Annotated in this window: 213 protein-coding genes and 2 pseudogenes (2 of these 215 running past the window's edge); 118 read left to right on the top strand and 97 right to left on the bottom strand. The window is 71.9% G+C overall.

Annotated elements, in window-relative coordinates; translation table 11 throughout:
* Together Nocox_RS10530 and Nocox_RS10525 are read left to right on the top strand one after the other, a co-directional pair.
* Positions 1 to 103, top strand: partial view of an IclR family transcriptional regulator gene (locus Nocox_RS10530; RefSeq protein WP_020541788.1) — the final stretch only. 641 nt of this gene lie to the left of the window's left edge; only the last 103 of its 744 coding nucleotides appear in the window; the start codon falls outside the window, past its left edge; its stop codon occupies positions 101 to 103.
* Positions 104 to 122: 19 nt separating this feature from the next.
* Positions 123 to 335 (top strand): DUF2277 domain-containing protein, encoded by a 213-nt coding sequence (locus tag Nocox_RS10525; protein ID WP_020541787.1) that lies wholly within the window; start codon positions 123 to 125, stop codon positions 333 to 335.
* Between the two features lie 10 nt (positions 336 to 345).
* Here Nocox_RS10525 and Nocox_RS10520 read toward each other — a convergent pair whose 3' ends face one another.
* Together Nocox_RS10520 and Nocox_RS10515 are read right to left on the bottom strand one after the other, a co-directional pair.
* Entirely contained in the window at positions 346 to 594 is a 249-nt protein-coding gene (locus Nocox_RS10520; RefSeq protein ID WP_020541786.1) for a DUF6289 family protein, read from the bottom strand.
* A 66-nt stretch (positions 595 to 660) separates the two neighbouring features.
* Positions 661 to 1,080, bottom strand: coding sequence for a hypothetical protein (locus Nocox_RS10515; RefSeq protein WP_020541785.1), 420 nt, complete (start codon positions 1,078 to 1,080; stop codon positions 661 to 663).
* 92 nt (positions 1,081 to 1,172) lie between these two features.
* Between Nocox_RS10515 and Nocox_RS10510 the strand changes: the two genes are divergently transcribed.
* Genes Nocox_RS10510 through Nocox_RS10500 form a run of 3 tightly spaced genes read left to right on the top strand, consistent with a single transcriptional unit; the run spans position 1,173 to position 3,492 of the window.
* Positions 1,173 to 1,850 (top strand): response regulator transcription factor, encoded by a 678-nt coding sequence (locus Nocox_RS10510; protein WP_020541784.1) that lies wholly within the window; start codon positions 1,173 to 1,175, stop codon positions 1,848 to 1,850.
* Positions 1,847 to 3,085, top strand: coding sequence for a sensor histidine kinase (locus tag Nocox_RS10505; protein WP_020541783.1), 1,239 nt, complete (start codon positions 1,847 to 1,849; stop codon positions 3,083 to 3,085). The genes Nocox_RS10510 and Nocox_RS10505 overlap by 4 nt, the downstream gene beginning before the upstream one ends.
* Before the next feature lie 35 nt (positions 3,086 to 3,120).
* Positions 3,121 to 3,492, top strand: coding sequence for a PepSY domain-containing protein (locus Nocox_RS10500; RefSeq protein WP_020541782.1), 372 nt, complete (start codon positions 3,121 to 3,123; stop codon positions 3,490 to 3,492).
* A gap of 84 nt (positions 3,493 to 3,576) precedes the next feature.
* Here the strand turns inward: Nocox_RS10500 and Nocox_RS10495 are convergent, their stop codons facing one another.
* A complete protein-coding gene (locus Nocox_RS10495) occupies positions 3,577 to 4,023 on the bottom strand; it encodes a hypothetical protein (protein ID WP_157382890.1) in 447 nt (148 codons plus the stop codon).
* A gap of 406 nt (positions 4,024 to 4,429) precedes the next feature.
* On the opposite strand from Nocox_RS10495, the gene Nocox_RS10490 reads away from it, so the two are divergent.
* The 3 genes from Nocox_RS10490 (at position 4,430) to Nocox_RS10480 (ending at position 6,583) form a co-directional block, all read left to right on the top strand.
* Positions 4,430 to 5,017 (top strand): flagellar basal body-associated FliL family protein, encoded by a 588-nt coding sequence (locus Nocox_RS10490; RefSeq protein ID WP_157382889.1) that lies wholly within the window; start codon positions 4,430 to 4,432, stop codon positions 5,015 to 5,017.
* A 105-nt stretch (positions 5,018 to 5,122) separates the two neighbouring features.
* Positions 5,123 to 5,869 carry an isocitrate lyase/PEP mutase family protein gene (locus Nocox_RS10485; protein ID WP_020541780.1) on the top strand — a complete coding sequence of 249 codons (747 nt, stop codon included), beginning with the start codon at positions 5,123 to 5,125 and terminating at the stop codon, positions 5,867 to 5,869.
* A 51-nt stretch (positions 5,870 to 5,920) separates the two neighbouring features.
* Positions 5,921 to 6,583, top strand: a complete 663-nt coding sequence (locus Nocox_RS10480; RefSeq protein WP_026214045.1) for a class III extradiol ring-cleavage dioxygenase family protein — start codon at positions 5,921 to 5,923, stop codon at positions 6,581 to 6,583.
* On the opposite strand, the gene Nocox_RS10475 is transcribed toward Nocox_RS10480, so the two are convergent.
* On the bottom strand, positions 6,559 to 7,473 hold the full coding sequence (locus Nocox_RS10475) for a ribonuclease Z (RefSeq protein ID WP_026214044.1): 915 nt from the start codon (positions 7,471 to 7,473) through the stop codon (positions 6,559 to 6,561). The genes Nocox_RS10480 and Nocox_RS10475 overlap by 25 nt on opposite strands.
* A gap of 1 nt (position 7,474) precedes the next feature.
* On the opposite strand from Nocox_RS10475, the gene Nocox_RS10470 reads away from it, so the two are divergent.
* Genes Nocox_RS10470 through Nocox_RS10445 form a run of 6 tightly spaced genes read left to right on the top strand, consistent with a single transcriptional unit; the run spans position 7,475 to position 13,682 of the window.
* Positions 7,475 to 8,017 (top strand): methylated-DNA--[protein]-cysteine S-methyltransferase, encoded by a 543-nt coding sequence (locus Nocox_RS10470; RefSeq protein ID WP_020541777.1) that lies wholly within the window; start codon positions 7,475 to 7,477, stop codon positions 8,015 to 8,017.
* 40 nt (positions 8,018 to 8,057) lie between these two features.
* Positions 8,058 to 8,963: a tRNA (adenosine(37)-N6)-dimethylallyltransferase MiaA gene (miaA, locus tag Nocox_RS10465; RefSeq protein ID WP_020541776.1), complete on the top strand. Its 906-nt coding sequence runs from the start codon at positions 8,058 to 8,060 to the stop codon at positions 8,961 to 8,963.
* A 9-nt stretch (positions 8,964 to 8,972) separates the two neighbouring features.
* Entirely contained in the window at positions 8,973 to 9,785 is an 813-nt protein-coding gene (gene dapF, locus Nocox_RS10460) for a diaminopimelate epimerase (protein WP_020541775.1), read from the top strand.
* A 49-nt stretch (positions 9,786 to 9,834) separates the two neighbouring features.
* Entirely contained in the window at positions 9,835 to 10,590 is a 756-nt protein-coding gene (locus tag Nocox_RS10455) for an SCO6745 family protein (protein ID WP_033408403.1), read from the top strand.
* Positions 10,591 to 10,609: 19 nt separating this feature from the next.
* On the top strand, positions 10,610 to 12,886 hold the full coding sequence (locus Nocox_RS10450) for an ATP-binding protein (RefSeq protein WP_033408429.1): 2,277 nt from the start codon (positions 10,610 to 10,612) through the stop codon (positions 12,884 to 12,886).
* Between the two features lie 37 nt (positions 12,887 to 12,923).
* Positions 12,924 to 13,682, top strand: coding sequence for an SDR family NAD(P)-dependent oxidoreductase (locus Nocox_RS10445; RefSeq protein WP_020541772.1), 759 nt, complete (start codon positions 12,924 to 12,926; stop codon positions 13,680 to 13,682).
* 14 nt (positions 13,683 to 13,696) lie between these two features.
* Here Nocox_RS10445 and Nocox_RS10440 read toward each other — a convergent pair whose 3' ends face one another.
* On the bottom strand, positions 13,697 to 14,686 hold the full coding sequence (locus Nocox_RS10440) for a helix-turn-helix transcriptional regulator (protein ID WP_020541771.1): 990 nt from the start codon (positions 14,684 to 14,686) through the stop codon (positions 13,697 to 13,699).
* Positions 14,687 to 14,845: 159 nt separating this feature from the next.
* Here Nocox_RS10440 and Nocox_RS10435 point away from each other — a divergent pair, with 159 nt between their 5' ends.
* The 5 genes from Nocox_RS10435 to Nocox_RS10415 are packed head-to-tail and all read left to right on the top strand — an operon-like array spanning position 14,846 to position 22,513.
* Complete coding sequence (locus tag Nocox_RS10435; RefSeq protein ID WP_026214041.1) at positions 14,846 to 17,242, top strand: GcvT family protein; 2,397 nt, start codon at positions 14,846 to 14,848, stop codon at positions 17,240 to 17,242.
* Positions 17,239 to 18,453 carry a sarcosine oxidase subunit beta family protein gene (locus Nocox_RS10430; RefSeq protein ID WP_020541769.1) on the top strand — a complete coding sequence of 405 codons (1,215 nt, stop codon included), beginning with the start codon at positions 17,239 to 17,241 and terminating at the stop codon, positions 18,451 to 18,453. The genes Nocox_RS10435 and Nocox_RS10430 overlap by 4 nt, the downstream gene beginning before the upstream one ends.
* Positions 18,453 to 18,686, top strand: a complete 234-nt coding sequence (locus Nocox_RS10425) for a sarcosine oxidase subunit delta (RefSeq protein ID WP_020541768.1) — start codon at positions 18,453 to 18,455, stop codon at positions 18,684 to 18,686. Before Nocox_RS10430 ends, Nocox_RS10425 begins: the two co-directional genes overlap by 1 nt.
* Positions 18,683 to 21,799, top strand: coding sequence for a 2Fe-2S iron-sulfur cluster-binding protein (locus tag Nocox_RS10420; RefSeq protein WP_020541767.1), 3,117 nt, complete (start codon positions 18,683 to 18,685; stop codon positions 21,797 to 21,799). Before Nocox_RS10425 ends, Nocox_RS10420 begins: the two co-directional genes overlap by 4 nt.
* Before the next feature lie 33 nt (positions 21,800 to 21,832).
* Complete coding sequence (locus tag Nocox_RS10415; RefSeq protein WP_026214040.1) at positions 21,833 to 22,513, top strand: HNH endonuclease family protein; 681 nt, start codon at positions 21,833 to 21,835, stop codon at positions 22,511 to 22,513.
* A 7-nt stretch (positions 22,514 to 22,520) separates the two neighbouring features.
* On the opposite strand, the gene miaB is transcribed toward Nocox_RS10415, so the two are convergent.
* Positions 22,521 to 24,017: a tRNA (N6-isopentenyl adenosine(37)-C2)-methylthiotransferase MiaB gene (miaB, locus tag Nocox_RS10410; protein WP_020541765.1), complete on the bottom strand. Its 1,497-nt coding sequence runs from the start codon at positions 24,015 to 24,017 to the stop codon at positions 22,521 to 22,523.
* Positions 24,018 to 24,154: 137 nt separating this feature from the next.
* Between miaB and Nocox_RS10405 the strand changes: the two genes are divergently transcribed.
* From Nocox_RS10405 to Nocox_RS42920, 6 genes are all read left to right on the top strand, one after another.
* Positions 24,155 to 24,910 carry an amino acid ABC transporter ATP-binding protein gene (locus Nocox_RS10405; protein ID WP_051112487.1) on the top strand — a complete coding sequence of 252 codons (756 nt, stop codon included), beginning with the start codon at positions 24,155 to 24,157 and terminating at the stop codon, positions 24,908 to 24,910.
* Positions 24,911 to 24,927: 17 nt separating this feature from the next.
* Positions 24,928 to 25,782 (top strand): glutamate ABC transporter substrate-binding protein, encoded by an 855-nt coding sequence (locus tag Nocox_RS10400; RefSeq protein WP_020541763.1) that lies wholly within the window; start codon positions 24,928 to 24,930, stop codon positions 25,780 to 25,782.
* A gap of 77 nt (positions 25,783 to 25,859) precedes the next feature.
* The gene (locus Nocox_RS10395; RefSeq protein WP_020541762.1) at positions 25,860 to 26,549 is read left to right on the top strand and encodes an amino acid ABC transporter permease; all 690 of its coding nucleotides are present in this window, start codon (positions 25,860 to 25,862) and stop codon (positions 26,547 to 26,549) included.
* Entirely contained in the window at positions 26,546 to 27,427 is an 882-nt protein-coding gene (locus Nocox_RS10390) for an amino acid ABC transporter permease (protein ID WP_020541761.1), read from the top strand. Before Nocox_RS10395 ends, Nocox_RS10390 begins: the two co-directional genes overlap by 4 nt.
* A 150-nt stretch (positions 27,428 to 27,577) precedes the next feature.
* Positions 27,578 to 28,405: a transporter substrate-binding domain-containing protein gene (locus Nocox_RS10385; RefSeq protein ID WP_033408402.1), complete on the top strand. Its 828-nt coding sequence runs from the start codon at positions 27,578 to 27,580 to the stop codon at positions 28,403 to 28,405.
* Between the two features lie 153 nt (positions 28,406 to 28,558).
* Positions 28,559 to 30,484 carry a S9 family peptidase gene (locus tag Nocox_RS42920; RefSeq protein WP_246649764.1) on the top strand — a complete coding sequence of 642 codons (1,926 nt, stop codon included), beginning with the start codon at positions 28,559 to 28,561 and terminating at the stop codon, positions 30,482 to 30,484.
* A gap of 37 nt (positions 30,485 to 30,521) precedes the next feature.
* On the opposite strand, the gene rny is transcribed toward Nocox_RS42920, so the two are convergent.
* The 5 genes from rny to recA all read right to left on the bottom strand — a co-directional run bounded on the left by rny (position 30,522) and on the right by recA (position 38,423).
* Positions 30,522 to 32,141 (bottom strand): ribonuclease Y, encoded by a 1,620-nt coding sequence (rny, locus tag Nocox_RS10375; RefSeq protein WP_020541758.1) that lies wholly within the window; start codon positions 32,139 to 32,141, stop codon positions 30,522 to 30,524.
* A gap of 515 nt (positions 32,142 to 32,656) precedes the next feature.
* Positions 32,657 to 33,877 (bottom strand): RNA-guided endonuclease InsQ/TnpB family protein, encoded by a 1,221-nt coding sequence (locus tag Nocox_RS10370; RefSeq protein WP_020541757.1) that lies wholly within the window; start codon positions 33,875 to 33,877, stop codon positions 32,657 to 32,659.
* Complete coding sequence (locus Nocox_RS10365; RefSeq protein WP_020541756.1) at positions 33,874 to 34,443, bottom strand: IS607 family transposase; 570 nt, start codon at positions 34,441 to 34,443, stop codon at positions 33,874 to 33,876. Before Nocox_RS10365 ends, Nocox_RS10370 begins: the two co-directional genes overlap by 4 nt.
* A gap of 241 nt (positions 34,444 to 34,684) precedes the next feature.
* On the bottom strand, positions 34,685 to 35,536 hold the full coding sequence (gene recX, locus Nocox_RS10360; protein ID WP_282707148.1) for a recombination regulator RecX: 852 nt from the start codon (positions 35,534 to 35,536) through the stop codon (positions 34,685 to 34,687).
* Between the two features lie 1,795 nt (positions 35,537 to 37,331).
* On the bottom strand, positions 37,332 to 38,423 hold the full coding sequence (recA, locus tag Nocox_RS10355) for a recombinase RecA (protein ID WP_020541754.1): 1,092 nt from the start codon (positions 38,421 to 38,423) through the stop codon (positions 37,332 to 37,334).
* Between the two features lie 258 nt (positions 38,424 to 38,681).
* On the opposite strand from recA, the gene Nocox_RS10350 reads away from it, so the two are divergent.
* The gene (locus Nocox_RS10350; RefSeq protein WP_169577007.1) at positions 38,682 to 38,981 is read left to right on the top strand and encodes a hypothetical protein; all 300 of its coding nucleotides are present in this window, start codon (positions 38,682 to 38,684) and stop codon (positions 38,979 to 38,981) included.
* 3 nt (positions 38,982 to 38,984) lie between these two features.
* Here the strand turns inward: Nocox_RS10350 and Nocox_RS10345 are convergent, their stop codons facing one another.
* A complete protein-coding gene (locus Nocox_RS10345) occupies positions 38,985 to 39,179 on the bottom strand; it encodes a DUF3046 domain-containing protein (protein WP_026214037.1) in 195 nt (64 codons plus the stop codon).
* Positions 39,180 to 39,223: 44 nt separating this feature from the next.
* On the opposite strand from Nocox_RS10345, the gene Nocox_RS10340 reads away from it, so the two are divergent.
* Positions 39,224 to 39,418, top strand: coding sequence for a hypothetical protein (locus Nocox_RS10340; protein WP_157382888.1), 195 nt, complete (start codon positions 39,224 to 39,226; stop codon positions 39,416 to 39,418).
* A gap of 107 nt (positions 39,419 to 39,525) precedes the next feature.
* On the opposite strand, the gene Nocox_RS10335 is transcribed toward Nocox_RS10340, so the two are convergent.
* Positions 39,526 to 40,014 (bottom strand): VOC family protein, encoded by a 489-nt coding sequence (locus Nocox_RS10335; RefSeq protein ID WP_020541750.1) that lies wholly within the window; start codon positions 40,012 to 40,014, stop codon positions 39,526 to 39,528.
* A gap of 116 nt (positions 40,015 to 40,130) precedes the next feature.
* Between Nocox_RS10335 and Nocox_RS10330 the strand changes: the two genes are divergently transcribed.
* Positions 40,131 to 44,816: an ATP-dependent helicase gene (locus tag Nocox_RS10330; RefSeq protein ID WP_020541749.1), complete on the top strand. Its 4,686-nt coding sequence runs from the start codon at positions 40,131 to 40,133 to the stop codon at positions 44,814 to 44,816.
* Positions 44,817 to 45,235: 419 nt separating this feature from the next.
* Positions 45,236 to 47,035: a gamma-glutamyltransferase family protein gene (locus Nocox_RS10325; RefSeq protein WP_211212563.1), complete on the top strand. Its 1,800-nt coding sequence runs from the start codon at positions 45,236 to 45,238 to the stop codon at positions 47,033 to 47,035.
* A gap of 204 nt (positions 47,036 to 47,239) precedes the next feature.
* Here the strand turns inward: Nocox_RS10325 and Nocox_RS10320 are convergent, their stop codons facing one another.
* The 3 genes from Nocox_RS10320 to Nocox_RS10310 all read right to left on the bottom strand — a co-directional run bounded on the left by Nocox_RS10320 (position 47,240) and on the right by Nocox_RS10310 (position 50,246).
* Positions 47,240 to 48,325: a carboxylate-amine ligase gene (locus Nocox_RS10320; protein ID WP_020541746.1), complete on the bottom strand. Its 1,086-nt coding sequence runs from the start codon at positions 48,323 to 48,325 to the stop codon at positions 47,240 to 47,242.
* An 85-nt stretch (positions 48,326 to 48,410) separates the two neighbouring features.
* Positions 48,411 to 49,085, bottom strand: coding sequence for a M15 family metallopeptidase (locus tag Nocox_RS10315; RefSeq protein WP_219495595.1), 675 nt, complete (start codon positions 49,083 to 49,085; stop codon positions 48,411 to 48,413).
* A 12-nt stretch (positions 49,086 to 49,097) separates the two neighbouring features.
* Complete coding sequence (locus Nocox_RS10310) at positions 49,098 to 50,246, bottom strand: ROK family transcriptional regulator (RefSeq protein ID WP_026214035.1); 1,149 nt, start codon at positions 50,244 to 50,246, stop codon at positions 49,098 to 49,100.
* Between the two features lie 137 nt (positions 50,247 to 50,383).
* Between Nocox_RS10310 and Nocox_RS10305 the strand changes: the two genes are divergently transcribed.
* The 4 genes from Nocox_RS10305 to Nocox_RS10290 all read left to right on the top strand — a co-directional run bounded on the left by Nocox_RS10305 (position 50,384) and on the right by Nocox_RS10290 (position 55,077).
* Positions 50,384 to 51,700, top strand: a complete 1,317-nt coding sequence (locus Nocox_RS10305; RefSeq protein ID WP_020541742.1) for an extracellular solute-binding protein — start codon at positions 50,384 to 50,386, stop codon at positions 51,698 to 51,700.
* Positions 51,697 to 52,716 (top strand): carbohydrate ABC transporter permease, encoded by a 1,020-nt coding sequence (locus Nocox_RS10300; protein WP_020541741.1) that lies wholly within the window; start codon positions 51,697 to 51,699, stop codon positions 52,714 to 52,716. The genes Nocox_RS10305 and Nocox_RS10300 overlap by 4 nt, the downstream gene beginning before the upstream one ends.
* Complete coding sequence (locus Nocox_RS10295) at positions 52,713 to 53,564, top strand: carbohydrate ABC transporter permease (protein ID WP_020541740.1); 852 nt, start codon at positions 52,713 to 52,715, stop codon at positions 53,562 to 53,564. The genes Nocox_RS10300 and Nocox_RS10295 overlap by 4 nt, the downstream gene beginning before the upstream one ends.
* 70 nt (positions 53,565 to 53,634) lie before the next feature.
* Positions 53,635 to 55,077 (top strand): glycoside hydrolase family 3 protein, encoded by a 1,443-nt coding sequence (locus Nocox_RS10290; RefSeq protein ID WP_020541739.1) that lies wholly within the window; start codon positions 53,635 to 53,637, stop codon positions 55,075 to 55,077.
* A 7-nt stretch (positions 55,078 to 55,084) separates the two neighbouring features.
* Here the strand turns inward: Nocox_RS10290 and Nocox_RS10285 are convergent, their stop codons facing one another.
* Positions 55,085 to 56,266 carry an ROK family transcriptional regulator gene (locus Nocox_RS10285; protein ID WP_026214034.1) on the bottom strand — a complete coding sequence of 394 codons (1,182 nt, stop codon included), beginning with the start codon at positions 56,264 to 56,266 and terminating at the stop codon, positions 55,085 to 55,087.
* A 216-nt stretch (positions 56,267 to 56,482) separates the two neighbouring features.
* On the opposite strand from Nocox_RS10285, the gene Nocox_RS10280 reads away from it, so the two are divergent.
* Together Nocox_RS10280 and Nocox_RS10275 are read left to right on the top strand one after the other, a co-directional pair.
* Positions 56,483 to 56,932, top strand: coding sequence for an RrF2 family transcriptional regulator (locus Nocox_RS10280; protein ID WP_020541737.1), 450 nt, complete (start codon positions 56,483 to 56,485; stop codon positions 56,930 to 56,932).
* 132 nt (positions 56,933 to 57,064) lie between these two features.
* Positions 57,065 to 57,844, top strand: coding sequence for a DNA-formamidopyrimidine glycosylase family protein (locus tag Nocox_RS10275; protein WP_020541736.1), 780 nt, complete (start codon positions 57,065 to 57,067; stop codon positions 57,842 to 57,844).
* On the opposite strand, the gene Nocox_RS10270 is transcribed toward Nocox_RS10275, so the two are convergent.
* The 9 genes from Nocox_RS10270 to Nocox_RS10230 all read right to left on the bottom strand — a co-directional run bounded on the left by Nocox_RS10270 (position 57,841) and on the right by Nocox_RS10230 (position 67,280).
* Positions 57,841 to 58,197: a helix-turn-helix domain-containing protein gene (locus Nocox_RS10270; protein ID WP_026214033.1), complete on the bottom strand. Its 357-nt coding sequence runs from the start codon at positions 58,195 to 58,197 to the stop codon at positions 57,841 to 57,843. The two genes, Nocox_RS10275 and Nocox_RS10270, sit on opposite strands and share 4 nt — an antisense overlap.
* 283 nt (positions 58,198 to 58,480) lie before the next feature.
* Complete coding sequence (locus Nocox_RS10265; protein WP_033408422.1) at positions 58,481 to 58,969, bottom strand: CinA family protein; 489 nt, start codon at positions 58,967 to 58,969, stop codon at positions 58,481 to 58,483.
* Positions 58,970 to 58,974: 5 nt separating this feature from the next.
* Positions 58,975 to 59,547, bottom strand: a complete 573-nt coding sequence (gene pgsA, locus Nocox_RS10260) for a CDP-diacylglycerol--glycerol-3-phosphate 3-phosphatidyltransferase (RefSeq protein ID WP_020541733.1) — start codon at positions 59,545 to 59,547, stop codon at positions 58,975 to 58,977.
* Positions 59,544 to 60,953, bottom strand: a complete 1,410-nt coding sequence (gene rimO / locus Nocox_RS10255; protein WP_026214031.1) for a 30S ribosomal protein S12 methylthiotransferase RimO — start codon at positions 60,951 to 60,953, stop codon at positions 59,544 to 59,546. The genes pgsA and rimO overlap by 4 nt, the downstream gene beginning before the upstream one ends.
* A gap of 60 nt (positions 60,954 to 61,013) precedes the next feature.
* A complete protein-coding gene (locus Nocox_RS10250) occupies positions 61,014 to 61,829 on the bottom strand; it encodes a helix-turn-helix domain-containing protein (RefSeq protein ID WP_157382887.1) in 816 nt (271 codons plus the stop codon).
* Positions 61,830 to 61,889: 60 nt separating this feature from the next.
* A complete protein-coding gene (locus Nocox_RS10245) occupies positions 61,890 to 64,418 on the bottom strand; it encodes a DNA translocase FtsK (protein ID WP_026214030.1) in 2,529 nt (842 codons plus the stop codon).
* A gap of 72 nt (positions 64,419 to 64,490) precedes the next feature.
* The gene (locus Nocox_RS10240) at positions 64,491 to 65,432 is read right to left on the bottom strand and encodes an aldose epimerase family protein (protein WP_020541728.1); all 942 of its coding nucleotides are present in this window, start codon (positions 65,430 to 65,432) and stop codon (positions 64,491 to 64,493) included.
* The gene (locus Nocox_RS10235) at positions 65,429 to 66,391 is read right to left on the bottom strand and encodes a LacI family DNA-binding transcriptional regulator (protein WP_020541727.1); all 963 of its coding nucleotides are present in this window, start codon (positions 66,389 to 66,391) and stop codon (positions 65,429 to 65,431) included. The genes Nocox_RS10240 and Nocox_RS10235 overlap by 4 nt, the downstream gene beginning before the upstream one ends.
* A 94-nt stretch (positions 66,392 to 66,485) precedes the next feature.
* Positions 66,486 to 67,280 (bottom strand): NAD-dependent epimerase/dehydratase family protein, encoded by a 795-nt coding sequence (locus tag Nocox_RS10230; RefSeq protein WP_026214029.1) that lies wholly within the window; start codon positions 67,278 to 67,280, stop codon positions 66,486 to 66,488.
* Between the two features lie 135 nt (positions 67,281 to 67,415).
* Between Nocox_RS10230 and Nocox_RS10225 the strand changes: the two genes are divergently transcribed.
* From Nocox_RS10225 to Nocox_RS10205, 5 genes are all read left to right on the top strand, one after another.
* Positions 67,416 to 68,726 carry a sugar ABC transporter substrate-binding protein gene (locus Nocox_RS10225; protein ID WP_020541725.1) on the top strand — a complete coding sequence of 437 codons (1,311 nt, stop codon included), beginning with the start codon at positions 67,416 to 67,418 and terminating at the stop codon, positions 68,724 to 68,726.
* Positions 68,723 to 69,652 carry a carbohydrate ABC transporter permease gene (locus tag Nocox_RS10220; protein WP_020541724.1) on the top strand — a complete coding sequence of 310 codons (930 nt, stop codon included), beginning with the start codon at positions 68,723 to 68,725 and terminating at the stop codon, positions 69,650 to 69,652. Before Nocox_RS10225 ends, Nocox_RS10220 begins: the two co-directional genes overlap by 4 nt.
* Entirely contained in the window at positions 69,649 to 70,509 is an 861-nt protein-coding gene (locus Nocox_RS10215) for a carbohydrate ABC transporter permease (protein ID WP_020541723.1), read from the top strand. The genes Nocox_RS10220 and Nocox_RS10215 overlap by 4 nt, the downstream gene beginning before the upstream one ends.
* A gap of 68 nt (positions 70,510 to 70,577) precedes the next feature.
* Entirely contained in the window at positions 70,578 to 71,339 is a 762-nt protein-coding gene (locus Nocox_RS10210) for an IclR family transcriptional regulator (RefSeq protein ID WP_020541722.1), read from the top strand.
* 13 nt (positions 71,340 to 71,352) lie between these two features.
* Positions 71,353 to 72,258 carry a 5-dehydro-4-deoxyglucarate dehydratase gene (locus tag Nocox_RS10205; protein ID WP_020541721.1) on the top strand — a complete coding sequence of 302 codons (906 nt, stop codon included), beginning with the start codon at positions 71,353 to 71,355 and terminating at the stop codon, positions 72,256 to 72,258.
* A 51-nt stretch (positions 72,259 to 72,309) separates the two neighbouring features.
* Here Nocox_RS10205 and Nocox_RS10200 read toward each other — a convergent pair whose 3' ends face one another.
* Entirely contained in the window at positions 72,310 to 73,785 is a 1,476-nt protein-coding gene (locus Nocox_RS10200) for an aldehyde dehydrogenase (NADP(+)) (RefSeq protein WP_020541720.1), read from the bottom strand.
* A gap of 105 nt (positions 73,786 to 73,890) precedes the next feature.
* Between Nocox_RS10200 and Nocox_RS10195 the strand changes: the two genes are divergently transcribed.
* A complete protein-coding gene (locus tag Nocox_RS10195) occupies positions 73,891 to 75,147 on the top strand; it encodes a glucarate dehydratase family protein (RefSeq protein WP_020541719.1) in 1,257 nt (418 codons plus the stop codon).
* A 293-nt stretch (positions 75,148 to 75,440) separates the two neighbouring features.
* Positions 75,441 to 76,568 (top strand): hypothetical protein, encoded by a 1,128-nt coding sequence (locus tag Nocox_RS10190; RefSeq protein ID WP_020541718.1) that lies wholly within the window; start codon positions 75,441 to 75,443, stop codon positions 76,566 to 76,568.
* A gap of 547 nt (positions 76,569 to 77,115) precedes the next feature.
* Here Nocox_RS10190 and Nocox_RS10185 read toward each other — a convergent pair.
* A complete protein-coding gene (locus Nocox_RS10185) occupies positions 77,116 to 77,583 on the bottom strand; it encodes a TspO/MBR family protein (protein WP_026214028.1) in 468 nt (155 codons plus the stop codon).
* A gap of 93 nt (positions 77,584 to 77,676) precedes the next feature.
* Complete coding sequence (locus Nocox_RS10180) at positions 77,677 to 77,997, bottom strand: hypothetical protein (protein ID WP_246649763.1); 321 nt, start codon at positions 77,995 to 77,997, stop codon at positions 77,677 to 77,679.
* A 75-nt stretch (positions 77,998 to 78,072) separates the two neighbouring features.
* Here Nocox_RS10180 and Nocox_RS10175 point away from each other — a divergent pair, with 75 nt between their 5' ends.
* On the top strand, positions 78,073 to 79,299 hold the full coding sequence (locus Nocox_RS10175) for an IS630 family transposase (protein WP_219495557.1): 1,227 nt from the start codon (positions 78,073 to 78,075) through the stop codon (positions 79,297 to 79,299).
* Between the two features lie 707 nt (positions 79,300 to 80,006).
* Positions 80,007 to 80,321: a hypothetical protein gene (locus Nocox_RS10170; RefSeq protein ID WP_020545729.1), complete on the top strand. Its 315-nt coding sequence runs from the start codon at positions 80,007 to 80,009 to the stop codon at positions 80,319 to 80,321.
* Between the two features lie 332 nt (positions 80,322 to 80,653).
* Here the strand turns inward: Nocox_RS10170 and Nocox_RS10165 are convergent, their stop codons facing one another.
* The 3 genes from Nocox_RS10165 to Nocox_RS10155 all read right to left on the bottom strand — a co-directional run bounded on the left by Nocox_RS10165 (position 80,654) and on the right by Nocox_RS10155 (position 83,319).
* Positions 80,654 to 80,800, bottom strand: coding sequence for a hypothetical protein (locus tag Nocox_RS10165; protein WP_157383316.1), 147 nt, complete (start codon positions 80,798 to 80,800; stop codon positions 80,654 to 80,656).
* Positions 80,801 to 80,959: 159 nt separating this feature from the next.
* Positions 80,960 to 81,601 carry a response regulator gene (locus Nocox_RS10160; RefSeq protein WP_020545730.1) on the bottom strand — a complete coding sequence of 214 codons (642 nt, stop codon included), beginning with the start codon at positions 81,599 to 81,601 and terminating at the stop codon, positions 80,960 to 80,962.
* Entirely contained in the window at positions 81,598 to 83,319 is a 1,722-nt protein-coding gene (locus Nocox_RS10155; RefSeq protein ID WP_020545731.1) for a sensor histidine kinase, read from the bottom strand. Before Nocox_RS10155 ends, Nocox_RS10160 begins: the two co-directional genes overlap by 4 nt.
* 113 nt (positions 83,320 to 83,432) lie before the next feature.
* On the opposite strand from Nocox_RS10155, the pseudogene Nocox_RS10150 reads away from it, so the two are divergent.
* Positions 83,433 to 84,074: pseudogene (locus Nocox_RS10150) on the top strand (ABC transporter ATP-binding protein); the annotation flags it as partial.
* A gap of 537 nt (positions 84,075 to 84,611) precedes the next feature.
* Positions 84,612 to 85,388, top strand: coding sequence for an ABC transporter permease (locus Nocox_RS10145; RefSeq protein WP_020545733.1), 777 nt, complete (start codon positions 84,612 to 84,614; stop codon positions 85,386 to 85,388).
* Positions 85,389 to 86,075: 687 nt separating this feature from the next.
* Here the strand turns inward: Nocox_RS10145 and Nocox_RS10140 are convergent.
* Positions 86,076 to 87,761 carry a ribonuclease J gene (locus Nocox_RS10140; protein WP_020545734.1) on the bottom strand — a complete coding sequence of 562 codons (1,686 nt, stop codon included), beginning with the start codon at positions 87,759 to 87,761 and terminating at the stop codon, positions 86,076 to 86,078.
* A 57-nt stretch (positions 87,762 to 87,818) separates the two neighbouring features.
* Positions 87,819 to 88,736, bottom strand: a complete 918-nt coding sequence (dapA, locus tag Nocox_RS10135) for a 4-hydroxy-tetrahydrodipicolinate synthase (RefSeq protein WP_084685825.1) — start codon at positions 88,734 to 88,736, stop codon at positions 87,819 to 87,821.
* A 1,075-nt stretch (positions 88,737 to 89,811) separates the two neighbouring features.
* Here dapA and Nocox_RS10130 point away from each other — a divergent pair.
* The 3 genes and pseudogenes from Nocox_RS10130 (at position 89,812) to radC (ending at position 92,896) form a co-directional block, all read left to right on the top strand.
* Positions 89,812 to 90,600: a GntR family transcriptional regulator gene (locus tag Nocox_RS10130; protein WP_246649762.1), complete on the top strand. Its 789-nt coding sequence runs from the start codon at positions 89,812 to 89,814 to the stop codon at positions 90,598 to 90,600.
* Between the two features lie 367 nt (positions 90,601 to 90,967).
* Positions 90,968 to 91,747: pseudogene (locus Nocox_RS10125) on the top strand (transposase family protein); the annotation flags it as partial.
* Between the two features lie 492 nt (positions 91,748 to 92,239).
* On the top strand, positions 92,240 to 92,896 hold the full coding sequence (gene radC, locus Nocox_RS10120) for a RadC family protein (RefSeq protein ID WP_020545738.1): 657 nt from the start codon (positions 92,240 to 92,242) through the stop codon (positions 92,894 to 92,896).
* A 1,070-nt stretch (positions 92,897 to 93,966) separates the two neighbouring features.
* Here radC and Nocox_RS10115 read toward each other — a convergent pair.
* Positions 93,967 to 94,269, bottom strand: a complete 303-nt coding sequence (locus Nocox_RS10115; protein ID WP_020545739.1) for a hypothetical protein — start codon at positions 94,267 to 94,269, stop codon at positions 93,967 to 93,969.
* Positions 94,270 to 94,379: 110 nt separating this feature from the next.
* Here Nocox_RS10115 and Nocox_RS10110 point away from each other — a divergent pair, with 110 nt between their 5' ends.
* Both Nocox_RS10110 and Nocox_RS10105 read left to right on the top strand, forming a co-directional pair.
* Entirely contained in the window at positions 94,380 to 94,856 is a 477-nt protein-coding gene (locus tag Nocox_RS10110) for a GntR family transcriptional regulator (RefSeq protein ID WP_033410503.1), read from the top strand.
* A 41-nt stretch (positions 94,857 to 94,897) separates the two neighbouring features.
* Positions 94,898 to 95,377, top strand: coding sequence for a GntR family transcriptional regulator (locus Nocox_RS10105; RefSeq protein ID WP_033410505.1), 480 nt, complete (start codon positions 94,898 to 94,900; stop codon positions 95,375 to 95,377).
* A 46-nt stretch (positions 95,378 to 95,423) separates the two neighbouring features.
* On the opposite strand, the gene Nocox_RS10100 is transcribed toward Nocox_RS10105, so the two are convergent.
* On the bottom strand, positions 95,424 to 96,620 hold the full coding sequence (locus Nocox_RS10100) for an RNA-guided endonuclease InsQ/TnpB family protein (RefSeq protein WP_026214876.1): 1,197 nt from the start codon (positions 96,618 to 96,620) through the stop codon (positions 95,424 to 95,426).
* A 24-nt stretch (positions 96,621 to 96,644) separates the two neighbouring features.
* Between Nocox_RS10100 and Nocox_RS10095 the strand changes: the two genes are divergently transcribed.
* Positions 96,645 to 96,827: a type II toxin-antitoxin system Phd/YefM family antitoxin gene (locus tag Nocox_RS10095; protein WP_157383317.1), complete on the top strand. Its 183-nt coding sequence runs from the start codon at positions 96,645 to 96,647 to the stop codon at positions 96,825 to 96,827.
* A gap of 553 nt (positions 96,828 to 97,380) precedes the next feature.
* Here Nocox_RS10095 and Nocox_RS10090 read toward each other — a convergent pair.
* The 3 genes from Nocox_RS10090 to Nocox_RS42915 are packed head-to-tail and all read right to left on the bottom strand — an operon-like array spanning position 97,381 to position 99,714.
* Positions 97,381 to 97,782, bottom strand: a complete 402-nt coding sequence (locus Nocox_RS10090; RefSeq protein ID WP_020545743.1) for an ASCH domain-containing protein — start codon at positions 97,780 to 97,782, stop codon at positions 97,381 to 97,383.
* A gap of 27 nt (positions 97,783 to 97,809) precedes the next feature.
* Positions 97,810 to 98,832, bottom strand: coding sequence for a hypothetical protein (locus Nocox_RS10085; RefSeq protein WP_020545744.1), 1,023 nt, complete (start codon positions 98,830 to 98,832; stop codon positions 97,810 to 97,812).
* 48 nt (positions 98,833 to 98,880) lie between these two features.
* A complete protein-coding gene (locus Nocox_RS42915; protein ID WP_020545745.1) occupies positions 98,881 to 99,714 on the bottom strand; it encodes a DMT family transporter in 834 nt (277 codons plus the stop codon).
* Positions 99,715 to 100,177: 463 nt separating this feature from the next.
* On the opposite strand from Nocox_RS42915, the gene Nocox_RS10075 reads away from it, so the two are divergent.
* The 8 genes from Nocox_RS10075 (at position 100,178) to Nocox_RS10040 (ending at position 108,335) form a co-directional block, all read left to right on the top strand.
* Positions 100,178 to 101,596 (top strand): aminotransferase-like domain-containing protein, encoded by a 1,419-nt coding sequence (locus Nocox_RS10075; protein WP_026214877.1) that lies wholly within the window; start codon positions 100,178 to 100,180, stop codon positions 101,594 to 101,596.
* Positions 101,597 to 101,784: 188 nt separating this feature from the next.
* Positions 101,785 to 102,300: a CGNR zinc finger domain-containing protein gene (locus Nocox_RS10070; RefSeq protein WP_020545747.1), complete on the top strand. Its 516-nt coding sequence runs from the start codon at positions 101,785 to 101,787 to the stop codon at positions 102,298 to 102,300.
* A 44-nt stretch (positions 102,301 to 102,344) separates the two neighbouring features.
* The gene (locus Nocox_RS10065; protein WP_026214878.1) at positions 102,345 to 102,953 is read left to right on the top strand and encodes a GNAT family N-acetyltransferase; all 609 of its coding nucleotides are present in this window, start codon (positions 102,345 to 102,347) and stop codon (positions 102,951 to 102,953) included.
* Between the two features lie 21 nt (positions 102,954 to 102,974).
* Positions 102,975 to 103,850: a 1,4-dihydroxy-2-naphthoate polyprenyltransferase gene (locus Nocox_RS10060; protein WP_020545749.1), complete on the top strand. Its 876-nt coding sequence runs from the start codon at positions 102,975 to 102,977 to the stop codon at positions 103,848 to 103,850.
* A gap of 23 nt (positions 103,851 to 103,873) precedes the next feature.
* Complete coding sequence (locus tag Nocox_RS10055) at positions 103,874 to 104,884, top strand: adenosine deaminase (protein WP_020545750.1); 1,011 nt, start codon at positions 103,874 to 103,876, stop codon at positions 104,882 to 104,884.
* 98 nt (positions 104,885 to 104,982) lie between these two features.
* Complete coding sequence (locus Nocox_RS10050) at positions 104,983 to 105,675, top strand: GAF and ANTAR domain-containing protein (protein ID WP_020545751.1); 693 nt, start codon at positions 104,983 to 104,985, stop codon at positions 105,673 to 105,675.
* 156 nt (positions 105,676 to 105,831) lie between these two features.
* Positions 105,832 to 107,064 (top strand): FxsB family cyclophane-forming radical SAM/SPASM peptide maturase, encoded by a 1,233-nt coding sequence (locus Nocox_RS10045; protein WP_157383318.1) that lies wholly within the window; start codon positions 105,832 to 105,834, stop codon positions 107,062 to 107,064.
* Positions 107,061 to 108,335 carry an aKG-HExxH-type peptide beta-hydroxylase gene (locus tag Nocox_RS10040; RefSeq protein WP_020545753.1) on the top strand — a complete coding sequence of 425 codons (1,275 nt, stop codon included), beginning with the start codon at positions 107,061 to 107,063 and terminating at the stop codon, positions 108,333 to 108,335. The genes Nocox_RS10045 and Nocox_RS10040 overlap by 4 nt, the downstream gene beginning before the upstream one ends.
* A gap of 6 nt (positions 108,336 to 108,341) precedes the next feature.
* On the opposite strand, the gene fxsT is transcribed toward Nocox_RS10040, so the two are convergent.
* Positions 108,342 to 110,855, bottom strand: a complete 2,514-nt coding sequence (gene fxsT, locus Nocox_RS10035; protein WP_169577072.1) for an FxSxx-COOH system tetratricopeptide repeat protein — start codon at positions 110,853 to 110,855, stop codon at positions 108,342 to 108,344.
* 161 nt (positions 110,856 to 111,016) lie between these two features.
* Between fxsT and fxsA the strand changes: the two genes are divergently transcribed.
* On the top strand, positions 111,017 to 111,202 hold the full coding sequence (gene fxsA / locus Nocox_RS10030; RefSeq protein ID WP_020545755.1) for an FxSxx-COOH cyclophane-containing RiPP peptide: 186 nt from the start codon (positions 111,017 to 111,019) through the stop codon (positions 111,200 to 111,202).
* A gap of 13 nt (positions 111,203 to 111,215) precedes the next feature.
* Here the strand turns inward: fxsA and Nocox_RS10025 are convergent, their stop codons facing one another.
* Positions 111,216 to 112,439 (bottom strand): MFS transporter, encoded by a 1,224-nt coding sequence (locus Nocox_RS10025; protein ID WP_020545756.1) that lies wholly within the window; start codon positions 112,437 to 112,439, stop codon positions 111,216 to 111,218.
* 449 nt (positions 112,440 to 112,888) lie between these two features.
* On the opposite strand from Nocox_RS10025, the gene Nocox_RS10020 reads away from it, so the two are divergent.
* On the top strand, positions 112,889 to 113,626 hold the full coding sequence (locus Nocox_RS10020; RefSeq protein ID WP_020545757.1) for an AAC(3) family N-acetyltransferase: 738 nt from the start codon (positions 112,889 to 112,891) through the stop codon (positions 113,624 to 113,626).
* 8 nt (positions 113,627 to 113,634) lie between these two features.
* Here Nocox_RS10020 and Nocox_RS10015 read toward each other — a convergent pair whose 3' ends face one another.
* The 6 genes from Nocox_RS10015 to Nocox_RS09990 all read right to left on the bottom strand — a co-directional run bounded on the left by Nocox_RS10015 (position 113,635) and on the right by Nocox_RS09990 (position 120,393).
* Entirely contained in the window at positions 113,635 to 114,117 is a 483-nt protein-coding gene (locus tag Nocox_RS10015; RefSeq protein WP_020545758.1) for a GNAT family N-acetyltransferase, read from the bottom strand.
* 147 nt (positions 114,118 to 114,264) lie between these two features.
* Positions 114,265 to 115,002: a 4-hydroxy-tetrahydrodipicolinate reductase gene (dapB, locus tag Nocox_RS10010; protein ID WP_026214881.1), complete on the bottom strand. Its 738-nt coding sequence runs from the start codon at positions 115,000 to 115,002 to the stop codon at positions 114,265 to 114,267.
* A gap of 66 nt (positions 115,003 to 115,068) precedes the next feature.
* The gene (locus Nocox_RS10005; protein ID WP_020545760.1) at positions 115,069 to 116,379 is read right to left on the bottom strand and encodes a M16 family metallopeptidase; all 1,311 of its coding nucleotides are present in this window, start codon (positions 116,377 to 116,379) and stop codon (positions 115,069 to 115,071) included.
* Positions 116,376 to 118,721, bottom strand: coding sequence for a polyribonucleotide nucleotidyltransferase (locus tag Nocox_RS10000; protein WP_020545761.1), 2,346 nt, complete (start codon positions 118,719 to 118,721; stop codon positions 116,376 to 116,378). Before Nocox_RS10000 ends, Nocox_RS10005 begins: the two co-directional genes overlap by 4 nt.
* Positions 118,722 to 119,016: 295 nt before the next feature.
* A complete protein-coding gene (rpsO, locus tag Nocox_RS09995; RefSeq protein WP_020545762.1) occupies positions 119,017 to 119,286 on the bottom strand; it encodes a 30S ribosomal protein S15 in 270 nt (89 codons plus the stop codon).
* 180 nt (positions 119,287 to 119,466) lie between these two features.
* Entirely contained in the window at positions 119,467 to 120,393 is a 927-nt protein-coding gene (locus tag Nocox_RS09990; RefSeq protein WP_020545763.1) for a bifunctional riboflavin kinase/FAD synthetase, read from the bottom strand.
* An 81-nt stretch (positions 120,394 to 120,474) separates the two neighbouring features.
* Here Nocox_RS09990 and Nocox_RS09985 point away from each other — a divergent pair, with 81 nt between their 5' ends.
* On the top strand, positions 120,475 to 121,509 hold the full coding sequence (locus tag Nocox_RS09985) for a TRM11 family SAM-dependent methyltransferase (protein WP_020545764.1): 1,035 nt from the start codon (positions 120,475 to 120,477) through the stop codon (positions 121,507 to 121,509).
* On the opposite strand, the gene truB is transcribed toward Nocox_RS09985, so the two are convergent.
* The 8 genes from truB to rimP all read right to left on the bottom strand — a co-directional run bounded on the left by truB (position 121,506) and on the right by rimP (position 129,372).
* The gene (gene truB, locus Nocox_RS09980; RefSeq protein WP_020545765.1) at positions 121,506 to 122,375 is read right to left on the bottom strand and encodes a tRNA pseudouridine(55) synthase TruB; all 870 of its coding nucleotides are present in this window, start codon (positions 122,373 to 122,375) and stop codon (positions 121,506 to 121,508) included. The two genes, Nocox_RS09985 and truB, sit on opposite strands and share 4 nt — an antisense overlap.
* Entirely contained in the window at positions 122,376 to 123,407 is a 1,032-nt protein-coding gene (locus Nocox_RS09975; protein ID WP_020545766.1) for a DHH family phosphoesterase, read from the bottom strand.
* Positions 123,404 to 123,883, bottom strand: a complete 480-nt coding sequence (rbfA, locus tag Nocox_RS09970; protein WP_020545767.1) for a 30S ribosome-binding factor RbfA — start codon at positions 123,881 to 123,883, stop codon at positions 123,404 to 123,406. The genes Nocox_RS09975 and rbfA overlap by 4 nt, the downstream gene beginning before the upstream one ends.
* Positions 123,884 to 123,922: 39 nt before the next feature.
* Positions 123,923 to 124,219: a DUF503 domain-containing protein gene (locus tag Nocox_RS09965; protein WP_026214882.1), complete on the bottom strand. Its 297-nt coding sequence runs from the start codon at positions 124,217 to 124,219 to the stop codon at positions 123,923 to 123,925.
* Between the two features lie 120 nt (positions 124,220 to 124,339).
* A complete protein-coding gene (gene infB / locus Nocox_RS09960; protein ID WP_033410494.1) occupies positions 124,340 to 127,465 on the bottom strand; it encodes a translation initiation factor IF-2 in 3,126 nt (1,041 codons plus the stop codon).
* A 112-nt stretch (positions 127,466 to 127,577) separates the two neighbouring features.
* Entirely contained in the window at positions 127,578 to 127,886 is a 309-nt protein-coding gene (locus Nocox_RS09955; protein ID WP_084685829.1) for a YlxR family protein, read from the bottom strand.
* A complete protein-coding gene (nusA, locus tag Nocox_RS09950; RefSeq protein WP_020545770.1) occupies positions 127,870 to 128,874 on the bottom strand; it encodes a transcription termination factor NusA in 1,005 nt (334 codons plus the stop codon). The genes Nocox_RS09955 and nusA overlap by 17 nt, the downstream gene beginning before the upstream one ends.
* Positions 128,875 to 128,886: 12 nt before the next feature.
* The gene (gene rimP / locus Nocox_RS09945; protein WP_020545771.1) at positions 128,887 to 129,372 is read right to left on the bottom strand and encodes a ribosome maturation factor RimP; all 486 of its coding nucleotides are present in this window, start codon (positions 129,370 to 129,372) and stop codon (positions 128,887 to 128,889) included.
* Between the two features lie 221 nt (positions 129,373 to 129,593).
* Between rimP and Nocox_RS42910 the strand changes: the two genes are divergently transcribed.
* Entirely contained in the window at positions 129,594 to 130,583 is a 990-nt protein-coding gene (locus tag Nocox_RS42910) for a ferritin-like domain-containing protein (RefSeq protein ID WP_020545772.1), read from the top strand.
* A 40-nt stretch (positions 130,584 to 130,623) separates the two neighbouring features.
* Here the strand turns inward: Nocox_RS42910 and Nocox_RS09935 are convergent, their stop codons facing one another.
* Together Nocox_RS09935 and Nocox_RS09930 are read right to left on the bottom strand one after the other, a co-directional pair.
* On the bottom strand, positions 130,624 to 132,369 hold the full coding sequence (locus tag Nocox_RS09935) for a proline--tRNA ligase (protein ID WP_085996055.1): 1,746 nt from the start codon (positions 132,367 to 132,369) through the stop codon (positions 130,624 to 130,626).
* Between the two features lie 87 nt (positions 132,370 to 132,456).
* Complete coding sequence (locus tag Nocox_RS09930; RefSeq protein WP_020545774.1) at positions 132,457 to 133,128, bottom strand: hypothetical protein; 672 nt, start codon at positions 133,126 to 133,128, stop codon at positions 132,457 to 132,459.
* A 134-nt stretch (positions 133,129 to 133,262) separates the two neighbouring features.
* Between Nocox_RS09930 and Nocox_RS09925 the strand changes: the two genes are divergently transcribed.
* On the top strand, positions 133,263 to 134,204 hold the full coding sequence (locus Nocox_RS09925) for an acyl-CoA dehydrogenase family protein (RefSeq protein WP_020545775.1): 942 nt from the start codon (positions 133,263 to 133,265) through the stop codon (positions 134,202 to 134,204).
* Between the two features lie 14 nt (positions 134,205 to 134,218).
* Here Nocox_RS09925 and Nocox_RS09920 read toward each other — a convergent pair whose 3' ends face one another.
* Positions 134,219 to 134,704 carry a hypothetical protein gene (locus tag Nocox_RS09920; protein ID WP_020545776.1) on the bottom strand — a complete coding sequence of 162 codons (486 nt, stop codon included), beginning with the start codon at positions 134,702 to 134,704 and terminating at the stop codon, positions 134,219 to 134,221.
* A 94-nt stretch (positions 134,705 to 134,798) separates the two neighbouring features.
* Between Nocox_RS09920 and Nocox_RS09915 the strand changes: the two genes are divergently transcribed.
* The 3 genes from Nocox_RS09915 (at position 134,799) to Nocox_RS09905 (ending at position 138,501) form a co-directional block, all read left to right on the top strand.
* Complete coding sequence (locus Nocox_RS09915) at positions 134,799 to 135,866, top strand: LLM class flavin-dependent oxidoreductase (protein ID WP_020545777.1); 1,068 nt, start codon at positions 134,799 to 134,801, stop codon at positions 135,864 to 135,866.
* Complete coding sequence (locus Nocox_RS09910; RefSeq protein WP_020545778.1) at positions 135,866 to 136,924, top strand: hypothetical protein; 1,059 nt, start codon at positions 135,866 to 135,868, stop codon at positions 136,922 to 136,924. The genes Nocox_RS09915 and Nocox_RS09910 overlap by 1 nt, the downstream gene beginning before the upstream one ends.
* Before the next feature lie 74 nt (positions 136,925 to 136,998).
* Positions 136,999 to 138,501: an AMP-binding protein gene (locus tag Nocox_RS09905; protein WP_020545779.1), complete on the top strand. Its 1,503-nt coding sequence runs from the start codon at positions 136,999 to 137,001 to the stop codon at positions 138,499 to 138,501.
* A 94-nt stretch (positions 138,502 to 138,595) separates the two neighbouring features.
* Here the strand turns inward: Nocox_RS09905 and Nocox_RS09900 are convergent, their stop codons facing one another.
* Entirely contained in the window at positions 138,596 to 140,023 is a 1,428-nt protein-coding gene (locus tag Nocox_RS09900; protein WP_219495594.1) for a transposase, read from the bottom strand.
* A gap of 296 nt (positions 140,024 to 140,319) precedes the next feature.
* On the opposite strand from Nocox_RS09900, the gene Nocox_RS09895 reads away from it, so the two are divergent.
* From Nocox_RS09895 to Nocox_RS09885, 3 genes are all read left to right on the top strand, one after another.
* Positions 140,320 to 141,516 carry an RNA-guided endonuclease InsQ/TnpB family protein gene (locus tag Nocox_RS09895; RefSeq protein WP_157383159.1) on the top strand — a complete coding sequence of 399 codons (1,197 nt, stop codon included), beginning with the start codon at positions 140,320 to 140,322 and terminating at the stop codon, positions 141,514 to 141,516.
* Between the two features lie 197 nt (positions 141,517 to 141,713).
* On the top strand, positions 141,714 to 143,018 hold the full coding sequence (locus tag Nocox_RS09890) for an FAD-dependent oxidoreductase (RefSeq protein WP_033409624.1): 1,305 nt from the start codon (positions 141,714 to 141,716) through the stop codon (positions 143,016 to 143,018).
* Positions 143,002 to 144,168, top strand: coding sequence for a DUF6986 family protein (locus Nocox_RS09885; protein WP_020544360.1), 1,167 nt, complete (start codon positions 143,002 to 143,004; stop codon positions 144,166 to 144,168). The genes Nocox_RS09890 and Nocox_RS09885 overlap by 17 nt, the downstream gene beginning before the upstream one ends.
* 202 nt (positions 144,169 to 144,370) lie before the next feature.
* On the opposite strand, the gene Nocox_RS09880 is transcribed toward Nocox_RS09885, so the two are convergent.
* The 5 genes from Nocox_RS09880 to Nocox_RS09860 all read right to left on the bottom strand — a co-directional run bounded on the left by Nocox_RS09880 (position 144,371) and on the right by Nocox_RS09860 (position 149,146).
* Entirely contained in the window at positions 144,371 to 145,051 is a 681-nt protein-coding gene (locus tag Nocox_RS09880) for a copper homeostasis protein CutC (RefSeq protein ID WP_020544359.1), read from the bottom strand.
* Between the two features lie 114 nt (positions 145,052 to 145,165).
* Entirely contained in the window at positions 145,166 to 145,771 is a 606-nt protein-coding gene (locus Nocox_RS09875) for a GNAT family N-acetyltransferase (protein WP_020544358.1), read from the bottom strand.
* A 209-nt stretch (positions 145,772 to 145,980) separates the two neighbouring features.
* Complete coding sequence (locus Nocox_RS09870; RefSeq protein ID WP_246649846.1) at positions 145,981 to 146,703, bottom strand: GntR family transcriptional regulator; 723 nt, start codon at positions 146,701 to 146,703, stop codon at positions 145,981 to 145,983.
* Between the two features lie 884 nt (positions 146,704 to 147,587).
* Positions 147,588 to 147,983, bottom strand: a complete 396-nt coding sequence (locus Nocox_RS09865; RefSeq protein WP_020544356.1) for a Zn-ribbon domain-containing OB-fold protein — start codon at positions 147,981 to 147,983, stop codon at positions 147,588 to 147,590.
* Positions 147,983 to 149,146, bottom strand: coding sequence for a thiolase C-terminal domain-containing protein (locus Nocox_RS09860; RefSeq protein ID WP_020544355.1), 1,164 nt, complete (start codon positions 149,144 to 149,146; stop codon positions 147,983 to 147,985). The genes Nocox_RS09865 and Nocox_RS09860 overlap by 1 nt, the downstream gene beginning before the upstream one ends.
* Positions 149,147 to 149,389: 243 nt before the next feature.
* Here Nocox_RS09860 and Nocox_RS09855 point away from each other — a divergent pair, with 243 nt between their 5' ends.
* Genes Nocox_RS09855 through Nocox_RS09835 form a run of 5 tightly spaced genes read left to right on the top strand, consistent with a single transcriptional unit; the run spans position 149,390 to position 153,978 of the window.
* The gene (locus Nocox_RS09855; RefSeq protein ID WP_020544354.1) at positions 149,390 to 149,902 is read left to right on the top strand and encodes a flavin reductase family protein; all 513 of its coding nucleotides are present in this window, start codon (positions 149,390 to 149,392) and stop codon (positions 149,900 to 149,902) included.
* Positions 149,899 to 151,047: an acyl-CoA dehydrogenase family protein gene (locus Nocox_RS09850; protein WP_020544353.1), complete on the top strand. Its 1,149-nt coding sequence runs from the start codon at positions 149,899 to 149,901 to the stop codon at positions 151,045 to 151,047. Before Nocox_RS09855 ends, Nocox_RS09850 begins: the two co-directional genes overlap by 4 nt.
* A 27-nt stretch (positions 151,048 to 151,074) precedes the next feature.
* The gene (locus Nocox_RS09845) at positions 151,075 to 151,848 is read left to right on the top strand and encodes an SDR family oxidoreductase (RefSeq protein ID WP_020544352.1); all 774 of its coding nucleotides are present in this window, start codon (positions 151,075 to 151,077) and stop codon (positions 151,846 to 151,848) included.
* A 44-nt stretch (positions 151,849 to 151,892) separates the two neighbouring features.
* Entirely contained in the window at positions 151,893 to 153,200 is a 1,308-nt protein-coding gene (locus Nocox_RS09840; protein WP_020544351.1) for a DUF2252 domain-containing protein, read from the top strand.
* Between the two features lie 31 nt (positions 153,201 to 153,231).
* Positions 153,232 to 153,978, top strand: coding sequence for an SDR family oxidoreductase (locus Nocox_RS09835; protein WP_026214570.1), 747 nt, complete (start codon positions 153,232 to 153,234; stop codon positions 153,976 to 153,978).
* On the opposite strand, the gene Nocox_RS09830 is transcribed toward Nocox_RS09835, so the two are convergent.
* From Nocox_RS09830 to Nocox_RS09820, 3 genes are all read right to left on the bottom strand, one after another.
* The gene (locus Nocox_RS09830) at positions 153,979 to 154,779 is read right to left on the bottom strand and encodes an ATP-grasp domain-containing protein (protein WP_020544349.1); all 801 of its coding nucleotides are present in this window, start codon (positions 154,777 to 154,779) and stop codon (positions 153,979 to 153,981) included.
* 70 nt (positions 154,780 to 154,849) lie between these two features.
* Positions 154,850 to 155,110, bottom strand: a complete 261-nt coding sequence (locus Nocox_RS09825) for a hypothetical protein (protein WP_020544348.1) — start codon at positions 155,108 to 155,110, stop codon at positions 154,850 to 154,852.
* Positions 155,111 to 155,131: 21 nt separating this feature from the next.
* Positions 155,132 to 155,443 carry a hypothetical protein gene (locus Nocox_RS09820; RefSeq protein WP_157383158.1) on the bottom strand — a complete coding sequence of 104 codons (312 nt, stop codon included), beginning with the start codon at positions 155,441 to 155,443 and terminating at the stop codon, positions 155,132 to 155,134.
* A gap of 150 nt (positions 155,444 to 155,593) precedes the next feature.
* Here Nocox_RS09820 and Nocox_RS09815 point away from each other — a divergent pair, with 150 nt between their 5' ends.
* Positions 155,594 to 156,325: an NIPSNAP family protein gene (locus Nocox_RS09815; RefSeq protein ID WP_020544346.1), complete on the top strand. Its 732-nt coding sequence runs from the start codon at positions 155,594 to 155,596 to the stop codon at positions 156,323 to 156,325.
* 87 nt (positions 156,326 to 156,412) lie between these two features.
* Here Nocox_RS09815 and Nocox_RS09810 read toward each other — a convergent pair whose 3' ends face one another.
* Both Nocox_RS09810 and Nocox_RS09805 read right to left on the bottom strand, forming a co-directional pair.
* The gene (locus tag Nocox_RS09810; RefSeq protein ID WP_020544345.1) at positions 156,413 to 157,156 is read right to left on the bottom strand and encodes a class I SAM-dependent methyltransferase; all 744 of its coding nucleotides are present in this window, start codon (positions 157,154 to 157,156) and stop codon (positions 156,413 to 156,415) included.
* Positions 157,157 to 157,175: 19 nt separating this feature from the next.
* The gene (locus Nocox_RS09805; RefSeq protein WP_020544344.1) at positions 157,176 to 157,898 is read right to left on the bottom strand and encodes an SDR family oxidoreductase; all 723 of its coding nucleotides are present in this window, start codon (positions 157,896 to 157,898) and stop codon (positions 157,176 to 157,178) included.
* A 54-nt stretch (positions 157,899 to 157,952) separates the two neighbouring features.
* On the opposite strand from Nocox_RS09805, the gene Nocox_RS09800 reads away from it, so the two are divergent.
* The 4 genes from Nocox_RS09800 to Nocox_RS09785 are packed head-to-tail and all read left to right on the top strand — an operon-like array spanning position 157,953 to position 161,209.
* A complete protein-coding gene (locus Nocox_RS09800) occupies positions 157,953 to 158,681 on the top strand; it encodes an enoyl-CoA hydratase family protein (RefSeq protein ID WP_020544343.1) in 729 nt (242 codons plus the stop codon).
* A gap of 5 nt (positions 158,682 to 158,686) precedes the next feature.
* A complete protein-coding gene (locus tag Nocox_RS09795) occupies positions 158,687 to 159,478 on the top strand; it encodes a CoA transferase subunit A (protein WP_020544342.1) in 792 nt (263 codons plus the stop codon).
* Positions 159,462 to 160,184 carry a CoA-transferase subunit beta gene (locus Nocox_RS09790; RefSeq protein ID WP_020544341.1) on the top strand — a complete coding sequence of 241 codons (723 nt, stop codon included), beginning with the start codon at positions 159,462 to 159,464 and terminating at the stop codon, positions 160,182 to 160,184. Before Nocox_RS09795 ends, Nocox_RS09790 begins: the two co-directional genes overlap by 17 nt.
* The gene (locus Nocox_RS09785; RefSeq protein ID WP_020544340.1) at positions 160,181 to 161,209 is read left to right on the top strand and encodes an NAD(P)H-dependent flavin oxidoreductase; all 1,029 of its coding nucleotides are present in this window, start codon (positions 160,181 to 160,183) and stop codon (positions 161,207 to 161,209) included. Before Nocox_RS09790 ends, Nocox_RS09785 begins: the two co-directional genes overlap by 4 nt.
* Here Nocox_RS09785 and Nocox_RS09780 read toward each other — a convergent pair.
* Positions 161,163 to 161,867, bottom strand: a complete 705-nt coding sequence (locus Nocox_RS09780; protein WP_020544339.1) for a DNA alkylation repair protein — start codon at positions 161,865 to 161,867, stop codon at positions 161,163 to 161,165. The two genes, Nocox_RS09785 and Nocox_RS09780, sit on opposite strands and share 47 nt — an antisense overlap.
* Positions 161,864 to 162,532 (bottom strand): TetR/AcrR family transcriptional regulator, encoded by a 669-nt coding sequence (locus Nocox_RS09775; RefSeq protein WP_020544338.1) that lies wholly within the window; start codon positions 162,530 to 162,532, stop codon positions 161,864 to 161,866. Before Nocox_RS09775 ends, Nocox_RS09780 begins: the two co-directional genes overlap by 4 nt.
* 97 nt (positions 162,533 to 162,629) lie before the next feature.
* Here Nocox_RS09775 and Nocox_RS09770 point away from each other — a divergent pair, with 97 nt between their 5' ends.
* Genes Nocox_RS09770 through Nocox_RS09760 form a run of 3 tightly spaced genes read left to right on the top strand, consistent with a single transcriptional unit; the run spans position 162,630 to position 166,069 of the window.
* Entirely contained in the window at positions 162,630 to 163,805 is a 1,176-nt protein-coding gene (locus tag Nocox_RS09770; RefSeq protein WP_020544337.1) for an acetyl-CoA C-acetyltransferase, read from the top strand.
* A gap of 26 nt (positions 163,806 to 163,831) precedes the next feature.
* Positions 163,832 to 165,394: a glycoside hydrolase family 3 N-terminal domain-containing protein gene (locus tag Nocox_RS09765; RefSeq protein WP_020544336.1), complete on the top strand. Its 1,563-nt coding sequence runs from the start codon at positions 163,832 to 163,834 to the stop codon at positions 165,392 to 165,394.
* Between the two features lie 3 nt (positions 165,395 to 165,397).
* Positions 165,398 to 166,069: a pentapeptide repeat-containing protein gene (locus tag Nocox_RS09760; protein WP_020544335.1), complete on the top strand. Its 672-nt coding sequence runs from the start codon at positions 165,398 to 165,400 to the stop codon at positions 166,067 to 166,069.
* A 6-nt stretch (positions 166,070 to 166,075) separates the two neighbouring features.
* Here Nocox_RS09760 and Nocox_RS09755 read toward each other — a convergent pair whose 3' ends face one another.
* On the bottom strand, positions 166,076 to 166,936 hold the full coding sequence (locus tag Nocox_RS09755; protein WP_084685732.1) for a LysR family transcriptional regulator: 861 nt from the start codon (positions 166,934 to 166,936) through the stop codon (positions 166,076 to 166,078).
* An 89-nt stretch (positions 166,937 to 167,025) separates the two neighbouring features.
* Here Nocox_RS09755 and metE point away from each other — a divergent pair, with 89 nt between their 5' ends.
* Positions 167,026 to 169,197, top strand: a complete 2,172-nt coding sequence (gene metE / locus Nocox_RS09750; RefSeq protein ID WP_020544333.1) for a 5-methyltetrahydropteroyltriglutamate--homocysteine S-methyltransferase — start codon at positions 167,026 to 167,028, stop codon at positions 169,195 to 169,197.
* Between the two features lie 59 nt (positions 169,198 to 169,256).
* On the opposite strand, the gene Nocox_RS09745 is transcribed toward metE, so the two are convergent.
* Genes Nocox_RS09745 through Nocox_RS09725 form a run of 5 tightly spaced genes read right to left on the bottom strand, consistent with a single transcriptional unit; the run spans position 169,257 to position 174,141 of the window.
* On the bottom strand, positions 169,257 to 170,177 hold the full coding sequence (locus Nocox_RS09745) for a carbohydrate ABC transporter permease (RefSeq protein WP_051112610.1): 921 nt from the start codon (positions 170,175 to 170,177) through the stop codon (positions 169,257 to 169,259).
* Between the two features lie 2 nt (positions 170,178 to 170,179).
* Positions 170,180 to 171,091 (bottom strand): carbohydrate ABC transporter permease, encoded by a 912-nt coding sequence (locus tag Nocox_RS09740; RefSeq protein ID WP_020544331.1) that lies wholly within the window; start codon positions 171,089 to 171,091, stop codon positions 170,180 to 170,182.
* A complete protein-coding gene (ngcE, locus tag Nocox_RS09735; RefSeq protein WP_020544330.1) occupies positions 171,091 to 172,500 on the bottom strand; it encodes an N-acetylglucosamine/diacetylchitobiose ABC transporter substrate-binding protein in 1,410 nt (469 codons plus the stop codon). Before ngcE ends, Nocox_RS09740 begins: the two co-directional genes overlap by 1 nt.
* Positions 172,501 to 172,536: 36 nt before the next feature.
* A complete protein-coding gene (locus tag Nocox_RS09730) occupies positions 172,537 to 173,271 on the bottom strand; it encodes a sugar isomerase domain-containing protein (RefSeq protein ID WP_020544329.1) in 735 nt (244 codons plus the stop codon).
* The gene (locus Nocox_RS09725) at positions 173,272 to 174,141 is read right to left on the bottom strand and encodes a MurR/RpiR family transcriptional regulator (protein ID WP_246649759.1); all 870 of its coding nucleotides are present in this window, start codon (positions 174,139 to 174,141) and stop codon (positions 173,272 to 173,274) included.
* A 79-nt stretch (positions 174,142 to 174,220) separates the two neighbouring features.
* On the opposite strand from Nocox_RS09725, the gene Nocox_RS09720 reads away from it, so the two are divergent.
* Positions 174,221 to 175,204 carry an N-acetylglucosamine kinase gene (locus Nocox_RS09720; protein WP_157383157.1) on the top strand — a complete coding sequence of 328 codons (984 nt, stop codon included), beginning with the start codon at positions 174,221 to 174,223 and terminating at the stop codon, positions 175,202 to 175,204.
* 30 nt (positions 175,205 to 175,234) lie between these two features.
* On the opposite strand, the gene Nocox_RS09715 is transcribed toward Nocox_RS09720, so the two are convergent.
* Positions 175,235 to 176,314: a thiolase C-terminal domain-containing protein gene (locus Nocox_RS09715; RefSeq protein WP_020544326.1), complete on the bottom strand. Its 1,080-nt coding sequence runs from the start codon at positions 176,312 to 176,314 to the stop codon at positions 175,235 to 175,237.
* Positions 176,315 to 176,570: 256 nt separating this feature from the next.
* Here Nocox_RS09715 and Nocox_RS09710 point away from each other — a divergent pair, with 256 nt between their 5' ends.
* Entirely contained in the window at positions 176,571 to 177,419 is an 849-nt protein-coding gene (locus Nocox_RS09710) for a LysR family transcriptional regulator (RefSeq protein WP_020544325.1), read from the top strand.
* Between the two features lie 15 nt (positions 177,420 to 177,434).
* Complete coding sequence (locus tag Nocox_RS09705; protein WP_020544324.1) at positions 177,435 to 178,052, top strand: MerR family transcriptional regulator; 618 nt, start codon at positions 177,435 to 177,437, stop codon at positions 178,050 to 178,052.
* Positions 178,053 to 178,056: 4 nt separating this feature from the next.
* Here the strand turns inward: Nocox_RS09705 and Nocox_RS09700 are convergent, their stop codons facing one another.
* Positions 178,057 to 178,944, bottom strand: a complete 888-nt coding sequence (locus Nocox_RS09700) for a hypothetical protein (protein WP_020544323.1) — start codon at positions 178,942 to 178,944, stop codon at positions 178,057 to 178,059.
* Between the two features lie 79 nt (positions 178,945 to 179,023).
* On the opposite strand from Nocox_RS09700, the gene Nocox_RS09695 reads away from it, so the two are divergent.
* Positions 179,024 to 179,443, top strand: a complete 420-nt coding sequence (locus Nocox_RS09695) for a TIGR03668 family PPOX class F420-dependent oxidoreductase (protein ID WP_020544322.1) — start codon at positions 179,024 to 179,026, stop codon at positions 179,441 to 179,443.
* Here Nocox_RS09695 and Nocox_RS09690 read toward each other — a convergent pair.
* The gene (locus Nocox_RS09690; RefSeq protein ID WP_063711644.1) at positions 179,427 to 180,101 is read right to left on the bottom strand and encodes a ThuA domain-containing protein; all 675 of its coding nucleotides are present in this window, start codon (positions 180,099 to 180,101) and stop codon (positions 179,427 to 179,429) included. The two genes, Nocox_RS09695 and Nocox_RS09690, sit on opposite strands and share 17 nt — an antisense overlap.
* 100 nt (positions 180,102 to 180,201) lie before the next feature.
* Here Nocox_RS09690 and Nocox_RS09685 point away from each other — a divergent pair, with 100 nt between their 5' ends.
* From Nocox_RS09685 to Nocox_RS09675, 3 genes are read left to right on the top strand one after another with little or no spacing between them, the layout of a single operon-like run.
* Positions 180,202 to 181,071 carry an NAD-dependent epimerase/dehydratase family protein gene (locus Nocox_RS09685; RefSeq protein WP_020544320.1) on the top strand — a complete coding sequence of 290 codons (870 nt, stop codon included), beginning with the start codon at positions 180,202 to 180,204 and terminating at the stop codon, positions 181,069 to 181,071.
* On the top strand, positions 181,071 to 181,964 hold the full coding sequence (locus tag Nocox_RS09680) for an RNA polymerase sigma-70 factor (protein ID WP_157383162.1): 894 nt from the start codon (positions 181,071 to 181,073) through the stop codon (positions 181,962 to 181,964). Before Nocox_RS09685 ends, Nocox_RS09680 begins: the two co-directional genes overlap by 1 nt.
* Before the next feature lie 8 nt (positions 181,965 to 181,972).
* A complete protein-coding gene (locus Nocox_RS09675; RefSeq protein ID WP_020544318.1) occupies positions 181,973 to 182,734 on the top strand; it encodes an SDR family NAD(P)-dependent oxidoreductase in 762 nt (253 codons plus the stop codon).
* Here the strand turns inward: Nocox_RS09675 and Nocox_RS09670 are convergent.
* Positions 182,724 to 183,296, bottom strand: a complete 573-nt coding sequence (locus Nocox_RS09670) for a TetR/AcrR family transcriptional regulator (RefSeq protein WP_020544317.1) — start codon at positions 183,294 to 183,296, stop codon at positions 182,724 to 182,726. The two genes, Nocox_RS09675 and Nocox_RS09670, sit on opposite strands and share 11 nt — an antisense overlap.
* A 108-nt stretch (positions 183,297 to 183,404) precedes the next feature.
* Between Nocox_RS09670 and Nocox_RS09665 the strand changes: the two genes are divergently transcribed.
* The 3 genes from Nocox_RS09665 to Nocox_RS09655 all read left to right on the top strand — a co-directional run bounded on the left by Nocox_RS09665 (position 183,405) and on the right by Nocox_RS09655 (position 187,165).
* A complete protein-coding gene (locus Nocox_RS09665; RefSeq protein WP_020544316.1) occupies positions 183,405 to 185,054 on the top strand; it encodes an NAD(P)/FAD-dependent oxidoreductase in 1,650 nt (549 codons plus the stop codon).
* Complete coding sequence (locus tag Nocox_RS09660) at positions 185,051 to 186,490, top strand: ATP-binding protein (protein ID WP_020544315.1); 1,440 nt, start codon at positions 185,051 to 185,053, stop codon at positions 186,488 to 186,490. Before Nocox_RS09665 ends, Nocox_RS09660 begins: the two co-directional genes overlap by 4 nt.
* Before the next feature lie 75 nt (positions 186,491 to 186,565).
* The gene (locus tag Nocox_RS09655) at positions 186,566 to 187,165 is read left to right on the top strand and encodes a dihydrofolate reductase family protein (protein ID WP_020544314.1); all 600 of its coding nucleotides are present in this window, start codon (positions 186,566 to 186,568) and stop codon (positions 187,163 to 187,165) included.
* On the opposite strand, the gene Nocox_RS09650 is transcribed toward Nocox_RS09655, so the two are convergent.
* On the bottom strand, positions 187,150 to 187,437 hold the full coding sequence (locus tag Nocox_RS09650) for a hypothetical protein (RefSeq protein WP_020544313.1): 288 nt from the start codon (positions 187,435 to 187,437) through the stop codon (positions 187,150 to 187,152). The two genes, Nocox_RS09655 and Nocox_RS09650, sit on opposite strands and share 16 nt — an antisense overlap.
* 80 nt (positions 187,438 to 187,517) lie before the next feature.
* A complete protein-coding gene (locus Nocox_RS09645) occupies positions 187,518 to 188,309 on the bottom strand; it encodes a class I SAM-dependent methyltransferase (protein ID WP_033409619.1) in 792 nt (263 codons plus the stop codon).
* A 174-nt stretch (positions 188,310 to 188,483) separates the two neighbouring features.
* Between Nocox_RS09645 and Nocox_RS09640 the strand changes: the two genes are divergently transcribed.
* On the top strand, positions 188,484 to 189,029 hold the full coding sequence (locus Nocox_RS09640) for a hypothetical protein (protein ID WP_157383156.1): 546 nt from the start codon (positions 188,484 to 188,486) through the stop codon (positions 189,027 to 189,029).
* Between the two features lie 127 nt (positions 189,030 to 189,156).
* Here Nocox_RS09640 and Nocox_RS09635 read toward each other — a convergent pair whose 3' ends face one another.
* The gene (locus tag Nocox_RS09635; RefSeq protein WP_051112609.1) at positions 189,157 to 189,528 is read right to left on the bottom strand and encodes a hypothetical protein; all 372 of its coding nucleotides are present in this window, start codon (positions 189,526 to 189,528) and stop codon (positions 189,157 to 189,159) included.
* Positions 189,529 to 189,967: 439 nt separating this feature from the next.
* On the opposite strand from Nocox_RS09635, the gene Nocox_RS09630 reads away from it, so the two are divergent.
* From Nocox_RS09630 to Nocox_RS09610, 5 genes are all read left to right on the top strand, one after another.
* Complete coding sequence (locus Nocox_RS09630) at positions 189,968 to 190,330, top strand: hypothetical protein (RefSeq protein WP_157383155.1); 363 nt, start codon at positions 189,968 to 189,970, stop codon at positions 190,328 to 190,330.
* A gap of 30 nt (positions 190,331 to 190,360) precedes the next feature.
* Positions 190,361 to 190,756 carry a helix-turn-helix domain-containing protein gene (locus Nocox_RS09625; RefSeq protein WP_063711645.1) on the top strand — a complete coding sequence of 132 codons (396 nt, stop codon included), beginning with the start codon at positions 190,361 to 190,363 and terminating at the stop codon, positions 190,754 to 190,756.
* Positions 190,756 to 191,199 carry a DUF6941 family protein gene (locus tag Nocox_RS09620; protein ID WP_157383154.1) on the top strand — a complete coding sequence of 148 codons (444 nt, stop codon included), beginning with the start codon at positions 190,756 to 190,758 and terminating at the stop codon, positions 191,197 to 191,199. Before Nocox_RS09625 ends, Nocox_RS09620 begins: the two co-directional genes overlap by 1 nt.
* 379 nt (positions 191,200 to 191,578) lie before the next feature.
* Positions 191,579 to 192,634, top strand: a complete 1,056-nt coding sequence (locus Nocox_RS09615) for an LLM class flavin-dependent oxidoreductase (protein ID WP_020544306.1) — start codon at positions 191,579 to 191,581, stop codon at positions 192,632 to 192,634.
* 21 nt (positions 192,635 to 192,655) lie between these two features.
* On the top strand, positions 192,656 to 194,152 hold the full coding sequence (locus tag Nocox_RS09610) for an AMP-binding protein (RefSeq protein WP_020544305.1): 1,497 nt from the start codon (positions 192,656 to 192,658) through the stop codon (positions 194,150 to 194,152).
* On the opposite strand, the gene Nocox_RS09605 is transcribed toward Nocox_RS09610, so the two are convergent.
* Positions 194,128 to 194,739 carry a TetR/AcrR family transcriptional regulator gene (locus Nocox_RS09605; RefSeq protein WP_020544304.1) on the bottom strand — a complete coding sequence of 204 codons (612 nt, stop codon included), beginning with the start codon at positions 194,737 to 194,739 and terminating at the stop codon, positions 194,128 to 194,130. The genes Nocox_RS09610 and Nocox_RS09605 overlap by 25 nt on opposite strands.
* 99 nt (positions 194,740 to 194,838) lie before the next feature.
* On the opposite strand from Nocox_RS09605, the gene Nocox_RS09600 reads away from it, so the two are divergent.
* From Nocox_RS09600 to Nocox_RS09590, 3 genes are all read left to right on the top strand, one after another.
* Positions 194,839 to 195,987, top strand: coding sequence for a cytochrome P450 (locus Nocox_RS09600; RefSeq protein WP_020544303.1), 1,149 nt, complete (start codon positions 194,839 to 194,841; stop codon positions 195,985 to 195,987).
* A gap of 114 nt (positions 195,988 to 196,101) precedes the next feature.
* On the top strand, positions 196,102 to 196,473 hold the full coding sequence (locus Nocox_RS09595; protein WP_020544302.1) for a type II toxin-antitoxin system RelE/ParE family toxin: 372 nt from the start codon (positions 196,102 to 196,104) through the stop codon (positions 196,471 to 196,473).
* Entirely contained in the window at positions 196,470 to 196,826 is a 357-nt protein-coding gene (locus Nocox_RS09590; RefSeq protein WP_246649757.1) for a helix-turn-helix domain-containing protein, read from the top strand. The genes Nocox_RS09595 and Nocox_RS09590 overlap by 4 nt, the downstream gene beginning before the upstream one ends.
* Before the next feature lie 103 nt (positions 196,827 to 196,929).
* Here the strand turns inward: Nocox_RS09590 and Nocox_RS09585 are convergent, their stop codons facing one another.
* Entirely contained in the window at positions 196,930 to 197,838 is a 909-nt protein-coding gene (locus Nocox_RS09585; protein WP_020544300.1) for a cyclase family protein, read from the bottom strand.
* Between the two features lie 28 nt (positions 197,839 to 197,866).
* On the opposite strand from Nocox_RS09585, the gene Nocox_RS09580 reads away from it, so the two are divergent.
* Positions 197,867 to 199,087, top strand: coding sequence for a serine hydrolase domain-containing protein (locus tag Nocox_RS09580; protein ID WP_020544299.1), 1,221 nt, complete (start codon positions 197,867 to 197,869; stop codon positions 199,085 to 199,087).
* A 5-nt stretch (positions 199,088 to 199,092) separates the two neighbouring features.
* On the opposite strand, the gene Nocox_RS09575 is transcribed toward Nocox_RS09580, so the two are convergent.
* Positions 199,093 to 199,875: an SDR family NAD(P)-dependent oxidoreductase gene (locus tag Nocox_RS09575; protein WP_020544298.1), complete on the bottom strand. Its 783-nt coding sequence runs from the start codon at positions 199,873 to 199,875 to the stop codon at positions 199,093 to 199,095.
* Between the two features lie 5 nt (positions 199,876 to 199,880).
* Positions 199,881 to 200,462, bottom strand: coding sequence for a cysteine hydrolase family protein (locus tag Nocox_RS09570; RefSeq protein ID WP_246649756.1), 582 nt, complete (start codon positions 200,460 to 200,462; stop codon positions 199,881 to 199,883).
* A gap of 177 nt (positions 200,463 to 200,639) precedes the next feature.
* On the opposite strand from Nocox_RS09570, the gene Nocox_RS43660 reads away from it, so the two are divergent.
* The 7 genes from Nocox_RS43660 (at position 200,640) to Nocox_RS09535 (ending at position 209,829) form a co-directional block, all read left to right on the top strand.
* The gene (locus tag Nocox_RS43660; RefSeq protein ID WP_219495593.1) at positions 200,640 to 202,472 is read left to right on the top strand and encodes a protein kinase domain-containing protein; all 1,833 of its coding nucleotides are present in this window, start codon (positions 200,640 to 200,642) and stop codon (positions 202,470 to 202,472) included.
* 49 nt (positions 202,473 to 202,521) lie between these two features.
* Positions 202,522 to 202,920, top strand: coding sequence for a Zn-ribbon domain-containing OB-fold protein (locus tag Nocox_RS09560; protein WP_020544295.1), 399 nt, complete (start codon positions 202,522 to 202,524; stop codon positions 202,918 to 202,920).
* Positions 202,917 to 203,240 (top strand): VOC family protein, encoded by a 324-nt coding sequence (locus tag Nocox_RS09555; RefSeq protein WP_343224372.1) that lies wholly within the window; start codon positions 202,917 to 202,919, stop codon positions 203,238 to 203,240. The genes Nocox_RS09560 and Nocox_RS09555 overlap by 4 nt, the downstream gene beginning before the upstream one ends.
* 25 nt (positions 203,241 to 203,265) lie before the next feature.
* Complete coding sequence (locus Nocox_RS09550; RefSeq protein WP_020544293.1) at positions 203,266 to 204,786, top strand: class I adenylate-forming enzyme family protein; 1,521 nt, start codon at positions 203,266 to 203,268, stop codon at positions 204,784 to 204,786.
* The gene (locus Nocox_RS09545; RefSeq protein WP_020544292.1) at positions 204,783 to 206,846 is read left to right on the top strand and encodes an acetate--CoA ligase family protein; all 2,064 of its coding nucleotides are present in this window, start codon (positions 204,783 to 204,785) and stop codon (positions 206,844 to 206,846) included. Before Nocox_RS09550 ends, Nocox_RS09545 begins: the two co-directional genes overlap by 4 nt.
* Positions 206,833 to 207,582, top strand: a complete 750-nt coding sequence (locus Nocox_RS09540; protein ID WP_020544291.1) for a glucose 1-dehydrogenase — start codon at positions 206,833 to 206,835, stop codon at positions 207,580 to 207,582. The genes Nocox_RS09545 and Nocox_RS09540 overlap by 14 nt, the downstream gene beginning before the upstream one ends.
* Positions 207,583 to 207,849: 267 nt before the next feature.
* Entirely contained in the window at positions 207,850 to 209,829 is a 1,980-nt protein-coding gene (locus Nocox_RS09535) for a CHAP domain-containing protein (RefSeq protein ID WP_020544290.1), read from the top strand.
* 9 nt (positions 209,830 to 209,838) lie between these two features.
* Here the strand turns inward: Nocox_RS09535 and Nocox_RS09530 are convergent, their stop codons facing one another.
* The 6 genes from Nocox_RS09530 to Nocox_RS09505 are packed head-to-tail and all read right to left on the bottom strand — an operon-like array spanning position 209,839 to position 214,829.
* Complete coding sequence (locus tag Nocox_RS09530) at positions 209,839 to 210,279, bottom strand: acyl-CoA thioesterase (protein ID WP_020544289.1); 441 nt, start codon at positions 210,277 to 210,279, stop codon at positions 209,839 to 209,841.
* A gap of 2 nt (positions 210,280 to 210,281) precedes the next feature.
* Positions 210,282 to 210,914 (bottom strand): TetR/AcrR family transcriptional regulator, encoded by a 633-nt coding sequence (locus Nocox_RS09525; RefSeq protein WP_026214563.1) that lies wholly within the window; start codon positions 210,912 to 210,914, stop codon positions 210,282 to 210,284.
* A gap of 14 nt (positions 210,915 to 210,928) precedes the next feature.
* Positions 210,929 to 211,765, bottom strand: coding sequence for a TIGR03619 family F420-dependent LLM class oxidoreductase (locus tag Nocox_RS09520; protein WP_033409636.1), 837 nt, complete (start codon positions 211,763 to 211,765; stop codon positions 210,929 to 210,931).
* Positions 211,762 to 212,712 carry an acyl-CoA dehydrogenase family protein gene (locus Nocox_RS09515; protein ID WP_020544286.1) on the bottom strand — a complete coding sequence of 317 codons (951 nt, stop codon included), beginning with the start codon at positions 212,710 to 212,712 and terminating at the stop codon, positions 211,762 to 211,764. Before Nocox_RS09515 ends, Nocox_RS09520 begins: the two co-directional genes overlap by 4 nt.
* On the bottom strand, positions 212,709 to 213,818 hold the full coding sequence (locus Nocox_RS09510; protein ID WP_020544285.1) for an acyl-CoA dehydrogenase family protein: 1,110 nt from the start codon (positions 213,816 to 213,818) through the stop codon (positions 212,709 to 212,711). Before Nocox_RS09510 ends, Nocox_RS09515 begins: the two co-directional genes overlap by 4 nt.
* Before the next feature lie 45 nt (positions 213,819 to 213,863).
* Positions 213,864 to 214,829, bottom strand: coding sequence for an alpha/beta hydrolase (locus Nocox_RS09505; protein WP_020544284.1), 966 nt, complete (start codon positions 214,827 to 214,829; stop codon positions 213,864 to 213,866).
* A gap of 68 nt (positions 214,830 to 214,897) precedes the next feature.
* Between Nocox_RS09505 and Nocox_RS09500 the strand changes: the two genes are divergently transcribed.
* From Nocox_RS09500 to Nocox_RS09480, 5 genes are all read left to right on the top strand, one after another.
* Complete coding sequence (locus Nocox_RS09500) at positions 214,898 to 215,641, top strand: dienelactone hydrolase family protein (RefSeq protein ID WP_020544283.1); 744 nt, start codon at positions 214,898 to 214,900, stop codon at positions 215,639 to 215,641.
* An 80-nt stretch (positions 215,642 to 215,721) separates the two neighbouring features.
* Positions 215,722 to 216,810 carry an alcohol dehydrogenase catalytic domain-containing protein gene (locus Nocox_RS09495; protein WP_020544282.1) on the top strand — a complete coding sequence of 363 codons (1,089 nt, stop codon included), beginning with the start codon at positions 215,722 to 215,724 and terminating at the stop codon, positions 216,808 to 216,810.
* Between the two features lie 39 nt (positions 216,811 to 216,849).
* On the top strand, positions 216,850 to 217,344 hold the full coding sequence (locus Nocox_RS09490) for a cupin domain-containing protein (protein WP_020544281.1): 495 nt from the start codon (positions 216,850 to 216,852) through the stop codon (positions 217,342 to 217,344).
* Positions 217,344 to 217,976 carry an ArsR/SmtB family transcription factor gene (locus Nocox_RS09485; protein ID WP_020544280.1) on the top strand — a complete coding sequence of 211 codons (633 nt, stop codon included), beginning with the start codon at positions 217,344 to 217,346 and terminating at the stop codon, positions 217,974 to 217,976. Before Nocox_RS09490 ends, Nocox_RS09485 begins: the two co-directional genes overlap by 1 nt.
* A 45-nt stretch (positions 217,977 to 218,021) precedes the next feature.
* A complete protein-coding gene (locus tag Nocox_RS09480; protein WP_020544279.1) occupies positions 218,022 to 218,330 on the top strand; it encodes a hypothetical protein in 309 nt (102 codons plus the stop codon).
* Positions 218,331 to 218,344: 14 nt separating this feature from the next.
* On the opposite strand, the gene Nocox_RS09475 is transcribed toward Nocox_RS09480, so the two are convergent.
* A complete protein-coding gene (locus Nocox_RS09475; RefSeq protein WP_020544278.1) occupies positions 218,345 to 220,576 on the bottom strand; it encodes an MMPL family transporter in 2,232 nt (743 codons plus the stop codon).
* Between the two features lie 101 nt (positions 220,577 to 220,677).
* Between Nocox_RS09475 and Nocox_RS09470 the strand changes: the two genes are divergently transcribed.
* Entirely contained in the window at positions 220,678 to 221,208 is a 531-nt protein-coding gene (locus tag Nocox_RS09470; RefSeq protein ID WP_020544277.1) for a TetR/AcrR family transcriptional regulator, read from the top strand.
* A 14-nt stretch (positions 221,209 to 221,222) separates the two neighbouring features.
* Here the strand turns inward: Nocox_RS09470 and Nocox_RS09465 are convergent, their stop codons facing one another.
* Both Nocox_RS09465 and Nocox_RS09460 read right to left on the bottom strand, forming a co-directional pair.
* Positions 221,223 to 223,208 carry a protein kinase domain-containing protein gene (locus tag Nocox_RS09465; RefSeq protein ID WP_020544276.1) on the bottom strand — a complete coding sequence of 662 codons (1,986 nt, stop codon included), beginning with the start codon at positions 223,206 to 223,208 and terminating at the stop codon, positions 221,223 to 221,225.
* A gap of 107 nt (positions 223,209 to 223,315) precedes the next feature.
* On the bottom strand, positions 223,316 to 224,522 hold the 3' portion of the coding sequence (locus Nocox_RS09460) for a serine/threonine-protein kinase (RefSeq protein ID WP_084685727.1). It continues 161 nt past the right edge of the window; the window shows 1,207 of its 1,368 coding nt (coding positions 162-1,368); its start codon lies off the right edge, out of view — the gene reads right to left on this strand; the stop codon is at positions 223,316 to 223,318.

Here is a 224,522-nt window from a genome sequence, read left to right as displayed (position 1 = left end):
CGGGCCGTCGTACCGGCTGACGCCCGAGCGGCTGCCCGAGGTGGGCGAGCTGCTGGCCCGGGGCGCCAGGGAGATCAGCGAGCGCATCGGCCATTACGGCTGAGGAGCATTACGGTGGACGTATGTGCAGGAGCATCAAGACCCTCCGCCCTCCTTTCGTCGAGAGCGTCAGCGAGGACGACGTGCGCGCCGCCGCGCTGCAGTACGTCAGGAAGATCTCCGGATTCCGCGCGCCGGCCGCGCACAACGCCGAGGCGTTCGACCGCGCGGTCGAGGCCGTGACCAGGGCGTCCGAGGAGCTGCTCGGCGCGCTCCAGGTGCGCGGGAGCCGCTGAGGCGCGCGCCTCAGCAGGGCGTCTCCACGAAGACCGGATAGCCGCGGGTGCCCCACATCGAGCGGTTGCCGGCACAGTCCTCGTAGAGCTGCCCGACGACGGTCGTGTACGTGCCGTCGGAGTAGAACGTCGTCACGCAGTAGTGATCGATCTGACAGGCGCGGGCCTGGGCCGGAGCCGCCGAGACGGCGGTGACGGCGGTGACGGCGATCGTGGCGAGCAGCGGGGCGCACAGGGTGGCGAGGACGCGGCGGATCATCGGCGGTCCCTTCCGTCGTTGAGGGGGTTGCTCCGATGGTCGCTCCGCGGCGGCCGGTTGGAAAGGTCAGCCGTGGATCTGCACCGGCCGGCCCGCCGCGCAGCCGATCTTCAGCTCGATCTCCTCGCCCTCGCGCGGCTCGAACTCGACCTTCGCCTCGGCCGCCGGGCCCGGCTCGACGCCGTCGACCGAGTAGTCCTGGGCCGGGCTCCACGAGCGCAGCGTCACCAGATCGCCGTCGCAGGAGGCGATGACCGTGCCGCCCGCGCTGCGGATGAGCCTGCCCTGCTGGGTCCGCTCGGGCGCGGCCGGCGGCGTGGCGGCGGCGCGCAGGGTGGCGGTGGCCAGCGCGGCGCTCACGTCCTCCTCGGACAGCACGTGCCCCGAGGCGCCGGTGACCCCGGTGCCGACCAGCCCGAGCACGGCCAGGGAGGTCCCGGTCGCGACGACGGCGGTGGCGGCCCAGGCCAGCAGATATCTCTTCATCCCCGCCAGCTTCCCCCAAGTCGGGCTAAGACCAGGTTAAGGGGAGGCTAAGGAGTCCCAAGACAGCGTCAGCGAGCGGCTACGTTCAAGCTATGGCCGACATTCTGCTCATCGAGGACGACGTGGCGATCCGCACGGCGCTCAGCCGGGGCCTGCGGGAGCTGGGGCACGCGGTGTCCTCCTCGCCGACCGCCCTCGACGGGCTCAAGCTGGCCGTGCAGGACCGGCCCGACCTCATCGTGCTCGACCTGGGGCTGCCCGACCTGGACGGGGTGGAGCTGCTGCGGATGCTCCGGGCGGTCAGCCGGGTGCCGGTCATCGTGGCCACCGCGCGCGACGGGGACGCCGAGATGGTGCCCGTGCTGGACGCGGGGGCCGACGACTACGTGGTCAAGCCGTACAGCGCGGCGCAGCTCGACGCCCGGGTGCGGGCGGTGCTGCGGCGGGCGGGAGGGTCGGCGCCCGAGCCGCTGGCGGTGGGGGCCCTCCGGGTGGATCCGCGGGCGCGTACCGCGACGCTCGACGGCGCCCGGCTCGACCTGACGCCGCGCGAGTTCGACGTGCTGCACTACCTGGCGGCGCGGCCCGGCGAGGTGGTGACCAAGCGTGAACTGCTGACCGAGGTGTGGCAGCTCCCGTACGGAGGGGCCGACAAGACCGTGGACGTGCATCTGTCCTGGCTGCGCAGGAAGCTCGGCGAGACCGCGGCCGAGCCCCGCTACCTGCACACCGTGCGCGGGGTCGGCGTCAAACTGGTCGAGCCGGCATGAGGCGCTGGCTCGCGCTGCTGGTGGCGGCCACCACCTCGCTGGTGCTGATCGCGCTGCTGGTGCCGATGGCGGTGCTCATCAGGAGCGTGGCCGAGAACGGCGCCATGGACCGGGCGCTCACGGCGGCCGGGTCCGTGGCCGTCGCCGTCGGCACGCCCGACCTGCCGCTCGCGGTGGAGCAGGTGGCGCGCCCGGTGACGGTGTTCCTGCCGGACGGCGCGACCCTCGGCGCGCGGGCGGAGCGCTCGGCCGCCGTGCGGCTCGCCGCCACCGGGCGCAGCGTGACCGCCGAGACCGACGACGGCAGGGAGGTGCTGGTCTCCGCCCAGTCCCCCGAGGGCACGGCGGTGATCCGGGTGCCCGTGACGGACGCCGAGCTCATGCGGGGCGTACGCGAGGCGTGGGCGGCGCTGCTGGCGCTGGGGCTGGGGCTGGTGGTGCTCGGGATCGTCCTGGCCGACCGGCTCGCGCAGGCCGTGACGCGGCCGGTGGACGGCCTCGCCCGCGTCTCGCACCGGCTGGCCGGCGGCGACCTCACCGCTCGGGCCGAGCCCGGCGGGCCGCCCGAGGTCCGCTCGGTGGCGCTGGCGCTCAACCACCTGGCGGGACGGATCGACGAGCTGCTGGTCGCCGAGCGGGAGTCGGTCGCGGACCTGTCGCACCGGCTGCGTACGCCGCTCACCGGCCTGCGGCTGGACGTCGAGTCGCTGCGTGACCCCGAGGAGGCGGCGCGGCTGCAGGCCCGGGTGGACGCCCTGGAGCGGGCGGTGAGCGCGCTCATCACCGAGGCGCGCAACCGTACGGCCGACCGGGAGTCGTGCGAGGCGGGCGCGGTGGTGCGCGAACGGGTGCGGTTCTGGTCGGTGCTGGCCGAGGACCAGGGACGGGAGGTCGAGGTGACGCTGCCCGACGGGCCGCTCGACGTCGCCGTACGCGCCCAGGAACTGGCGGCGTGCGTGGACGCGCTGCTGGGCAACGTCTTCGCGCACACGCCCGAGGGCGTCGCTCTGTCGGTGCGGCTGGACAGGGACCCGGGCGGCGCGCTGCTGACCGTCGAGGACGCGGGGCCGGGGTTCGATCCGGCGCTGCTGGAACGCGGCATCAGCGGCGGCGGCTCGACCGGGCTGGGGCTGGACATCGTCCGGCGTACGGCCGAGTCGTCCGGCGGCCGGCTGGCCGTCTCCTCGTCCTCCGGGGGCGGGGCGCGTGTTGAGGTGGTTTTAGGAGCCGCTTAGCGCGCGGTTATCGGCGTCCGCGATGTCCTTGGGTCATGCGAAACACGAAGAAGTTCATCGTCATCGGTGCCGGGGTCGTCACGCTGCTGGCGGGTGGCGGAGCCGCCGCCTACGCCGCGGCCGCCGCGCCCACCTCCCCCGCCGCGCCCACCGCCCCCAAGATCACCGCGGAGCGCGCCATCGAGCTGGCGCACCAGCAGGTCCAGGGCGCCTGGGTGAGCGAGGTCGACCACGACGACTCGGGCGAGTGGGAGGTCGAGCTCGTCAAGGACGCCCAGGTGTACGAGGTCACCGTGGACGCCGCGAGCGGCAAGGTGACCGCGCACGGCGCCAAGCAGGCCGACAAGGACGACGACGCCAACGACGACGCCAACGACGACAAGGGCGGCGACCGCGACGACGACTGAGCCGCCGGCTGAGATCCCCTGTGGGAACGTCCCGCCCACCGCCCCCGCTCATGGGGGCGGCGGGCGGACCCGTGTCCGGAGGGGTCAGCGGCTGAGGCGGTTCAGGAAGGCGTAGCAGGGGTCGCGCCGGAAGTCGTGGAAGGTCGCGCAGGGGTCCACCGGGCTCCTGGGCTGCGCGGGGCGGGGCCGCGGCGGCTCCTCGCGCGGGGCCTCAGGAGGAGCCTGCGGGGTGGGAGAGCCCATGCGCCGGGGACCCGGCGGCGGGACGGCGGGCTCCCGGCCGCCGGGCTTTCCCGGCGGCCGGGCAGGCGCGGCGCGACGCGACCGTGGCTCGGCCGGCGCGCGGGGCTCGGTGAGCGGCCTGGGCTCGGTGAGCGGGCGCGCGGAAGGAACGGGCAGCGCTCCCGGGGAAGGCAGCGCGTCCGGGAGGGGCCGGATCTCCGGGACGGGCCAGGCGTCCGAGTCGGGCCGGGCGGGGTCCGGTAAGGGCAGGGCGTCCGGCGGCGCTCCCGGCGAGGGCACGGCACGCACCCAGGGAGCAGGAACCGGCGTCCTTGTCGGATTTTGGAGCGTTCCATCCCCTTCGAGGGGAGATGCGATCAATGTCATACGAGTGACATCAGGAGTGCCGGCCGATGAACCCGATCTTGTGAAAATCGGCGTTTCCGCCGGCTTTTCCGGCGCGCTTTGTGAGGCCGGACCAGGCGTGCCGCTGAATGCCAGGAATATGCCGGCAACCGCGGTGGCGAGGACGCCGGCCGCTCCGGCGGCCGACCTGAGACGACCCCTGCTACCAGCAGAAATGGATCTAAGGGGGGACAAGTCGTGATTCCTTTGTGATTGTTGTGCGAGCATTCCACCGATGCGGCTAGTGTGGTCCATCACCCGCGGAAGCCGGCGAGCTTTCCCCGATACGACCGCGAGGAGCTGCACCCTCATGCAAGATCCGACCTCACCGGATCGCCACGAGATCCTGTCAGGGCCGGGCGACCCACGCCCGGCGGAGCACCATCACGGCGGCCGCGCCGCCGCTCCCCCGAACAAGTCCAGGAGGACCGCCGCCATCGTGGCCGGAGTGCTCGTCGCGCTGATCGCGGCGGGCGGCGCCGGCTACGTGCTGGCCTCCGGCGACTCCACCCCCGCCACCCAGCAGGAGGCCGGGCGGCCCGGCCCGTCGCAGGGCCCCACTGGCGACGAGAGCACCGGGGACGACCTCCAGGACGACCTCCAGGACGACGCCGCCGACGACGCCACGATGGGCGACGCCCGTACCGACGCCCCCGACGACGGCCTGCCCGACGACGGGAGCATGGGCGACGCCGCCACCGACCCCGGCCGCGCGGCGGACCGGCCCTCCACGAACACGGGCCGCGACTCCTCAAGCGGCGCCGGCACGAAGCAGACCGGCGACGGCAAGAAGCCCACCACCTCGCCCACCAAGGCCCCGGAGCCCCCGGCGGCCGACAACCCGGCGGACGGACCCGCCGGCCTGGTCTCCGGCCAGTGCGCCACCAGCGGCTGCTGATCCGCCTCCGCTGACGCCGTGAGGCGGCGCGGGCCGAAGTGGTCCGGAGGTTATGGCCATCATTGGACCTTCGGGACAGGCCACCTCGCGCCTAGGGTCAGGGACATGACGACGATTGACGACGCCGGCGTCCTCCGCGGGCTGCACGTGCCCGGAACGCCCGTGATCCTGCCCAACGCATGGGACGCCGCCTCCGCGCGCGCCGTCCAGGAGGCCGGCTTCCCCGCCGTGGCGACCGGCAGCGCCGCCGTCGCGCGGGTCCTCGGCCATGAAGACGGCGAGCGCGCCCCGGTGGACGAGATGATCGCCGCCGTGGCCCGCATCGCGCGCGCCGTGGACGTGCCGGTCACCGCCGACGTGGAACGCGGCTACGGGCTCAAGCCCGCCGAGCTGGCCGAACGCCTCCTGGCGGCCGGCGCGTCCGGCTGCAACCTGGAGGACAGCGACCCGCGCACCGGCGAGCTGATCGATCCGGGCGAGCAGGCGGAGTTCCTGGCCGAGGTGCGCGCGGCGGCCGGGCCGGCACTGGTGATCAACGCCCGCGTGGACACCTACCTGCGGGGCTCGACCTCGCGGGAGGAGGCGCTCGCGCGGGCGGAACGCTATCTGGAGGCGGGGGCCGACTGCGTCTACCCCATCGTGCTCGCCGACGAGGACGAGATCCGCGCCCTGGTCGGCGCGCTCGCCGGCCGGCCGGTGAACGTGCTGTTCCGGCCGGGGGCGCCGGCACTCGGGCGGCTGGCCGAGCTCGGCGTGGCGCGCGTCAGCTTCGGGGCCGGCCTGCACCGGCTCGCCCACGCCCACACCGTGGCGCTGCTGGCCAAGGTCAAGGCGGGCGACAGCCCCTTCTGACCGGCCGGGCCGTGGGCGGGGCGCGGTGACGGGCCGCGTACGCTTGCGCTCGTGCTCGCCGCCGCTGCCGTCTGCCCGCAAACCCCGCTGATCGTGACCCGGATGCCCGGGCTCCGCGCCGTGTGCGACGCCGCCGTCGAAGGCGTGCTCGCCGCCCGCCCCGACGTGCTGGTCGTGGTGGGCGGGGCCACGGCAACCGAGGCGTACGCGGGCGGCGCGGCGGGCAGCCTGCGCCCCTGGGGCCTCGACGCGGGAGCGGGCACGGGTGAGCCCGTCCTGCCGCTGTCGCTGACCGTGGGCCGCTGCCTCCTGGACGGGCTCCCCGGCGGGCGCGTGCCCGACGCCTGTCAGGCCGTGGCCTTCGACGCCGCGCCCGCCGAGTGCCGGGCCCTCGGCGAGAAGCTGGCCGCGCGCGGCGAACGGGTGGGGCTGCTGGTGCTCGCCGACGGCTCGGCCTGCCTGACCCCGAAGGCCCCCGGCAAGTACGACGAGGCCGCCGGCCCGTTCGACGACCGGGTGGCGGAGGCGCTCGGCGCCGCCGACCCGGCCGTGCTCGACGCCCTCGACCCCGCGGAGGCCGACCGGCTGTGGGCCACCGGCCGCGCCGCCCTCCAGGTGCTCGCCGGGGCCGCCGGCGGCGCCGCGCTCCGCGGCCGGCTGCTGGCGCGGACGGCCCCCTACGGCGTCGGCTACTTCACTGCACTGTGGGACTGACGCCTCGGCACCGGCACCGTCATCAGGTCGCGGGCCAGCACGACCTCCCCGTCGTAGCTGCGCCGCACCTCGGCCACGAACGCGGGCTCGTCGGTGAAGCCGTACCGCTCGGAGAAGTGCGTGAGCACCAGCCTCCGCGCCCCCGCGTCCGCCGCGACGACGCCCGCCTCGTACGCCGTCAGGTGCCCGTACTCCTTGGCGAGCGCGCTCTCCCCCGACAGGAACGTGGACTCGATGACCAGCAGGTCGGCCCCGTGGGCCAGCTCGAAGACGGTGTCGCAGAGCCGCGTGTCCATGACGAAGGCGACCGCCTGTCCCGGGCGGGGCTCGCTGCACTCCTCCAGCGTGACGCCGCGTACGGACCCCTTGCGCTGCAGCTCGCCGACCTCGGGCCCGCGGATGCCGTGGGCGGCGAGCCTGGCGGGCAGCATGCGGCGGCCGGGCGGCTCCTGGACGCGGTACCCGTACGACTCGACAGGGTGGGACAGGCGGCGCGCGGTCAGCGGCCCGATCGCGGCGAGCGGCCCGGAGACGGGATGCTCGGAGATCACGTCGGTGTCGGCGAACACGGAGGCGTGCCGCAGCCGCCGCCAGTACGCCGCCCCGGAGGCGGGGAACACCGCGCGCACCGGATGGCGTACCCGGTCGCGGGCGATGCGCTGGACGATGCCGGGGACGCCCAGGCAGTGGTCGCCGTGGAAGTGCGTGACGCAGAGCCAGTGCACGTCGTTCGCGCGCGCTCCCGCGTGCACCATCTGCCGCTGCGTGCCCTCGCCGGGGTCGAAGAGGAAACCCTGGCCGTCCCAGCGCAGGAGGTAGCCGTTGTGGTTACGGTGTCGGGTGGGCACCGCGCTGGAGGTGCCGAGCACCACGAGCTCACGAGAGGACACGATGACCATCCCTGAGACGGGCCCGGCGGGCACGGTGGGCACGGTGGCGCTGGCCGAGGTGCCGACGCCGGTGGGCGCGTTCGCGCTGGCCGTCACCGAGACGGGGCTCGTGGCGTCGGGCTGGGGCTCCGGCGTGGGCCTCGCGGACCGGCTCGGGCTGGTCGAGGTGCATGATGCGGATCGTACGGCCTTGGCCGTCGCCGAGCTGAACGCGTATTTCGCCGGGGAGCTGCGCGCCTTCCGCACGCCGATCGACTGGCGGCTGATGTCGGGGTCGCGGCTGCGGGTGCTCCAGGCGCTGCACGCGGTCCCGTACGGCGCCGCCGTCACCTACGGCGAGCTGGCCAGGCTGAGCGGCACGAGCGTGCCCGCCCGCGGCATCGGCTCCATCATGGGCTCCAACCCGCTCCCGATCTTCGTGCCGTGCCACCGGGTGATCGCGGGCAGCGGGCTCGGCGGGTTCAGCGGAGGGGTGGGCGTGGAGACCAAGCGGTGGCTGCTCACCCACGAGGGCTATCTGCAGCCGACCCTGCTGGACCTCTGACCGGCACGGGCACTCCCCGGTCTCCGACACACTGGTGCCTGTGCGTCAGCAGCCTGTCATCGCCGTCGTCGGCCCCACCGCGGCCGGGAAGTCCGACCTCGCCGTGGAGCTCGCCCTCCGTCTCGGGGGCGAGTGCGTCAACGCCGACTCCATGCAGCTCTACCGCGGCATGGACATCGGCACCGCCAAGCTGACGCCCGCCGAGATGCGCGGCGTGCCGCACCACCTGCTGGACATCTGGGACGTCACGGTCACCGCGAGCGTGGCCGAGTACCAGAAGCTGGCGCGGGAGGTGTTCGACCGGGTCGAGACGCCCGTGCTGGTCGGCGGCAGCGGCCTCTACGTCCGGGCGGCCCTCGACGACCTGGAGTTCCCCGGCACCGACCCCGAGATCCGGGCCCGGCTGGAGGCCGAGCTGGCCGAGCGCGGCCCGGCCCCGCTGTACGAGCGGCTGCGGGGCCTCGACCCGGCCGCCGCCGCGGCGATCCTGCCCGGCAACGGCCGCCGCATCGTGCGGGCGCTGGAGGTGATCGAGCACTCGGGCCGGCCGTTCTCGGCCACGATGCCGTCGTACGACGCGCTCTACCCGAACGTGCAGATCGGCCTGGACGTGCCGCGCCCCGAGCTGGACGAGCGGATCGCGCTCCGGGTCGAGCGGATGTGGGCGGCGGGCCTGGTGGAGGAGGTGCGCACGCTGCTCGGGCAGGGCCTGGCCGAGGGCCGCACGGCCGGGCGGGCGCTCGGCTACGCGCAGGTGATCCGCTTCCTGGACGGCGAGTGGAGCGAGGAGCGGGCTCAGGCGGAGACGGTGCGGGCGACCAGGCGTTTCGCCCGCCGCCAGGAGTCGTGGTTCAGGCGCGACCCGCGCGTGCGGTGGCTGCCGTACGACGCTCCGGATCTCGTCGAGCGCTCCCTCGCCGAGATCCCCGGCCACCGCGCACCCTAAACTTGCAGAATGCGCTTCCTGAAGGGCCACGGCACCGAGAACGACTTCGTCATCCTGCCCGATCCCGACGACGAGCTCGACCTGTCGGCCGCGCTCGTCGTCAAGGTCTGCGACAGGAGGACGGGCATCGGGGCCGACGGCGTGCTGCGGGTGGTGCGCACCAAGCGGAGCCACGAGGTGGCCGCGCAGGCGTCCGCCGCGGAGTGGTTCATGGACTACCGCAACGCCGACGGCAGCGTCGCCGAGATGTGCGGCAACGGCGTGCGGGTCTTCGCCCGCTACCTCGTCGACGCGGGTCTCGCCGACTCCTCCGGGTTCGCCGTCGCCACGCGGGGCGGCCTGCGCCAGGTCCGCATCGAGCCTGACGGCGACGTCACGGTCGACATGGGCAAGCCGGTCGTGCTCGGCGAGAGCACGGCGCATGTGGGCGGCATCGACTATCCGGGCGTGCGGGTCGACATGGGCAACCCGCACCTGGCCTGCGCCATCGGCGATCCGGTCGCCCAGCTCGACCTCACCCACCAGCCCGGCTTCGACATCAGCGTCTTCCCGAGCGGCGTCAACGTCGAGCTGTTCAACCCGGTGGGCGTCAGCCGCGCGGTCATGCGCGTCTTCGAGCGCGGCTCGGGCGAGACCCGCTCGTGCGGCACGGGCGCGGTGGCGACGGCGGTCGCGGCGGCGGCCCTGTCGGGCGACACCACGGGCACGTGGACGGTGGAGGTGCTCGGCGGCACGCTCACGGTCATCCTCGACGAGGACACGAGCTACCTGTCCGGACCGGCGGTGATCGTGGCGAGCGGCGAGCTGATGCTTGCAGAATGATGTTCTGCTGAGGCATGCTGGGTCTGCTTCCCGAACCGAGAGGTGGGACATGGCAGACCCACGCACCACCGCAGTCCAGGTAAAAGCGCCCATCGGGCAGCTCGGCGGCGGTTTCATGATCTCCCGCGAGGCGAAGGCCGCCTGCGAGGAGCACGGCCTCGGCTCCCGCGAGTTCTACTTCCGCGGCCGCTGCGGCGTGCTCGGCGAGTGCGACGCGGACGTGGTCCACTCCGTCGCCGTCTTCTTCCCGCGCGAGCACGTCGAGGAGAGCTGGAACGGCGGACGCAAGCTCGCCGCCGACCGCGCCGTCGAGGTCTACGCCGAGGTGTGCCGCGACTGGGGCCGGCGCAAGCTGGGCGGCTACGACGGCTGCGCCAGGATCGCCGAGCTGCTGGAGCCGGTCGTCGCCGCGGCGCCGTCCGTGGGCGCGCCGCTGTTCGCCGGCTGGCGGGCGGTGCCGCTCGCCGACGACCCGCCGGCCCGCGCCGTCCAGCTCATGCACTGCGTACGCGAGCTGCGCGGCGGCCTGCACGCCAACGCCGTGCTCGCCGCCGGGCTGCACCCGCTGGAGGCCACGCTCGCCACCGGCCACGACGCGACCCCGTTCGGGCAGGCCACCGGCGCCCGGATCGCCCAGTTCTTCACCTGGCCGGAGCCCTACCCCGAGCCGTCCCCGGAGCTCGTGGCCCGCCGGGCCGAGGTCGAGGAGCGCACCGACGACCTCATGGCGCCGATCTTCTCGGTGCTCGGCGACAGCGAATCGGACGAGCTGATCGGCCTTCTGCGTTTTGGGCACGCTCGTTGACCTGGCAGACTGGCTGCCCATGGACGTGGACATCTGGGCCTGGGTCGGCGACACCCAGCAGCAGCTTTCCGAGGCGGGCAACGTTGGCCTCGCCATGGCGCTGGGAGACCTTCCCGCACAGGCCTACGAGGGCCGATACCCGCAGCTCGACGTCATGGCCCCCGCCATCGCGCAGCAGGCCGAGGCCCTTGAGCTGCCCTGGCTGGAGTTCTACGCCCGCTACTGGCACCTCGTCGGCCGCATCGGCGACCGCGCCCAGGGCGCGGTCGCGCTCGACGACGCGCGGCAGCTGCTGGCGTTCGCCCAGCGCGAAGACGTGCGCGAGTGCCCGTCCGCCCTGGCGGCGGTCGAGGCCCTCGCCATCGCCCTGGCCAACACCGACGGCCCCGGCTACGCCGGCGAGCGCCTGGAGACGCTGGGCGCCCACCTGGAGGCCCTGAGCCCCGAGCGGCCCGCCTTCACCGGCCTCGTCACCCAATACGTCGCGGCCCTGATCGACGCCGGCCAGGCGGACGAGGCCGTCTCCTACGCCGAGTCCGCCACCGAGCGGCTGCGCACCGCCGGCCGCGCGCCGAGCTGGGAGCTCGGCGCCGAGCACGCCCGCGCGCTGCTCGCCTCCGGCCGCGCCGAGGCCGCGCTCGACGCCCTCCAGGCCGCCTCCGGTCACCAGCCCGACGACCCGGTCGCCAAGGACCACCGCGACGGCGTGCGCCGGGCGCTGATCCTCGCCACCCTCGACCGCGTCGCCGAGGCCGTGGACGCGCTGCCCGACCTCGACGTGGTCGGCGAGCACCCGCGCGTGTTCGTCGAGTGGTCGCGCGCGGTCGCCCTGCTGGCCGGCTCCGCGCAGATCACCAACACCTGGCAGCTCGGCCGCGTGCTGCGCCAGTGGATCGACTACTTCGGCATGATGGGCGGCTACCGCGCCCGGGTCGAGCTCGCGCTGATCGCCGGCGACCTCGCCGTCGCCCGCCAGGGCGTCTGGCAGGCCAGGCTGCTGGCCGACCTCGCCGAGTCCGGCACGGCCGAGCTGCGCGCGGACGAGGGCCTCGCCGAGCGCATCGCCGCCCTGCGGGCCACCGCCGACGCGACCTCCGAGCACGAGGCCCCCGGTCCGCCGGAGGAGCGGGTGGGCCTGTTCGACGCCGCCGACGGCTTCAACGCCGACCCCGAGAGGTGGGTCGGCTGGCTGGCCCCGCTGTCCGGCGACGACCTCGAGGCCACCCGCCGCCACACCACCACCCTGGGCTTTCTCGGCTACCCCGCCGCCGGCGCCGACATCTACTGGAAGACGCTCGTCGACACCGGCAAGATCGGCGAGGCCGACCCCGACGACGTCGCCTACCTCACCACCCTGCTCATCGAGGCCCGCCAGGACGAGCGGCTGGAGCAGATGGCCGCGCTGCTGCCGCACGCCGCGCAGCAGCTCGCCCTCGCCCGCCTGCACAGCGCCCGCGAGCGCTGGCCGGAGGCGCTCGACGCCGCCGAGCACGCCGTCGCGGCCGGGGCCGGCATCGACGCCCGCCGTCTGCTGTCCGGCGCCGCCCAGCAGCTCGACCAGAACGCCAGGGCCGCCCAGGTGCTGGTCGAGGTCATCGACGAGCTGGCCGACGAGGACGTCTGGCGCATGATCGTCATGGCCACCTCCGCCGAGGACTGGGCGATCGTCCGCAAGGGCGCGGCCAAGATCGGCATGCCGGTCAAGTCCAAGGAGGGCCCGATCGAGGAGGAGATGGGCCTCATCCGGGTCATCCTCCCCGCGCCCGACGGCGGGCAGCGCCAGGTGCTGTCGATCCGCACCGGCCCCGCCACCGCCCGGCTGGCCCTGCCGCAGCCCCGCGGCATGGACTACAACGCCGGCGACCTGGTCGTCTTCGACCCGCAGCTGCTGGAGCCGGTGCCCGACGACCCGCAGGAGCAGCAGAACTTCGTGCCGCCGTTCGCGGCCGTGCGCATCCTGCGGCCCGGCGGCTACACCAGCTACTTCTTCGACGGCGCCGCGCCGAGCGAGTCCGACTGGGCCGAGTTCACCGAGGTCATGGCCGAGCGGGGCTGGCCGATGTGGGTCTACAGCGACGAGAACTACCAGGTCACCCACCCCACCTCGGGCGAGCCGCTGCCGGGCGTGTTCGGCTGGGTCGCGGTCCCGCCGGACGTCAGCCCGCAGGAGGTCGACGCGCTGCTCGACGACGCCACCGAGCGGTGGGTGCACCCGCTGGCCTGGCTCGACCTCGCCCGCGAGATCGACGTCGAGGTCGGGCGGCACGAGCGCATCGTCAAGGAATACGGCCTGTAGGAAAAAAGAGCGGACGAGGTTCGGGGAGGCGGCGCGGGTGCTGGATCGGTTCCGTCTGGACGGAAAGGTGGCGATCGTCACCGGGGCCTCGTCCGGGCTCGGGGTGGCCTTCGCCCGCGGGCTGGCCGAGGCGGGCGCCGACGTCGTGATCGGCGCCCGGCGCGCCGACCGGCTGGAGAAGACGCGGCGGCTGGTCGAGGAGACCGGCCGCCGGTGCCTGGCGGTGCCCGCCGACGTGGCGAAACCCGAGGACTGCGACGCGCTCGCCGCCGCCGCGGTCGAGGAGTTAGGCGGCGTCGACGTCCTGATCAACAACGCCGGGCTCGGCACCGCCGTCCCCGCCCTGCGCGAGACGCCCGCGGAGTTCCGCCAGGTGGTCGAGGTCAACCTGATGGGCGCCTACTGGATGGCGCAGGCGTGCGCCCGGGTGATGCGGCCGGGCTCGTCGATCGTCAACATCGGCAGCGTGCTGGCCGAGACCACCGCCGGGCTGCCGCAGGCCGCCTACACCGCCTCCAAGGCGGCGCTGACCGGGCTGACCCGTGACCTCGCGCAGCAGTGGACGGGGCGGCGCGGCATCCGGGTCAACTGCCTGGAGCCGGGGTTCTTCGCCTCCGAGATGACCGACCAGTACCAACCGGGCTACCTGGAGCGGGTGGTGGAGTCGCGGGTGGTCATGCGGCGCCCGGGCGACGCCGCCGAGCTGGTGGCCGCCGCCGTGTTCCTGGCGAGCGAGGCGTCCTCCTACATCACCGGCGTCGTCCTCCCCGTGGACGGCGGCCTGCTGCTCACGTAGGTGTCAGCCGCGGGTCATTCGGAGAGCAGGTCGCGCTGGGCGGCGAGGAAGCCGGCGTGGAAGCGGGTGCGGGCGCCGAGGCGTTCGCAGAGGACCTGTACGCGGCGCTGCACCGTGCGCGGGCTGAGGCCGAGCTGGCGGGCGATGGCGTCGTCCTTCATGCCGCCGGCGAGCAGGGCCAGCACCTCGGCGTCGGGGGCCTGGGGCCAGCCCTCGGGCTGGAGGCGGTCCTCGGCGAGGCGCAGCGGCACGGCGGCCCGCCACAGCGTCTCGAAGAGCCCGACCAGGGCGTCCAGCAGCGCCGACGGGTGCACGACCAGGGCGCTCTCGACGGCCCGGTCCTCGTCGGAGACCAGCGGCAGGATGGCGGTGCGGGCGTCGGCGACGGCCAGCTTGACCGGCACCTGGCCGAGCCTGGCCTGCTCGCCGTCGGCGATGGCGCGGCGGGTGTGGGCGAGCATGCCGGGCTGCTCGAAGGCGAGCGGGCTGTAGATGCCGCGCACGACGGGCGCTCCCCTGCGGGCGGCGCGGCGCTGGTTCTCGTGGTCGTCGCTGATGTCCACCGCGTACGGCGGATGCACCAGCACCAGCAGCTCCCGGGTGGCGTTGCGTTCGAGCTGGAGGTAGCGGCGGGCGACGGCGTCGCTGCCCGTGACGACCTCCAGCACCTCCTCGGGCTGCGGCCCGCTGCGCTCGGCGACCTCGGTGGCGAGCAGGGCGGCGGCGGCGCGGCTGTGGGTCAGCTCCTCCTGGCGGCGGGCGACGAGGATGTCGATGGCGATGTTCGGCGGGGTGGCGACGAGCCGGAGCGGCCGTCCGGCGACGCGCGAGATGAGCCCGAGGTCCTCCAGGCGGGGCAGCATGCGGCGGATGGCGGCGGCCGAGGAGCCGGTCTCGGCGCCCAGCTCGTTGAGGGTCGCGGGGCCGTGCCGGAGCAGGGCGCGGTAGGCCGTCTCCTCGGCGACGGTGACCCCCAGACCCTCCAGTAAGCGCCGCTGCGCCATGCCGACCTTCCTGACGTGCCATGATCCGTCACGAGCGTACGGCGTGCCGGCTCCGGCGGTCCACACGAGGGTGGGGGCTCTTGTTCCGGGGCGGGCGGGGATCTATGGTCGTTGCGTAGTCCGGTGCGTGTTGCGTATTAAGGAACAACCGGAGGCGCCATGAGTCGGCCCCGCTTGGTGATCATCGGTGCCGGGATCGTGGGGTGCGCCCTGGCCGACGAGCTCACCGAACGCGGCTGGACCGACGTCACGGTGCTGGAGCAGGGGCCGCTGTTCGCGGCCGGCGGGTCCAGCTCGCACGCGCCCGGCCTGGTCTTCCAGACCAACCCCGCCAAGACGATGACCGAGTTCGCCGCCTACACCGTGCGCAAGTACACCGCGCTCGGCGAGCACTGCTTCCGCCAGGTGGGCGGCCTGGAGGTGGCCACCACCCCGGAACGCTGGGCCGACCTGCACCGCAAGCTCGGCTGGGCCGAGTCGTGGGGCGTCGAGGGCCGGCTGCTCGACGCCGACGGCTGCGCGGAGCTGTGGCCGCTGCTGGACCGTACGAAGGTGTTCGGCGGCCTCCACGTGCCCACGGACGGCCTCGCCGCGGCGGTCGCCTGTGGCGAGACGCAGGCGGCGCGGGCGAGCGAGCGCGGCGCGCGCTTCCTCGAACGGCACACGGTCGTGGGCGTCGAGCAGCGCGGCGGCCGGGTCACCGGCGTGACGGTGCTGGCCGCTGGGGAGCACCGCACGATCCCCGCCGACGTCGTGGTGTGCGCGGCCGGCTTCTGGGGGCCGTCGATCGGGCGGCTCGCCGGCCTGACGGTGCCGCTGCTGCCGCTCGCCCACCAGTACGCCAGGTCCGGCCCGCTCGACCTGGGCCGCCCCGGCCCCATCCTCCGCCACCAGGACCGCGACCTTTACTTCCGCCAGTACGGTGACCGCCTCGGCATCGGTTCCTACGCCCACCGTCCCATGCCGGTCACCCAGGAGGAGATCCCGGCCAAGGGCACCGTGATGCCGTCGGTGCAGGCGTTCACCGAGGAGGACTTCGAGCCGGCCTGGCGGGACGCGGTCGAACTGCTGCCCGCGCTCGCCGGCTCCGCGTACGAGGACGGCATCAACGGCGTCTTCTCCTTCACCCCCGACGGCTTCCCGCTGATCGGCGAGGCGCCGCACCTCGACGGCTTCTGGCTGGCCGAGGCCGTGTGGGTGACGCACTCGGCCGGGGTCGCGCGGGCGGTGGCCGAGCTGCTGGTGGACGGGACGTCGGGTTTCGACCTGCACGAGTGCGACCTGGCCAGGTTCGAGGAGGCGCAGCTCTCCCCCGCCTTCGTCGAGGAGCGCGGCAGGCAGAACTTCGTCGAGGTCTACGACGTCATCCATCCGCTGCAGCCGATGGAGTCGCCGCGCCCGCTGCGCACCAGCCCGTTCCACGTGCGGCAGCGGGAGCTGGGGGCGTTCTTCCTGGAGGCGGCCGGATGGGAGCGGCCCCACTGGTTCGAGGCGAACGCGCCGCTGCTGGAGAGCCTGGCGGACGAGCCGTTGCTGGGCGCGGCGCGGCGGGACGCCTGGGCGAGCCGCTACTGGTCGCCGATCGCCGCCGCCGAGTCGCATGCGACGAGGGAGCGCGTGGCGCTCTACGACATGACCCCGCTCAAGCGGATCGAGGTCAGCGGCCCGGGGTCGGCGGCGTTCCTGCAGCGCATGACCACCAACAACGTGGACAAGAGGCCCGGCTCGGTCACCTACAGCCTCCTGCTGGACGCGCGGGGCGGCGTCCGGTCTGACCTGACCGTCGCCCGCCTGGCCGAGGACCGCTTCCAGGTCGGCGCGAACGGCAACCTCGACCTCGACTGGCTCTCCCGGCACGCGCCGGGCGGCGTGCGGGTGCGGGACATCACGCCGGGCACCTGCTGCGTCGGGGTGTGGGGGCCGCGGGCGAGGGAGCTGGTGCAGCCGCTGACGGACCTGGACCTGTCGAACGAAGGCTTCCGCTACTTCACCTGCAAGTCCGGATATGTCGGGCACGTTCCGGTGCTGGCCCTGCGGGTGTCGTACGTCGGCGAGCTGGGCTGGGAGCTCTACACCACCGCCGACATGGGGCTCAAGCTGTGGGACACCCTCTGGGCCAGGGGCCTCGCGGTGGCCGGCGGGCGGGCCGCGTTCAACAGCCTGCGGGTGGAGAAGGGCTACCGGCTGTGGGGGGTGGACATGACGAGCGAGCACAACCCGTACGAGGCGGGCCTCGCCTTCGCCGTCCGCGACGACAAGGACTTCCTCGGCCGTGACGCGCTGCGCCGCGAGGTCACCCGCAAGCTGGTCCCGCTGCTCAGCACCGAGGTCGTCATGGGCAAGGAGCCCGTACGGCACGGCGGCCGCACCGTCGGCTACGTCACCAGCGCCGCCTACGGCCACACCGTCCAGCGCCCGATCGCCTACGCCTGGCTGCCGGCCGACCTCGCCGCTCCCGGGACACCTGTCGACATTTCATACTTCGGCCGCCGCGTTCCCGCGGAGGTCGCCGCCGAGCCCCTGTACGACCCCGGGATGGAGAAGATCAGGCGTTGACCCGGCCCAGCACCCACCCCGACTTCCTCTGGCGCGACCCCGGCCCGCGGCCGTCGTACGACGTGGTGATCGTCGGCGGCGGCGGCCACGGCCTGGCCACCGCCTACTACCTGGCCAGGAACCACGGCCTGACCAACGTCGCCGTCCTGGAGAAGGGCTGGCTCGCCGGCGGCAACATGGCCCGCAACACCACGATCATCCGCTCCAACTACCTGTGGGACGAGAGCGCCGCCCTCTACGAGCACGCGCTCAAGCTGTGGGAGGGCCTGAGCGAGGAGCTGGACTACGACCTGCAGTTCAGCCAGCGCGGCGTGCTCAACCTGGCGCACAGCCTGGGCGACGTGCGCGAGGGCCGGCGCCGGGTCGAGGCCAACCGGCTCAACGGCGTGGACGCCGAGTGGCTGGACGCCGCCGAGGTGAAGAAGTTCTGCCCGGTCATCGACGTCTCCGACCGCCCCAGGCATCCGGTCATGGGCGCGACGCTGCAGCGGCGCGGCGGCATCGCCAAGCACGACCACGTGGCGTGGGCGCTGGCCCGGCGGGCGGACGCCTACGGCATCGACCTGATCCAGGGCTGCGAGGTCACCGGCTTCGAGATCACGGGAGGCCGGGTCACGGCCGTACGCACCTCGCGCGGCCGGATCGCGGCGGGGAAGGTGGCGCTGGCCGCCGCCGGGCACACGTCGGTGCTGGCGGAGCTGGCCGGGTTCCGGCTGCCGCTGCAGTCGCACCCGCTGCAGGCGCTGGTGTCGGAGCTGCTGGAGCCGGTGCTCGACTGCGTGGTGATGTCGAACGCCGTGCACGTCTACGTGAGCCAGGCGCACAAGGGCGAGCTGGTCATGGGGGCGGGCATCGACGCCTACAACTCCTACGGGCAGCGCGGCGGCGTGCACGTGATCGAGGCGCAGATGGCGGCGGCCCTGGAGCTGTTCCCGATCTTCAGCCGGGTGCGCGTGCTGCGTACCTGGGCCGGCATCGTGGACGTCTCCCCCGACGCCTCCCCGATCATCGGCCGCACGCCGGTGGAGAACCTGTTCGTCAACGCGGGCTGGGGCACCGGCGGCTTCAAGGCCACCCCCGGCGCCGGCTGGGTGTATGCCGACACGATCGCGCACGGCCGCCCGCACCCGCTGGCCGAGCCGTTCGCGCTGGAGAGGTTCACCACGGGGGCGCTCATCGACGAGCACGGCGCGGCGGCGGTGGCGCACTGATGCTGCTCATCCCCTGCCCCTTCTGCGGCCCGCGCGACGAGACCGAGTTCCGCTACGGCGGCCAGGCCGGCGTCCCCTACCCGGCCGGCGAGACCACGGACGCCGAGTGGGCCGCGTACGTCTTCACCCGCGACAACCCCAAGGGCTGGTTCCACGAGCGCTGGTTCCACGCGCACGGCTGCCGCACCTGGTTCACCGTCGAGCGGCACACGCTCACGCAGGAGATCCGATGAGATTCACCTTCGACGGCCGCGCCTACCGGGGCGAGCCGGGCGACACGCTGGCCGCCGCGCTGCTGCGGAGCGGCGTGCGCGTGGTCGGCCGCAGCGTGGAGCTGGGCCGCCCGCGCGGCGTCTTCACCGCCGGCCCCGAGGAGCCGAACGCGCTGGTCCGGGTGGGCGCCGACCCCATGCTCGCGGCCACCACGGTCGAGCTGTACGACGGGCTGGAGGCGTGGAGCCTGCGCGGCAAGGGCCGCGTCGACCCGGACGCGCGGGACGAGCGCCGCTGCGACAAGGGCTACCTGCACTGCGACGTGCTCGTGGTCGGCGGCGGCCCGGCCGGGCTGGCGGCCACGGTGGCCGCCGGGCGGGCGGGCGCGCGGGTGATCCTCGTGGACGAGCAGCCGCGGCTCGGCGGCGACCTGCTGAACAGCCGGGTCACGCTGGACGGCCGGCCCGCCCTGGAATGGGTGGCCGGCCTCGAACTGCCCGCCCGCGTGCTGACCAGGACCACCGCCGTCGGCTACTACGACCACAACTACGTGGTCGCCGTGGAGCGCCGGCCGCGCGGCGAGCGGCTGTGGCACATCAGGGCGCGGCGGGTGGTGCTGGCGACGGGCGCGCACGAGCGCTCGCTCGCCTTCCCCGGCAACGACCGGCCGGGGGTGATGCTGGCCTCGGCCGCCCGCGCGTACGCCAACCGGTACGGGGTGCGGGCCGGACGGCGGGCGGTGGTGTTCGCCTGCGCCGACTCCGGCTACGAGGCCGCCCGCGACCTGGCGGACGCCGGGGTGGAGGTGCTCGCGGTCGTGGACCCGCGGCCTTCCGCGCCGCCGGTCGAAGGGGTGGAGGTGCTGGCCGGGCAGGTCGTGACGGGCACCTCCGGCGACGCCGACGGCGTGCTGACCGGCGTACGGGCCGGCGACCGGGACTTCGCGTGCGACCTGCTGGCCGTCGCCGGCGGCTGGAACCCTGCGGTGCAGTTGTTCAGCCAGTCGCAGGGCCGGCTCCGCTACGACGAGGAACTGCTGGCCTTCGTGCCGGGCACGTCCGCGCAGGCGGAGCGGTCGGCCGGGGCCTGCCGTGGCCTCTACGGCACGAGCGAGGCCATCGCCGACGGCCACGCCGCCGGGGCGGAGGCGGCCGGGCGGTCCGGGCACGGGTTGCGCGTCCCCGAGGACGGCCGGCGTCCCCCGCGCCCACCGGCGGCCCTCTGGTCGGTGGCCGGCGCCTCGCCCGAGCCCGCCTTCGCCGACCTGCACCGGGACGTGACCGTGGCCGACCTGGCGAGGGCCACCGGGGCCGGGCTGCGTTCGATGGAGCACGTCAAGCGCTACACGACCGCGGGCACCGGCGCCGACCAGGGCAGGACCTCGGGGGCGGTGGTCGTGGGCGTGACGGCCGCCCTGCTGGGCGCGGAGCCGGGGCAGGTGGGGACGACGACGTTCCGGCCGCCGTACACGCCGGTGTCCTTCGCCACGCTGGCCGGGCGCGACCGCGGCGAGCTGTCCGACCCGGTCAGGACCACGGCCATGCACGACGCGCACGTCGCGCTGGGGGCCGTGTTCGAGGACGTCGGCCAGTGGAAGCGCCCCTGGTACTTCCCGCGCGAGGGGGAGACGATGGCGGCGGCCGTGCGGCGCGAGTGCGAGGCCGCGCGCACCGGCGTCGCCGCCATGGACGCCTCCACGCTCGGCAAGATCGACATCCGGGGCGCGGACGCGGGCGCCTTCCTCGACCGGATCTACACGAACCTCTACTCCACGCTGCCCGTCGGCGCCTGCCGCTACGGGCTGATGTGCGGCGTGGACGGCATGGTCTTCGACGACGGCACCACGACCCGGCTGGCCGAGACGCACTTCCTCATGACGACGACCACCGGCAACGCCGCCACCGTGCTCGACCGGCTGGAGGAGTGGCACCAGACCGAGTGGCCGGAGCTGGAGGTGTCGTTCACCTCGGTGACCGACCACTGGGCGACGGTCGCCGTGGCCGGCCCGCGGGCCCGCGAGGTGATCGCCGCGGTCGCGCCCGGCGCGGTGGAGCTGGCGTTCATGCGCTACGCGGAGACCGACGTGCTCGGGGTGCCGGGACGGGTGTTCCGGATCAGCTTCTCGGGCGAGCTGGCGTACGAGGTGAACGTGCCCTGGCGGCACGGCCGGGCGCTGTGGGAGGCGGTGCTCGGCCTGGGCGCGGTGCCGTACGGGACCGAGACCATGCACGTGCTGCGCGCCGAGAAGGGCTTCGCCATCGTCGGCCAGGACACCGACGGCACCGTGACGCCGCAGGACCTCGGCATGTCGTGGATCGTCTCCTCCCGCAAGCCCGACTTCGTCGGCAGGCGCTCCCACGCCCGCCCGGACACCGCCCGCCCCGGCCGCAAGCGCCTGGTCGGCCTGCTGCCCGACGATCCCGCGGCGGTCGTGCCCGAGGGCGCGCAGCTCACCTCCGGCAAGGGGACGCCGACGCTGGGGCACGTGACCTCCGCCTACGCGAGCGCGGCGCTCGGCCGCGCCTTCGCGCTCGCCCTGGTCAGGGACGCCGAGCCGGGCGACCGGCTCACCGCCGTGTGCGACGGCGTGGCCCATCCCGTGACCGTCTGCTCCCCCGTCTTCCTCGATCCGGGCAACGACCGTCGCGACGGCCTGCCGCTGACCATGGAGGTGGGCCCGTACCAGGGGGAGCCGTGGCCGGCCGAGAGCCCGGCCGCCGCGTTCGCCGCCCGCTTCCAGGCGGCGAGCACCCCGGCGGCGCGGCTGCGGGAGATCGCCTTCGAGCCCATGTGGGAGGTACGGGGGGCGGACCCGGGGATGGGCCTCGCGCTCGGCCCGTCCTGGTGGCTCGTCACGGGGAACGTCGCTCCCGGCCCGGAATGGGTGGACGTGTCGGACCAGCGGACGGTCCTGGAGCTGTCCGGCCCCGCGGCCGAGGACGTCCTGATCACCGGCTGCCCGCTCGACCTGCATCCGTCGGTGTTCCGCGGTCATGCCCAGACGTTCCTGGGGCGGGCGTCGGTGCTGCTGGAGCGGCGGGCGGCGGACACGTACCGGATCTACGTGCGGTCGTCGTTCACCCGTTATCTCGCAGCATGGCTACTCGACGCTCTTGAGGGCATTTATCCCTAAACTTTACGAAAACTGGAGTTTCGGGAGTTCGACGTGCGCGTACGGGCGTTGGTAGCGGGTCTGTCCACGGTGGCCGTGCTGGTGACAGGCTGCGGCGAGCTGGAGGCCCAGCTCTCCACCGGCAACTCCGACAAAGCCTCCAAACCCGACTCGGCGTCGGTGTCCGACGCCCGCAAGAAGCTCGCCAAGCTCCAGGTCAAGGGCCGCGCCCCGCGCACCGGCTTCGACCGCGACGAGTTCGGCCCCTCCTGGGCCGACGTCGACCGCAACGGCTGCGACACCCGCAACGACATTCTCAAGCGCGACCTGGAGGACGAGACCTTCAAGTCCGGCACGCACGACTGCATCGTGCTGACCGGCACGCTCAAGGACCCCTACAGCGGCAAGACGATCAAGTTCAAGCGCGGCCAGGACACCAGCACGGCCGTCCAGATCGACCACCTCATCCCGCTCTCGGACGCCTGGCAGAAGGGCGCCCAGCAGTGGTCGGCCACCAAGCGCAAGGAGTTCGCCAACGACCCGCTGAACCTCCAGGCCACGGACGGCCCGCTGAACGGCCAGAAGAGCGACTCCGACGCCGCCACCTGGCTGCCGCCGCTCAAGTCCTACCGCTGCACGTACATCGCCCGCCAGATCGACGTCAAGGCGAAGTACGACGTCTGGGTCACCGCCGCCGAGAAGTCGGCCATGGAGACCATCCTCGACGACTGCTGAGCCGCCCTCAGGTGAGGGAGCAGCCGTTCGTCGCCGGGGCGGGAGCGGGGGCCGGGCGGCCGATGGCCGGCATGCCGAGGAGCACGCCCTGGCCGCCGCCGGAGCCGCCCTGCCGGGCCGCCCAGGCGTCGCCCGCGCGGGTGCGGCGCAGCGCGCGCACCGGGCCGTCGGCCACCAGGTGGTGCGGCGCGGCGTACGTCACCTCCACCGTCACCATGTCGCCCGGCCGCGGCGTCTCGTCACCGGCGGCGAAGTGGACCAGGCGGTTGTCGGGGGCACGGCCGGACAGGCGGCGCGTGGCGTCGTCCTTGCGGCCCTCGCCCTCGGCGACCAGCACGTCGAGCGTGCGGCCGACCTGCTTCTTGTTCTCCTCCCAGGAGATCTCCTCCTGCAGCGCGACCAGCCGCTCGTAGCGCTCCTGGACGACCTCCTTCGGCACCTGGTCCGGCATGGTGGCCGCCGGGGTGCCGGGGCGGATGGAGTACTGGAAGGTGAAGGCGTTGGCGAAGCGGCTCTGCCGCACCACGTCGAGCGTGCCCTGGAAGTCCTCCTCGGTCTCGCCGGGGAAGCCCACGATGATGTCGGTGGAGATCGCGGCGTCGGGCATCGCGGCGCGCACCCGCTCGATGATGCCGAGGTAGCGCTCGGCCCGGTAGGAGCGGCGCATGGCCTTCAGCACCCGGTCGGAGCCCGACTGGAGCGGCATGTGGAGCTGGTGCATGACGTTGGGCGTCTCGGCCATGGCGGCGATCACGTCGTCGGTGAACGCGGCCGGGTGCGGCGAGGTGAACCGCACCCGCTCCAGGCCCTCGACGTCGCCGCAGGCGCGCAGCAGCTTGCCGAAGGCGAGCCGGTCACCGAACTCGACGCCGTAGGTGTTGACGTTCTGGCCCAGCAGGGTGACCTCCAGGACGCCCTGCTCGACCAGCGTGCGCACCTCGGCCAGGACGTCGCCGGGCCGGCGGTCCTTCTCCTTGCCACGCAGCGACGGCACGATGCAGAAGGTGCAGGTGTTGTTGCAGCCGACCGAGATCGCGACCCAGGCGGCGTAGGCGGACTCGCGCCTGGTGGGCAGCGTGGAGGGGAAGGTCTCCAGCGACTCCTTCAGCTCGACCTGCGCCTCGCCCTCGACGCGGGCCCGCTCCAGCAGCACCGGCAGCGAGCCGATGTTGTGGGTGCCGAACACGACGTCGACCCAGGGCGCCTTGCGGACGATCTCGCCCTGGTCCTTCTGCGCCAGGCAGCCGCCCACCGCGATCTGCATGCGCGGGTTGCGGGTCTTGGCGGGGCGGAGGTGGCCGAGGTTGCCGTAGAGGCGGTTGTCGGCGTTCTCCCGCACGGCACACGTGTTGAACACGACGACGTCGGCGGTCTCGCCGTCGGACGCGGGCACGTAGCCCGCCTCCTCCAGCAGGCCGGACAGCCGCTCGGAGTCGTGGACGTTCATCTGGCACCCGTATGTGCGCACTTCGTAGGTGCGGGCGCCCTCCTGGGTCACAGTCATGGCACATTCCAGGGTAGTCGTTGTCCGGGTCCCGGCAGTCCGTACCGATCTAAAAGGCCAGCTTGACGGCCGGATGTGATCGGATCGGTACCGCTCGGTTAGTGACCAGCGTCCTGGAGGCCCGTACGGTTCTACCCATGACGGACAACGGTGACGGTGCTCCACTCGTACGGTTGGAGAACGTCAACAAGCACTTCGGGGCGCTGCACGTCCTGAAGGACATCAACTTGACCGTCTTCCGGGGCGAGGTCCTGGTCGTCATCGGCCCGTCGGGCGGCGGGAAGTCGACGCTCTGCCGGACCGTCAACCGTCTGGAGACGATCGACGGCGGTCGCATCGTCTTCGACGGACAGCCTCTTCCCGAGGAGGGCAAAGGGCTGGCCAGGCTGCGTTCGGAAGTCGGCATGGTCTTCCAGTCCTTCAACCTGTTCGCGCACAAGACGATCCTGGAGAACGTCACGCTCGGCCCCGTCAAGGTGCGCGGCCAGGGCCGCGACGCCGCCGAGAGGCGGGCCATGGAGCTGCTGGAGCGGGTCGGCATCGCCGCGCAGGCGCAGAAGCACCCCGCGCAGCTCTCCGGCGGCCAGCAGCAGCGGGTGGCGATCGCACGGGCGCTCGCCATGGAGCCGAAGATGATCCTCTTCGACGAGCCGACGTCCGCGCTCGACCCCGAGATGGTGCAGGAAGTCCTGGACGTCATGGTGAGCCTGGCCCGTGACGGGATGACGATGATGGTCGTCACCCACGAGATGGGCTTCGCCCGCCGGGCGGCGAACCGGGTGGTGTTCATGGCCGACGGCCAGATCGTCGAGGAGAACACCCCCGACGCCTTCTTCGGCTCACCGCAGACCGACCGGGCCAAGGATTTCCTTTCCAAGATTCTGACGCATTGAGAGAGCCGAGGTAGGACATGCAGATCCGACGGGTGGGTGTTGCCCTGGCCGCGGCCGGCGCCATGATCGCCGGGCTCACCGCCTGTGGCGGCGGCGAGGCCACCACCGTGTTGCAGAAGGCCAAGGACGAGAAGAAGCTCGTCATCGGCGTGAAGTACGACCAGCCCGGCCTGGGGCTGAAGAAGCCTGACGGCACGGTCGAGGGCTTCGACGTCGATGTGGCCAAGTACATCGCCGGCAAGATGGGCGTGCCGGAGAGCGGGATCGAGTTCAAGGAGGCCCGCTCCGCCAACCGTGAGAGCTTCCTGAAGCAGGGCCAGGTCGACATGGTCATCGCGACCTACTCGATCACCGAGGCCCGCAAGCCCCAGGTGACCTTCTCCGGCCCCTACTACCTGGCGCACCAGGACTCCCTGATCCGGGCCGACGACTCCTCGATCACCAGCCTGGAGACGCTGAAGGGCAAGAAGGTCTGCCAGGTCAGCGGCTCCAACTCGTGGAAGAACATCACCGAGGGCACCAACAAGCAGAACCTCAAGGTCGAGGCCACCCTGGTCCCCGCGGGCGGCTACGACGAGTGCATCGCCAAGCTCAAGAGCGGCGCGGTCGACGTGGTGACGACCGACGACACGATCCTCGCCGGGTTCGCCAAGCGCGAGGGCAGCAGCGTCAAGGTCGCGGCCGCCCCGTTCACGGACGAGAAGTACGGCGTCGGCCTGAAGAAGGGCGACCTCGAGACCTGCAACGAGGTCAACAAGATCATCGGTGAGATGTGGTCCGACGGCACGGCGGCCAAGCTCCTGGAGAAGCACTTCGCCGGCACCGGCCTGAAGATGGAGACCGCGGCGCCCCCCGCCGAGGGCTGCGCCTGATCCCCGTCCAAGACCCGGTCACTCACCGGCGGGCGCGCCAGCGTGCCCGCCGGTGAGCTCCCCTGACGAGGAAAGTCATGGACACCTCCGCCCTTTTTGATTTCTCCCCCCTCGTCCAGGAACTCGACAAGATCCTCCTCGGGTTCTGGGCGACCATCAGGCTCACCCTCACCAGCGCCGTCATCGCGCTCGTCCTGGGCACGATCCTGGTGGCCATGCGGGTCGCGCCGACGCCCGTCCTGCGGTGGGCCGGCGCGGCGTACGTCAACGTGGTGCGCAACACCCCGCTCACCCTCGTGCTCATCCTGTGCGCGCTCGGGCTCAGCGACACGATGCAGCTCACCTTCTCCGGCGACCCCACCACCAACTACTTCTGGTGGGCCGTGGCTGGTCTGGCCGCCTACACCGCGACGTTCGTGTGCGAGGCGCTGCGCTCGGGCATCAACACCGTGTCCATGGGACAGGCGGAGGCGGCCCGCGCGATCGGACTGACGTTCACGCAGACGCTGCGGCTCGTGGTGCTGCCCCAGGCGTTCCGTACGGTCATCTCCCCGCTGGGCAGCATCCTGATCGCGCTCGCCAAGAACACCACGATCGTCATCGTCGCGAGCTACCTCGACGCGGCGGCGCAGATGAAGCAGATGTTCGACGACTACGGCGGCACCATCCCCATCTTCCTGGGCTTCGCCTTCGGTTACATGGTCCTGACCCTTCCCACCGGCTTCCTGTTCGGCTGGCTGGCCAAGCGCATGGCGGTGGCGCGATGAGCACGAACGTCCTCTTCGACGCGCCCGGCCCGCGCGCCCGGCTGCGCAACAACGCGCTCACGCTGCTGTCGGCCGCCGTGCTGCTGTTCATCGCCTACCTGGTCATCTCCACGCTGGGCGAGAAGGGCCAGCTCGACGCGGACAAGTGGGAGCCGTTCCTGCGGGGCGACACCTGGACCGGGTTCATCCTGCCCGGCCTGGTCGGCACGTTGCAGGCGGCGGTGGTCGCGGCGGTGCTCGCGGTGGTCTTCGGCGTGCTGTTCGGCCTCGGCCGGCTCTCCGACCACCGGGTGATCCGCGTGGTGTGCGGCGGGGTCGTGGAGTTCTTCCGCGCCATCCCGCTGCTGATCCTCATCTTCTTCGTGCAGGCCGGGCCGGCCACGCTGAGCGGCTACACGATGAGCGTGCCGGCGTTCTGGGCCGTGGTCATCGGCCTGACGCTGTACAACGGGTCGGTGCTGGCGGAGATCGTCCGGGCCGGCATCCTCGCCGTGCCGAAGGGCCAGTCGGAGGCCGCGTACGCCATCGGGCTGCGCAAGTCGCAGGTCATGCGGCTCGTGCTGGTGCCGCAGGCGACGACGGCCATGATGCCGGCCATCGTCAGCCAGATGGTCGTGCTGCTCAAGGACACCGCGCTCGGCTGGATCATCGCCTACGAGGACCTGCTGAACGCCGGGCTCAAGCAGTTCGCGGTCAACTACGGCAACCTCATCCCGAGCGCGATCGTGCTGGCGCTGATCTACGTGCTGATCAACCTGGCCCTCGGCGCTCTCGCGCACTGGCTGGAGCGGCGCAGCCGGCGCAGCCGTACGTCCGCGGCGGGCCCGGTCGCGGCTCCCCCGGCGGTCGGCGCGGGCGGGGCCACCGCCACGCTCTGAGGACCTTGATCCTCTGGCCGGGAAAGCTCCAAGAAGCGGTTACGGCTCGGTGAGGGCCGCTCGCGTGGCGGCCCTCCCGCGGTCCCCGGCGCGCACACTTCTCCTGGACGGAGGAGAGGGCGGTGGTGGGATGCGGGGGCGCCTGTCTTCCTGGCCGTTTGTTCGGCTGCCTGCCTTGTCTCCTGCGGCTCCGGCGGCTCGTACGTCACCGTCGTCGACAAGATCAGGGGCGGCGGGCGGGTCGCGGTCGGCACCAAGTGGGACCAGCCCGGGCTGGGGCTGAAGTTCGGCACCGGCGAACCGCAGGGCTTCGACGTCGACGTGGCCAGATACGTCGTCCGGGCGCTGGCCCCCGGCCGGGACGTGCGGATCACCTGGCGGGAGGCGCCATCGTCCGCACGCGAGGCCATGCTCCAGAACGGCGGCGTGGACCTCGTCTTCGCCACCTATGCGATCATCCCGGCCCGCAGGCCCAGGGTGACGTTCGGCGGGCCGTACGTGTCGGTGCCCCAGGACACGATGGTCCTCGCCACGAACACCACGATCCGCACCAACCAGGACCTCCGGGATACGCGGCTCTGCCTGGCCAAGGGGTCGAACTCGTACCGGCGGATCGTCGACCCGCCGCCGGACGGCAAGCTGGGCCTGCCGGCGCGCCTGGTGCCCGCCGAGAACTACTCCGACTGCGTACGCAAGCTCGACGCCGGGCAACTCGACGCGGTGAGCACCGAGAACCTGGTGCTGGCCGGTTACGCCGCGGCCGACCCCGGACGGTTCCGGCTGCTCGGCGACCCCGTCGGCGTGGAGCGGTGGGGCGTCGGGATCAAGAAGGGGGACACCGCGACCTGCGAGGCGGTGAACGCGGCCATCGCCGCGATGTGGCGTGACGGGACGGCCGAGCGGCTGCTGCGCAAGTGGTTCGGCGACACCGGCCTGACCCTCCCCTCCGCCCTCCCCGCCCCCGAGGGCTGCCCCTGACCCCGCCCTCCCAGGGGCCTTCAGCGAACATGAGCGCAGCTCAGGCGGGGGCCGGAAGTGCCGGTGATCTAGGGGGACCGGTCACCACCGCCGGTGATCTTCCGGCAGGATGCGGGTATGCCTTTCTGGCCCTCCCCCATATCGACGCGAGACGTGGCGGCTTCGGGCACGCGCCCCGCCTGGCCGACGGCCAGGGACGGCCGGGTGTGGTGGACGGAGGACCGCCCCGACGAGGGCGGACGCACCACGGTCATCCACCGCGCCCCCGACGGCGCCTGCCACGAACTGCTCGCGCCCCCGTGGAACGCCCGCACCAGGGTCCACGAGTACGGCGGCCGCCCCTACGCCGTCACCCCCGCGTACGAGGTCGTCTTCGCCAACCTGGAGGACCAGCGGCTCTACCTGCTCGGCGCCGACGGCAAGCCGCAGCCCCTCACCCAGGAGGGCGCCCGCTACGCCGACCTGCTGGTCCGTGACGGGCAGGTCTGGTGCGTACGCGAGCGGCACGCCGAAGACGGCACGGTCAGCCGGGCCATCGTGACCGTCCCGCTCGACGGCGACGGCGAGCCTCGCGAACGGGTCACCGGGCACGACTTCTACGCCTACCCCACCGTGTCCCCCGACGGCCGACATCTCGCCTATGTCTGCTGGGACCACCCCAACATGCCCTGGGACGGCACCGAGGTCCGCGTCACCAGCCTGGAGACCGGCGAGTCCTGGCCGGTGAAGGGCGGCCCCGCCGAGTCCGTGCTGGCCCCCTCCTGGCGCGACGACGGCCACCTCTACCTCGTCTCCGACGCCTCCGGCTGGTGGAACCTGTACGAGACCGCGCTGCGCGGCGAGGACGTCCGCGCCCTGTGTCCCGCCGAGGAGGAGTTCGCGGCGGCGCCGTGGCAGCTCGGCGGCCTGCCGTACGCGGTGCTCGGCGACGGCCGGCTCGCGGTCCTGCACGGGCGCGGCGACCTGCGGCTCGGCGTGCTCGACCCCGAGTCGGGCACGCTCACCGATTTGGAGACGCCCTTCAGCGGCTGGGACGCCGCGCTGACCGCCGACGGCACCTCCGTCACCGGCATCGGCTACGCCGCCACAACCCCTCGTTCCGTCGCGACCGTCGACATCATGACCCGCTTGACCGGCACTGCGGACACTGCCGGCACTGCCGGCGCTGCGGGCACTGCCGGCACTGCGGGCACTGCCGGCACTGCGGGCACTGCCGGCACTGCGGGCACTGCCAGTGCTGCGGGCACTGCCAGTGCTGCGGGCGCCACGACGCTGCTGCGGCCGGCCGCCGCCGGGCGGCTGCCCGACCCCGCTCTCCTGCCCGTTCCCCGCGCCGTCCGGGTGCCGGGGGGCGAGGAGGTGCACGCCTACCTCTACCCGCCGTACGAGCCCGCCGTCGAGGGCCTTCCCCCCTACGTGATCTTCGTGCACGGCGGCCCGACCGCCCACGCGAACAGCGAGTTCTCCCTGGAGAAGGCGTTCTTCACCACGCGCGGCGTCGGCGTGCTCGACGTCAACTACGGCGGCTCGACCGGCTACGGCCGGGCCTACCGCGAGCGCCTGCGCGGCCAGTGGGGCCTGGTGGACGTGGCCGACGTCGTCGCCGCCGCCGAATGGCTGGCCGCCGAAGGGCTCGCCGACCCGGCCAGGATCGCCGTACGCGGCGGCAGCGCGGGCGGCTGGACGGTGATGGCCGCCTGCTGCCGCTCGGACGTCTTCGCCGGCGGGGTGTCCTACTACGGTGTCAGCGCCCTCGGCCCGCTCGCCGCGCACACCCACGACTTCGAGTCCCGGTACGTGGAATGGCTCGTCGGCCGCCCCGACCCGGCGGTCTACGCCCAACGCGAACCGCTCGCCCTGGTGGGCGGCGTCTCCTGCCCCATGCTGCTCCTGCAAGGGCTGGACGATCCCGTGGTGCCGCCCGAGCAGTCGGCGGCCTTCGCCGACGCGCTGTCGGAGCGCGGGGTGGCGTGCACGTACCTCGCGTTCGAGGGCGAGTCACACGGCTTCCGCCGCACCGAGACCCGCACCGCCGCCCTGGCCGCCGAACTCGCCTTCTACCAGCAGCTCTTCTCGTAGGCCCGACGCCCCGAACCGGCATGGACCCGGCGACGGCTCAGCGGGCGAACTCGGTCGCCCGCGACTCCCGCACCACCGTGATCCTGATCTGCCCGGGATAGGTCAGCTCCTCCTCCACCTGCTTGGCCACGTCCCGCGCGATCACCTGGGCCTGGATGTCGTCGATGGCGTCCGGCTTGACCATGACCCGGATCTCCCGCCCGGCCTGCATGGCGAACACCTTCTCCACGCCCTCGTACGACTGCGCGATCTCCTCCAGCCGCTCCAGCCGCTTCACGTACGCCTCCAGCGACTCCCGCCGCGCGCCCGGCCGGCTGCCGCTGATCGCGTCGGCCGCCTGGGTGAGAACCGCTTCGACGGTCTTCACCTCGACCTCGTTGTGGTGCGCCTCGATGGCGTGCACCACGTCCTCCTCCTCGCCGTAGCGGCGGGCGATCTCGGCGCCGATGAGCGCGTGGCTGCCCTCGACCTCGTGCGTGAGGGCCTTGCCGATGTCGTGCAGCAGGGCGCACCGCTTGACCAGCCGCTGGTCCAGCTTCAGCTCGGCGGCCATGATGCCGGCGATGTGCGCGGACTCGATGAGGTGCTTCAGCACGTTCTGGCCATAGGAGGTGCGGTAGCGGAGCTGGCCCAGCAGGAGCGTCAGCTCGGGGTGCATGTCCGTGATGCCCAGCTCGACGAGGGCGTCCTCGCCGGCCCGCGCGCAGAGGTCCTGGACCTCCTGCCGGCTGCGCTCGTGCGCCTCCTCGATGCGCTGCGGGTGGATGCGCCCGTCGAGGACGAGCTTCTCCAGGGTGAGGCGTGCGGTCTCCCGGCGTACCGGGTCGAAGCAGGACAGCAGCACTGCCTCAGGCGTGTCGTCGATGATGAGGTTGACGCCGGTCGTGGACTCGAAGGCCCGGATGTTGCGCCCCTCGCGCCCGATGATGCGGCCCTTCATCTCGTCGCCGGGCAGGTGCAGGACGCTGACCACCGACTCGGCCGTCTGCTCGGCCGCCACCCGCTGAACGGCCAGCGTCACGATCTTGGTGGCGCGCTTCTCGCCCTCCTTGCGGGCCTGGCTCTCGATCTCCCTCACGATGAGCGCGGCCTCGCGCTTGGCCTGGTTCTCGATCTCCTTGACCAGCTCGGCCTTGGCCTGCTCGGCCGTCAGCCCGGTCACCCGCTCCAGGATGAGCCGCCGCTCGTCCTCCACCTGGAGCAACTCCTCGCGCCGGTCCGCCAGCTCGACCTCCGTCTCCGCCAGCTTCCTGTCACGCTCGGACTGGCGGCGGGCCTCCTCGTCCAGCCGCTGCTCGCGCTCGGCCAGGCGGGCCTCGCGGCGCTCGAGGTCGGCGCGCAGTTCCTTGAGCTCGGTCTTGAGTATGCGGGTCTCCGCCTCGACCTCCTGCCGCATCCGCGCGGCGCTCTCGGCGGCCGCCTCGGACCTGCGCAGCATCTCCTCGGCGTCGACCTCCGCCTTCTGGCGGATGTCCCGCGCCTCCTCACGCGCCTGTTCGAGCTCCTCGTGCACGGCCTGCACCTGCTCAGGACTCGGCCTGGCCACCCCTTTGGGTGAGGCGCCGGACGTGCGGCGCACGACGACGAGCAGTGCGACGACCATCCCGAACGCGAGCACGAGCACCGCCACCATCAGCACCACGACCAGCGGCCCCATGTGTGCCCCGCCCTCCTCGCGTCGTCAACACCCCATAACGCGGACCCAGACAATGGGAGGGGTCACCAGCACGCCACGCGAAGCCCGTACGGCGCCGGGATCGATATCAAGCCAAGGCTGACCGGGCGTCGACCCGCACAGCCGACACCTCGCCCGCCTCCATCAACCACGCTCGTTCGTCCGTCGCTCACCGGTATGGCAATCCGCGCTGCGCGGAGTAACTCCTCACTGCCGTCGAGGTTATGCGTCGAACTGGTCACGAGCAAGCAAACGAGTCGTCAAGCGTGTCTTACTAGCCTGCATCTCCACATTGAGCCCAAGATCACCCATTTATGCCTGAATCACCCGTTACCGCCCCCACCACCCATGCCTCCTCGGCATCCTCGCACGTCACCGTTCGGAGAATCTCAGTGATCCTCTTGCCTGATTCGCTGGCATCTGCCAGGCCGGAGCCTGGTCTTACGTCGCCTCCACAGGCGTTTAGCGTCTCCGGGGAACTGCCCGGCGACGTGGAACTAGGCCGCTTTCTGTTCGAGGTTCATCGCCTCGAGCAGGTTGCGGGCGGCGTTGACGTCCCGGTCGTGGACGAGTCCGCACCCGCACGTCCACACCCGGTCGGCCAGGGTCAACTCCCGGTTGATGGTTCCGCAACCGCCACACAGTCTCGAGGACGGGAACCAGCGGTCGGCCGCCCACACGCTCGAGCCGTACCAGCGGGTCTTGTACTCAAGCTGTCGGAAGAACTCGCCGAACCCGAGATCGGAGATCGCACGGGCGAGACGCCGGTTGGCGACCATGCCGGTCACGTTCAGGGTTTCGATGGCTATGGCCCGCTTGGATCTCGCGAGCATCGTCGTTGTCTTGTGCAGGAAATCGGCCCGCCGGTTGGCCACCTCAAGGTGGACTCTGGCGAGCCGCTCGATCGCCTTGGCCCGGTTGCTCGAGCCGGGCTTCTTCCTCGAGACCGCCTTGCCCGCCTTGCGCAGCTTCCGCAGCGCGGCCTTGAGTGGCTTGGGGGCGTGCAGTTCAATGACGGTGCCGTCGTCGTCCACGATGGTGGCGAACGTCTTCACCCCGACGTCGATCCCGCACGCCGGCGCATCACCCGGGACCGTGCGGTGCTCGTTGATGTCGGCCCGGTCGATCTGGAGCTGGAACGACACCCACCAGCGGCCGGCAGACTCCTTCACGGTGGAGCCGATCACACGGGCGCGCCCGTCAGCGATCCGGCCGGTGAGCCACGACATGTCCTCGAGCGTGCGCACCTTGCCGACGCCGGGCAGGCGGATGATTCGAGGGGACTCGGGCCGGGCGCGGCCGGCGTCGTAGCGGAACCTCGAGCCGTGCTTGCGCTTGCGCCAGTCCGGGAAGCCGACCTTGCGGCCCTTCCTTTTCCCGGACCTGGAGTCGAAGAAGTTCTTGAACCCGGCCGCCCGGACCCGGCATGCCTCTTTCGGCACTCTTGAGGACAGGCCCTCTTCGGTGAACCACGGGTAGCGGTCGCGGTGCTCCAGGCGCCACATCCGCTCGAGCGCGGGGGCCGACCACGGGATCGCAGTCAGGTCCTCCTCGGCGATGTCGTAGGTCCTCTCCGCCTCTCGCTGCTCGAGCGCGGCCTTCACCTTCTCGAGGCAGAAGTTCTCCACCACCCGCGACAGGCCCGCGTGCTGCCCGAGACGGGCGCGCTGCTCCAGCGTCGGGGTCAGTTCGACTCGGTAGCCCTGGCGGTCGCTCACGCGACCTGCCGGGCGGCGCGCAGAGCGGCCTTGGCGCGGCGGGACGCCGAGCGCCGCCCGTACAGGCGGGCGCAGAACGAGGTGAGGACTTCGGTCATGTCCCGCACCAGATCGTCTTCCACCTCGGCGTCGTCGATCACGACGATGCGCCGCCCGCTCGCCTCGAGTGCGGCCGACAGATGCTCCATGCCGAACCGGGCCAGGCGGTCGCGGTGCTCGACCACGATCACCGAAACGGACGCATCGCGCAGCAGCCGGGCCAGTTCCGGCCGCCTGCCGTTCAGCCCGGATCCGACCTCGGTGACCACGTCCGAGACGGTCAGCCCCATCCCGGTCGCGGCGGTGACGACACGCCCCGCCTGCCGCTCGAGGTCCGCCTTCTGGCCGGCGCTCGAGACCCGGCAGTACGCCACGGCCCGCCCGTCCCTGTCGGCGGGCTGCTCGAGCACCAGGTATCGGCCGGTCGCGGTCTTGACGACCGGGACCGGCATCGTCCCGTCCCGAGCCCACTTCCAGGCGGTCTGGTAATGGACGCCGTTCCGCTTGGCCCATTCGGAGAGCTTCACACACTGATCATCGCAGACAAAGACTGAGGAAAACTGATGATTTCGCTATCAGCCGACCACCCCACTCGCCATCCCACCCAGAACAGCCTCCCCAGACCCCCACCAGCCACTGCCATCCCGCACAACTACAACCACCCAAGGAAGCGGGAACGAGACCTCCTGGCGCTGGCGCTGGCGCTCGTCCTGCCGCCAACCCGCCAGTCCGTCCCTGCGAAAGCCCCCGCCCACGCGAACAACGACCCTACGGAAAGCCGTCGCCCTCCAGATCGACGCCCTCCTCATCCAGCGCCTCCCGAATCACCCGGTACGCCAGCCCCGACGAGTACCCCTTGCGGGCGAGCATCCCCGCAAGGCGGCGGGTACGAGTCTGCGGATCAAGGGAACGGGTCGACGCCAGCTTGCGATCCACCAGCCGCCGAGCAGTCTCCGCCTCCTGATCGGAATCCAGCCGCTCCACAGCCTCCTTGACCGTGTCGTTGTCCACGCCCCGATGACGCAACTCGGCCGCCAGCGCGCGCTTGGCCAGCCCACGCCCGTGATGCCGGGAATCGACCCACGCCTCGGCGAACGCCTCATCGTTGATCAGCCCCAGCTCCGAGAACCGGTCGAGCACCGCGTCGGCCGCCTCCTCCGGCACGTCCCGCTTGCGAAGCGCCTCGGCGAGCTGAGCCCGCGTCTTGGGCGCCATCGTCAGCAGCCGAAGGACGACAGCCCGAGCCACCGACTCCGGATCCGCCGGAGGCGCGGACGCGGCCGGGCTCTCCTCATCGGGCCCGTCCGGCAACCACGAACGCCCGGAACTCCGCCGCCCCTTACCTCCGGTACGGCGCCCACCGCGCCGCCCTCTCCTGCCACCGTCCCGCCGCCCATCCTCGCCCCCGCCGCCCAGAAGACTCCCACCCCAGTCCAGGCCACTGGACCCCTCAGCAGAAGGGCTTTCGCCACGCCGACCACCCGAGGCCTCTCCGAGAACCTCCCCGACAACGCCCTCAGCAGCGCCGCCACCCTTAGCAGCAACACCGTCAGCGGTGACACCGTCAGCGATGGCACCGTCCGTAACGGTGCCGTCAGCGACGGTGCCCGCCCCCGTCACGTCCCCGCTGGACAGGCCCTCGCTGGACAGGCCCTCAGAGATCACATCCTGGGTTGTCGCATCCTGAGTTGGCACAACGTCGGCGGTCACGCCATGCTCGGCGTCCCCTTCGGTGGCGACGTCCCTCTCGGTCGCGACGTCCCTCTCGGTCGCGACGTCCCTCTCGGTCGCGACGTCCCTCTCGGTGACGCTTCCCTCGGTATTGACGTCCCCCTCAGCGCAACTCGCCACGACGGGCTCCTCTGCAGAGTGCAGCGTGACGTCCTCAGTGCGACTCGCCACATCACCACCTTCAGCGGGATCCGTCCTCTGGTCCCGCTCGGCGACACCTGCCGACAGCCCTCCGTACGGGGAATCCAGAGTGTCCCTCTCAGGGGGATACGCCGCCCCATTTTCCTGGGTCGGATCCGGCGCGATGCTTTCCTCGGCCAGACCTGGCGCTACGTCCCTTTGAAGACGATCCGCCGATGCGCTCCTCACATCACCAGCCGACGCAGAGCCCCTGGCCACAAAGAGCTTCAGGCTGTCTGCCGTTGCACCGCGAGAATCGCTCAGCAGCACGCTGGACGGGCCGTCGGACAACTCCTCCTCCGGGGGATGGCTGAACCGTTTCTCGCGAGGCTCACCGACAGACGTACCGACCGAGTCCTCGCCCGCAGGCTCGCGCGGGCTGTCGGAGAGCGTAGGCGTGACGTCAGTGGGCCCGGGCAAAAGCTCAGCAGAAACGCCACCACTCGAGGGGGCATCTTCGTCTGGAGAGCCCCCGGAGGGCGCAGCAGCATCAACCCCAGGACTTTCTGAGAGCGCCGTTTCTCCATCGGAAGAAGCGACGGAAAGCACCGCGTCATCACCAGCAGGGGACCCGGTGGAAGGTGGTACTGCCCCATCGGCAAGGGGACCTGCTGAGGAGACCGTCCCGCCGGCAGAAGAACCGGCGGAAGTGGAAGGTGCTGCGTGATCGTCGTCGCCGAGAGGGGGCGCGGAGGATGCCGCCGGTTCGTCGGAGGAGCCGGCGGAAGGCGCCTTGTCACCGTCTGCGGAAGGTGTTGCGTCTCGGTCGAAGAACCCGGTGGAAGGTGCAGCTACCGGCGTGTTGGTGAAGAAGGGGTGGGTGTTTGTGGCCTCACCGGGGTTGTGGCTTGAGGCATCGCCGAAGAAGGACGTGGCGGCAGCCGCCGCACGGTCTCTGTAGGAGCCGGATGGGTGGGGCTCGTCAGCGAGGGCTGAGGACCAGGCCCCGGTAGAGGTCGCTGATGACGACGTCTCGGTCGAGGTCGCTAGTGACGACGTCTCGGTAAAAGTCGCTGGTGACGACGTTTCGGCAGAGGTGACCGGTGACCAGGCCTCGGGAGGAGTGGTGGACGTGGGGTCGTCGGTGTTGGGGGTGGGCGGGGCTCCTCGGTCCTGGTCGTCGCGTGGTCGGCGTTTGTTGCGGTTGCGGGGCTTCGTGGGTTTGGCGCTGGCTGCGGAGGTCTCTTGGAGGGGGGCGTGCTGGTCGTCGGGGCCGTAGGCGGCGTTCTCCGAGTCCTCCGGGCGGGGCTCCTCCTCGCCGGGGTGGTGAGGGGAGTCGGAGGCGCGTTGGGCGAGGCGTTGGGCGCGCCACTCCTCCACGGAGGGCCAGCCGTCGGCGGCGGAACGGGCCAGGTCACGAGAACTGGAGCTGGCCCGGGAACGGGAACGCGGAGGGGTCGGTGAGTCAGTCACGAGTCTGGCCGCCGGTGGTGCAGGGGTGGTCGGGCCAGGCGCCCCGCGGCCGGGGCACCTGTGGCCAAGGCGTGTCACTCATGGGCGACGGTCAGACGTCACCCGGCTTCGGAGTGGACTTGGAGCCGCGGCCCGAGGTGGCGGGAGCCGGTGCCGGCGCGGCGGCGGGCTCGGCCGGGGCGTCGAGGCGCGGGCCCACGCCCAGCTTGTCCTTGATCTTCTTCTCGATCTCGTTGGCCATGTCGGGGTGGTTGCGCAGGAAGTTGCGGGCGTTTTCCTTGCCCTGGCCGAGCTGGTCGCCCTCGTAGGTGTACCAGGCTCCCGACTTGCGCACGAAGCCGTGCTCCACGCCCATGTCGATCAGGCCGCCCTCGCGGGAGATGCCCACCCCGTAGAGGATGTCGAAGTCGGCGACCCGGAAGGGCGGGGCCATCTTGTTCTTGACGACCTTGACCCGGGTGCGGTTGCCGACCGCCTCCGTGCCGTCCTTGAGCGTCTCGATGCGGCGGATGTCCATGCGCACCGAGGCGTAGAACTTGAGCGCCTTGCCACCGGTCGTGGTCTCGGGGCTGCCGAACATGACGCCGATCTTCTCGCGCAGCTGGTTGATGAAGATGGCGGTGGTGCCGGTGCTGTTGAGTGCGCCGGCGACCTTGCGCAGGGCCTGCGACATGAGGCGGGCCTGGAGGCCGACGTGGCTGTCGCCCATCTCGCCCTCGATCTCGGCCTTGGGCACCAGGGCGGCCACCGAGTCGATGACGATGATGTCGACGGCGCCGGAGCGGATCAGCATGTCGGCGATCTCCAGCGCCTGCTCACCGGTGTCGGGCTGGGAGACCAGCAGGGCGTCGGTGTCGACCCCCAGCTTCTTGGCGTATTCGGGGTCGAGGGCGTGCTCGGCGTCGATGAACGCCGCGATGCCGCCGGCCCGCTGGGCGTTGGCCACCGCGTGCAGGGCGACCGTGGTCTTGCCTGACGACTCCGGACCGTAGATCTCGACGATGCGGCCGCGCGGGAGGCCGCCGATGCCGAGCGCCACGTCGAGGGAGATCGACCCGGTGGGGATCACCTCGATGGGAGCTCGGGCGTCGTCGCCCAGGCGCATCACAGAGCCCTTGCCGAACTGCCGCTCGATCTGAGCGAGTGCGGTCTCGAGGGCCTTCTCGCGGTCGTTGATTGCCATGGGAACTCCCCCTGGAGGGTCGTGGTCCGATCAGTCGAGTGAAAGCTACGGCCTGCCACCGACATTTTCTGCGACTGCCGGGGAAGACGTGGCCCGGCGTTCTCCATGGTAGCCGAACGGCTGTTCGATCACAGCAGGAACACACGGGAACCGGAAGGTCACCCAGAGCGCGGCGGGATCAGGGCCCTGATGATGTTCACGACCGTTCGCGGCGGCGTGTTGTCATGCGTGGTGAGCTGGGGAGACTCAACTGGAGGGGTGACGGTTGGAGGCGGTGACGTGGCGAGCGGCTACACCGGTGAACGGCGCGCCCATCTGCAGGCGCTCGCGGAGCTGCTGCCGGACCACGGGCTGGTGAGCCGCATGGTCGGCGGCGACGAGCCGGTGCTGTGGGCGTGGCACCCGCGTACGGGCCGCCAGACGCTCATCTTCGCCACCCCGTCGTCCAGCGGCTGGGTGTTCCTGTGGTCGCCGAGAGGTCAGGGCGGCGCGGACGACCTCGACCGTACGGCGGACGCGCTCCGGCAGACCCTGGACGCCGCCCAGGGCCAGGAGTGAGGGTCAGCGCAGCTTGGACGAGACGTCCTCGACCTGGCACACCGCCCGCCAGACCGTCTTGGCGCTCTCGCCGTCGGCCAGTGCCTGCATCACGGTGCGCCCGCCCAGGGGGGCGATCACGTAGTCGCGGGCCCACGATTCGGCGTACGCCTCGCCGAAGTGCGCGTTCATACGTCGCCAGAATTCCGTAAGCCGCATGCCCTCAAGTATGGAAGCGCCCAGGGGGTGGGTAGGACATCCCCATGCCAAAGACCCACAAGTCTTCACCCCCGAAGACGCCCAGGACGAAGGCCAACAGGGCCAGACGCCGCCGGCTGTTGTCGGCGTTACGTGACGCGGTCAGGAAGGAGAAGGAGGAGCGCGCCGAGCAGCACTCCGGCATCAGGCAGGCGCCCCGAGCGGGCAAGCCGCGCACGCGCCGCCCCTCGCGACGCTAGCCGCACCGGCAGCGGACAGGCGCCGGAGCGGGCACCGAGGAGTGCGGACGCCGAGGAGTGCGGACGCTGAGAAGGCGCGGGCAACACGCGCAAGCAACACGTGCGGGTCACAGCACCCGCGCGCCGTACATCTCACCGAGATGGTCGGCGAGCAGCTCCAGCCGCGCGCCGTCGGGGTCCTTGAAGTAAATGGAGGCGCCGCTCTCGATCTGGTGCGGCACGCCGGCCATCTCCATCTTTCCGCGCAGGCGCTCCCACGTGGCCGGGTCCACGGAGATCGCGATGTGGTGCAGCCCGCCCAGCACCTCCTGGTACGGCCCGAGGTCGAGGCCGGGGAAGTCGAAGAAGGCGAGCAGGTTGCCGTTGCCGATGTCGAAGAAGAAGTGACTGGAGCCCTTGTAGTCCCGGTTCTCGATGATCTCGGTGAGCGGGAACTCCAGCAGGTCCTGGTAGAACTGGATGGTGCGCTCCACGTCCGACGAGAGCAGGGCCACGTGGTGCAGGCCACGGGCGCTGCTCGACGGCCGGTGCGCTAACACGTGACGGCGCCTGATCTCGGCACGGCGGGCTTCGATGGCCGCGTGGTCAATGGTCACGGTCGCTGTATGTCCGCCAGGAGGCCCGCTCAACCGCCCGCCGTCCGCACAATGCGTTTTCTGTCGGTGGCGCGAGGCAATATGGGCTGGTGAGCACGCTAGCCCAGTTCAGCCCGATGACCCAGCAGTGGTTCGCGGGGGCGTTCGAGGCGCCCACGGCCGCCCAGGAGGGGGCGTGGGAGTCGATCGCGCGTGGCGACAACACGCTGGTCGTCGCGCCCACGGGGTCGGGCAAGACGCTGGCGGCGTTCCTGTGGTCGCTCGACCGGCTGGCCGCCCACCCCCGTGACCCGAAAGCCGGCGGGGGCACCCGGGTTCTCTACGTCTCGCCGCTCAAGGCCCTCGCGGTCGACGTCGAGCGCAACCTGCGAGCGCCGCTGGCCGGGCTGAAGCAGACGGCGCGGCGGCTCGGGCTGCCGGTGCCGGAGATCTCGGTGGCGATCCGGTCGGGCGACACGCCCGCGGAGGACCGCAGGAGGTTCGCGGCCAAGCCGTCCGACATCCTCATCACCACGCCGGAGTCGCTGTTCCTGCTGCTCACCAGCCAGGCGCGGGAGGCGCTGCGCGGGGTCGAGACGGTCATCGTGGACGAGGTGCACGCGGTCGCCGCCACCAAGCGCGGCGCCCACCTGGCGCTCACCCTGGAGCGGCTCGACGTATTGCTGGAGCGGCCGGCGCAGCGCGTCGGCCTGTCGGCGACGGTGCGGCCGGTGAGCGAGGTGGCGGCGTTCCTGGGCGGGGCGCGGCCGGCCACGGTGGTGCAGCCGCCCGCGGACAAGCGGATCGAGGTCGAGGTCGTCGTCCCGGTCGAGGACATGACCGAGACCGCGACCGGCCCCGAGGAGGGCGGCGACGGTGTGGAGCCCCGGGGCAGGTCGATCTGGCCGCACGTCGAGGACCGGTTGTTCGAGCTCATCGAGGCCCACAGCTCGACGATCGTGTTCGCCAACTCCCGGCGGCTGGCCGAGCGGCTGTGCTCGCGGCTCAACGAGCTCGCCTACGAACGTTCCCAGGGCATGGAGGCCGTCGACCTGTCGATCTGGGAGACGCCTTCCGACCTGCCGCGGCGCGCCCCGGCCGAGGTCATGGCGCAGGCGGGGAGCGGCAAGGGCGTCGTGACGGAGGTCGTACGCGCCCACCACGGCTCGGTGTCGAAGGAGGAGCGGGCGCAGATCGAGGAGGCGCTGAAGTCCGGCCGGCTGCCGGCCGTGGTCGCCACCTCCAGCCTGGAGCTGGGCATCGACATGGGCTCGGTCGATCTCGTCGCGTGCGTGGAGGCGCCGCCGAGCGTGGCGAGCGGCCTGCAGCGCATCGGCAGGGCCGGCCACCAGGTCGGCGCGGTGTCCAAGGGCGTGATCTTCCCGAAATACCGCGGCGACCTCGTGCAGACCGCCGTGGTGGCCGAGCGCATGCAGGCCGGCCACATCGAGGAGATGCGCTACCCGCGTAATCCGCTCGACGTGCTGGCCCAGCAGATCGTCGCCATGACGGCGATGGACGAGTGGACGGTCGACGAGCTGGAGTCGGTGGTCAAGCGCGCCGCCCCCTACGCCACGCTGCCGCGCACCGCGCTGGAGGCCACGCTCGACATGCTGGCCGGGCGCTACCCGAGCGAGGAGTTCGCCGAGCTGCGCCCGCGGGTCGTCTGGGACCGCGTGACCGGCACGCTGCAGGGCCGGCCAGGGGCGCAGCGGCTGGCGGTCACCAACGGCGGCACGATTCCCGACCGTGGCCTGTTCGGCGTGTTCCTGGTGGGCGAGCGGGCGTCCCGGGTCGGCGAGCTGGACGAGGAGATGGTCTACGAGTCGCGGGTGGGTGACGTGTTCGTGCTGGGCGCGACCTCGTGGCGGATCGAGGACATCACCGCCGACCGGGTGCTGGTCTCCCCCGCGCCAGGGCAGCCGGGCAAGCTGCCGTTCTGGCACGGCGACGCGCCGGGGCGGCCGGCCGAGCTGGGGCGGGCCATCGGGGAGTTCCTGCGCGAGCAGGCCAAGGGGGGCGGCGCGGCCGAGCGGCTGCGGGCGGCCGGGCTCGACGACTTCGCCGCGGGCAACCTGCTCGCCTACCTGGAGGAGCAGCGCCAGGCCACCGGCTACGTGCCCGACGACCGCACGCTGCTCGTCGAGCGGTTCCACGACGAGCTGGGCGACTGGCGGGTGGTGATCCACTCGCCGTACGGCGCGCGGGTGCACGCGCCGTGGGCGCTGGCGATCAACCGGCGGCTGCGCGAGCGCTACGGCGTCGACGTGCAGGCGCTCCACTCCGACGACGGCATCGTGCTGCGCGTCCCCGACACGCTGGCCGAGCCGCCGGCCGACGTGGCGGCCTTCGACGCCGACGAGATCGAGCAGATCGTCACCGAGGAGCTGGGCGGCTCGGCGCTGTTCGCCTCCCGCTTCCGCGAGTGCGCGGGACGGGCGCTGCTGCTGCCGCGCCGCACCCCGGGGCGGCGCAGCCCGCTGTGGCAGCAGCGGCAGCGGGCGGCGCATCTGCTGGGGGTGGCCTCGCAGTACGCCTCGTTCCCGATCGTGCTGGAGACGATGCGCGAGTGCCTCCAGGACGTCTTCGACGTGCCAGGGCTCGTGCGGCTCATGCGCGACATCGCCGCCCGCCGGGTGCGGGTGGTAGAGGTGGAGACCTCGCAGGCCTCGCCGTTCGCGGCGTCGCTGCTCTTCCACTACGTCGGCGCGTTCATGTACGAGGGCGACGCCCCGCTGGCCGAGCGGCGGGCGCAGGCGCTGGCCCTGGACACGTCCCTGCTGGCGGAGCTGCTGGGCCAGGCCGACCTGCGTGAGCTGCTCGACCCCGACGTGATCTCCGACGCCGAGCGCGAGCTGGCCCGGCTCGACCGGCCGCTGCGCGACGCCGAGGACCTCGCCGACCTGCTGCGCTCGCACGGGCCGCTGCTGGCGCCCGACGTCAGCGTACGCGGCGGCGACCCGGCCTGGCTGGAGGAGCTGGAGCGGGCGCGGCGGGCCGTCCGGGTGCGCGTCGCGGGCGAGGAGCAGTGGGCGGCCGTCGAGGACGCCGGACGGTTGCGTGACGCGCTGGGCGTGCCGCTGCCGGTGGGGGTGCCGCACGTGTTCCTGGAGCCGGTGCCCGATCCGCTGGCCGATCTGGTGGCGCGGCATGCCCGCACCCGGGGCCCGTTCCACGCCGGCACCGCCGCGGCCAGGTTCGGGCTCGGCGTTGCCGTGGTGACCGACGCCCTGCGGCGGCTGGCGGGGTCCGGGCGGGTGGTCAGCGGCGAGTTCCGGCCCGGCGGGCGGGGCGAGGAGTGGTGCGACGCCGGGGTGCTGCGGATGCTGCGGCGGCGGTCGCTGGCCCGGCTGCGCAAGGAGGTGGAGCCGGTCGCGCCGGAGACGCTCGCCCTGTTCCTGCCCGCCTGGCACGGCATCACCGGCGCCTCCGCCGACGGGCCGAGGACGGCCGGTGACCGCCGGGACGGCGGCACGGCGCGGGCCATGGACGCGCTGGTCCGGGCGATCGAGCAGCTCCAGGGGGCGGCGGTGCCCGCGTCGGCGCTGGAGACCCTGGTGCTGCCCGCGCGGGTGCCCGGCTACCACCCGTCGCTGCTGGACGAGCTGACCTCGTCCGGCGAGGTGATGTGGGTGGGCCAGGGGTCGCTGCCGGGCGGGGACGGCTGGGTGTCGCTCTTCTTCGCCGACACCGCGCCGCTGCTGCTTCCCGAGCCCGCCGAGATCACGATGACGGCGGTGCACGAGCGCGTGCTGGAGCTGCTGGGCGGCGGGGGCGCGCTGTTCTTCCGCGGCATCTCCGACCAGCTCGGCTCGCTGGACGACCCGACGCTGGTGTCGGCGCTGTGGGACCTCGTGTGGTCGGGGCGGATCTCCGGCGACACGCTGGCGCCGCTGCGGGCCACGCTCGGCACCGGGCGTCCGGCGCACCGGCCGGCGACGACGCGGCGGCGGCGGGCGGTGCTGCCCACCCGCAGCGGGCCGCCGACGGTGGCGGGGCGGTGGTGGCTGCTGCCCGCGCCCGCGGCCGACGCCACCCAGCGGGCCCAGGCCCAGGCCGAGGCGCTGCTCGAACGGCACGGCGTGGTGACGCGGGGGGCGGTCACCTCGGAGCGGCTGCCCGGCGGGTTCACGCCCGTCTACCAGGTGCTGCGGGCGTACGAGGAGAGCGGGCGGTGCCGGCGGGGCTACTTCGTCGAAGGACTCGGGGGCGCGCAGTTCGCGCTGCCGGGTGCGGTGGACCGGATGCGGGCCATGGCGCCCAGCATCGCCCCGACGGCATCCGGCGCCCCGCCGCTGGAGCAGGGCCCAGGGGCTGCGGGGCACGGAGCCGGCGGGTATGGGGCCGGCGGGCACGGAGCCGGCGGGTATGGGGCCGGGGGGCGCGGGGCCCCCGGGTATGGGGCCCCCGGACACGGAGCTCCCGGGTATGGGGCCGGGGGGCGGGAGGGCGGTGGGAGGCGGGCCGTGGTGCTGGCGGCGGCCGATCCGGCCAACCCGTACGGCGCCGCCCTGTCCTGGCCGCAGCGTCCCGGCGACGCCGGCCACAAGCCGGGGCGCAAGGCGGGCGCGCTGGTGGTGCTGGTCGACGGCCACCTCGTCCTCTACGTCGAGCGCGGCGGCAAGACCCTGCTGTCGTTCGCCGACGACGAGCGGCTGCAGCCGGCCGTGGACGCCCTGGCCCTCGCCGTACGCGACGGCGCCCTCGGCAAGCTGACGGTCGAGCGCGCCGACGGGGCCTCGATCGTCGAGTCGCCGCTGGCGGCGGCTCTGGAGGCGGCCGGTTTCCATCCCACGCCGCGCGGCCTTCGCCTGCGCGCCTGACCAGGGCTCCGCGTGCTGGATCGGGCGGACGACGACGGCGTCACATACGTAGAGCTGGGCACGCACAGCGCGGCGGGCCGCGATCCGGTCTTCACGCTGACGCGCCGGCGCGACCACTTCTGGTTCGAGCACTTCGCGCCGGAGTTCGGCCGCATGGGGAGGCGTCGAGGAAGCGGGAGCCGGATCAGGGCAACTGAAACGCTTGTATACGATAAGCCCGATATGGCCGATCTTGCGCTGGGCGTGCCCCCACGGACCTCACGCGACGCGGTGCCGCCGCCGAGGCGGCGGGCGACTCCTGCCCGCGCCTGACGGGCGCGGCGGGTCTTCAGCCGGCCGTACGCGGGCCGTCGGCCGCGGAGCGGGAAGAGGGAGAGACGTTGTTCACCACCAGGCCCGAGCTGACGGGCGACTTCGGCATGGTCGCCGGCACCCACTGGCTGGCCTCGGCCACCGGCATGAGCGTGCTGGAGCGGGGCGGGAACGCCTTCGACGCGGCCGTGGCCGCCGGCTTCGTGCTGCAGGTCGCCGAGCCGCACCTGAACGGCCCCGGCGGCGAGGTGCCCATCCTGCTGTGGAGCGAGGCCGAGCAGAAGGCGCACGTCGTGTGCGGGCAGGGCGTGGCCCCGGCCGCCGCGACCATCGAGCGCTTCCGCGAGCTGGGCCTGGACGTCGTCCCCGGCACCGGCCTGCTCGCCGCCACCGTGCCGGGAGCGTTCGGCGGGTGGATGCTCCTGCTGGAGCGCTGGGGCACCTGGCGGCTGGCCGACGTGCTCGCGCCCGCCATCCACTACGCCGAGCACGGCGTCCCCGTGCTGGAGCGCGTCTCGGCCACGATCGCCGCGGTCGAGGGCATGTTCACCGCCGACTGGCCCACCTCGGCGGCCACCTGGCTGCCCGGCGGCCGGGTGCCCGAGCCGGGCTCGCGGCTGGCCAACCCCGTGCTCGCCGCCACCTACCGGCGGATCGTCGCCGAGGCCGAGGCCGCCTCCGGCACCCGCGAGGGTCAGCTCGCCGCCGCCCGCCGCGCCTGGTACGAGGGCTTCGTCGCCGAGGCGATCGCCGAGTTCAGCGCCACGACCGCCTGGCGCGACAGCTCAGGAGAGGTGCACGGCGGCCTGCTGACCGGCGACGACCTCGCGGGCTGGAGCGCCACGACCGAGGAGCCGGTCAGCTTCGGCTACCGCGGCCACACCGTGTGCAAGACCGGCCCGTGGGGCCAGGGCCCGGTGTTCCTGCAGCAGCTCGCCCTGCTCGACGGCGTGGACCTGGACGCGATGGGCTACCTGAGCGCCGACTACGTCCACACTGTGACCGAGGCCGCCAAGCTCGCCTTCGCCGACCGCGAGGCCTGGTACGGCGACGCCGACGTGCCGCTGGCCGACCTGCTCGACCCGGCCTACAACGCCGGCCGGCGCGCGCTCATCGGCCCGCGGGCCAGTCTGGACCTGCTGCCCGGCTCTCCCGGCGGGCGCGAGCCGCGGCTGCCCGTGTTCCCTGGGACGGACGTGCCGGCCCCGGAGGGCGTGGGCGAGCCCACCGTGGGCGCCGACTCGGCCGGGCGGGGCTCCGCCGGGCCGGACGCTGGCGGGCACGACTCTGCGGGGCTGGAGCGGACGTTGCCCGACGGCCAGGTTCGTGGCGACACCTGCCACGTGGACGTCGTCGATCGCTGGGGCAACATGGTCTCGGCCACGCCGAGCGGCGGCTGGCTGCAGAGCTCCCCCACCGTCCCCGCCCTGGGCTTCTGCCTCGGGACGCGGGCCCAGATGTTCTGGCTGCAGGAGGGCCTGCCCTCGTCGCTGCGGCCGGGGGCGCGCCCGCGCACCACGCTGTCGCCGTCGTTCGCGTTCAGGGACGGGCGGCCGTGGCTGGCGTTCGGCACGCCGGGCGGCGACCAGCAGGATCAGTGGAGCGTGAACTTCTTCCTGGCGCTCGTGCACGGCGGGCTCAATCTCCAGGAGGCCATCGACGCTCCTATGTTCCACTCCGAGCACTTTCCCAGCTCGTTCTTCCCGCGCGGCTCGCGGCCCGGCGTGCTGCACGTGGAGGAGCGGCTGGACCCGGGCGTGGTCGCCGAGCTGCGGCGGCGCGGGCACGAGGTCGAGGTGCAGGGGCCATGGTCGCTGGGCCGGCTCAGCGCGGTGGCCCGTGACGGCGGTTTCCTCAAGGCCGCCGCCAACCCGCGTGGCGCCCAGGGTTACGCCGTCGGCCGGTGATCGCGCCGGCGCGCCTCGCGGACGGCCGCTGATCGCGTCGTAGAGCCTCGCGGGCGGCCGGTGATCGCGCCGGCCAGCCTCGCGGGCGGCTTCCTCGGCACCCGCGTGGCCGGACTGCTGTCGGTGAAGGTCCTGCGTGTCGTGGTGGTCGCCGGCGGCCTCGGAACGGCCGGGGCGCTCGCCCTCAGGCGGGCTCAGGCGAGCTCAGGCGACGGTGGCCTCGATGAGGTCGTCCACCACGTCGTTCAGATCGTTGCCTCGCGCGTGCACCCGCCGCTGGCGCATCGCGCCCGACCCATTGCGCAGCAGCCGGTCCAGGCCCTCCTGCACGAAGGCCAGGTCGCCGGCCTCGACCAGCGCCGGGCGTACGTGCTCCAGCAGCCGCCAGGCCAGCACGTTCGCGGGCAGGCGGGTGCCGTCACGCACGTCGACGCCCTCGCCCGCGAGGCCGTCCCTGGCCGCCCGCCAGTAGGCGGCGCGCAGCATCTCCGAGGAGACGGGCAGCCCATGGTCGCCGCGCCGTACCGCCTCCAGCGAGGTCATCACCAGAGCGCGGACGAGCCCGATCAGCGTGAGGCTGTCGCTCACGTCGAGCGGCACGTCGGCCGCCCTGATCTCGACCGTGGGCAGGCTGGGCGAGGGACGGGCGTCCCAGTAGACCGTCTTGGGGTCGACCAGCGCGCCCGCGTCGTCGAGGGCCCGGACCGCCAGCTCGTAGTCGGCGTAGGAGGCGAAGTAGGGGGGTGCTCCCGCCACCGGCCACCGTCCCCAGGAGATCACTCTCCAGGAGGCGTACCCGGTGTCGCGGCCGGCGAAGAACGGCGAGTTGGCGGCCAGCGCGATCAGCGTCGGCAGCCAGCAGCGCACGTGGTTGCCGACGTAGACGGCGTGCTCGCGGTCGGGCACGTCCACGTGCACGTGCAGAGCGCAGATGGTGATCTCGTCCTGGAGCGCCCGGTAGGCCACCCTGCTCTGCTGGTAACGGGGCACGTCGGTCAGCGGCGGCGAGCTCACGTCCCCGAGCACGGGGATGCCGCTGGCGACGATGGCGAGGCCGCACGCCCGCGCGGCGTCGGCCACCTCCTTTCGTACGGCACGCAGTTGCGAGCCGAGTTCGCTCAGGTCGGTGGAGGGAGGTGTGCGGGCCTCCACCTGGAAACGGGTGATCTCATGCACCACGTCGGTCATCCCGGTGGTGGCGGCCAGCACGTCGGTGGCCCGGGGAGAGACGTGGCGGGTGCGGGGATCGACGATGAGGTATTCCTCTTCGATCCCGATCAGCGGAATCATGCCTGCACCTCGTTGGGGGGAGTGAGTTCCGCAAGGAGTTGTGCCCCGGCGACAGCTCGCGGAAAACCTTCCCGACCTGCGGGTGTCAGGCGGTGAAACCTGTGGGGCCGTAGAGGGCGTGGGGCGCTCCTGTGGCGAGCGCCCAGTAGCGGTCGCCGTAGGACCAGTGCCACCACTCGGTGGGGTAGTTGACCAGGCCGGCCGGCTCCAGTGCGGCGGCGAGGAGGTCGCGGCGGGCGCGGGCGGCGGCCGGGATGTTGGGGGCGGCGGTGTAGCAGGCGCCGGCGCTCTGCTCGGGGTTGTCGTTGACCTGGGTGCCCATGTCGTACTCGACGCCGTCGGGGTCGCACAGGGTGAGGTCGACGGCCGCGCCGGCGGTGTGGGGGGCCACGCTGACCGGGGAGACGTACCGGCTGGCCGCGACGTGGGCCTCCTCGACCGTCATGCCGGGATTGGCGGCCAGCAGCTCGTCGCGGTAGCGGGTGAAGTAGAGGGACTGGGTGGCGATCGGCCGGTAGCCCTCGACGACGAGCAGGTGATAGCCGTCGGGCAGCCCGGCCTCGGCGCGTTCCAGCCGCTCCAGCAGTCCGGTGCGCAGTCGCGCCCAGGCGCCTTCGGGGTCGGCCAGCCGCTCGTCCACCCGGAGCCGGCCGCGCACCTCGGCCAGCGGCTCGTCCGACTCGCGCACGGGGATCGCGGCCACCCGCGGATCCGAGATGAGCACGACGTCGTTCCTGGGGTCGTTCGGGGACTGCCACATGGGCAACGATTTTCACACAGTGTCGGAGAAGACCTGCTCCCGGGCCTGATCCAGGGCCGCGACGAGGGCTCCGCGCAGCACCGGGTTCCCGGCCACCCTGGTGGTGACCACGGGGGGCCGGCTCGGGCACACGCGGGCCACGGCCTCCTGCACCTTCGCGGCCAGCCGCTCGCCGCCCGCCCGGCCGACGTCGCCGCTCAGCACGATCAGCCCGGGGTCGAGGACGACGGTGATCGCGGCCGCGCCCACTGCCAGCCGCCCGGCGACCGCGTCGAGGAAGTCCTCGCCGCCGTTGCGCACCAGGTCGGGGACCGTGGCGCCCTGCACGCCGTGCTCGCGGGCGAGGCCGCGCAGCGCGTCGTGGCCGACCAGGCGCTGGAAGGAGCCGGACTGCGGCTGGGAGACGTCGGCGGGCAGCGGCTCGCCGGGCACCGGCAGCCAGCCGATCTCGCCCGCGCCGCCGGTGATGCCGCGGTGCAGCCGGCCGTCCAGCATGACGCCGAGGCCCTGGCCGACGCCCGCCCAGATGACCACGAAGTCGTCGTGGCCGACGGCGGCGCCGTAGGTGTGCTCGGCGAGGGCGACGAGGTTGACGTCGTTCTCGATGGTGACGGAGGCGCCGAGGGTGCGGCGGAGGCTGGCGAGCACGCCGACGTGCCAGGCGGGCAGGTCGTACGACCAGCGCACGTCCCCGCTGACCGGGTCCACGACGCCCCTGGTGCCGATGACGAACGCCTTCAGCCGTTCCTGCCCGATGCCGGCGGTGTCGCAGGCGCGCCGCACGGCGGCGTGGACGGTGCGGACCGGGTCGCCGCCGTCGGCCGGGTTGACCGTGATCTCGACCACGATCCGGCCTGTGATGTCGGCCACACCGACCTTCAGGCTGTCGGGCAGCACCTCCAGGCCGGCGACGTACGCGCTGGAGGGCACGACACCGTACAGGGCGGCGTGCGGGCCCCTTCCGCCCGCCCGCTCCCCCGCGACCTCGACCAGCCCTCGCTCCTCCAGTCGAGCCAGGAGTTGACCTGCGGTTACCTTGGAGAGCCCGGTCCGCTCGCCCAGCTCGGCCCGGGTGAGCGGGCCGTCCGCGAGGAGAAGCTCGAGTGCCGCGCGATCGTTCAGCCGCCGCAGCAGCCGGGGGACACCCGGGCTTCGACTCATTACCGCACCCCTCTCGTCACGAATGGCTAACGAGCGTTTCTTTTAAGAAAGTTTCTTGTTAGTTTAGCAGCGTCGTTCGGCATTTGACGATCAGCCTGGTGCGGACCGTAGGCCAGCACCCGGGAAGGGAGAACCCTGTGAGGATCGCGAAGATCACAGCCACTACGGTCACCACGGCCGCCCTGGCCCTGGGCCTGGCCGCATGTGGCTCAGGCGAGGCGCCCTCCTCCTCACCCAGCGCCGCCGCCTCCGCCAGCGGCCCCAAGTTCGCCGGCAAGACGCTCAGCGTCTGGCGGCTCGGCGACAGCAACCCGGCCGCGGCCAAGTACATGGAAGAGCTGAACGCCGAGTTCAAGCAGCAGACCGGCGCCGAGGTCAAGCTCGAATGGATCCCGTGGCCGCAGGTCGCCGACAAGTTCGCCGCCGCCGCCACCGGCTCGGGCCCCGACGTGACCGAGATCGGCAACGACCAGGTCCCGATGTGGCAGAGCCAGGACGCGCTCACCCCGATCACCGACATCGCCCGCGAGGGCGACCGCGCCCAGATCCCCGAGAACCTCTACGGCTACGAGACCGTGGACGGCGAGATCTACGCCGTGCCGTGGGGCGCCGGCGCCCGCGCCGTCCTCTACCGCAAGGACTGGTTCGAGGAGCTCAAGATCGAGATCCCGAAGACCTGGGACGAGCTCGTCGCCGCCGCCAAGAAGATCCAGAAGGAGAAGGGCGAGGGGGTGGACGGCTTCGCCTTCAACGGCGGCTCCGACGCCAACCACCTGCTGGCCGCGTTCGCCTGGGCCGAAGGCGGCGAGTACGCCGTCAAGGAGGGCGACAAGTGGGTCGGCAAGCTCACCGAGCCCGGCTTCACCAAGGGCTTCGAGACCTACACCGGCCTGGTGACCGGCGGCCTGTCCGGCAAGGCGAACCTCACGCTCAACACGGTCGACATCCGCAAGCGCTTCGCCAACAACAAGGTCGCGATGTACCTCACCGCCGGCTGGGACCTGCCCGGCATCGAGGAGGACTCGAAGGGCAAGCTGAAGAGCGACAAGCTCGCCTTCTTCCCGCTGCCCGCCAAGGCCGGCGGCGTCGCGCCCTCCTTCTTCGGCGGCAACGACATCGCGCTGTGGGGCGGCACCAAGGAGGCCGACCTCGGCAAGGAGTACATCAAGCTGGCCACCAGCAAGACCTGGGCCGACCGCTACGCCAGCGAGGGCGGCCTGCTCCCGGTCTACCCGGACACCCTGGCCAAGCTTGAGGAGGACCCGGCGCAGGGCGCGTTCGCCCAGGCGTTCGCCAAGGCCCGCGCCTTCCCCGCCGACCCCAACTGGTCCGAGGCCGACGCCACCAAGATGGTGCTGCAGAACGCCGCGCGGGCCGTCATCGAGGGCAAGAAGGACGCCGGCACCGCCCTCGCCGACGCCAACAAGGAACTCGAAGAGATCCTGAACCAGTGACCACGGCGAACCCGACTACGGTCGCCCGGGACGGGGGCTCCTCCCCCGGCCCGGGACACCGGCGCAGGAAGGAGACCGGCCGCGCGCGGGCGAGCGGGCTGCCGGCGTGGAGCATCCCGTACGTGCTGCTCGTGCCCGGCCTGCTGGTGATCGCGGGGCTGCTGCTCTACCCGATGTTCCAGCTCGCGGTCATGGCCTTTCAGAAAGTGGGCCTGGCCCAGATCCGGGGCACCAGGCCGGCGGAGTGGGTGGGCCTGGAGAACTTCGAGAAGATCCTGGCCAACGACATCTTCTGGTCGGCGCTGCGCAACACCGTGGCCTTCGCCTTCGTCGCGGTCAGCCTCACGCTGGTCGTCGGCACCGCCGTGGGGGTGCTCCTGCACCGCCTCGGCAGGAGGATGTCGCTGTTCGTGGTGATCGGGTGCATGTTCGCCTGGGCGGTGCCGCCGGTGGCGCAGGGCGTCATCTGGCGCTCGCTCTTCGACGCCGAGGCCGGCATCGTCAACTGGGCCCTCGACCTGCTGCCCGACTGGCTGGCCGCGCCGCCCGACGGGCAGTCGAGCTGGGTGGGCACCCCCTGGCTCAACGACACCCTCCCCCTCTACATCGCGCTGGTCGTCTGCGTGGTGTGGGCCGGGTTCCCGTTCATCGCGGTGTCGGTGCTGGCCGGTCTGAAGGGCATCCCGGCCGAGCTGTACGAGGCGGCCAGGGTCGACGGCTCCGGGGCGTGGCGCACCTTCACCAAGATCACCCTGCCGATGCTGAAGCCCGTCTTCGCCGTCCTGACGGTCCTGTCGATCATCTGGGACTTCAAGGTCTTCAGCCAGCTCTACGTGCTGATGAACGGTCCCACCAACCGCGACGGCTTCAACCTGTCCATGTACGCGGTCGCCGAGGCGTTCAAGCCCCCGCAGAAGCTGGGCAGCGGCGCGGCGATCTCCGTCGTCCTGACGATCATCCTGCTCGTCATCACCGTCGTGTATGTCAGGCAGATCGTGAAGCAGGAGGAGATGTGACCCCGCTCGCCCGCAAGAGGCTCGGCAAGATCCTCCTCAACACGGCCGGCGTGCTGGTCTTCCTCTACGCCGTCTTCCCCGTCTACTGGATGGTGGCGACCGGCTTCAAGGAGAACGACCAGATCTTCACCACGGAGTTCATCCCGTTCCCGACGCATTTCACCTTCGACCACTTCGAGCGGGTGCTGACCGAGGGCGTCGCCAACAACTCCATCTGGCTCTACATGCGCAACAGCGCCATCGTGGCGTTAGGGACGGTGCTCATCGGCTCGGCCTTCGCCCTGCTGTCGGCCACCGCCATCGCCCGCTTCCGCTTCAAGGGCCGCGGCGTCTTCCTCGTCGTGCTGCTGATCGTGCAGATGCTGCCGGCCGAAGGGCTGCTCATCCCGCTCTACATGATGGTCAAGCGGGTGGGGCTCGGCGACAACTTCATCGGGCTGATCATCACCCAGGTCGCGCTGACGCTGCCGTTCGGCGTGTGGATGCTGCGCACGTTCGTCGCGGCGGTCCCCAAGTCGCTGGAGGAGGCGGCCTGGATCGACGGCGCGGGACGCATGCAGGCCTTCTGGCGGGTGCTCTTCCCGCTGGTCGCGCCCGGCCTGGTGGCGACGAGCATCTTCTCGTTCATCACCGCCTGGAACGACCTGGTCTTCGCCCTCTACCTGATGTCGGAGTCCGAGGGGTACACGATGCCGGTCGCCCTGCAGTACTTCTTCGGCCAGAAGGGCGTCGACTGGGGGGCGATCATGGCCGGATCCACCCTGATGACGATCCCGGTCGTCGTCTTCTTCCTCCTCGTGCAGCGCCGCATGGTCTCCGGCCTGGTCGCCGGGGCCGTGAAGGGCTGACGCGCCACAATCTCGCACGGCGCCGCCGGCGCCGTGCACGACCCTGCCCAACTTCCACTGATGAGGAGCCATGAGTCAGAGTGATCGGGGGCTGCGCCGCCTGGCGGCCGGCACGCTGCTCGTCGCCTTCCAGGGCACCGAGGCGCCCGGCTGGGTGCTGCGCGAGCTGGAGCACGGCCTGGGCGGCGTGACGCTCTTCGGGTTCAACGTGGCCGACCACGGCCAGGTGAGGGAGCTGACCACCGCGCTTCGGGGAGCCGGTGAGCCCGTCATCTCGCTGGACGAGGAGGGCGGCGACGTCACGCGGCTCGCGTACCACGTCGGCAGCCCCTACCCGGGCAACGCGGCGCTCGGGGCGGTGGACGACCCCGGGCTGACCCGCAGCGTCTACCGGGCCATCGCCGCCGAGCTGGCCTCCTGCGGCATCAACCTGGACATGGCGCCGAGCGCGGACGTCAACACCGAGGCCGACAACCCGGTGATCGGCACCCGCTCGTTCGGCGCGGACGCCGCCCTGGTGGCCCGGCACACCGTGGCCGCCGTGGAGGGCCTGCAGTCGCTGCGCGTGGCCGCCTGCGTCAAGCACTTCCCCGGCCACGGCGCCACCCGGGTGGACTCCCACCTGGCGATCCCGGTCGTGGACGTGTGCCTCGACGTGCTTCGGGAGCGGGAGCTCACCCCGTTCCGCGCGGCCGTGGCGGCGGGGGCGAAGTCGGTGATGACCGCGCACGTCGCCGTGCCCGCCGTGACGGGCGACGCGCCCGCGACGCTGTCCGGCGCGGCGCTGACCGGGCTCCTCAGGGGCGAGCTCGGCTTCGACGGCGTGGTCGTCACCGACGCCCTCGACATGCACGCCATCACCCGCGGCGTCGGCCTGGCCGGCGGCGCGGTGCTGACCCTCGCGGCCGGGGCCGACCTGCTGTGCCTCGGGCCGCTGCCCTCCTACGACGACGTGCAGGCGATCACCGCCGCGATCGTCACGGCGGTGCGCGAGGGCCGGCTGGCGGGCGAGCGGCTGGAGGAGGCCGCGGCGCGGGTGGCCGCGCTGCGGGAGTGGTTCGGCGGGGAACGCGAGGTCCCCGCCGAGCGCAACGTCGTGGGCCTGCACGCCGCCCGCCGCGCCGTACGGCTGAGCGGCGTGCCGGAGCCCCTGGTCGAGCCCCTGGTGGTCGAGGTGGACACCCCGCCGACGATCGCCGTGGGCGACGTGCCGTGGGGCGTGGGGCCGTGGCTGCCCGAGGCGGAGGTCGTCCGCGTCGAGCCGTCGGCCGCCGACGCGTCCGGGCTGCTGGCCAAGGCCGCCGGCCGGTCCCTGGTCGTCGTGGTCAAGGACGCCCACCGCCACCCCGCCAGCCGGGACCTGGTCTCGGCGCTGGTGGCGGCCCGGCCGGACACGACCGTCATCGAGATGGGGCTGCCGGTGTGGCGGCCGGACAGCGCCGCCTACATCGCGACGTACGGGGCCGCCCGCGCCAACGCCCAGGCGGCCGTGGAGCTGCTCAAGACCGCCTGAGGGCCGCTCAGGACGCCAGGAGCTCCTCGCGCGCCTGGCCGAGCGCGGCGAGCACGGCGCCGCGCAGCACCGGGTTGCGCTCGGTCACGGTGGTGGTGCCGACCTGGGGCCGGACCGGGCAGATGCGGGCCACGGCCTCCTCCACCCGGGACGCGAGCGCGTCACCGCCCGCCTGCCCCACCTCCCCGGCCAGCACCACGAGGCCGGGGTCGAGGATCACGCACACGGCTGCCACGCCGAGCGCGAGCCGCTGGGCGATCTCGCCGAGCAGCGGCTCGCCCCGCTCGCCGGCGGCCATCGCGACCCGTACGCCCTCGCCCGCGCTGCTGGCCGCGAAGCCGTAGCCCTGGGCCAGCTCGGCCACCGCCTCCGCGCTGACCAGCGACTGCAGGCCCCCCGCCAGCGAGGGCAGCCGCCCCGGCTCGGTGCGGATGTCCTCAGGCAGCGGCACGCCGGGCACCGGCAGGTAGCCGATCTCGCCCGCGCTGCCCGAACGGCCCCGGTGCAGCCGGCCGCCGAGCATGACCGCCAGGCCGAGACCGCGGCCGGCCCACAGCAGCACGAAGTCGTCCACGCCCTGGGCGGCCCCGTCGGCGCGCTCGGCGATGGCGGCGAGGTTGACGTCGTTCTCGATCGTCACCTCGCGCCGCAGGTCGCCGGCGAGCGCCCCGTGGATGCCCTCGTGCCAGCCGGGCAGGTCGAAGGAGAAGCGCACGTCGCCGCTGCGCGGATCGACCACGCCGGGGGTGCCGATCACCACGCCGCGCAGCTTGCTCAGCCCGACCTTGGCGCCGCGGCACGCCTTGACGATGGCCTCGTGGACGGCGGCCACCGGGTCCTCGTGGCCCTGCGGATCGACGGTGATCTCGGCGATCGTGTGGCCGTGGATGTCGGCGACGGCCGAGGAGATGCGTCCGGGGCCGACCTCCAGGCCGGCGACGTACGCGCTGGAGGCGATCACCGAGTAGAGGGCCGCGTTGGGCCCGCGCCCGCCGGCCTGGGTGCCGACGACCTCGACCAGGCCGCGCTCCTCCAGCCTGGACAGCGTCTGGGAGGCCGTGACCTTGGACAGGCCGGTCAGGTCGCCGATCTGGCCGCGGGTCATCGGACCGGTGGCCAGCAGCAGTTCGAGCGCGGCCCGGTCGTTGATCTCCCTCAGCAACCTGGGCACACCTGGGCGTCGCTCCACCACGCTGAATCCCCACCGTCGGTCCACTGCGAAATCGCAAAGATTGTTGGAAGTTTAGCGCTCGCACTCCTGAGAGACGTCGCAGGTGAACGCGAGATTTCCTCATGATCACCGTAGCCGGAGGACTCGGGCGGGACGGCGCCGGACTTCGGATCACCTGCCCCATCTGACGACCTTGCGCCGAACCAGTGTTGACCAGGAGGGATAATCGAGAACATGCGCCTTTCCGCTCGTGTCGACTACGCCCTCCGAGCCGCCGCCGAACTCGCCGCCGCGGGTGCCGGCCCGACGACCGTGGGCGAGCTCGCCAAGGAACAGGACATGCCTCCCAAATACCTGGAGAACATCCTGCTCCAGATGCGCCGCGCCGGGCTGGTGCGCGGGCAGAGAGGCCCTGAGGGCGGCTACGTCCTGGCCAGGCCCGCGGGCGAGATCTCCCTCGCCGACGTGATCCGGGCGGTGGACGGCCCCCTCGCCAACGTACGCGGCGAGCGGCCCGAGCACGTCGGCTACCGGGGTCCGGCCGAGTCGCTGCAGCAGGTGTGGATCGCGCTGCGCGCCACCGAGCGCGCGATCCTGGAGGAGGTCACGCTGGAGCAGGTCGCCTCCGGCGCGCTGCCCGACCGCGTCCGCCAGCTCGCCGCCGACCCCGCCGCCTGGGACTGACCACGGCGGTGCGCGGTCGCGCACCCAGGACGCGTGGTCGCGGCCGGGCCGGCGCTCCTGGCTGGGGTCAGGAACACCGTTCGCGCGGCGTCCGTGGCAAAGCCCCCGGAAACGGGTTCCTAGACTGGAAGGGTGCCCGAGGGAGACGCCGTCCACCGCACGGCCGCGCGCCTGCGCTCAGCCCTTGACGGGCGGGCGCTCACGAGGTCCGACTTCCGCGTGCCGCGGCACGCCACCGCGGACCTGACCGGCCGCGAGGTGCTGACCACGCTCTCGCGCGGCAAGCACCTGCTCACCCGTGTCGAGGGCGGCCTGACCGTGCACACGCACCTGAGGATGGACGGGAGCTGGCGGATCGCCGGGCCGAGCGCCCGGGTGCCGCCCGGCGACCAGGTGCGGCTGATCCTGGCCAACCGTGACTGCACGGCGCTCGGCCGCAAGCTGGGGATGGTGGACCTCGTGCGGACGGAGGACGAGGCGCGGCTGGTCGGCCACCTGGGGCCGGATCTGCTGGGGCCGGACTGGGACCCGGACGAGGCCGTGAGGAGGCTGCGCGAGGAGCCCGGCAGGACCATCGGGGAGGCACTGCTCGATCAGCGCAACCTGGCGGGGATCGGCACCATCTACCGCGCCGAGACCTTGTTCCTGCGGGGGATCTGGCCGTGGAGGAGGGTCGGGGAGATCGAGGAGCTGGGCGGGCTCGTGTCACTGGCACAGCGCCTGCTGGCGGCCAACCTCGAACATGCGGGCACGGTGACGACAGGTGATCGCCGCCCGGGGAACGCGACGTGGGTCTACGGCAGGGCAGGAAGACCCTGTCGCCGATGCGGCACCCGCATCAGCCGAGGGGAGATGGGAGCGCAGCCACAGGAGCGGCTGATCCTGTGGTGTGCGGGCTGCCAGCCTCGTTAGGCAGCCACCATGTCCTTGACGTCCGGGAAAACGGAATCGGAGATCGATCCGGGAACCGTCTCCGTGAGAGGCAGTCGCTCGTGCTCGGGAACATCGGCGAGCACGGGAGCAGCCTGGAGCTCGGCCAGCGCGAACTGGTCGGACACCTCACGCAGCACCTGCGAGAGTGGCACTCCGAGCGCACCGCAGATCGACGCGAGCAGCTCCGACGACGCCTCCTTCTGGCCCCGCTCCACCTCGGACAGATAGCCGAGTGAGACCCGGGCAAGCGTGGAAACCTCGCGCAGCGTGCGTCCCTGGCGCACGCGCAACCGCCTCAGCACATCGCCGAGCAGCTGACGCAGCAGAATCATCTGTCGCTCCCTCCCCGGCGCGGATGTCTTCACCACGCCCCGCGCGATCGGATCGTGCCGCACATTGGTCTTCTTCGCTTCGTACATACTCCTCGCCATCATCGGGCGTCGCCGCCCCTTGACCGCCGCTTGTGCCTCGCCGCGCGACTCATCAGGCCCGCCTGCCGGGCGCTCGGTGCTTGCAGTTGGCTCACGGACCTCACTCACAGCTCCACCGTACCCGTATCCACCGACACCGCGTCAGACCGTGCAAGGCATGTTCGCTCGGGACGTAACACGGTAATCATCCGGAATGTTCCCCTATGTTCGCCTTCAGCACACCTGACAGGAGATCAACTGCCTCGTGCACCGTCTCTACCCTTATACGTTCGCGCGACCCCTCAAGTCTCAACTCCCGGCCCCAGACCTGCCCGCCGGGACCGGCGACGGCGGCGAACACGGTGCCGACGGGCCTGCCGTCCTGCGGCTCCGGGCCCGCCACGCCGGTCACGGCCAGGCCGTAGCCCGCGCCGCACACCCGCGCGACCCCCCGCGCCATCGCCGCCGCCACCTCGGGATGCACCGCCCCCTCGCGCTCCAGCAGCTCGCCCGGCACGCCCAGCAGGTCGCGCTTGAGCTCGGTGGCGTAGGAGATCACCCCGCCGAGGAAGACCCGCGAGGCCCCGGGCACCGCGGTGACGGCCGCCCCGATCAGGCCCCCGGTCAGCGACTCGGCCACCGCCAGCGTCGCCCCCTGCCGCTCCAGCAGCGACAACGCACCCGCCACGTCCATCGTGATCACTCCCCGCGTGCTCGCCTGGCCACCTTACGCAGTCTGATCGCCCGGAACACGTAGTCGAGGCCCGTGAGCACCGTCACCACCAGCGCGGCGCCCATCACCACCCACCGCAGCACGTCCGGCACCATCGGCAGGAGATAGAGGACGATCGCCGCGATCTGCAGCACGGTCTTGACCTTGCCGCCGTAGCTGGCGGGGATCACCGCGTGCCGCAGCAGCACGAACCTGAGCGCGGTGATGCCCAGCTCCCGCCCCAGGATCACCACCGTGACCCACCACGGCAGCTCCTCCAGGACCGACAGGCACACCAGCGCCGCGCCCGTCAGCGCCTTGTCGGCGATCGGGTCGGCGATCTTGCCGAAGTCGGTGATGAGGCCGTAGCGGCGGGCCAGCTCGCCGTCCAGATGATCGGTGAGGGAGGCCACGCCGAACACCGCCAGCGCCGTGATCCGCCAGCCGGTGCCGGGAAGAAGAAGACAGGCGACGAAGAAGGGGACGAGCACCAACCGGAGGACCGTGAGGATGTTGGCGATGTTCCACGGGCTCACCGCGCGGCGCTCGTCCTTCTTCATGGGCCGGCCTTGATGCGCGCGATCAGGTCGACCCCCTCGGCGTCGACCACGACCGCGCGCACGACCTGGCCCTTCACCAGGCCGATGCCCTGCACGGTGACCGACCCGTCGACCTCGGGGCCCTGGTGGGCGGCCCGGCCCTCGTAGCCGCCGTCGCCCAGGTCCTCCTCGATCAGCACGTCGACCTCGGTGCCGATGCGCTCCTCCGCCCGCTGGGCGGTCAGCTCCTCGGCCAGCTCGGTGAGCACCCGCACCCGCTCGTCGATGACCTCCTGCGCCAGCTTGCCCGGCAGGTCGGCCGCCTCGGTGCCGTCCTCGTCGGAGTAGCCGAACACGCCGATGACGTCGAGCCGCGCGGCCTCCAGGAAGCCCACCAGCTCGCCGAACTCCTCCTCGGTCTCCCCGGGGAAGCCCACGATGAAGTTGGAGCGCACACCCGCCTCGGGAGCGCGCTCGCGCACGCTCTCCAGCAGCCCGAGGAAACGCCCGGGGTCGCCGAAGCGGCGCATCCGGCGCAGAACGCTGTTGCTGGCGTGCTGGAAGGACAGGTCGAAGTAGGGGGCCACGCCCTCGGTGCCGCAGATGACGTCGATGAGCCCGGGACGCAGCTCGGCGGGCTGCAGGTAGCTGACCCGCACCCGCTCGACGCCCGCCACCCCGGCCAGCCGCGGCAGCAGCTTCTCCAGCGCCCGCAGATCGCCGAGGTCCTTGCCGTAGGAGGTGGAGTTCTCGCTCACCAGCACCAGCTCGCGCACCCCGCGATGGGCCAGCCAGTCGGCCTCGGCCAGCAGCTCGTCGGGGACGCGCGAGACGTAGGAGCCGCGGAAGGACGGGATGGCGCAGAACGTGCAGCGCCGGTCGCAGCCGGAGGCGAGCTTGAGCGAGGCCACGGGGCTCTCGTCGAGCCGCTTGCGCAGCACGCGGGGCCCGCTCGCGGGAGCGACCCCCGACGGCAGCTCGCCGTGGCCGGGGATGCCGGCCTTCGGCGCGGCGGCGCGCTCGACCGGCGAGATGGGCAGCAGGGTGCGGCGGTCCCGCGGTGTGTGCGGCTTGAGCGACCGGCCGGCGAGCACGTCGTCGAGCCGGTCGCCGATCTCGGCGTAGTCGTCGAAGGAGATGACGGCGCCGGCCTCGGGCAGCGCCTCGGCCAGCTCGCTTCCGTAGCGCTCGGCCATGCAGCCCGCGGCGACGACCTTCGCGCCGGAGTCCGCGGCGGCGAGCAGCGTGTCGATGGAGTCCTTCTTGGCCGAGTCGATGAAGCCACACGTGTTGACGACGACGACGTCGGGGTCGTCGTCGCCGAGCTGCCAACCGGCAGCCTCAAGTCGCGCGGCCAGCTCCTCGGAGTCGACCTCGTTGCGGGCGCAGCCCAGGGTGATCAGCGATGCGGTGCGGCGGGATGACATGGTGAACACTACGGTATCGGGAGTTGGCCACCACCCGATGCACTGGCCCACCGGAGACGGTCAGCGGGCCTTCTGCTTGACCGGTGCCCTCGGCGCCTCGAACGAGGTGCGCACCATCTCGCCGCGCCGCCCGAGCCGCTTCACTTTCTTGCCGTTGACCTGCAGCGTCACCGCCGTGGCGTCGCTCAGCAGCAGGGTGACCCTGCCCGGCGCGCGCCATTCGGAGGTCTCGCCGGCGGTCAGCGTGCCGGAGAAGAGGCGGTGGCCCTCGCCGTCGTGCACCCCGACGTACGACGAGCGCTTCGCCTTGATCCGCAGCGTCACCATCTCCTTGGAGCGCGCGCCCCGTGACTGGGACGGCTTGGGCGCCTCGGTGATGGGCGTGTTGGGCGGCACGCTCGGCCGGGCCGACGTCTGCCGCACCCCGGCCACCTGCACCTGGTCGCCCGCTCCCCCGAGCATGCGCATCGTGCCGAACACGACCACGATGGCCAGCGCCACCCCGAGCGCCATCGACCAGTTGGGCCCGCGCCGCTCCGGCAGGTTGATCTTCTTGTCGGCCTGGAAGACGGCCGAGGCGCGCACCGGCTGCGGCGCCCCTCCGTGCTCCTGGTCGTACTGGTGGACCACGGCCTCAGGATCCAGCCCGACCGCCGCGGCGATGGCCTTCACGTGGCCTCTGGCGTAGAACGGGCCTCCACACTGGTCGTAGTCGTCCTGCTCGATGCAATGGACGATGGTCTCGCGGATGCGCGTGGCCTCGCTGACCTGCGCGACCGACATCCCGGCCGACTGCCTGGCTGCCGCCAGCATGGCCCCGATGCTCTGCTGTTCCTGCACGGCGAACGCCTCCCCGATGGCGCCTGGTTCCCCCACCACGACTCTCCGTAGTGGTTCCTATTCAACCAGTTGACGCCGCTCAACCCCGCATTGGGGTCATTCGCCACGCAGGTCGGCCAGCAGACCGGGCAGATCGTCGGGCTTCACCAGCACTTCGCGCGCCTTGGAGCCCTCGCTCGGGCCCACCACGTTGCGGCTCTCCAGCAGGTCCATCAGCCGTCCCGCCTTGGCGAAGCCGACCCGCAGCTTGCGCTGAAGCATCGAGGTCGAGCCGAACTGGGTGGTCACGATCAGCTCGGCCGCCTGGATCAGCAGGTCGAGGTCGTCGCCGATCTCCTCGTCGATCTCCCGCTTGACCGGCGCCGCCGCCACGTCCTCGCGGTATTCCACCTGCATCTGCGCCTTGCAGTGCGCGACGATCTCGGCGATCTCCTTCTCCGAGACGAACGCGTTCTGGATGCGGATGGGCTTGCTCGCGCCCATCGGCAGGAACAGCGCGTCGCCCTGGCCGACCAGCTTGTCGGCGCCGGGCTGGTCGAGGATGACCCGCGAGTCGGTGAGGCTGGAGACGGCGAAGGCGAGGCGGGACGGCACGTTGGCCTTGATCAGGCCGGTGACGACGTCGACGGACGGCCGCTGCGTGGCGATCACCAGGTGGATGCCGGCCGCGCGGGCGAGCTGCGTGATGCGCACGATCGAGTCCTCGACGTCGCGCGGCGCGACCATCATGAGGTCGGCCAGCTCGTCCACGATCACCAGCAGGTACGGGTACGGCTGGTAGACCCGCTCACTGCCGGGCGGCGGCTGGAGCTTGCCCGCCCGCACCGCCTTGTTGAACTCGTCCACGTGCCGGAACCCGGACGCCGCCAGGTCGTCGTAGCGCCGGTCCATCTCGCCCACGACCCATTCGAGGGCCTCGGCGGCCTTCTTCGGGTTCGTGATGATCGGGGTGATGAGGTGGGGGATGCCCTCGTACACGCTGAGCTCGACCCGCTTGGGGTCGACCAGCACCATGCGCACCTCGTCGGGCGTGGACCGCATGAGGATGGAGGTGATCAGGCCGTTGACGCAGACCGACTTGCCGGCGCCGGTGGCGCCCGCGATGAGCAGGTGGGGCATCTTGGCGAGGTTGGCCACGATGGTGCGGCCCTCGACGTCCTTGCCCAGGCCGACGATCATCGGGTGGTGGTCGGCCTGCGCCACCTGCGAGCGCAGCACGTCGCCGAGCGCCACGAGGTCCTTGTCGGCATTGGGGATCTCCACGCCGATGGCCGACTTGCCGGGGATCGGCGACAGGATGCGCACGTCGGCGGACTTGACCGCGTAGGCGATGTTCTTGGTGAGCGCGGTGACCTTCTCGACCTTCACCGCGGGGCCGAGCTCGATCTCGTAGCGGGTCACGGTCGGGCCGCGGGTGAAGCCGATCACCTGCGCGTCGATGCTGAACTGCTCCAGCACGCTGGTCAGCGCGTTGACCACGGTGGTGTTGGCCTTGGTCTGCGGCTTGGGAGCGCTGCCCGGCTTGAGGAACTGCAGGTCGGGCAGCGCGTACGGCCCCGCCTGCGGCGACAGCACGAGCTGCTCGACCTTGCGCGGCGCGGGCGTCGGGAGCGGCGGCTCCGGTGGCCTGCGCTCGGCCTCGGCCGCGGCGGCTACCGCCGCGTCCTCCTCGTCGGTGAGCCCGGGGACGATCTCCGGCGAGTGGTCGGCGCGTTCCTTGTCCTTCTCCGACAGCACCGGCGTGTCGTAGGGCTTGACGCCGTCGCCGCCCTCGCCGTCGCCGGCGGGCTTCTTCGTCCGGGGGCGCCTCCTGCCGGGCTCGCGCGGCAGCGGGTCGGACTGCCGTTCGAAGAGCATGTGCCGCAGCTCGGCCAGCCGCTCGGGGATGCGGTGCACCGGCGTCGCGGTGATCACCAGGACGCCGAACGCCGACAGGAGCAGCAGCAGCGGGATCGTGATCCACGACGGCAGGATGCTCATCGGCGGCGCCGAGACGATGAAGCCGACCATCCCCCCGGCCGCCGACACCTTGTCCATGCCCTGGCCCTCGCCGGCCGGGTACGGCGTGTCGTTGGCCACGTGGATGACGCCGAGCACGCCGACCAGCAGCGCCGCCCAGCCGATCACCATGCGGCCGGTGTCGGCGTTCTGGTCGGGGTGACGCATGTAGCGCCAGGCCAGCAGGCCGAGCAGCAGCGGCAGCGCCCAGGCCAGCGAGCCGAACACGCCGCGCACGGTCGCGTTGACCACCCCGGAGACGGCCCCGTCGGCGTTGCGCCAGGTCATGGAGGCCAGCACGATCGCGGCGGCGAGCCAGGCCAGCCCGAGCCCGTCGCGCCGGTGCGCCGGGTCCAGCTCGCGGGCGTTGTTGCCCAGGGCGCGGGCCATGCTGCCGACCCCGCCCGCGAACAACATCCACAGCCCGACGATCAGCTTGCCGATCATCGTGAAGACCCAGCTGATCGGGTCGGGGTGGGCGACGGAGGACTTGCGGGAGGCGCCCGCCCTCGGCTTGGGCCTGGGACGCCCCGCCGGCGCTGGGGTCCGCTTCGCGGGGGTCGAGCGAGCCGAGGCCGACCGCTTCGCCGGCCCCTTGGATGCGCTTTTCGGCGTACGGGTGGCCATGATGCCAAAGGTACGACGGAGACACCGGCTATGCGCGTTGACGCGCCGCACACCCGTACAAAGCGCTCGCGATCAGGTCGTGAAGCGGTAGGTGGTGGTGGAGGTGCGGCGTTCGCCGGGCCGCAGCACGGTGGAGGGGAACTGCGGCTGGTTGGGCGAGTCGGGGAAGTGCTGGGTCTCCAGGCACAGCCCCGCGAACGGCCCGAACGGCGTGGCCTCGCCGTCCAGCATGCTGCCGGAGTAGAACTGCACGCCCGGCTCGGTCGTGGTGACCTCCATGGTGAGGCCGCCGGCCGTGACGCTCATGCCGCCGTCGAGCACGAAGCAGTGGTCGTAGCCGCCGTCGATGCGCTCGCCGAGCGCGTGCGGCTCGGTGAAGTCGAACGGGGTGCCCTTGACCGGCGCCAGTTCCCCGGTCGGGATCTTGTCGGCGTCCACGGGCAGGTAGTGCTCGGCGGCGATCCGCACGACGTGGTCGCGTACGTCGCCCTCGCCCTGGCCCTTGAGGTTGAAGTAGGAGTGGTTGGTGAGGTTGACCACGGTCGGCTTGTCGCTCTCGGCGGCGTAGTCGATGCGCAGGCCGTCGTCCTCCAGCGTGTACGTCACCGTGGCGGTCAGCGTGCCCGGGTAGCCCTGGTCGCCGTCCGGGCTGACCAGGGTCAGCGTGACGGAGGCGGGCGAGCGGCCGGCGACGGTCCACACCTTGGAGTCGAAGCCCTCGGTGCCGCCGTGCAGGCTGTTGGGGCCGTTGTTGACCGGCAGGGTGTACTCGGCGCCGTCGAGGGTGAAGCGGCCGCCCGCGATGCGGTTGCCGTAGCGGCCGACGACCGCGCCGAAGTAGCGGCTGCGGGTGAGGTAGTCCTCCAGCGTGTCCAGCCCGAGCACGACATTGCGGCCCGACACCTCCAGGGACCGCACGACGGCGCCGAGGGTCAGCACCTCGGCGCGGAGCCGTCCTGACGACAGCTCCACCTGCTCCACCTGCTCGCCGGACGGCAGCGTCCCGAAAATCATCTTTGTGCCCTTCCCGTGGACTCGCGGACTATGAGGGCGGTGTCGAGGGTCACCGTCGCGCCCTCGCCCCCCGATTGCAGCAGCAGGTCGACCGCCATCCGCCCCGCGGCCACGGCGGGCATGGCCACCGTGGTGAGCTTGGGCCGGTTGAGCCGGCCGGGCAGGATGTCGTCGAACCCGATGACACTTATCTGGTCTGGTACCCCGATGTCCATCGCGGCCAGCCCCTCGACGAGGCCGAGCGCGACGAGATCGTTGTAGGCCAGCACGGCGGTCGCCCCGCAGGCCGCGACGTCGGCGGCGACGGCCAGGCCGCCGCCCTCGGTCGGCTGGTTGGGGCCGAAGAAGACGAGGTCGAGCCCCGGCGTCTCGGCGGCGACGCCCTGCATCTCGTTGCTGGTCCACGACCCGATGGGGCCGGACACGAGCGCGATCCTGCGGTGGCCGAGCCCGGCGAGGTGGTCCAGGGCCAGTCTGGCGCCCTGGGCGACGTTCATGAGCACCGCGGGCATGCCCTTGATGCGGCGGTTGACCACCACGAACGGCACGTCCTCGGCCAGGCGCTCGATCATCTTGTTGGACAGGCGGGGGCTGCACAGCAGGACGCCGTCCACCTGCTTGGTGAACGTCCTGATCAGCTCCTCCTCCACCCGCGGGTCCTCGTCGGTGTCGGCCACGAACACGTGGTAGTCGCGGCCCCTGGCCTGCGCCTGGGCCGCCTTGATGAGCGGCGGGAAGAACGGGTTGGCGATGTCGGCCACGATGAGGCCCAGGTTGAACGTGCGGCCGGTCGTGAGCGCGCGGGCCGCCCGGTTGGGCCGGTAGCCGAGGTCGTCGGCCGCGGCCAGCACCCGGTTCCTGGTGGCAGGATTGACCAGATGCGGCGCGGAGAAGGTGCGCGAGACTGTGGACACGTGCACGCCGCAGGCGCGCGCCACGTCCTTGATCGTCGCCGCCATCGCCGTCCTCCCTTGCAAACGGTTGCCAGATCAAACCTTGACCTTTGCCGCTCTGCCCGTCAAGGTTTGTGCAACCGTTTGCCATACCGGACGGTCACCAGCGGCCGCCGAGCTCCTTCAGCGTGAAGACGCCGCCCGCGCGGTCGTGCACCGGGTCGGACAGGTCGGGCTCGCCGTGCTCGGCGATCAGCGGCGCCGCCAGCGCCTCCGAGTCGTCGCGCGAGACGTAGCCGATGGCCTCGGCCTCCTTGAGCGACCACCACCGGCGGGTGTTGTCCGAGACGCCCCACACCACGTGGAAGCCGGGCGCGACCAGCGCGGCCTCGACCAGGCGGGCCAGGTCGTCGGGTGAGATCCAGGTGGCCAGGCCGCGGGTGTCGAGCGGGCCGTCGTTGCAGGTGCCGAGCCGGACGACGGTGATGTCCATGCCGAAGCGGTCGTGGTAGAGCCCGGCCAGGGCCTCCATGACGACCTTGCTGACGCCGTAGAAGGTGTCGGGGCGGGGGAAGGCGTAGTCCGGCAGGTCCTCGCCGCCCGCCGGCCTGGTGTGGAAGCCCGCCGCGTGGTGGCTGCCCATGAGGACGAGCCGCCGTACGCCGGCCTCGCGCGCCGCCTCCAGCAGCACCTGCGTGCCGTCGATGTTGGCCCGCACGATGTCGGCCCAGGGATGCTCGCGGCTCTGCCCGCCCAGGTGGAGCACCGCGTCCACGCCCTTCACCGCCTCCGCCATGGCGGCCGGGTCGGCCAGGTCGGCGGTGACCTGCTCCTCCCCCGGGCCGGGCTCGACCGGCTGGAGATCGGAGAGGCGCAGGATGCGACCCTCGCGGGCGAGCCGCGGGCGGAGCAGCGTGCCGACTTTCCCCGCGGCACCGGTCATGAGAATGCGCATGTCTCCATGGTGTACACGATTCTGACCCAAATTCACATACTTGAATATTGACCGTTAGACATGGCCTAGTTACGTTCACAGCCACGAGTTCAAGTCTTCGACTCATGTCCACGTATGTGAACGGGAGGCGGTCTGATGTCACGTCGTCTGCTGGGGGTCGCGGTCGCCGCGGCCCTCGCCGCAACGGTGACCGGCTGCGGCTCCGGGGGATCGAGTTCAACCGACGACACTCTGGAGATCTGGATCCGGCAGCCGCCCGATTCCGACTCCGCCAAGACGGCGCAGAAACTCGCCGACGCATTCACCACGTCCAGCGGGGTGAAAACCAAGGTCGTCGCGCTTTTCGACGACTTCGAGACCAAACTCAACCAGCAGGCCGCGCAGCGGCAGCTTCCCGACATCGTCATCAACGACACCGCGCAACTGGGCAACATGCACAGCCAGGGCTGGCTCCAGGAGGTCGACAAGGCGGCTCTGGCCGGCTCCGGCGACCTCGCCGACCGCGCCTGGCAGGCCGCCGCGGGCAGCGACGGCAAGTTCTACGCGGCGCCCTTCTCGGCACAGGCGTTCGCGCTGATCGTCCGCAAGGACTGGCGCGAGAAGGTCGGCATGGAGCCGCCCGCGACCTGGGAGGACCTGACCAAGCTGGCCGTCGCCTTCACCGAGAAGGACCCCGACGGCAACGGCCGGAAGGACACCAGCGGCTTCGTCGCCCCCGCCGGCACCAAGCGCGGCTACGCCTCCTGGTACGCCTCCTCCCTCATCTACGCCAACGGCGCCGACTTCCTCAAGCCCAACGGCCCCGGCAAGTACGTCGCCACCGCGAACGACCCCAGGTTCGTGGAGGCCGTCCAGTACCTCCAGGACCAGTTCTGCAGGACGAAGACCGTCAACCCGGGCGCCGTCAGCAACGACACGACCGTCACGCACGAGGTGTTCGAGAAGGGCCAGGGCGGCATCTACCTAGTCGGCCCGTACGTGCTCGCGCGCTTCGTCAAGAGCGTCGGCACCGACAAGATCGAGGTCCTGCCCGTGCCCAAGGGCCCCTCCGGCGGCCCCGGCACCCTCGGCGAGGGCGAGAACGTCTACCTCATGGCCGGCTCGCAGCTGCAGGACGCGCAGAAGAAGTTCGCCGAGTTCGCGATCTCCGCCGAGGGCCAGCGGATCGGCATGAACAAGGACGCCAACGGCGCCATCGTCCGCCTGCCGGTCAACAGGACCGTGGACATGGCCGCCGAACGCCAGGACCCGCGCTGGAAGGTCTTCCAGGAGTCCTACGACTTCGCGGTCTACGCGCCGCCGGTGCCGAACTGGGCGCCGATCAGGCAGACCTCCGCCGACGCGATCAACACCGTCTGGGCCGACTGCTCGGCGGACGTCAAGACGGCGATGGAGGGGCTGAACACCAAGCTCACCCAGGAACTCCAGAGCCAGAAAGCGTCATGACCTCGACCGTGACCCGGGCGGGAGCCGCCACCGCGCCCCCTCGCCGCCGCGCCCATCGGGTGCGGTGGCGGGGGCCGCTGGTCGCCTGGCTGTTCCTGGCGCCCGCGCTGCTGCTGTTCCTGTACTTCAAGTTCATCCCGATGTTCGTGGGCCTGTGGAAGAGCCTGTTCAAGGTCCGGACGTTCCTCGGGGACGAATGGGTCGGTCTCGACAACTACCGCACGATCATCACCGACGACGTGTTCGCCGCGGCCATCTGGCACAGCGTGGTGCTGGCGCTCGGCACCACGATCGGCTCCCTCGTGCTGGGGCTCGGGCTGGCGCTGCTCATCGAGGGGCCGGCGCGCTACCTGTGGTTCGTCAGGACGGCGGCGTTCCTGCCGGTCGTGACGACGATGGCGGCCGTGGCCGAGGTGTGGCGGATCATGTTCCACCCGGCCGACAACGGGATGCTCAACGTGATCATCGGCTGGGCGGGCGTCGATCCGCAGCCCTGGCTGGCCAGCGAGCACTCCTCGCTCTGGTCGATCATGCTCATGAGCGTCTGGCGCGGCACCCCGTACGACATGATGATCTTCCTGGCCGGGCTGGTCGGCGTGGACCGCACGCTCTACGAGGCGGCGGCCGTGGACGGCGCCTCCACCTGGCGGCGGCTGCGGCACATCACGCTGCCCGCGCTGCGCCCGGTGTTCTGGATCCTGTTCACGCTCGCGGCCATCCGCGGGCTGCGCGTCTTCGTCGAGGTCTACGTGCTCACCAACGGCGGGCCGAACAACTCCTCCGAGGTGCTGATGACGCTCATCTACAAGCTGGGCTTCCAGAAGAACGAGCTGGGCGTCGCCTCGGCCGGCGGCATCGTGCTGTTCCTCGCCACCCTCGTGCTCACCGTGATCGTGCAGCTCATGCGCAGGAGGCAGGCGGCATGAGGTTCGACAGCGCACTGGGGCTGGAGTCGCGCAGGGGGCCGCTCGCCGTCGCCGCGCGTTTCGTCGTCTACGGGCTCATGGTCGTGGCGTTCACGGGGCCGCTCGTGGGGCTGCTGGTCAGCGCGTTCAGCAAGACGCTCGACCCCACGTCGTTCACCCTCTGGCCGGACGAGTTCACGCTGGAGAACTTCGTCCAGGCCGGGGAGAAGAACGTCTACCTCTATCTGCTGAACTCGTTCGTGGTCGTCGGCTTCGGGCTGCTGCTGCAGATGCTGGTGAGCGTCTTCGCGGCGTACGCGCTGGCGCGCAAGAAGTTCCGCGGCATGACGGTCGTGATGCTGTTCATGCTGGCCACGATGATGCTGCCCGAGGAGATCATCGCGATCCCGCTCTCGCTCGTCCTCGCCGACCTGCCGGTGCTGCACCTCAACCTCATCGGCACCTACGCGGGCATGATCCTGCCCGTCGGCGCCTGGGGGTTCTCGATCCTGGTCATGACGGAGTTCATGAAGGAGGTGCCGGTCGAGCTGGAGGAGGCCGCGCGCATCGACGGGGCGGGCGAGCTGCGCATCTTCGCCACCATCATCGTGCCGCTGTGCCGGCCGGCGCTGGGCGTGATCGGTGTCTTCGGGTTCACCATGATCTGGGACCAGTATCTGCTGCCGCTGATCGTCGCGACCGAGTCGACCATGTGGACGCTGCCCATCGCGCTGCGCTCGCTCCGCTCGGACGAGGAGGTCGGCATCGGCGTGCTGCTCGCGGCCTCGCTGCTGGCGCTGCTGCCGTCGATCATCGCGTTCCTGGCCTTCCAGCGGCAGTTCATGCGCGGCCTCACCAGCGGGGCGGTCAAGGGATAGCGTCCATGTATCTGGACGCTATCCCATATGCTGGATGTGTCGGCATTGTGGAGTGAGATGGGACGAGTATGGAGCCCCAGCTGGTCAAGTCCGCCGAGCGGACCGTACGCATCCTGGAAGCGCTGGCGGAGTCGCACGACACCCTGACGCTGTCGGAGCTCCAGCAGCGCACCGGCTTCCCGCGCAGCAGCCTGCACGCCCTCATGCGCACGCTGGTCGAGCTCAACTGGGTCGAGACCGACTCGGCCCGATCGGCGTTCGGGATCGGGCCGCACGCGCTGCTCACCGGGACGGCGTACCTCGACAAGGATCCCGCGCTGCCCTTCGCCCAGGAAACCCTGGAGGACCTGCGGGACGAGATCGGGCGGACCGTGCACTTCGCCCGCCGGGACGGCGCGCACGTGCTCTACCTGGCGACCAGGGAGTCGCGTGAGGCCGCGCACGTCATCCCCAGGGTGGGCCGCCGCCTGCCCGCCCACGTCACCGCGCTCGGCCAGGTCCTGCTCGCCCAGCTCACCGACGACGAGGTCGTGGCCCTGCTCCCCGACCCCCTCGTGGGACTCACTGAGCATTCCATCACCGACCTGGGCAAACTGACCGGCGAGCTGGACCAGGTGCGCACCCGGGGCTGGTCCTGCGAACGCGAGCAGGGCACGCTCGGCGTCGCCTGCGTCGCCGTGGCCGTCGACTACCGCATCCCGGCCACGGACGCGATCAGCTGCTCCATGCCCGCGGCCCTGCCGCCCGCCGAGGTCGAACGGGTCACCGAAGCGGTGATCAAGCACACCCGCAAGCTCGCAGCCACCCTCCGCCGGGAGGGCATCCGCTAGGAAAGGACCGTTGATGCGGCTAGAAGGTGTTCTCTTCTTCCCTGTCACCCCGTTCGACGCCGCCGGCGAGCTCGCGGAAGCGGTGCTCGCCCGGCACGTCGCCGACGGGGTCGCGGCCGGGGCGGGAGGAGTGTTCACCGCGTGCGGCACCGGCGAGTTCAACGCCCTCGACCCCGGCGAGTACGGGCGAGCCGTCGCCACCGCCGTCACCGCGGCCGCGGGGCGGGTGCCCGTGCTCGGCGGGGCCGGCGGCACCCTGCCCGCCGCCCGCGCCCTCGCCCGCGAGGCCGCCGCCCGCGGCGCCGACGGGCTGCTGCTCATGCCCCCCTACCTCGTCAACGCCCCCGCCGCCGGCCTCGTCCGGTACGTCCGCGACGTGGCCGACGCCGGCGGCCTGCCGGTGATCATCTACCAGCGGGGCAACGCCCGCTTCACCCCCGAGGCCGTGGCCGAACTCGCCCGGACGCCGAACATCGTCGGCTTCAAGGACGGCCTGGGCGACCTCGACCTGCTGCAGCGGATCATCCTGCGGGTCCGGGAGGCCGGCCACGAGGACTTCACCTTCTTCAACGGGCTGCCTACCGCCGAGTTCACCATGCCCGCCTACCGGGGGCTCGGGGTGACGCTGTACTCCAGCGCGGTGTTCGCGTTCGCGCCCGAGATCGCGATCGCCTTCCACAGGGCGTTGACCGAGGGGGACGAGGGGCTGGTGCGGCGGCTCCTGACCGGCTTCTACCTGCCGCTGGTGGAGCTGCGCGACCTCGTGCCCGGGTACGCGGTCTCGCTGGTGAAGGCGGGGGTGCGGCTGCGCGGGCTGGAGGTCGGCGGGGTGCGGGCGCCGCTGGTGGATCCGTCGGTGGAGCATGTGGGGCGGCTGGAGCGGATCCTGGCGGCGGGCCTGCGCATAGCCACCGCCTGACCCCTCCCCCTCACCCGTCTCCCCCCACCCGTCTCCCCCGCCGCCCATCCGTCAGCCGCCGAGTCGCAGGCGCCCATCCACCCGCCGCGGAATCCCGAGCGGGTTGCCGTCCTTCAGCTCGTCCGGCAGCAGCGCCTCCGGCCAGTCCTGGTACGCCGTCGGCGCCACCCACCGCTCGATCGCCGTGGCACCGACCGAGGTGGACGTCGTGGTGGCCGACGGCCAGGGCCCGCCGTGGTGCATCGCCCAGCACACCGCGACCCCCGTCGGCCAGCCGTTCCAGATGAGCCGCCCCGCCTTGCGCCCGAGCACCTCGACGACCTCAGCCGCCTCGTCAGGATCGGTCCCGTGGACGGTGGCCGTGAGCGACCCGTCCAGCCGTTCGAGCACTGCCCGCAGCTCCCCCACCTCGCGGTACGTCACCACGATCGACGCCGGCCCGAAGCACTCCTCCCCGATCTCCGGCAGCTTCCCCGCGAAGGTGTCCACATCGGTGGTGAACACCTTGGGCGTCACCGCCCAGCTCCCTTCCCCGGCCTTGCCCTCGGCCAGCAGCCGCAGCTCGCCGAGCCGTTCGACGCCGCCCAGGTAGCCGTCCCTGATCCGCTCGGCCAGCATCGGCCCGCCGCTCGTCCCCTCGACCGCCTCCACGAGCGCCTTGCGCAGCTCGTCCCCCTCGGGCACGAACATCAGCCCCGGGTTCGTGCAGAACTGCCCGACCCCCAGCGTCACCGACCCCGCGAACCCGGCCGCCACCTTGTCCACAGGCGCGGACGGCAGCACGACCACCGGGTTGACGCTCCCGAGCTCGCCGTAGAACGGGATGGGCGTCTCCCGTTCGTCGATCAGCTTCTGGATCGCCTTCCCCCCGGCCACCGACCCGGTGAACCCGGCCGCCGCCACCAGCGGATGCTTGACCAGGTCCCCTCCGGCCCGCATGCCCTGGACCAGCCCCAGCAGATCCGGGTACGGCAGCGCCTCCCGCACGATCTTCGCCACGCGCTCGGAGGTGTTGGGGTGCCCCGGGTGCGCCTTCACGACCACCGCACATCCGGCCGCCAGCGCCGAGGCGGTGTCGCCCCCGGCCACCGAGAACGCGAACGGGAAGTTGCTCGCCGCGAACACCGCCACCACGCCCGGCAGCGCGTGCTTCATCCGCCGTACGTCCGGCCGCGGCGGGGTCAGGGAGGCGTCGGCGTGATCGATGATCGCCTCCAGGTAGCCGCCATCCCTGATCACCTCGGCGAAGAGCCGGAACTGCCCCGCCGTACGGGCGACCTCGCCGCGCAGGCGTACCTCGCCGAGTGCGGTCTCCTGGTCGGCGAGCTGCCACAGCTCGTCCACGTGCGCGGCGAGGGCGTCGGCGACCGCCTCCAGCGCCTGCGCCCGCTCGGCTGCCGGGGTGGCCCGCCAGGCCTGCCCGGCCGCCGCCGCGGCGGAAACGACCAGGTCGACGTCGGCGGTGTCGGTCTCTGGCAGGGCGTCGCCCACGGTCTGGCCGGTCCTGGGGTCGTGTCCGTAGATCATCGAATGGCCCTTCGGAGTCTTGACACTTCTTCAGCCTGATTCTTACAGTTCTGGATACTTGTCCACAAATCTGTCTCTTGTTCACATACATGGACGGCGGTCGAGATGATCATCAGGGAGATCCACGTCACTCCGGTCGCGTTCCGGGATCCGCCCCTCCTCAACGCCGCCGGGGTCCACGAGCCGTGGGCCCTCCGTACCATTGTCGAGGTCGTCACGGACGAGGGACTGACCGGGCTGGGCGAGACCTACGGCGACCTCGGGCACCTCGGCAAGGTGCGCGAGTGCGCGCAGGCTCTGGTCGGGCTCGACGTCCACGCCATGAACGCGATGTACGCCCGCGTAGCCGCCACCGTCGGCGACGTCGTCACCGACCTGCACGGCCTGACCGGCGTCGCGACCAAGGAGAAGAGCGTCGACCGGGTCTTCGCCGCCTTCGAGGTGGCCTGCCTGGACATTCGCGGCAAGGCGGCCGGGGTGCCCGTCGTCGACCTGCTCGGCGGCCGCGCCCGCGACGCCGTCGAGTACAGCGCGTACCTGTTCTACAAGTGGGCCGGCCACCCCGGCGACGAACCGGACCGCTTCGGCACCGCGCTGGACCCGGCGGGCATCGTCGAACAGGCCGCCCTCCTCATCAAGGAGTACGGCTTCACGTCGATCAAGCTCAAGGGCGGCGTCCACCCGCCCGACGAGGAGATCGCCGCGATCAAGGCCCTGCACGAGGCATTCCCCGGCGTGCCCCTCCGCCTCGACCCGAACGCCGCCTGGACGGTCGCGACCTCCATCCGAGTCGGCCGCGAACTCGACGGCATGCTCCAGTACCTGGAGGACCCCACTCCCGACATCTCCGGCATGGCCGAGGTGGCCGCCTCCGTACCCATGCCCCTCGCCACGAACATGTGCGTCGTCACCCCCGGCCACCTGCCGCCCGCCATCGCCGCCGGCGCGATCGGCGTACTCCTGCTCGACCACCACTACTGGGGCGGCCTCGTCCGCTCCTCCCACGTGGCCAGCCTGTGCGAGACGTTCGGCCTGTCGTTGTCCATGCACTCCAACTCCCACCTCGGCATCAGCCTGGCCGCCATGACGCACCTCGCCGCCGCCACGCCGAACCTCACGTTCGCCTGCGACACCCACACCCCCTGGCAGAACGGCCAGGACGTCATCGCCCCCGGCGCGCTCCGCTTCGTCGACGGCGCCGTCCCCGTCCCCACCGCCCCCGGCCTGGGCGTGGAACTCGACAGGGACGCGCTGGCCCGCATGCACGAGCAGTACGAGAGGTGCGGAATCGTGGCACGGGACGACACGACGTACATGCAGCGCTTCGACCCGACCTTCTCCGCCACCCGCCCCCGCTGGTAGCCCCTCCCTCTGCCCCCGACCGGCAGCCCGTCAACCCCTGCCCCCGCTGTCAGCCCGCTACCCCCGCCCAACCTCCCAACGCCGCCAAACCTCGCCCAACCTCCCAACGCCGCCAAACCTCGCCCAACCTCCCAACCCCGCCCAACCCCGTCCCCAATCCTCTACGCCTCCCGCCCCCTAACCCACCCACGCCGCCGCCACCACACGCCGCCACCCTCCCCCAGCCGCTCCGCCACCACCCGCAGCGAGCCACTCCCTCACAGCCGTCTCACCCCCAGGAGCCGAGCAGTCCCATGAACATCGCCTACGTCTACCTCTGGGACGTGGTCGGCGACCCCTCAGCGCCCGACCGCCTGGCCGCACTCGGCGTGGACGCGATTGCCTTGGCCGCCAGCTACCACTCGACCCGCGCCGCCACCCCGTACCACCCGTCACACCGCGTCCTGGACGTGCCGTACCCCGCCTTCTACCTCCCGGTACGAAAATCCGCCTGGGCCCGTCTGGTCCCAGCGTCCCCGACCTGGACACCGGCCGACGCCTACCTCCAAGCCAGGGACGCCCTCAAAGCCGCCGGCCTCAAGGTCCACGCCTGGACGGTCCTGACCCACAACTCCCACCTGGGCGCCGCAAACCCTGACCTGACCGTCCGAAACGCCTTCAACGACCCATACCCATACGCGCTGTGCCCCGCCCACGACGACGTCCTCGACTACTGCGACCGCCTCGTCAGGGAAATCCTCACGGTCGCCGCTCCTGACGGCCTCATCCTGGAGGCCTGCGGCCCCATGGGCTTCAGCCACCTGAGCGTCCACGAGAAGACGTCCGGCGCCGACTGGACCGCCGTCGACTCCGACCTGCTCTCCGTCTGCTTCTGCGCGTCCTGCGCCCCCCGCTATCCGGCGCCCACCAAAGCAAGAGTCCGCGCAGCCCTCGATCGCACCCTCTCGACCTCCGGCTTCCTGACCATGGAAGAAGCCCTGGGCCCCCTGGCCGACGAAGTCCGCACCACCCGCGTCGCCCTCTCCACAGCCCTACGGAAACGCCTCCTGGCGACCACCCGCGAAATCGCCCCGAACATCCCCATCGCCCTGCACGCCAACCCGTCCCCCTGGGCAACCGGCGCCTTCGCCGCTCTCCCGTCAGGCGACCCGGCCGCCGACGTCCTGGTGGCAAGTTGCTGGGGCGACCCCACCGAGGACGCATCCCGCCTCACACACCTGACCACCCTGACCACGCCTGCCCAACGCGTGGGCGCCTACGTCCTTGCGCTCCCCCCACGCCCAGCGGACGCATCGGTCCTGGCCGACCACCTCAGAACGTACGCCAAGGCCGGCGCCACCGACTTCCACCTGTACCACGCGGGCCTGGCCTCCCCCGCCCGCCTGACAGCCCTGACCGAAGCCCTTCGCCGCCTCACCTAACCCAAGCACCCCCGCGCCCCACCAGACCGCCCGCTCCCCTCAACCCCACCCACACCAACCGCAATAACCTCACACACCGCCCCTGAAGGCAGACCAGAACGCCGCCCAGGCCCGACAGCCGCTTCAGACCAGCACCACCCAGTCCAGCCCAGCCCCAGCCCGGTCCAATCCCCCCAGCCCAGTCCTCCCAGCTCAGCCCCAACTCTGATCTAAGCCTGGTCAGCTCAGGCCAGCTCAATCTCAGACCAGCTCAAGGGACTCTATTCAGACCCTGCCTAGTGCCTGCTCAGGCCGACGCAGGCCCTGCCCATCCCGCGGACGCAGGCCCTGCCCATCCCGCGGACGCAGGCCCTGCCCATCCCGCGGACGCAACCCGACCCAATCGCCCAGCCCGACCTGACAAGCACCCGCCGCGGCGCATAGTTCACCACCGCCCAATGCGCACGACTTCCCCCTGATCGCCGATCGCCTGGCCGCCTTCCACTGGCCGCGTGCCCCGCCGAGCCGCGCCCGCACAGAGTCAGACCACGCGCTCACCCGCAAGCAGTCAGCGATTACGCCGCACGATGGAAGCGTTGAGAGCCGTCGCGAACAGAGTCCACGCCGCGTAAGGCAACAGGACAACCCCTGCCACGCGATCGACCTTCATAGCCTGCCGGACCAGCATGGCATTCGAGACGTTGAGCACACCGATCTCCGCCAACGCCCATCGAGGCGAACGTGCGCGAAAGAAGATCGCAGACCACGTGGCGTTGAGGGCCAGATTTCCAGCCAGGGCCCGCTCGACGGCCTTCTGCTGCTGCCCGTTCCCATGGGCCAGTGCCCGAGCGCCCCCGAACGCGATGAGCGCGTAGAGCGGCGTCCACACCAGCGGGAACGCCTGCGCCGGCGGCTGCCAGCCAGGTTTCCGCAACCGCCGATACCAGCGACTACGAGGATTGGTTCCGATTGACCCCGCGATCGCTGTCGCAGCACTGGCCACACCAGTCCGCAGCAGCGCCTTCTTCATCGTCATCGCCATAGCAGACGCCCCTGCCCGAATCCGGCCAGACTAAGTGGTGCCGCCTAGAAGTCTCTCGGGGGTTGACGGGCCGAGACTGATCGTGCTTCAGCGCCAGGAGTCGATGCTGGTGACGTAGAGATCGCAGACCAGGTCCAGGGCGTCCTGAGGGGTGCCGCTGAACCAGGGTGCGGCCTCGTAGCGGTCGTTGCTGGGGGTGTGGATGGCCAGCCCCCAGTAGGTGGCCGAGCCCCCGTAACGCAGCCGCATCAGGGGCAGCGTGCCGCCGTCGGTGAGCTGTCCTTCAACGTAGGCGAACTGGCCGTGGTAGCGCACGTGGACCGTGACCAGTTGCGGCCAGTGCTCGTTGGCGTGCAGCGTGAGCCGCTGGTCCAGCGAGGTCTTGGTCGAGGCGGGGATCGCGGGCATGACCGCCATCTTGCCGTGCAGGCGTGTCAGGCGTGCACACACTGGCACATGCCGGGCAAAGTCGGCGGGTCATTCGTGAAGATCGACTGGAGAAAGATCTCGGTGCCCCGCTGTCGCGCTCGCTTGATCACGCTGACCGCCGCCGAACGGCAGCGGCTTAAGAAGATCGCCTACTCCCACACCGCTGCCTACCAGCTCGTGGTCCGAGTCCAGATCATCCTGGATGCCGCGCATGGCTACTCCAACAACAAGATCGCCCAGCGTCGCGGGGTGACGGTGGACACCGTGCGGTTATGGCGGGGACGCTACCGCAGCCAGGATGGCATCAAGAGCCTGACCGATCGGCCCCGCTCCGGCCGGCCACCTGCCTTCAGCCCGCTCCAGCGCGCCGAGATCAAGGCACTGGCCTGCCAACTCCCGGCCGAGACCGGCGCGCCGCTGTCGCGCTGGAGCTGCCCCGAACTGGCGCGCGAGGCCGTCACCCGCAGCCTGGCAGCGGCGATCTCGGCCTCCACGGTGCGCCGGATTCTGGCCGAGGACACGCTCAGACCGTGGCGGCATCAATCGTGGATCTTCATCCGCGACCCTCACTTCGCCGACAAGGCTGCTCGCGTGCTCGACTTATACGCGCGCCGTTGGGACGACCTTGCGCTCGGCGACGATGAGTACGTCATCAGCGCCGATGAGAAGACCTCCATTCAAGCCCGCTGCCGCTGCCACCCCACCCTGCCCCCGGGCATAGCACGGATGATGCGCGTCAACCACGACTACGAGCGCGGTGGTGCGCTGGCCTACCTGGCCGCCTACGACGTCCACGCCGCTCGCGTGTTCGGCCGCTGCTCGGCCAAGACCGGGATCGTCCCGTTCATGGACCTGGTCACCCAGGTCATGACCCAAGAGCCCTACGCCTCGGCCAAGCGCGTGTTCTGGATCGTCGACAACGGTTCCAGCCATCGTGGCAAAGCCGCCGCCGACCGGCTCACCGCACGCTTCCCCAACGCGGTCATGGTGCACACGCCCGTGCATGCCTCGTGGCTCAACCAGATCGAGATCTACTTCTCCATCGTGCAGCGCAAAGTCGTCACACCCAACGACTTCACCAGCCTTGACCAGGTCGAACACCGGCTGATCGCCTTCGAGCGTCGTTACAACGAGACCGCCCGGCCCTTCAGATGGAAGTTCACCCCGGCCGACCTCGAGGACCTGCTGGCCCGGATCGAGCGACACGAACAGAAAGAGCGCAACTCCCAGCAGCCCACCGGCTGCGACCATCAGCCTGCCGTACTGAACCCCGCCGCATAACCCCAGAAGGATTTACAGCGCGAACCACTAAGCAGGATCACCCAAATCGACCGAGTCCCGCGAGATCCAATCGGCACGTATCCACGGACACCAGAAGCACCGCCCTAAACCATACCCACCCGCAAACTAAACTCTAAACCGAGCCAAGAAGACAACATGCTGCCATTCTCCATCGTCTCTCAACATCATCCGATAAGACCAACAGAGAGACATCCACCTACCACTACAAAGAACCACAATCAGCTAGCGAACACAACAAGACTCACTTAAAAAAAGAGTCGTGGCCATTCGCCATCAAAAAATCGCGAGGCGCAGATTCTCCTCGTACTGCAACATGCCAACACCAAGGCGACCACCACATTTGTCGAGCCCTCTCGCGCCAGACAGACCCCCATCCCACCGCATCTGCCGCGAAGACCGACGACCGCTCCCATCACCCCTCCACACCCACACTCCACCCAAAACCGACAAAACGGCCACGACCCAGCTGTCCTCAGGGGCAGTTTTCTTCCCCCCGAAACTCCGGCCAAATCGGACATGCTGGGGCTCCGGGATGAACGGCTCAACACGTAGAAGTACAAACCCACTCCCGCCGCTCATCGCCCGTGCCACAGCACTCCCAACTGCTTGCGACCATGGATAACAGCAAGCGAGACCCGGACAAGAGAGGCCGGTGTCTCTCCCGACTACCGCAAAGGTAGGAATGCGTGGACGTGCAGACGGAGATCCTCGGTCTGAAACTGCGTGTTGAGGCTCTGGAGGCGTGCCTGATCGCCGACACGGACCGCACGGCAACCGTGAGTATCATCACTGCTCTCCGAACGGACATCGCCGAACTCCGAGCCGACGTAGCCGAAGACTTCGCAGCGTGGGGCGACGAGGTGGCCGGCGTTCGCTGCCAGCTCAACGACTATCTCAAAACTTCGCACTCCGACCTCGTGAGGGCCCTCGACTCACTCCGCTGCGAGATGATCGACCTGGGTATCAGACTCGATCGCCTGATGGAAAACGGCGAATCCTAACCGAAACGAGTGCCCCCGACCCTATCGGGGGCACTTACTCAGTACGCCCTCACTCAATACAAGAACGGGGAGCTTCAACAGCAAGAGTGACAAAGCCCCCACTCCGAACAACTCCACCCGACAGCCAGCCGTACCAGCACCGCCAAGCACTCCAGCTATGCCAAACCCACTTGACCAGACATCCGGCCTCGACGACGCCGCAAGCCTGGACCAGGCACACATTCCGTGATCGCACTCGTTGAACAGGTCACGCTTCACATGTTCAGGCAGATGGCAGTCTTCGATCTCGGACACCCGCAGCATGTTGCTCAAAGAGCTGGTTCCCGCCGCGTTCACTCACCTGGCTGGCGTGTGCGTGGGTCAGGGTCCTCCGGTACGGAGCCGTGGTCTCCCACGACGAATCGCAACTTGTTCGGGTCATCGGTCTCGATCTGCTGCGCCAGCCACCGGTCAGGCGTCACACTGTTGTCTGCGGTCATCGCCGTTCTCCTTCTTGGAATCGCTGCTAGGAAGGATCACGCGATGGCCGTTCTCATTCCACGACGCCACCTGCTGACCAGGCCGCACCCGTACACCACTTCCATGGACGCAACCCGCGTCGGCTACGCCTGCCCCCATCGCCACCACACCCCTGTCAGTCACGGCGCAGCAGAGACGAGCCCACTCTCGTAAGCAGCGATCACCAACTGTGCCCGGTCCCGAGCCTCCAATTTGGCCAGCAGCCGGGTGATGTGTGTCTTCACCGTCGCCAGGCTCAGTTGCAGGTGCAGAGCGATCTCTCCGTTCGACAGCCCACGCGCGATCAGCAAGAGCACCTCGCACTCCCGCTCGGTGACCCCATCCAGCCCTTTCACCTGGGGAACCACTGGACTACGAGCGAACTGCTCGATCAACCGCCGCGTGACCGTGGGAGCCAGCAACGCCTCTCCACCGGCCACGACTCGAATGGCAGCCAGCAGATCGGCAGGCGGTGTGTCCTTGAGCAAGAACCCACTCGCTCCCGCACGGAGAGCGTCGTAGACGTACGCATCCAGATCGAACATGGTCACAACCAGAACCCGAGAGACATCCCTGATCTGTCGTGTTGCCTCAATGCCGTCCATCTCGGGCATGCGTACGTCCATCAGCACCACGTCTGGCTTCTGCCTCAGGACTACTGCGACAGCCTCCGCCCCGGTGGCCGCCTCCCCCACCACAGCGAGGTCGGGCTCGGAGTCGACGAGCACCTTGAAGCTTCCCCGAAGCAATGCCTGATCATCGGCGACGACCACTCGGATCACGTGACCTCCTCCCCGTACGGCAAGCGTGCGAAGACCCGGAATCCTCGTCCAGGGAGGCTTCCGGCCTCAAAGGCACCGCCGTACATCATCACCCGCTCTCGCATGCCGATGAGCCCGTGACCGGCCCCCGCAGAGGGCAACGTTCTCCTGCCCGGCCCGTCATCGACGACTTCGATCCTGACGTCCCTTCCATCGCCCAGAACGGAGACCCTGCACCGGGCAGGAGCCGCATGTTTGATGACATTGGTCAGAGCCTCCTGCACGATGCGGTATATCGCCAACTCGACGCCTTCGGGCAACCTCGCCGCTGAGAACCCGACCGCCCCAGCCGCGCCACCTACGCTCTCGCTACCAACACCCCTGCCACCGATCCTCTGATCACCAACACTCGCGTCGCCAGAGCACAGGTCGCCAACGTTCACGTCATCGATGCCCTCGCCGCCGCGCGCAGCGCCACCAGCACCGGCGCCACCAGCCGCGGTACCGCTAGCTGGTGCACCGTCGGCCCGTACACACGCAGCTGCAGCGTCGCCTTCCCCATCGTCGTGAGCCGCAAAGCCATCAGCCACAGAGCCATCAGCCCTGACGCCTGTGCCGTTGCAATCCGCACCGCTGCGATCCGTACCATTGCGGCCCGTACCGCTGCGATCCGTACCGTCGTGGTCCGTGTCATCGATACCGTTGCGCCGGTCCGCGTCCCGGTCATCACTGCCTAGACCTGCGGCACCTTGGCCTACAGCACCTCGGCCGTCAGGACCATCGCCACCAACATGCGTTCCGTCCGAAGTATGTTGGTCGCTGACGCAGCGTCCGACTACGCCTCTCTTGCCGGGGGCGTCATGAAAGCGTGCATTGAACTGCACCTCAACCCCTGCGGAACGAGCCTGTCGGACAAGGCCGTCCAGCCCGGAGAGCCCTGGCGCCGGAGTCCGATCGGCCGCCTCAGACGTCGAACGCAACATCCCGAGCAGGTGTCGCATCTCGATCAACGCGCCCCGGCTGGCGGTCTCGATCACGCGCAGGGCATCCCGCGCTTCCTCCGGCCTGGTCGCGATCACGTGATTCGCCACCCCCGCCTTGACCGCGATCAGGCCGACGTTATGTGTGACGACGTCGTGGAGTTCTCGGGCGATGCGTAACCGTTCCTGTGTCACCGCCTGCGCGGCCAACCGCTCGGCATTGCGTGCCGCGTACAGCCGGCGCTCATACACGGCTCTGCCGATCGTCCAGGAACCCCCTAGCGCCGCGATGCCCATCAACGGCTCGTCGAGGTTGAGGACCCAGGTGGGGGCGGCCTGCGGCGTGCCCGCCACCACCAGCCCGGCGACAGTGAGCAGACTCAATGACCCGATGGCCGAGACCGGCACCACACTGCCTGCCCGGTCGTTCAACGCGACCACGTAGAGCGCGTACGCAGGGGCGAAGTAGGAGAACGTGACGGCGCCCATCACTTGGGCCACGACCGCAAGCGTCAGCGTGAACAGGAAGACAGGCATCGGCCATACCCTCCGCAGCGCCAGGGGCAACCCGAGCCCGAGCGGCAGGGCGACCTTCGCCCATGGCGGAAGGTGCCCCGCAGCTGCCGCGGACGTGAGGAACACCAGGGCGACGACGAATCCCGCCACGAGGTCGAGCACGATCAACTGCCCGCGTCCCATGCGTCTTGCGAAGAAGGGGCCGCTGTCCTTGCTGTTCACCGTGCCGGAGGTCTCGTCCACGCGAGGAACCGTAGCCGCTGCGGTGGCGTGCGCACATCAACCCGGGGTCTGACCTTGAAGTTCGGACCGTGGTCCGACGCGCTTGCCGCTCGCCGTCCGGCAAGCTTCACGCCGTGATCGAACTTCAGCACCTCACCAAGCGCTACGGCGACGCCCTCGCCGTCGACGACCTGTCCTTCACGGTCGAGCCCGGCCACGTGACCGGCTTTCTGGGTCCCAACGGCGCGGGCAAGTCGACGACGATGCGCCTGATACTGGGCCTGGATGCCCCCACCTCCGGGCACGCGCTGGTCAACGGCCACCGGTACACCTCGTTGCGCAAGCCGATGCGCGAGGTCGGCGCCTTGCTGGACGCCGGCGCGGTTCACGGTGGCCGCAGTGCCTACAATCACCTGCTCGCCCTGGCCCGCACCAACGACATCGGCCCGGCGCGCGTGGCCGAGGTGCTGGAGAAGGTAGGTCTGGCAGGCGTGGCGCGAAAACGCCTGGCCGGTTTCTCCCTCGGGATGAAACAGCGGCTGGGTATCGCCGCCGCGCTGCTGGGTGATCCCGGCGTGCTGCTGTTCGACGAGCCGGTCAACGGCCTCGATCCTGACGGCGTGCGCTGGGTCCGCGACCTCATGCGTTCCTTGGCCGCCGAGGGCCGGACGATTCTGCTGTCCAGCCACCTGATGAGCGAGATGGCCCTCACCGCCGAACGCATCGTCATCATCGGCCGAGGCCGGCTGATCATCGAGGCCACGGTCGCCGACCTGACCAGCCGCTACCCTTCGCTCGAGGATGCGTACATGGCCCTGACGGCCGACAGCGTCCAATACGGAGCAACCAGGTGAAGGCCGCAGTCCGCTCGGAGTGGCGCAAGCTCGACCTGCCCAACCGACGACCTTCCAACGCCGCTGCCATCAGGGATGTCGGTCACCGCCTTGGCCTTCGTCGGCCTGGCCATCGGCACTGACCTCTCGTCTCCTCGCCTCGTTTGCGGCGAGGCTCTGCGTCCTCCTCAGCGTCGGCAACCACCTTGCTCGCCTTGGAACACTGACGCCGCCATGTTCCTGCTGCCCGGCTTCGTTCCCAAACCGACTGGCTGACGCCTTTCAATCCGCTTCTGCGACGGCCGCCTCATGCCATGGGCTGCCATCGCCGTCCTCATCACCTATCCCGCCGTCACCTACCGCAACCTCAGGAGAAGAGATGCATGACTACCCGGAGAGACCGCCGGACGGCCCTCCGTACAGCCGCACGGAGCGCGTCAGGCATCGCACTCCTCTCACCGCCTTCCGGGGAGCAGCGTCATGAGTGTTCTCTCCGCTGAATGGTTGAAAGTCCGCTCCGTCCGCTCCACCTACGTGATCCTCGGGCTAAGTCTGGGGGCCATCCTCCTGGGTCTCGCGCTTGCGGTGATGGCCGCCGGGATGTACGACAGCGCGCCGATGGACAAGCGCCCGGATGCTCGCATCGCGGATCTTGAGGAAGTCCTGGTGATCGTGCCCCAGCTGTGCCTGGGCATCCTGGGTGCACTGGTCATGACCTCCGAGTACGCCACGGGGCTCATCAGAACGAGCCTGGCGGTCGTACCGCGACGTTGGCCGGTCCTCGGTGCCAAAGCGGCCACCGTCGGCACTCTGGGCCTGCTCATCGGTCCGATCACCGTCTTCGGCACCTACGCCGTGTCCCGGGCGGTGCTCGGCGACCGCTTCTCCGGCGCGTACGCCGGCCCGTTCGTGGACAGGTTGCCGATTCTGGTCGTTCTCAGCCTCACGGTTCCGGTCTTCGCGCTGCTCGGGCTCGGGCTCGGCGCTCTGCTCCGCTCCACCGCCGGATCGATCGCGATCGTCGTCGGCCTCGTCTACGTCGTCCCGATCATCATCGGCAACATCCCCGAGCCATGGAGCGAACGGCTAGGTTCGGTCATGATCGGCGCTCTCCCTCGGCAGATCACCGGCGACAGTAACGCCTCCTCGGTGTTCGGTTCTCTCCTGTCGCCCGCGGCCGCCGCCGCGGTCCTGCTCGCCTATGCGGCCCTTCCTCTCTTCGCCGCCACTTTCGTGATACGTCGAAGAGACGCCTGACCTGGGCCGGGGCGCCCGTTGCGATGCATCGAAGCGGACATCTGAGGTGGCGCGGAAGGGAGGTCTGACATGCATCCACCGTCATCGCGGCCGTGCCCGCTTTCCGGCGGCGTGACCCAGCGCCGCAGAACGGCGCACCACCGCATTCGGCGCAGCTGGAGCGGCCTCCAGCGTTTCCTCGGATTCCTGATCAGGGCTTGCGCCTGGCGGACGTTGTCAGCCGGAGCTGCCCAGACTCTTGATCAAGGAGATCTCTCGCGGCCTTACCGGGCTCGGCGAAGGCGCTGGCCGTCACGACAGCATGGGTGGCGGCGGAAAGCCCCATATGGCTCTGAGGTTCTGCTTGCGTTCGCGTACCGGGGCGAAAATCCGTCGCTGTTGACGAGCAGCACAGCGGTGGCCTTGTGCGCGGGAAGCGGGGCCGAGCCGTCGATTCCATGCAGCCGAGCTGCGCTCTCCGCCACAGATGGTGGATCCTCAGCTACGGTCGTCCGCGGCGCCTTCAGAGGCGTGAACGCCTGCGGCAGAGCCGCGGTGTCGTCCGCCGACCTCGACGTCACACTGTCGGAAGCGGACGGCGGCCAGGGCCTGTCGTCGGTGCGGCAGAGGCGGGTGCCGCCCATGCCGCAGACGAGAGTGACGCCGGTACGGCGGACGCTAGGGACGTCTGCCGTACCGGCTGGATGGTCAGACTTCGACCACCACAGGGATGATCATCGGACGACGCCGGTAGGTATCGCTCACCCAGCGTCCCACCGTGCGCCGGACCACGCGGCGGATCTCCTGCATGTCCACCACGCCGTCGGCGGCCTTCTCCTCGAGCGCCCGCTCGATCTGCGGGATGAACTCATCGAACTGGGCGGGATCGATGCCCGAGCCGCGGGCGTGGATCTCGGGGCCGGCGGTGAGTTTGCCGGTGGCCGAGTCGACGACCACGACCACGGAGATGAACCCCTCGTCGCCGAGAATCCTGCGGTCCTTGAGCGAGGTGTCGGTGATCTCGCCCACGGAGGTGCCGTCCACGTACACGTAGCCGGCATGCACCGCGCCGACGATCCTCGCCCTGCCGTCGACCAGGTCGACCACAACCCCGTCCTCGGCGATCACGATGTGGTCGTCGGGGACGCCGGTGAGGGCGGCCAGCTTGGCGTGGGCGCGCAGGTGGCGCCATTCGCCGTGCACGGGCATGAAGTTCGAGGGGCGGGTCAGGTTCAGCACGTACAGGAGCTCGCCGGCGGCCGCGTGGCCGGAGACGTGCACCTTGGCGTTGCCCTTGTGGATGACCCGGGCGCCCCATCTGGTCAGCCCGTTGATCACCTTGTTGACCGCCGTCTCGTTCCCGGGCACCAGCGACGAAGCCAGCAGCACGGTGTCGCCTTGGGCGATGCGGATCGGGTGATCGCGATTGGCCATCCGCGACAGCGCCGCCATGGGCTCGCCCTGCGAACCGGTGCAGATGAGCACCACGTCCTGCGGCGGCCACTCCTCGATGTCCCGCGAGTCGACGATCAACTCCGGGGGCACCTTGAGATAGCCCAGGTCTCGCGCCACGCCCATGTTGCGCACCATCGACCGGCCGACCAGGGCCACCTTGCGGCCATGCTTGGCCGCGGCGTCCATGACCTGCTGGATGCGGTGCACGTGGGAGGCGAAGCTGGCGACGATGACCCGTTGCTCGGAGGTGCGGATCACCTCGTCGATGACCGGTGCGATCTCTCGCTCACTGGTGACGAACCCGGGCACCTCGGCGTTGGTGGAGTCGGACATCAGCAGGTCGACGCCCTCGCTGCCGAGCCTGGCGAAGCCGCCGAGGTCGGTGAGCCGGCCGTCGCTCGGCAACTGGTCCATCCGGAAGTCGCCGGTGTGCAGCACGATGCCGGCCGGCGTCCTGATCGCCACGGCCAGCGCGTCCGGGATCGAATGGTTGACCGCGAGGAACTCGCAGTCGAAAGGCCCGAAGACGTGCCGTTCGCCTTCGACGACCTCCACCTTGTTCGGCTGGATCCGGTGCTCGCTGAGTTTGGCCTCGATCAGGGCCAAAGTGAGCTTGGAACCGATCAGGGGGATGTTGCGTCGTTCGCGCAGCAGGTACGGCACCGCCCCGATGTGGTCCTCGTGAGCGTGTGTCAGCACCATGGCCTCGATGTCGTCGAGGCGATCCCTGATGTACTCGAAGTCGGGCAGGATGAGGTCGACGCCCGGCTGGTCGGGTTCGGGGAACAAGACCCCGCAGTCGACGATCAGCAGGCGGCCGTCGTATTCGAACACGGCCATGTTTCTGCCGATCTCTCCCAGCCCGCCGAGCGCGACGATGCGCAGGCCGCCTTCAGGCAGCGCCGGCGGGGGGCCGAGCTCAGGATGCGGATGGCTCATGCATGGCCCCCACTATCAAATGGTCTGTACAAAACTGCCAGTTCCTCCCCGTTGTTCCTATACGTCTGTCAACTTCACCCCGCCGGCCACCAGGCACGTACGCAGCTCGGCGATTTGCTGTTCTGTGGCGTCGACGAGCGGCAGCCGTACCGGGCCCACCGGCACGCCGACCATGCTCAGCGCCGCCTTTGCCATGATCGCGCCACCCGCGCGCAGCATGATGCCGTCCACCACGGGCGCGACCTGGGTGTGAACGGCGAGTGCGCCGGCGACGTCGCCGCCCTTGTGCAGGCGGATCATCCGTCCCAGCTCGGCACCCACCACGTGTCCCACCACGCTGACGAACCCGGCCGCGCCGAGCGAGAGCCAGGCGAGATTGAGCAGGTCGTCGCCCGAGTAGAAGGCGAGATCGGTCGCCGTCATCACCTGGCTGGCGGCGAACAGGTCGCCCTTGGCGTCCTTCACGGCCACGATGCGCTCGTGCTGCGCGAGCCGGATGAGCGTTTCGGTCTTGATCGGCACACCGCTGCGTCCCGGGATGTCATAGAGCATCACGGGGAGGTCGGTCGCGTCGGCGACGGCGGTGAAGTGCCGGTAGAGCCCTTCCTGCGGAGGCTTGTTGTAGTACGGCGTCACCACGAGCAGCCCGTGCGCACCAGCGCGGGCTGCCTGTTCGGCGAGCTTCACGCTGTGGCGGGTGTCGTTCGTGCCCGCTCCCGCCACCACGGTCGCGCGGTCGCCGACCGCGTCGAGGACGGCGCTGACGATGCGCTGCTTCTCCTCGTCCGAGGTGGTGGGGGATTCGCCGGTCGTCCCGTTGACGATCAAACCGTCGTTGCGCTGCTCGTCCACCAGGTAGGCGGCGAGCCGGCGCACAGCACCGTAATCGACTTCGCCGTCCGCGGTGAACGGCGTGACCATGGCGGTCAGCATGCGGCCGAAGGGCGCATCGGTGGTTCCAGTTGGCGATGCCATAGTGCGAACGCTACCTGGATTCGGAAATCCATTGGACGCCGCCACCCCGCTTCGCCTGCCTGGAGCCGCTTTTTGCCCACTTTCGCGGGCATTTCAGAGGGCGATCCCCCGAGGCTCGGCTCACAAACCATCTGGATCGGGCAATCTGCTCCTGGCTCCGTACCAACTGGGCGATACCAGCAGGTCGATGTGGTGGTCGAGGACGCGCCGGTCATGGCCGGCTTGCCACACAGGCGCGGGGGCGAGCACGCCGCGCCGGACGGCGACGTTGGCCTCGTGGCCTCCTGGCCTCCTGGCCTCGCGAGGGTTCCGGCGCATCCGCAGGCGTCCCTGTCCCCGTGCCCTTTCTGTCACCGCCCCGAAGAGGCCTGTTCCATGTCCATGCGGGCACACCTCTTCAATCCGCGAGCAGGTCCTGTTGGCAGTCGCCGGCGATCAGACGCCGATGGGCACCTCCAAGGGAGACAGCCGACCCGCCCTGCGGACCTCCTCGGCATCCGGCGCAGTTCACGCCTCCCGACCCCCCTCGCCGGGAGGCAACCCAAGCGCCCGAAGGCGTTGCTTCGGAGGCCCGCCTGAAACATCTCCCGAAGCTCGGCGTGCGTCTCGTCCCGGCTTGTACGCCATCAGAGTCGATGTCCCGACATCAGAGGACGACGTCGCGCAGACGGATGGTGACTGGCCCCGACTTCACGGAGCGTCATATACGTGCAGTTCGAGCAAACAGGACATATTGGGCTACTTGGGCAGGCCCCTCGACTTGCGAGACCAGTCGCCGCTTTCTCTCTCGCTTACGGGAGGGAGGGCATGCTGGGCCAGAACGGGGCCTTCAGCCGTACGGCACATCGGGTCAACGGGCGGGTCGTCGAGCATGTCGTCGCCGCATCCCACCAGGTCAAATCGGGCCGAACTGATCAACCAGACAGGGCCCGGCAATGGAAGAGGCCGCCGATATGTGCTCGGGGGTACACACATCGACGACCTCTACCGGAGAATCGGGGAGCCTTACGGCTGTGTTACAGAGTTTCTCCGATAATTTTCCGCCATCGCAAAGTTGGGGCTCCAGCAGCCTTCGATGACGGTCGGTTACCTGCCGAATACGGCAACATGGGGCAACGCCTCACACGAACCCCCCAGGGATGGACTAGTGGCCACCTCAGATCCGGTCTACCTGCGTGTCGTCGAAGACATCCGGCGACAGATCACCGACGGCACCCTTCCCCCCGGTGCGTCCATTCCGTCGCGGGCGCAGCTCACCCGCAAATACCAGGTGGGCGAGACTGCCGCTCGTCATGCGCTGCGTGTGCTGGCGAGCGAGGGTCTCATCATCGGCCGCGTCGGCTCGGGTCATTACGTCAGGGAGCGCCCCGTTCTTACCCCTCTCCACCGTTGGCGTTACCTCGATCATCCGGCCCCGCTGGCGGCCGACCTGCAATCTCAAGGCAGGCGCGTGACCTGGGACTGGCACAGCGAGCCGGCCGAAGCGGGGCCCGAGATCGCCCGACGCCTCCGGATCAGGGAGACGACGACGCTCACCAAGACGCACTACGTCTTCCGGGGCGACGGAAGACCGCTGCAGCTCGCCACCTCTTATGAGCCGATGGACTTCGCGCCGCACACCGAGGAGGAGCGGCGCAGCCTGTTCGCGAGGCTGTTCGCGCACGGCATCAAGGTCACCGAGGTCGTCGAGAGCGTCAGCACCCGTGTTCCCCGTCCGGCCGAGAGCGACGCGCTCGACCTGTCGGTGGGGGTCCACGTGCTGCATGTGGAGCGTACGCACTGGGCGGGCGACCGTCCTGTGGAGACGAGCGACATCGTCATTCCCGGCGACCGGTTCCGGGTGACGTACAGCATGCCCGCCTAGGACCTGCTCAACGGCCCCGGAAAGGCTCCGGGCGAGCCCCACCACTTCCTCGCCCGGAGCCTCCCACCGTCCATACTCCGCATCGGTACGCCGAAGCCCAAGGCGAGCAAGGCAGACGTCACCCCCACCGCGCCCATCCATCCGTCTGCGGTGTCGCGGCGTGGAGAGACCCTTGTCGTTCGCGTGTGCCGACGGCGCCGCATGCCTGCACACGTTCTCTGACGACCAGCGGGCCCGCCTCCAAGCTTGAACCGTTCATCCTGACGATGCTGGTCACGGTAGGTGTGCGCAGAGCAGTGGCGAGTGAGAGGGGGCTGCCGGTAAGGCACCAGTCGACCAAGAGCCGATGCCCCAACCGGGAGCCTCGTTGCTGTCTTGTCGTACGGTGATTCCGCTGTCCAACCACACCCTGACTCGCCTGCCCGGCCTCAGCCACGCCAGGGGGCCGAACGCCGCTGCCGGTGACGGAAGTTGGTCCTGGCCCAGCAAGCGCTGCTGGTGCTGGCGCACCTACGTGACGGCGGCACCTCCGCCTGTCTGGCCGCCGGCTTCTTCCGTCGGCGCCAACACTGTCTGGCGCCATCCAGGAGACCGTGAATCTGCTGGCCGAGCCGGCCGACGATGTGCATACCGCCGCGGTGCGCGCGGCCCGGTTGGCCTACGCCGTCGTGGACGGCCCCCTCATCCTGGTCCGCTGCCTGGCCGACGGAGCGGCCGTACTACAGCGGTAAGCACGAACAGCATCGGGTGACTATGCAGCCACTGGCCGACTCGGTGGGTCGGCTGGTATGGGTTTCCCGACACTGCCGGGCTCCGTGCGCGGCGTCACCGCGGCCCGGAGGGGCGGCCCGATCGAAGCCCTTTCCAGTGCTGGCGTGAAGACCTTCGCGGACCGGGGCTATCAACGTGCCGACGGCACGATCCGGACTCCGTTCAAGCGGCATTGCCATCGGCCTTGGCTGTCTCGCAGCCAGCGAGACGTCATTCGTGTCCATGCCCGCGTCCGCGCCGTCGGTGAATGCACCGTCACGATCTTTGAAGGGCCGGAAGGTGCTGGGCCAAGCCGCGCTGCTGTCCATCTCGAGCGACCGCGCTCGCACAGGCCATCCTCGTCCTGCCGCCCATAGAAGAGGGCCGTTACCCAGGATCAAAGGGCTCACGGCTTGGGGCTTCTCGCCGTGGAGGAGATCACGGGACCACTCAGCGATGAACGCCCTCTTCCCCAGAGCCCTGACGCCGCGATAAATAGCTCAATCGCACAGTTTAGGCAAATGGTGCAAGAACACCGATCAGCCATATCTCAAGAACTTGAGCCTATTCTCCTGCACTTTGCTCCAAATAGGCGTGTCGTGCTGGAGGCGAAGGCGGCCGGCCAGCACTTGGCCTCCTGTGCACCCAACCCCTGGATAGACGGCATCTGTCCTGGTGGACGGCATGGTCAGACGGACGATCAGCTGGCAGCCGGAGAGCAGGGGCGCGCTTTTCGTTCGTGAACGTGGGCCATACGCGAAGCATTTATCATGCGAGGCACAAAGCGTATAAGACCTGGGCAATCGGTCAATGGGAGAAGAGCGGATAGCCGCGGAGGCGGGCCGGGAATTGTCGGTCGTCGTTGATAGAACAGTCGCGGAGGTTGCCGATGCGTGTCAAAGACTTGTCCAAGCAAGACCGGCCCCGCGAGCGCCTTATGTCCTGGGGCGCGAATGCCCTGGCGGATCGGGAGCTGCTGGCCGTGCTCCTCGGGTCCGGGTTCCGTGGCTCCAGCGCCCTGGATCTGGCCACACAGGTCATCGATCACTGTGGAGACCTCGACCGGCTGGGCCGTTCCGACCCGCATCGGCTGCTCACCGTGCCGGGCATCGGCCCCGCCAAGGCGGCACGAGTGGCGGCGGCCTTCCACCTCGTCAGGCGGGCCGAGGCCGAGCCCGAGCGCGAACGCATCACCAGCACCACTGACCTGGCCGGTCATTGCGCCCCTCTTCTGCGCGGGCACACGCAGGAACGCCTGGTCATGGTCGTGTGTGACACAGGCGGGCGGGTGCTGAAACGATCGGTCGTCACCGAGGGGGGCGCCGATCACACGGCGATGCCGGTGCGCGAGGTGATCACCGAAGTGCTCACGACGGGCGGCGCGATGTTCGGCCTCGCGCACAACCACCCGAGCGGCTCTCTTGATCCGAGCAGCGCCGATCTGGAAGCGACCGCCCGCCTCGTCCAGGCCGCCGAAACGGTCGGATTGCGGCTGCTCGACCACCTGATCATCACGGACGCCGCTTGGCGGCGAATCCCCACGTAAACGCCGTCCACTCACCCACCGAGCGCCAAAGGGAATCATCTTGTGTATAGCGTCGAAGGGCCGTTTTCCAAGCTCGGCCCATGAGAATCTAATGCCGCGGGTAGGCCGTTATGGACGTCAGCCGGCCAGTGCTCGTCGTGGATGTGGTCCTATGCCTTCTCCTAGGCAGAAGATCACAGCCATGCTTCCGCGCCGATCCCGGGCGAAGCGTTCTTGGTCGCGTCGATGGTTTTCTGACCGGGGCGCTCAGCCTGGGGTTGTGGTGGGAAGGCGCGCAGCGCGTGAAGGATGGTCGACTTCACGCGCGCCCGGCAGAGGTGCCCGTATTCCGGGTCCGCGGCTTCGGCTTGGGATACGGGCCCTCTGCCAACACCTCTCGCCAATGCCGGCAGGCCTGTTCTGTCAGCGGCGGCGGCAGGCACCGTACGATCTCGGGCCTCGGGAGGGTGAGCAGAGGTCGCGCGGTGGTTTGCTCCTCGAGGACGTCCCGTCGAGGGCAGAACATGATCGTGGGCGGCCCCATGCTTCCGGGGTGACCTTCAGCCATGAGGTTGAGTCGGACCTCCTGATCGTAGGGACGGCCGACGGCAGGTGCGGTGCAGAGGGAACACCTGCCGTGTACGGGACAGGTGAGCGCAGTTCACCTGTCCGCGCAACGGACGCGGGGGGTGTTATCCGCGGCCGTGGAACACGACATCGTGAGCACCTTGAGATCCCTGAGTACGAATGTCGTGTCAGACCCGGCTCGGCGGCGGCAGGTGAGCCGGGAAGCAGGGGGTGTGACTGCGTGCGGTCCAGATGACTCAGAGGTTGAGTCGGGCGGGGAGCCTGGGCCGTTCGGGGAAGCCCGGGTTATTCACGGGCATAGTTGTGCGCAGGAGCGCAGGTGCGGGGTACGCACTTTGGCTGGCTGGACGGCGGAACCAGTTTGGTTCGGGTATGGATGGTTCCGTGCAGAGGTCCAGATGATCCAGATGGTCTGGATCAGGGTCTCGGGGCAAAAGGCTTTAGTCGGTACACGAAAGTTCGTGTCCGAGGTGGGCGTCAGCGCGTTCATGTGGGGCGAAGAGCTAATGCATCGCGCCCTCCAGAAGCCTTATCCACATCCTCGTGACGGTCGCAGGTCTCAGTCGAGGGCACTCGTCGATCAGGATGCCTTCGGGGCCTCGGCGCGTTCTGCGGATGAAGAAGAGGCCGCCGGCTTGGCAGAGCTCGTAGGAGATGGGCTGGCAGGGACACGTGTAGGTGCGCACGCGCACCCGTTCCGAGGATGAACGGACGGGCGTCCACTCCAGAGTGGTGTGGCGGGCGCGAGGTCGGGGGACGTGCGCGGCGAGACAGGTGATGTCAGGCGAGAGGGCGAGCTCGGTCATGTCTCGATCATACGTCTAGTTGTATTCGCTCGCCTGTATGGTAAGAGGTATCTGTCTAAATAGGCAGCGTGATATGCCAGGTCTTGTACCTCTTCGCCTATGTTTCCTGTGTGCTCGACTACGACGGCGACACCCACATCTACCTCCAGATCGCCGACATCATCCGGCGGCGCGTTGCCGGGCTCTCGTCCGGACACCCGGTGCCCAGCGAGGCGGACATCCAGCAGGAGTTCGGCGTCGCGAGGACCACCGCCAGGCGGGCGATTCACATACTGCGCGAAGAGGGACTTGTCTATACCGTTCAGGGTGAAGGGGCATTCGTCGGCACACCCGACGAAGCTCCTCGTAAGAAGCGAAAAGTGCCGCTCTATCAGCAGATAGCCTCGGACATCGCGGAACAGATCAAGTCGGGTGAGTTCGGTCCGCGGCGCCCCATCCCGGGCGAGGCTGCCTTGGTCAGCCAGTACGGCGTGGCGCGGGAGACGGTGCGTAGGGCCATGGCGCTCCTGCGCGAGCAGGGCTGGATCTACACCGTCGCGCAGCGCGGCAGCTATGTCTCACCGAAAGAGTCGTGGCCCCAGGCCTGATCTCACTCAACTGCTTGTATCGGTACGTCTACGCTGGGAACATGCTCGACCGTGACGGGCCTGTCCCGCTCTACATCCAGGTCGCCGAGATCATCGAGGAGCGGATCGCCAGCGGGGAGCTGACGCCTGGTGACGCCGTGCCGAGCGAGGCCGCCATGGAGGAGGAGTTCGAGATCGCGCGGACCACGGCGCGCAACGTGGCGCGGGAGCTTCGCAGGCGCCGGCTGGTGCATACCGTTCAGGGGGAAGGCACGTTCGTGGGGCCTCCTGGAGTGCCGCTGCGGAAGCGGTCGAGGGCTATCTACGTGCGGATCGCGGACGAGATCGCGCGGCGGATTCGGCGGGGTGAACTGCGGCCACATGGGGCGATTCCGAGTGAAGAGTCGTTGATGCGACGGCACGGGGTTGCCAAGGTCACCGCGCGGAAGGCTGTGGCACGTCTGCGGGAGCGTGGCTGGGTGATCACGGTGCCGCATCGCGGGACCTATGTCTCGGCTCGGGAGAAGTGGCCGGTTGATTGACGCGCTCCCCGGCCTGAAGGTCGGGGATTCAGCCCGTGCCGCGCAGTCACGCAGCACCTCTGTAGCTTCCTGCTTCGCTGACCTGTGCCACCGCGAGCGGTGGTCTTACCAGGTCTCCACAGGCGTTTAGCCTCTCCGCTCGTCCGGCGGCGAGGATGTTGATCGCGGCGTTCACGTCCCGGTCGTGGGCCGCCCCGCACGGGCAAACCCACGACCGGACGTTCAGCGGCATGGACTCGGCGAGCGCGCCGCACGTCGAGCACATCCTGGAGGAGGGGAACCACCGGTTGATCTGGTGGAAGGTGCGCCCGTACAGCGCGGCTTTGTACTCCAGCATGGCCACGAACGCAGACCAGCCCGCGTCATGCACGCTCTTGGCCAGCCGGGTACGCGCGAGCCCGTTGACCGCCAGGTCTTCCACGATCACCGTTTGGTTGTCACGGATGATCCTTGTGGATTCCTGGTGGTGGAACTCGCGACGCGCGTCGGCGACCTTCGCATGCTGGCGGGCCACGGCATGGCGGGCCTTGGCCCGGTTGTTCGAACCCTTCTCCTTGCGGGACAACGCCCGCTGAAGCCTCTTGAGCTTCTTCTCCGCACGCCGCAGAAAACGCGGAGAGCCGATCTTCCGGCCGTTCGACAGCACCGCGAAATGGCCCAGCCCAAGGTCGATGCCGATCTCGGTCTGTGCCTGCGGGAGGGGTTGTCCGGCGACCTTCACCACGAACGAGGCGAAGTACCGCCCAGCCGCGTCTTTGACCACCGTGACCGATGAGGGTTCGGCAGGCAGGCTACGGGACCAGCGAACCGCAACGTCACCGATCTTCGGCAGGCGAAGTCTCCCGCCTGCCGTGATGGAGAACCGGGCGTTCTTGGTGAACCGGATCGCCTGCCGGTTGTCCTTCTTGGATCGGTACCGGGGCGGGGCCGTGCGGGGCCCCTTCCGCTTACCGGACAGGGAGGCGAAGAAGTTGCGGTAGGCGGTGTTCAGATCGGCCAGGGCCTGCTGCAACACCACAGCCGACACCTCGCCCAGCCAGGCGCGCTCAGGCGTTTGCCTGGCGGCGGTGATGACCTGCTTGGACAGGTCCCCATCGGAGATGTACGGCAGCCCGGCCGCATAGGCGTCCTGCCGTGCGCGCAGCGCGTCGTTGAACACCACTCGCGCGCACCCGAACGCCTGGGCCAGCGCTTGACGCTGGCCAGGGGTCGGGGAGAGGCGGAAGGAGTACCGAAGCTGCACGGTACCGAAAGTACCATGGGTGCCATGACTGAGCGTATGAGCGTTCGAGAACTCCGAGACAACCTCGGCCGCCGCGTCGACGTCGCCCACTTCACCGGCGAGCCGACCATCGTGGAACGTCACGGTGAGCCCCGCGCTGTGCTCGTCTCCTACGCGTGGTGGGCCGAGCAGCAATACCAGGCGGGTCAAGGCACGCTCGCGCCCTAGCGGGCACTCCCGCGCGGGCCTCCACCCCCGGCCTGAAGGCCGGAGCACTGGCCCGCGTTCTGGTAGCGGTGTTGTTCGTCGGTCCAAGGCAACGGCGCTGGGGTGCGGCGCTGGTGTGGGGTGCCCGGGTGGAGCGCTGCTCGTCGGGGGCGGTTGAGTAGCCCGTCGGTCCTGGCCTGACAGTCTGGCTACGGACGTCCATCAGGAGTGAGGAGCCGCGGACAGGGCTCCGGTGCTTCGGGCTCTTCTCGTCCGGGTTTCGCTTGTCGCCGGTCGGTTGCGCTGGTGCAGGGCGGGGGTGCTGTTTCGGCAGCGTGGGGGTGCCGCCTGGAGAGGGGTGGGTTCGAGGGACGAGGTGAGGGGGTGGAGGGTTTGTTGGGATTGAGGTCCAAGACAGTCGCAGGCGCTGGAGTCGGCGCTGGAATCGGAGACAGCGCGGCAGCATCGGCGTCGTGGCGTCGTGGCGTCGTGGCGTCGTGGCGTCGTGGCGTCGTGGCGTCGTGGCGTCGGCGAATCGTGGAGTGGCGCGCTCGCTTCGTCGGGATGCTTCCCCCTATGGGGTGTCGATGAGGTGGAAGCGTAGGCAGACGATGATCGTGGTGTCGTCGATGTCGAAGCCCTGGGACGACCAGTAGTCGCGGTGAACCTCGCGCCAGTTCTCGATCGAGGTGTAGCCCTCGCCTTCCGCCTGGGCGAAGTCCCATGGGACGTTGGCGAACAGTACGAGGTCGACTCGGGCGATCTCCAGTTCGGCCGCCCGGTCGCCGGCGTCGTTCAGCAGGATCAGGTGTTCGCCGACGTGCTCGACCTCCTCGCCCTCGGCTTCGTAGTCCAGGGCGAGGAGGCCGGCCGTCGCGGTCTTCTGCCCGGCGAGGACCAGGTTGGTGAGCCGGGTACGGAGTTCGCCCGGAGTGCCGAGTTCGAGCGTCCGGAGCCCGTCGGATCGAGGCCACATGGGCAACACCGTACGGGACCGCACCGGTCAGAAGACCGGGATGATGTCCTCCGGGTCGAGGAAGTCGACCTCCACGCCCTCCAGGTCCAGTTCGGGGATGGCGGGGAAGGCGATGCCCCACCGTTCGACGATGGCGCGGACGCGGGCCATGGCGACGCGCCAGTTCTCCGCCTGCTCCTCGTACGACAGCACCCCCAGCCCCGCCTCCCTCGCGTAGTCCATGAGGACGCGGTGGTTGTGCAGGAAGTACGGCGGCAGCTCCCAGAAGCCCCCGGGCGGCTCCCAGAGGATCATGCTGAGGAAGACGAAGCCCGCCCGGAGCTGGCGCGTGATGAGGCCACGGGTGTCGTCGGTCAGGCCGGGCCATTCGTTCTCCAGGATCGTCATGCAGATCTGGAGATGGCGGGACTCGTCGCGTCCGATGCGCTGGAACATCTCGCCGAAGACCGGATGGCGCGTACCCGACGACATGCCTCTGAACAGCGTCGAGGCGGCCATCTCGCCCATCATGAAGCTGGTGAACAGGACCGGCAGCGAATACTTGCCGACGGCCGAGTTGTAGCCGTTCCAGTAGCGGCCGCCGTTGTGGTAGAGCCAGCCGATGTTGTTGTGGGCGGCGTGTTCCAGGTCGTCGGTCGGGGTCCAGTCGAGAGGGCCGCCGGGCCAGAGTTTGGCGATGGAGCGCTGGCAGCACTCCTCGTGGTTCATCTCGTCGCGGGTGATCGAGAAGAAGCACTTCCTGACGGGGTCTTCCTCGTGCTTCTCGAAGGCGCTGATGGTGGCGCGGGCGAAGACGGCGGGCCCCGAGGCGTCGAAGTTGGCCAGGACGGCGAACCAGTACATGATCCCGAGGCGCTGCTCACGGGTGAAGTCCTCGGGCTTGAGCGCGTCCCAGGGCAGGTCGGCAGGGTTCCAGACCATGCGCTTGGACTTCTCGTAGATGGCGGCGAGCTTCTCCGTCTCGACGCGCCACTCCATGGGATAGATGTTGGGCTGCGGGATTTCCGGCGCGGGCCAGAAGCCGCCCTCCGGGATCGTGAGGTCCGCCATAGTTTGTGACACCTCCTCCTCCAATCCTGCGCGGCGGCGTCATGGCTTTCAAGTACGGGCGCGCTGGGTGATGGCGACACAGACGAGTACGGCGAGCGCGGCGGCCACCGTGACCGGGCCGAACCGTTCGCCCATGAGGAACCACGCCCAGAGCAGGGTGAGGAGCGGCTGGGTGAGCTGGGTCTGGCCGGCACGGGCGATGCCGCCCTTGGCGAGGCCGGCATACCAGGGGAAGAAGCCCAGGAACATGGAGACGACCGCGACGTAGGCGAAACCGGCGAGCGCCCCGGGGGTGACGGTGACGGGCGTGAGCACGGTCAGGGCGGCCGTGACGGGGGCGGTGACGGGCAGGGACAGGACGAGGGCGTGGGAGATCACCTGCCAGCCGGGGGTGTCGCGGGCCAGCCGGCCGCCCTCGGTGTAGCCGATCGCGGCGGAGCCCAGCGCGGCGAGGAGGAGCAGGTCGGGCCAGGTCGCGGCTGCCGTACGTCCCTGCTGGAGAAGCGTGAAGGCGGTGACGGCGGCGGCGCCCGCCAGGCAGGCCGCCCAGAACAGCGGACGCGGACGCTCACCGGCGCGCACCACTGCGCAGGCGGCGGTGGCGGCCGGGAGGAGCGCGGTGATCACGGCGGCGTGGGACGTGCTGGAGCCCAGGGCCAGGGCCAGGCCGCTGAAGACGGGGAAGCCGAAGACGACGCCGAGGGAGATCAGCGCGTACGGCCCCCAGAGGTGGCGCGGCGGGAGAAGGGGGCGGCGGGCCGCTCGCAAGCAGACGACGGCGAGCAGCCCGGCTACGGCGGCCCGGCCGATCGCCACCAGCCACGGGTTGAAGCCCTCCATGGCGAAGACGGTGCCGGGGAAGGAGCCGGAGAAGGCGAGCACGCCGAGAAAGGCGAGAAATGTCCCACCGGTACGGGCCCGCCGAACGGCAAGGTCCCGAGCGGCAGGGTTTCGAGCATCGAGGTCCTGACCAGCGAGCTCCCGAGCGGCGGGACCCTGAGCATCGGGGCGCCGAGCGTCACTCGCAGGAGTACGCGCCCCCCGAGCACTCGCCCCGCGCACGCCGGACCCCCAAAGGCCGGACCTCCAGGTGGCCCAGGACGGGACGCGAGAGCCGCCCGAAACGGCGCCGGCAGAAGCGGCAGAGGCGTCAGACGGGACTCCCCCAGCGGACCCAGCGGACACAGGGGACCCAGACACAGGGGACCCAGACACAGGGGACCCAGCGGACACAGGGGACGTCGCCGATGCCTCCACGCCTAACCCGCCGGAGGCACCCCATGCGGCGGACGGACCGGAGGGGACCGCTACTCCATCCCCAACAGTAGCGCTATCATCATCTTTCATGTCCAACGATAGCAGTATCGCCCACATAGCCGCGATACTGCGCGAAGAGGCCGCCCGCCTCGGCCCCGGCGCCCGTCTCCCCTCCAGCCGGGAGATCATGCGCACCCACAACGTCTCCCCCGTCACCGTCTCCCGCGCGATCGGCCAGCTCGCCGCCGAGGGCCGGGTGGTCACCAGGCCGGGCAGCGGAGCCTTCGTCACCCACCCGCAGAGAACGGACGCCGGCCGGGAGTCGGCGGACCTGTCCTGGCAGACGGTCGCGCTCGGCGACCGCGTCGTGGACGCGGGTCCGGTCGCCGCGCTGCTGGCCGAGGCCCCTGAGGGCGTGGTCCCGCTGACCGGCGGCTACCTGCCGCCCGGTCTGCGCCCCGACCGGCAGCTCGCGGCGGCCGCCACGCGGGCCGTACGCCGCCCGGACGCCTGGGCCAAGCCGCCGCTCGCCGGCCTCGCCGAGCTGCGACGCTGGTTCGCCGACCAGACGGGCGGCGACGTGACCGCGGCGGACGCGCTGGTCGTCAGCGGCGGCCAGGCCGCGCTCACCCACGCCTTCCGTGCGCTGGCGGCTCCGGGGACGCCGGTCCTGGTGGAGACGCCGACGTATCCGGGGGCGCTGGCCGCGGCGAAGGCGGCCGGGCTGCGGGCGACGGCGGTGCCCGTGGACGGGTCCGGGGTCCGTCCTGAGCTGCTGGCGGAGGCGTTCGCGGTGACCGGCGCCCGTGTCTTCTTCTGCCAGCCCACCCTGCACAACCCGACCGGCGCCACCCTTCCTCCCGAGCGACGCCGGCAGGTGCTGGAGGTGGCGCGGGCGGCGGGCGCGTTCGTGATCGAGGACGACTACGCCCACTATCTCGCCGAGCAGCCCCCGCCCACGCTGGCCGCGATGGACGAGCACGGGACGGTGGTCCACGTACGGTCCCTGACGAAGATCCTCTCCCCCAGCATGCGGGTGGCCGCGGTGATCGCGCGCGGGCCGGCCGCGCACCGGTTGCGGGCCGGGCAGCTCGTGGAGTCGTTCTTCGTGGCCCGGCCGCTGCAGGAGGCGGCGCTGGAGCTGGTGGGGTCCCCGGCCTGGCGGCGCCATCTGGCGGCCGTGCACGCCGAGCTGCGCGTCCGCAGGGATGCCCTCGCCGCCGCGCTCGCCGCCCGCCTGCCGGAGGAGGTGGAGCTGCATCTGTTGCCCGCGGGCGGCATGCACCTGTGGCTGCGCCTGCCCGTGGGTCTGGATGAGGACGCCCTGGTGGAGGCCGCGCGGCGGCACGGTGTGCTGGTGAGCCCGGGGCGGATGTACTACCCGTCGGAGCCGCCGGGGCCGCGGCTCAGGGTGACGCACGCGGCCGCCGCTCACCTGGCCGAGCTGGACGAGGGCGTACGCCGCCTGGGCCGGGCGTTCCAGGACCTCGCCCGCCCGGCCCCGTGATCCCGGGCCCACCCCGCCCGGCCACGTGATCCCGCAACCACCCCCAACCCAGCCACGTGATCCCGCAACCACTCCCCACCCGGCCACGTGATCCCGCAACCATCCCCACCCGGCCACGTGATCCCGGAAAGTCCGCCCCGCCCGCAGCCGCGATCATGACGTTCATGATCGCCCGCTAGAGTGGGGACATGTCGTCCCCCGCGGAGCTCGTCCGAGACTTCGTGAACACCTACGACGTCGCCTCCGACACCGACGAGCTCTCCTCCCCCGCCGAGCTGACCGTCTGGCTGCGCGAGCGCGGCCTGACCGGCCCGCGCGAGCGCGCCACCGACGACGACCTGCACACCGCGCACGCCCTCCGCGAGGGCTTGCGGGCGGCGCTGCGGCGCGAGCCGGCCACCTTGCCCGGCCTTCCGCTGCGGGTCTGGGTCGGGGCGGGCGGTGAGCCGGAGCTGGTGCCGGCCGGGGCGGGCGTCACGGGCGGGCTGGCCGCGATCGCGGCCGCGACGCTCGGCGCCGCGTGGGACCGGCTGAAGGTGTGCGCGGAGGGGACGTGCCAGCGGGCGTTCATCGACTCGTCGAGGAACCGTTCCCGCTCGTGGTGTTCCATGAGGGTATGCGGCAACCGCACCAAGACACGGGCTTACCGGGCGAGGAAGCGGGGTTCGCGTCGTCTCCAAGCCTCAAACACCGATACGGTGTAACTCGTGCCTTGTGGCATGAACGGCAGGCGAAGGAGCGGGCCGAGATGGCAGACGTAGGCGTCCGGGCGGCCCGGCGCGAGGATGTGCTCCAGGTTGCGAATTGTCAGATCCGCGCCTGGCGCTACGGCTACCGGGACTTCCTCCCGGAAGGGCCGCTTGAGCAGATGACCGGCCCCGCGGCCGAGAAGATGTGGCTGCGCCAGTGGGACGAGGCGATCGTCGCCCCGCCCAGCCCCATGCACCGGGTGCTGGTGGCGGTGGAGACCATCCTCGACACCGAGGGCTTCCCCGCGCTGGGCGCGGGCGGCAGCGCCGCGCTCGTCACGCCGCGCGGCGGCGAGCGCGTGGTCGGCCTGGCCTCGCACGCCCCCGCCGAGGATCCCGACCTCGATCCCAGCGTCGTGGCCGAGATGCTGACGCTGCTGGTCGACCCCGACTTCGTCCGCCGCGGGCACGGCAGCCGGCTGCTCAACGCCACCGTCGACTACCTGCGCGACGACGGCTTCCGTCAGATCGTCACCTGGGTGTTCGCCGACAACTACGCGGTGCTCGGCTTCCTGGAGTCTGCCGGGTGGGGCGAGGACATGGCCGAGCGCGTTCTCGACATGGGCCGTCCCATCCGTATGGTGAGGCTGACCACGGACATCAGTTAGGCGAAGGACTAGGCACACGACATGGCAACACCCGGCCAGTGGATCGCCGGCGCCCGGCCGCGCACGCTCCCCAACGCCGTCGTCCCCGTCATGGTGGGCACGGGCGTGGCGATCGGCGAGGGCGGCTTCGTGTGGTGGCGCGCCGTCCTGGCGCTGTTCGTGGCGCTCGCCCTGCAGATCGGGGTCAACTACGCCAACGACTACAGCGACGGCGTCCGCGGCACCGACGACCAGCGGGTCGGCCCGATGCGGCTGGTGGGCTCGCGCGCGGCCACGCCGCGCCAGGTGCTGACGGCCGCGCTGGGCTGCTTCGCCGTCGCCGCGGTGCTGGGGCTGGCGCTGGTCGTGGTCACGCGGGCCTGGTGGATCCTGCTGGTGGGCGCGGCCTGCATCGCCGCCGCGTGGTTCTACACCGGCGGCGAACGCCCGTACGGCTATCGCGCGCTGGGCGAGCCGGCCGTGTTCCTCTTCTTCGGCGTGGTGCCGGTGGTGGGCACGACGTACGTGCAGACCGGGTCGCTGAGCTGGGCGGCGCTGTTCGCCTCGATCCCGGTGGGCCTGCTGTCGTGTTCGATGCTCGTCGTCAACAACCTGCGCGACGTGGGCACCGACGGGGAGTCGGGCAAGCGTACGCTCGCGGTCGTGCTCGGGCCGGGGCGCACCCGGGCCCTTTACGTGGCCTGCCAGGTGGTGCCGTTCGTGGTGGCGCTGGCGATGGTGCCGATCACGCCGTGGGCGGCGCTGGTGCTGCTGGCCGCGCCGCTCGCGGTGCCGCCGATCCGGGCCGTGCTGGGCAGGGCCGTCGGGCCGGGGCTGATCGCGGTGCTGCAGCAGACGGGCAAGCTGCAACTGGCGTACGGGTTGCTGTTCGCGGTGGGTCTCGCCCTCGTCTTCTGAGGCCGGCGTTCTAGTCTGGGCAGATGAAGGACTTCATCGCCGGACTGCCCAAGTGCGAGCTGCACCTGCACATCGAGGGAACGCTGGAGCCGGAGCTCAAGTTCGAGCTGGCCGCCCGCAACGGGATCGACCTGCCCTACGCCTCGGCCGAGGAGATGCGCGCGGCCTACTCGTTCGACAGCCTGCCGTCCTTCCTCACGGTCTACTACGAGAGCATGCGGGTGCTGCGCACCGAGCCCGACTTCTACGACCTGGCCATGGCCTACCTCCGCAAGGCGGCCGAGCAGAACGTCCGCTACGCGGAGATCTTCTTCGACCCGCAGGCGCACACCGGGCGCGGGGTGCCGTTCGACGTGGTGATCCGGGGGCTGCGGCGGGCGCTGATGGACGCCGAGGCGCGGCTCGGGGTGCGGGCGCAGCTCATCATGTGCTTCCTGCGCGACTTCCAGGCCGAGTACGCGATGGCGACGCTGCTGGAGTCGCTGCCGTACAAGGAGTGGATCGCGGGCGTCGGCCTGGACTCCGACGAGAAGGGCAACCCGCCGGCGAAGTTCGCCGAGGTGTACGCCCGCGCCCGCGAGGAGGGCTACCTGCTGACCATGCACTGCGACGTCGACCAGGACGACGCGGCCGAACACATCCGCCAGGCGATCGAGGACATCGGCGTCGACCGGATCGACCACGGCGTCAACATCCTGGAGGACCAGCGGCTGGTGGAGCTGGTGCTGGCGCGGGGCATGGGGCTCACCTGCTGCCCGATCTCCAACGGCTTCGTCACCGACTCGATGAAGGCCGAGGGGATCCGCAAGCTGATGGACCTGGGCGTGCGGGTGACGATCAACTCCGACGATCCCGCGTACTTCGACGGCTACGTCCAGGAGAACCTGGTCGCCCTCCAGGAGGCGCTGCAGCTCAGCGAGGAGGAGCTGGCAGGGCTGGAGCGCAACGCGTTCGAGGTGACCTGGCTCCCCCGCCCCGTGAAGGACGCCTACCTCGCCGAAGTGGACGCCTATCTGGCCTCCAGGGCACGCTGAAAGGTGGCGTAAGGCTCGCGCCGCAGGGCAGTCGTATCGTTGCGGACGGTCCGGACAACCGAGGCGAGGGATCTTCGTTGAACCGGCCTAGTGTCCCCATGGACATCGAGGAGTTCGAACGGGCGCTCGGGGACTGCGTCTCCATCGCCACGCGCGCCATGCCGGATGCCCCCATGATGAGCATCGCGCTGCGTGCCGAGGGCGGGCTGCGTACCGTCGCCTGCTCCGATGCGCGGGCCGAGCTGCTCGACGAGCTGCAGTCGGTCACCGGTCAGGGGCCCTGCATCGACGCGCTCGACACCGGCGAGCCCGTCACCTGCGCCGACCTGGCCGCCGACCCCCGCTGGTCGCGTTTCACCGCCGAGGCCGGGCTGCGGAGCCTGCACGCGGAGCCGCTGAAGTCGGAGGGGCTGCTGCTGGGCGTCCTGACGCTGTACTCGGGCGAGCGCGGCGGTTTCGCGGAGGCCACGCGGGTGACGGCGCGGGTGACGGCCGGGCACATCGGGGTGCTGTTCCGTACCGCTCTGGGCGCGGCCCGGCTGAAGGAGGTGGCCGCGCAGCTCAAGGAGGCGCTCGACACGCGGGCGGTGATCGACCAGGCGCTCGGCATCGTGATGGCGCAGCGCCGCTGCACCTCGCGGCAGGCGTTCGAGGTGCTGCGGCACGTCTCGCAGGACCGGAACGTCAAGGTCCAGCAGGTGGCGGCGGGCATCGTGCGGAAGGTGACCGGCGAGGCGCCGCAGCGGCCGCGTTTCGAGGAGCCGCCGCGGGTGCGTCCCCGGATGCGGTGAACACACTCCCGCCCCGGAAATCCACGATATTTATCGACTTTTCGAGGAATTGCGTCATAACCCGGGAGCATTCTTTTCTTGACGTCGTGAATCTTGACTGGGCCGCAAAGTGGGTAAAGATGGAGCGGGGTGCTTCACGACGCTAAGAGGTAGCCGTTGTCACTCAGCCCTGAGCCGGAACTCTCGCACACCACGGGGTTCCCGGATCTCCTCGACGTCGACGCGTTATTGGCGGGGGGCTGGCAGCCGCTCGCCTTCCAGCAGTTCATCCTCAAGGTCCACAGCCGCTGCGACCTGGCCTGCCGCCACTGCTACGTCTACGAGATGGCCGACCAGAGCTGGCGCGAGCAGCCGCGCAGGATGTCCGACGCCATCGCCGACCGCGCGATCCAGCGCATCGCCGAGCACGCCGCCGCCCACGATCTCGGCGAGATCGACGTCATCCTGCACGGCGGCGAGCCGCTGCTGGCCGGCCCCGACCTCATCGCCCGCATCGTCCGGGGAGTGCGCGGCGCGGTGGCCACGGGCACCCGGGTCAACGCCCACATCCAGACGAACGGCGTGCGGCTGCACGACGACTACCTGCGTCTGTTCGAGTCGCTGGAGATCCGGATCGGCGTCAGCCTCGACGGCGACGCGGAGGGCCACGACCGCCGCCGCCTCTTCCTCGACGGGCGCGGCAGCCACGCCCTGGTCAGCGAGTCGCTGCGGCGGCTCAGCGAGGGGCCCTACCATCACCTGTTCAGCGGCCTCCTCTGCACCATCGACGTGCGCAACGACCCGATCCGCACCTACGAGGCGCTGCTGGAGTTCGACCCGCCCGCGGTCGACTTCCTGCTGCCGCACGGCAACTGGGCCGAGCCGCCGCCGTTCCGCGAGCCGGACTCCCCCGGCACGCCGTACGCCGACTGGCTGATCCAGATCTTCGACCGCTGGTACGACAGCCCGGTGCTGCAGACCGACGTCCGCCTGTTCAGGGAGATCATGCGGCTGCTGATGGGCAGCCCCTCGCGGGCCGAGAACGTCGGCCTGTCCCCGGTGCGCATGATCGTCATCGAGACCGACGGCGGCATCGAGCAGTCCGACAACCTCAAGAGCGCCTTCCACGGCGCGGCCAGGACGCCGCTGCACGTGCTGCGCGACCCCCTGGACGCCGCCCTGCTGCACCCGGCCATCGCCGCCCGGCAGATCGGCGAGCTGGCGCTGTCGTCCACCTGCCGCCGCTGCGACCTCGTCTCGGTCTGCGGCGGCGGCCAGTACGTCCACCGCTACAGCCCGGCGACCGGTTTCGCCGAGCCATCGGTCTACTGCCCCGACCTGTACCGGCTGATCAGTCACATCGCGGCGCGCTGCGGCGGTGACCTGGCCCGGCTGAGAGGAGGGCGATGAGGCTCGCCGTCCACGAGCTGTCCGACGCCGCGTTCGCCGCGCTCGCCGCGGGCGGCGGCGGCGCGGCGGCCCTGGCGGAGCTGTGCGCGGCCCAGACGAGCAAGCACCTCCTGCTGGTACGCCTGGCCGCCGAGGAGTCCGGCACCGCGGCCCGCGCGTACGAGGCGCTGGCCTCGCTGGAGGCGGACGCGCCCGAGGAGGTGAGCCGCTGCCTGCGGCACCCGGCGGTGGGCGCGTGGGCGCTGCGCGCCTGCCGGGGCCAGGCAGATCCGGGGCTGCTGGCGGGGATCGCGCTGGCGGCCGCCGTACGGGCCGGGGCGGCGTGCCGGCTGGAGGCGCCCGTGTCCGGTGGGCGGCTCATGCTGCCCTCGCTCGGCCTGCTGACCCTGCCGCCCGGTTTGCCGTCGGGCAGCCGGGACCGCGTGGCCGTGACCGTGGAACCGGTGGACGGCAGGGCGATGGACGGCAGGGTGGAGGTGCGCGCCGGGCGCGGCAGGGTGCTGGTGCGTCCCGGGCGGGACGGGCGGGGATGGCAGACTCTGCACCGGTTGCCCTTCGGCCCGGACACCGAGATGACCGTCGACGACCTCGACCCCTACCGGTGGCTGGGCGGCGACGTGGCGGGCCGGCTGACGCCCGCGTGGCGGCGGCGGTGGAGCGCCTGCCTCGGCCAGGCGTGGGAGATCCTGCGGGCACGGCACGCGATCGTGGCCGAGGAGGTCGCCGCCATGGTCTCGGTGCTCACCCCGGTCCACGGCACGGCGCTGGAGCAGCGCAGCGCCTCCGCGCGCAACCTGTTCGGGGCCGTCGCCCTGTCCGACCCCGTGAACGGGATCGGCATGGCGCTCACCCTGACCCACGAGCTGCAGCATCTCAAGCTGTACGCGCTGACCGACCTCGTCACGCTCACCCTGCCGGACGACGGGCGCCGCTTCTACGCCCCCTGGCGACCCGACCCGCGGCCGCTGGAGGGCCTGCTGCACGGCGCGTACGCACACGCCGCGGTGGCCGCCTTCTGGCAGCGGCACCTCGGCGACCCCGAGCACGGAGGGCGGGCCGAGGTGGAGTTCGCGCGCTGGCGTACGGCGTCCTACCAGGTCACCGGGACGCTGCTGGACAGCGGTGGGCTGACCGAGGAGGGGCGGCGGTTCGTCGGCACGCTGCGCGACACGCTCGCGCCCCTGCACGGCGAGCCGGTGAGCGCGGCCGCGGCGGCGCGCGCCAAGCGGCTGGCCGAGGAGCACCGGCGCTCGCACGGCCCCGTCCGCTGACCAGGATCAGATGGGTGGCGGGTCGAAGTCGCAGTTGAGCCGCTCGCCCGCGAGCAGGCCGAGCGCGTCAGGATGCTCGCGCCCCATCGACAGCTCGAAGCGCTGCGTGGTCTCGGCGAGCAGTTGCTTGGACTCCTCGCTCGCGCCGGTCGCCTCCAGGTCGAGGCAGAGGTTGGCGGCGCAGATCAGGCTGAGGTAGTGCTCGGCGGAGAAGCCGGCCTGGACGACCTGCAGGTTCTCCTCGCCCACGGCACGGGCGTCCTCGTGCCTGCCGAGTGCGGCGAGGTCGTTCTGCAGGTTGATGGCGCAGCTCACGGTGTAGTCGTGGTCGCGGCCGACCCGCCGGGTGAGACCGGCCAGCGCCTGCTGGTCGAGGGCGAGGGCGGCCCCGGGGTCGCCCTTGAGGCGCAGGAGCAGGGCGTGGTCGATGTGAGCCGCATGGGTGAACGGATGGTCCTCGCCGAAGGCGCCCGGGTAGAGCCGCAGCGCCCGCTCCGTGAACTCCAGGGCCTCGTCCAGCTCGCCCACGGCGCGCAGCACGTTGGCCAGGCCGACGGAGGCGGCCAGCGTGTTGGCGTGCTTGTCGCCGAACAGGCGGCGTGAGCGGATGTAGGTGTCCCGCATGACCTGCAGGGCCTCGGGCAGCCGGCCGACGCGCCGGAGGCAGATCGCGTAGTCCTTGGCCGCGAGCAGCGTACTCGGGTGGTCCTCGCCCAGGCTGGCCACGCCGTACGAGTACGCCTCCTCGGCGAGGTCGGCCGCCACCTCGAATTGGCCGCCCAAGCGGACGGCGCGGCTGAGGTTGGTCCAGGTGAGCAGCAGCACCCGGCGGCCGATGCCCTCCATGCTGCTCTGCTTGAGGTAGACGTCCTGCAGCAACTGGCTGGCGCGGTCGTAGTCGCTGGTCAGGGTGTAGTCATGAGCCAGGCTGTGGCGAGCCCGCAGGGTCTGCGGGTTGGTGTCGCCGTAAAGGCGTTCATAGGTCTCGGCCGCCTCCGCGTCCAGCTTCTGGGCCTGGGAGAACTCGCCCCGGCCACGCAGCGCGCCGGCGTAGCCGGTCTTGGCCCACAGCGTCTCGGGCTCGTCGGGGCCGAGGATGTCCACCATCCGGGAGAAGGTCTCCGACACCAGCTCGGCGGCCCTCGCGTACTGGGCGAGCTGCAGGTAGACGTTGGCCAGGTGGACGCGGGCGACCAGCACGTCCTTGTGGTCGGGGCCGTCGACGTCGGTCCACTTCGCGATGTACTCGTTGAGCAAGGACTGCGCCTGGCGGTAGCTGCCGCGTACGTAGAGGTAGCGCACCAGGTCGAGGGCGAACCTGCGGACGGCGGGCACCGTGCAGTCGATCAGCCCGGACGGCTCCAGGTGGGCGGCCAGCTCCTCGTAGCGGGGCCAGTTGACCGTGTCTTCGGGGTCGGCGGGAGCGGTGCCCGACAGCAGCAGGTGGACCTCGTGGCGCAGCTCGGCGCGGTCCTTCTCCGGGGTCTCGTCGCGCAGCAGGGCCTGGTTGAGCCGGTGGACCTGGAGAGTGCGGACGGACGGCTCGACCTTGACCAGGGCCAGTCGCTCGAGCTGGCTGAGCGCGTTGGTGAGCGTGATCGGGTCGGAGAGGATGGGCCCGAGCCGCGGGCCGACCGCGCGGTTGCCCCGGCGGAAGACGTCGCGCGGGATGGGCTCGGGGCCGAAGAACGCGCAGCAGCGCAGCACCTCGACGGCGGCGGGAAGGGTCTTCTGGAGCTGATCGACCGACAACCGCCAGGCGGCGGTCATGGACGTCGGGTAGGTGGGTGACTTCTCCAGCTCCAGCAGTCTGCTGGTCTGCTCCTGCAGCAGCTCCAGGTAGTCCTCGACCGGCATCAGGGTGCGCACCAGCAGGGCCGCGGCCTGCTCCAGCGCGATCGGCAGGTCGCCGAGCTGCTCGGCGATGCGGTCGGCTTCCTCGATGCTGATGGTCTCGCTCAGGCGTCTGCGCAGGAAGGCCACGCTCTCCTCACGGCGGAACACGTCCACCTGGATGGTGGGCTCGTGGTCGCTCCAGCGTGAGTTGCGTGAGGTGATGATGACGTGGCCGGGGCCTCTCGGGATGAACTCCTTGATGTATTCGGGCTCCTCGGCGTTGTCGAAGATCACCAGCCAGCCGCGGTAGGGAGACCCGCTCTCCAGCGTCCGGATGACCTCCTGGGCCGTTTTCTCCACGCCGGTGCTGCTCGCGGGCGGCAGGCCCAGCTTCGGCGCCATGTCGGCCAGCGTCGAGGGCACCAGCAGGGGCTGGTCGGCCGAGACCCACAGGACGAGGTCGTAGTGGGCACGATATTGCCAGGCGTACTCGATGGCGAGCTGCGTCTTGCCGACGCCGCCGAGTCCCTGGAGCGCCCGCGGCTGCGCGACGACCGCGGTGACGGTGTTGATGCCTTTTCTCAGCACCGTGAGGAGGTCCTTGCGGCCGGTGAAGTTCGGATTGCGATTGGGCACGCGCTCCCAGACCTGTGAGCTCTGCGGCGGCAGGAAATTCTCCGGCACGTCGGTCCTCCGCTTCATATCCGAAGAGGTGAGGCAACCGTAGAACCCCATACTAGAGGTTGATTAGCTCCTTGTGCTGCCACAGAATCCTTAATAGGAACAATTAACAACACGCTCGCACATCGGCTCACCTGCGGGCGACCGAAACGGATGGAGTGCGCATGCGCGACAGGCACCAGAAGCAGGGCGTGTTGATCGACGTCAGCGCTCTTTCCTTGGCGGACATCCAGTCGGTGGACAGCGCGGCCCTCCGGGCGGCGATGAGGTCCTGCCTGCACGAGACGGAGGACGTCGCGGCCTTCGACAACTCACTGGCCCGCGAGAATCCCGTGCCGCAGCTTTCCTGACGAATCGCTGCCCTCACCGGTCGGCACCGGGAGAGGGCACGAGATCCTGGGACAGGCGCAGCGCCCCGAGCATCTTCGGCAGTCTGGGCAGTTCGGGCCGCGGCAGGTCGGGCGGTAGCAGCGGTGTCAGCCGCACGCGGATCGGCCGCCAGGTGCTCACCAGCGCCACGGCCACCATGAGCAGGCACAGCACCGCCGATCCGCCCTGCACGTCGCCCCACGTCACCATGAAGCCGCCCAGGGGCGCGGCGAAGCAGAACGCGCCGCGCGAGGACAGGCGCGACACCCCGACCACGCGCGCCAGCGTGGCCGGATCCACCTTGTGGACCTCCACCGACCTGATCGCCACGTTGCTCAGCGCGCCGCCGATGCCGGTGGCGACCAGGGCGAAGGCGAAGAAGTACGACGGCAGGCCCACGTACGTGCCGAACGCCGCCAGGACGAGCGCGAACACCCAGATCCACAGATGCAGTCGCAGCACGTTACGCACCGGCGGCAGCACGAGCGACAGGACGGACCCCAGCACGCCTCCCACTCCGCCGGCCGAGAGCACGATCCCGACCTTGAGCGAGGACATGCCCTCGGACCCCGCGACGTAGATCATGATCAGGGTGTTGACCATGAGGTTGGTGAAGGTCGTCACCGCTATCGAACCGCCGAGGAAAGGCAGTTTCGTGAGCACCCGGAAGCCCTCGGCGAGGTCTCTCCACCCGGACGGCCGGTTGGGGCGCCTGCCCAGGTCGCGCCCCCAGGTGAAGAACAGCGCGAAGGAGAACGTGAAGAGGATCGAGTTCACCACGAACGGCACGATCCGCCCCACCCCGAAGAGGTAGCCGCCGAGCGGCCGGCCGGCCAGTGAGGCGAAGTGGCTGGCGGCCTCGCTCTTGGCGAGCGCGGTGTGCATCCTGGCCGGTTTCACCATCGCGGGCAGCAGGGCCGACTCCGCCAGGGTATAGAGCACCCAGAGGCCGCCCTCGGCCGCCGCCGCCAGCAGGAGATGCACGAGCGTCGGACCGCCGGCCATCATGGCGAGCAGCACGGAGGCCACGCTGAGCAGCCGGCCGGCCTCGACACAGAGGATCACCCGGCGAGGTGAGATCCGGTCGACGAGAAAGCCGCCGGGCACGTAGAAGAGCAGGATGGGAATGGTGAGCGCGAACCCGGCCCAGCCCGCGGCGGCGGGTGAGGACGTCTGTGTCAGGGCGAGAAGCGGGTAGGCGACGCCCAGCGTGCGCATGCCGACTGTCGAAATGGCCGAACCTATCCAAATAGGGGCGATTCCGACCCTTATCGGCACTTTTAGTGCTTTAAGTCGCGCACGTCTAACCCTCTCGTCCACGCCCCCTGCCTTTTCGAACCCGACCTTTCGGTCACGAGCGGTCGAGCATGACACAAGCCGCCTCTTACTTGGGGGATAGGACTGCTTACCAGGTGTTTACCAGCCGCGACTCGTTGCAGTATAGGGGACAACGTCCCCCCGCACCCATCAGGCACCCCTTCTGGTCAGTCACTATACCGGCGTACGCATGGTATTTATCCCTTCATGATCAACAGAACGACCAAGAATGACCGAACATCCAGAGCAGCACCCTCTGAGCGCGATCGGATTATCTTGTGACTACTAAGAGCCTTCAGTACCCGATGCATGCCTTCAACGCCCTAAGTCATGATTTTTCAGCTCTTGGGGTGGTTTTCGGGCAGGTCGTGATGCTCCACTCCTCGCTGCGCCGCGTCGGCCCGACCGAAGGCGGAGCCGCCACCGTGGTGGCGGCCCTGCGCGGGCTGCTCGGCGACGGCGGCACGCTCGCCGTCCCCGCCGGCACCGCCGGGAACTCCGACACCTCGCCCCTGTACCGCGCGGCGGTCGCCGGGATGACGCCCGAGGAGGTCGCCGCCTACCGCGCGCGCATGCCGGTCTTCGACCCCGCCACCACGCCGTCCCAGGGCATGGGGGTGATCGCCGAACACGTACGCACCCTGCCGGGGGCACGGCGCAGCGCGCACCCGCACACCTCGATCGCCGCCGTCGGGCCCAGGGCCGCGGAGATCACCGACGGGCACGCGCGGGACTGCCTGCTCGGCGAGCGCTCCCCCCTCGCCCGCCTGTACGACGCCGACGCCCACGTGCTGCTGCTCGGCGTCGGCTACGACCGCTGCACCGCCTTCCACCTGGCGGAGTACCGCCGCCCCGGGCGGCCTCCGCGGCGCACGTACCGGGCGGTCGTGGACGACGGGGACGGGCGGCGGTGGGCCGAGTTCGAGGACGTCGAGCTGGACTCGGGCGACTTCGCCGCGCTGGGGGCCGCGTTCGAGCGGACGGGAGCGGTGCGGCGGGGGCGGGTGGGGGCGGCGGAGGCGCGGCTGTTCTCCCTGCGCGCGGCCGTGGACCACGCCGTCGGCTGGTTCGACGCCCACCGGCCCTGAGGCGCCGCTCAGCGGGTGGCGGCGGCCATCACGACGCGGGGCGCGACCTCCAGGCCCAGCGCGCGCTCGTGCTCCACCAGCGCGCGCAGCTCCGGCCCCCACTCCTCCCCGGGGAGGACGGCGAAGCCGTGGCGGGCGTACCAGGGGGCGTTCCACGGGACGTCCCGATAGGTGGTCAGCGTCACGCGCGGGACGCCGATCGCGCGGGCGTGGTCGAGGACGGCCGTCACGAGCCGCCCGCCGATGCCGCGGCGCATGCTCTCCGGATGCACCGCGAGCTGGTCGAGATGAAGGTGCCCGTCCACGTGGCCCATCAGCGCGAAACCGGCCGGCGGCACGCCCTCGACCAGGACCAGCCCGGGATCGCCGGCCTCCTCGATCATCGTCGTGCCCGGCGGGAACGTGATGCCGACCTGCTCGAAGAGACGGTCGGCGGCCAGCTCGACCGGCACCAGACCGGGGAGCTCCTCCGGATCAGCCCATCGCACCATGACGACACGATCTCATCCTTCGGGCCGATCGCGCCCGCCGTTATTAGTGTGGATGATCGTAGGCCCGGCTGTGCGGAGCCGGGACCCTCTCCTCACGGCGTGCCCACCGGCCCATCAACTGGTGGGCACGTCGTGCGGCCGTGCGGGTCACAGGTCGAGCAGAGGCTCCAGGCCGATGGTGAGGCCGGGGAGCTCACGCACCCGGCGGACGCCGAGCAGGACGCCCGGCGTGAACGCCGAGCGGCTCATCGTGTCGTGGCGGATCGTGAGGATCTCGCCGTCGCCGCCCAGCAGGACCTCCTGGTGGGCGATGAGGCCGGCCAGGCGCACCGCGTGGACGCGCACGCCGCCGACGTCGGCCCCGCGGGCGCCGTCGAGTGCCGTGCTGGTCGCGTCGGGCATCGCGCCCGCCCCGGCCTTGGCCCGGGCCTCGGACACCAGCTCAGCCGTGCGGCGGGCGGTGCCGGACGGGGCGTCGGCCTTGTTGGGGTGGTGCAGCTCGACGATCTCGACCGACTCGAAGTAGCGGGCCGCCTGCTGGGCGAAGTGCATCATGAGCACGGCGGCGATGCCGAAGTTGGGGGCGATCAGGCAGTTGGTGCCGGGGTTCTCGCCCAGCCAGGCGCGTACGGTCGCCAGCCGCCCCTCGTCGAAGCCCGTCGTGCCCACCACCGGATGGATGCCGTGGGAGATCGCCCATTCGAGGTTGCCCATGACGACGTCGGGATGGGTGAAGTCGACCACCACCTCCGCGCCCGTGAGCCCTTCGACGGGGTCGTCCTTGTCGAGCGCGGCCACCAGCTCCATGTCGGGGGCCGCCTCGACCGCCTTGCACACCTCGACGCCCACGCGCCCGAGCGCGCCCAGCACACCTACCCTGATCACAGGGCAACCCTATCCCAAGGCACGCGAACGGCCCCCGCGCCGGGCGCGAGGGCCGTGCGCCGCCGTTCAGCGGATGGCGTCGGTGAAGTCCTTGTCGCCGTACGGGCCGATCACGGCGAGCGTGAGCGGCCGGTTGAGCACGTCACGGGCGATCGCGTCGATCTCCTCCGAGGTGACCGCCTCGATGCGGGCCAGCACCTCGTCCACCGACATGAGCTCCTCGTAGACGAGCTCGTTCTTGCCGATCCTGGACATGCGCGAGCCGGTGTCCTCAAGCCCGAGCACCAGGCCGCCGCGCATCTGGCCCTTGCCGCGCCCGATCTCCTCCTCGCTCAGCCCCTCGGCGACCACCCGGGCCACCTCGTCCCGGCAGATCTTGAGCACGTCGTCGATCTTCGTCGGCAGGCAGCCGACGTAGATGCCGAACTGCCCGGTGTCCGCGTAGCCGGAGGTGTAGCTGTAGGCGGAGTACGCGAGGCCGCGCTTCTCCCTGATCTCCTGGAACAGCCGCGACGACATGCCGCCGCCGAGCGCCGCGTTGAGCACGCCCAGCGCGAAGCGGCGGTCGTCGGTGCGGGCCAGGCCGGTGGTGCCGAGCACCAGGTTGGCCTGCTCGGTGGGCCGGTCGAGCACCCGGACGCCGGAGCGCGGGTCCGCGCCGGGGCCGCTGGTGCGCGGCGGCTCGTACTCGGCGGGGCCGCTCAGCGCGCCGGCCCGCTCGTACGCCCGCGCGACCAGCTCGACGACGTCCTCGTGCCGGATGTTGCCGGCCACGGAGACGACCGTGCGGCGCGGCCGGTAGTAGCGGTGGTAGTACTCGGCGATGCGCTCGCGCCCGAGCGCGTTGATCGACTCGACCGTGCCGAGGATGGGCCGGCCGATCGGCGAGTCGCCGTAGAGCGCGGCGGCGAACTGCTCGTGCACGACGTCCGACGGGTCGTCGTCGTGCATGGCGATCTCCTCCAGGATCACGCCGCGCTCGGACTCCACGTCGTCCTCGGCCACCAGCGAGCTGGTCACCACGTCGGCGAGGACGTCGACCGCGATCGGCAGGTCCTCGTCGAGCACCCGCGCGTAGTAGCAGGTGTATTCCTTGGCGGTGAAGGCGTTGATCTCGCCGCCGATGCCCTCGACGGAGGCCGAGATCTCCATCGCGTCCCGCGTGGGGGTGCCCTTGAACAGCAGGTGTTCGAGGAAGTGGGTGGCCCCCATGTGCTCGGGGGCCTCGTCCCGTGAGCCGATGCCGACCCACATGCCGACCGCGACGCTACGCACGGTCGGCATGGTCTCGGTCACCACACGCAGCCCACCGGGGAGGACGGTGCGCTTGACTTCCCCGGCTCCGTCCTTGCCGGGGTGCAGCGTGGTGGTTTTCACGAGTTTCGGTCGTCCCCCTCGCCGTTGGCCGAACCGCGGGTGCGCACGCGGGTGCGGGTGCGGCGCGGGCGCTCCGACCGGTCCTCGGCGGGCCCGGCGTCCGCGTCGGCCTGGGGGGCCTCGCCCTCGTCGCCCTCGGCCGTGGCGGCCTTGGCCTCGCGCTCGGCGGCCTCCTTCTCGATGACCTCGACCGGCACCAGGGACAGCTTGCCCCGGCCGTCGATCTCGGCGATCTCGACCTGGACCTTCTCGCCGACGCTCATGACGTCCTCGACGTTCTCGATCCGCTTGCCGCCGTGCAGCTTGCGGATCTGCGAGACGTGCAGCAGGCCGTCCTTGCCGGGCATGAGCGAGACGAACGCGCCGAACGCGGCGATCTTGACGACCGTGCCGAGGTAGCGCTCGCCGACCTCCGGCATGTGCGGGTTGGCGATGGCGTTGATCGCCGACCGGGCCGCCTCGGCGGCCGGGCCGTCGGTGGCGCCGATGTAGATCGTGCCGTCGTCCTCGATGGTGATCTCGGCGCCCGTGTCGTCCTGGATCTGGTTGATCATCTTGCCCTTCGGGCCGATGACCTCGCCGATCTTGTCGACCGGGACCTTGATCGTGATGATGCGCGGCGCGGTCGGGTTCATCTCGGCCGGCCGGTCGATGGCCTCCTGCATGACGTCGAGGATCGCCAGGCGGGCGCCCTTGGCCTGCTTGAGCGCGCCGGCCAGCACGGAGGCGGGGATGCCGTCGAGCTTGGTGTCGAGCTGCAGGGCGGTGATGACGTCACGGGTGCCGGCGACCTTGAAGTCCATGTCGCCCATGGCGTCCTCGGCGCCGAGGATGTCGGTGAGCGTGACGTAGGCGTCGCCCTCGCCGATCAGGCCCATCGCGATGCCCGCGACCATCTCCTTGAGCGGCACGCCGGCGTCCAGCAGCGACATCGTCGAGGCGCAGACCGAGCCCATCGAGGTCGAGCCGTTGGAGCTGAGCGCCTCGGAGACCTGGCGGATGGCGTAGGGGAACTCCTCGCGCGTCGGCAGCACGGGGATCAGCGCCCGCTCGGCCAGCGCGCCGTGACCGATCTCGCGCCGCTTGGGCGAGCCCACGCGGCCGGTCTCGCCGGTGGAGTAGGGCGGGAAGTTGTAGTTGTGCATGTAGCGCTTGGTGCGGTCGGGGTTGAGCGTGTCGATGACCTGCTCCATGCGCAGCATGTTGAGGGTGGTGATGCCCATGATCTGGGTCTCGCCACGCTCGAACAGCGCCGAGCCGTGCACCCGCGGCACCACGTGGACCTCGGCGGACAGCTCGCGGATGTCCTTGGTGCCGCGGCCGTCGATGCGCACGCCCTCGCTGATGACCCGGGCGCGCATGAGCTTCTTCATCACGGCGCGGAAGGCGGCGCCGATCTCCTTCTCGCGGCCCTCGAACTCGGGCAGCAGCTTCTCCGCGGCCAGCGCCTTGACCTTGTCGAGCTCGTTCTCGCGCTCCTGCTTGCCGGCGATGGTGAGCGCGGCGGCCAGCTCGTTCTTGATCGCGGCCTCGACGGCGGCGTAGGTGTCGTCCTGGTAGTCGAGGAAGACCGGGTATTCGGCCGTCTCCTTGGCCGCGACCTGCGCGATGCGCGACTGCGCCTCGCACAGCACCTTGATGAACGGCTTCGCGGCCTCCAGGCCCTGCGCCACGGCCTCCTCGGTGGGCGCGACCGCGCCCTCGGCGACCAGCTTGAGCGTGTCCTTGGTGGACTCGGCCTCGACCATCATGATCGCGACGTCGCCGTCGGACAGCACCCGGCCGGCCACGACCATGTCGAACGTGGCCCGCTCCAGCTCGGGGTGGGTCGGGAAGGCGACCCACTGGCCGTCGATCAGCGCGACCCGCACGCCGCCGATCGGGCCGGAGAACGGCAGCCCGGCGAGCTGCGTGGACAGGGACGCGGCGTTGATGGCGACCACGTCGTAGAGGTGGTCGGGGTGCAGCGCCATGATGGTGGCGACGACCTGCACCTCGTTGCGCAGCCCCTTGACGAACGACGGGCGCAGCGGCCGGTCGATCAGGCGGCAGGTGAGGATGGCGTCCTCGGACGGCCGGCCCTCACGGCGGAAGAACGAGCCGGGGATGCGGCCCGCCGCGTACATGCGCTCCTCGACGTCGACCGTCAGCGGGAAGAAGTCGAACTGTTCCTTCGGGGTCTTGGAGGCCGTGGTGGCCGACAGGACCATCGTCTCGTTGTCGAGATAGGCGACCGCGGACCCGGCCGCCTGCCGCGCGAGGCGACCGGTCTCGAACCGGATCGTGCGCGTGCCGAAAGAGCCGTTGTCAATGACGGCTTCAGCGGTGTGGACACCCTCCACGGGGGACCTCCTTGTGGTCGGTCTCCCGCGCCCTTTTTCTCACCGGCACCCTCGTTAGGTGCAGCGCCGGTCTTCGATCGAAGCGCCCGGTCACGTGCGTTCTTACCGGAAGCCACTACCGAGGACCGGCCCGCAGGCGTCGCGGGTCGCATGGTGCTGAGCGGACGCGGGGGCTGTGTGTCTCGGATCTTCAGTTGTACGTCAGGCGCGGGGCTGATTTCATCTCGCCACGCGCCTCACGCCGTTGCTCTGCTCCTATGAAGAAGGGAGCGGCGCGCGCCGCTCCCTTCTCATGTTATCGGCGCAGACCGAGGCGCTCGATGAGCGTCCGGTAACGCTGGATGTCGACCTTCTGCAGGTACTTCAGCAGGCGGCGCCGACGGCCGACGAGCAGCAGCAGGCCGCGACGGCTGTGGTGGTCGTGCTTGTGCGTCTTGAGGTGCTCGGTCAGCTCGCTGATGCGCTTGCTGAGCAGCGCGATCTGCACCTCGGGCGAGCCCGTGTCGCCTTCGGCGGTCGCGTACTCGCTGATGATGGTCTTCTTGGCAGCGGTGTCGAGGGACACGGCTCTCCTTCTATCTTCGGGCACGCGGGAATGTGACAAAAGCGCGAACGACCGTGCGTGCCTACAGTCGCCGCGTGGATGGCCGACGTGGGCGAACGCGCGCAAGCGCTGCCGTCACAGAGCCGACATGCAAGGCTACCATCCCGCACCCCGTGCTCGGGTGGACGCCGCGCCGGAGCCTCACCCGGTCAGCCGGCGGGCGGCCTCGACGTCCGCCTGGATCTGCTCGACCAGCGCCTCGATCGACTCGAAGCGGGTGTTGCCGCGCAGCCGGGCGGCGAAGTCGACCGCCACGTGCGCGCCGTAGAGCTCCAGGTCGTCGCGGTCCAGCGCGTACGCCTCCACCGTGCGCGGCACCCCCTCGAACGTCGGGTTGGTGCCGACCGAGATGGCCGCGGGCCACCGCTCGCCGGGGTAGAGCTCGGGCAGGTTGGCCACGGGCACGCACTCCAGCCAGCCGGCGTAGACGCCGTCGGCCGGGATCGCGGTATGCGGGGGCGTCTCGACGTTGGCGGTGGGGAAGCCGAGCTGCCGGCCCCGCTGGTAGCCGCGGACCACCACGCCCTCCACCCGGTGCGGGCGGCCGAGCAGCTCCGCCGCGCCCTCGACGTCGCCGGCCGCGATGCGCTCACGGACGCCGGTCGAGGACACGCCGGTCACCCGGGGCATGACCTCGACGGTGAAGTCGTACTTGTCGCCCAGCGCGCGCAGAGTCTCGACGTCGCCGCCGGCGTCCCGCCCGAAGGCGAACCCCTCCCCCACGACCACGACCGCCGCCCGCAGCCGCTCGGCCAGCACCGTCTGCGCGAACTCGGCCGCGCTGGCGCGCGACAGCTCCAGCGTGAACGGCACCACCTCGACGTCGTCCACGCCGAGCACGCGCAGCAGCTCGGCGCGCCGCCGGGCGCCGGTCAGCCGGGCCGGGCGCGTCCCGGGGCGCACGACCTCGTCGGGATGCGGCTCGAAGGTGACGGCCACGGCGGGCAGCCCACGCTCGCGCGCGACGGCCACGGCCCGCCCGATGACCCGCTGGTGGCCCCGGTGCACCCCGTCGTACACGCCGACGGTGACGACAGACCTACCCGAACCCTGCACGCCGGACCCCATTCGCTCGTCGCAAACCGAACCCCACAAGCCTGCCACGCGCCTGGCCGTGACCTCCAACCGAGGGGGCTACACTCGGCCATCATGCCTCGATACGCGCTTCTGATCCTGCCGGCGTTCAACCGGGTCTACGCCGACAGCTCCGTGCGGCTGACGAGGAGCGAGCTGGCCGTCTTCGGCGCGCGCGGGCTGCGGGCGGAGCCGTCCGGGAGCGAGGAGCACGCGTTCGGCGGCGTCCCCTACGTGACGTTCGAGACGGCCGCGCCGCTCGCGGAGTGGGACGTCGCGCTGCTGTCCAACCTGTCGTCGGTCTACGCGCTCTTCGCCGTCGAGGGCGAGGAGAAGGGCGAGCCGCTGCTGCGCCCGCTGCCGGTGCGGCCGCTCGACCGGCTGAGCAGCGACCTCATCACCATCCAGAAATACGCCGGCAAGACCAACGAGCACTTCACCAAGCTGCTGCTCAACGTCACCGCGCTGGCCTCGGGCAAGGGCCTCGGCGAGCGGCTGTCGGTGTTCGACCCGCTCTGCGGCCGGGGCACCACCCTCAACCAGGCCCTCATGTACGGCTACGACGCCTACGGCCTCGACGTCGACGCCAAGGACTTCGAGGCCTACACCGGCTTCATCAAGACCTGGCTGCGCAACAAGCGGCTCAAGCACACCGCCGAGGTCGTGCCGGTGCGCCGCGAGCGGGCGCTGGCCGGGCGGCGGCTCAACGTCACGTTCGGGCTGTCGAAGGAGGCGGTCAAGGCCGGCGACGTGCAGCACCTCGCCGTGGTCAACGCCGACACGCTCCGGAGCAGGGAGTTCTTCAAGCCGCGCTCGTTCGACCTGGTGGTGACCGACGCGCCCTACGGCGTCCAGCACGGCAGCAGGGGCGGCTCGGGGCTGTCACGCAGCCCGCTGGAGCTGCTGCGCCAGGCGGTGCCGGTCTGGGCGGAGCTGCTGCGGCCCGGCGGCGCCATGGGCATCGCCTGGAACACCTACGGCGGCAAGCGCGAGGAGCTCGCCGCCATCCTGACCGCCGCCGGCCTGCGGGTCATGGACTACCCCGACTTCGAGCACTGGGTGGACCAGGCGATCGTGCGCGACGTCATCGTCGCCGCCAAGCCTTCCTAGACGAAGACCGCGATCGGCCTGGCCGTCCGGCCCTGCTCCTCGACCAGCGCCAGCAGCGTGCCGTCCGGGCCGAACACGCCGATCGGCCCGTCGCCCAGCCCGGCGGCGGGCAACCGGCCGCCGTGGCCGACGGTCCTCGCCTCCTCCGCGGTGACGTCGCGGCGCGGGAACGCCGCGGCGACCGCCTCCCCGATGGGCAGGATCACGCACCGCTCGGCGAGCTCGTCGAGCGTCCGCGCCTGCGACACGTCGTACGGGCCGACGCGGGTGCGGCGCAGCCGCGTCAGATGGCCGCCGACGCCGAGCCCGGCCCCGAGGTCGCGGGCCAGCGAGCGGATGTAGGTGCCGCTGGAGCAGGTGACGACGGCGTCCACGTCGACCACGTCGTCGTGGGCGCGCACGCCGAGCACGTCGAAGGCCCGCACCGTGACCGGCCGGGCGGCCAGCTCGACCTCCTCGCCCGCGCGGGCCTTCTTGTAGGCCCGCCGCCCGTTGACCTTGATGGCGCTGACCTGCGGCGGCACCTGCATGATGGGGCCCGTCAGCGCCTCGACGCCCTTGCGGACCTCCTCCGCGGTGACGCCGGCCGCCGAGGCGGTCGCGGTGACCTCGCCCTCGGCGTCGTCGGTGTTGGTGGTGACGCCGAGCCGGATGGTCGCCTCGTACACCTTCTCGGTCAGCGTCAGGTGACCGAGCAGCCGGGTGGCCTTCTCCACGCCGACCACCAGCACGCCCGTCGCCATCGGGTCGAGCGTGCCGGCGTGGCCCACGCGGCGGGTGCCCGACAGGCGCCGCATCCTGGCCACCACGTCATGGGAGGTCCACTCGCCCGGCTTGTCGACGATGATCAGACCGCTCTCGGCCATCTACGCCTTTCCCAGCTCTCGCCTGAGTGCGGCCATGGTGTCCTCGACGCCGTCGTGCGAGGTGTAGCCGGCCGCGTTGTGATGGCCGCCGCCGCCGAGGGCCGCGCACGCGGCCCCCACGTCGACGGCGCCCTTGGACCTGGTGGACACCTGCCAGGCGCCCTCGTCGTCCTCCTTGAGCACGACCGCCACCTCGGCCTCGTCGGTGCGGCGCACGACGTCGATGATGCCCTCGATCTCCACGTACGGGAGCCCGTACGCGGCCCGGTCGACCCGGGTGACGTACGTCCAGACCAGGCCGTCCTCCAGCCGCACCCGGTCGAGCGCCGCCGCCAGCACCTTGAGGTAGGCGAACGGCGAGCGGTCCCACAGCTCGCGGGCGATCTCGTCGGTGCGCAGCCCCGTCGCGACCAGCCGGGCCGCCATCTGGTGCACGGCCGGGGTCGTGGACGAGTAGCGGAACGAGCCGGTGTCGGTGACCAGGCCCGCGTAGAGGCACGTGGCGATGTCGCGGTCGAGCCGCCCGCCGAGCCGGTAGATGAGCTGCTCGGCCAGCATCGCCGTGGCGGCGGCGTGAGGATCGACGAGGCCGAGCGTGCCGAACCCGGCGCCGGCCGGATGGTGGTCGACCACGATGACCTCGGCCGCCCGCGCGGTGTTGCCGCTGAGCAGCCCCAGCCGCTCGAACGTCGAGGAGTCGAAGGTGATCACCAGCTCGGGCGCGGCGGGGAACTCGGCCGGCGGCACCAGCATCTCCTGGCCGGGCAGGAACCGCAGCAGGCGCGGCACCGCGAAGTGCCGGTCTCCGAACGACGCGCTCACCCGCTTGCCCATGGCGCGCAGCGTGAACGCCACGGCCAGCATGGAGCCGAGCGCGTCGCCGTCGGGCGTGACGTGGCAGGCCAGCCCGATCTCGTCGGCCGAGTCGATCAGCCGCAGCGCCCGGTTCCACGCGCTCTCCGGGATGCCGCAGCCCGCACCCGCCCGGGTGCCCGGCGGCCGGCCGGCCCGGTCACGTACGTCGGGCGTCACGCCTGGTCGTCCCCGGCCGCGCGCTCGGCCCCCTGGACGTCGGCGAACTCGTCGTCCTCCTCCGGCTTGCGGTAGGGGTCGGGCTCGCCGGCGTAGGAGGCGCCCTGCGCCTGCCTGGCCACCTCGGCGTCACGCGCCCGCGCCGCGTTGATGAGGTCGTCCAGGTGGCGGGCGCTGTCGGGCAGCGGGTCGTGCTTGAACGTCAGCGTCGGGGCGAAGCGGACGCCGGTCTGGCGGCCCACCTCGGAACGGATGATCCCCTTGGCGCTCTCCAGGGCGGCCGCGCTGTCGGCCCGCTCGGCCTCGGAGCCGAAGACCGTGTAGAAGACCGTCGCCTCGCGCAGGTCAGCGGTGACGCGCGTGTCGGTCACGGTGACGAAGCCGAGGCGCGGGTCCTTGATCCGGCGCTCCAGCATCTCGGCGACGATCTGCTGGATGCGGTCGGCGAGCTTGCGCGCTCGTGCGGCATCCACCATGTTGGCTCCCCCTCACGCACGATCTGGCCGTGCAGTCGTTCAATCTTCGTCGTGGTACAGACGCTGCCTGGCCGACAGCAGCTCGATCTCCGGGCGGAAGGCCACCATCCGCTCGCAGGCGTCCATCACCTCTTTGCAGTTACCCGCAGAACCGGAAAGCACCGCGATACCGACCTCGGCTCTGCGATGCAGATCATGATGCCCGGTCTCGGCCACCGCGATGGCGGGGTAACGGCGGCGCAGCTCGGCGATCAGCGGCCGTACGACGGAGCGCTTCTGCTTCAGCGAGCGCACGTCGCCGAGCAGGATGTCCAGGGTCAGAGCACCCACATACATCGTCAGTCACCACCGCTTGGCCTGGTGTGCTGAGCGCGCGCCCGGCCTGCTGCGGTGGGGACCAGGCCAGAGCGCGCGAGAGGCGCCCGGCGGAGGTCCCGCCGGGCGCCCGGCCGCGTGTCACACGCGCGGCTTCTCCCGCATCTCGAACGTCTCGATCACGTCGTCGATCCTGATGTCGTTGTAGCCGACACCGATGCCGCACTCGAAGCCCTCACGGACCTCGGTCGCGTCATCCTTGAAGCGACGCAGGGACGAGACGGTCAGGTTGTCGGCGATGACGACGCCATCGCGGATCACCCTGGCCTTGCTGTTGCGGACGATCAGACCGGAGCGGACCAGAGCACCGGCGATGTTGCCGATCTTCGGCACCTTGAAGACCTCGCGGACTTCGGCGGTGCCCATCTGGACCTCTTCGAACTCGGGCTTGAGCATGCCCTTGAGGGCCGCCTCGATCTCCTCGATCGCCTGGTAGATGACCGAGTAGTAGCGGATGTCGACGCCCTCGCGCTCGGCCAGGTCGCGCGCCCGCGGCTCGGGCCGCACGTTGAAGCCGATGATGACCGCGTTGTCGTCGGCGACCGCCAGGTTGACGTCGTACTCGGTGATCGCGCCGACCGCGCGGTGCAGGACACGGAGCCTGACCTCGTCGCCGACGTCGATCTTGAGCAGGGCGTCTTCCAGGGCTTCCACCGAACCGGACACGTCACCCTTGATGATGAGCTTGAGCTCGTCGACGCGGCCCTTCTCAAGGTCGCTGAACAGCTCCTCGAGGGTGCGGCGACGGCTCGACTTCGCCATCTCGGCGCTGCGCTTGCGCGCCGCGCGCTGCTGGGCGATCTGCCGGGCCATCCGGTCGTCGGTGACGACGATGAAGTTGTCACCGGCGCTCGGCACGGCCGTCAGACCCATCACGAGGACGGGACGCGACGGCGTGGCCTCGTCGACCGGCTCGCCGGTGTCGTCGAGCATCGCCCGGACGCGGCCGAAGGCCTCGCCACAGACGATGGAGTCGCCGACGCGCAGCGTGCCGCGCTGGACCAGGACGGTCGCGACCGGGCCGCGGCCCTTGTCGAGGTGCGCCTCGATGGCGATGCCCTGGGCGTCCATCGTCGGGTTGGCCCGCAGGTCGAGCTCGGCGTCGGCGGTCAGCAGGATCGCCTCGAGGAGGTTCTCGATGCCGGTGCCGTTCTTCGCCGAGATGTCGACGAACAGCGTGCTGCCGCCGTATTCCTCGGCGACCAGGCCGTATTCGGTGAGCTGGGCCCGCACCTTGTTGGGGTCGGCCCCCTCCTTGTCGATCTTGTTGACCGCGACCACGACCGGCACGTCGGCCGCCTGGGCGTGGTTGAGCGCCTCGATCGTCTGCGGCTTGACGCCGTCGTCGGCCGCGACCACCAGCACCGCGATGTCGGTCGACTTCGCGCCTCGGGCACGCATGGCGGTGAACGCCTCGTGACCCGGGGTGTCGATGAAGGTGATCTTGCGCTCTTCGCCCTCGTGCTCGGCGGCGACCTGGTAAGCGCCGATGTGCTGGGTGATGCCACCCGCCTCGCGCGCCACCACGTTCGTGTTGCGGATGGCGTCGAGCAGCTTGGTCTTACCGTGGTCGACGTGACCCATGACGGTCACGACCGGCGGACGCGCGGCGAGGTCGGCCTCGTCGCCCTCGTCCTCGCCGAACTCGATGTCGAAGGCCTCGAGAAGCTCGCGGTCCTCCTCCTCCGGGCTGACGACCTGGATGTCGTAGTCGAGCTCGGCGCCGAGCAGTTGCAGCGTCTCCTCGTTGACCGACTGCGTGGCGGTCACCATCTCGCCGAGGTGCAGCATGATCTGCACGAGCGAGGCGGGGTTGGCGCCGATGCGGTCGGCGAAGTCGGACAGCGACGCGCCGCGCGGGAGGCGGATCGTCGCGCCGTTGCCGCGCGCGACCTGCACGCCGCCGATCGACGGCGCCGACATGTTGTCGAACTCCTGGCGCCTCTGCCGCTTCGACTTGCGCCCGCGGGCCGGACGGCCCCCGGGACGGCCGAAGGCGCCCGCGGTGCCGCCGCCACGGCCACGGCCACCGCCGCCGGGACGGCCGCCGAAGCCACCGCCGCCGCCGCCGGGACCACCGGTGCCGGTGCGCGGACCCGCGCCGCCGCCACCCGGACGGCCGGCGAAGCCGCCGCCACCGGGACGACCGCCGCCACCACCGGGACGGCCACCGCCGCCACCGCCGGGACGACCGCCGCCGCCACCCGGGCCACCGCCAGGACGGCCCGCGCCGGGACCGGAAGGACGGCCCTGCGGCATCATCATCGGGTTGGGACGCGGACCACCGGGACGCGGACCACCGGCGCCACCGGCGCCGGGACCCGGACGCGGACCGCCGGGGGGCGGGCCGGGACGCGGGCCGGGAGTGGGCCGGTCGCCGCCGCGACCCTGCGGCGGACGCGGCATCGCGCCGTCGCGCGGCGGGCCGTCGCGGCGGTCGCCGCGCGGACCGGGGCCGCCGTCACGCTGGCCGCCGCCGGGACGCTGCGGCCGGGGCGCCTGGCCCATGCCGCTGGCGTTGGACGAGAACGGGTTGTTTCCCGGACGCGGGCCGCGCGGGCCCGGCTTGGGACCGGGACGCGGGCCGCCGCCGCCTGGCGCGCCGGGACGCGGCGCCTGAGCGCCGCCGCCGCCCTGCTGGGCGGGACGCGGACCCGGCTTGGGGCCGGGACCGGGACGCGGGGCGGGGCCGGGACGCGGACCCGGGGTCGGCCGGGCGGGAGCGCCGCTCTCGAAGCGCGCCTGCGGAGCCGGGGACGCCTCACCGCGCGCGGCCTGCGGCTGCTGGTGAGGCATGGGAACCGGCGGACGGGGCTGCCCGCCTGCCTGCGGACCCTGCGGGCCCTGCGGACCTTGAGGACCCTGCGGGGCCTGGGGCCCGCTCTGCGGGCCCGGACGCGGACCGGGCCGGGGGCCCGGACGCGGAGGAGCAGGCATCGGAGCCTGCCCGCTGCCATTGCCGGCCTGGCCTTCCGCCGGCCGGTGCGCAGCCCTTGGCGGCTGCGGCCTGTTGGACGGCTGTCCGCCGCCTCTGGAGGGCCCACCCTTCGATGCGCCCAGAGCTTCGGTGAGCCTGCGGACCACCGGCGCCTCGATGGTGGAGGACGCCGAACGGACGAACTCCCCCATCTCCTGGAGCTTGGCCATGACGACCTTGCTCTCGACGCCGAACTCCTTAGCGAGCTCGTATACCCGGACCTTCGCCACTGCACTCCCTTACTCGGCCCGGGAGGCTGGCTGTGCCGTCCGGACCGTCGCTACCTTGACGTCTTCATCGCCGCGTGCTCATCAGGCGCTCATAGCAATCTGACTCCGCCCATCAACTCGGCGTCCTACATGACATGGGGTTCTCCTCCAGGTGTGCCCGCACGGGCGAGACGTCGAGCGGACCCGGCACGCGAAACGCGCGTGGGAACGCCCGCCGCCGCTCGGCGAGCTCCAGACAGCTCACGGCCGGATGCAGCGACGCACCTCGGCCAGGAAGCCGTCCTCGCAGGTCGGGGACCACGTGGTCTCCTACCCGCACCAGGCGGAGCAGCTCGGACTTGGCCGTGCGAACCCTGCAGCCCACACACGTGCGCTGAGGGCCCCCTCGGCCACCATATTCCAGCTTACCGCTTTGACGCATCTACGGAACCGGCGGCATCCTCCGCCTGTGTGTCCGGCCGGATGTCGATCCGCCATCCCGTGAGCCTCGCCGCGAGCCGGGCGTTCTGCCCCTCTTTGCCGATGGCCAGGGAAAGCTGGTAGTCGGGCACGGTCACCCGCGCGACCCGGCCGTCGAGATCGAGAACCTCGACATGGGAAACACGTGCGGGAGACAGGGCATTCCCGACGAACTCGGCGGGATCCTCGGACCAGTCGATGATGTCGATCTTCTCGCCGTGCAGCTCGGTCATCACGTTGCGCACCCGCGAGCCCACGGGGCCGATGCAGGCGCCCTTGGCGTTGACGCCGGGCTTGCGCGACCTGACCGCGATCTTGGTGCGGTGGCCGGCCTCGCGGGCCACTGCGGCGATCTCCACGGTGCCGTCGGCGATCTCCGGCACCTCCAGCGCGAACAGCTTCTTCACCAGGCCGGGATGCGTGCGCGAGAGGGTGACGGAGGGGCCCTTGTGGCCCTTCTTGACCTGCACGACGTAGGCGCGGATGCGCTCGCCGTGCACGTAGTCCTCGCCGGGCACCTGCTCGGCGTGCGGCAGGACGGCCTCGATCTTGCCGAGGTCGACCAGCACCACGCGAGGGTCCTTGCCCTGCTGGATGACGCCCGAGACCAGCTCGCCCTCACGGCTGGCGAACTCGCCGAAGTTGATCTCGTCCTCGGCGTCGCGGAGCTGCTGCAGGATGACCTGCTTGGCGGTGGTGGCGGCGATCCTGCTGAAGTTGCCCGGGGTGTCGTCGAACTCCCTGACCACCTCGCCCTCGTCGCCCAGCTCGGCGGCCCAGATCGTGACGTGACCGGTGGCGCGGTCGAGCTCGGCCCGCGCCTTCGAGGCCGCGCCCTCGGTGCGGAAGTACGCGATCAGCAGCGCGTCCTCGATCGCCTTGACCACCAGGTCGAAGGAGATGTCCTTCTCCCGTTCGAGGCTGCGCAGGACGCTCATGTCGATGTCCACGGCGGCTCCCCCTTAGCCTTCGTCGCCGTCGACGTCGTCGATGCGGCGGAACTCCACCTGGACCCGTCCGCGGGCCAGGTCCTCGTACTCAAGCCGGCGCGGCGCGCCCTCGACGTCGAGCTCGACGCCGGCGTCGTCCGCGGCCGTGATCCGGCCCTCCACCACGGTGCCGTCGCGCAACTCCGCCTTCACCAGACGCCTGGCCGCGCGACGCCAGTGGCGCGGCTCGGTGAGGGGGCGGTCGACACCCGGCGAGGAGACCTCCAGCGTGTAGGCCGCCTGCCCCATCGCGTCGTCGTCGTCCAGCGCCGCGGAGACGGCCTGGCTCACGTCGGCGACGTCGTCGAGGCTCACACCGCCGTCACGGTCGACGATCACGCGCAGCACGCGCCTCCTGCCCGCCTGGGTGACCGTGATGTCCTCCAGATCGAGACCTTCCGCGCCGACCACGGGCTCCAGGAGCTTCATCAGGTGGTCGCGGGGTGATGCGCTGCCCATATCGACCTCCCCTATTGTCATGTGTCAGCCGGGCGGACCTCGCCACTGGCTCCCCGCCGCCTGGCCGCTCAGCCAGCGACGACAGTTGACACCCTATCCGTACGAGGGCACGGAAAGAGCGCCACTCGTCTCGGTCGAATGGCGGAGCGTCGCCTGGCGGCGTTCGCGGGCTCAGACCGTACGATGCTATCTGCGTCAGTGACAACAGGAGGTTCCCGCTCGTGCGCCCGCGTCACCTCTCCCGTCGTGGCCTGCTGGCGGGCGGAGCGGCCGCGCTCACCGCCTGCAGCGCCTCCGGGCCGGCTCAGCCGCCCGCGCCCGCTCCCGACTCGCCCGAGACGGTCCTCGTGAAGAAGCTGATCGCGGAGAAGGAGCAGACGATCGCGCTCTACTCGGCGCTGATCGCGGACGGCGGCGAGCGGCTCGCGCCCTTCCGCGACCGCCACCAGGCGCACGTGAACGAGCTGCGCAAGCACGTCACCGGCCCGATCACTGCCGGCCCGAGCGGGTCGCCCGCCCCTTCTGGATCGCCTGCCCCCTCCGGCTCCGCCGAGCCGCGCAAGCCGTCGCTGTCGCGGCTGCGCGAGCTGGAGCGGAAGGCGGCGGCGCTGCGGCCCAAGCAGCTCGCGGCCGTCTCGCCTGGGATGGCACAGCTCATCGCGGGCATCGGGGCTTGCGAGGCCGCGCACGCCGTCGCCCTAGGAGGCCCCGCAGAGGGTCGCCCTGCCGAAGTCGCCGTGAACGGGGTGGCCGTGAACGGGGACGACCTGGAGAAGCTGCGCAAGGCGCTGGCCGCCGAGCACGCGGCGCTGTTCGCGTACGGGCTGCTGGGGGCGCGGACGTCGGGGGCGCTGCGGGAGCGGATGAGCGCGGCCTACGACGCCCACCGGGCCCGCCGCGACCAGGTGCGCGCGCTCATCACGGCGCGCGGCGGCAAGCCGGTGGAGGCGGAGGCGTCCTACGCGCTGCCGTTCTTCCCGTCGGACGCGAAGCTGGCGGCCCGGCTGGCGGCGCATCTGGAGGGCGGGGTGACGGCCGCCTACCTGGAGCTGGTGGCGGCCGGGGACGCCGGGCTGCGCAGGTTCGCGGCCCTGGCCATGCAGGAGGCCGTGACCCGCTCGTACGCCTTCCGCCCGGCCCAGCCGGCGGCGTTCCCCGGCATGCCGGCGCCGCCCGCGCCCGCCACCCCCGCCGCCCAGGGCGGCAACTGAGCCGTGGGCGCCCTGGCCGGCAGGGCACCCACGGCGAGGGTCAGGCGGTGACGGCGGCGATGACGCGGTCGGCGGCCTCGGCGAGCGGGATCTCCGACTTCTCGCCGGTCACGCGGTCGCGCAGCTCGATGACGCCCTGGGTGAGGCCGCGGCCGACGACCACGATGGTCGGGACGCCCAGCAGCTCGGCGTCCTTGAACTTGACGCCGGGCGAGACCTGCGGCCGGTCGTCCACGAGCACCCGCAGGCCGCGCGACTCCAGCTCGCCGGCCAGCTCCAGGGCGGCCTCCACCTGGTTGTCCTTGCCGGTGCCGACGATGTGGACGTCGGCGGGCGCCACCTCGCGCGGCCAGACCAGGCCGAGCTGGTCGTGGGCCTGCTCGGTGATGACGGCCACGGCGCGCGAGACGCCGACGCCGTAGGAGCCCATGGTGATGCGGATGGGCTTGCCGTCGGGGCCGAGGGCGTCGAGGCCGGCGGCGTCGGCGTATTTGCGGCCGAGCTGGAAGATGTGGCCGATCTCGATGCCGCGGTCGATGGACAGCTCGGCGCCGCAGCGGGGGCAGGGGTCGCCGGCGCGGATCTCGGCGGCCTCGATGGTGCCGTCGGGGGTGAAGTCGCGGCCCGCGACGACGTTGGCGGCGTGCCTGCCGGGCTCGTTGGCGCCGGTCACCCAGGAGGTGCCGGTGACGACGCGCGGGTCGACGAGGTAGCGGATGCCGAGCTCGCGCAGGACCTGCGGGCCGATGTAGCCGCGGACGAGGCCGGGGTGCCTGGCGAAGTCGGCGGCCTCGAAGATGGCGGGCTCGCCGGGGGCGAGCGCGGCCTCCAGGCGCTTGAAGTCGACCTCGCGGTCGCCGGGGACGCCGATGATGAGCGTCTCGGTCTTGCCGGAGCCGGGGGTGGTGACCTTGACGACGACGTTCTTCAGGGTGTCGGCGGCGGTGACGCCGAGGCCGTGGTGCTCGTTGACGTACGACACCAGCGTCTCGATGGTCGGGGTGTCGGGCGTGTCCATGACGGTGAGCGGGGGCAGGTCGTCGTAGGGGCGGGCGGCGGGCGCGGGCGTGGTGACCGCCTCGGCGTTGGCCGCGTAGCCGCAGGAGTGGCAGGCCACGAAGGTGTCCTCGCCGGTGGGCGTGGGGGCCAGGAACTCCTCGGAGGCCGAGCCGCCCATGGCGCCCGACTGGGCGAAGACGATCTTGTAGTCGATGCCGAGCCGGTCGAAGATGCGGATGTAGGTCTCGCGGTGCTGCTCGTACGAGTGCTTGAGGCCGTCGTCGTCGAGGTCGAAGGAGTAGGAGTCCTTCATCAGGAACTCCCGGCCGCGCAGGATGCCGGCCCGGGGGCGGGCCTCGTCGCGGTATTTCGTCTGGATCTGGTAGAGGGTGACCGGGTAGTCCTTGTAGGAGGCGTACTCGCCCTTGACCATGTCGGTGAAGAGCTCCTCGTGCGTGGGGCCGAGGAGGTAGTCGGCGCCCTTGCGGTCCTGGAGGCGGAAGAGCGTGTCGCCGTATTCGGTCCAGCGGCCGGTGGCCTCGTAGTACTCGCGGGGCAGCAGGGCGGGGAAGAGCACCTCCTGGGCGCCCATCCGGTTCATCTCCTCGCGGACGATCCTGGTGACGTTCTCCAGCACCAGCTTGCCGAGCGGCAGCCAGGAGTAGATGCCGGGGGCCACGCGGCGGACGTAGCCGGCGCGGACCAGCAGCTTGTGGCTCGGCACTTCCGCGTCTGCCGGGTCGTCCCGCAGGGTGCGAAGAAACAACGACGACATGCGCAGCAACACGGCTACTCCTTGCTCGAACCCGGTGTGAGGACTTACAGGCTATCGAGTCGGAGTGGCCGCTCGCTCGGGCTTAAGCGCGCGGGGGCCTCAGGCGAGGGCCGGGAGCCAGCCCGTGACGAACATCCCCAGCCACACCGTGAACAGCCCGGAGAAGAGCATGGACAGCGCGAGGGCGCGGGCGCGGGAGCGGGCGTTCCTGCGCAGCGCGAGCACCACGGCGACCGCCAGCAGGCCGACCAGCAGGGCCGGGACCGGCCAGAAGGAGCGCTCGGCGTCCATGAGGCCGGGGGTGGCGCGGTCCACGACGTCGGCGATGAGCGCGGCGCCGACGCCGCCCGCGGCCAGGTCGCCCCAGCCGTCGTCCCTGCGGGTGACATAGGCGAGCAGGCCGAGCCCCACGAGCAGGGCGAGGACCCAGTTGAGCCCGGCGGCGCCGCCGCCGAGGTCGGCGAAGGGCAGGTCGGTGCGGAAGGCGCTCGCGCCCATGGCCGCGACCAGGGTCGAGACCGCCGCCAGGAACGTGGTCACCAGCGCCCATCCGAACCCGGTGGCGGTCGCGCCGACGGCGAGCGCCAGGGCGAGGTAGGCGTAGGGCTCGTAGAGCTGGCCGATCCAGCCGGGGCCGCGACCGGCGATGAGCACGCCGACGAGGCCGACGACCAGTCCTCCGAGGAAGGCCGCGACCAGATGGCGTTCGATGCCGCGCTGGCGCCGGTCGTACTCGGCGAAGTCGGCGTACTCGATCGTGGTGTTGTTCATGTCCCTTTCCCTGGTCAACCCCTCCCCCAGAACCTTCTGGAATTGGCCTGTTTCAGATTATGTGAACCTACACAAAAGGCAAAAAACGGTCATTCCTCTACCAAAACAAGCAAGTGCTTGGTTAGCATGGCGGCGTGTCGCTTCCCGAAGAACTCGGTGCCCTCGTCCGCGACCACCTCGCCGCCCGCCCCGGCGCGTCCTGGGAGGAGCTGGCCCGGGACGTGGGGGTGGCCGGGCTGCTCGTCCCCGAGGAGCACGGGGGCGCCGGCTGCGGTCCCGCCGAGCTGGCCGCCGTGGCCGAGGAGATGGGACGCGCGCTCTCGCCCCACCCCTTCCTGCAGACCGCGGTCATGGCGGTGGCCGCCGCGAGCGCCTGCGGGGCCGCCGGCCTGCTGAGGACGATCGCCGGCGGCGGCGTGACCGCGACCGTGGTGCTGCCCGGCGACGCGGAGCTGCGGCTGGCGGGCGGGCGGCTCAGCGGGGTGGCGCCGTACGCGCCGGCGGGCGAGCTGGTGCTGCTCTACGCGGGCGGGCAGCTCGTGGAGGCCGTTCCGACGCGGCGGGAGGCGTACCTGACGATGGACGAGAGCCGGCCGCTGCAGCGGCTGACCTTCGAGGACGTGCCCGTACGGCGGCTCGGTGACGGGACGTCGGCGGAGCGGGTGCGCGACCTCGGGATCGCGGCCCTGGCCGCCGAGCAGGTGGGCGGCGCCCAGCGGTGCCTGGACATGGCGGTGGCGTACGCGAGGACGCGGGTGCAGTTCGGCCGGCCGATCGGGGCCTTCCAGGCGGTGAAGCACAAGCTGGCGGACGTGCTGCTGCTGGTGGAGTCGGCCAGGTCGGCGGCGCGGGCGGCGGCGGGGGACGCGGTGGCGGCGGCGGTGGCGGGGTCGTACTGCACGGAGGCGTATCTGGTGGCGGCGGGCGAGAACATCCAGGTCCACGGAGGGATCGGGATCACCTGGGAGCATCCGGCGCATCGCTACCTCAAGCGCGCCACCTCCGACGCCCAGCTCTTCGGCCCGCCCCAGGCGCACCGCGCCCGCCTCGCGCCGACGGTCCTCGGCGAGCCGTGACCCCGCGGGCGGCCTCAGCCGCCGAGCAGCTCCTCCCAGGGGTGGCGGGTGTTGGTGCGGCGGGTGGTGTCGAGCGCCTCGGCGAGGCGCCAGAAGCCGGGCCTGACGCGGGCGCGGGCGCGTCCCATGGGGTCGATGGCGCGCAGTTCGACGCGGACGCCCATCACGTCCAGCACCGCCGTGGCGGCGCCGCCCGGACCGGCCTCGGTGACGAGCGGCCCGTCGTGGCCGGGGTCGAGGACCCGCTCGGCCAGCAGGCCGGCCACCTCGGAGGCGTAGGGCCCGTCGCGCCACTCGATGTGCCAGGTGTGGTCGCCCCCGCGCCACCAGGTCAGGTCGCGGCACGACTCCATGAAGTCGGTCTCGGCCGCCAGCGCCGCCATGACCCGTCCGAACGCCTCGTAGCGGCGCGCGCTCGTGAGCGAGAGGTCGTCACCGTCGAGGCCGGGATCATCGGCGTCCTTCGGCCGTCTCAGCGCGTGCTTTCGCTTCACGAGCATCCACTCTGATCGCGCCCGCGCCCTTCCCGCAAGTCCTCGCCGCTGATACGCTCTACCAAGCGAGCGCTTGGTTTCCTACTGTGCCGGAGGCGCGATGACGTCCCTACGGATCAGCCTGGGGTACGAGCTGGAGGTCCGCGGCCGCACCCGCGACGTCGAGCAGCAGGCGTTCCACAACGTGGTCGAGCAGGTCGTGCTGGGCGACCGGCTGGGCTTCGACACCGCCTGGTTCGTGGAGCACCACTTCACCAGGGGCTTCTCCCACTCCTCGGCCCCCGACCTGGTCCTCGCCGCCCTCTCCCAGCGGACCGGGCGCATCCACCTGGGGCTCGGGGTGGTGCTGCTGCCGTTCCAGTCGCCCATCCGCACGGCCGAGCGCGTCGCCACCCTGGACGTCCTCAGCGGCGGCCGGGTCGAGTTCGGCACCGGCCGCGGCGCCTCCCCTCTGGAGTACCAGGCGTTCCAGCGGCCGTTCGAGAAGTCCCGGCAGATCTGGGAGGACTCGCTGGAGGCCGTGCTCGCGATCTGGAACGCCGACGGCGAGCCCGTCAGCCGCTCGACCGAGTTCTTCGAGATCCCCGACGTCGCCGTCTACCCGCGCCCGGCCCAGCGGCCGCACCCGCCGGTGTGGGTGGCCTCCACCTCCCTGGACGGCTACCTCGCCGCCGCCAGGCACGGCTACAACCTGCTCGGCATGACCATGCTCAAGGGCATCGACGACGTGGCCGCCGACATCGCGCGCTACCGCGAGTGCCTGGCCGAGAACGGCTTCGACCCGGCCACCCGCCGCGTCGCCCTCATGATCCCCTGGTACGTCGCCCCCACCCGCGACGCCGCGACGGCCACGGCCGCCGACCCCGTCCTGTGGTACATCCGCCGCCAGGTCAACCTGGTCACCCCGCCCGACTACTACGACGCCCGCCACGCCACCCACCGTGTCCTCGGCCAGCTCGCCGCCGGGCTGCCGCCGGAGGAGGCGATGGCCACGCTGCGCGAGCACCTCATGGTCGTGGTGGACGACGTGGAGGGCTCGCGCAAGGCCCTGGCCAGGATCGCCGAGGCCGGGGCGACCGACCTCATCATCCAGGCCCAGGTCGGCGGGCTCGCGCACGAGCGGGTGTGCGAGTCGATGACGCTGTTCATGACCGAGGTGGTGCGCTGATGGGCCGGTGGCTGACGCGGGACGACCTCGGGTCCGCCGCGGGCTCCGCCACCGGGCTGCTGCTGGTGTCCCCCGACGCGGCCAGCGCCTTCCCGCTCGGCCCCGAGGACCGGCGGGCGGCCGCCGAGCTGACCGCGGCGGCCCTGCGCGCGGCCGGGGTGGGCGAACGGGACCGGGTCGCGGTGGCGCTCGCCGAACCGGCCGGCGCGCTGTGGGCCGCCGCCGCGGCCGAGGTCGCGCAGGCCGCCGCCGGCCTCGGGCCGCGCGGGCGCATGCGGCTGCACCACGCGCTGTCAGCGCTGCGGGCCACGACGCTGGTCGCCACCCCGACCGGCGCGATGGACCTCCTGGCCCGCCTGCACCTGGAGTTCCTGCTGGACCCGCTGGATCTGGGGCTCGCCCACATCGTCCTGACCGGCGAGATCGCCTCCAAGCGCACGCTGGGCCACCTCGCGGGCGAGTTCGGCGCCCGCGTCACCGAGGTGTACGCGAGCCCCTTCGGCGGCGCCGCGCTGGCCTGGCGCGCGGCCGAGGAGGATCCGCTGACGCCGCTCGCGGACGGCCTGCTGGGCCTGGCCGCCCTCGCCAAGGACGCCCCGGCCGACCCCGGCGCCCCCTTGGCCGAGCTGGTCGTCACCCCGCGCGGGCACGCCGCGCTCGGCGACGCGACATTGAGGACCGGCCACGTCGTACGGGCCGGCGCCGGCCTGCCCGCCCCCGCCCACACCGTGGGCGACCACGTGCTGGTCAGGGGCGTGTGGCTGGCGCTGCCCCGCCTGGAGAAGGCGCTCGCGAAGATCGACGGCGTGGCCGGCTGGGACCTGGCGATCAGCCGTCCGGGCACGCTGGACTCCGCCGTGCTCACCGTGACGTTCGGCCGTGAGAGCCTGATCGGCAACCCGATGTGGCGCGCGCGGATCCAGGAGGCCGTGCGGGCGCTGACGCCGGTCTCGATCGGCGTGGAGATCGCCCCGGGGGCGGCCGAGGGGCCGCGGCCGGGCACGGTGACCGACCTGCGCGGCCACCATCTGGGCAGGGACCGGGCGCTCGTCACCTAGGGGTGGGCATGGCACCGATGGGCACGGCACGAGTGGGCACGGCACCGATGCCGGACTGGGGGACGCTCCCCCGCATGCTGCGCGACCAGGCCGAACGGCACCCCGGCGGCACGGTCGTGGCCGGGCGCGGCGAGCACGGCACGCTCGCCGGGCTGCGCCGGGCCGCCTCGGCGGTCGCCCGCGGCCTCATCGCGCTCGGCGTCGAGCCGGGCGACCGGGTGGCGTTGTGGGGGGTGAACTCGGCGTACTGGGTGGAGCACGTGCTCGGCGTCTGGGACGCGGGCGCGGTCGCCGTGCCGCTGTCGCCGCGCTTCAAGGGCATCGAGGCCGCCGAGACCGTCACGAGGACCGGCGCGAAGGTCCTGGTCACCGGCGACGGGCCGGCGGGCACGCGGCTCGCCGGGCTGCTGCCGCCGCTGCCCGGCCTGCGGCACACGCTCGTCCCGCCCGCCACGGAGCTGCGGGTGCTCGGGAAGCGGGTGCCCGAACGCGAGGCCGAGGAGCGGGCGCTCGCCGTCCGGCCCGGCGACCTGTGCGAGATCATGTCCACCTCCGGCACCACGGGCACGCCCAAGGGCGTCATGCTGGACCACTCCCAGGTCCTGCGCGGCTACTGGGACTGGTCGGAGATCGTCACCCTCGACGAGCACGACCGCTATCCGGTGATCGCCCCGTTCAGCCACGGGTTCGGGCTGAACGCCGGGCTCGTGGCCTGCGTGCTGCGCCGGGCCACGATGCTGCCGATCCCGGCCTTCAGCCCCGACGCGCTCATGTCGCTGATCTCCCGCGAGCGCGTCACCGTGCTCGCCGGGCCGCCCACGCTCTTCCACCGCGTCCTGGACGAGCTGGACCGCGGCTCCTGGGACGTCTCCTCGCTGCGCGTGGCCATTTGCGGCGCCGCCGCCGTGCCCGCGTCCCTCATCACCCGGCTGGTCGAGCGGGTCGGGCTGGAACGGATGATCAACGCGTACGGGCTGATGGAGGGCACGGTCGTCTCCATGACCCGGGCCGGCGACCCGATCGAGGTCGTCGCGGCGACCACCGGCAGGCCCGTGCCCGGCATCGAGGTCAAGGTCGTGGACGGCGACGGCAAGGAGGTCGCGCCCGGCGAGCGCGGCGAGATCCTGCAGCGCGGCTACGGCGTCATGCGCGGCTACTGGGACGACCCCGGGCGGACCGCCGAGGCCGTGGACGCCGACGGCTGGCTGCACACCGGCGACGTCGGCGTGCTGGACGAACAGGGCAACCTCGCCGTCGTGGACCGCAAGAAGGAGCTCTACATCGTCAACGGCTTCAACGTCTCGCCCGCCGAGGTCGAGTCGCTGCTGCTGCGCGAGGGGTCGGCGGCCCAGGTCGCCGTGGTCGGGGTGCCTGACCCGTCGGCCGGCGAGGCCGGGGTGGCGTTCGTGGTGCCGCGGCCCGGCGCCCGCGTCGTCCCCGAGGAGCTGGTCGCGTGGGCGCGGGCCAACATGTCCGACTACAAGGTCCCGAAGCGGGTGGTCGTCGTGGACGCCCTGCCGGCGAACGTCAACGGCAAGATCGACAAGCGGGCGTTGCGGGAGCGGGCGTCCGGGTAGCCCGGCGAGGAGTTTCTCCGCCCGGGCGATCGTGAGCGGCTACCAGAATGCAGGCCAGTGCTCCGGCCTTCAGGACCCCGTTGGGGATCTCTCATTACGCGCATTTGCTGAGCAATCGGGATAAATGGGTTCTTCGTGTTGGATCAGGTGGAATGCCGTGTTCCCAGGCGTGGATGCGGATCAGGTTGACGGCTGCTGCGGCCAGGCAGTGGCCCAGGTGGGTGCGTTGCAGGCCGTGGTAGCGGCTGCGGCGCAGGCCGGTGCGGGAGGTCAGCTGGTGGATGGTGGCCTCGATGCCGGCGCGCGGCCGATAGCGGTGCCGCCAGGCGGGGGTGTCCTGCTCGTGGCGGCGTTGCTGGAGGGCGGCCCGCTGGCGGGGGTGGCGCAGGGTCAGCGTCCGTCCCCACTGCGGGTTGTCGGCCGTGGTGCAACGCTGCCGCAGCGGGCAGGCGCGGCAGCCGGCGGCGGCGAAACGTACCTGGATAACGGGGACGCCCCTGGCCGAGTGGGCCGGGACCCAGGAGATGCTGGTTTGCCCGCCGGGGCAGACGGCGGTGCGCGCCTGGTCGTCGATGCGGAAGTCCTCGTGGGTGAAGCGGCCGTCAGCCGCGGCCGCGGTGATGGGGCGGGCCGGGCCGATGAGGACGACGCCGCGGGTGCCGGCGGCCTCGACCAGGTTCGCCGCGGTGACGTAGCCGCTGTCGAGCAGGTGCTCGGCGGGCAGCAGACCGCGTCGCTCAAGACGCTGGTGGATGCCCGGCAGCGCGGCGCTGTCATCACCGTCGGCGGCGGTGCCGGTGGCCACGTCCGTGATCAGGCGGGGCGCGTCCGCCTCGCAGGTCTCGGTCACGTGCAGGGTGTAGCCGACCCAGCCCTGCCCGCGCTTGACCCCGTAGCGGGCCTGCGGGTCGTGCGGGCTGGCCATGCGCTGGGCCCCGGGCGGCAACTGTGCGCCTTCGCGGGCCTGCACGCCGTGCTCGTCGCGCAGGTACTGCTCATCCCAGCAGCGGCGCAGCGCCGCCAGGGCGGGGATCAGAGGCAGCCATGCCGGCGCCTTCGCATCCTCGATCTTCTCCAGCAGGAAGAAGCCGTCTTCGCCCACCTGCCGCAGCCATTGCTCGCGATCGGCACCAGGCAGGTCCCCGTGCCAGGAGTCGATCCGCTCCCCATAGCGGCGCAGCCACCGCTCCTCCTGCCCTGCCAGCACCTCCTCAAGCCAGGACGGGTACGCAGCGGCCAGGGCCTCCAGCGCCGTGCGCAGCACCTCGCCGACGAACTCCATCCGGGCTCGCACCGCCTCGGCCGCCTGCCTGTCGGAGAGGTTGTCGGCGTACTGCAACACCGACACCGCCGCCAGCGCGCCCGGCGAGATGGCCGGGCGCCCATCGGCTGGAAACGCCTCGGCGAACAACTCGCCCAGCGCATCACGCAGCCACACCGCCAGGGTGCCCTTGGGGAAGGCCGCCGCGACCACCCGGGCCGTCAGCTCGGGCACCTGTCGCCCACGTCGCTTCTCCAGCATCGATCTCGTCTCCCTCGCCCACGCGCCGCCTTTCACCATCAGTGTCGATTTGATAGCTCAATGAACACAATGGTCGTAATGAGAGATCCCCAACGGGGTCCTGCCGGGGGTGAAGGCCCACGCGGGAGCGCCCGCCAGGGCGCGAGCGTGCCCTGACCGGATTGTTCGTGCCGCTTCGGCCCGCCATTCGGAGGAGACGATGACGGCGTACGGCCGGCCGTTGCGCTCACCGATCTTCTCTCGCGTTTCTCGTACTCCCATACGAATAGTCACCATCGGCTGGCACACTGTTGGTCGTGCAGCTTCGTTACCAGTACCGCCTCTACCCGACGCCGGGTCAGCAGATCGCGTTGGCGCGGGCGTTCGGGTGCGCGCGGACGGTGTTCAACGACGGGCTGCGCCTGCGGCAGGAAGCCCATAAGGCGGGTCTGCCGTACGTCGCGGACGGTGATCTGTCCGAGCGCATCATCACGCAGGCGAAGAAGACCCCGCAGCGCGCCTGGCTGGGTGAGGTCTCAGCCGTTGTGCTCCAGCAGGCGCTCGCCGACCTGAACACCGCCTACCGCAACTTCTTCGCCTCGCTCACGGGGAAGCGGAAGGGCCCGAAGATCGAACAGCCCCGGTTCAAGTCCCGTAAGGACCGGCGGCAGTCGATCCGCTTCACCAGGAACGCCCGGTTCGCGGTGACAGCGGGTGGCGGGTTGCGCCTGCCGAAGATCGGCGACGTGCCTGTGCGGTGGTCGCGTGACCTGCCGTCGGACCCGTCCAGTGTGACGGTCGTCAAGGATGCGGCCGGGCGGTACTTCGCGTCGTTCGTCGTGGAGACGAGCGACGAGCCGCTGCCCGAGTCGGCGTCCGAGGTCGGGATCGACCTGGGTCTGACACATTTCGCGGTGCTCTCGGACGGCCGGAAGATCGGCAATCCGCGTTTCCTGCGCCGCGCGGAACGCCGGCTGAAAAAGGCCCAGCGGGCGCTCAGCCGGAAGACGAAGGGGTCGAACAACCGCAGGAAAGCCGTCGTGAAGGTCGCCAGGGCGCATGCCCGGGTGGCCGATGCGCGGCGGGACTTCACGCACAAGCTCTCCACACAGATCGTCCATGAGAACCAAACGGTGGTGGTGGAGGACCTGTCGGTGAAGGGCCTGGCACGGACGCGGCTGGCGAAGTCCGTGCACGACGCGGGCTGGTCGCTGTTCGCGGCGATGCTCGCCTACAAGGCGGCCCGCCACGGCCGGACCTTAGTGAAGGCCGGCCGCTGGTTTCCCTCGTCGAAACTGTGCTCGGCGTGCGGGGCCGTGGCCGAGTCCATGCCGCTCTCCGTCCGATCATGGACCTGCCCCTGCGGCGCGGCCCACGACCGGGACGTCAACGCAGCGATCAACATCCTCGCGGCCGGACGGGCCGAGAGACCAAACGCCTGTGGAGCGCAGGTAAGACCGGGATCCACCTCGGCACAGCGCAGCGAAGCAGGAAGCCTCAGAGGTGCCGCGTGAACGTGCGGCGCGGGCTGGATCTCCGGCCTTCAGACCGGGGAGCGCGTCAAGTTGGCAGGAGCACGGATCAAGCTGTTTTCGCCGGCGACGGGTTCACCCGCGCGGGCGATCGGGGATACAACGATCACACCGGCCGGTTACCACTAGTGGGGCCTGGTGAGGCGCCTGCCCCGGGCGGCCGGCTCTGAGGAGGCAGCGTGGCGTTGCGTGTGGCGGTCATCGGATCGGGACCCGCCGGCATCTACACGGCCGAGGCGCTGGTCAAGCAGTCGGCCGGAGCGGTGCGGGTCGACGTGCTCGAACGCCTGCCCACCCCGTACGGGCTGGTGAGATACGGGGTCGCACCCGACCACACCTCGATCAAGTCGATCGCCAACTACCTGAAGCGGGTGCTGGAGCTGCCCCAGGTGCGCTTCCTCGGCGGCGTCACGCTGGGCGAGCACCTGTCGGTCGCCGACCTGCTGCGGCACTACGACGCCGTCGTCTACTGCACGGGCGCGATGGTCGACCGGCGGCTCGGCATCCCCGGCGAGGACCTGCCGGGCAGCGTGGCCGCCACCGACTTCGTCAACTGGTACTGCGGCCATCCCGACGTGGACCCCTCGCGCTTCACGCTCGACAGCCCCGAGGTCGCGGTGATCGGCGTCGGGAACGTCGCCGTCGACGTCGTCCGCGTCCTCGCCAGGACCGCCGACGAGCTGAGCCGCACCGACGTGCCCCACGACGTGCTCCAGCGGCTGTCCGAGAGCCAGGTCAAGGCCATCCACATGATCGGCCGGCGTGGGCCCGAGCACGCCAAGTTCACCCTCAAGGAGCTGCGCGAGCTGGGCGAGCTGGACAACGCCGACGTCGTGGTGCGGCCCGAGGAGGCCCGGGTGCTCGGCTCCGGCTTCTCCCGTCAGGTGCAGGGCAACGTGGACGTCATCCAGGCGTGGGCGGCCCGCGAGCCCGTCGGCCGGGCCCGCCGCCTCGACGTGCGCTTCTGGATGCGGCCGGTGGAGATCCTCGGCGCCGAACGGGTCGAGGGGCTGCGCCTGGAGCGCACCCGGCTGTCGCCCGAAGGGCGCGTCGTGGGCACGGGCGAGTTCGAGACGCTGCCGGTCGGCATGGTGCTGCGGTCGGTGGGCTACCAGAGCGTGCCCCTGCCGGGGGTGCCGTTCTCCGAGGAGACCATGACCGTGCCCAACCAGGCGGGACGGGTGCGCGAGCGCGAATACGTCGCCGGCTGGCTCAAACGCGGCCCCACCGGCGTCATCGGCACCAACAAGTCCGACGCCGCCGAGACCGTGCGCACCCTGCTGGCCGACCTGGAGGGACGCGAGGGCGTGCCCGCGACGGCCACGATCGACGCGCTGCTGGCCGAGCGGGGCGTGCGGCCGGTCACCTACGACGAGTGGCAGGCGATCGAGGCGGCCGAGACCGAGCTGGCCAAGTCGCTCGGGCGCGGCGACCGGGTCAAGCTGGTGGGGCTGGAGGCCATGCTCCGTGCCTGCCGTCCCTGACCTGCCTCCGGTCCCGCCGGTCCCGCCGGGGTTCGCCGCCGCCTACCGCGCCCAGCGGGCCCGCTTCCCCGGCCTCTCCGGCCGGCAGCCGGTCCACACCGTGTACGTGCCCGCCGACCGGTTCACCGCCGGCACCGTCGCGGCGTGGCGGGACGAGGCACTCGGCCTGGTCCATGCCCATCTGGCGGGGCCCGGGGAGCTGGCCGACGTCTTCGGCGTCCCGGACGGGACGGCCGCCGCCGTGCACGCCAGGCTGCTGGCCAAGCTCGGCCGCGAGCCGATCGAGGACCTGCGGATCGACTTCGAGGACGGCTACGGCGCCCCGCCTGACGCGGTCGAGGACGCGCACGTCGAGCAGGCGGCCGAGGCCGTGGCCGCGCTGCACGCCGCCGGGGCGCTGCCGCGCCGCTGGGGGCCGCGGGTGAAGTCGTTCGCCGACGGCGACCCCGAGCGCTCGATCAGGACGCTCGCCGGGATCGTACACGGGGTGGCGGAGCGGGCCGGCGGGCTTCCTCCCGGGTTCACGGTGACGTTCCCCAAGGTGCTCATGGAGGACTACCTGCGGCAGTTCGCGGACGTGCTGGCCCAGCTGGAGGACGGGCTCGGGGCGCGGCTGCGGTTCGAGATGCAGGTGGAGGCGCCGCAGACGCTGCCGTTCCTGCGGGCCGAGCTGGCCGAGGCGCTGGACGGGCGGCTCGCGGCGGCGCACTTCGGGGTGTTCGACTACACGGCCGCGCTGGGGCTGCCGCCGCACGAGCAGCGGCTCGACCATCCGGCCTGCGACCACGCCCGGCACGTCATGCAGACGGCGTTCGCGGGCACGGGGGTGGAGCTCTCCGACGGCTCGCTCGCCGCCTCGCCCGCCTCCGGGCGGGCCGGGGACGTGCACGCGCTGTGGCGGCGGCACGCCGAGCTCGTCCGGCACTCGCTGCGGCACGGCTTCTACCAGGGCTGGGACATGCATCCGTCGCACCTGGTCAGCCGCTTCGCCGCCGTCTACGCCTTCCACCTGGCCGACTACGACGCCCACCGGGAGCGGGTGCGGGCGTGGGAGGAGCGGCGGGAGGCCGGGGGCGGGGTCATGGACGAGCCCGCCACCATCCGCACCCTCGCCGCGGCGCTCCGCCGAGCCGACGCCGCCCTTCCCTGACGGCGACATGGCCCGCGCCTCCCGCCGCGCCGCCCGGCTCCGTCACGGCGGTACGGCGGGCGCTCCGGGCCTCCCCTCACGGAGGGGTGGCCGGGGGGCGGGTGCGGGCTGATCGGGCGGCAGGCGGCGGACCAGGGCCGCACAGCGGTCATCGGCAGGCGGTCCGGCGAGGCGGTGTCCGGCCGGCGTCCGCCAGAGGGGTTCAGTCGCGTTCGACCAAGGTGCGCCAGCGGCGGACCAGGCGCCACTCCACGGGGTCGGACCAGCTCTCCCGGGCCGCCGAGCCGATGTGGAAGGCGCGGATGCCCTGGTCGAGGAGCACAGGTACGTGGGCGGGGCGCAGGCCGCCGCCGGCGAGGATGATCGAGCCGTCGCCCGCCTCGGCACGGGCCCGCAGCACCGGCAGGCCGTCGCCGACCCCGCCGGGGGCGCCCGAGGTGAGCACGGTCGCCAGGTTGGGCAGCAGCCGCACCGCGCGCCAGGCCGCCTGGACGTCGGCCGCGTGGTCCACGGCGCGGTGGAACGTCCACGGGAGGGGGGAGACGGCGTGGATCAAAGCCTCGGTGGCGGCCAGGTCGACCACGCCCGCGCCGTCGAGGAAGCCGAACACGAACCCGGCGGCCCCGGCCTGCGCCAGCGCCTTGGCGTCGCGGGCCAGCCGGTCGAGCGTCTCCGGGGCGGCGGTGAACGTGGCGTCGCAGCGGAGCATCACCATCTGCGGGAGGGGGCACTCGGCCGCGATCGCGGCGACCGTCTCCGGTGAGGGGGTCAGCCCGTCGGCCGCCATGTCGGCGACGACCTCCAGCCGGTCGGCTCCGCCCTGTTCGGCGGCCACGGCGTCGCGCACGTCGAGCGCGATCACCTCGAGCAGGGATCCGGTCATGGTGCAGAGGTTATATGGCGCTCTGTACCGTTGCGCCCCGAACGACCCTCCCACCTGCGACGAACCGCGGGAGCGGCCCGGCCTCCGGAGGCGGGAGGCCGGGCGGTCCCGCGGTCAGGCGGCGGTGATCAGCTCGGCGAGGGTCAGGTCGCGGAAGGGCAGGGCGACGAGGTCCTCGGACCGGCGCTGGAAGAGGGCGCCGCTGGCGCGGTGCGGCAGGTCCACCGTACGGACGTGCTGGAAGCCACGGCTGCGGTAGTAGTGCTGCAGGCGCGGGTTCGCCTTGGCGCAGTCGAGCCGCACGTACGGCAGCCCGGAGGCGAACGCGCTGGCCCCGGCCCAGTCCAGGAGGGCGTCACCGAGGCCGCTGCCGGACCACGGCCGGGCCACGGCGAGCTTGTGGACGTACAGCGCCGCCCCGGGTTCGTCGGCGGGTGTCCAGAACTCCGGGTCGGCGTGGCCGTCCAGGGCTATGGTGGCCACAGGAGGCGCCGCCATGTCCGGGTCGAGATAGCGCAGTTCGTCGTCGAGCAGGTAGAGCACGCGCTCCTCGATCAGCGGCATGATCCGCTCAGGCCCGAAGCCCTGGCGGGGCCACTGGCGCACCCCCTGCCGGTAGAGCCACTCCGAGGTGTCGGCGAACAACGTCAGGACGCCGGGAAGGTCGCCGGGCTCGGCGCGGCGAAGGGCGAGGGGGTGAAGCAGCGTGGTGGTGTGCATAGTGAAACTCCCGTTGCATTGGGCGTTCACGCGCGCGCGCACAGTGATGACGCGACATCGCGTAAGGGTGATTTGATGCCTTAATCCGATATATCCGATATATGGGATTTAAGGCGATTTAGGGGAGTATGCACGACTCCCCCAGGCCAGCGAGGCGGCTAATTCTCGCTGCACCCGGCCGGCGGGATCACCCCTTCTTACGAGCTCTCTTAGCGGCCATCGAGCTCGTACCTGATCAGATGTTTGTCGGCTGGCAACACCGACACGGCGACACGCACAGGCATGTCGGCCCCGTCGTACCCAACTCGGACGTAGACCATTACTGGTGTGCCGAGTTCAAGCTGAAGGCGTTCCGCCTCCTCCTGGTTGGGCATGCGCGCCCAGATGTCGTCGACGACGCGCACCTGGGCATGCCCCAGTTCCTCCAGGACCCGGTTCGCCCCTCTGGCGATGTCGCCGGGCCTGGCGATCTCGGAGTCGGCCACGAGATCACGCGGGAAGTAGGAGTCGTTGGTGTTGTACGGCTGCCCGTCCACGAACCTCAGACGGCGTCTCACCACGGCCAACTCCCCGTCGGCCAACTCCAGCCTGCTGGCGATCTCCTCGACGGGAGACACGGTCAGCACCTCGATGTACTGGCTCGGCTCGCGGCCCTCCTGCGCCACGGCGTAGGCGAATGCCTCGCGCAGTTCACCGCGCGACTGCGGCTCCAGTTCGCGCTGGGGATAGATGAGCAGCGGCCGCCGGTCCCTGACCACGGTTCCGCGTCGCGGCGTGCGCGTGACGAGCCCCTCGTTGACGAGCTCTCCGAGGGCCAGTCTGACGGTGTTCCTGCTCACCCCATGGTCTTCCATGAGTTGTGCCTCGGTCGGAAGCTGTGCCCCGGGGCCGAGGACACCCGAGTAGATGGCTCGACGCAATTCCGCAGCCACCTGCTGATACAGCACCGACCTTGCCACTTTCACCCCTTTTGTTCCAACAATTTAGACGATCTGGTTCTAGCAGGCCACAACCCCTTGACCGAACCCCCTCGATCGGCCCATCATCCATTCGTTGGTACAAATCCATCTAAAGGCCGGTGAGGGGGTGAAGGCCAATGCCGCCGGTCAGCACGGGTGAGTCGTACCTGCCCTGGCAAGACCCCGGTGAAGCAACACGTTTACTGCGTTACGCGTTGCCCCGCCAGGGTTTCACCCACACCTACCAGAGCAACCGGCATGGCGCGTCCGTGCAATCGGCGTCCACTGAGCTGACCGCGAAGTGCCAGGACGGATCCTTAGTCGCAGTTGAGGAGGGTGGCGCCCCCGTCAAGCACTTCATCGATGACCCGGTCGGTGCAGCTCGACGCATCGCCGCACGTTGCCGGCAGCAGGAGCCCTCACACTCCCCCATCGACTCCGTGAGTGAATCCGCGGTCTAGGACTCCATCCCTCGCCGGAGTCCTGGCGCCGCCGCTCACGGGGCAGGAAGCGCGTCCTGGCGGGTCCCCCACGCCCGCCAGGGCGCGCTTTCCTCCGAGGGGGACCGCATGTGGATCTCTTCCTTCCGACAGAATGCCCTCTCCCGCTGGACCACCGCCCCGCCCGGCGGCGGCCGGGCCCGCGGGCGCAGCCGTACGGCAGCCGCGAGCGCGGCCGGTGGCCGTCCCGCCACCGTCGCCGCCGAGCCGGTTCCGCTCATCCGCGCCGCCCCGTCCGGATCGTCCGCGTTGACGTCTACCGCCTCATCATCGACCTTCCCCGGCGGAGCGTGGGGCGGCTTCGGCGTTGTGGGACTGGTGGGATTGGTGGGTACGAATCCAAACCGAACGGGTCGGTTATCGGGCCGGTTCCCAGTCCACGAGCGTCAGGTCCTCGCCGACGTCCCTGAAGACCGCCCGCACCCGTTCGCCGCCCCGGGGCTCCCGATCGCCCCGCCAGTTCCCGTGCACCAGGCAGCCGGGCACCGCCGCGAGGCGCACCATGACGACCACGTACGGCGCGGCGAGCCCGGGCACGAACGGCTGGTGGCTGACGATCCAGCTCTCGACCCGCCCCTCGGGCGGCACCGCCCGCCACCGCCACTCCTCGCTCCGGCAGGCGGGGCAGAACGCCCGCGCGGGGAAGCGGTCCGCGCCGCAGCCGGCGCACCGCTGCACCGCGAACTCGCGCCGGGCCACCCGCTCCCACCACTCCCGCGAGTCCCGGTCCGGCTCCGGCCGGTGAACGGTCATCACGCCCTCCGCAGGATCAGCGCCGACGTGGCCGGCAGGATGTATCCCGGTTGCGCCGTGGACAGGGCCACCTCCGCGCCCGGCACCTGCCGGTCCCCCGCCTCCCCCCGGAGCTGGGACACCGCCTCGGCGATGTGGTTGACGCCATGCACGTAGCCCTCGGACAGGAAGCCGCCGTGCGTGTTGACCGGCAGGGGGCCGTCGAGCGCGGTGGCCCCGGAGGCCACGTACGGGCCGCCCTCCCCCTTGGGGCAGAACCCGTAGTCCTCGAGCTGGACGATCACCGAGTACGTGAAGCAGTCGTAGATCTCGGCCACGTCCACGTCGCCGGGGCCGAGGCCGGCCTGGGCGTACAGGCGCGGGGCCAGCGCGGCGGCGGAGGTGACCGTGGGGTCGCCCCCCGACAGGTGGGACTGGCCGCCGCCCCAGGCCGCCGCGGAGATCAGCACCGGCGGGCGACGCAGGTCGCGGGCCCGTCCGGCGGTGGTGACCACCACGGCGCAGGCGCCGTCGGTCTCCAGGCAGCAGTCCAGCAGCCGGAACGGCTCGGCGATCCACCGGCTGGCCAGGTAGTCGTCCAGCGTGATGGGCGTGCGCATGAGGGCGCGGGGATTCTTGGCGGCGTTGGCGCGCTGGGTGACGGCGAGCGTGCCGAAGTGCTCGGCGGTGGTGCCGTACCTGAGCATGTGGGCGCGGGCGTACATGGCGTACTGCTGGGGCGGGGCGACGTAGCCGTACGGGGCCTGGTACTGCACCTCGGGGCTGACCGGCAGGCCGCGCCCGGTGCCGCCCATGCGGAACTCGGAGCGGGCGTTGATCGCCCGGTAGCAGACGACGGTCTCGGCCATCCCGGCCGCGACCGCCAGCGCGGCCTGGCCGACGACGGCGTGGGAGACGCTGCCCCCGCCGAACTGGTCGAGGTGCCAGGACAGGTCGGCCAGGCCGAGGGCGGGGCCGACCAGGGTGGGCGGGGCCGAGTCGCCGACCCGGTGGGTGGCGAGGCCGTCCACGTCGTCGGCGGTGAGCCCGGCGTCGGCCAGGGCGGCCAGCACCGCACGGCAGGCCAGGGTCAGCGTGCTGGCCCCGGAGTTCTTGGTGAAGGGGGTGTATCCGACGCCGGCGATCGCCGTCGCGTTCCGGAATTCAAGCAAGCGCTTGGCCACAAGCAGCACGGTAGGCCGGACATTTCACGCATGTCAACGCGGGCTCCCGCGGGTCCGGCCGGGCAACTTGACACCTTTTCCGGCTTCCCTCTACCGTCCAAGCAAGCGCTTGGTATGATAGGCGCAGCCGGTGGACTAGGAGGCGGACCCCCCATGAGCACACACGCTGCCCGGCTCGTCGCGCCGGAGAGCTGTCGTGGCCTTCCGACGCCACCTCAGCGCAGGATTCGCAACGGAGCCACCATGCCGACGGGCCCAACCCCCCAGAGCGCGAACGGCCACCTCGACAGCCGCCGCTTCCGGCAGGTCCTCGGCCGCTTCGCCACCGGCGTGGTGGCGATCACCGCGCTCGACCCCGGCGACGGACGGCCCTGCGGCCTGGCCGCCAACTCCTTCACCTCGGTCTCGCTCGACCCGCCGCTCGTCGCCTTCTGCGTGGCCCACACCAGCACGAGCTGGCCCCGGGTGCGCGACGCGAACGTCCTCACCGTGAACGTCCTCGCCGAGCACCAGCAGGAGGTGTGCGCGCGGATGGCGTCGAGGGGCGGCGACAAGTTCGCCGGCCTGGAATGGACCGGCTCGCCCGGCGGCAACCCCGTGCTGGAGGGCGCCCTCGCCTGGCTCGACTGCGCGGTCGAGGCCGAGCACCCGGCCGGCGACCACACCATCGTGGTGGCCCGGGTGCTGCAGCTCGACACGCACGCCGACGGCGGCCCGCTGGTGTTCTTCCAGGGCGGCTTCGGCGGGTTCCGTTGATCCCTGGGGAGACCCCGGGCTTCCGCGAGCGGGCGCGGGCCTGGCTGGAGGAGGCGCTGGGCGGCGCGTTCGCCGCCGCCCGCGGCCTCGGCGGCCCCGGCCGCGAGCACGAGGGGCACGACCTGCGCCTGGCGTGGGAGCGGCACCTCGGCGCGCACGGCTGGACCTGCCTCGGCTGGCCCGAGCGGTACGGCGGCCGCGCCGCCCGCCTCGCCGACCAGATGGCCTTCCACGAGGAGTACGCCCGGGCCGACGCCCCGGCCCGGGTCGGCCACATCGGCGAGACCCTGGTCGGCCCCACCGTCCTGGAGTTCGGCGACGAGGAGCAGAAGAAGCGCTTCCTGCCGCCGATCCGCCGGGGCGAGGAGCTGTGGTGCCAGGGCTACTCCGAGCCGGACGCCGGCTCCGACCTCGCCGCCGTCCGGACCAGCGCCCGGCTGGAGGGCGGCGAGTGGGTGATCACCGGGCAGAAGGTGTGGACGTCGCTCGCGCACGTCGCCGACTGGTGCTTCGTCCTCTGCCGCACCGAGCCGGGGTCGCGGCGGCACCACGGGCTGTCGTACCTGCTGGTCCCGATGCGCCGGCCGGGCGTCACCGTACGGCCGATCAGGCAGCTCACCGGGACGTCCGAGTTCAACGAGGTGTTCTTCGACGGCGCGCGCACCGCGGCGGGGAACGTGCTCGGCGCGCCCGGCGACGGCTGGCGGGTCGCGATGGCCACCCTCCGCCACGAGCGCGGCGCGTCCACGCTCGGCCAGCAGCTCGGCTTCCGGCGCGAGCTGGCCAAGGTCGTCGAGACCGCCCGGCGGACCGGCGCCGCCGATGATCCTGTCCTGCGCGACCGCCTGGTCCGGGCCTGGCTGGAGCTGGAGGTCATGCGGCTCAACGCGCTGCGCATGCTGGGGCCGGACCCCGGGCCCGAGGCGTCGATCGCCAAGCTCTACTGGTCGGAGTGGCACCGGCGGCTCGGCGAGCTGGCGCAGGCCGTCCAGGGCAGAGCCGGACTAGTGAGGGCCGGGCTGGTGGGCGAGCTGAACGAGCTCCAGCGGCTCTACCTGTTCAGCCGGGCCGACACGATCTACGCCGGCTCCAGCGAGATCCAGCGCACCATCATCGCCGAACGCGCCCTGGGGCTCCCCCGCTGACCGGCGCGCGCCGATTGGAGAGAGCCGATGCTCCCGCCGCCCCCGAAGGCACACGGACTGCTCGACGGCAAGGTGACGCTGGTGACGGCCGCCGCGGGCGCCGGCATCGGCTGGGCGACCGCGCGCCGCTGCGCAGAGGAGGGCGCCGTCGTCGTCCTCTCCGACCGGCACGAACGCCGCCTCGCCGCCGCCGCCGAGGCGCTGAGCGAGGTCACCGGCGTCAGGCCGCTCGCCGTGCCGTGCGACGTGACGTCGGAGCCGCAGGTGCTGGCGCTGTTCGACGCGGTGGCCGAGGCGCACGGCCGGCTCGACGTGGTGGTCAACAACGCCGGGCTCGGCGGCACCGCCGAGCTGGCGGGGATGACCGACGAGCAGTGGCACGCGGTCCTCGACGTCACGCTCACCGGCACCATGCGCTGCACCAGGGCCGCGCTGCGGCAGATGTACGGCCAGGGCTCCGGCGTCATCGTCAACAACGCCTCCGTCGTCGGCTGGCGGGCCCAGCGCGGGCAGGCGCACTACGCCGCGGCCAAGGCCGGGGTGATGGCGCTCACCAGGTGCGTCGCGCTGGAGGCGGCCGAGCACGGGGTGCGGGTCAACGCCGTGGCGCCGTCGCTGGCGGTGCACCCGTTCCTGGCCAAGGTGACGGGCGAGGAACTGCTGGCCGAGCTGGCGGCCAGGGAGGCGTTCGGGCGGTCGGCGGAGCCGTGGGAGGTGGCCAACGTGATCGTCTTCCTGGCCAGCGACTACTCCTCGTACATGACGGGCGAGGTCGTGTCGGTGTCGTCGCAGCATCCCTGAGCCCGGGGTGGCCGGGAAGGGCTCGCGGGGTTACCGTCCGTGGCATGGGCACACGCACCACCTTCCTCCTCGACGTCCTCATGACCGAGTTCGGCGACTCGATCGCCCGCGATCCGGCCGCGTTCCGCCGCAAGTTCCGCAAGATGGCGGCCTCGCCGTTCGCCTTCTACCGGGGCAGCGCGTGCCTGTTCTACGCGGACCTGGCCGGGCCGTACGCCGACGACGCCTACCTCGACGAGCCGACCGGCCGCGTCTGGATCCACGGCGACCTGCACGCCGAGAACTTCGGCACGTACATGAACGCCTCCGGCGAGCTGGTGTTCAACGTCAACGACTTCGACGAGGCGTACGTGGGTCCGTACGTCTGGGACCTCAAGCGCTTCGCGGCCAGCGTGGCGCTGCTCGGCTACGCCAAGGCGCTGTCGGACGAGGCGATCGGCGGGCTGGTGGCCGACTTCGCGGGGGCGTACCTGGAGGAGCTGACCGCGATCGCGGCGGGCGGCGACGACGCGATCGGCTCGCTCACGCTCGGCACCACGACGGGCGTGCTGCACCGGGTGCTCCAGACCGCCCGGCTCAGCACGCGGGTGGCGCTGCTGGACGTGGAGACCGTGATCGACGACTACGACCGCCGCTTCGCGCTCGTGGACGGGCGCGAGCCGGTGGACGGGGCCACGCGGGAGGCGGTGCTGGCCGCGTTCGCCGGTTACCTGACGACGCTGCCGGGCGACGGCGGGCCGGCCGGGCGGGCGGTCGAGCACGTGGTCAAGGACGTGGCGCTGCGCAAGGGCGTGGGCATCGGGTCGGCGGGGCTGCCGTCGTACAACCTGCTGCTGGAGGGGCGCTCGCAGGCCCTGGAGAACGACGTCATCCTCTACATGAAGCAGGCGGCGGCGCCGGCGGTGGCCCGGCACGTCACCGACGAGAAGGTGGCCTCGTACTTCCTGCACCAGGGGCACCGCACGGCCGAGTCACAGCGGGCGCTGCAGGCGTACGCCGATCCGTGGCTGGGCTACACCACGCTGGACGGGGTCGGGCAGCTCGTCGCCGAGGTCTCGCCGTACTCGGCGGACCTGGACTGGGACGACGTGAACGAGCCGGGCGAGCTGCGCTCGATCATGCGCGACCTGGGCCGCGCGGTGGCGCGCATGCACTCGGTGGCCGACGACGAGTCCAGCCACGACCTGGTCGACTTCTCGACGGAGGAGGCGATCGTGGCGGTGATCGGCGGGGACCGGCCGGGGTTCACGGCGATGCTCGTGGAGTTCGCCCACCGGTACGGCGCCCAGGCCCGCGGCGACCACCAGCGGTTCGTGGACCTGTTCCGCAACGGCCTCCTGCCCGGGGTGTGAACCGACCGGCCGGTATGGCATGCTCCGGACCATGACTCTGTTCTCGGTGGAAGGCAAGACGGTCGTGGTGACCGGCGGCTCGCGCGGCATCGGCCGGATGATCGCGGCGGGTTTCGTGGCGGCGGGCGCGAACGTCTACATCTCGGCGCGCAAGACGGCCGAGGTCGAGAAGACGGCCGCCGAACTGGGCTGCGCCGCCGTGCCCGCCGACCTGTCCACGGCGGAGGGGCGCGAGAGCCTCGCCTCGGCCGTGGACGGGCCGCTGCACGTGCTGATCAACAACGCGGGGGCGACCTGGGGCGCGCCGCTGGAGGAGTACCCGGAGTCCGCCTTCGACAAGCTCTGGAACATCAACGTCAAGGGCGTGTTCGCGCTGACCCAGCGGTTCCTGCCGCGGCTCCGGCAGGCCGCCGGGCCGGACGACCCGGCCCGGGTGATCAACGTGGGCTCGGTGGACGGCATCCGCGTGCCGGTGCTGCCGACCTACGCCTACTCCTCCACCAAGTCCGCGGTGCACATGCTCACCCGGCATCTCGCCCGGCACCTGGCGAAGGAGCACATCACGGTCAACGCCATCGCGCCGGGGCCGTTCGAGTCGAAGATGATGGCCTTCGCCCTCGACGACCCCGGCACCCGGGAGACCATCGAGGCCGGCGTGCCGCTCGGGCGCATCGGCCGGCCCGACGACATGGCGGGCACGGCGATCTTCCTGGCCTCGCGGGCGGGGGCGTACCTGACGGGGACGGTCATCCCGGTGGACGGCGGGATCACCGCCTGACTACAGCAGCTCGACCAGGGCCTTGGCGAACGCCTGCGGAGCGCCGGGGTCGTGGCGCAGGAACAGGTAGGGCTCGGTCAGCTCCAGCTCGATGACCGCGGGCTCGCCGCCGGGCAGCCGGACCAGGTCCACGCGGGCGTACAGCAGCGGGTCCGACATCGTGGCGAGCACCCGCTCGGCCAGCTCGACCTGGTCGGCGGCGGGCGTGCGCGCCTCGGCCAGCGAGGCGTCGGCGGCGCCGCCCGCCAGCATCGGGTTGCGGCGCACGGCGTGGCTGAGCCGGCGGTTGAAGTAGAGCAGCGAGGTCTCGCCCTCGGTCTCCACCATGTCGAGGTAGGGCTGCACCATCGGCGTGCGCCCGGCGGCCTCCAGCGCCGCGGCCAGGGCGACGGCCTCGCCGCGGTCGCGGGTGCGTACGGTGTCGCGGGCACCCGCCGAGACCGCGGGCTTGACGACGTACTCGGGCCAGTGCGGCAGGTCCTCGGACGACCAGTGCGTGGGCACCGACGGCAGGTCGCGCAGGTAGGTCTTGTCGGTGTTGGCCGCGATCACGGCGGACGGATTGAGCAGCCGGGTGACCGACTCCACGCGGCGGGCCCAGGCCAGGAACTCCGCGCGCCGGGGCACGTAGTCCCACACCGAGCGGACGACGACCGCGTCGTAGGCGCTCCAGTCGACGGCGGGGTCGTCCCAGCGTTCGGCGCGGCCCTCGACGCCGGCCGCGCGCCAGGCCGCGAGGACCAGAGGGAGCTCGTCGTCGGTGTCGTGCCCGTCAAAAGTGGCATACGCGCAGATAGTCACCCAGAGATGCTAATACGGCACGAGCCAGGCCCTTTCCGGCCTGGCTCGTACGCGACGGGGTGAACGCCGGTTACCAGTCGATGACGTCGTCGACGGAGGAGCTGCCGCGGTGGGTCGTCGTCACGGCGTTGCCGTTGACGTTGCTGACGCCGGTCGCGTTGGCGCCGGAGGTGTTGCGGTTGACCACGCTGCCGAAGATGTTGCCGGACTGGGAGGCGTTGGTGTTCCTGCTGGCGTTGCCGGAGTTGGTGTCGGCGTGGGCCGGGGCCGACAGGAGGGCGGCGCCCGCCGCGGCCGCCACGAGGACACCGGTCATGAAGAGCTTCCTCATCGAGTGAAGGTCCTTTCGAGCTCAGTCGAAGATGTAGGTCACGACGATGCCGCCGTGGGCGGCGGTCGAGGCGATGCCGTTGACGTTGTTGACGTTCGTCGAAGCGCCCTGGCCGCGGTTGGCCGCGGCGACGTCGCCGAAGGTGTTGCCGGACTGGGACGACCCGCTGTTGGCGCTGCCGTTGCCGGACCAGGCCCAGCCGTACGGCCAGCCGCCGGGCCAGACGTCGGCGTGGGCGGGGGCAGCCGCGAGGACAGCCGCGGGGACAGCAAGGAACGCGCCGCCGGCGACGGCTGTCACCACTGCCGCCGCGGCGCACACTCTTCGGATCAACTCTGCTCCTTCGCCGTCGGGGAGGCGTTCTCGTGACGACCCTATAACTCACAGTTGCCGATGAGTAGCGAAGAGTAGTCAGAATTTTCTTCGGGGCGGACGGGTCACTGACACAGCGCTGTCAGCGACCCGGGCCTACCGTCGCCTGCCATGACGATCTGCGAACTGCGGCGCTACACCCTGCGTCCCGGGCGGCGCGACGCCCTCATCGAGTTGTTCGAGCGGGAGTTCGTCGAGTCGCAGGAGGCCGCCGGCATGCGGGTGACCGGCACCTTCCGCGACCCGGACGCGCCCGACACCTTCACCTGGCTGCGCGGCTTCCCCGGCATGCCGGCCAGGAAGGCGGCGCTGGAGAGCTTCTACTCGGGGCCGGTGTGGCTCGCCCACCGGGACGAGGCCAACGCCACGATGCTCGACTCCGACGACGTCCTGCTGCTGCGGAAGCTCACCGGGCCCGTCCTGAGGCCACGGCCGCCGGTGGGGTCCCGGGCGCTGCCGGCGGCGACGTACGTCGCCACGATCTACCCCGTGGACGGCGACCTCGCCGGGCACTTCGCCGCCGTGGTCGCGCCCGCCCTGGCGGAGGCCGGCGTGCCGCCGGTCGCGTCCTTCGTCACCGAGCGGGCCGAGAACACCTTCCCGCGGCTGCCGGTGCGGAGCGGGGTGAACGTGTTCGTGTGGTTCGCCCGGTCGGAGCAGCCCGAAAACGCGGACCCGGCGGCGGACCCGGCGGCGGACCCGGCGGCGGACCCGGCGGCGGACCTGGCGGCGGACGTGGCGGCGGACGTGGCGGCGGTGGATCTGCCGCTGGTGGGGTCGCGGCTGACGGGGGCGCCGCAACGGCTCCGTCTTCGCCCCACGGCGCGCTCCGCCATGCGCTGACCCCTCCTCCGACGAGATCATCGACACCCTGACCGACCTGCTCCTCCACGGACTCGGCGGCCCCTGAGGAGACCGGTCGCCGCACCGTCAGGCGGCTTCGAGGACGAAGAACAGGAAGCTCAGGAAGCTCAGGCCGGTGCGCTCGCGGAACTGCTCGGGGAACACCTCGCGGGCCTCCGGCACGGCGGGCGGTTCGCTGATGACGCCGATGCGGAAGCCCGCCTCCGTGAAGGCCGCGGTCATCGCGTGCAGCGGCCGGTCCCAGAAGCTCAGCCGGGCGGTCTGCCCGCCCATGTGCCATTCCTCGATCCGGTTGCGGGTCTCGAAGTACCGGGGCTTCTCCCCGGCCGCGTACTGCACGAGGGTGATGGCGAAAGGATGGTCGACCGAGACGAGGAGCCGGCCGCCGGGCCGCAGCACGCGCCGCAGCTCGGCCAGCGCCGGCCCCCAGTCCTCCAGGTAGTGCAGCACCAGGGACGCGATGACGTCGTCGAACGCGCCGTCGGGGAAGGGCAGCGGGCCCGCCAGGTCGGCGACCCGCAGGTCCGCGTCGGGGCCCAGGCGCCGCCGCGCCATCTCCAGCATCCCGGCGCTCGCGTCGACGCCCGTCACGACGGCGCCTCGATCGCGCAGCGCCGAGAACAGGGGGCCCGAGCCGCAGCCGGCGTCGAGGATCCGCCGTCCGGTGACGTCGCCGGCGAGCTCCAGCATCGCGGGGCGTTCGTAGTAGGCGTTCACGAGACTGGTCTCGTTCTCCGCCGTGTACCCCTCGGCGATGCTGTCGTAGGCGGCCTTGACTCGCTTCTCGGGCGTAGCAGACATGCGGGCCATTGTGCTCCATCAGCCGCGGTCAGCCGTTCTCCGCGAGGTGGCGCCAGAGGGGGGTCTCGCCGCCGCCGTCCACCCGTACCTCCGCGCCCGTCACGTAGCCGGGGGCGGCGAGCCACAGGCACGCCTGCGCCACGTCGGCCGGGGTGGCGAGGCGGCCGGCCGGGATCGCCGCCCCGAGGCCCTGGTCGCCGTAGTGGCCGGTGGCGGCGGTCTCGGTCGCGGCCAGGCCCACCACGACCGTGTTGACCCGCACCTCGGGCGCCCACTCGGCGGCGAGGCAGCGGGCGAGGTGGTGCAGCCCGGCCTTGGCGGCGCCGTAGGCGGAGGTGCCGGGCGAGGGACGGACGCCGCTCACGCTCCCGATCATCACCACCGCCCCGCGCGCGGCGGCCAGCAGGGGCCGGGCGTACTGCGCGACCAGGAGCGGAGCCGTCAGGTTGAGCTCGATGACCCGGGCGTGCAGGCGCGGCGAGGTGCCGGCCAGCGGCGCGTACGGCGACCCGCCCGCGTTGTTGACCACCACGTCGAGCCGCCCGAACCCGGCCATCAGCCGCTCGACGTCCTCCGGCACCCGCACGTCGGCCGGGACGAACCGGAACTCGGCCCGCTCGGGCGGATGCCGGGCGCACACGGTGACGTCGGCGCCCGCCCGCGCGAAGGCCCGTGCGACGCCGAGCCCGATGCCCTTGGTGCCGCCGGTCACCAGGACGGACCTGCCCGTGTAGTCGTAAGTGACGGTCACGGGTGCTACCGTACCAAGCAAGCGTTAGGTGCAACCAGGAGGTGGGGCGGCGGGATGGGGATCACGCTGCGGGCCGGGCCGGTCGCCGAGGTCGTCATGGACGTCCCCCCGGTGAACGCGCTGACCGTACGGGCCTGGGACGAGCTGGCCACGACCCTGCGGGCGGCCGGGGACGACCCCGCGACCCGCGTGGTCGTGCTGCGCGCCGAGGGGCGCGGCTTCAACGCCGGAGTGGACATCAAGGAACTGCGGGACGCACCCGGCCACGAGGCGCTGGTCGCCGTCAACCGGGCCTGCTACGCCGCCTTCGCCGCCGTCTACGAGTGCGCGGTCCCCGTGATCGCCGCCGTGCAGGGACACTGCCTGGGCGGCGGCGTCGGCCTGGCCGGCAACGCCGACATCGTGGTGGCCGCCGAGGACGCCTACTTCGGGCTGCCCGAGGTGGACCGGGGCGCGCTCGGCGCGGCCACCCACCTCGCCCGGCTGGTGCCGCAGCACCTCATGCGGGCCATGGTCTACACGTGCAGGAACGTCACGGCGGCCGAGCTGCGCGCGTTCGGCTCGGTGCTGGAGGTCGCGCCGCGCGACAAGCTGCGCGAGGCGGCGCTGGAGGTGGCGGGGCAGATCGCGGCCAAGGACCCGTACGTCGTCCGCCGCGCCAAGGAGTCGCTCAACGGCATCGACCCGGTGGACGTCCGGCGCAGCTACCGCTTCGAGCAGGGCTTCACCTTCGAGCTCAACCTGATGGGCGCGGGCGATCGGCACAGGGAGCGGTTCCGGTGACCCCCATGAACGTGCCCCGGACGAAGGTGATGACCGCCGAGCAGGTCGCGGCCGGCCTGGAGAGCGGCATGACCGTCGGCATCGGCGGCTGGGGGTCGCGGCGCAAGCCGATGGCCCTGGTGGCGGCCGTCCTGCGCTCGCCCGTCCGTGACCTCACCGTCGTCTCGTACGGCGGGCCGGACGTCGGCATGCTGTGCGCGGCCGGGAAGGTGCGCCGGGTGGTGGCGCCGTTCGTCACGCTCGACTCGATCCCCCTGGAGCCGCACTTCCGCCGCGCCCGGCAGGCCGGGGAGATCGAGTTCACCGAGTACGACGAGGGCATGTTCATGTTCGGCCTGCTGGCGGCGGCGCACCGGCTGCCGTTCCTGCCGACGCGGGCGGGTCTCGGCTCGGACGTGCTGCGGGTCAACCCGGAGCTGCGGACGGTGCGCTCGCCGTACGGGGACGGGGAGGAGCTGGTCGCGGTGCCCGCGCTCGCCATGGACGTGGCGCTGGTGCACCTCAACAGGGCCGACCCCCGGGGCAACGCCCAGTATCTCGGCCCCGACCCGTACTTCGACGACCTCTACGCCAAGGCGGCGGCCCGCTGCTACGTCTCCTGCGAGCGCCTGGTCGACACCGCCGACCTGCTGAAGGAGGGGCCTGCACAGTCGCTGCTGATCAGCAGGTCCATGGTGACCGGCGTGGTGGAGGCGCCCGGCGGCGCCGGCTTCACCGCGTGCGAGCCGGACTACGGGCGCGACGAGGAGCGTCAGCGGCGTTACGTGGAGACGGGGCGTGATGACGAGCAGGGCTGACGTGTGCGTGCTGGCCTGCGCCGAGGCGTTCCGCGGCGACGGCGAGATCCTGGCGGCCGGGATCGGCGGGGCGGTCACGGTGCTGGCGGCGCGGCTGGCGCGGCTGACGTTCGAGCCCGGCCTGCTCACCCACGACGGCGTCTGCCTGCTCACCGGCGACGTGCCCGCGCTGGGGCGGCCTCCGGAGGTCGTGGAGGGGTGGCTGCCGTTCCGCGACCACCTGTGGCTGGTGCTGAACGGCCGCAGGCACGTCATGCTCGGCGCGAGCCAGATCGACCGGCACGGCAACACCAACATCTCCTGCGTGGGCGACTGGGCCCGGCCGAAGGCGCAGCTCCTGGGCGTGCGCGGCGCGCCGGGCAACACCCGGTGCGACCCGACGAGCTACTGGATCCCCCGGCACACGCCGCGCGTGTTCGTGCCGCGGGTGGACATGGTGAGCGGGATCGGCACCGACCGGGGCGCGTACGACCTGCGCCGCGTGGTGACGAACCTGGCCGTGCTCGACTTCGCCACCCCGGACGGGTCGATGCGGCTGGCGTCGGTGCATCCGGGGGTGAGCGTGGCCGACGTGGTGGCGGCGACCGGCTTCGAGCTCACGGTGCCCGCCGAGGTGCCGGTGACGAGGGAGCCGACCGCCGCGGAGCTGGACATCCTCGACCGGCTCGACCCCGGACGGGCCCGCGAGCGCGAGGTCCCGGCGTGAGGACCGCGCTGACCTCCCTGGTGGGCTGCCGGCATCCGATCGTGCAGACCGGCATGGGGTACGTCGCGGGCGCCCGGCTCGCGGCGGCCGCCTCCCGGGCCGGCGCGCTCGGCGTGATCGGCGCGGCCACCCTGTCGGTCGAGGAGATGACCGCGGCCATCCGCCGCGTCAAGGAGCGCACGGACCAGCCGTTCGGCGTCAACCTGCGCTCCGACGCCGACGACGCGGCCGAGCGGGTGGAGGTGCTGGTGCGCGAGGGCGTGCGGGTGGCCTCCTTCGCGCAGGCGCCCCGGCGGGACCTGATCGCCCGGCTCAAGGACGCGGGCGTGGTCACGATCCCGTCGGTGGGCGCGCGCCGGCACGCCGAGAAGGTGGCCGCGTGGGGCGTGGACGCCGTGATCGTGCAGGGCGGCGAGGGCGGCGGCCACACAGGACCGCTCGCCACCACCCTGCTGCTGCCCCAGGTGGTGGACGCGGTGGACATCCCGGTGATCGCGGCCGGGGGCTTCTTCGACGGGCGCGGCCTGGTGGCGGCCCTGGCGTACGGGGCCTGCGGCGTCGCCATGGGCACCCGCTTCCTGCTCACCGCGGACTCGCCCGTGCCCGACGAGGTGAAGAAGGTCTATCTGGCCGCCCGCGAGACCGTGGTGACCACCAAGGTGGACGGGGTGCCGCACCGGGTGCTCGCCACGCCGTTCGTGGCCGGGCTCGAACGCCTGCGCCTGGCCCGCGCGGTGCTGAACGCGGCCCGTTTCCGGCGGCTGTCGGGCCTGTCGTGGGCGGCGGTGCTGCGCGAGGGCCGGCGAACGCGCCGGGCCAGGGAGCTGAGCTGGGCGCAGGTGCTGCAGGCGGCCAACACCCCGATGTTGCTGCGCGCGGCCATGGTCGAGGGCAGGGCGGACCTCGGGGTGATGGCGTCGGGGCAGGTCGTGGGGGTGATCGACGACCTGCCGACGTGTCAGGAGCTCGTGGAGCGGGTCATGGCCGAGGCGGCGGAGGCGCTAGGGCGGCTGGGACGTTCTTGAGCGCCTCGCGGCGGCTCAGGCCCGACAGGCCCTTGGCGCGGACGTAGCGGACGACCTCGGCCGGGTTGGTCTTGGCGTATTCGCGTAACGCCCAGCCGATCGCCTTGCGGGCGAAGAAGTCGTTGTCCGACAGGCTGGGCTCGATGCAGGCGTACAGGAGCGCGGTGTCGGTGCGGGACTTGAAGCGGTTCTGGCAGAGGATGGCGGTGCGGCGCTTCCACAGGTCGGCGTCGTGCGCCCACTCCAGCATGAGGGGGCGCATCGAGTCGGGGTAGGCGGCGAGCAGGCCGCCGACGCGGTGGGTCGCCAGCTCGTCCACGAGGTCCCACCAGGCGCCGGTGACGATCATCTCCTCGTACATGGGGATGGTGTAGAGGGTCTGGAAGCGCCGGTAGTAGTGGTGGCCGGACAGGTCGACGGCGGCGTAGCGCTCCTCGCGGTATTCCGCCTCGCGCCACAGCGTGAGGACCGCGCGCCGCCACTCGGGGGCGCTGTCGATGCGGTGCTCGGCGAAGACGCGGCGCAGCGTGGCCCGCCGCGGCACCGCCTGGACGCCGAGGAACGGCATGCGGGACTTCATGTAGGCCCGCATGGTCTCCGCCTTGTCCGGCTCGGCCGCCTCCTGGAGGGCCAGCCGGACCGCTTTGCCCAGGCTCATCCTTGGGGCTGCGTCGTCCGCTCGCCGGTGGCGAGACCGTCGAACAACACCGTGATGTAGTGCTCGGCCAGGCCGTTGGTGTTGAGCCTGCCTCCCGGGCGGAACCAGCGCACCGCGACCCAGATGGTGTCGCGGATCATCCGGTAGGTGAGCTTGGGGTCGACGTCGGCGCGGAACTGCCCGGCGGCCTGGCCGGCCTTGATCTGGGTGACCCAGATCTGCTCGACCTCGTCCTCGGCCTTGACGAGGTAGTTGAAGCGCTCGAACTGGCGCAGGTAGTTCCAGTCGTTCTGCATGACGGTGATGGCGGCCCTGTGGGGCTCCAGGGTGCCGAAGCCGATGCGGACCATGTCCGACAGCACCGTGCGCGGGTCGGCGCTGGTGTCGACGGCGGCGCGGTAGCGGGCGATGAGGTCGTCGAGGAAGGTGGAGAGCACCTCGTCGACGATCGTCTCCTTGGAGTCGAAGTGGTGGTAGAGACTTCCGGAGAGGATGCCCGCCTCGTCGGCGATCTCGCGTACGGTCGTGGCCTGGAAGCCCTTGCGCGCGAAGAGCTCCGCGGCGAGCTTGACGAGGTGGTCGCGGCGCTCGGAGGCCGAGCCTGATGCGGCCCGCTGGCGCTTCGCCGGTGTGGTGGTGCTGCCGGAGTTCTTTCGCGTGGTCACGTCACCATTATGAGCCCTCGCACAATCGCTTGTTCACAGTACGAGCCCAGCTCATCCGGCATTCCGCGCTTTACCAAGCGCTTGTTAGGATGCCGGGATGAGAGAGGCGTACATCGTCGGCGCCGTCCGCAGCCCCGTCGGGCGCAGGAACGGCGGCCTGGCCCGCACCCATCCCGCCGACCTCGGCGCCCACGTGCTCAAGGAGCTGATGAGCGGCGTGGACGCCGATCCCTCGGCCGTCGAGGACGTCATCTTCGGCTGCGTGGACACCGTCGGCCCGCAGGCGGGGGACGTGGCCCGTACCTGCTGGCTGGCCGCCGGACTGCCCGAGGAGGTGCCCGGGGTCACGGTGGACCGCCAGTGCGGCTCGGCCCAGCAGGCGCTGCACTTCGCCGCCCAGGCCGTGCTGTCGGGCACGAGCGACCTGGTCGTGGCGGGCGGCGTGCAGAACATGAGCATGATCCCGATCTCCTCGGCCATGCTCGCCGGGCAGGCGCTCGGGCACGCGGACCCGTTCACCGGCTCCAAGGGCTGGGCCGCCAGGTACGGAACCCAGGAGGTCTCCCAGTTCACCGGCGCGGAGCGGATCGCCGAGCGGTGGGACCTGTCGCGCGAGGACATGGAGCGCTACGCCTGCGAGTCGCACCGCCGGGCCCTGCACGCCATCGACGCCGGATATTTCCGGCGGGAGATCGCCCCCTGCGACGGCGTGGCCGACGACGAGGGCCCGCGCCGCGACACCACGCCGGAGCGGATGGCCGCACTGAAGCCCCTCGTCCCGGGCGGCCGGCTGACCGCCGCGCTCGCCTCGCAGATCTCGGACGCGGCCGCCGCCCTGCTCGTCGCCTCCCCCCGCGCGGTACGCGACCACGGCCTGACCCCGCGCGCCCGCGTCCACCATCTCTCGGCCCGCGGCGACGACCCGATCACCATGCTGACCGCGCCGATCCCGGCCACCGCGCACGCGCTCGGCAGGACCGGCATGTCGATCGACGACTTCGACGCGATCGAGGTGAACGAGGCGTTCGCCCCGGTCGTCCTGGCCTGGATCAAGGAGACCGGGGCGGACCCGGCCCGGGTCAACCCGAACGGCGGCGCGATCGCCCTCGGCCACCCGCTCGGCGCGACCGGCGCGGTGCTGGCCGTCAAGCTGCTGCACGAGCTGGAGCGGACCGGCGGCAGGTACGGCCTGCAGACCATGTGCGAGGGCGGCGGCCAGGCGAACGTCACCGTCATCGAACGCCTGACGTCAGAAGATGCCTCTAGCAAATAAGAAACTTTCCTATTAGATTCGAGGGCATGCCACAGAGCGGTGACCTGCTGCGCCTCGCCGACGCCGTCCTCTTCCCGGGCTTCACCGGGCGGACGCCACCCGACTGGCTCCGCCGCAGGCTCGGCGAGGGGCTGGCCGGCGTCGCGCTGTTCTCACGCAACATCGCCGACCCCGAACAGCTCGCCCGGCTCACCGCCGGGCTGCGCGCCGAGAACCCCCTGGTGCTGGTCGGCACCGACGAGGAGTCCGGCGAGGTCACCCGCCTGGAGGTCGCGCGCGGCAGCAGCAGGCCCGGCGCGTACGCGCTCGGCGTCGTGGACGACGAGGCCCTGACCGAGGCCGTCGCCCGCGACCTCGGCGCGGACCTCGCGAGGGCCGGGATCACCGTCGACTTCGCGCCGTCCGCCGACGTCAACGCCAACCCGGACAACCCGGTCATCGGGCTGCGGGCGTTCGGCGCGGACCCTGAGCTGGTCGCGCGGCACACGCGGGCGTTCGTCCGGGGGCTGCAGGCGGCGGGCGTGGCGGCCTGCGCCAAGCACTTCCCCGGGCACGGCGACACCTCGGTCGACTCGCACCACGGCGTGCCCGTGGTCGCGGGCGACGGCGTCGAGGACGCGCTGCTGCCGTTCCGGGAGGCGATCAAGGAGGGCGTCAGGACCGTCATGACGGGGCACCTGCTCGTGCCGTCGTACGACGCCGAGCTGCCCGCCACGCTCAGCCCCAAGCTGCTCACCGGGCTGCTCCGCGAGGAGCTGGGCTTCGACGGCGTGATCGTGACCGACGGCATCGAGATGGCGGCCGTGTCAGGGGCGTACGGGATCGGGGGCGCCGCCGCCCGCGCCATCGCCGCCGGGGCGGACGCGATCTGCGTCGGCGGAGAGCGGGCCGACGAGGCGACGGCCGTGGAGATCCGCGACGCCGTCGCCGCCGCCGTGGCCGGCGGACTGCTGCCCGAGGAGCGGCTGGCCGACGCCGCACGCCGGGTCCGCGAGCTGGCGACCTGGGCCGCCACCTCCTCGGGCGGCACCCTGACATCCGGGACCGGCTCCCGGACCGGCTCCCCGGACGGCGTGCCGGGGCCGGACGGAGGGCCGGGGCCGGGCGGAGGGCCGGGGCCGGGGAGTGAGCTGGGGCTGGTGGCGGCCCGGCGGGCCGTGCGGGTGACCCGCCGCTCCACCGCCCCGGTGCTGCCGCTGTCCGGACCGGCGTCCGTCGTGGAGCTGGCGCCCGAGATGAACCTCGCCATCGACAAGGGCACCCCGTGGGGCGTCGGCGAGCCGCTGTCGCGCCTGCTGCCCGGCACCACCGTCGCCCGGCTGACCGCCGCCGAGGCGACGGGCGCGGCGCTGGAGCGCCTGCTCGGCGCGGCGACCGGCCGCCCGCTGGTGATCGCCGTGCGCGACGCCCACCGCTACGCCTGGCAGGGCGAGGCACTGCGGCACCTGCTGAGCGCCCGCCCCGACGCGGTCGTGGTGGAGATGGGCCTGCCCGCGCGGGCCGACCTCGGCGCGGCGCACGTCGCCACGTACGGCTCGGCCCGGGTCTGCGGGCAGGCGGCGGCGGAGGTGCTGACCGGTAGGCTCTGAGCCGTGGAGTTCGACGGCGAGGACCTCTCCCGCAAGGCGCTGAGCGAGCGGCTGCCCTCCGGCGAGCCGCATGTCTTCCGAGGCTGCGACCTCACCGAGACCGACCTGTGGGGCGCCTCGCTGGGCGGGGCCGTCTTCGACTCGTGCGTGCTCGACCAGACCGACTTCCGCCGGGCCGATCTCGACGGGGCGGTGTTCACCGGCGGGGGCGGGATGCGCGTCCGCTTCACCGACGCCGACCTCATCGACGCCGCCTTCACCGACGTCGACCTGTCGTCGGCCCAGTTCGCCGGGGCGCTGCTCACCGACGCCTCCTTCACCGGCTGCCGCATGATCGGCGCCTCGCTGACCGCCTCGCGCGGCACCGGCTTCCGGCTGGCCCGCTCAAACCTCACGCTCGCCAACCTCGGCGGCTGCTCGCTGCGCGGCGAGCTGGTCGAGGGCGTGCGCTTCGACGACGCCGACCTGTCGGGCTGCGACTTCACCGGCGCCACCTTCAGCGACTGCCGCTTCATCGGCACCCGGCTGCTCGGCACCACGTTCGCCAAGGCCGACCTGCGGGGCGCCGACCTCGGGCAGCCCGACGACGCCAAGCTGCGCGCCTTCGCGGGCGCGGTGATCAACCAGGCCCAGGCCAACGCCATCCTCGCCGCCCGCGGCATCACCGTCCTCTAGGCGCCCCTACCTGGTCCACAGGGCGTCCTGGACGGCCTGCACCAGGGCCATGAGCTCGGGCGTCACCCGTTCCCTCGACCACGCCAGCGCGTACGTGATCCGCAGCTCCCCCGCCTCCAGCGGCACGAAGCGCACGTCGTCCCTGCGCACGGCGCGGACCAGGAGCTGCGGGATCGGCAGCACGCCCGCGCCGGCGGCCACCAGGTCGAGGCCGGCGGCGAAGTCGTCGTCGGGCACCAGCCGCGCGTGGCCGGGCAGCCCGGCCCACGGGCGGGCGGAGGGGGTGAGCAGGGTCTGGCCCGCCAGGTCGTCCGGGACCAGCCGGGGGCGGGCGGCCAGGCGGTGCCCGGCGGGCACGGCCACGTGGTCGACGGTCACGTGGAAGCGCGCCGCCGTGACGAACGCGGCCGGCGCCGGCGTGGCGAGGATGGCCGCGGAGACCTCGCCCGCGGCCAGCGCCCGCGCGGCCTCGGCACGGCCGGCGGCCCGCAGTTCCACCCCGATCGACGGCCCCATCGACGGGCCGCGCCCGGCCAGGCGGCGGACGACGCGGGCGGCGAGCGTGCCGACGAGCGGTGGATAAGCCAGGTGAATGGTCGGGCGGGCGAGCCTGGCGGCCTCGGCGGTGAACGCGGCGGCCGACTCCAGCGCCTGCTCGGCGTAGGGCAGCAGGGCCTTGCCCGCCGCGGTGAGGCGTACCTCGCGGGCCGAGCGCTCGAAGAGGCGGACCCCGGCGGCGCGCTCCAGGCGGGTGATGGCCTGGCTCATCGCCGGCTGCGACATGCCCAGGTCGGCGGCGGCGGCCGAGAAGCTGAGCCGGGCGGCGACCCGGGTGAAGCAGTGGATCTCCCTGAGCATAAGCAGCATCGATCCATCGTGCACGACCGGACCTCGGGTCGGCACGATCACGGCGATCAGTCGTTCACTCGTTCGCCGAAGAGGAAGCCGAGGGCAAGATGTCGCCGTTTCCGACGTCCACCGTGCTGGGATATCCGCGGATCGGTCCGCGCAGGGAGCTGAAGCGGGCGCTGGAGTCGTACTGGGACGGGCGGAGCACGCGGGCCGAGCTGGAGCGGGCCGGGGCGGAGCTGCGCGCGCGGACCTGGCGCAGGCTGGCCGGGCTGGGGCTGGAGGGGCTGCCGTCCAACACCTTCTCCCTGTACGACCACGTGCTCGACACGGCGGTGCTGCTGGGCGCGGTGCCGGAGCGCTACAGGGAGGCCGCCGACCCCTACTTCGCGATGGCGAGGGGCACCGACGGGCTCGCGCCGCTGCGCATGACGAAGTGGTTCGACACGAACTACCACTGCCTCGTCCCCGAGCTCGGCCCGGACACGGCGTTCAAGCTGGACGCCGCCAAGCCGCTCGGCGAGATCCGGGAGGCGCGCGCCCTCGGTTACGAGACCCGGCCGGTGTTCGTGGGCCCGGTGACGTTCCTGCTGCTCGCCGGGGCGCTCGACCGGCTGGACGACGTGCTTCCCCTCTACGAGCAGCTGCTCGGCGAGCTGGCCGCCGAGGGCGTGGCCTGGGCGCAGCTCGACGAGCCCGCGCTCGCGGCCGACCGGACGCCGGAGGAGCTGGCCGCCGTGCGCGCCGCCTACGAGCGGCTGGGCGCGGTGCGGGCGCGGCCCCGGCTGTTCGTGGCGTCGTACTTCGGCGAGCCGGGCGCGGCGCTGCCCGCGCTGGCGGCCACGCCGGTGGAGGCGATCGGCCTGGACCTGGTACGGGGCGGCGTCCCCGCCGTGGACCTGGCGGGGAAGACCGTGGTCGCGGGCGTGGTGTCCGGGCGGGACGTGTGGCGGACCCCGCCGGAGCGGGCGCTCGCGACGCTGGCGGCCCTGTCCGCGACCGGGGCGGAGCGGGTCGTGGTGAGCACGTCGTGCTCGCTGCTGCACGTCCCCCACGACCTGGCGGACGAGCCGGAGCTGGATCCGGCGCTGCGGGCCCGCCTCGCGTTCGCCGACCAGAAGGTGGCCGAGGTCGTCGCCCTGGCGGGAGCGCTGGACGACCTGCCCGCGTCCGGGCCGCGAGAGAGCGGGCCGTCCGTGGCGCTGCCCGTGCCGCCGCCCGACGGGGGCCGGTCCCCTTACCCGGTGCGGGCGGCGGCGCAGGCCGCGCGCCTCGGGCTGCCGCCGCTGCCGGTGACGACGATCGGCTCGTTCCCGCAGACCGGGGAGCTGCGCGCGGCCCGCGCCGCCGTCGCGGCGGGCACCCTCACCGAGGACGCCTACGAGCGGCGCGTCGCCGCCGAGATCGAGCGGGTGATCCGGCTGCAGGAACGGCTCGGCCTGGACGTCCTCGTGCACGGCGAGCCCGAGCGCAACGACATGGTGCAGTACTTCGCCGAGCGCCTCGACGGCTTCGCCGTCACCAGGAACGGCTGGGTCCAGTCCTACGGCTCGCGCTGCACCCGGCCGCCGATCCTGCACGGCGACGTGCGCCGGCCCGCGCCGATCACCGTCCGGTGGGCGGAGCACGCGCGGTCGCTGACGGACAAGCCGGTCAAGGGCATGCTGACCGGGCCGGTGACGATCGTGGCCTGGTCGTTCCGCCGCGACGACCTGCCGCTGCGGGACGTGGTGTTCCAGGTCGCGGAGGCCGTCAGGGAGGAGGTGGCCGACCTGGAGGCGGCCGGGCTGCCGATCATCCAGGTGGACGAGCCGGCGCTGCGCGAGCTGCTGCCGCTGCGGCGGGCGGCGCAGGAGGAGTACCTGGAGTGGGCGGTGGCGGCGTACCGGAGGGCCACATCGGGGGCCGGGGACAGCACGCAGATCCACACGCACCTGTGCTACTCGGACGCCGACCAGATCCTGGCCGCGATCGACGGGCTGGACGCCGACGTGACCACCATCGAGTCGGCCCGGTCGGGGGCGCGCATCCTGGGGGCGGTGGAGGGGTTCGGGCGCGGGCTCGGGCCGGGCGTCTACGACATCCACTCGCCCCGGGTGCCGCCGGCGGAGGAGGTCGAGGAGCTGCTGCGCAGGACGTTGCGGGCGCTGCCGGCCGGCCGGGTGTGGGTCAACCCGGACTGCGGGCTGAAGACGCGGACGTACGAGCAGGTGGAGGCGGCGCTCACCAACGTGGTAACGGCCGCCCGCCGCCTGCGCGCCGGGCTGTCCCCGGCCTGAGCCGGGCCAGGGGACAGCCGCGGGGGCGGCCGGGCGCGCGGGCCGACCGCGCGCCCGGCCTATTTCACCGCACCCGCGGTCAGGCCGGCCTGGATCTGGCGCTGGAAGACCGTGTAGACGACCAGCATCGGCAGGATGGCCAGGGTCAGGGCGGCGAACAGGGCCGACCAGTCCTGGTCGTAGCCGGCGGCGGTCGAGATGTCGGCGATGCCCTGCGTGAGCACCCATTTGTCCCGCTCCTGGAGCAGCACCAGCGGGAGCTGGTACTGGTTCCACTGGCCCAGCACGTTGAAGATCGTGATGCTGACGATGCCCGGCCGCGCCATCGGCAGCATGATCTGGAAGAACACCCGCGTGTGCGAGGCCCCGTCCACCATGGCCGCCTCCCCCACCGCCGTCGGCAGCGTACGGAAGAAGGCCGACAGGAAGAAGACGGTGAACGGCATCGAGTACGCGATGTACACCAGCACGAGCCCGGCGTGCGTGTTGAGCCCGATGAACGGCCCGACGACCGGCACGTTGCCCATGTTCTGGACGACGAAGAACAGCGGCGTCAGCGCCAGGTAGACGGGGAAGGCCAGGCCCGAGACGAACAGCAGGTAGATCGCCCGGTTGCCGCGGAAGGGGTAGCGGGCCAGCACGTACGCCGCCATCGACCCGACGAGCATCGTGCCGAACGTGCTGAACGCCACCACGACCACACTGTTCAGCATGTACTGCCCGATGTGCGCCTGCTCCCAGGCCCGCGCGAAGTTGTCCCAGCGCAGGGCGGCAGGCAGCGACCAGGCGTCGCCGAAGATCTCGTCCTCGCTCTTGACCGACGCCAGGAACGTCCACACCATCGGCACGATCACCAGCAGCGTCCAGACCAGCAGCGCCACGTGCGTGAGCACGCCCAGCGGACCGAGCCGCCTCCTGCGCTCCCGGCGGGCGAGCCTGCGCGAGTTCGCCACCGTCCATGACGTCGTCGTCGTGCTCATCTCTAGTACTCGATTCGTTCGCGCCGGGACAGGCGCAGCGACAGGACGGCGAACCCGACGATGAAGAAGAACATCATCACGCCGAGGGCGGAGGCGTAGCCGAAGCGGAAGTACTGGAAGGCGTTGCGGTAGATCTCGGCGGCCATGACCGTGGTCGACCAGTCGGGGCCGCCGTGCTGGTCGGTCATCACCCACACGATCGCGAACACGTCCAGGGCGAGGATGCCGAGGTAGACCCAGGCGACCTGGACGGTGTCCCAGAGCAGCGGGAGCGTGATGCGGAAGAAGAGGCTGAGCCGGCCGGCGCCGTCGATCTGCGCCGCCTCGAACATGTCCCGGGGGATGCTCGCCAGGCCCGCCGAGAACAGCACGACGTAGAAGCCGACGGCCTGCCACACCATGACGCCGAGCACCGACCAGAACGCCACGTCGGGGTCCGACAGGAACCCGATCGGCCTGACGCCGAGCGCCATGAGCGGGCCGTTGAGCATGCCGCTGCCGTCCGGCCGGAACACCTGCTGGAACAGCACCGCCACCACGGCGACGGCGAGCACCTGCGGGAAGAAGAACACCACGCGGTAGAACTTCGACCCGCGGATGCCGGTCAGGCCCTGGGCGCCGCCCACGTTGAGCAGGAAGGCGAAGAACAACGCGATGACGATCGTGATCAGCGGCAGCAGCACCAGCAGGGCCGCGTTGTGCGTGACGGCCTTCCAGAAGATGTCGTCGCCGAAGAGCCGGACGAAGTTGTCCAGGCCGATGAAGGCGGGCGTGGCCGTCACGCCCCGCCAGTCGGTCGTCGCGATGTAGAACGCCTGGGCGTACGGCGAGATCACGTAGACCAGGTAGAGAATCACCGGGGCTGCCAGGAACGAGGTGATGAACAGCCCACGGCGATATCTGTTGAACAGCATCAGCGCTTGTACTTCTTGATCGAGGAGTCCTTCTTGAGGTCGTCGGCCTTCTTCTGCAGGCGCTCCAGGTAGGCCTCCGGCTTGAGCCCGCCGGTCATCAGCTCGCCGGTGGCGGCGATGGCCTCGTCCTTGAGCTGGGCGTACCAGGTCTGCCAGCGGTAGTAGACGACGTTCTGGCCGGCGTCGGCGAACGCCTTGGTGGCGCTGGCCGCGCCCGGGGAGAGCTGGCGGCCATCGCCCGCGCCCTTGACCACCGAGACGGTCCTGACCAGCTCGCTGAAGTCGCCGGCCGCCTTCTTCGACAGCATGGCCCGCAGGTACTCCATGCCGCCCTGCGGGTTGGGGGACTTGGACGGGACGATGAAGTTCTCGCTCGGCTGGCTGTGCAGGGTGCCGTACGGCATCGCGTCGGAGCCGGTGATGTCGGGGATGGGGAACATCCCGTACTCGAAGTCGGCCGGGGTGGTGGTCTTCTGCTCGTTCTCCAGCCAGGAGCCGGAGGGCAGCATGGCGACCTTGTACTTGTTCTGGGCGGTCTGGGTCTGGACGTGGTCGAGGCCCGGGGTGCCCTCCATGAGGTATTTCGCGCCGATCTCGGCCCAGGCGGTGGCCGAGGTCTTCATGGCCTCGCTGGTCCAGGCGCCGTCCTCCAGGTTGTCGATGTTGACCAGGACCTCGTTGCCGCCGATCTTGGCGGCCATGGTGAGCAGCGGCTCGTACAGGTATTGGGGGAACTTGCCGGCGTAGGTGAAGGGCGCCATCTTGCCGGACTTCTTGATGGTCTCGCAGAGCTTGAGGAACTCGTCCCAGGTCTTCGGCGCCTCCCAGCCGTTGTCGCGGAACGCCTTCTGGGAGTACCAGATGCCGAAGATGTAGTTGACGTAGCCGAGCACGCTGAAGGTGCCGTCGTAGGTGCCGAGGTCGATGACGGCCTGGTCGATGGTGTCGCGGACCTTGACGTTGGGGTCGTCCCAGCTCGGGGCGTCGAGCAGCGGGGTGAGGTCCTGGAGCTGGGAGTCCTGGGCGAGGGCGCCGAAGTCCATGGCGTTGGCGCCGGAGTTGTCGATCACGTCGGGCGGGTTGCCGCCGGCGAAGCGCGGCTGGAGGACCTTGGTGATCTCCTTGGTCGCGTTGTGCTTGATCGGCGCGTCGGGGTACTTGGCGGCGAACAGCGGCTGGTGGATGTTCTTGGCGTAGTCCTGGCCGAAGCCGCCGTCGAAGATCCACACCTCCAGCGGCTTCTTGCCGTCCACGCCGAACGGGTTGGCGGCGCTGGTCGCGACCGGCGCGGCCGAGCCGGACGCCGAGGGCTTGGCGGCGGGGGTGGCGCAAGCGGCGAGCGCGCCGGCGACGGGCACGAGGGCCGCGCCGCGGAGGAGTTCACGCCTGCTGATATGGGGGGTGGGCATAACGACTACTCCTGACTTTCTGCGATTCGCGGATCGTCACGCTCCGCGTCTGATGCGGCCCTGGTAGCGGCTCTCCAGGGCCTTGTTGTGCTCGTCACCGCCCGTCACGTTCGCGGACAGGTAGACGGGGGGCGTCTCCCCCAGGGCGACGAGCTCGTCCACCGCCTCGGTGACCACCATCTGCGCCAGCAGCGCCGAGGTGATCGTGGACACCGCGCCGTAGCTGCCGCCGCCGGGCAGGTCGAGGATGGCGTCCCCGTACGGCGCCCCGTTGTCCAGGACGACGTCGGCCAGGTCCATGACCTTGGCCCCGGACGGGTGGCGCGAGGTCATCGCGGTGCTGTGCGCGACCGAGGTGAGGGCGATGAGGGGGTGGCCGCGGTCCTTGACGAGCCGGGCGAGCTCGACGACCGCGCCGTTGACGCCGGAGCTGGAGATCAGCACGAACACGTCCTGCGGCTCGACCGGCGCGAGCGCGTAGATCTCGTGCGCGATGGCGGGATCGCGTTCCAGCTCGGGGGTGAGCACGCCCGGCGGGCGGCCCCCGTGCAGGACCAGGTCGCGGGGCGAGAGGCGGTTGCTCGGGACGAGCCCGCCCGCCCGTCCGGCGATCTCCATGGCGATGGCCTCGGAGTGGCCGGAGCCGAAGGCCTGGACCACCCCGCCGGCCCGCAGCGCGGCCACCAGCAGCGCGGCCGCGCGCTGGACGGGCTGCGCCTGGCTCTCCGCGACCCTGCGGGCCAGCTCCAGGACCTCGTTGACGTACGACATTCAGCCTCTTTCCACCCGGTGGCTCTCCACGGCGCTGATGGTGCGCTCGAACGCCTCGTTCGTGCGCTCGTAGGTGCGCTGGGCGACGGCCACGTACACGGCGTCCAGCACGAAGACCTGCGAGTGGACGGCGGCCAGCCCGCCCAGCCGGAACGTCGTCTCCCTGCTGGCGGTGGTCAGCACCAGGTCGGCCAGCTCGGCCAGCGGGCTGCGCGGGAAGGAGGTGACGGCGACCGTCAGCGCGCCGTGGCTGCCCGCCTCGGCCAGCGCTTCCATGACCTCGCGGGTGCGGCCCCGGTGGCTGATGCCGACGGCCACGTCGCCCTCCTTGAGCAGCGCCGCCTCCGCGAGGGCCACGTGCGCGTCGCCCGCGCTCCAGCCGGGGACGCCGATCCTGCGCAGCCGCCCCTCCAGCATCCGCGCGACGTCGCCGCTGGTGGAGACGCCGACGAGGAGCACCCGGGGCGCCGCCACGACGGCGTCGGCGACCCTGGCCACGGTGTCCAGGTCGAGCTGGGCGGCGGTGTCCTGGATGAGGCGGGTGTCGGCGGCGGCCATGACCTCGATGGCGGTGTCGAGCGGGTCGTCGGGCCCGATCTCGTGGCCCACGCCCGCGCCCCAGCCCGCCTGGGCGGCGCGGCCGGTCTCGGTGGCCAGCGCGACGCGCAGCTCGGCGTAGCCGGAGAAGCCGAAGGCCCGGCAGAACCTGGTCACGGTCGCGGGCGAGCTGCCGGCCCGCTCGGCCAGCGCGATGATCGTCGATCGCGCGGCCTCGGCGGGGTCGCCGAGTATCACCTCGCCGACCCGGCGCAACGCCTCCGGCAAACCGGGCAGCTCTGTCTCGACACGTGCGAGGGCACCTGAAGTCACGAATATTCCTTCCGAATACCCGGTCTTGCGGCGAAAATTATTCTTGCTAACGGGCGTAGTCAACCCCCAGACTCGGACCGTGACGAAATCGGGAGTGGGCGGAGCGCTGGTGATCGGCGTCGACGCCGGAGCCACCTCCACCCGGATCGCCGTGCACACGCTCGACGGCACGCGGGTGGGCTACGCGCGGGCCGGAGCGGGCAACCCCACCGCCCACGGGCTGGACAAGGCGGTGGCCGCGGTGCGGGAGGCGCTGTCGGCCGCGCTCGCCGGGCACGACGGCGGCCAGGTCGTGGCCTCCCTCGCCGGGGTCGCCGGGCACGTGCCCGAGCTGACGCGGGAGCTCGCGAAGGTCTGGGCCGATCACGGCGTGGCCGAGGGGCCGCGGTGCGAGGGCGACCTGCTCATCGGCTACGTCGCCGGCTCGGCCGAGCCCGACGGGGCGCTGCTGCTGTCCGGCACCGGCGCGGCGGCGGCCAGGATCACCGGCTTCCGGCTCGACGCGGTCGCCGACGCGCTCGGCTGGCTGCTGGCCGACGCCGGGTCCGGGTTCTGGATCGGGCGCGCGGCGGCGATGGCCGTGGTGGACGCCTTCGACCGCGGGCTGCCGGTCACGGCGCTGGACGACCCGGCGGACCGGCTCGTGCCCCTGGTGGGGCGGGACTTCCTCGGCGCGGAGCGGCCGGACACGCCGCGCGCCGTCGCCTCGCGCGTCGTCCGGCTGGCGCAGGCCGCCCCCATGCGGCTGGCGACCCTCGCGGCGCTGGTCAGCCGGGCCGCCGCGGCGGGCGACCCGATGGCCGTCACGATCGTCGAGGACGCCGCCGACCGGCTGGCCGCGACACTGCGCCGGGTGCACGTCTCCGGCCCGGTGGTGCTCGCCGGCAGCGTGCTGACCAGCGAAGGGCCGGTGCGCGCGGCCGTGACCGCGCGGCTGCCCGGGGTGCCGGTCAGCACGGCCCGCGACGCGGCGGGCGCGGCCGCCTGGCTGGCGGCCCGTCCCCTGCTGGCGGAGGACGAGGCGAAGGCGCTGCACGGCGTCTTCACCGGGCTCGGCCCCTGACCGCCCCCCGCCGCCGCCGGGGCGTGCGTCTCACGCGGTGAGGAGGGCCGCGCTGCCGTAGCTGCCGCCGAAGCCGGTCACCAGGGCCACCTCGTGCCGCCCGGTACGCAGCTCGCGGACCGCCTGGGCCACGTTGTTGAGCCCGTGCACGTACCCCTCCGACAGCAGGCCGCCGTGCGGGTTCAGCCAGGCGTGGCGGCGCTCCAGCAGGTACTCCCCCAGCTCCTCCCGGGCCGCCAGCCCGAAGTCCTCCAGCTGCCTGGGCACCAGCCACGAGTAGGCGTCGTAGGGCAGCATGACGTCCACGTCCGCGGGCCGCATGCCGGAGGCGTCCCAGAGCATGGGGGCCACGTACGCCGAGAAGATCGCGCTGACGTCGGCCGCCCGGTCCATCGACGAGCAGCCCGGCCCGCCCCCGCGCACCACGGCGCGCACCCGCGGCCCGTCCAGCTCGCCGCTGACCAGCAGCGCGCAGGCCCCGTCGGTCTCCTGGCAGCAGTCCACGGTGCGCAGCGGCGTGGCGACGTAGGGGCGGGCGAGGTACCCGGCGAGGTCCAGCGGCTCCCGGCGCAGCGCCCGGGGGTTGTCCCTGGCGTTCTCCCTGGACTGGGCGACCACGGCGTGCAGGTGCTCCTCGGTCAGGCCGGTCTCGTGCAGGTAGCGGGTGGCGGCCAGGGCGAACAGCGGGATCGGCCCGGCGAGCCCGTAGGTGAGCCGTTCCTGGGGGCCGGTCGGGACGGTGTTCATGCGCCGGCCGGACCGGCCGTTGAGCGCGCGGTAGATCAGGACGTGCCGCGCCAGCCCCGCGTGGATGAGCATGGCCGCGTCGCCGAGGATCGAGGCGGCCTGCGTGCCGCCGCCGGCGATGTCGTTGTGCCAGCCGAGCCGTTCGACGCCGAGGGCGCGGGCGACCTGGACGACGGGCGCGGAGTCGCCGAGGTGGTAGCTGAGCATCGCGTCCACGTCGCCGGGCCGCAGCCCGGCGTCGGCGCAGGCGGCGCGGCACGCCTCGGCGGCGAGCTCCAGCTCGGCGCGCCCGGAGCGCCGGGTCAGCGCCGTCATCCCGATCCCGGCCACGGCCGCCCGCCCGGCGAACGCCTGCGTTCCCACCCGCCCACGCTATCCGGCCAAGCGCTTGCTAGGCAAGTATGTATCGGCCGGCCGCAACCCCGCCCCTGGCCCGCCCGGAGCCCGCCCGCCGCGAAGGCCCGGCGCCGCCGGCGGCGCCCGTCACCAGCACGTACGGCCCCGTCCCCGGCGAGGCCACGCTCCCGTGGTGACTGAGCGTCTTCACGGGAGCTGTCCCGTCTTGTAATACGGAGGTGCGATCTTCCGACAGCCCATCACCATCACCTTGAGGTGAGCGATGGATCTACGCTACGTCCGCTACGCCATGGCGATCGCACGGGCCGGGAGCCTGCGCCGCGCCGCCGCCGCGCTGCACATCGCCCAGCCCACGCTGTCGGAGCAGCTCAGGGCGCTGGAAAAGGAGATCGGGGTCGAGCTGTTCAGCCGCTCCTCCAGCGGCGTGCAGCTCACCGAGGCGGGCGAGGCGTTCCTCGCCCAGGCCACGGTCGCGGTCGACGCCTTCGAGCGGGCCGTGGCGGCGGCCAGGAGCAGCGGCGGGGACGCCCGCCTGGGCGTGGCCGACGGCCTGGCCGACGTGGTCGCCCGCGTGCTGGCGCAGCTCCACGGCCTGCGGCTGCGGGTGGCCCCCATGAGCACCGCCGAGCAGATCGTCTCCATCGTGGACGGCACCCTCCAGGCCGGCCTCGGGTACGCCCCCGGCTCGACGCCGCGCGGCGTGGCCCGGATGCTGATCCACCGCTTCCCCGTGCGCGCGCTGATGCACCGCGACCACCCGCTCGCCGGGGCGGAGGCGGTGTCGCTGGCGGACCTCGCCGCCGAGCCGCTGGTGATGCCGGAGTCGGACGCGGTGGCGGGCGCGCGCCGGTTCCTGGAGGGCTTCGTCCGGCACCGCCTGCATCCGCGGCTCGGCCCGTCGGCCGCGACCCACGACCTGGCGATCACGATGATCGAGCGCGGCGCGGGCTATACGCTCTGCGTGCACGAGGGGACGCCGGTGCCGGACGCCCTGACCTTCCTGCCGGTCAAGGAGGACGTGCCGCCGCTGGAGGTGGTCTTCCTGTGGAACCGGCAGGCGGACGTCCCCGAGCTGGTCAGCGCGGCCCGCCACGTCGCCCGCACTGGATAGCGCTATTATCCAACGATGCGCATCTCCGAACTCAGCTCCCGCTCCGGCGTCGCCATCCCCACGATCAAGTACTACCTGCGCGAGGGGCTGCTGCACCAGGGCGAGCAGACGGCGGCGACCCGCGCCGAGTACGACGACTCGCACCTGCGCAGGCTCCGCCTCATCCGGGCGCTGCTGGAGGTGGGCAAGCTGCCGGTGGCCTCGATCAAGACGATCATCGAGGCCGTGGACGACGAGTCACTGCCCATCCACGAGATGCTCGGCACCGCCCACTACGCCCTCGGCCCCACCGTCGAACCGGAGCCGGGAGAGGAGTGGCACGCCGCCCGCGCCCACGTGGACGCCCTCATCGACGACCTCGGCTGGCGCATCCACCCGGACGCCCCCACCCGCGACGAGCTGGCCCAGACGCTGGTGCGGATGCGCCAGCTCGGCCTCCGCGTCGACCTGCGGCCCTACGTCGAGGCGGCGCGCAGGCTGGTCGCCGAGGTCGAGATGGACACCATCCCCTTCGACGGGCCGCGCGACGCCGCCGTGGAGGCCCTGGTGCTGGGCTCGGTGCTGTACGGCAAGGCGTTCGACGCGCTGCGCCGCATGGCCCAGGAGTCGGAGTCGGCCCGCCGGCTGGCGTAACTCCTCACAGCAGGCCGTTGGCCCGCAGGATCAGCACCGCCCGCACGGTGACCGCGCCCCGCCACTCCAGCGACCCGGCGGGCGAGATCCTGGCGAAGTCCACCGTCCAGCCGCCGTCGTCCTGCTGGCCCTCCGCCAGCCGTACGAGGTCGGCGGCGATCACCTCGGGCGCGAACAGGTCGCGGACCGGCCGCCCCGGGAAGGGCGCGAAGTCGAGCGGGCGCAGCGCCTCGTCCGCCGTGCCGCCCTCGACGGGCACCCGGCCGTCCGCCGGGATGTGCCCGGCCAGCCGCTTCAGCAGGCCGGCCGCGCGGGGCTCGGTGTCGTGCACGGCGTCGAGGAAGCCGACGGCGAACGACAGCACGTACGCGTGCGGCCGCTCCTCCAGCCCTTGGATCGCGTCCAGGCAGTAGCGGGTGGCCGTAGCCAGCCACGGATGGGCGGCCACGGCCGGGTCGTGGGCGGCCACCCGGTGCGCGGCCGCCGCCGACACGGCCGTGGTCTGCAGGGACGACGTGGCCGGATCGGCGCCCGCCCACCAGGGCGCGGTGCCGTCGGCCACGGTCAGCGGCAGCGCGAACGGCAGCCCGCCGTCCGGCAGCGTCACCGACTCCAGGTAGTCGCACAGCGCCGCGGCCGCCGGGGAGGTGCGCGGCGCGACCTCCTCGAACACCTCGAAGGCGTGCAGCGCGGCGCCCGGCTGGCTCTCCGGCGAGCGCAGGTCGGGCTCCAGACCCCACCCGTAGCCGCCGTCCGCGTTGCGGTAGCCCTCCAGGGCGGCCAGCACGCCCGCCTCGCCGCCGCCGCCCATGAGCGACGCGTACCGTCTGCGGTCGAGCAGCCGGGCGTGGGTCGCGAGGAAGCCGGGGATCAGGTCGAGGTTCACGTTCATGGGCCCATCGTGCCCGGGCCTGCGACGTGCAGTCTTGGAGATTCCGGACGCCGGCCGCCCCGGACGGGAGAATGGGGGCATGGACGAGGAGGAGGCGCGGCGCCGGTTCGCCGGGGCGCGGGTGGCGCGGCTGGCCACCGTGCGCGGCGACGGCGCGCCGCGCCTGGTGCCCGTCGTGTTCGCGGTGATCGGGGAGCGCGTGGTGTTCGCCGTCGACCACAAGCCGAAGACGACCACCGACCTGCGCCGGCTGTCCGACATCCGCGCCGACCCGCGCGTCGGCCTGCTGGCCGACCACTACGACGAGGACTGGTCGCTGCTGTGGTGGGTCCGCGCCGACGGCCTGGCCAGGGTCGCCGAGGACGGCCCCGAGCGCGAGGCCGCGCTGGACGCGCTGACGGCCAAGTACCCGCAGTACCGCGAGCGCCGCCCCGCCGGGCCGGCCGTCGTGGTGGAGGTGACCCGCCGGCGCGGCTGGGCGGCTACTCCGCCACCGTGACCGGCCGCTTGAGCAGCCAGAGCGCGGCCCGCTTGAGCATCGTCCTGTGCACCTCGTTGTCGTAGGAGCGGGTGTCGTGGCCGAGGGCGTCGTAGAACACCCGGCCGCGCCGCACCGGCCGGGCCCACACCAGCGGCTGGCCGTTCGCCGAGGCCAGCGGCTCGACGTCGGGCAGCAGGTCGAGGTCGCTGTAGACCTCGTCCACCACGTCGAAGTCGCGCAGGCCCTCCACCACCGGATGCCCGCCGTGGACGCGCACGCTGGTCCAGCCGAGCGGCGGATGGTGCGACTTCGGCCAGGCCCAGCGGCCACCGAGCACGCGCGGCCAGCCCTGCCAGTCGTCGAAGCAGATGGACGCCGCGTGCATGCACAGCAGCCCGCCGCCCCGGTCGAGATGGTCGAGGATCGTGGTGCGGGCCCCGGCCGGCAACTCGAAGCGCCACCGGGGGCGCAGGCCGGCGAAGCGGTCCTGGCGCATCCGCCAGCGCAGCGCGTTGACGGTGATGAGCTGGACCTCCGGGGGCTCGCCGAGCGCGCCCGCGATGTCCTCGGTGATCTCGGAGTCGACCCCCACCTCGGCCAGCACCTCCGCCAGGGCGGCCGAGGTGGCGGCGAAGTCGTGGAACACGCCGCCTGACAGGATCAGGTTTCTTGCCACTCGCCCAGCCCATCACGGTTGTGATGACTTGACCACCCGGGACTGTCACGTCCGGGCCCGCTCCCCCGTCCATCCATCGAGCCGGACACGAGGAGGAGACATGAAGGTTCTGGTGGCGGGGGCGACGGGCGTGATCGGCCGGCAGCTCGTCCCGCTGCTCAAGGCGGTGGGCCACGAGGTGGTGACGCTGTCCAGGCGCGGTGACCTCGCCGTGGACGCCCTCGACAGGGAGGCGACCGTGCGCGCGGTACGGCGGGTGCGGCCGGACGCCGTGGTCCACCTGCTCACGGCCATCCCGCCGGTGATCGACCCGCGCCGGATCGGCCGCCAGTTCGCGCTGACGAACCGGCTGCGCGACGAGGGCACCCGCACCCTCGTCGAGGCGGCGCCCGGGGCCAGGATCATCGCCCAGGGCCTGGCCTACGCCTACGCGCCCGCGCCCGGCCTGGCCGACGAGGACGCGCCGCTGTGGCGGGAGGCGCCCACGGCGTACCGGCCGGTGGTGGCGGCGCTGGAGTCGCTGGAGCGGCAGACGGTCGCGGCCGGCGGCCTGGTGCTGCGCTTCGGGCACCTGACCGGCCCCGGCTCGGCCTACGCCGAGGACGGCTCGACCACGCGGTCCGTGCTGGCGGGCAGGATGCCGGTCGTCGGCGACGGCGGCTCGGTCCTGTCGTTCACCCACGCGCACGACGCCGCGACCGCCGTGGTGGCCGCCCTCGACCGGGACGTCACCGGCGCGCTCAACATCGTGGACGACACCCCCGTGACGATGCGCGAGTGGCTGCCCGCGTTCGCCGCGCGGCTGGGCGCGCCGCCGCCGCGGCGGGTGCCGGCGTTCCTCGCCCGGATGGCGGTGGGGGCGTTCGGGGTGGCGTACATGACCCGGCTGCGCGGCGCGGACAACTGCAGGGCGCGGCTGCTGCTGAACTGGCGGCCCCGGCACACCGCCTTCCTGGAGGAGACGGCATGATGCCTGACGTGGAGACGCGAACGGACTCCGACAGCGACTTCGAACAGCACCGGCCGGCGCTGCTCGGGCTGGCCTACCGCCTGCTGGGCAGCATGTGGGACGCCGAGGACGTGGTGCAGGAGGCCTGGTTGCGCTGGCAGGGCACCGACCGTGCCCAGGTCAGGGAGCCGCGGGCGTTCCTGGTGACCGTGGTGTCGCGGCTGGCGCTGGACCAGCTCCGCTCGGCGCGGGTGAAGCGGGAGGCGTACACCGGGCCGTGGCTGCCCGAGCCCGTCGCGACGGGCGAGGCGGGGCCGATGGACACCGCCGAGCTGCGCGACACCGTCTCCTACGCGACGCTGCACCTGATGGAGCGGCTGTCGCCGCCGGAGCGGGCGGTGTTCGTGCTGCGGGAGGCGTTCGAGCTGCCCTACGACCAGATCTCGGAGATCGTCGGCGTCTCGGTCGCCAACGCCCGCCAGCTCCACCGCCGGGCCTCGGTGCGGCTGGCCGAGGGCCGCGACCGGTTCACGCCCTCGGCGGAGGACCACACGCGGCTGCTGCGCAGGTTCATGGCGGCGGCGTCCGGCGGCGACCTCGACGCGCTGAAGGACCTCTTCCACGAGGACGTCGTGGCCTGGAACGACGGCGGCGGCAAGGTGCGCGCCGCGCTGCGCCCGATCCTCGGCCGGCGCAAGGTGGTGGCCTTCCTCGGCGGCCTGCTCAGCCGCTTCGACTACGGCGAGGGCCGCCTGCTGGAGGTCAACGGCCTGCCGGCCCTGTGGACGCGGTTCGGTGACAACCACCAGCTCACCATGATCGAGATCAGGGACGGCCGGATCCACGGCATCTACAGCATCCTCAACCCGGACAAACTGGCCCGCGTCCGCCCAGCGGGCCAGGACGATCTATAGTCAGCCCCATGGATCTCGGCATCTCGGGCAAGGTCGCCCTGGTCACCGGTGGCAGCGCGGGCATCGGACTCGCCGCGGCCAAGAGCCTCGCGCGCGAGGGCTGCGACGTCTGCGTCGTCGGCCGCACTCCTGAGCGGCTCGCGGACGCGGTCGTGGAACTGCAGGAGTTCGGCAAGGTCGTGCACGCCGTGCTGGCCGACGTGGAGGACCCGTCGGCCGCCCGGCGCGTCGTCGAGGAGACCCGCGACGTGCTCGGCCCGGTGGACATCCTGGTCGCCAACGCGGGCGGCCCGCCGCCCGGCCGCTTCACCGACACGAGCCTCGCCGACTGGGACGTCGCCGTCCAGCGCAACCTGCTCGGCACCGTACGCCTGATCCACGCCGTGCTGCCGGAGATGCGCGCCCGCGGCTGGGGCCGGATCGTGACGGTCACCAGCCGGTCGGTGCGCGAGGCGCTGGACGGCCTGGCCCTGTCGAACGCCACCCGCTCGGCCGTGGCCGGGGTGGTGCGCACGCTCGCCCGCGAGGTCGCCGGCGACGGCGTGCTGGTCAACAACGTGCTGCCGGGCCCGATCGACACCGACCGGCTGCGCCAGACGTCGGGCGGCGAGGAGAAGCTCGCCGAGCGTGGCAGGAGTGTGCCGGTGGGCCGGATCGGGCGGCCCGAGGAGGTGGGGGACGTCGTGGCGTTCCTGGCCAGCGAGCGGGCCTCGTTCGTGAACGGGGTGTCGCTGCTGGTCGACGGCGGCGAGAGCCGCGTCATCGCCTGAGCAGCGTGCCCACGATCGCGGCGGCCCAGACGGCGTCGTCGTCGGGCAGGTCGACGTAGCAGGACAGGTTGGCCCGGTGGAAGCAGGCGCCCATGAGCATGGACGCCGCGGCGCCCGGATCGAGCTTCGGGTCGATCCGGTCGCGGGCCTGCTCACCGGCGATCACCTCGGCGAGCGCCTGGATCGGCACGTGCGGGCCCGACCCGCTCCTCGCGAGCATGGCGCGGAAGCCCTCCGTGAGCGAGGGGTCGGCCAGCACGCCCGCGGCGATGCCCGCCGCCCGCGTGTAGAACTCCAGCGCGGCCAGCGTGAACACGGTGAGGTGGTCGGCCACGTCACCGGAGCCGATCACGAGCCGCAGCCGGGTGAGCGCGGGACCGAGCGCGGGCAGCCGCTCCAGCAGCACGGCCAGCAGCAGCGACTCCTTGCCCGGGAAGTGCTTGTAGAGCAGCGCCTCGGAGCAGCCGGCCGCCGACGCGATGCGCTTGGTGGTCGCGCCCACGATGCCGAACTCGCGAACGACCTGCTCGGCGGCGTCGACGATGCGCTCGCGGGTGCCCATCCGCCCATCATAGGAGCGGCCGGCCGAGCGGATTCCCGCCTGTTCGCCCCCGCATGACATGCTTCCTTTAGGGACCAATTTTCGGGACCAAAGGGGAGAGGCAACGGCATGGACAAGCCGGTCATCGTGACCGTGGACGACGACCCGGGCGTGTCGCGGGCGGTGGCGCGCGACCTGCGACGCCGCTACGGCCAGGAATATCGCATCGTCCGTGCCGAGACCGCCCTCGACGGCATCGAGGCGGTCAAGGAGATGCGGCTGCGCGGCGACGACGTGGCGGCCATCCTGGCCGACTACCGCATGCCGCAGATGAACGGCGTGCAGTTCCTCGAAGCCGCCATGGACATGTACCCGTACGCGCGGCGCGTGCTGCTGACCGCCTACGCCGACACCGAGGCGGCCATCCAGGCGATCAACGTGGTGGACCTCGACCACTACCTGCTCAAGCCGTGGGACCCGCCGGAGGAGAAGTTCTACCCGGTCATCGACGGGCAGCTCGACGCCTGGCTGCGCACCGACCGGATCGAGCGCTCGGAGCTGCGGGTGGTGGGCGACCGGTGGTCGGCGCAGTCGTACCGGGTGCGTGACTTCCTGGCCCGCAACCACGTGCCGTACCAGTGGATGCTCGCCGAGGACCCGGAGGGCGCGCAGCTCGTGAAGGCGGCCGGCGAGGGCTGCCACCTGCCGCTCGTGGTCACCACCGACGGCACCACGCTGGAGTCGCCCGACCAGGCCACGCTGGCCACGGCCGTGGGCCTGTCCACCACCCCGGCCACCGACTTCTACGACCTGATCGTGGTCGGCGGCGGCCCCGCCGGGCTGGGCGCGGCCGTCTACGGCGCCTCGGAGGGGCTCAACACCGTGCTCGTCGAGTCGCACTCCTCGGGCGGCCAGGCGGGCCAGAGCTCCCGGATCGAGAACTACCTGGGCTTCCCCGACGGCGTCTCCGGCCAGCAGCTCGCCGACCGGGCGCGGCGGCAGGCGCTGAAGTTCGGCGCCGAGCTGCTGACCGCGCGCAAGGTGACCCTGCTGGAGCCGCGCGGCCAGGCCCGCGTGGTCGGCTTCAAGGACGGCGGCGAGATCGCCGCGCACGCCGTGATCCTGGCCACCGGGGTCACCTACCGGCGGCTGGACGCGCCGGGCCTGGACGAGTTCGTCGGCCGCGGCGTCTTCTACGGCGCGGCCCTCACCGAGGCGCCCGCCTGCTCCGACGCCGAGGTCCACATCGTGGGCGCGGCCAACTCGGCCGGGCAGGCCGCCGTCTACCTGGCGGGATTCGCGAGCAAGGTTCATTTGTTGGTGAGGGGTGATGGTTTGGAGAAGTCCATGTCCCATTACCTCATCGAGCAGATCGCCGCGATCCCCAACATCGAGGTGCACCTGGAGACCGAGGTCGCCGGCGGCGGCGGCACGGGGCACCTGGAGCGGCTGACGCTGTCGACCAGGGGCGAGGAGCGCACGGTCGACGCCCAGTGGCTGTTCGTGTTCATCGGCGCGGAGCCGTTCACGTCGTGGCTGGGCGAGACCGTCGAGCGCGACCCGCGCGGGTTCGTGCTCACCGGGCCCGACCTGGTCCAGGGGGGCAGGCGGCCGCGCAACTGGCCGCTGCGGCGTGAGCCGTACTACCTGGAGACCAACGTGCCCGGGGTGTTCGCCGCGGGCGACGTGCGCGCCGAGTCGATCAAGAGGGTGGCCTCCGCCGTCGGGGAGGGCGCGATGGCCGTCGCGCTCGTGCACCGCTACCTGGAGAAACAGTGACCGAGACAGACGCCCGCGTCGACATCGACGAGCTGCGCAAGCTCTTCCTGTTCGAGCGGCTGACCGACGCCCAGCTCACCAAGCTCGCCGACAGCGGCCGGATGGCCACGTTCGCGGCCGACGAGGACATCGTCCGGCAGGGCGAGCCGGCCGACTGCTTCGCCGTGCTGATCGAGGGCGAGATCCAGATGATCAGCGAGACGGTCAGCGCCGGCACCGTCGCCATGCCGCGCGCCTCCCAGCCCGGCGTGTACGGCGGCGCCACCAGCGCCTACCTCGGCGACCGCGCCCCCCAGACCTACCAGCACACGCTGCGCGCCACCGCCCCGTCGCGGATGTTCATCCTGCCCGCCAGGAAGTTCGCCTACATCGTGGCCGAATGGTTCCCGATGGCGATGCACCTGCTGGACGGCATGCTGTCGGGCGGGCGCATGCAGCGCGAGATCATCGACCGGCGGCAGCGGCTGACCGCGCTCGGCACGATCACCGCCGGCCTCACCCACGAGCTGAACAACCCGGCCGCGGCGGCCGTACGCGCCGTCGGCGAGCTGCGCCAGCTCATCAAGAACTCCCGGCTGCAGCTCGCCCAGCTCGCCGAGGACGGCATCCCGCCGGAGAAGTTGCGGGCGCTCATCGACGCGCAGGAGGCGTGCACGAACAAGCTGGGCAAGCAGCCGCAGCGCTCGCCGCTGCAGATCTCCGACGCCGAGGACGAGCTCGGCGAGGCGCTGGACGAGCTGGGCGTCGAGGACGCCTGGGACCTCGCCCCCGCGCTGGTCCAGGCCGAGTTCTCGCCGGAGGACCTGGAGAAGATCCGGGCGAAGGTGGGCGAGGAGCACGCCCCGGCGGCGGTGCGCTGGCTGGCCGAGGCCGTCGAGATCTCACAGATGCTGAGCGAGGTGGGCGAGGCGACCGAGCGCATCACCACGCTGATCCGCTCGGCGAAGCAGTACTCCCAGATGGACCGGGCGCCGTTCCAGAACGTGGACGTGCACGAGCTGCTCGACAGCACGCTCGCCATCTTCCGCGGCAAGATCCCGCCCGGCATCACGGTGGTCACTGACTACGACCGCACGCTGCCACCCATCCCCTGCTACGCCGGCGAGCTCAACCAGGTGTGGACGAACCTCATCCACAACGCCCTCGACGCCATGGAGGACGTCGGCACCCTCACCGTCCGCACGGCGCACGACGAGGACGAGGCGATCGTCGAGATCGGCGACACCGGCCACGGGGTGCCCGAGGCGATCCTGGACCGCATCTTCGAGCCGTTCTTCACGACCAAGAGCGTGGGCGAGGGCACGGGGCTCGGCCTGGACATCTCCTACCGCATCGTGGCCGGCCGGCACGGCGGCGAGATCAAGGTGCGCTCGGTGCCGGGCGAGACATGGTTCGAGGTGCGCCTGCCGCTACGGGAGCCCGTGCCCACGGCCTGATCTTCTCGCGGACGGGCGATGAGTTCTCCGGCCCGCGCCGGTCTCTCCTGATACCTGAACGAGAAGGAGAACGGTATGAAGATCACCTTGGCGACGTTCCTGTCACTGGACGGCGTCATGCAGGGACCTGGCGGCCCCGAGGAGGACACCAGCGGCGGCTTCGAGCACGGCGGCTGGCAGTTCCCCTACGCCGGCGAGGACACGGGGGCGCAGATCATCCGCTGGTTCGGCGAGGCGGACGCGTTCCTGCTGGGGCGGCGGACGTACGACATCTTCGCCGGCCACTGGCCGGCCGTCACCGACCCGGACGACCCCATCGCAGGGCCGCTCAACGCGCTGCCGAAGTATGTCGTCTCGACCACCATGAAGAGCGCGGACTGGCACAACACGACGATCGTCCGCTCGCTGGACGACATCGCGGCGCTGCGCGCGCGGCCCGGCCGCGAGCTGCAGGTCCACGGCAGCGGCATGCTCGCCCAGGCGCTGCTGGACCGGGGGCTGATCGACGAGCTGCGGCTGTGGACGTTCCCGGTCGTCCTGGGCAGCGGGAAGCGGCTGTTCGAGCCGGGCCGGGTGCCGACGGCGCTGCGCCTGATCGAGTCGGCGACGGCCGAGAGCGGCTGCGTGCTCAACGTCTACCGGCCGGCGGGCAAGCCGAGTTACGGCTCGTTCTGAGCCGTCACGCTCACCGGCATGTTCGACGGCTCGCCGCCGAACATGATCACGATGTCGCGGCCGTTGGCGTAACTCACCACCGGCCGCCGCAGCACCTCCCCCGCCTGGCGGGCCACCGACTGCCACAGGTCGGCCATCTCGGGGCTGTCGGCGGTGATCCTGAACCGGCCGCTCGCCCGCAGGTGCTCGGTCACCAGCGGGACGAAGCCCGCCTCGGCGCGGACGCGCTCGTCCGGGGTCAGCGGGGTGCGCCGTAGGGCTGGGTCAGTCATCGTCGATCTCCTCGTTCCGGCCGTCGAGTCCAGCTTGCCACGCCCCGGGGCGCGGCGGGCCTCGCCGCGTCCTGAACCGCTCACGACCGGCGGCCGACCGTCAGGACGGCCGACCAGTGGCGGGTGAGCCGCCCGTCCGGGCGGGCGGCGAGCAGGCGGCGGATCTCCCGGTAGAGGTGCGCCCGCTTGTCCGGCTCCATGGCGATATGACCGGAGAACGTGTCGAGCAGCGCGAGGTAGGCGTCCGCCGTGTAGCGCAGCGCCCACAGGTAGCGCCGCGCCGCCACCACCGTGAACCGCCCGGAGGCGGCGAACTCGGCCGCGGTGGGATCGGCCCGGTCCTCCGGCGGCGGCCACGGGCCGGGGTGTCCCTCGCCGATCTCCTCGTAGACCTTCTGGATCTCGGCGAAGAAGGGGTCGAAGCCGACGGGCAGCGCGTGGTCGGCGTTCCACACGGCCAGGTGACCGCCGGGGGCGAGCAGGCCGGCGGCCTTGTCGTACCTGACCGCCGGATCCACCCACTTCCAGGCCGTGGCCGCGTACACCAGGTCGAAACGCACCCCCGCCGGCGGCTCCCACTCCTCGAACGCCGACGTGACCACCGACGCCCCGGCGTACCCGGTCAGCCGCCGCCGCGCCTCCTCCGCCAGCGCGGGCCCGAGCTCCACCGCCGTGACGGTGAAGCCCCTCCGGGCGAGGGGCACCGTCGCCTTCCCCGGCCCGCACCCCACTTCGAGCAGCCGCGCCGGCGGCCTGAGCCCGGTGATCGCGAGCAGGTCGGCGTACAGCTCGCCCGGATAGTCGGGGCGGGCGTCCTGGTAGGTCTCGGCCGCCACGTCGAAGGTCGCGCGCAGGCGCGCATCAGGGGGCACTCTCCCGATTCTGGCAGCCCTAGCCCGCCGATGGTCGCCGTCCAGCCGCCTCAAGGTGACCTCCGGCTCCACAAGGCCTTGGTGTGACGGACGATGCGCTCCATCAAAAGTTCCTCTTCCCCAGAGAGAGACACCGTAAAGTGTCAAGCCATGTACGGGTAGTCACATGCATACGTGGACGAGTCCATGCGGGTCCACGATGGACTCTATGTACTGGCCGCTGTCATCGTGCCCTGCGGGTATGCGGACGAGCACCGAGCCGCGCTTCGCGCTCTGCTGCTGGGGAAACAACCCCGGCTGCATTGGCGCGACGAACGGCCGAAACGCCGTCTCGAGATCACCTACGCTGTGGCGGCCCTCCATCCGAACACGGTCATCGTCATCGGCACCCGCCTCATGCCAGCAAAGCAGCGACGAGCGCGGCGCAAGTGCCTGGAACGGCTGCTCTGGCATCTCACATGTCGTGATGTGTCGCGCGTCGTCATGGAGCGGCGGAGCGCTGAAGGCGATAAGGAGGACCTCGACATGGTCAACGCGCTACGCGCCCGCGAAGCACTGCCTCAGGACCTCCATGTCGAGTGGGCCAGCCCTCTGGTCGAAGAACTCCTCTGGCTCCCCGACGTGGTGGCGGGCATCTTCGCGAGAGCCGAGACGGGCGATCGGACCCTGGAGGATCTCCTATGCGGTGATCACCTGGTCGAGCGCATAAGCTGCGATTAACGCGGACAGCGCAAAGCCCGGGTTCCCGTCAATTCCGGCGGTAAGCCCGGGCTCACTTCCTCTCCCCCTCACAGGGGGCGGCAGGGAAAGGATACCCCTCAGACACCCGGTTGAACATCGCTATCCATTACACCTCTACGACTCTGCGGCACTCGACCATCAAGGAGTCATGGACCGCACCGCACCCCAAGCGGGTGTCACGAGAGGGTGTGATCGCCCCCTCCGGGTCGATGGGCGTTGCGTATCCCGGATGGGCAATTCGCGATACGTGAGCCAGTGCTCGCGCCTGATTCAGCAGGTTATGGAGGCGGCGCGGGCCGCCTTGGTGAACCACGACCCTGCCGCCGACCTGTTCCGCGCGGGCCCACGAGCCGTCGGGGTGGGCCATGAGGGCGACCCGGTCGGGGCCGGCGTCGTACGTGATGAACCGGTGCTGGATGCCGGGCGCGACGAGCTCCAGCATCGTGTGGACGTCCCACGCCGACATCACGTTCATCACCGGGTACGGGCTGGGCTCGACCTGCTCACCGCCCTCGACCCGGGCGCGGCCGAGCAGGGCCCCAGGTCCTGGGCCCGGTAGTCGGCGCCGGCACGGGTGCGCATGAACCCCGGCCCGATCCCACTCGACCCGGCCCGCCGACCCGCAGCTTCCACCCTCGGGCGTGCTCGCCCACCAGCGAGGCACGAATGGTGCCGCCGCGTGCGCGCGACCACCTCATGCCACCGCGAACCGGCCGGGGCGAGCACGTTCCACGGGATGGCGAGGCAGGAAAACGGATACCCTTCACAATCGCCGCTATTCGCAATGCGAGCGGCACGACGAGCCCAGATCGCAATTCGCCCGAGATAGCCAATTTCGGGAAACCAAAGTAGGCACCTGTGACACGACCGCGATAGATTCATTCGTCCAGCTCAGTACCGGCCCTTAGGGTGGCGAAGTGCAGGAGAAGCCCGATGCGGTCTGGCACTTCTACCGCACGCCGAACGGTCGCCCTGTAGTCAGCGAAGAGATAAGAGACGCGCTCGGCGACGGTCCCCCCAAGAAGGAACTAGGCGCCTTACTCGGCAGAATTCAGTACAACCGAGCCCTTCCCCGGGACACCAGATATCTCGGCCATGGCCTGTACGAAGCCCGCTTGACCCACAGGAGCAACGAGTTCCGCCTCTACTTCGCACATGGGCCGCAGGGCGAGCACGTCCTACTCGGTCTTGCCTTCCACATGAAGGGAAGCAGAGGAGCTCAGGATCGAGTCATCAGCACCGCCAGGGGTCGACTGGCCGAGTGGCTGGAGAGAATATAAGGTGAAGCCGATACGGGGAGGTTGATGGTCATGGACCCTCACATCGCCGAACTTTTGGGCATCGACCTTGACGATCCCGAAGTCCAGCGCGAGAACGCCGCGATCGATCGGGACATGCGGCTGATAGAGACATTGGTGGGCATCCGCCGGCAGCGTGGCCTGACTCAGAGCGACGTCGCGGAACGAATGGGACGCAGCCAGCCGGCGGTGTCCGACTTCGAGCGTCTTGGAGGCGACCCTCACCTGTCCACCATCCGGCGCTATGCGCTGGCCATCGGCGTGGACGTGTTCCATTCGGTGAGCGTGCCTGAAGAAGTCAGCCAGACAAGCTCCACACCCGCCAAGATTGAGGTGTGCGGCTGGGAGTCGGCAAGGCCGCAAACGTCCGCAACCGCGAGCATCAGTCTCACGCGAGCAGCACCGTGATGGAGGGATTCCTCGTCCTTGCGGACTCCGGCAACACCGAACAGGCGACCGGGAAGATCCACCTGCTCGGTGCAGGCTGGTCGCTGACCGGTCCAGCCGTACCGTCTTCGGCGGTGGCGGGCTTCCTGCGCGTTCCTTGGGATGACGTCAAGGACGATCTCACCTTCCATCTTCGCCTGGTCGACGCCGATCGCAACCCGGTCGAGGTCCCTCTGATCGACGGAAAGACCAGAATGGTGGGTTTCCAGGGCCAGCTCGGCATCGGCGACGACCGGCCGAAAGAGGGAGTGGAGCGCCAGGTGCCCATGAACCTGTCCTTCGCCCTAAGCATCCCGCCGCTGCCCCTGACTCCCGACGGCGTCTACGAATGGATTCTGGACGTCGGGGATGTCGAAGTGGCTTCGGTGCGGTTCGGGGTGCGACCAGGGGATGCCGACGACTGAGGAACTCCGCCATGCCTCGCCGCTGGTTCCCTGAGGCAGGGCCGAGCGAGGCAATACCGGCGACCCCGGGCGACCGGTCAACTTCCAGGGGAGCGCGAGGGGGCCGGCAGGCCCTCTCGCCGGAGATCGGGGCGGAGCCTCGATCTCCCTGTCAGGACGCCCGAGCGGTAGCGAGGTCCTTTGGGTGGGCTCCCGCCGGTCAACCCGGTGATCGGGCAACGGGCGGGTGGTTTCAGGGGGGTCGGAGGGGGCGGAGCCCTCGGGGAGGCGCTGTCTGGAGACTTCCGGCGCGGAGCGCCCCCGGCGGAGGCCGTGCGTTGGAGCCCAGTCGTGATACGCTACCAAGCGAGCGCTTGGTTTACCTCCGAGGGGCCGCCGCATGAAGTTCTCGACCTTCCACCTCTTCCACCGCTTCGACGGCCAGAGCTTCAAGGACGTCTACGACTACCACCTGGAGCTCATCGAGCTGGCCGAGGAACTGGGCTTCGACGGGGTACGGCTGGCCGAGCACCACTTCCGCGACTACGGCGTCGTCCCCAACCTGTTCACCATGCTCGCCCACGCCGCCGCGCGCACCGAGCGGCTGCGGCTCGGCACCGGGATCGTCGTCCTGCCCCTGCACAACCCCGTTCACGTGGCCGAGGAGGCCGCGCAGGTGGACGTGCTGTCCGGCGGGCGGCTGGAGCTCGGCATCGGGCGCGGCTACCAGAGCTACGAGTTCGAGGGGTTCGGGGTCGATCTGGCCGAGGCGCGCGACCGGTTCAACGAGGCGCTGGAGGTGATCGTCGGACTGTGGACGCGGGAGACGTACCGGCACGAGGGGAAGTTCTACCGGACCGGGACCGAGGTCTCGCTGGTGCCCAGGCCCGTGCAGGCCCCCCATCCGCCGCTGCACGTCGCGGCGGTCTCCCCCGAGACGGTCACCATGTACGCCGAGCGCGGCCTGCCCATCCTGGCCGATCCGGCGGCGCCGTTCAGGAAGGTCGTCAAGGCGGCCGAGACCTGGCGGGAGACGGCGGCGCGGGCCGGCCACCCTGAGGGGGCCGAGCTGGTGGTGGCCCGCAGCGTGTACGTCGCCCCCACCCTGGAGCGGGCCCGCGAGGACCAGGAGCGCTTCGAGGCGTCGTTCGACCGCTCGCGCATCTTCAACGACCGGAGCGCCCCCATCGACCCCAGGACGGGCCGGACCGCCGAGGGCTTCGAGTACTACCAGGACCGCTATCTGAAGGGCGGCACGGTCTCGGCCGACTTCCGGTGGGAGCAGTTGGAGGTCATCGGGGACCCGGCGCGGGTCGTCGAGCAGATCACGCTGCTCAGGGACGCCGGGTTCTCGAACCTGCTCTGCGACTTCGGCAGCACCCGCCCCATGCCGCTGGCGGACATGAAGCGGGTCATGCGCTTCTTCGCGGCCGAGGTCATGCCCGCCTTCCCGTAACCCCCCTCCCGGAGGCTGACGATGATCCACAGCCTGTCCCTGTCCGACGTCCTCGCCGAGCACGCCCGCAGCCGCCCCGGTACGACGGCCGTGGTGGACGGGGAGCTCCGGCTCACCTATCCGGAGCTGGACGTCCGCGTGTCCCGGCTCGCCGACGCGCTGGCCGGGCGCGGCGTCGGCGGCGGCGACCGGGTGGTGTGGCTCGGCCAGAACAGCCACGCCGTGCTGGAACTGCTGCTCGCGTGCAGTCGCCTGGGCGCGGTGTTCTGCCCGGCGAACTGGCGGCAGTCGGCGGACGAGCTGCGTTTCGTGCTCCAGGATCTCGGCCCGGCGGTCGTGGTCTGGGAGCCGTCCGACGCCGTCGGCGCCCTCGACCGCGACGGCGGGTGGGTGCGGGCGGGCGCGGACTACGAGGAACTGGTGGCGGGCGGGTCGGTGCGGGAGTTCCCGCAGGTCGCCGACGCCGAGCCGGTCCTCGCGCTCTACACCGCCGCCTTCGACGGGCGTCCGAACGCGGCCCTGCTCAGCAGCGCTGCGCTGGTCGCGCACGCCACGTCGCTGCTCGTCGTACGCCAGATGGAGCCGGGCTTCACCTTCCTCAACAACGGGCCGCTCTTCCACGTGGGGACGATGATGTTCTGCCTGGCCACGCTGCAGATCGGCGGCACGAACGTCTTCACCCCCGCCTTCGACCCGGAGGAGGTGTGCCGGCTGGTGGACGCCGAGCGGGTGACGCAGGCGTTCCTGTTCGGGCCGATGATCGACGCGGTGGTGAAGGCGAACGCGGGCGGCAAGTACGACCTGTCCTCGCTGCGCTTCGTCGCCGCCTCCGACGAGTGGAACGCGATGATCACGGTCGACGACTCGCCGTGGTGCCGGTCGAAGATGGGCGGGTACGGGCAGACCGAGGTGGGCGGCATGCTGACCTTCCTCGGGCTGGCGGAGGGCGGGGCCGGGTACGCGGGGCGGCCGTCGCCGCTGGCGCAGGTGCGGATCATGGGGCCGGACGACGTGGAGGTGCCGGCGGGCGAGGTGGGCGAGATCTGCGCCCGCGGCAAGACCCTCTTCTCCGGATATTTCGCCCGGCCCGACTTAAATGCGGAAAAGCTGCGGAACGGCTGGCACCACACCGGCGACCTCGGCCGCCGCGAGCCCGACGGCACCATCACCTTCATCGGCCCCAGACTGCGCATGATCAAGTCCGGCGCCGAGAACGTCTACCCGGCGGAGGTCGAGCGCGCGCTCAAGTCCCATCCCGCCGTGGCGGACGCCGCCGTGATCGGCGTGCCGGACCCTGCCTGGCACCAGGCGGTCAAGGCCGTCGTGGCGCTCCGCGAAGGGGCGGCGGCGACCGCCGAGGAGCTGGTCGAGCACGTCAGGGGGCAGGTGGCGGCGTACAAGAGGCCGAGGGAGGTGGCGTTCGTCGAGGAGATCCCGAAGCGCGGCTTCACCCCCGACTACGACGCCCTCGACGCCGCCCACGGCGGCGGCAACTACCCGGGCTCGCCGTCGGCCTGACGGGCGATCGGCAGGCCCGCCTCCAGATGGGCGAGGGCCCGGTCGAACGCGGCGGGCGCGTCGAGCCCGGGATCGGCGGCCCACTCGAACCACAGCGCGAGCATCACCCCCGAGACCGCCCCGGTGACGTTGCGGATCTCGGGGTCGCCGGGGTCGCGGCCCTCGCGGGCGGCCAGCTCGGCGCGCAGGCCGGCGAGGACGCCGCGGATGTTGTCGATGCTCGCCGTCCACAGCTCGGGGACGGTGAACATGAGCCGCTCGCGCTCCAGGCCGTCGTTGCGCTCCTCGGGCGTCTGCGCCGCGAACACCTGGCCGATCGCGGCGCGTACGGCCTGGACGGGGTTGAGCTCGGGCGGCGCGGCGCGCAGCGCCTCGACGAAGGGTGGGTACTGGTCGACCAGCACCAGATCCTCCTTCGTCGGGAAATAGCGGAACACGGTGCTGGGCGCGACCTCGGCCGCCTCCGCGATCTGCTCGACCGTCGTCTCCGCGTATCCCCGCTCGCGGAACAGCCGCAGCGCCACTTTCTGGATCAGGGCCCTGGTCTTGGCCTTCTTCCGCTCCCGGAGCCCGGGTCCGTCGCTCATGGCATCGCATTCTGAAGGGTCCGCCCCGGCACGTCCACTCACGACGCATTTTCCAACTTTCGCTAGTCAACTTTCAATTGAGAGTCTACTCTCACCATCATGCGCAAACTTCCCGTCGAACGCGACCCTCGACGCCCCCTCGACCCGCCGCCCGCCCTCCGCGGGCTGCCGCCCATGGCCCGCCTGGAGATGGCCGACGGCCACCTCGGCTGGCTCGCCACCACGCTCGACGCCGCCCGCACCGTCCTCGGCGACCCCCGGTTCAGCGCCCGGCAGGAGCTCAAGCACCCCGCCGTACAGTCGTCGGCCGCCGTCGCCGGACCCGGCCGCCCCGCGCCGCCGGGGTTCTTCGCCACCACCGACCCGCCCGAGCACACGCGCTACCGGCGGCTGCTCACCGGCCAGTTCACGCTGCGCAGGATGCGCCTGCTGGAGCCGCGCATCGAGCGCATCGCCGCCGACCACCTCGACGCCATGGCGGCGGCCGGGCCGCCCGCCGACCTGGTGACCGCGTACGCGCTGCCGATCCCGTCCATGGTCATCTGCGAGCTGCTCGGCGTCCCGTACGCCGACCACGCCTTCTTCCAGGAACGCAGCCAGGAGCTGGTCTCGCCCGGCGGCGACGTGGCGGGCGCGAGCGCCGACCTGCACGCCTACCTCGCGGACCTGGTGCGCCGCAGGCGGGCCGAGCCCGGCGACGACCTGATCAGCGGCCTGACCGGCGAGCTCACCGACGACGCCGAGACGGCCAACGTCGCGATGATCCTGCTCGTCGCCGGGCACGAGACCACCGCGAACATGCTCGCCCTCGGCGTCCTCGCCCTGCTCACGGCGGGCCTGGCGTACGAGGAGGGGACGGAGGAGGAGCTGCTGCGCTGGCTGTCGATCCTGCACCTCGGCGCGCCCAGCAGGGCCGCGTTGGAGGACGTCGAGGTGGCCGGCGTACGGGTCGCGAAGGGCGAGACGGTGGCGCTGTCGCTGCCCATGGTCAACCGCGACCCGGCCGCCTTCGCCGCGCCGGACACGCTCGACCCGGCCCGCCCGGACGCCCGCCGCCATCTGGCCTTCGGCCACGGCGTCCACCAGTGCCTCGGCCAGCAGCTCGCCAGGAACGAGCTGCGCATCGGCTACCGCGCCCTGTTCGAGCGCTTCCCCACGCTGCGGCTGGCCGTCCCCGCCGCCGAGGTGCCGCTCCGGCAGGACGCGACGGTGTTCGGGGTCGGCCGCCTGCCGGTGACCTGGGACTGAAGGATTCGGGAGCGACTGATCTGGAACAACCCAGGTTCGAGGAAGTGGGCACCGGCCAAGCCTGGTATTCACCACCGCCACGGGTTACCATCGAGTGCATATATTATTCATGGTATGTCTCAGTGGGGGATCGACCTGGAGCCGGAGGTGGAGGCTTGGCTGGACAGTCTTTCTTTTCCGCTCTACCAGCGGGTCATGCGGAACGTGGACGACCACCTCGTCACAGGCGGCGTCCCCGATGGGGATCATATGAAGAAGCTGAAGGACGCCGAGGGTGTGCACGAGCTGCGCGTTGCTCTTGACCGCACGACCTGGCGGTTGACCTTTTGGAAGCCGGCCGACAAGGTGATCGTTATCCTGACGGTCTTCCGCAAGACACAGGATGGGACGCAGACCGCCGATATCGACCGTGCAATCGCTGCCAGGAAGCGGTGCGAAGCAGAGCACGACCTAGCCACCACGCACGTGTTCGAGAGGAGCGCATGATGGGTCACAGCCGTTGGGAAACCTACAAGGCGAAGCGTCTGCGCGAGATGGAAGCGGACGCGCACCCCCACGCCGAGTACGAGCAGGCTGGCCGTGACCTGGAGCTCGGCGACCAGTTGCGTGAGATCCGTAAGCGCCGAGGCTTGTCCCAGAAGGTCGTAGCGGAACGCGCCGGGATGTCCCAGCCCGCCTTGTCTCGCATCGAGGGCGGTGGCGGCATCCCGGACATAGCGACACTGCTGCGCCTCGGCGCGGCGATGGGGGTTCGATTCCGCGTCGAGCTCGTCGTCGACGACGACACCACCGATATCGAGCCTCTGACGGTACATCACCGCCAGCTCACGAACGCGTAGCTCCGCCTGGCGTCGGAGCCACCAGACAATCGGCCAGCCCATTACCCGCTTACTGAGCGCCTACGACCACTGACCCGACTCGAAACTCGCTCGCCCAGAGAAACTAGAGGATCGCGAGCGGGGTCAGCGGGCTGCCGGTGCCGCCCTCGACGCGCAGCGGGGCCGCCACGAACACGAACTCCGTCCGTCCCGTCGCCGCCAGCTCCTCCAGCCACAGCATCTCGATCAGGTGGATGCCGTGCCGGTGGAGCAGGATGAGGTGCAGGTCGTCGGCCACGCCCTCGGCGGCCAGGCCACGCGCGTCGAGCCCGCCGACCGCGGCGTTGTCCGCGGCCACCGCGGCGACGTCGTGCGCGGCGAGCCAGCGTCCGGCCGCCGCCGACAGCCCCGGCTGGCCCGACCAGTACTCCTCGGGCGACCGCTCCCACACCTTCGGCCAGCCGGTACGGATCACCGCCACGTCCCCGGGCCGCGGCACGCCGATCTCCTCCAGCGCGCCGGGCTCGATCCGGTGCCCGGCGGGCAGATGGTCGAGGCCGAGCCGCCGGGGCACGTCGAACAGCACCCCCCGGGCGACCACGCCGCCGACCTGCTCGATGCCGCACCGGGCCGCCCCGTACGAGCGGACGCGGGCCGCCGGATGGCCGTTGTAGATCCGGTCGCCCGACCACATGTGGCAGAGGGCGTCCATGTGGGTGGTGGTGCCGTGCGGGGTCACGACGAGGGCGTCGTCCGCCACGCACAGGCCCTCGCCGATCGGCCGCGCGCCGGCCGCGTAGTCGCCGCCGTCCACGGACATGAAGTGCTGCGGCAGCGGCCGGCCCCGCAGGTGCGGCACGGTGGTGGGAGCCGGCGAGGAGGTCGCGCCGCGGATCGGCAGGGCCAGGCTCAGCACCTCGCCGGTCGTGGCCGCGCGCAGGGCGTCGAGGACGACGGACGGGGTGAGGAGGTTCAGGGTGCCGCGCTGGTCGTCTGGGCCGAATCGTCCCCAGTTGTTAGGCTCGTGAACCACGTAAGCGCTCCCTTTCCGTGGAGGTCCGATGCACTGCGATCCCCGCTTCTCCCGCGTCCGCGAGGTCTTCGAACGGCACTTCGCCGACGGCGAGGAGCTCGGCGCGGCCTTCGCCGTCTACCAGGACGGCGAGCTGGTCGTGGACCTGTGGGACGGCGTCGCCGACCGGCACACGGGACGGCCCTGGGAGCGCGACACGCCGGCCTTCGCCTACTCCTGCACGAAGGCGGTCACCGCCACCGTGCTGCTGCAGCTCGCCGAGCGCGGCCTGGTGGACGTGAGCGCGCCGGTGGCCGAGGTGTGGCCGGAGTTCGCGGCGCGGGGCAAGGCGGCGGTCACCGTCGAGCACCTGCTCACCCACCAGTCGGGGCTGCCGGTGCTGGAGGAGCCGGTGCCGGTGGAGGCGTTCGAGGACCAGGCCGCCATCGCGGCCCGGCTCGCCGGGCAGGAGCCGCTGTGGGAGCCGGGGACGGCGCACGGCTACCACGCGCTGACGTACGGGTTCCTGGTGGGCGAGGTGGTCCGGCGGGTGACCGGCAAGTCGGTGGGCGAGCTGGTGGCGGCGGAGATCGCCGGGCCGCTCGGTCTGGAGCTGTGGGTGGGCGCGCCGGACGACGTGATCCCGAGGACGGCCCGGCTGAAGGCGGCGGAACGCCCCCAGGCCCTCAAGGTCACCGAGGCCGGCGCCGCCCCCACGGGCGAGGGTGCGGCCACGCCCGGGGCCGCCGGCGGCGCGGGCGGCACTGGGCAAGGGCGGCCTGAGGACCTCGTGGCCGCGATGACCCGGGCCGCTCTCGACCCGCAGAGCCTCATGAACCGCGCGCTCGGCAACCCCGCCATGCACCGCCTCCAGGGCGGCGCGAACAACCCGGTCATCCTGCGCGCCGGCTGGCCCGCCGCCGGCCTGGTGACCACGGCCAGGGGCCTGGCCGGCTTCTACCGCTCCCTCGCCGCCGGCGACATCCTCCGCCCCGAGACGCTGCGCGAGGCCACCCGCACCCGGGTGAACGGCCCCGACCGCGTCCTGCTCCTGGACACGGCGTTCGGGCTGGGCTACATGCGGCCGTCGCTGACGTTCCTGATGCCGTCGGGGAGCGCGTTCGGGCACAGCGGCATGGGCGGCTCGATCGGCCTCGGCGATCCCGAGCGCGGGCTCGGCATCGCCTACGTCATGAACAGGATGGCCAACGCGCTCTCGGGCAACCTGCGCGGCATCCGCCTCGTGGAGGCGGTCTACCAGTCGCTCTGAGCCGGTCAATGCATCGTGACGCCGCCGCTGACGGACAGCGTCTGGCCGGTGATGTACGCCGCCCGTTCGGTGCAGAGGAAGGCGACCAGCCCGGAAACGTCCGCGGGCACGCCGAGGCGGCGCAGCGGGATGCCCCGGGCGATCCGGTCGACCAGCCCGGGCTCGGCCGCCGCGACCCGGCGCAGCATCGGCGTGTCCGTGGGGCCGGGGCAGACCACGTTCGAGGTGACCCGGCCGCGGGCGGCCTCCCTGGCGAGCGTCTTGGCCAGCCCGAACAGGCCCGCCTTCGTGGCCGCGTACGCGCCCTCGCCGCCCGAGCCGGCCCGTGCCCCGTCGCTGGAGACGAACACCAGCCGCCCCCAGCCCCTGGCCGTCATCCCGGGCAGCAGCAGCTTGGTCAGCAGCATCGGGCCGCGCAGGTTGACCTGCCACATGAGGTCCCACGAGGCCGGGTCGCTCTCCGTGAACGGCCCGATCACCGCGACCCCGGCGTTGTGCACGAGCACGTCCACGTCACCGGCGGCGCGGGCGAACGCCGCGACCGACTCCGGATCGGTGAGGTCGAGGGCGGCGGCCCGCGCGCCCGGCAGTCCGGCGGCGACCCGCTCCGCGCCGGGCAGGTCCACGTCGCCGAGCACGACGCGGGCGCCGAGCGCGGCCAGGTCGGCGGCGATGGCCGCGCCGATCGCGCCCGCTCCCCCGGTGATGACGGCGGCGCGGCCGTCCAGTCGCATGCCGTCCAGTCCGTCCATGCCATACATGTCGCCCATGCCGTCCATGCCGTCCATGTCGCTCATGTCCAGCTCCCGGCGAGGTCGGCGGCGGTGGCGCGGGTGGCGAGCAGGCCGATCGTGTTCCGCAGGACGGCCCGCGCGTAGTCGTCGGGGATGCCCGCGACCGCGTCCGTGACGACCGTGACCCGGTAGCCGAGGTTGACCGCCTCCAGCGCCAGGCCGGGGATGCCGAGGTTGAGCGAGACCCCGGCGGCGACCACGGTGGAGACGCCGAGCGAGCGCAGCGTCATGTCGAGCGAGGTGCCGGTGAACGGCGAGAAGCCGTGGTTCCTGCGGCTCTCCAGGTCGCCGGGGGCGCGCAGGCCGGGCAGCACCTCGACGGCGGGGGTGCCCTCCAGCATGTGGGCGGGGTCCTTGAGGAGGGAGACGATGAAGGGGCAGTTCGCGGTGTGGGAGCCGGCCCGGTCGGCGCGGAAGGCGGCCGTGCAGTGCACGACGGGGATCGCGGCGGCGCGGGCGGCCGCGAGGAGCCGGGCGATGGTGGGGACGACGCCGTGCCGCTCGCACGCCGCCCGCAGGTCCGGAAATTTCGTGAGATCACCGACGACGCCCCGCTGCATCTCCATCACGAGCACCGCCACGCCCTCCACCCGCCCACCCCACTTCATTTACCCGAGCGCTTGCTTGGTATAAGGAGGGTATCACCGCCACCTCCCGTCATAAGGGGTTAACTCACGGCGAAATAGCCGCACTCGTGACAACCCGAACCCCGGGTGAGACCGTCGAACCCAGAGACGGCCGCCACATGGGGGTAGGACTTGGTCCCTGGTTACCGTGAAGTACGCCAGCTCGGCGCGGGCCGCACCGGCCGCGTGTTCCTCGCCACGTACCAGGCGACCGGCGCCTACGTGGCGATCAAATACCTGAACGCCACGCTGCGCAGGGACGCCGAGTTCATGGAGCGCTTCCGGTCGGACACCCACCAGCTGGTCGAGCTCGACGACCCCGACATCGTCCGCCTCTACGAGTACGTCGAGACCCCGACCCGCGCGGCGCTCGTCATGGAGCTGGTGGACGGCGTCTCCCTGCGCACGCTGCTGGACGAGCACGGCCACGTGACACCGGAGGCCGCGCTCGCCGTGCTCAAGGGCGTCCTGCTGGCCCTGGCCGCCGCGCACGAGCGGGGCGTGGCGCACCGCGACGTCAAGCCGGAGAACGTCCTCGTCCAGGCGGACGGCACCAGCAAGCTCACCGACTTCGGCGTCGTGGTGCACGCCGAGGAGCCTGGCGTGCCCGCGGGCAGCCCGCCGTACATGTCGCCCGAGCTGTGGACCAGGCACGAGACCGGCCCGCCCGCCGACCTGTACGCCGCCGCCTGCACCCTGTTCGAGGCGGTCAGGGGACGGCCGCCGTTCCGCGCCGCCGGGGAGGGCGGCCAGGAGGAGCTGGACGTGCCGGCCACCAGGGACCGGCACCTGACCGAGCCGATCCCTCTGGAGGTGGTGCCGGACACGCTGCGCGACCTGCTCCGGCGCGGCCTGGCCAAGGACCCGGCCGACCGGTACGCCTCCGCCCGCCGGTTCGCCGCCGAGCTGGAGGAGGACGCGGTCGCCGGCTACGGCCCCGAGTGGGAGAAACGCGGTCGCCGCCACCTGGCCGAGCTGGCCACGCTGCTGGCCCTCCGTTTCCCGCTGGCACGCACCGACCGCGCCACCAGCGGCGGCGGCCCGGCGGTGGCGCTGCGCGACCGGCTCGCGCGCATGCCGCGCCTCCCGCCGCACCTGTGGGTGACGGGCGTGCTGGTCATGGCGGTGGCGATCGGGATCGTGCTGTCGGGCGGGCGGCTGCCTACCGGGCCGGGGGCGATCCTCCTGCCGCCGCCCGAGGAGAAGTCCGAGCCCGCCCCCTCGCCCGCCGACGCCACCACCGGCGCGACCGTGCCCACGACCGGCCCCACGACCGGGCCCACCAGGCGTCCCACGCCCGGCGCCACCGGCGGGGCCGCGCCGCGCACGCCCGCCGCCACGCCGGGCAGGACCAGCGCCGCCGCCCCTCGCCGCACCCCGTCCGCCACCCCGTCCGCCACCGCCACCCCGTCCGCCACCGCCACCGCGTCGGCCACCGGGCCCGCGCGGCCCGCCGTGCGGGCGGCCACGATCGTCGGCTGGAGCGGCCGGTCCGGCTCGGTACGGGTCGCCGCGAACGGGACCGGCCAGGTGCGGCTGCGGGTGACCTACACGCGGCGCGACGGCGACGACGCCCCCGCCACGACGCTGCACCAGGAGACCCTCGTCCTGAGCGGCCACACGTCGTACACCAGCGCCGTCGGTCACGACCCCGGCACGGTGGCCTGCGACCGGCGCGTCTACGTCGGCATCCTGGTGATGACCGAGCCCGCCTCGGGCAACGGCCCCCAGGTGAGCGAGGTCCCGGTGGACGGTCCCGCCTGCCCCACCCCGGCCTCGACCCCGCCCACCGGCCCCTCCCCCAGCCCCGTGAACGCCCCGGCCACCGCCAACGACCCCGCCAACGACCCCACAACCGCCGAGAACGTCGCCACCGCCGAGGACGCCACCCCCGCCGGCGACGCCGCGTCCCGCGATCCCGGCGGGGCGCCCGAGCACGTGGGGACGCTGGTCCCCGTCGAGTGACGGGACACGCCCTTGCCGGGCAACCAAGCGTGCGCTAGCTTGGCAAGCGATGAGCGCCGACACCGCCACCAGCCCTCCCCCCGACCCGCCCGCCCACCTGGCCGGGTACCGGGCCGCCTGCGCGCGGGGCGAGCTGGTCGTCCAGCGCTGCGCGGGCTGCGGCCGATGGGTGCAGCTCCCCGAGGCGGCGTGCCCGTGGTGCGGCGGCGGCGAGCTGACGTACGAGCCGGTCGGCGGGACAGGCGTGGTCCACACGTTCACCGTCGTCCACCGGTCGTTCGCGCCCGGCTACCAGGGGCGGGAGCCGTACGTGACGGCGTGGGTGGACCTGCCCGCCGGCGTGCGCGCGTTCGGGCACGTGGTGGGGTGCGCGCCGGAGGAGGTACGCATCGGCATGCCGGTGCGGGTGACGTTCGTCAACGAGTTGCCGCATTGGAGGCCCGCGTGAAGCTGGGCAACGTGCTGATCCCGGTGGCCGACCTGGACGAGGCCATCGCCTTCTACGGGCTGCCGGTGAAGTTCCGCGACGGCGACCGGTTCGCGGCGCTGGACGGGGGCGGCGTCACCGTGGCGCTGGCCGGGCCGGCCGAGCACGTCACGCCGGCGGCGGCGCCGTCGTACAAGGTGGACGACGTGCGGGAGAGCGTGCGCGAGCTGGCCGGGCGCGGGGCCGAGGTGGTGCGCGGCCCCGAGGAGGGGCCGCACGAGCGGCGGGCCGTGCTGCGCGATCCCTCGGGCAACGTCTTCGTGCTCTATTCCCCCCTCTGAGCCCCGCCGACCTGGAGGCGCCCCCATGGCACGATCACCGTACGGCAACTACGGCCACGCGATCCTGACCGCCGGCGCGATGCGCACCCCCGACCGGGTGGCGCTGACGTACTGCGGCGAGCGGAGCTTCACCTACGAGGAGCTGAACGCCAACGTCAACCGCCGCGCCAACGCCCTGCTCGCCGCCGGGATCGGCCCGGGGCGGCGGGTGGCGGCGCTGCTCAACGAGACGCTGACGGTGGCCGAGGTCTACCTGGCGCAGGCCAAGATCGGGGCGGTGACGGCGGCGCTGAACCCGTACTGGCCGGTCGAGACGCTGCGGGACGTGGTGGCCGCCTCCGGCTGCACGGCGTTCGTGCACGACGCGACCGTGGCGGAGACGGTCGGGCGGATCAGGGACTCGCTGCCCCAGGTCACCACGTGGATCGACGCCGGCGAACTGGCCGGCGGCCCGGACGCCGAGCCGCCGCTCGCCGGTTTCCACGACGACCCGCTCGCGCTCTACTACACCTCGGGCACCACCGGCCTGCCGAAGGCGGTCGTGCACACGCACGCCTCGTCGCTGGCCACCGCGCAGATCTGGCTGGACGTGCCGCGCGGCCCGGACGCGGTGTTCGGCACCGGCGCGATCATCTGGGGCATCGGCTTCCCCGCCATCGTCGGCCCCGCCCTGTACGCCGGCCTGCGCCTGGTGCTGGAGCAGGACTGGGGGCCGGCGAACTTCCTGCGGGTCGTGCCGCGCGAGCGGGTCACGCACGTGTCGCAGATCCCGTCGTTCTACGCGGCGCTGCTGGGCTCGCCCGATCACGAGGGCGTGGACCTGTCGTCCATCCGGGTGATCATGCTGGGCGGCGAGCCGCTCACCGCTCCCATGCTCGACCGGATCAAGGCCCGGCTGCCCGAGGCGGGCGTCTACTCCTATTACGGGCAGACCGAGGCTCCGTACACGTGCATGGGCCGGGTGGACGACGGCTCGACGCCGCTCGGCTCCTCGGGCCGGGCCCGCACCGGCAACGCCGTACGGGTCACGGACCCGGGCGGCCGCCGGGTGATCGACGAGGTCGGCGAGATCAACCTGGCCGGGCCGCACCGCATGGCGGGCTACGACGGCCTGCCGGAGCGGACGGCCGAGGTGCTGCGCGGCGACTGGTACGTCGGCGGCGACCTCGGCTCCGTCTCCGCCGACGGCGTGCTGCGCGTCCTGGGCCGCCGCGAGGACGCGATCGTCAAGGGCGGTGTGTGGACGCAGCCCGCCGCCGTCGAGGAGGCAGCCGCGGCGCTCGACGGCGTCGCCGAGGCGGGGGCCGTCGGGGTGCCCGAGGGCGCCGCCGACCAGCGCATCCTGCTGGCCGTCGTGCCGCGCGCCGGGCACTCGCTGGACGCCTCCAAGCTCGCGCTCGCCCTGGCCGACACCCTGCCGGCGCACCGGCGTCCCGACCACATCGTGGTGGCGGAGGAGCTGCCGCACTCGCAGGACGCCTCGGGCGGGCCGGGCAAGCTGCTCCGCAAGGCCATCCGCGACCAGTACGGGCACCTGCTCGGGTGAGCGCGCAGGAGCAGGTCCCCGAGCACGTGCACGAGCACGCCGTCAAGGCGATGCTGCGCGAGGCCGGGGTGCCGGTGCCGCGCGGCATCGTGCTCCCCGCCGGCGCGGAGGACTTCGGTGCGGCCGGCGAGCTGGCCGAGCCGCTGGTACTGAAGGCGTTCGGGCCAGGGCTGGTGCACAAGTCGGAGGCCGGGGCGGTGGTGCTCGGGCTGCGCGCGGCCGAGCTGCCTGGCGCGGCGGCCCGGATGCGCGAACGGGTGCCGCACCTCGCCGGGTTCCTGGTCGAGGAGCAGGCGGCGGCCGGGGTCGAGCTGATCGTGGGCCTGGTCAGGGACCCCGCGTTCGGCCCGGTGCTGCTCACCGGGCTGGGCGGCGTGTGGGCGGAGACGCTGCGCGACACGGCGCTGCGGCTGTGCCCGGTGCCGGAGCCGGACGTGCGGCGCATGCTGGCCTCGCTGCGCGCCGCCCCGCTGCTCGCGGGGAGCAGGGGCCGGCCGCCGGTGGACCTGGCCGCGCTGGTCAAGCTGCTGCTGGCGGTCGGCGGTCCCGGCGGGCTGTGGGAACGGCTGGAGCTCGGCGAGTTCGAGCTGAACCCCGTGATCGCGACCCCGGACGGCGTGACGGCGGTGGACGCCCGCCACCTGCCCGCCGCGCCGCCCCCAGCCGTCGTGCGCGGCGCGGCGACCGACTTCCTGCCGCTGTTCGAGCCGCGGGCGGTGGCCGTCGTGGGCGCCTCCGCCACGCGGCCCACCTTCGGGAACATGTTCCTCGACTTCTACCGGGCCGCCGGGGTCCCGCTGGTCGCCGTGCACCCAAGGGCGGAGGAGGTGGCGGGCGTGCCGGCCGTGCGCTCGCTCGCCGAGGCCGCCGCGACCGCCGGCGTGGACTACGCGCTGGTCGCCGTGCCCGCCGAGCGCTGCGCCGAGGTGGTGGCGCAGGCGGCGGGCGTGCCGTTCGTGCAGGTGATGAGCGGCGGCTTCGGCGAGGCGGGCCGCGCCACGCTGGAGGAGGAGCTGGCCGCCGCCGCCCGCGCGGCGGGCACCCGCCTGCTGGGGCCCAACTGCATGGGCGTCTACTGCCCGCGCGGCCGGCAGACGTTCGTCGGCGGCGGGCTGGGGCCGCCGGGCTCGGTGGCGCTGATCTCGCAGAGCGGCGGCCTCGCCGGCGAGGTGATCAAGGTCGGGGAGCGGCGCGGCCTCGCGTTCAGCCGGGTCGTCACCGTCGGGAACGCCGCCGACGTCACCCCCGCCGAGTTGCTGCGCTGGCTGGCGCGGGACGAGCGGACGCGGGCCGTCGGCCTGTACCTGGAGGACCCGCGCGACGGGCGGGAGCTGTACGAGGCGCTGCGCGTTCTGGACCGGCCGGTCGTGCTGCTGGTGGGCGGGCGTACCGGGCAGGGCAGGGCGGCCGCCGCCTCGCACACCGGCGGCCTGGTGAGCGACCTGCGCCTGTGGGAGGCGGTCGCCGAGCAGGCCGGGGCGGCGCTGGTGACGAGCCAGGACGACCTCATCGGCGTGCTCGCGTACTTCCAGGCCCACGGCTCACGTCCCGCCGACGGGGACGGGGTGCTGGTGGTGGGGCCGAGCGGGGGCGCGAGCGTGCTGGCGGCGGACGCGTTCGGCGCCGCCGGGGTGCGCCTGGACCCGCTGCCCGGGGACGTGGCCGGCGAGCTGCGCGGGCTCGGCGTGGCGGCCTCCGGCAACCCCCTGGAGGTGCCGGTGGGCCCTCTCGGCCGTCCGGACCTGGTGCCCGCCGTGGTCGCGGCGATCCTGCGCCGGCGGGCGTTCCGCGACGTGGTGGCGCACGTCAACGTGCAGGCGTTCTTCACCTACGGCGACGCCCCGGAGGCCCTGTACGCCTACGCGCACGCGCTGGCCGCCGCCCAGGAGGCGCTGCCGCGCACCCGGTTCACGCTCGTCACCAGGAACGGCGACTGCGCGCCGCCGGGCGTCGAGGACGAGGTACGGCGCGTCGCGGCGGCGGCGGGCATCCCGGTCTACCGGACCATGGAGGCGGCCGCTGCGGCCGTGGCGGCAGGAGGAGAGCATGGGGCTGCTTGACGGCAAGGTCGCGCTGATCACCGGCGGCGCGCGGGGCATGGGCGCGGCGCACGTGCGGCTGTTCCTCGCCGAGGGCGCGCGGGTGGTGTTCGGCGACGTCCTGGACGAGGAGGGCAAGGCGCTGGCCGAGGAGACGGGCGCCGCCTACGTCCGGCACGACGTGCGCAGCGCGGCCGAGTGGCAACGGGCCGTGGGCACCGCCCTGGGCCTGCACGGCCGGCTGGACGTGCTGGTCAACAACGCCGGCATCCTCAGGTACGGCCGCATCGCGGACATGCCGCCCGAGGAGTTCGACCGGGTCGTCGACGTCAACCTGAAGGGCGCATGGCTGGGCGTCAAGACGGTGATCGACCCCCTGACGGCGGCCGGCGGCGGCTCGATCGTGAACATCTCCTCCATCGAGGGCCTCATCGGCGCGGCGGGGCTGTCGGCGTACGCGGCCTCGAAGTTCGCGCTGCGCGGCATCACGAAGTCGGCGGCGCGGGAGCTGGCCAGGTTCGGGATCCGGGTGAACTCGGTGCATCCGGGGGCGATCAACACGCCGATGGTGCAGGACCCGGACCTCGCGCGGGAGGTGGACGCGGAGGCGTTCGTCAAGGCGATGGTGATCAGGCGCTTCGCCGAGCCGGTGGAGGTGTCGCACGTGGTGGCGTTCCTCGCCTCGGACCGGTCCAGCTACTGCACGGGCAGCGAGTTCACCGTGGACGGCGGCCTGCTCACGGGCGCGGGCTACTGATTACTAACCCTTGGGACATGTAGATCTTTTACCGTTAAACAGCGCGCGCTAGGACATTTCTGGCAGCATCCTGACCTGCGATTTCCTTGCCCCACAGGCTTTGCCGTCCCTTTGCGCGTGCTTGACCTGCGGTTACGGCACGGTAACCTCGCTTCATCACGGTAGATGACAAGCCTCCGGTCTTGTCCCACCAGTCACAGGGGGCATCTCTACCCGGTGCTGCGTGGGGCGAAACCGGTCTTGCCCGGAAGGTGCCCGCATACTTCCATGACGCCAGAGACGCAGAAGTTCATCGAGTTGCTCCAGAGCCAGCTCGGCTACGCCGAGAAGGCCGGCGCGTACACCAAGTTCGGCGACTGGTACGGCAAGAACGTCGAGTTCGACGCCGACTACACCGCCGCCCCCTGGTGCGACATGTTCCTCTCCTGGGCCGCGCACAAGCTCGGCTACGAGGAGTGGATGGGGCAGTTCGCGTGGACGGTGGAGCACGCGAAGTGGTTCAAGAAGCAGGGCGCCTGGGGCACCAAGCCCAAGCCGGGCGCGTTCGTCTTCTACGACTGGAGCGGCTCCAAGAGCATCGACCGCATCGACCACGTCGGCGTCGTGGTCCGCGTCGAGGGCAACAAGATCATCACGATCGAGGGCAACATCGACGGCGGCGTCGCCAAGCGCAAGGAACGTGACACCAGCAAGGTCGTCGGCTACGGCTACCCCGACGTGGTCAAGGCCCGGCTCGACGCGAAAAAGGCGAAGAAGTCCGAGGTCGAAGGGTCGCTGCCGCCCGACTCCGGCCCCGGCGCCCCCACGCTCTACGTGCAGGACGGCTCGCTCACCGCGATGATCCCGCAGACCGGCGCCGAGCAGGAGAGCGGCGCCCGGCCCCCGCTCGCCTCCCGGGAGAAGAAGAGCGAGCGGACCACCGCCTCCAAGACGCAGACCACGCCCCCGAAGAAGACCGAGCGGTCCGCCGGCTCCCCGGCGGACGTGAAGACGGGCGCGCGGGCGGGCGCGACGACGGATGCGACGACCGGCACGGGCGCCGTCCCGTCCCCGGCCGCCTCCGCCGCCGGCCAGGGGAACAAGCTGGGCAAGCACGCCAAGCCGACCACCGCCGACACGACCGCGGCCACCGCCGAGCCGCTGCCCGCGCACGCCGACCCGAGCGCCACTGGACCGCTCCCGGCCATCTCCTCGCCGACGCTGATCGGCTCGACGCTGGTGGCCGCCCTGGCGCTGCTCGCCGTCGCCAAGACCCGCCAGAACCGGGTACGCGCCGCCGTGGCCGCCGCCTCCCCCGCCCCGCGTCCGGCCCCGTCCCGCGGCGGACGCCGCCGCAAGCGCCGCGGCGCCGCCGTGCCGATCCCGCGGCCCGCCTGGACCCGTACGCTCGCCGCCGGCGCCGCCGAGCCCGCCACGGGCCCCAGCCTCACCACGGCACCGGCCACCACGGCCGGCCTCGTCGCCGCGACGGCCACCCCCGACCTGTTCGCCGCGTCCGCCGCCGGCCTCACCGCCGCGGAGACCCCGCTCGCCCGCACCGCCGCGGAGACCCTCTTCGCGCGGGAGGACGCCGACCTGTTCGCCGCCGAGACGCCGTTCGTGCGGGGCGACGCCGACGTGGTCGCGGCCGGCACGTCCCCCGTCGGAGCCAGGGACGCCCGTCTCGTCGCGGCGGGCGGCAGCGGCAGCGACGCCTCGCCCGCCGAGCAGGTACGCCGCATCAGGGAGGCCCGGCCCTTCGACCCGTTCGCGGACGCCGCGCCGCTGCGCCGGGGCCGTCGTGCCGCCGGCCCCGGCCCGCGCACCGGCATCGCCGTCGACAACCCCTACCGGCGCGCCGGCCGCCACGCCGACGCCGACGCCTTCGGCGAGCCGGTGGACGTCGGCCCCTTCGAGCCGTGCTGGGACACCGGCCCGATGCGGCGCATCCACGACGACGCCGACCCGCGCGACACGGGCGCGTTCGTCTTCGAGACCGGCCCGTTCCAGCGGATCGTCATCCCGGAGGCGACCAGCTCGTTCGACGCCTTCGCCCCCGCCTGGACCGGCGACGTCCTCGACGGCGGCCCCGCCCCCGTGCCCGCCTCCTACCGGGGGCGCCGCCGCCGCCAGGACCCGCCCGCCGAGGAGCCCTTCGTGGACCTGCTGCCGCGCGGCCGCCGGCACCGCCACGAGGAGCGCGAGCTGGTCGGCGCGATCAGCGCCACCTCCACCGGCCACCGCAGCCGGGGCCGCCACCGCGCCTAGGCGGGGGCCTCAGCACGCCGCCGCCGTCCGGCGGAGCAGCGGTCCGGCGGCGGCGCGCAGCTCGTCGCTGAACGGCGCGGGCCGCAGGGTGGCCGGGTCCAGATTGACGTTGACGCGATAGCCCTCCGCGTGGACCACCGTGCGGTCGGCCGACAGCACGCGGAAGCCGTAGACGCCGCTGGTGCGGCCCATGCGCTCCATCCAGAAGTGCACCAGCGGCTCGCCTGGCCCCACGATGGGCACGTGGTAGGTCACCTTGAACTCGCGTACGGCCAGGAAGACGTCCTTGAACGCCGACCCGGCGGGGTCCGGGGCCCAGCCCAGGCGCTGCCAGTACGCGCCGACCGCCCGCTCGACGAGCAGGGCGTAGCGGGAGTTGTGCAGCAGGCCCATGGCGTCGAGGTCGTCGAAATGCACCTGGACCGGTTCGTGCACGCCGTCTTCGATCATGATCAGTCCTCCGGGAGGAGCGTGGGGTCGGGGCAGAGCGCGCGCAGGCGTTGCAGCACGGCGCGGCGCGCGTGGACGAGGGAGGCCGGCCCGTCGAGCAGGCGCGAGTGGATGATCGCCATCTCCCCGAGCGCGTCGATCTCGTACGCGAGCTGCGCGGCGTCCACGCTCTCCGCGAGCTCGCCCATCGCCACGGCCTCGGTCACCAGCCGCCGGATGAACTCCTGCCACTCGCGCATGGCGCGCGCCACGCGGTCGCGCAACGCACCGGGACGGTCGTCGAACTCGGCCTGGACGGTGAAGAAGAAGCACCCGCCGGGAAGCGCGCCCTCGCCGTAGAAGCTCAGCCGCGCCTCGTGCAGCGCGAACAGCCGCCGCACCCCGGCCGGGGCCCGCAGGGCGGGCGCCACCACCCGCTCGGACCACTGGCGGGCGGCCCAGTCCACGGCGTCGAGCTGTAGTTGCTCTTTATCGCGCCAATGGGCAAAAAATCCGGACTTACTGGTGCCGGTCGCCGCCGCCAGTCGTCCGAGCGAGAGCCCGTCCAGCCCTTCGACGGAGGCCAGGCCCACCGCCCGTTCAAGGATCGCCTCGCGGCTGCGCAACCCGCGCAGCCGCCGGCCGTCTTGTGTCATGAACACAAACTACATTAACGACCGATCGTTTGTATATCTCGGCCGATCCCGTACCGGGCGGCGAAAGCCGTCAGGGCGGCGACCGCGTCACGGCCCCGCGTCCACGGCCGGACGATCAGCCGCTCCACGCCCAGCGCCGCCCACGCGGGCACCTCGTCGGGGGAGCCCAGCGCGTACGCGTGCGCCGTCACCGGCACCCCGCCCCCCAGCCGGTCAAGCTGCGGCCTGATGGAGCCGAGGGTGTGCGGCATGCTGATCCACCCGTCGCAGAGCCGCGCGGCCCGGCGCAGCGCCGCCGCCGACTCGCCGCCCGCGAGCACCGGCAGCCGCCGCTGCACCGGCTTGGGCTCGAAGGCGACCTCCGGGAAGGAGTAGAACCTGCCGGAGTGGGCGACCACCGGCTCGGTCCACAGCCGCCGTACCACCGCGATGGCCTCGTCCAGCCGAGCCCCGCGCGTCTCGAACGGGATCCCGGCGGCGTCCCACTCGCCCCGGTACCAGCCGGCCCCCACCCCGCACACGGCCCGCCCGCCCGACACCACGTCCAGGGTGGCGAAGGCGCGCGCCGACACGAAGGGGTGGCGCAGCGCGAGGAGCTGCACGGCGGTGCCGAGCAGGACCCGGCTGGTGTGCGCGGCCAGCCAGCAGAGGTACGCGGGCGCGTCGAACAGCGGCGTCTCCGGCCTGATCCCCGGATCGTCGCCACCCGGATAGACCGCGAGCGACAGGTCGGTGGCGAAGACCAGGTGCTCGGGCAGCCACACCGACTCGAACCCCAGCTCGTCGGCCGCCACCGCGACGTCCTTCCACGCGGCCGGATGCAGCAGCCCGAGCGGCACCCCGAACTTCACGGCCACCTCCGCGCGTCGCCGCCGAGCAGCGCGGACCGCACCCGCTCGCGGTGGACGGCGCTGGTCCCGTACGCCGCCCCGAGCGACCAGGCGCGGGCCAGCCAGAACCGCAGGTCCAGCTCGTCGGTGTAGCCGACGGCCCCGTGCACCTGGAGCGCGGAGCGGGCGGCGAGCGCGGCGGCCTCCCCGGCGGCGGCCTTGGCGGCGCTCGCGTCCCTGCCGGCGGCGGGCGCCCCGGCGTCCAGCGCGAGGGCGGCCCGCCACACGAGCGGCGCCGCGAACTCCACGGCCACCGCCACGTCGGCGAGCCGGTGCTTGACCGCCTGGAAGGTCCCGATGGGCGCCCCGAACTGCGTCCGGACCCGCGCGTAGGCCACGGAGCGCGCCAGCAGCTCCCTGGCCACGCCGACGAGCTGCGCCGCACCCGCCACGGCGAGCCGGTGCAGCACGGGGGCGGCCGGCGCCTCCAGCGGCTCGGACGTGTCGTAGGCGACGGCGAACAGCGGCCGGCACGGATCGATCCCCGGCCGCGGGTCGAGCCTGGCCGCCTCCCCGCTGACCAGCCGGGCCTCGTCCTCGCCGAGCACCACGAGGAGGTCGGCGAGGTCGGCGTCCGCCGCGTACGCCTGCCCCGGAGCGAGGACGCTCACGCACACCTCGCCGGCGGCGGCCTCGGGCAGCAGCGGCGCGGTCACGGCGGTCTCCGCGACCGGACCCGGCAGGCAGGCCCGCCCGATCTCCTCCAGCGCGGGCAGCACGTCGGTCAGCCCGAGCCCGAGCCCGTCGCGCTCGGGCGGCAGCAGCGCGGCGAAGAGGCCGAGCCCGGCGAGCCGCCGCCAGCCGGGCCGCCGCTCGGTGCGCAGCGCGGCCGGGGGGCAGGCGTCGCGCAGCACGTCGCGGACGGCCGCGCCGAACGCGAGCTGCTCGTCGGTGAAGGCGAAGTTCATCGCGGCAGCCCCAGGACGCGTTCGGCGACGATGGTGCGCTGGATCTCGTTCGTGCCCGCGTAGATGGGCCCGGCCAGCGCGAACAGGAAGCCGTCCAGCCAGGGCGTCTCCCCCGCCCGCTCGCCGAGCAGTTCCAGGGCGAGGGCGTGCATGCGCAGGTCCAGCTCCGACCAGAAGATCTTGCCGAGGCTGGCCGCCGCCCCGGTCTCCTCCCCCGCCATGATGCGGCGCGCGGTCGCGTACGTGTGCAGCCGGTACGCCTCCGCCTCCGTCCAGCACCGCGCCGCCCGGTCGGCCGCCGCCGGGTCACCGGACGCGCGGGCCAGCGCGAGGAGCCGGTCGGCGGTGGCGAGGAAGCGCCCGGGGCTGCGCAGGGTGAGGCCGCGTTCCGAGGACGTGGTGGCCATGGCGATGGACCAGCCCTGTCCGGCCTCGCCCAGCACCATCGACTCCTCGACCCGTACGCCGTCGAGGTGCAGCTCGGCGAAGCCGGGCAGCCCGTCGAGCTGGGCGATCGGGCGGACCGCGACCTCGTCCAGGGGGAACATCACGTAGGTCAGGCCCTGGTGCCGCGCTCCCGAGGTGCGGAAGAGGCCGAAGCCGTGGGTGGCGTGGGCGGCCCGCGAGCTCCACGTCTTGTGCCCGTGGAGCAGCCAGCCGCCGCCGGGGGCGGGCTCGGCGCGGGAGGTGAGCGCGGCGAGGTCGCTGCCCGCCTCGGGCTCGGACCAGGCCTGGGCCCAGACGTCGGCGCCGGAGGCCATGCGCGGCAGCCAGCGGGCGCGCTGCTCCGGGGTGCCGAACCGCATGAGGCACGGGGCCAGCAGGAAGATCCCGTTCTGGGTGACGCGGGCCGGCGCGCCGGCGGCCCAGTACTCCTCCTCGAAGATCAGCCAATCGATGAGGGAGGCGCCGCGGCCGCCGTACTCCTCGGGCCAGGAGACCACCGAGAGCCGGGCGGCGGCGAGCCGCGCCTCCCAGGCACGGTGCGCCTGGAAGCCCTCGGCGGTGTCCATGGACGGCAGCGGCGGATCGGGGACGTTGGCGCTCAGCCAGTCGCGAACCTCGGCGCGGAAGTCCCGCTCGGCCGGGGAGAAGTCGAGATCCACGACAACCAACCTAGCGCACGCTTGGTTGGTTGCCCAGCCTCCCGGTCAGACCCCGTACGCCCGCCGCAGCGCCGCGATCCTCGCCTCCCGCGCCCGGCGGCTCAGCGCCGCGTCCGGCACCATCATGTCGAACCCGTGGAAGGCCCCCGGGTAGAGGTGGAACTCGGTCGACACCCCGGCCCGCGCCAGCCGCGAGGCGTAGTCCATGTCCTCGTCACGGAACACCTCCATCTCGCCCACGTCCACGAACGCCGGCGGCAGCCCCGACAGGTCCTCGGCCCGCGCCGGGGCGGCGTACGGGGACACGCCGGGCCCGCCCGCCCGCTCGCCGAGCAGCGCCTTCCACCCGTAGCGGTTCGCGGCCCTGTCCCACACCACGGCGTCGGCGTGCTGCTCGCTGGAGTGCGTGGCGTCACGGTCGTCCAGCATGGGGCAGATCAGAAGCTGGAAGGCCACGTCGGGACCGCCTCGGTCGCGGGCCAGCAGCACCGTCGCCGCCGCGAGCCCGCCGCCCGCGCTGGCCCCGCCCACCGCCAGCCTGGCCGGGTCGATGCCCAGCTCGGCGGCGGACTTGGCGGTCCACGCCAGCCCCGCGTAACAGTCCTCGACCGGCGCGGGATGCGGATGCTCCGGGGCCAGCCGGTAGTCCACGGAGACCGCGACCAGGCCGAGCCGCTCGACGTAGTCGATCATCATGGCGTCGTCGAACTCGGGGCTGCCCATGATCATGCCGCCGCCGTGGATCCAGTAGAGGCCCGGCAACTCCGTGCCGCCGCCCGGCGGGCGGTAGATCCGCACCCGCACCTCGGGGGCGTCGTCCGGCCCAGGGACGTGCCGGTCCTCGATGGACACCTCGGTCTCCGGCCGCGGCACGGCGGCCACGAACGCGGCGGTCTCCGCGCGCCGCGCCCGCAGCTCCTCCGGCGTCATGGCCGCGAGGTCGACCACGGGCATGGGCGCCGCCTCGATCGCGGCGCGCAGCTCGGGATCGAGGTTGGGGTGATAGGTCATGCCTCTGACCTTCCACGACAGACGGCGCGATACTCCTCCGCAGGTGGATATCCGTGATCCTTGGGGGCATGCTGGCGGACATGTGCCACTCCACCGACAGCAGGCCGCCCGCTCCGCCCGTCCAGGGCGAGGTGGCCTCGCACGAGCAGTTCGAGCTGACCGCGGCCGACGGCAACCGCTTCATGGCCTTCAGGGCCGAGCCCGCCGAGCCGAACGGCCGCAGCGTCGTGATCATGCCGGACGTGCGCGGGCTGCACCCGTTCTACCGCGACCTCGCGCTGCGCTTCGCCGAGGCGGGCTTCCGCACGATCGCGATCGACTACTTCGGCCGCACCGCGGGCACCGGCGACCGCGGCGACGACTTCGACCACATGACGCACGTCAGGCAGCTGACCGCCGACGGCATCCGCGCCGACGTGCGCGCCGCCACCGACGCGCTGCCCGGCCCGGTCTTCACGGTCGGCTTCTGCATGGGCGGCGCGCACTCCTGGCGGCAGGCCCACGAGGGCGGCAACGGCATCGCCGGCGGCATCGGCTTCTACGGCGCGCTCCGGGCCATCCAGGCGCCGGAGACCGGTCCTGGCGCGCCGGTCCTGCTGCTGCGCGGCGGCGCGGACACGGCCTCCACGCCGGAGGAGTTCGCGGCGTACGAGGCGGCGCTGGAGCGCGCCGGCACCCCGTACGAGGAGCACGTGTACGAGGGCGCCCCGCACTCGTTCTTCGACCGCTCGTACAAGGAGTGGGAGAGCGCCTGCGAGGACGCCTGGCGGCGGATCCTGTCCTTCACCGAGCGGCACGCTCAGCCCAGGTAGGCGGCGAACACCGCGCCGGCGTCAACGGCCTACCTAGCAACCGCTTGCTCGAATATGGCCGCCCGGTTACCGTGAGGCGCATGCTGATGCGCGCGGCCGTGCTGACCGGGTTCCAGGCCCCCATGGAGATCCGCGAGGTGGAGATCGACGACCCCGGCCCCGGCGAGGTCCGCGTGCGGATCAAGGCGTCCGGCGTGTGCGGCTCCGACCTCAAGGCCATCGACGGCAAGAGCCCCGTCGTGCGCGAGCCGCCGTTCATCCTCGGCCACGAGAGCGCGGGCGTGGTGGAGAGCGTCGGCGCGGGCGTCACGGGGCTCAGGCCGGGCGAGCCCGTCGTCATCGCCATGAACGGCCCGTGCGGGCGCTGCCGGCACTGCGGCGCGGGACGGTTCCACCTGTGCTCGGGCCCGGCCCGGCTGCAGGCCATCACGGGCGGCGCGCCGCGCGTCCGGCTGGACGGGCGGGAGACCCGCCGCTTCATCGGCATCGGCTCCTTCGCCGAGTACGCGGTCGTCGCCGAGACCATGTGCGTCAAGGTCGGCCCCGCCGCCGACTTCGCCGCGCTGGCCCTGCTGGCCTGCGGCGTCGTCACCGGCGTGGGCGCGGTGCTCAACGTCGCCCGGGTGGAGCCGGGCTCGTCGGTCCTGGTCGTGGGCTGCGGCGGCGTGGGGCTCAACGTCGTGCAGGGCGCGGTGCTGGCGGGCGCGACCACGATCGTCGCGGCGGACGTGGCCGAGCCCAAGCTCAAGCTGGCCGAGCGCTTCGGCGCCACCCACACGCTGCTCGCCGCCGACCTCCCCCGGCAGGTGGGCGAGCTGGTACGGGGCGGCGCCGACTACGCCTTCGACGTGACCGGCGTCCCCGGCGTGCTGGCGCAGGCGTTCGCCGCCACGCGGCAGGGCGGCACGACGGTCATGGTCGGCAGCCCGCCGGCGGGCCGGCCGGTGGAGCTGGACCCGGGGCTGCTGTTCGCCTCCCGCCGCCTCATGGGCACCCAGGGCGGCGACGCCGCGCCGCACCGCGACCTGCCCATGCTCGCGGGACTGCATCGGCGGGGCCGCCTCGACCTGGACGGCCTGATCTCCGAACGCCTCCCGCTCGACGCGGTCAACGACGCGGTCGCCCACGTGCGGGAGGGGGCCGTGGCGCGCACGGTCATCACATTCTAGGCTATTCTAAGCTTCCTTAGAACATTAGAAGGAGGCGGAATGTCCTACCCCCCGATCCGTCACGAAGGCGAGAAGGGCACGACCGGCGGCGTCCTGCGGACCGGCGACCGCGCCCCCGACCTGCGGATGTGCGAGAACGGCACCCAGGTCCACTACCTCGGCACAGGAGACTCCACGGGCGGCGCGTTCGGCCTCTACCGCTGGGAGATGGGCCCCAACCCGTCCGGCCCCAGCCCCCACTTCCACCGCACGATCACCGAGTCGTTCTACGTGCTGTCCGGCGAGATCAGGCTGTTCAACGGCGAGACGTGGGCCACGGGCCGCCCCGGCGACTTCCTGTTCGTGCCGGAGGGCGGCATCCACGCCTTCCGCAACGAGTCCGGCGCGCCCGCCTCGATGCTGATCCTCTTCACGCCGGGCGCGCCCCGCGAGGCGTACTTCGAGGAGCTGGCCGACATCGCGAACACCGGCCGGGAGCTCACGCCCGAGGAGTGGACGGACCTCTACCTCCGGCACGACCAGTACATGGTCTGATGTCCGAGTTCCCCGAGGAGCCGATCTACCAGCAGCTCGCCCGCGTCGCCAAGGCCCTCGCCAGCCCGGTGCGGCTGCGCCTGCTCGACGTGCTCGACCAGCGCGAGCGCACGGTCGAGGAGCTGTCCGCGGCGGCCGGCGTCGCGCTCAAGAACACCTCGGCACAGCTCCAGCAGCTCCGCGCCGCCCACCTGGTGACCAGCAGGAGGGACGGCCCGCGGGTCTACTACCGGCTGGCCGACGAGCGGGTCTCCCGCTTCCTCGGCGAGCTGCAGGGCTTCGCCCACGACCGGCTGGCCGGCCTGCGCGACGCCGTGCGCGACCGGCTCGGCACGATGGAGGGCGTCACCGCCGGCGAGCTGGCCGGCCGCCTGACCGACCCGGCCACGCTCGTCCTCGACGTGCGCCCGGCCGCCGACTACGCGGCCGGGCACGTCCCCGGGGCGGTCTCGGTGCCGCTGGCCGAGCTGCGCGAACGGCTGGCCGAGCTGCCGCGCGACGCCTCGATCGTGGCCTACTGCGGGGGGCCGTACTGCGTGGTCTCGCCCGAGGCCGTACGGGTGCTGCGCGAGCACGGTTTCGACGCCCGCCCGCTGGACGGCGGATATCTGGGCTGGCGGCGCGGAATGTGATATTCACTCCGAGTGACTGAACCATCACGACAGAGGCAGGCACACATGCGCGTCACCCGCACCGCCGCGGCCGGTCTGCTCGGGGTCCTCACCCTGAGCGGCCCGGTCCCGGCCTCCGCCGCCCGCCTCTACGACTTCGCGGTGCCCGACGTCGTCCTCTGGAGCGAGCCGACGGCGAGCTCGCTCCAGAACGGCCTCGGCCAGCCCGGCGAGGGCTTCGCCCTCTACCGCTCGGAGGAGCACGAGCTCCACCGCTGCGGCTGGTTCGAGAGCACCCTGTGGCACCACGGCCGCAACCTGGCCACCGGCGTCACCGGCTGGGTCCCCGCCTGCGACACCGACGACCCCGACTGACGGCCCGCCGGGGCCTACACCCCGGCGGGTTCGCGGTGCCTAGGGGCCGGCGCGGCGGCCTCCTCCTCGTCCTCCTCGTGGCCCTCCACCGACAGGTTCGGCAGGAGGCGGTCCAGCCAGCGCGGGCACCACCAGTTGGCCCGGCCGAGCAGCACCATCGTGGCCGGCACCAGGAAGCCGCGGATGATCGTGGCGTCCACCGCGATCGCCACCGCGAGCCCCACGCCGAACGTCTTCACCAGCGCGTCCGGATAGGCGATGAACGCCACGAAGACGGCCACCATGATCAGCGCGGCGGAGGTGATGACCCGCCCGGTCGAGCCGAGCCCTTCGGCCACCGCCCGCGCGTTGCGCCCGTGCCGCGCGTACGACTGCCGCACCGCCGTCAGCAGGAACACCTCGTAGTCCATCGACAGCCCGAACAGCACCGCGAACAGCATCAGCGGCACATAGCTCTCGATCGGCACGGTGAAGAAGACCGTCTGCAGGTAGGACGAGCTGACCGGCGCGTCCATGCCCACCAGGCCGCTGCCGAGCCCGACCGAGAACACCAGCGCCAGCGCGCCGAACGCGGCCCCGAGCGAGACCAGGTTCATCACCGCCGCCTTGATCGCGACCACCGGCGCGCGGAAGGCGAACAGCAGCAGCAGCGCGCTGAGCAGCACCACCACGCCGATGACCAGCGGGGTGCGCTCGGCCATGCGGTCACCGGCGTCCGTGAGGCCCGCGACCTTGCCGCCGACGTGCACGTCCACGCCGGGCAGCGCGATCTTCCTGACGTCGTGGACGACGTCCACGGTCCGGCTGTCGCTGGGGGCGTACTCGGGGATCGCCTGGAGCAGCACCGAGCGGCCCGAGTCGTTGACCTTGGGGTCGGTGACGTGCGCGACGCCCTCGACGTCCCCGACCGTGCTCTTGAGCTCCTTGACCAGCGGGTCCTTGGCGTCCTTCACCTTTTCCGGCAGCTCGGCGACCACGATGAGCGGGCCGTTGGCGCCGGGGCCGAAGGCGGTGGCCATCAGCTCGTACGCCCGCCGCGAGTCCGACCCCTGGGTGCCGTACCCCTCGTCGAGCGAGCCGAGCTTCAGCGCGAGCGCCGGGGCGGCCAGCGCGCCCAGCACGACCACGCTGGCGAGCAGCACCCGCCACGGCCGGCGGGCCACCCACGAGCCGAGCCCGGCCCAGCCGCCGCCGGAGCGGCCTTCCGAGCCGGCGGCGCGCAGGCCGGGCACCTTCAGCGCGTTGACGCGGTGACCGAGCAGCCCGAGCAGGGCGGGGACGAGCGTGATGGAGGTCAGCACGGCGGCGACGACGGAGATGCCGGTGACCCAGCCGAGCGTGGCCAGCAGCGGGAACCCGGCCAGCAGCAGCGCGCTCAGCGCGATGATCACGGTGCCGCCGGCGAAGACGACCGCGCCGCCGGAGCTCGCGACCGTGCGGCGTACGGACTCGACCACCGGCACGCCTTGGGCGAGCAGCCGGCGGTGGCGGGAGAGCAGGAACAGCGCGTAGTCGATGCCGACGCCGAGGCCGATCATCGTGGCCATGATGCCGGCCTGCTTGGGCATGTCCACGACCCAGCCGAGCAGCCCGATCAGGCCGAGGCCCGAGGTCACGCTGACCAGCGCCGCGAAGATCGGGATCATGGCGGCGACCAGCGTCCCGAACGCGAACACCAGCACCAGCAGCGCGCACACCACGCCGATGATCTCGCTGGGCCCGGTCTTGATCTCCTTGTCGGCGGGGCTGGAGCTGTCGGCGGGGACGACCTCCAGCCCGGCGGCGCGCGCGGGGTCGGCGGCCTTCGACAGGGTCTGCGTGGTCTCGGCCAGCTTGTTGGGGTCCTGGCCTTCGAGCTTGACGCCGATGATGCCGATCTGCAGGTTGGAGGAGATGCCGCCGACGCGGAAGGGCGTGTCCACCTGGTCGACGTGCGGCACCTGGCGGATGCCCGCGATCGCGTCCTCGACGGCGCGCTTGCGCTTGTCCTCAAGCAGCGGGCCGTCGGGCGAGTAGACCAGGAGCTGGATGCTGCCGCCCTGGTCGTAGCCGGGCCCGAAGCCCTCCTTCATGAGGTCGTGGGCACGCTGCGCGTCGGTGCCGGGGATGCTCGCGTCGTTGCTGGTGGGGCTCGGGAAGGCGAGGTTCGCTCCCATGAGGCCGGCCGCCACCACGACCCATAAAGCGAGGACGATCCCGCCGTGCCGCGCGCACCAGCCGCCCAGCCGCCCCAGCAACCGCGTCATCGCTCAGCCCCCACCCTCGCCGACCGTCCTGTACGGTCGTACAGGACCTACGATAAGGCCGGAACCCTCCGGCAGGCTGTCTCCCCCAGGGAAATGAGACGATGACCACAGCCGACGACACCCGCACCCGGATCCTGGCCGCGGCCAGGGAGTTGTTCGCCGAGCGCGGCTACGCGGCCACCTCACTCGCCGACATCGCCGCCGCCGTCGGCCTCACCAAGACCGCCGTCGCCTACCACTTCCATCCGAAGGACCGGCTGGCGTCGGAGCTGCTGTCCCCGGTGGCCGGCGACATGCTGGCGCTGCTCGGCGACGACCACGCCGACCGGCCGGCGTTCGTGGCGGCGCTGGTCTCGTTCGCGGTCCGCTACCGGTCGGTGATCCGGCTGTTCATGGAGGACCTGGCGGGCGACGACGCCGTCTCGCCCGTCTCGCCCGACTCCGAGGCGGCGGCGATCCGCACCTTCCGTGACGGCATCTTCGCCAAGCTCGCCGGGGAGGACCCGGACGCGGCGACGACCGTACGCTGCTGGGCGCTGCTCGGGGCGCTGCAGTGGGGCGTGGCCAAGACCATGGACCTGCCGGAGGACGAGGTCGAGGCGGTGCTGCTGGAGGCGTTCCGCGGCCTGTGACCACGACCCGCCGCTCAGGACGACGTCGGGGGGACCTCGCCGCCGCCGGACGGGACCGTCGGGGTGACGGCGGGCTCGGTGGGGCCGGGCCCTGACTGGCTGCGCAGGCCGACGGTGAGGACGACGCCCGCCCCTGACCCGGCGCACGTGCCGGGCGAGAGGCTCTGGGCGATGACCGTGCCGACCTGCGACGGGTTGTCGACGACCTGACCCCGCACCCGTACGGCGAGCCCCGCGGCCCGGAGCGCGGCGCGGCCGTCCGCGCGCGCCCTGCCGACCACCGAGGGGACGCTCACGCCCTCCTGGGACACGGTCAGCGCCACCGCCGTGCCGCCCGCCACGCGCGTGCCCGGCTCGGGCCGCGCGGCGAGGACGCTGTCGTCCGGCTTGGCCGAGCACGTACGGGCGACCGCGCCGGCCTTCAGACCCGCGGCGGCCAGGGCGGACCGGGCCGCCGCCTGCTGCTGTCCGGCCACGGCCGGGACGGGGACGCCCGCCGACACGCGGAGCGCGACCGCAGCGCCCTTGGCCGCCCGCGCGCCCGCGGCGGGCTCGCTGGACAGCACCTGGCCGATCTTCTCCCGCGAGTCGGTCCGGGTCACCGCGCCGGGGACGAGACCCGCCCGCTTGATGGCCTTGACCGCCGCGGCCCGGTCCAGGCCGGTCAGCGCAGGGACGGTCGCCTGCGGCGGCACGGCGGCGGTGGACGGGAGACCGGCGGGGTTCGTGCCCGGCCGGGCCGCGGTGCGGTCGGCGGGCGGATTCTGCGGGCCCCGCCGGGGCGGGGCGGTGGTGGACGGCGGCTTCGTGGTGCGGGGCCCGGACGTCACGGGCCGCGTCTCCGCCACCGGCCCGGCCACCTGGGCGGCCTGGCCGTTCCTGCCGAGGGTGGGGACGAGGACGGCGAGCAGCACGGTGGCGGTCACCAGCAGCGCCACGCAGACGGCGAGCGCCGCCCGCATCCACCCCGCCTTCCTGGCGGGATCCCCGCCGACGCGCGGGCTCCCGCCTCCGGGATCGCCGGGGTCGCCGAACCCTGGAAGCACGTAGCCGCCCGGGGTGCCGGTGGCCTCGGGCTCGGCGACCGGCGTGCGCTGCCCGGGAACCAGGGGCGAGGGCGGCGGGTCCGGCGGGTCCGGCGGGGGCACGGCGTGGAGGACGTGCGGGGGCGGGGTGGCGAGCACCTCGGCGGGCAGGCCCGCCGACGCCTCCCCCAGCAGCTCGAACAGCAGCTCCCTGCTCCCCGGCCGGTTCCTGGCGTCCTTGTCCAGGCACGCCTCGACCAGCGCGCGCAGCCGCCCCTCCAACCGGCCGAGCTCGGGCGGGGCGGTGAGGATCCGGTGCAGGACCGGCGCCACGGAGTCCTGCCCGAAGGGTGCGCTGGCGTTGGCGGCGAAGCACATCGTCGCGGCCCACGAGAACACGTCCGCCTTGCCGGTGACGGCCGAGGCGGTGATCTGCTCCGGCGCCATGTAGGCCGGCGTGCCCACGCCCCTGCCGCTCACCGTGGCCGCCGCGTCCAGGGCGCGGGCGAGGCCGAAGTCGATCACCCGGGGCCCGTCGGAGCCGAGCAGCACGTTCTGGGGCTTGAAGTCGCGGTGGACGATGCCCGCCCGGTGGATCGCGGCGATCGCCGTCGCCGTGCCGACCGCCAGCCGCTCCAGCGCGCCCCCGCGCCGCGGCCCGGTCAGGGCGACCTCGCGGGCCAGGGACGGCCCGTCCACGTACTCGCTCACGATGTACGCCCGGCCCTCGTCGAACCCGGCGTCGATCACCTGCGCCGTGCAGAACCTCGCCACGTGCTTGGCCAGCTCCACCTCCCGCAGGAACGCGCCCCGCTCGTCGCCCACCGGCCCGTGGAGCAGCTTGACCGCGTACGCCTCGCCGTCCCTCGCGCCGAGGAACACGACGCCCTGGCCGCCCTCTCCGAGGCGTCCGGACAGCTCGTACGCACCGAGCCGGGCCGGGTCCCCCGTCCTGAGCGGCTGTGCCGTTGGCACCGGGTGCCTCCCCTCGCCGCCACCCGTTCCTGCTTACCAGTGGAAGCAACCGGTTGCCTGCCGTCAACCTCGCGCGGGACAATGCCGCCTGACCGTGACACTCGCCTTCAGGACGTGCGGGTCACCGTGCCCGAATACGTCACTTCTTCCTGTCCCTCGCGGGTCACCTTGATGGCGAGCTGGTCGGCGTACGAGGTGGGGAGCAGCCGCAGCGTCCCGGGGTAGCACTGGTCGCCGGCGACCCGGTGGAGGGCGTACACCGTCCCGGTGCCGCCGTCGCGGGCGACGCGGCCCGAGCAGTGCAGGTCGCTGCCCCAGCGCATGGTGCCCGCGCCGTCCTCGCCGAGGCGCAGCTCGACGGGGAACACCCGCCCGGCCGTGACGTGCTCGGCCGAGCCGGTCCAGGTGCCGGCCAGACCGGGCCCGCGCGCGCCCTGAAGCCAGTAGACGGCTCCGCCGACCGCCATCGCCAGCCCGGCCAGCCCGACGGCGACCTGCCACACCCGTGGCCGCCGCCGCGCCGGCCGGGGCTCGAAGGCGGCATCGGACCTGGTGATGGCGGGAAAGGCGGTGGTGGGGGCCGGATCCGTGGTGGGGACGGGACGCGGGGCGGTGGTGTCCGGGCGCGGGGGGACGGCGGCCATGGCGCCCGAGGTCAGGACGTCGCCGCCCGCGCCGTCCTGGCCCAGCAGCCGCCGCAGCACCTCCTCCGCGTCCGGCCGGTCACCGGGCTCCGGCGCCAGGCACGCCTCGACGATCTCCCGCAGCCGCCCGGTGAGCGGCCCCAGGTCGGGCCGGCCGAACAGGATCCTGGCCAGCACCTCCTGGTAGGTCTCCCCCGTGTACGCGTGCCGCCCGCTGGCCGTGTACGCCACCGTCAGCGCCCAGGCCCACAGATCGGCCGGAGGCCCGGCGACCTCGCCCTTGATCCGCTCGGGCGGCAGGTAGGCGGGGGTCCCGACGGGCGAGAGCCCGGTGGTGACCGCGGTGCTCACCAGGCGCGACACCCCGAAGTCGATCACGCGGGGCCCGTCGAGGCCGAGCAGCACGTTGCCGGGCTTGAAGTCCCGGTGCACGACCCCGGCCCGGTGGATGGCGCCGAGCGCGGTGGCGGTGCCGATGGCCAGCCGGTCCAGGGAGCCGCCGAGCCGCGGCCCCCTGGCGGTGACGTGCTCGCCCAGCGACGGCCCCTCGACGTACTCGCTGACCAGGTAGGGGCGGTCGCCTTCGAGGTCGGCGTCGAGGAGCTGGGCGGTGCAGAACGCGGCCACCCGCCGGACGGCCTCGACCTCGCCGAGGAAGCGCCGCCGTACG

Origin of the sequence: Nonomuraea coxensis DSM 45129 (assembly GCF_019397265.1) — a bacterium.
Taxonomy (GTDB): domain Bacteria; phylum Actinomycetota; class Actinomycetes; order Streptosporangiales; family Streptosporangiaceae; genus Nonomuraea; species Nonomuraea coxensis.
This window is presented reverse-complemented; position numbering and strand designations above follow the sequence as displayed.

Bases quoted from the DNA above. Each gene is read 5' to 3' on its own strand.
- Nocox_RS09600 (WP_020544303.1), top strand. From the start codon at position 194,839: ATGCGCAAACTTCCCGTCGAACGCGACCCTCGACGCCCCCTCGACCCG.
- Nocox_RS10340 (WP_157382888.1), top strand. From the start codon at position 39,224: ATGCCAAAGACCCACAAGTCTTCACCCCCGAAGACGCCCAGGACGAAG.
- Nocox_RS10055 (WP_020545750.1), top strand. From the start codon at position 103,874: ATGAAGGACTTCATCGCCGGACTGCCCAAGTGCGAGCTGCACCTGCAC.
- Nocox_RS10525 (WP_020541787.1), top strand. From the start codon at position 123: ATGTGCAGGAGCATCAAGACCCTCCGCCCTCCTTTCGTCGAGAGCGTC.
- Nocox_RS09515 (WP_020544286.1), bottom strand. From the start codon at position 212,712: ATGAACTTCGCCTTCACCGACGAGCAGCTCGCGTTCGGCGCGGCCGTC.
- Nocox_RS09610 (WP_020544305.1), top strand. From the start codon at position 192,656: ATGATCCACAGCCTGTCCCTGTCCGACGTCCTCGCCGAGCACGCCCGC.
- Nocox_RS10025 (WP_020545756.1), bottom strand. From the start codon at position 112,439: ATGCGCACGCTGGGCGTCGCCTACCCGCTTCTCGCCCTGACACAGACG.
- Nocox_RS09840 (WP_020544351.1), top strand. From the start codon at position 151,893: ATGGGCACACGCACCACCTTCCTCCTCGACGTCCTCATGACCGAGTTC.
- Nocox_RS10435 (WP_026214041.1), top strand. From the start codon at position 14,846: ATGAGTCGGCCCCGCTTGGTGATCATCGGTGCCGGGATCGTGGGGTGC.
- Nocox_RS09755 (WP_084685732.1), bottom strand. From the start codon at position 166,936: ATGCTGCTTATGCTCAGGGAGATCCACTGCTTCACCCGGGTCGCCGCC.
- Nocox_RS10245 (WP_026214030.1), bottom strand. From the start codon at position 64,418: ATGGCCACCCGTACGCCGAAAAGCGCATCCAAGGGGCCGGCGAAGCGG.
- Nocox_RS09470 (WP_020544277.1), top strand. From the start codon at position 220,678: ATGACCACAGCCGACGACACCCGCACCCGGATCCTGGCCGCGGCCAGG.
- Nocox_RS09790 (WP_020544341.1), top strand. From the start codon at position 159,462: ATGACGAGCAGGGCTGACGTGTGCGTGCTGGCCTGCGCCGAGGCGTTC.
- Nocox_RS09485 (WP_020544280.1), top strand. From the start codon at position 217,344: ATGTCCGAGTTCCCCGAGGAGCCGATCTACCAGCAGCTCGCCCGCGTC.
- Nocox_RS09615 (WP_020544306.1), top strand. From the start codon at position 191,579: ATGAAGTTCTCGACCTTCCACCTCTTCCACCGCTTCGACGGCCAGAGC.
- Nocox_RS09550 (WP_020544293.1), top strand. From the start codon at position 203,266: ATGGCACGATCACCGTACGGCAACTACGGCCACGCGATCCTGACCGCC.
- rny (WP_020541758.1), bottom strand. From the start codon at position 32,141: ATGGGGCCGCTGGTCGTGGTGCTGATGGTGGCGGTGCTCGTGCTCGCG.
- Nocox_RS09525 (WP_026214563.1), bottom strand. From the start codon at position 210,914: ATGACACAAGACGGCCGGCGGCTGCGCGGGTTGCGCAGCCGCGAGGCG.
- Nocox_RS09665 (WP_020544316.1), top strand. From the start codon at position 183,405: ATGGACAAGCCGGTCATCGTGACCGTGGACGACGACCCGGGCGTGTCG.
- Nocox_RS09670 (WP_020544317.1), bottom strand. From the start codon at position 183,296: ATGGGCACCCGCGAGCGCATCGTCGACGCCGCCGAGCAGGTCGTTCGC.
- Nocox_RS10420 (WP_020541767.1), top strand. From the start codon at position 18,683: ATGAGATTCACCTTCGACGGCCGCGCCTACCGGGGCGAGCCGGGCGAC.
- Nocox_RS10230 (WP_026214029.1), bottom strand. From the start codon at position 67,280: ATGCGCATTCTCATGACCGGTGCCGCGGGGAAAGTCGGCACGCTGCTC.
- Nocox_RS09740 (WP_020544331.1), bottom strand. From the start codon at position 171,091: ATGCTGTTCAACAGATATCGCCGTGGGCTGTTCATCACCTCGTTCCTG.
- Nocox_RS10050 (WP_020545751.1), top strand. From the start codon at position 104,983: ATGGACATCGAGGAGTTCGAACGGGCGCTCGGGGACTGCGTCTCCATC.
- Nocox_RS10070 (WP_020545747.1), top strand. From the start codon at position 101,785: ATGTCGTCCCCCGCGGAGCTCGTCCGAGACTTCGTGAACACCTACGAC.
- Nocox_RS09955 (WP_084685829.1), bottom strand. From the start codon at position 127,886: ATGCGTCAAAGCGGTAAGCTGGAATATGGTGGCCGAGGGGGCCCTCAG.
- Nocox_RS09595 (WP_020544302.1), top strand. From the start codon at position 196,102: ATGTCTCAGTGGGGGATCGACCTGGAGCCGGAGGTGGAGGCTTGGCTG.
- Nocox_RS09575 (WP_020544298.1), bottom strand. From the start codon at position 199,875: ATGGACGGCATGGACGGCATGGGCGACATGTATGGCATGGACGGACTG.
- Nocox_RS09505 (WP_020544284.1), bottom strand. From the start codon at position 214,829: ATGACCTATCACCCCAACCTCGATCCCGAGCTGCGCGCCGCGATCGAG.
- Nocox_RS10145 (WP_020545733.1), top strand. From the start codon at position 84,612: ATGAGTGTTCTCTCCGCTGAATGGTTGAAAGTCCGCTCCGTCCGCTCC.
- Nocox_RS10220 (WP_020541724.1), top strand. From the start codon at position 68,723: ATGACCTCGACCGTGACCCGGGCGGGAGCCGCCACCGCGCCCCCTCGC.
- Nocox_RS10210 (WP_020541722.1), top strand. From the start codon at position 70,578: ATGGAGCCCCAGCTGGTCAAGTCCGCCGAGCGGACCGTACGCATCCTG.
- Nocox_RS09880 (WP_020544359.1), bottom strand. From the start codon at position 145,051: ATGACCGGATCCCTGCTCGAGGTGATCGCGCTCGACGTGCGCGACGCC.
- Nocox_RS09985 (WP_020545764.1), top strand. From the start codon at position 120,475: ATGCCTCGATACGCGCTTCTGATCCTGCCGGCGTTCAACCGGGTCTAC.
- Nocox_RS10140 (WP_020545734.1), bottom strand. From the start codon at position 87,761: ATGAGCCATCCGCATCCTGAGCTCGGCCCCCCGCCGGCGCTGCCTGAA.
- Nocox_RS09560 (WP_020544295.1), top strand. From the start codon at position 202,522: ATGAGCGCCGACACCGCCACCAGCCCTCCCCCCGACCCGCCCGCCCAC.
- Nocox_RS10485 (WP_020541780.1), top strand. From the start codon at position 5,123: ATGACGACGATTGACGACGCCGGCGTCCTCCGCGGGCTGCACGTGCCC.
- Nocox_RS09535 (WP_020544290.1), top strand. From the start codon at position 207,850: ATGACGCCAGAGACGCAGAAGTTCATCGAGTTGCTCCAGAGCCAGCTC.
- Nocox_RS10265 (WP_033408422.1), bottom strand. From the start codon at position 58,969: ATGGACGTGGCGGGTGCGTTGTCGCTGCTGGAGCGGCAGGGGGCGACG.
- Nocox_RS10105 (WP_033410505.1), top strand. From the start codon at position 94,898: ATGCTCGACCGTGACGGGCCTGTCCCGCTCTACATCCAGGTCGCCGAG.
- Nocox_RS10060 (WP_020545749.1), top strand. From the start codon at position 102,975: ATGGCAACACCCGGCCAGTGGATCGCCGGCGCCCGGCCGCGCACGCTC.
- Nocox_RS09650 (WP_020544313.1), bottom strand. From the start codon at position 187,437: ATGACTGACCCAGCCCTACGGCGCACCCCGCTGACCCCGGACGAGCGC.
- Nocox_RS10085 (WP_020545744.1), bottom strand. From the start codon at position 98,832: ATGGCGGACCTCACGATCCCGGAGGGCGGCTTCTGGCCCGCGCCGGAA.
- Nocox_RS09845 (WP_020544352.1), top strand. From the start codon at position 151,075: ATGCTCCCGCCGCCCCCGAAGGCACACGGACTGCTCGACGGCAAGGTG.
- Nocox_RS10015 (WP_020545758.1), bottom strand. From the start codon at position 114,117: ATGGTGCGATGGGCTGATCCGGAGGAGCTCCCCGGTCTGGTGCCGGTC.
- Nocox_RS10345 (WP_026214037.1), bottom strand. From the start codon at position 39,179: ATGCGGCTTACGGAATTCTGGCGACGTATGAACGCGCACTTCGGCGAG.
- Nocox_RS10510 (WP_020541784.1), top strand. From the start codon at position 1,173: ATGGCCGACATTCTGCTCATCGAGGACGACGTGGCGATCCGCACGGCG.
- Nocox_RS10330 (WP_020541749.1), top strand. From the start codon at position 40,131: ATGACCCAGCAGTGGTTCGCGGGGGCGTTCGAGGCGCCCACGGCCGCC.
- Nocox_RS09500 (WP_020544283.1), top strand. From the start codon at position 214,898: ATGCTGGCGGACATGTGCCACTCCACCGACAGCAGGCCGCCCGCTCCG.
- Nocox_RS09675 (WP_020544318.1), top strand. From the start codon at position 181,973: ATGGATCTCGGCATCTCGGGCAAGGTCGCCCTGGTCACCGGTGGCAGC.
- Nocox_RS10235 (WP_020541727.1), bottom strand. From the start codon at position 66,391: ATGGCGGCGACGATCAAGGACGTGGCGCGCGCCTGCGGCGTGCACGTG.
- Nocox_RS09745 (WP_051112610.1), bottom strand. From the start codon at position 170,177: ATGAGCACGACGACGACGTCATGGACGGTGGCGAACTCGCGCAGGCTC.
- Nocox_RS09655 (WP_020544314.1), top strand. From the start codon at position 186,566: ATGAAGATCACCTTGGCGACGTTCCTGTCACTGGACGGCGTCATGCAG.
- Nocox_RS09685 (WP_020544320.1), top strand. From the start codon at position 180,202: ATGAAGGTTCTGGTGGCGGGGGCGACGGGCGTGATCGGCCGGCAGCTC.
- Nocox_RS09490 (WP_020544281.1), top strand. From the start codon at position 216,850: ATGTCCTACCCCCCGATCCGTCACGAAGGCGAGAAGGGCACGACCGGC.
- Nocox_RS09540 (WP_020544291.1), top strand. From the start codon at position 206,833: ATGGGGCTGCTTGACGGCAAGGTCGCGCTGATCACCGGCGGCGCGCGG.
- Nocox_RS09710 (WP_020544325.1), top strand. From the start codon at position 176,571: ATGGATCTACGCTACGTCCGCTACGCCATGGCGATCGCACGGGCCGGG.
- fxsA (WP_020545755.1), top strand. From the start codon at position 111,017: ATGCGCGACAGGCACCAGAAGCAGGGCGTGTTGATCGACGTCAGCGCT.
- recA (WP_020541754.1), bottom strand. From the start codon at position 38,423: ATGGCAATCAACGACCGCGAGAAGGCCCTCGAGACCGCACTCGCTCAG.
- Nocox_RS10455 (WP_033408403.1), top strand. From the start codon at position 9,835: ATGGCAGACCCACGCACCACCGCAGTCCAGGTAAAAGCGCCCATCGGG.
- Nocox_RS10440 (WP_020541771.1), bottom strand. From the start codon at position 14,686: ATGGCGCAGCGGCGCTTACTGGAGGGTCTGGGGGTCACCGTCGCCGAG.
- dapA (WP_084685825.1), bottom strand. From the start codon at position 88,736: ATGGCATCGCCAACTGGAACCACCGATGCGCCCTTCGGCCGCATGCTG.
- Nocox_RS10315 (WP_219495595.1), bottom strand. From the start codon at position 49,085: ATGTGGCAGTCCCCGAACGACCCCAGGAACGACGTCGTGCTCATCTCG.
- radC (WP_020545738.1), top strand. From the start codon at position 92,240: ATGCGTGTCAAAGACTTGTCCAAGCAAGACCGGCCCCGCGAGCGCCTT.
- Nocox_RS09680 (WP_157383162.1), top strand. From the start codon at position 181,071: ATGCCTGACGTGGAGACGCGAACGGACTCCGACAGCGACTTCGAACAG.
- rbfA (WP_020545767.1), bottom strand. From the start codon at position 123,883: ATGGTGGATGCCGCACGAGCGCGCAAGCTCGCCGACCGCATCCAGCAG.
- Nocox_RS09730 (WP_020544329.1), bottom strand. From the start codon at position 173,271: ATGTCGTACGTCAACGAGGTCCTGGAGCTGGCCCGCAGGGTCGCGGAG.
- Nocox_RS09620 (WP_157383154.1), top strand. From the start codon at position 190,756: ATGGAGGGATTCCTCGTCCTTGCGGACTCCGGCAACACCGAACAGGCG.
- Nocox_RS09770 (WP_020544337.1), top strand. From the start codon at position 162,630: ATGAGAGAGGCGTACATCGTCGGCGCCGTCCGCAGCCCCGTCGGGCGC.
- Nocox_RS10405 (WP_051112487.1), top strand. From the start codon at position 24,155: ATGACGGACAACGGTGACGGTGCTCCACTCGTACGGTTGGAGAACGTC.
- Nocox_RS10325 (WP_211212563.1), top strand. From the start codon at position 45,236: ATGGTCGCCGGCACCCACTGGCTGGCCTCGGCCACCGGCATGAGCGTG.
- Nocox_RS10205 (WP_020541721.1), top strand. From the start codon at position 71,353: ATGCGGCTAGAAGGTGTTCTCTTCTTCCCTGTCACCCCGTTCGACGCC.
- Nocox_RS10040 (WP_020545753.1), top strand. From the start codon at position 107,061: ATGAGGCTCGCCGTCCACGAGCTGTCCGACGCCGCGTTCGCCGCGCTC.
- Nocox_RS09900 (WP_219495594.1), bottom strand. From the start codon at position 140,023: ATGCTGGAGAAGCGACGTGGGCGACAGGTGCCCGAGCTGACGGCCCGG.
- Nocox_RS10425 (WP_020541768.1), top strand. From the start codon at position 18,453: ATGCTGCTCATCCCCTGCCCCTTCTGCGGCCCGCGCGACGAGACCGAG.
- Nocox_RS10195 (WP_020541719.1), top strand. From the start codon at position 73,891: ATGATCATCAGGGAGATCCACGTCACTCCGGTCGCGTTCCGGGATCCG.
- Nocox_RS09580 (WP_020544299.1), top strand. From the start codon at position 197,867: ATGCACTGCGATCCCCGCTTCTCCCGCGTCCGCGAGGTCTTCGAACGG.
- Nocox_RS09990 (WP_020545763.1), bottom strand. From the start codon at position 120,393: ATGGGGTCCGGCGTGCAGGGTTCGGGTAGGTCTGTCGTCACCGTCGGC.
- Nocox_RS09920 (WP_020545776.1), bottom strand. From the start codon at position 134,704: ATGCTCGTGAAGCGAAAGCACGCGCTGAGACGGCCGAAGGACGCCGAT.
- Nocox_RS10215 (WP_020541723.1), top strand. From the start codon at position 69,649: ATGAGGTTCGACAGCGCACTGGGGCTGGAGTCGCGCAGGGGGCCGCTC.
- Nocox_RS10490 (WP_157382889.1), top strand. From the start codon at position 4,430: ATGCAAGATCCGACCTCACCGGATCGCCACGAGATCCTGTCAGGGCCG.
- Nocox_RS10240 (WP_020541728.1), bottom strand. From the start codon at position 65,432: ATGATTTTCGGGACGCTGCCGTCCGGCGAGCAGGTGGAGCAGGTGGAG.
- Nocox_RS09765 (WP_020544336.1), top strand. From the start codon at position 163,832: ATGCCACAGAGCGGTGACCTGCTGCGCCTCGCCGACGCCGTCCTCTTC.
- Nocox_RS09910 (WP_020545778.1), top strand. From the start codon at position 135,866: ATGGGCCGGTGGCTGACGCGGGACGACCTCGGGTCCGCCGCGGGCTCC.
- Nocox_RS09530 (WP_020544289.1), bottom strand. From the start codon at position 210,279: ATGATCGAAGACGGCGTGCACGAACCGGTCCAGGTGCATTTCGACGAC.
- Nocox_RS10270 (WP_026214033.1), bottom strand. From the start codon at position 58,197: ATGATTCTGCTGCGTCAGCTGCTCGGCGATGTGCTGAGGCGGTTGCGC.
- Nocox_RS09915 (WP_020545777.1), top strand. From the start codon at position 134,799: ATGACGTCCCTACGGATCAGCCTGGGGTACGAGCTGGAGGTCCGCGGC.
- Nocox_RS10505 (WP_020541783.1), top strand. From the start codon at position 1,847: ATGAGGCGCTGGCTCGCGCTGCTGGTGGCGGCCACCACCTCGCTGGTG.
- Nocox_RS09700 (WP_020544323.1), bottom strand. From the start codon at position 178,944: ATGAACGTGAACCTCGACCTGATCCCCGGCTTCCTCGCGACCCACGCC.
- dapF (WP_020541775.1), top strand. From the start codon at position 8,973: ATGCGCTTCCTGAAGGGCCACGGCACCGAGAACGACTTCGTCATCCTG.
- Nocox_RS09495 (WP_020544282.1), top strand. From the start codon at position 215,722: ATGCTGATGCGCGCGGCCGTGCTGACCGGGTTCCAGGCCCCCATGGAG.
- Nocox_RS10390 (WP_020541761.1), top strand. From the start codon at position 26,546: ATGAGCACGAACGTCCTCTTCGACGCGCCCGGCCCGCGCGCCCGGCTG.
- Nocox_RS09795 (WP_020544342.1), top strand. From the start codon at position 158,687: ATGAACGTGCCCCGGACGAAGGTGATGACCGCCGAGCAGGTCGCGGCC.
- Nocox_RS09695 (WP_020544322.1), top strand. From the start codon at position 179,024: ATGGACGAGGAGGAGGCGCGGCGCCGGTTCGCCGGGGCGCGGGTGGCG.
- Nocox_RS09825 (WP_020544348.1), bottom strand. From the start codon at position 155,110: ATGAGGAAGCTCTTCATGACCGGTGTCCTCGTGGCGGCCGCGGCGGGC.
- Nocox_RS10180 (WP_246649763.1), bottom strand. From the start codon at position 77,997: ATGCCCGCGATCCCCGCCTCGACCAAGACCTCGCTGGACCAGCGGCTC.
- Nocox_RS10310 (WP_026214035.1), bottom strand. From the start codon at position 50,246: ATGAGTCGAAGCCCGGGTGTCCCCCGGCTGCTGCGGCGGCTGAACGAT.
- Nocox_RS10280 (WP_020541737.1), top strand. From the start codon at position 56,483: ATGCGCCTTTCCGCTCGTGTCGACTACGCCCTCCGAGCCGCCGCCGAA.
- miaB (WP_020541765.1), bottom strand. From the start codon at position 24,017: ATGACTGTGACCCAGGAGGGCGCCCGCACCTACGAAGTGCGCACATAC.
- Nocox_RS10500 (WP_020541782.1), top strand. From the start codon at position 3,121: ATGCGAAACACGAAGAAGTTCATCGTCATCGGTGCCGGGGTCGTCACG.
- truB (WP_020545765.1), bottom strand. From the start codon at position 122,375: ATGGCCGAGAGCGGTCTGATCATCGTCGACAAGCCGGGCGAGTGGACC.
- Nocox_RS09905 (WP_020545779.1), top strand. From the start codon at position 136,999: ATGCTGCGCGACCAGGCCGAACGGCACCCCGGCGGCACGGTCGTGGCC.
- rimP (WP_020545771.1), bottom strand. From the start codon at position 129,372: ATGGGCAGCGCATCACCCCGCGACCACCTGATGAAGCTCCTGGAGCCC.
- Nocox_RS10130 (WP_246649762.1), top strand. From the start codon at position 89,812: ATGACGGTCGGTTACCTGCCGAATACGGCAACATGGGGCAACGCCTCA.
- Nocox_RS10095 (WP_157383317.1), top strand. From the start codon at position 96,645: ATGACTGAGCGTATGAGCGTTCGAGAACTCCGAGACAACCTCGGCCGC.
- Nocox_RS10115 (WP_020545739.1), bottom strand. From the start codon at position 94,269: ATGACCGAGCTCGCCCTCTCGCCTGACATCACCTGTCTCGCCGCGCAC.
- Nocox_RS09605 (WP_020544304.1), bottom strand. From the start codon at position 194,739: ATGAGCGACGGACCCGGGCTCCGGGAGCGGAAGAAGGCCAAGACCAGG.
- Nocox_RS09475 (WP_020544278.1), bottom strand. From the start codon at position 220,576: ATGACGCGGTTGCTGGGGCGGCTGGGCGGCTGGTGCGCGCGGCACGGC.
- Nocox_RS09930 (WP_020545774.1), bottom strand. From the start codon at position 133,128: ATGAACAACACCACGATCGAGTACGCCGACTTCGCCGAGTACGACCGG.
- rimO (WP_026214031.1), bottom strand. From the start codon at position 60,953: ATGTCATCCCGCCGCACCGCATCGCTGATCACCCTGGGCTGCGCCCGC.
- Nocox_RS09815 (WP_020544346.1), top strand. From the start codon at position 155,594: ATGACGATCTGCGAACTGCGGCGCTACACCCTGCGTCCCGGGCGGCGC.
- Nocox_RS10185 (WP_026214028.1), bottom strand. From the start codon at position 77,583: ATGACGATGAAGAAGGCGCTGCTGCGGACTGGTGTGGCCAGTGCTGCG.
- Nocox_RS09875 (WP_020544358.1), bottom strand. From the start codon at position 145,771: ATGCACACCACCACGCTGCTTCACCCCCTCGCCCTTCGCCGCGCCGAG.
- Nocox_RS09780 (WP_020544339.1), bottom strand. From the start codon at position 161,867: ATGAGCCTGGGCAAAGCGGTCCGGCTGGCCCTCCAGGAGGCGGCCGAG.
- Nocox_RS09800 (WP_020544343.1), top strand. From the start codon at position 157,953: ATGGGGATCACGCTGCGGGCCGGGCCGGTCGCCGAGGTCGTCATGGAC.
- Nocox_RS09810 (WP_020544345.1), bottom strand. From the start codon at position 157,156: ATGGCCCGCATGTCTGCTACGCCCGAGAAGCGAGTCAAGGCCGCCTAC.
- Nocox_RS10075 (WP_026214877.1), top strand. From the start codon at position 100,178: ATGTCCAACGATAGCAGTATCGCCCACATAGCCGCGATACTGCGCGAA.
- Nocox_RS09965 (WP_026214882.1), bottom strand. From the start codon at position 124,219: ATGTATGTGGGTGCTCTGACCCTGGACATCCTGCTCGGCGACGTGCGC.
- Nocox_RS10290 (WP_020541739.1), top strand. From the start codon at position 53,635: ATGAGTCAGAGTGATCGGGGGCTGCGCCGCCTGGCGGCCGGCACGCTG.
- Nocox_RS09865 (WP_020544356.1), bottom strand. From the start codon at position 147,983: ATGACCGTTCACCGGCCGGAGCCGGACCGGGACTCGCGGGAGTGGTGG.
- Nocox_RS10470 (WP_020541777.1), top strand. From the start codon at position 7,475: ATGACCATCCCTGAGACGGGCCCGGCGGGCACGGTGGGCACGGTGGCG.
- Nocox_RS10520 (WP_020541786.1), bottom strand. From the start codon at position 594: ATGATCCGCCGCGTCCTCGCCACCCTGTGCGCCCCGCTGCTCGCCACG.
- ngcE (WP_020544330.1), bottom strand. From the start codon at position 172,500: ATGCCCACCCCCCATATCAGCAGGCGTGAACTCCTCCGCGGCGCGGCC.
- Nocox_RS10200 (WP_020541720.1), bottom strand. From the start codon at position 73,785: ATGATCTACGGACACGACCCCAGGACCGGCCAGACCGTGGGCGACGCC.
- Nocox_RS10090 (WP_020545743.1), bottom strand. From the start codon at position 97,782: ATGTGGCCTCGATCCGACGGGCTCCGGACGCTCGAACTCGGCACTCCG.
- Nocox_RS09835 (WP_026214570.1), top strand. From the start codon at position 153,232: ATGACTCTGTTCTCGGTGGAAGGCAAGACGGTCGTGGTGACCGGCGGC.
- Nocox_RS10320 (WP_020541746.1), bottom strand. From the start codon at position 48,325: ATGATTCCGCTGATCGGGATCGAAGAGGAATACCTCATCGTCGATCCC.
- Nocox_RS10165 (WP_157383316.1), bottom strand. From the start codon at position 80,800: ATGACCGCAGACAACAGTGTGACGCCTGACCGGTGGCTGGCGCAGCAG.
- Nocox_RS10400 (WP_020541763.1), top strand. From the start codon at position 24,928: ATGCAGATCCGACGGGTGGGTGTTGCCCTGGCCGCGGCCGGCGCCATG.
- Nocox_RS10395 (WP_020541762.1), top strand. From the start codon at position 25,860: ATGGACACCTCCGCCCTTTTTGATTTCTCCCCCCTCGTCCAGGAACTC.
- Nocox_RS10065 (WP_026214878.1), top strand. From the start codon at position 102,345: ATGGCAGACGTAGGCGTCCGGGCGGCCCGGCGCGAGGATGTGCTCCAG.
- Nocox_RS10450 (WP_033408429.1), top strand. From the start codon at position 10,610: ATGGACGTGGACATCTGGGCCTGGGTCGGCGACACCCAGCAGCAGCTT.
- Nocox_RS10225 (WP_020541725.1), top strand. From the start codon at position 67,416: ATGTCACGTCGTCTGCTGGGGGTCGCGGTCGCCGCGGCCCTCGCCGCA.
- Nocox_RS09590 (WP_246649757.1), top strand. From the start codon at position 196,470: ATGATGGGTCACAGCCGTTGGGAAACCTACAAGGCGAAGCGTCTGCGC.
- Nocox_RS09480 (WP_020544279.1), top strand. From the start codon at position 218,022: ATGCGCGTCACCCGCACCGCCGCGGCCGGTCTGCTCGGGGTCCTCACC.
- pgsA (WP_020541733.1), bottom strand. From the start codon at position 59,547: ATGAAGAAGGACGAGCGCCGCGCGGTGAGCCCGTGGAACATCGCCAAC.
- Nocox_RS10515 (WP_020541785.1), bottom strand. From the start codon at position 1,080: ATGAAGAGATATCTGCTGGCCTGGGCCGCCACCGCCGTCGTCGCGACC.
- Nocox_RS10190 (WP_020541718.1), top strand. From the start codon at position 75,441: ATGAACATCGCCTACGTCTACCTCTGGGACGTGGTCGGCGACCCCTCA.
- Nocox_RS09855 (WP_020544354.1), top strand. From the start codon at position 149,390: ATGCCGACGGGCCCAACCCCCCAGAGCGCGAACGGCCACCTCGACAGC.
- metE (WP_020544333.1), top strand. From the start codon at position 167,026: ATGTCGCCGTTTCCGACGTCCACCGTGCTGGGATATCCGCGGATCGGT.
- Nocox_RS09705 (WP_020544324.1), top strand. From the start codon at position 177,435: ATGCGCATCTCCGAACTCAGCTCCCGCTCCGGCGTCGCCATCCCCACG.
- Nocox_RS09625 (WP_063711645.1), top strand. From the start codon at position 190,361: ATGGACCCTCACATCGCCGAACTTTTGGGCATCGACCTTGACGATCCC.